Here is a 230,686-nt window from a genome sequence, read left to right as displayed (position 1 = left end):
TCAATAATCGCAGTCACCCCTGTATTGGTGGCACGCATAAACCAGCGTCCGGTCTCAAGCGAGCGCATCTGCACCATCTGTAAATGCTGTAGCGGACCAGCTGAAGTACCAAACCAGGCATCGTTAGAGATGGTCAATAAAAAGTCGGTATTTTGTGCATTACGCCTTGTGGTATCAGGATACGCCACTTCATAACATACCGCAGCGCCAAGATTATGACCTCTGACCTTAAGGGGTGACTGATCCGCCGAGCCGCTGCTGTAACTTAAGATATCCTGACTGCCGGCAAGATTTGGGAATAAATCCAGCGCCCCTTCAAATGGAATATATTCACCAAAAGGCACCAAACGCTGCTTTTTATATAGTCCATCTGCCTGAGCACCCAGAGCAATCACACTGTTATAAAACGGTGCATAATCGTCTGTTTCTGGGTCATAAGCAGCATCGTCTTTGTAAGGAATACCAGTAACCCAAGTGGTGTCGGTCTCTTTTGCAACCTTAACCACCTCAGTAATAAACGGCCATGCCTCCGTCTGGAACATAGGGATAGACGACTCCGGCCACACCACCATGTCACTACCCCACTCGGTACTACTCAATTCTGCGTAAATCTCTAAAGTGCGGTAGCGGTACTCAGTGAGCCATTTTAAATCTTGCGGAATATTACCCTGAACCAAAGACACTTTTAAATTAGGGGTGTTGGCCTTAGGCTGTGTCCAAGCAGGATTAAATAACCAAAGCCCGATACTGACGGCCAATAATACAACAGTCGCCACCAGATAACCGGCACGTTTGCGGAACGCATCGACCAAACTTGCGGACAATAAAATCGCCACAAACGACACCGCAAACACGCCAGCCACTGGCGCTAATGACGATATCCAATATTGCTCAGTAAAGGCATAGCCGACGAATAACCAAGGAAATCCGGTAAACAGCCAGGTCTTTAACCATTCCTGCACAACCCAAAGCGCAGCAAAGGCCAGTGGCTGCTTGCCCACAAAGCGGTTAAAAATCAGCGCCAATACCGCATGGAATAAGCCCATACCCAGACCCATAATGGCAATTGCCAATAGCGCCAACGGCATTGGCACCTCGCCATAATCATGAATCGAGGTGTATAACCAAAACGCACCGACACACCACAGCCCCATACCGTATGCTTCACCAATTAAAAACGCACGCTTATTGCTCATCGGCGACAGCAGTAAAGCATAGAGCAAAGCTGGAGAGATTAGCGCAATAATCCAGTAGCCATAAGGAGCCAGAGACAGCATAAACATCGCCCCTGCTAGCCACGCCACAATCACCGCAATGCCAATTGGTAATTGCGCATCTTGTTGTAATTGCGTGGATTCATTGAGGCGATTTTGGACATGTTGGGTCGAGGCACGCATAACGGCTCCAGTAAATGATATGCTAAAGATGAGATACGCATAGCTTGCGCAGTCGATGCAGTGGCATGGGTAAACAGGCCATACAATTATAATATGGTGCTAAAACAAATAAACATTGCCCTAAAACAAGGAGTTAACCTGCTCTATATGGGGATTTTTTGTCATAATTCAGCCAAAAACAATACTGCGTATCATAACAGCCTAAAACCAAAAAATCTTACCCAGATATAGGTTATGTAAACAGCACTGCTGCCCACGTGCAATATACTCTATAATCAACAAATGCTCGGTTGCCTATCATCACCAATGTGAATCAGCCGCCGCAGTATTCATCAATAGCAATCAAGAGGCTCATTATGCCCATGCCATCAAATCCTACGCCTACGCCAAACCAAACTATGGTAAACAATAATCGTGCTGTCAGTGCGGTCGATTTACCGGTTCATGTCTTAGCCGGTGTGGGTAGCAAGATTGAAGGTCAACTTGAGCAGTTGGGCGTGTCTCGCTTGTTCGACTTATTGTTACACCTACCGCGTGATTATGAAGACCGCAGCCGCCTTGTCGATATCAGCGACTTACAGGATGGGCAATCCGCCTTAATTGAGGGTGAAGTCACCTATGTCGATAACAAACGCAGCGGTATGACTGTGGTAGTAGAAGATGCCACCGGTGCGATTCAGCTGCGCTTTTTTAAAGTGTATGCCGGACTGGCACAAGCCATGGTACTAGGCACTCGATTGCGCCTGTTTGGCGAGGTAAAAATTAGCCGTTACGGGATGCAAATTGCACATCCTGAATACAGCGTAGTCTCTCCCGGTGTGCCTGTAGTCAATACTGGATTGCAGCCGATTTATCCGACCGTGAAAGGGTTGCATCAAAACAAACTGCGCACCTTATTAAAATTAGCATTGCACACCATTAATCAGCAAGGCATGCCAATTAGTGTGTTCAATCATAGCGACTGGGAAGCGGTCAATCACTTACCTGCCCCTCTGCCGACCAACAGTTATGGTTTGCCGATTAGCCCCTCTACGCCAAATACTGCCGTAGCGGATACACCCTCTATGACACCAAGTTGGCAGCATCTTAGTCTGTTTGAGGCGTTAACTTTAATTCATACGCCGCCGATGCATACTGATATCACCCTTCAATCGGCGCAGCTTGAACAATTAAAAGAGCGTACCCACCCTGCTTGCCAGCGCTTAATTGTCGAAGAGCTGACCGCGCATCAACTAAGCATGCTATATCGCCGCAAGCAATTGCATCAGCATAAAGCGCCGAAATGCGACAGCGACAGTCCGCTTGCCAAAAAGCTACTGGCCAATCTGCCATTTAGTTTAACCGGCGCACAGGACAGGGTGATTAAAGAGATTACCAGTGATATGGCAACCTCTATTCCTATGCTGCGCTTAGTGCAAGGCGATGTCGGTGCTGGTAAGACCTTAGTTGCAGCCCTTGCTGCTTGTTATGCACTGGACAGTGGTTGGCAGGTTGCAGTGATGGCACCTACTGAAATTTTGGCTGAGCAGCATTTGATTAATTTTAAGTCTTGGTTTGAACCATTAGGTATTGGGGTCGGTTGGCTGGCGGGTAAACAAACCGCTAAACAGCGCCGTGAGGCCTTAGCCGATGTCGCAGAAAATGAGGTGCAAATAGTCGTCGGTACGCATGCGCTATTTCAAGAGGCGGTGATATTTGCCAAATTGGGTTTAGCGATTATTGATGAGCAGCACCGCTTTGGGGTTGAGCAGCGTATGGCGCTGACCAATAAAGGCGCGGCGGATAGTACGCCGCATCAGCTGATTATGACCGCCACCCCTATTCCGCGAACGCTTGCGATGAGTGCTTACGGCGATATGGACACCTCGATTATTGATGAGTTGCCGCCGGGTCGTACGCCGATTACTACCGTTACCATTGACCGCAATCGCCGTGATGAGGTTATTGAGCGTATTGCCGCCAACTGTAAAGAGGGGAAACAAGCGTACTGGGTCTGCCCTTTGGTTGAGGACTCTAGCACTCTAAATGCGCAAGCGGCAGAAGCCACCTTCGCCGATTTAAGCGCCCGCTTGGATATTCGTATCGGCATGGTGCATGGCAAAATGAAGTCTAAAGAAAAGCAGGAAATTATGGCGGCGTTTAAAAACGCCGAGCTGGATTTATTGGTGGCGACCACTGTGATCGAAGTGGGTGTGGATGTGCCCAATGCCTCGCTAATGGTCATTGAAAATGCTGAGCGTCTAGGCTTATCACAGCTGCATCAGCTACGTGGTCGTGTGGGTCGTGGCTCGACCAAAAGCTTCTGTGTGCTGTTATACCAAACCCCCTTATCTGAAACAGGCATCGAACGTCTTAACGTCTTGCGTGATAGCAACGACGGCTTTGTAATTGCCCAAAAAGACTTACAACTGCGCGGACCGGGTGAGTTACTGGGTAAACGCCAAACGGGCAATATTGGCTATTACGTGTCTGATCTTAGCCGTGATGAAAACCTGCTGATGATTGCCAGTCATCTGGCCAAACGCTTGATTAATGATGATGCTCGCAAGGTTGAGGTCACTCAACTGATTCACCGCTGGATGCCAGAGGCGAGTCGGTATACTAATGTTTAAAGACCATTGAGTTCTTCATATCTTAGAACCGATATTTACAACCTTTTTGGTATTCACAACCTAAAATCGAGTATTTCCACCTAAGATAACCCCCTACTTTTCTAAAACTAGGATTAAGAATGACTATTTAACCAAAGCTTTCAACATAAAAAAGAGGACAGCCAAGCTGTCCTCTTTTTGCTGCAATCAAACAGGTAGATTATTTCTTCTTCTGTTTTTTAGATTGCTTCTTATCCTTTTTGAGCTGTTTTTTGACTTTCTTAAGATCTTTTTTCTTTTGCTTAATTTCTTTTTTGGCTTCTTTCTTAACCTTTTTGATGTCTTTTTTCAGCTCTTTAATATCTGACTTCTTAGCCATATCAAACTCCTTGATTAATGAATGGAACTTTAAAACCTTACCTCTTGTCATCTGTTTCACGTGAAACAATTCATCCTTGATGACAAGAACCATATCTTGATAGTAGCAAACCCCCAACTTAACTCAAGTCCTTACTGTATGAGCTCTGTAATATTAGGTAAGGTCTGTATTGGCTTTGAGCCAGCTTTACGTCACTTCTACCACATTAAGTCATCTGGGATGACGTAAGCGGCGTACGGATCATCTTCGGCTGGTGTGTCTGCCGCTTTATCATTAGACTCAACGATAAAGCCTTCTAACTTCTCATTAATCCGATCCGCTAAAGGCCGTGGCAATAAAGCGTAACGGTCCTCCAATCGAGCAATAGATACGTGACCGGCGACGATTTGGTCAAATAGCTTTTGGGTAATATGTAGCTTCTTGATTTTAGAGTCATCAACAAAGCGATATTCAACCTCACCACCCGTTTCGGGTATTTGATGCTGATTAATCATTTGAATAATATTGGCGCGAAGCGTTTTCTCCTCTAATGCTTGCTGTCTTTCTTGATTTAGCTTTTGGTCTTTTTCAAGCTTTTTCGCTTGCGCTTCAGCCACCGCTTTTTTGACTTCAGCGTCTGGCGCATTGCCCGTGCGTTTGGCATGCTGAGTCTGCTTACTTAATTTTTTGGCTTTTTTGCTGTCTACCAATCCCGCTTTTAACAGTTGAGCTTGAAGGGCATTTTTAGCCATAATCACATTACCTAAATAATAAATATTGAATCAAAAATAGTATAACCATATGGTAGCAAGTTTTAACGGCGTATGTCATTAACTATGGAATTGTCTTTTGCGAAGATTAGTATCGTTTTCTATGAAGCCTATTGTCTTCTATTAAGTATGGGACTGTCTTGTATGACATAGCCTAACTTCACTTTGAGAGGTTTATTGCAGTGCCATAAACCAATACCACAAACCAAATGTTTCGCATAACGACGTCGTTAGTGGCATAATAAATTTACATAACTGCCAGCATTGTCTTCTATGAAACACCTAACGCTTGCCACAATTTATAAGCAACCTGATTATATTAAGCCTAAAAGTCATATTGGTTCACAAAAATGCCCCCTAGACTCTTCTCATACCTACCCTCGCCCTCATCGGCCCCCTATAGATGACACCGATAAACCTCAAGTATTGATAGACAATGCACCCGTTGATTTTTTATTGGATATTATCGACAAACAATGCGAGTTTAAGGTATTAAGCGAGCAGGTGTGGCAACTGCGATATTTTATAGAGGGTCCTTATGAGCAGATTTTATATGTTAGCTTTGCCAGCTGTACCGCAGACCACCCCGATATCTTAAGTTATCTGCCCGAGCAATGTGATAAGCATATCACTGAGTTTATTACTGAACCACAAAAACTGGTGAAGGCTACTTTTATTGAGACTCACCAATACGAGCCCACCAATGCTGTTATTCATAATGCCTCATATCTCGTTCGTAACACTTCCTCATTGGTATTTGACACTCTAACTCAGCACTCTGACCGTTTTGTTCATGTTGATGGTCGAGGTTCGGTATTGCTAACGCCGAACTGTGAACATGTTCATACTTTTTACATGCAAGTAATTCTGCTGGCACTGGCAAAGGCTTACCTACTGGCAACGTCTGCTATTGTCAGCGAGCTTGGGGAATGTTGTGAAGACTTTACGCCACTACGCCAGTTATATCAGCAAGCCGTTACTTTTAATGCCAAAAGCTATTTTGTCTGCCCTGTTAAAGTTAATCGATATGATGCCTACACCCTGTGGCAAGATATCCGCAAAACAATGCCAATTGATGATATTAATAATGAAATTGTACAACAGGTACAGTCCATTCATCGTCTGCTAGTAGAACAAGAAGAAGCGTTAGAGCGTCAAACTGAGCTAAAAATCAGCAAACGTCTCGGCTGGATGGGCGTAGGTATCGGTACTTTATCGCTGGTGAGTGTCTTTGAGATTACACCGCAAAAGGTAACCGAATTTTTAGGAAGTTGGTGGGAAATATTATTTTAGTAGCTATAAGTCGCTACTTAAACACATAGTCGTTCTAAGAACATAGGCGTTCCAAGCAATTAGGCGTTAAAGTAACTCAGTGTTGACAATGGTTTTACTGAAATAGTTTTCAAAATGGTTAACAGAGAAAACGGTTAATAGAAATAATAGCTTTTAGATATAAAGAATTTGAGACAAAGGTTTTTTAAACAAAAAAAGCTGCGTTTACAAGCGCAGCTTTTTCTAAAGCTTTTAAATATATCTATGGTCAAATATTTATACTATACGAGTTACACGTATAAGACCTATACATTGTTGAAAGATCTACAATTCAATAAACTGACACCTTCGACTATTTATTGACTACTTTTAGTAACTCAGTAACACTTAACTTACCAAACTCATTAGCAGCAAGAGGACCATCACCAGAAATTAGTTTTCTATCTTGATGAGTATGTCCAATAGCCAATTTATTAGTAATAGTTACCCCTAAGGCTTCTAGTTTCTCACCAAAGTACCATGACATCTCACTCGGTAGATAACCTAATTTTGGCATCTGTTTATCCATTACATCGGGAAATGCGACCATCTCATAGCCTTTAAAGATAAAATCTCTATCCGATTTATTTGGATTACTAGGCGCATCAGGGCTGTCCAAGTCCGCAGACAGTAAAGCTGCCGGTCCGTGGCAGATTGCTAAAGTGAATAAGTCATTATTATGACCCCAGCGCAGCAGTTCACCTAGGTTCTTGTCCTCAGGCAATCCTAACATAGCCCCATGCCCGCCCGGTATAAAGATGGCGGCATAGTCATCGCTATCTACCATATCATTTTCAACAAAATCAGCTATGCTGTTTGGTTGTTCAAATTTTGACTGGTATTCAGCATAGATATCTTTAACATTATCATCCTCTTCAGGCATAGCCCAGGTTTCAATCTGTACAGGCTTTCCTGTTGGGGTAAATACGTCTACATCAAAGCCCGCTTTTTTGAAATGCAGCATCGGTACCATCATTTCAATAGGCTGATTGCCTGTTGCGAACTTTTTACCATCCGCCATTGTCATGTATTGTTGTTCAGTACAAACCATGAGTATTTTTTTATCACCAGTATAAGGGGTGTCAAACTCAGTATTGTCATAATCACTTTTATTTGGTGCTGCCAGTTTCAGTGCAGATTCCGCGGGAATATAAACGCCCTCTTCAATCTCCTGTGGTTCAAGTCCTAATGTATCCTTTAACTTATTTAAAGTATCTTTTATATTCATAATAATTTGTCCTGATTTGTTTAATTCGTTACGTTAGAGTTGTGTGAGTCATTGAACTAAAGTAGGCAGTGTTATCTGTCTTTATATCTATAAAAGATAAGTTTATCTATCAGATAAGAAATTATGTGACCTATCAACAACAAGCCATACCTACTTGAGACACTATTTTTCTATTTGTCGTATTTCATTATTTTGCCGTGTCTTATGTTGTGACTCTTATTATTATGTCAAATATTGAAATATCCAATTCACTAGTCTATACCCATTTATTTTAACAAATCACTGAGTTATTAAATAGGCATTAGTTTTAGTATTTCGTAAGCTTTGTAGGTTAAGCGTAGTTTAGGGTATTATTTTAAGTGACTAGTATTATATGTTTGAGTGGTGTGTCAAAAAGTATGCTGATTAAAATTTAAACAATTTTGAAGCTTTGAAAACCATATAGAATCAGGGAACTTAGCCTAAACTTCCTATTGACTTTTAGCGCCAGCATACTATTTAGAACACCATCTATGTTTGAGTCGCTAGTGACATAAAATTTATTAGCACTATAGGTTTTCATTCGCTAGCGAATATTTTTTTATAGAGGCTTTAGATTAGAAAGTACTTTAGGGGCTGTAAATGAGTACATGAGCTTTAAATTCGTAGAGTACAAATAGTCAAGCTAAGGCTTTATACAATAAGCAGGAACAACATATGCAAGTACAAATAGGTGACTTTCACCGCACTGAACATCAGGTTACTCTGTCTGTTATACAAGCTGATATCACCACGCTTAAGGTAGATGCCATCGTCAATGCAGCCAATTCTAGTTTACTGGGGGGCGGCGGCGTGGATGGTGCCATTCATAGAGCCGCAGGCCCCGAGCTACTTGAGTATTGCCGTACTTTAAACGGATGCCAAACGGGTGAGGCTAAAATCAGCCCAGGATTTAAACTACCGGCCAAGTATGTGATTCATACTGTCGGTCCGGTCTGGCACGGCGGCAGTCAAGGTGAGCCTGAATTACTCGCCAGCTGCTATCGAAACTGCATACGATTGGCTGAGGAAAATGAGCTCACCAGCATCGCCTTCCCCGCCATTAGCACCGGAGTCTATGGCTATCCTATCGAGAGTGCGACAAAAATTGCAATCGAGAACGTGATAGACAGCTTAAAACAGGTAACTCTATCAGGAAGTTCAGAAAGTGCCATTAAAGAAGTCATTTTCTGCTGTTTTTCTGCTGCGGATGCAAGCGTCTATCAGCAAAAGCTTGAGGCGATTTGAATCTTATGAGCACGATTGAACCCTACTTAGATTTATAGTGCCCAAAATCATAGCGGATTTTCTGATCGCGTATTTCACCGATGAACAATCGGTGAAAGTTGGCATGTAGATATTTACGACTGGTGCTTAAAACGCCATCTTGTTTTAAGCGCCTTGGATCAAAAGTGAAGCTCAAACGCAGCATACGAAACTTAGTGATGCGGCTGGCTCGATTGACATAATCGCAGTCCTCGCACAGGCTAATCGTGGTATCGAAACCTTTGATAGCATCATGCAAGGTTTTGGTCGAAAATAAGCACGCGCCGATGGCTGTTGGAAACACAAATTGAGTCACCCCAATGCCAATATTAAACAGCTTATAGCCAAGACTATAACATTTGGGCAATCCTTTTGGCGACAGATACACTCCTGCCACCTGTAGCTGCTGTGCCTTAAGCTGCTGCATCGCTTTTTGCAAAAAGTTGGGGGTGAGGCGCACATCTGCATCCAGAAAAAGCAAACGCTCATTATTAGCCAAACTTGCGCCTGTATTGCGCCCCAAACACACGCCTCTTGTGGTCATCTGCTCAATATGAAGCTGCGGTAAACGTGCCACATAATCCTCGGCGATGGCGCAGGTGTCATCTTCGCTGTTTGAATCCACAAGAATGACTTCGAAGTCTTTATACGTTTGCTGCGCCAAGTCCTCGAGCAAATTGCCTATTCGCTCGGCTTCATTTAAGGTAATAATGACGATACTGAGTGAAGACACGCGGCCATCCTCTATTGCTGCGCCCATACATCAGACATATAGGTACATAGATAAGTTGAGTAAGGTCAATCAGTTAGGCGCATGCCTATTCTCGATTGACCTTACCCATGCTACGACTTAATTATGTCAATATGATTATGCAAGCCAATTATGATGGTAAGGATGACTTTGTACCTTCGAGAGCTTATAAAACCTTAAGTGGCGGCTTGTTTAACGAAGCGCCTTTCAGTTAAGCCACGTCTTGCGGCCAAATCTTACCTGGATTTAAGATATTTTTCGGGTCAAGCGCCTGTTTAATTGCCTGCATCACTCCAACCGCATCACCATGCTCATACGCCATATATTTACGCTTGCCCTGACCGATGCCATGTTCACCAGTACAGGTGCCATCCATATCAATCGCACGTTTTGCCAAGCGTCCGATTAATGCTTCTGCAGTTTCTATTTCTTCAGGGTTGCTGGTATCCACAAGGAGTAACACATGGAAATTACCATCGCCGACATGCCCCACAATAGGCCCGACCATGCCAGAAGCTTCGATGTCTTTGGCGGTCTCACTGACGCATTCCGCCAGTCTCGAAATAGGCACACAGGCATCGGTCGATAAGGCACTGGCTTCAGGGCGCAGTGCACAGCTGGCCGGATAAGCGTTGTGACGCGCATGCCATAATTTCTTCCGCTCGGCCTCATTGGTATCCCATGCAAAGTCTGAACCCCCGCAGTCTTCAACAATCTCACTAAAGATTTGCGCCTGCTCTTGCACGCCGGCGGTACTACCATGGAACTCGACAAATAAGGTCGGCATCTCTTTAAGGTTCAAATTGGAATATTGATTACACGCTTTGACTTGCAAGGTATCTAACAGCTCAATACGCGCAATTGGCAGACACATTTGGATGGTCATCATTGTGGCTTCGCACGCTGCTTCTACAGTTGGAAAATGACAGATACCACTGCCAATGCATTCGCTAATACCAAATAGCTTTAAGGTGATTTCAGTGACCACGCCAAGGGTGCCCTCCGAACCGATAATCAAACGGGTTAAATCATAGCCGGCCGCTGACTTTTTGGCACGGCTACCTGTCTTAATAATCTTACCATCAGCGGTAACTACTTCTAGGGCTAGTACCACATCTTTCATTGTGCCATAACGCACCGCATTGGTGCCTGACGCACGGGTTGCAACCATCCCTCCAATAGTGGCATTCGCACCCGGATCTATCGGGAAAAATAAACCGGTATCGCGCAGATAGTGATTGAGCTGCTCACGAGTAACCCCCGGCTGTACCGTCACTGTTAAGTCTTCACTGTTTACCTGAATAATCTCGTTCATCTCGCTCATGTCAATGCACAGGCCACCATAAGGGGCATTTAACTGACCCTCTAGCGATGAACCAATACCAAAGGCAATCACTGGCATCTGGTACTCATTACAAATAGCGACAGCTTTAGCAACGTCCTGTTTATCACCTGCTACAAGAACAGCATCTGCCGGCTGATTTTTAAGCCAAGTCATGGTATGAGCATGCTGCTGGCGGGTCGTCAGATTGACACTGAGCTGATCGCCAAACTGTGTTTTTAGTTCTGCAATGGCGTCTTGATAGCGCTTGTCTCGCTCAGTATCTGCTGTACAGTCTTGAGCCGGTTGTAAGGTGGCAGTTAATTTATTGGCAGACATGGTGACACTCCTATAATGACTATTGTGCAGTTTTGCTCATGAGCCGTATAAACCGCTTGTTTTATTCATAATTTTACAATTAATTTTAGTAATAGCGATTGACTATGGTGATTAAGTTTTCTAGAATGAAGTAATTATTGAAACATTTGTTAATAAGTCGACACACTTTTATAACATATGTTTCAAAGAGTGCAAACTCTCTACAAGGACGTTAGATTAATTAAAACCGATTGAGAATTATCTGGCCGCCGTTACTTGTGAGTCTACGCTCAATTTTATGCAGGATGATAAATAAGCCATTTGGTGTATTTAAGCTCTGCTATACTTCATATTATACAAGGATGTATCATGAACAAAACTCTATCTTTTGCCTGCGCTGTTGCCGTTCCCGTCATTTTTAGCACCTCTGCTTTCGCAGAATTTGACTACAAAAAATATATTGATACTGATGGTAGCTTCAAGCGCTTCTCAGTATCGGCAGGTTGGTTACATGCAAGCCCATCTGGTGATGCTACACCGATTCAAAATACAACTGCTATTCCTAATGGATATACGGCTAAAAACGGTAGTGTAAAAGCGAGTACCGTTAAAAGCATTGTTGATACTACCCAGCCCCAAGAGGTTTTGGATAAACTAACCCTTTTAAATGGCTTAGGGCCTGATGTTGATCTCTCAAATATTCCAGGTATTGGTGATGTATCGGGTACGACTACTATTAATGGTTTAGAAAAATTTGCTACTGCAGGTACTGGCTTAGAAGCTGACGATACCGATACCGTAGGTCTTTTATTCAACTACTTTATTAATGATAACTGGTCATTTGAAGTTAAAGCAGGTGTACCGCCTAAAGTAGATATCTTAGGTAAAGGTACCGTAATTTCTCCTTTTTCAGGCACGGCATCGTCTCCAGCGGTAGAGGTAGACTTTAAAGTTAAGAAAGACATTGAAATTACTGATATGACTCAAGGTGGTGTTGCTTCAACTGCTCGTGCTTGGTTACCTGCAACTGAAATTCACTACCAATTTGGTAAGTCTGGCGTTAATAAGTTCCGTCCTTATGTAGGTGCGGGTGTGATGTTTGCTTACTTCAATGATCTAGAGCTAAATTCTGGTATTCGTCGTGACCTTGCAGACGCAGGTCACATGATTCAAAATATTAAAAATGATAAAGCGGGTGCTTCTCTTGAAGGTGTTCCTTCTGATAGTGGCATGCATATCGATGTAGAAGCAGACAGCGCTTGGGCTCCAATTGTTACCGTTGGTGCAACTTATGACTTCAATGAAGATTGGTTTGCGGTCGGTTCATTAACCTACGCTAAGCTTGACAGTGATACCACCATCACCGTTAAAAACGACGCAGGCGAGCGCTTGATTAAAGCCAAATCGAATATTGATATTGACCCATACATTACTTACCTAGGTGTGGGTTATCGTTTCTAGTCGACGCTTAACGATTAAGGTTTAACGACTACTAATAGACCATACTTTTGAATAAAAAACGCACCTCTATCTAAGGGGTGCGTTTTTTATTGCTTAGTACAAGCCGCTTAATATATAGTTAATAGAGCGTACTTTTGTAAACCAACTATGATGAGTAACTCAGCCATGCACCACTCTACCAACTCTGATACTTTTAATGACCAATCCTTACCTCTCCATATTGCGACGTTACGTGAAGTACGCGCGGGCAAAGCGATGCCTTTTACTCGTGAGCAGTTGAGTGCTATCAACAAAGTACCGATTAAAGAACCGGTTATAGTGAATTATATGGGAATTGTTACCGATGAGCAGGCGGACAGACGTCATCACGGCGGCCATTTAAAGGCCGTACATCAGATGCCGACGGCGACTTATGGCAAGCTTAATGTAGAGTTTGCACTAAAACTGACACCTGGTTTGCTTGGAGAGAATTTAATCACTGAGCCTGTATCTGGTATGCCGGATTTGACAGAGCAGACGGTATGTATCGGTGATGTGTTCCAGTATGGCGAGGGCGAGGATTGTGTGCAGCTGCGTATCGTACAGCCTAGACGTCCCTGTTATAAAATCAACGATCAAATTGGACCGACCACAAGTGACAGAAATATTGCATCATGGATAACCCATCAAGGTATCTCAGGATGGTACTTCCAAGTAGTAAAAGATGGGCTGATCGATAATGGAGTGCCTGTTTACTTGATTGAGCGTCCTTATCCTTTTGCTAACTTGCAAACCCTATGGCAACTGGCCAATCAAAAGTTGCCTATCGATGCCGATGTTATCGAACCTTGGCTTACTATTGACTGTTTAGAGGACAGTTGGAAAAAGGTATTGGCCAAAAAAGTACGTTAACATCATTCATCTAACCCATAAAAAAAAGAGAGCCGATGGCTCTCTTTTTTACTATAAGTAGGGTACTCACTTTAAGCTTTTAATGTGGCTTAAATCATTGTTGCTTAAGTCATTACATATAACAATTATTTTACTCTAACACGGCGGCTCTCTTGAAGCTCGACCTCACCAGGTTGAGTGGCTACCAATTCTCCACGCTTATCTTTAATCTTCTGTTGTAGCGTAATAGGCGCAGGTTTAGTTCGAACATTAGCAGGCGTTACCTCACCACGATTGACTTCACCCTTTAAAAGAGGCGTAGTACTAATAGGTGCGGTAGAACGTATGTTATTGTAGTTCCCGCGTCGAGTAGTATCTTTAGTGGTGTTTTGGTTAATTTCAACACGGCCAGGCTGCGTTGCACGTAATTCACCACGGGCATCTTCAACCTTCTGAGTTAAAGTATTGCGCACTGTGCGAGCACGTTCACGCGCTGGGGTAACCGGTGCTAAGTCAGCGTTGTCACCGCGCAATGCATTTTCAGCATCACTAGCTTGTGTTCTTACACGGTCAACTTCTCTTTGCAGCTTTTCGGTACCTTTAACGCCTTTTGTAGTGTTTACCTCTATTGCACCAGGCTGAGTCGCTAATAATTCGCCACGCTTGTCTTTAACCTTAGAGGTTAAGGTGTTTTCAGCAGCATGGTGCGCTGAGTCTGCAGGGGTGATGTTACCGCGATTGGCTTTCTGATGAACAGGAGACGCTGCTGATGCCGTACCTGATACTGCTAATAAACCGGCTACTAACGTCGATAAAACTAAAGTGTTGTTTTTCATAAAATTCTCCAAAAATATCTGTCATTAATAAAGTATATGAATAAAATTTTAATAGCTTTTTAATTTAGCGCTATCAATCAAAACTCTACAAGTTAAATTAAGTTGTTAAACTAAGTTATCGATAAATCGTTTAGAATTCTGAGCGCTTTTATTTATTGATGGGTCTAGTATAGAAACCTGTTTTGCTATTTTCACGCATGATTTGTATAGCTTTCCTTATCAGATGTAGTGTAATGGTGGATTTGTTTATTTAACTGTTAAATATGCGGCTTTATTAATGATGAGTGTAACCAACACTTACGTTCATTCAACAGGATTATCTGTTTTGACTCATGCTTTTCATCCAATCGATGTGGCTTTAAGCAACCGTTTTTACTAACATCAATACTAAACACCCGTCCTATAATTCACGTATAATTTGAAAACACTTTTATTATTTTATTGATATTTTTATCTACGTATTTACGTGGTTACTTATCCAAACGAGAGCGTTTGTGAGACTAATATGACGAATTATCCAAATAATCCAGATATAGACAAGACGCCTGATTCTGTTGACAAGGATGTGTCAGCAACAGGTTCAAGCTCTATCGAACATCCCTACCCTACCTCTCCTGCCAAATCTAAGCCGAACTGGCTTTGGTCATTGATATGGGTATTAGTGGCCTTAACGGTTGGTCTATTTATAGGTAAATTGTGGGCTGAACGCAATGACACTGAGTCGGGCGTTGAGACCGAAAAATCAGTTAAGCCGCAAATTGCGACAGTAACGGGTATCACTGAGGTCGAAAAGCCGGTCAATCAAAAACCGGTATTAACCGTCGAAACGGTGAAACCGACCCAATCGACCCTTAATAACGACTTAAGCGCTGATGGCACTATTAGCCCAGAGAATACCTATAGTGTCAGCGGTAAGGTCAATAACGTGGCCATTGAACGAGTCTTAGTGCGTGAAGGCGATCGAGTCAAAAAAGGTCAAGTATTGGCTGTGTTTGATACCGATGCAATGCAGCAGCAGCGTGCACAGGCACAGGCGGAGCTTGCGGAAGCGCAGAGCAACTACGAGTTAGCCCGACGCGATGCCAACCGTATATTGCCGCTGTTAGAGATTGATGCCATTAGTGAACAAGAAGCCGATCGTTATAAAGCAACTGCCGATCAAGCAGCCGCCTCTGTGGTGGCGTCAAAAGCACGCTTGAATAATCAAAACCTCAATTTACAGAATGCGCAAGTGATTGCGCCCGTTAGCGGTACGATTAGCGAAAAAACTGCCAACGTGGGCAGCGTGCCAGGACCGGAACCATTATTTACTATTGTTGAAAATGGTAAGCTTGAATGGCAAGCGCAGGTCGATCCTAATAAAGTGGGTCAGATTAATATTGGTACGCCAGTATCTGTGAGCCTACCGAATAACCAAAGCGTCTCAGGACGTGTTACTCGTATTTCTCCGACCGCCGAAAAAGGCAGTCGCCAAGTGACGATTTATGCCTCATTAGACAACAACCCGAATGCACGTGCCGGCATGTATCAGCGTGGTACCTTTAAACTGGGTACGGATAATAAGGTAACCATTCCGGTCAGTGCTGTGGTAGTTGAAGATGGTTATGATTACGTGATGCAGGTGAAAGCGGTCAAAGATGAAAACCGAAAAACTATTTATCGTATTAACCGCGTTAAGGTTAGTCTTGGAGAGCGTCAGGGCGACCGTGTTGTCTTGCTTGAGCCGCTCTCAGGTGACGGTAATATCGTCCGACAAGGAGGCAGCTTCTTGAGCGATGGCGATATTGTCCGCATCGCTGATACTTCAAATGCGGCAGATGGCAGCAAACCAAGCAGCTAAACGCCAGTAGGGTGTTCACTACCCTAACTGACGCTTGTCCCATTGAATGACTCTATCATCATTGAGTGGTATTTGTTTTATTACGACACTTACTGCTATGACTGCCCTACTTAAAACTCAGTGTTTTAGGAAGGGTCTGTACCTTAGTAAGCTTGCCTTTTTTAACCGCCTTTTGACTCGTTACGCAGGATGCACTTTATGAGCCTTAACGTCTCAGCTTATTCCATCAAAAATCCTTTGGTTGCCATACTGCTCTTTATACTGCTGACTCTCGGTGGTATTTATGGCTTTATGCAAATGAAGGTTCAGCAGTTTCCAGATATTGATTTACCGGGTGTGGTTGTGACCGTTGCCTACCCTGGCGCTGCGCCCAGTCAACTCGAAAACGATATCGCCAAAAAAATCGAAAATCGAATCTCGAGTATCGAGGGGGTCAAGCACATTCGTAGTACCCTGCAAACTGGAGTCGCGACTGTCTCGACAGAATTCGTGCTCGAAAAAGACATCCAAGAAGCCGTAGACGATGTGCGTTCTGCGGTGAATGAGGTGCAAGGCGACTTGCCTGCCGCAGCTGAAGATCCAATTATCACCAAAATCACCACCGCTGGCCTGCCCGCTGTTACCTATACGGTGACCGCTAATGGCGTAAGTATGGAGGATTTGTCTTGGTTTGTTGATGACACCATTAACAAGCGATTATCCGATATTAATGGTGTGGGTAGTATTGGCCGGGTTGGTGGTCTGGACCGTGAAATTCGTGTCGCTGTCGATCCGATTAGTCTTAATGCTTTAAAACTGCCCATCACGCAACTGTCTGATCAAGTAGCGGGCCTTCAACGTGATACCTCAGGTGGTGAAGCAAAAATTGGTGATAGCAAACAAAACATCCGTGTTTTAGGCGCAGTTGAGAATGCCCGTCAGCTTAATGATGTGCAAGTGGCGCTCCCGACCGGTGATGCCATTCGCTTAGGCGAAATTGCCACCATTACCGATGACACGGCCGACTTAAGCTCTATTGCTAAACTAGATGGTCAAACCGTGGTCGCCTTTAACGTGGTGCGCTCACGTGGCGCCAGTGAAGTCGATGTGGTTGAGCGTGTCGATGCTGCGTTAGCAGAACTGCAAGCTGATATGCCTGGTTATACCATTACCAAGGTATTTGACCGAGCCACGCCCGTTGATGAAGATTATCATGCCTCATTAAAGATGCTTATCGAGGGCGGTATCTTGGCCGTGGTAGTGGTGTTTTTATTCTTACGTAATATCCGTGCCACTATCGTTGCCGCTGTTGCCCTACCCTTATCGGTTATCCCGACCTTTTTGGGGATGTACCTGTTCGACTTTAGCTTAAACATTATTAGCTTATTGGCCTTATCCTTGGTGGTCGGGGTCTTGGTCGATGACGCGATTGTTGAGGTTGAGAATATCATGCGCCACTTACGCATGGGCAAGACCCCTTATGAAGCGGCTATGGAAGCCGCTGATGAAATTGGTCTGGCGGTAGTGGCGACCACCTTCACCTTGATTGCGGTGTTCCTACCAACCGCATTTATGAGCGGTATTGTTGGTCAGTTTTTCCGCCAGTTTGGTTGGACTGCTGCGATTGCGATTTTTGCCTCGCTATTGGTTGCGCGTCTTATCACACCCATGATGGCCGCCTACATTCTGCGTCCAGAAAAAGACTATGTAGAGAAGACCTCTCGAACCATGCATTTGTATTTAAAATCAGTGGCTTGGACCATTCGCCACCGCTGGTTAACCCTAATTGTCACCCTATCATTATTCGCAGCGTCTTGTTTCTTAGTGGTCTTTTTACCTAAAACCTTTATTCCCGAAAATGATATTGACCAATCGCGTATTGGTATTGAGCTTACCCCAGATGCAAGCTTAGCGGATACCACTCGTATCGCTAAGATGGCTGAAGAGCGTGTGTCTCAAATCGACGGTGTGAAAAGTGTCTTAAGTGTCATCGGTGACCCACAAGCTGCCAGTATCGATTCTAATTCAAGCTCAGCGAATGTCGAAAACGAAGCGAGTATAGATATCGTACTAGAGCCGCGTGGTAATAGACCAAGCAAGCTTGAGATTGAGCGAGAGATTACTGATGTATTAGAACAAGTACCGAGTGCGCGTTTTGATGTGGGTTTGTCCAGTGGCGGTGAGAGTGGTTATAGCTTTGCGTTAACCGGCACCAATTCACAGCTTCTAGAACAGACGGCGCAGCAAGTCATGAATGAAATCCGCTCATTACCGCAAGCGGGCAGTGTGACCAGTGATCGAAGCCTGCCACGTCAAGAACTGTCAATTCTACCGGATCGCATTGCAATGGCGGACCAAGGCGCTACCACTCAAGGTGTTGCCGATACGCTGCGTGTGGCGACTTTAGGCGATTATGAACAGCGTCTGTCTAAATTAAATCTAGAGACGCGTCAGGTACCTGTTGTGGTCAGATTACCTGAAGAGGCGAAAAGCAACGTCAGTCAGTTAAGCGACTTGTATGTACCGACCAATGGCAACTCTGCAGCGCGCGTTAGTGATGTGGCAGATTTATCATTTGGTACAGGGCCATCTGAGATTCGCCGATTTGACCGTGAGCGTGCGATTACAATTACCGTACAGGCTGCCGATGGCGAGCTGGGTGATTTGGTCGATGCAGTAAAACAAGTTCCATCGTTACAAGAAGGTCAGGTACCACCGGGCATTACCATCATTGACCAAGGTCAGGCTGAGAGCATGGCCGAATTATTCAGCGGCTTTGTCATCGCCATTACCGTCGGTATTATCTGTATCTTTGGGGTATTGATTCTACTATTCGGTAAGGTGCTACAGCCCTTTACCATTCTTATGGCATTGCCATTATCGATTGGCGGTGCGTTTGTGGGACTGGTTATCACTGGCAGTAGCTTGTCAATGCCGTCGATGATTGGCTTTATTATGCTGATGGGTATCGCCACCAAGAACTCTATTCTATTGGTGGATTATGCCATCCTAGCAGAGCGTGATCATGGATTAAACCGTCTTGATGCCCTACTCGATGCCTGTCATAAACGGGCTCAGCCTATTATCATGACCACGGTCGCCATGGGTGCTGGCATGTTACCTCTTGTCTTCGGTTGGGGTTCAGCAGATCCGACTTTCCGTCGTCCGATGGCTGCAGCCGTATTGGGCGGTTTGGTAACCTCAACTTTCCTAAGCCTCATTATTATCCCGATGGTCTATACCTTTATGGATGATATCTCACGATGGTTTGCGAAATGGTTACGTCCGAATGGACCGGCGAATACCACAGATTAGGGTCTGTAAATTGGCCTCACTGCTTGATAATTATGTCATGCGATAAGCGTGTTATAAGATAAACGTGTTATAAGATAAAGGTACCATCTGGTAAATATGTTATGACATCAAAAAAAACACGCTGTGGTGATTAATTTTAAGATTTTGGCTTAGGTTTTGTGACTCTATCATGCAATATGACATATAACCGCAACTTTTATAACAAGGCACTTTTATGATGCACCTCTCTAAATCGGTTTATTTTTATCCTTTGACGTGTCTCTTATTGATGGCAGGCACAGTCAGCACAGTGCAGGCTGCAACTTACGACATTGACCCTACTCATGCCAATGTTCGCTTTGCCATTGATCACTTCGGGACATCGACCAATACCGGTGGTTTTTATAACTTAACGGGCGAAATAGAATATGACCCCAAGCAGCAGCTTGGTAAAGTGTCTATTGTCATTCCTTTAGACAGTATTAATACTGGCAATAGTGAGTTTGATGAACACCTTAAAGGCAGTGACTTTTTTGATGTGGCACGTTTTCCTACAGCGACGTTTGAGTCTACCCAGTGGCATTTCGGAGAGCAGCCGTCTTTTTTTAACAAGATATTTGCCTCAAATACCAGTCAGAACACTCTTGCCGTTACCCGTGTCGATGGTAATTTGACGTTGCATGGTGAAACCCATCCAGTCAGCCTTGAAGCCACCAAGTTCAACTGTTATCTCAGTCCTGTTCTTAAAAAATCAGTGTGTGGCGGTGATTTTACTACTGTCATCGACCGTACCCAATGGGGGATTAGTAAATACGTGTTATTGGGCATGACAAAGGATGTGGTACTCAATATTCAAATTGAGGCAGCCAAAAGATAATAGATAGGTTAGTGCTGATTAATGCCAAAGCACGAGACCCAGCAATCTGACTTGCTGGGTCTCGCAAGCGGGGCGCCCCCCTACTTATCCGATATCTCATACCTTGTGTAATCGAGTTGATTTTATCTTAAGTTAAAGTTATTGAGGAGGCGGTGCATAGCCACTATCTGCAGGATAAGCTTGCGGCTGCTGATAGGGCTGAGGACGTGGTTTAGAAGGATCGTAAAGCTCGTACACGACCGTGCCAATAATGCCGGTGTTTTGTATGGAGCCCGACGGCGTATTGGCGGCATAAGCACTTTCAGGTTTACTAAAAATAAAAGACGCTACCGCACTTTGACTTTTACGAAAGCCTTCAATGACTAAATCATCGTGTGGGTACAACACATAACCACTATTGTAACGACTGGCCGTACTACCATCTAACACATCAATACCATCAACACTCGCCACTATCTCATAAGTATGGTCACTATTATTATGATATGTTAGACGATAGGCCTGACCCGCTTTACCTTGTAAATAATAATTGCCAGCATCACGATAAATAGGCAGTCGTCCTCTGTCGCTCTCTACTGAGAAGTCAACCTTCCCTGCGACTAGTGACATACTATTTAAAGCCCTACCTGAGTAATGTTTATCGGCATAACTGACCTGAATAGTTTCAATAGGATCACGGTTAATACGTCGCAAATCAACTTCAGTCACCTCTGAATCAACCTCATCGCCCCACTGCGTACCTAGACGCTCTGACTCGGCAGCGACCTGTGCTGGCGCAGACTCAACCACTATAACGGGCGTAGGGGCAACCTCAGTTTCAGAAGTCGAACGAGTCGCATCTTGCATATTTTCTTGTGACGAACATCCTGATACTAAGGCCAGTATGGCTATACTCGAAACTTTTACCCATTGAGACTGCTGAAGCTTCATAATAATTTCTCTTATCGATAATTAAGGTTATATTTTGAGTATAGCTTAACAACATTCATAATAAAACCTTAATTAACCCGCCGCTTACTGAAGGTTAAGAACTATTTATGACTAAAATTGAAAACTAACCTATCAAGGAAGGCACGTCCAAAATCAATCAATCAAACGCGACAATATAGTAGGTTTAATGAGTATGACCGAGCTCGAGTCTGAAAAGGATAGGTTGTTTTATTGAAACGGGATACTATTTGAATCTATAAATAGTCGTATGATATAACAACCATTAATTGACAACACACGACAGAATAACTGAGACCTAACCATGACCACACTTAGCGATATCACCATTGCCCAAAATGCCACGCTACGACCGATTACCGAGATTGCTGAAAAAATAGGCCTGTCCGTCGATAAGATTGAGCCTTACGGACATTACAAGGCTAAGATTAATCCTAGCGATGTGTTCGCCATACCTGCCAAATCAGAGAACGGTAAGCTTATATTGGTTACAGCAATTAACCCGACCCCAGCCGGTGAAGGCAAAACCACAGTGACGATTGGCTTAGCAGATGCCCTAAACCGTGTGTTTGCACAGAAAAACAACGGGCAAACAGCCATCATAGCGCTACGTGAACCTTCGCTCGGTCCCGTATTCGGCATTAAAGGTGGGGCAGCCGGTGGTGGTTATTCACAAGTTCTGCCCATGGAAGATATCAACTTGCATTTCACAGGCGATTTACACGCTATTGGGGTTGCTAATAATCTGCTGGCTGCTATGGTAGATAACCATATTTACCAAGGTAATACGCTAAATATAGACCCAAAACAGGTGGTCTGGCGACGAGCAGTGGATATGAATGACCGTCAGTTACGCACTATTATTAGCGGTATCGGCAAGACCTCAGATGGGGTAATGCGCGAAGATGGCTTTGATATTACGGTTGCCTCAGAGGTGATGGCTATCTTTTGTCTGGCCACCGATTTAGCTGACTTAAAGCGTCGCCTAGGTGAGATACTCGTCGCTTATACCAAAGACAAACAACCTATCTATGCCAAAGATCTTAACGCTCACGGCGCTATGGCTGCCCTATTAAAAGATGCAATTAAACCCAACTTAGTGCAAACCATTGAAGGTACGCCTGCCATCTTGCATGGTGGTCCTTTTGCCAATATTGCTCATGGCTGTAACTCGGTTATTGCCACCCGTACTGCTATGCATTTGGCTGACTATACGCTGACCGAAGCAGGCTTTGGGGCAGACCTTGGAGCTGAAAAGTTTTGTGATATTAAGTGTCGCCTGTCGGGATTAACCCCTGATGCAGCCGTCATAGTCGCTACCATCCGCGCGTTAAAATATAATGGCGGAGCCGCTAAAGACACCTTCACAACTGAAAACTTACCCGCCCTTGAGCAAGGTCTGCCTAACTTGACCAAGCATATTGAAAATTTAAAAGAGATATTTGGCTTGCCTGTAGTCGTGGCGATTAATCAGTTTGATAGTGATACTGACGCTGAGATTGATATGGTGCGTAAAGCCTGCAAGCGCCTAAAAGTAGAGGTGGCACTGACTCAGGTTTGGGCAAAAGGCGGTGCAGGCGGTGAAACGTTAGCCAATACCTTAATTGAGTTAATTGAAGACCATGATGCTGAGCCAAGTCAGTTTAAGTTTGCTTACGATACAGACAAACCTATTACTGATAAGATACGTCAAGTAGCGCAGCGGGTATATGGCGCTAATGATATTGACTTGAGCAGTACCGCCCTCGCTAAGATTCGCCGTCTCGAGGCTTTAGGCTTAGATAAACTGCCTATTTGTATTGCCAAGACTCAGTATTCTTTAAGTGATAATGCCAAACTACTGGGGCGTCCTACTGGCTTTAGTATTCATGTCCGAGATGTCACTGTATCAAATGGTGCAGGCTTTATTGTGGTGATATGTGGACCGATTATGAAAATGCCGGGATTACCTAAGCGCCCTTCGGCAGAAAATATCGACGTAGATGATACGGGTAATATAACGGGGCTGTTTTAAAACTTGCTATCATTCACTATTCTTATAGTCAAAGAAGTCTAAAATGGTTATAAGGCAACCGAGTGTAAGTACTACTGCAGTAGGCTTAATGAAGTTAACGCCATGACTCTTTATAAGTTCGCCGACTATAGTCAGCACTTCTGCCAGACAAAGTTAGGTTGGTTTAAAGGTATATATCCTGTACGTTCATATAGCCAAGGAGCAGTAGACGTCACGAGCATTAATTTTCTAAGTTTTTGAATGACAGGATGCGAATGACAGCATTCCATCAACCATTTTCCTAAACCTTGGTGGCGATATTCTTCTAGTACATAGACATCACATACATAGCCAAAGGTAACATAATCCGTGACAACCCTTGCAAAGCCTATTTGTTGACCTTCATGAAACAATCCGAAGTTCAAACTATTATTTATAGAATCTGTCACCTGTTTTTTGCTGATACCCTTTGCCCAATGACTCGCAGTTAAGAAGCTATGAATGGCATCAATATCAAAAACACTTTTATTGGTTGTAATGACAAAACAGTCCTTTTGATAAGCGTAGTCTTTCATATAGCTTTTCCTTAATAGATTAGGGTTTATACATCGATATTAGGATTCAACTGCTTTAGATTCACGTTCAGTAATTTGAAACTTACTTATTTAACTAGTTCCCCCGATAGCTGAGCGCCTCACTAAGATGAGGCGTTTGAATATCGACACTGTCTGCTAAATCAGCAATCGTACGGGCCACCCGTAGCAAACGATGATAACCTCGTGCTGATAAATTCAGCTTAGTCTGTGCCATAGCCAATAAGTTCTTCTCACTCTCACCCAGTACAATATGCTTATCCATTTCACTAGGTGTCAGCTCACTATTGGGTTTAGTTTGTCTTTTTCGCTGCCGCTCATACGCTGCTGTGACTCGCTCTCTTACCACAACCGAACACTCTCCAGGTTCGGTATTTTGCAAGTCGCTTATGGGCAATGCAGGAACACTAACCTTTAAATCAATACGGTCAAGAAGCGGGCCTGATATTTTATCTTGATAACGCTGAATCTGCTCTGGTCGACAATGACAGCGGCCCGAGGGATCACCTTGATAGCCACAAGGACAGGGGTTCATAGCGGCGACTAACTGAAAATTTGCCGGAAAAGTCGCTTGCTGATTGGCACGACTAATGGTGATTTGTTTAGCTTCCAATGGCTGGCGCAATACCTCCAACACTTTGCGGTCAAACTCTGGCATCTCATCTAAGAACAAAACCCCTTTATTGGCCAAAGTAATCTCGCCAGGTTTTGGACGTGAGCCCCCACCTACTAAAGCCACCGCTGAAATAGTATGATGAATTTCGCGAAAGGGTCTGCTGCCATATTGATATTCTGTATCGGCTACCGAATAAGTACTGGCTACTTCGAGCGCTTCTTCATCATTTAAGTCAGGTAATATGGTTGGCAAACGCGCTGCCATCAGGGTCTTACCCGACCCTGGAGGACCGGTGAACAACAATGAATGTCCACCTGCCGCCGCTATCTCTAACGCGCGTCTAGCATGGTGCTGACCTTTTACGTCTGATAAATCTACCTTATAGGTGGCATCAAGTACTGGCACTGTTGATATAACTTCTGATAGTAGGCCCTCAGTATTGGGCGCATCTTCTGCACTAAAATGAATACTGTTTTCAGCTCTGAGGTGATCACAGACCGCTTGTAGACTTTTAGCCGCATAGACAGTCACGCCAGCAACGCGGCTGGCCTCCACCCCATTATCAGCAGGAACAATCAGCTTACGACTGGCCTTAACCTTATCATTTTCATCAGCCGTATCAGCCTGACTTAACAGGTTATCTGGGTTACTATCCTCAGCTTGGCTTTTTTTATGACTGTTATTGATATCGGTTTTTATGGCACGTGCCACAGCCAAACTACCTGCAACGGGACGCAAATGACCATTTAACGCCAGTTCGCCAATAAACTCATACCCAGCCAGCCATTCTGGCTCTATCTGACCGCTGGCTGCCAAGATACCCATCGCAATAGGTAAGTCGAGACGTGCACCCTCTTTCGGTAGGTCAGCAGGCGCAAGATTAATGGTTAAGCGGCGATTGGGAAACTGAAAGTTAGAGTTAATCATTGCTGAACGCACTCGGTCTTTACTCTCCCGTACAGCGGCTTCTGGTAAGCCTACTATCGTCAAAGCAGGCAATCCTTGTGATAAATGCACCTCAACCATGACCTTAGGCGCGTGTAGCCCAACCACAGAACGTGTATCTACTTGGGCAAAAGACATGATTAACCTTATTGTTAAAAATTTATTATTAATTTCCTTAAATTGATAATAAATTATTCATCAACAGTAAGCAAACACCACATCATTACTGTCTGACTTTAATCATAAAAATCTATTCAACTAATGATGATAAAATCAATAGCAATAACAGTTGTCAACTTCTATCAAACCCGTGCCTATCTCATGAGTAGTAGACAGCAAATCAAAGGAATAAAGCCATGAATAAAAACGTCATAATTGCTGTAACTTGTTTGCTGCTCGGCGGTATATTATTGGGTTTATCTACTAATATGGCAAAGTATGCGGGCACGGTTGGTATCGAGCCATTGGCTTTTGTGTTTTGGTCGATTACTGGTGCGGCTATTATCTTAGTTCTTAGCTCATTAATAAGAAAGCAACCGCCACCACTAACCAAGCGTAGTTTTGAGTATTATCTAGTAGCTGCCTTGGTGAGTGTTGCTGGCTCTAACTTGATTTTTTTCTCAGCAGTTCCTCATGTTGGCGCAAGTTTTGTAGCACTAATTATCTCCCTGCCGCCTTTGCTGACCTACCTTGGTGCGCTAATATTAAAGATAGAAACATTTAATCCGATGCGCGCTGCAGGTGTGGTCTTAGCATTAAGCGGTGCGGGTGTACTGGCCGCAAATAAGCTTAACGCTCCTGATACCAGTGTATTCTGGATTGTTATTGCCCTTTGCGGCCCAGTATTGCTTGCCATTGGTAATTTATATCGTACTCTGCGCTGGCCAATAGGTGCTTCACCAAGTACATTAGCACCGGGTATGCTGGTCGCGGCCGCCTTACAATTAGGGCTAGTCAGCTTATTGCCCAATTTTTCATTAGCGCTGCCAAGCCAAGACCCTTTAGCGATGATAGTGTCTTTATTTCTTATCGTGCTACAGGCGTTTATTTTCGCCGGTCAATTTCAGGTTTTATTTATCCTACAAAAGGTAGGCGGACCAGTATTATTAAGCCTACTTGGCTCAGTGGCTGCCGTTTTTGCCGTCCCTATTGCTATATTTTTGCAAGCAGAATCACCACCTCAAGGATTGGCATTGGGCGCCGGATTAATTGCATTGGGCGTCATACTAGTCACCATAGGCGGTATTAAAAAACGGCTTTTATAATAACTGGTAATAAGCGGCTTTACGAGCTAAGCACCGCTTAAAGCCACACTGCTACCATAGATATATGCAAAACTGGTCAGATTAGAGCTACCTTAGGTTAATTTGCTATAATTAGGGCATATGCCTAAGCGCTATATTGTTTTTCTATCCTCCTCTTTGCTCCTATTTATCGGGACACCGATAAGGCCAATCTTATGACTACTTCAGCCCATTTCTCTGATCAAGCAAACTTGCCACCCACCACTGAGCGCCCTGACTTCACGCCTACCAATCCTTATGCGCGTCGTCAATTTGATCAAGCGTCGTCAAGCGTGCCGCAGTTAGAATATGATGAAGTGCTGATTCATAAGTACAATCGCTCAGGCCCTCGCTACACCTCTTATCCGACTGCGCTTGAGTTTAAGCCTATTGGAGCAGGCACGGAGTTTAATATCCTGACCCAGCGTGATGCTCAAACGCCGCTATCGCTTTATTTCCATATCCCGTTTTGTCGTCATCTTTGCTATTACTGCGCTTGTAATAAAATTATTACTAAAAAGAACAGCGATGCCGGTGATTACCTTGATTACCTATTTGCAGAAATTAAGCAAAAACAAGCCTTATTGCCGACCCTAGAGCTGGGTAAAAAGCCGTTTGTAAAACAGCTGCATTTGGGCGGCGGTACCCCAACCTTCTTTAGTGATGATGAACTAATTGCGCTATGGAAGTTTTTGCAAACTCAGTTTGAATTTGATGCCCCATCAGAACAAGGCGGCAGTGGCGATTACTCTATCGAGATTGACCCCCGTGAGCTACGCGAGAATACCTTAGAGAAGCTACGTGAATTGGGCTTTAACCGTGTCAGTTTTGGGGTGCAAGATTTAGATGATAAAGTGCAGATTGCGGTCAATCGAATTCAGTCTGAAGAATTGATTCAAAGCGTTATGGATGAGGCGCGCCGCTTAAACTATAACTCGATCAATATTGATTTGATTTATGGTCTACCGCATCAAACGCCGGCGACCTTTGTACATACGGTTGAGCGTATTATTGAGATGAGTCCAGATCGTATTTCTGTATTTAACTATGCGCATCTACCCACTCGCTTTAAGCCGCAGCGTCAGATTAAAGACGAAGATTTACCCACGCCAGCCGAAAAGCTTGAGATGTTTAGTAATACCATTGCCGCCTTGACTGAAGCCGGCTATCAATATATCGGTATTGACCACTTTGCTAAGCCTGATGATGAATTGGCCGTTGCCCAGCGTGAGGGCAACCTACATCGTAACTTCCAAGGCTATACCATCCTTGGTGACTGCGACCTTCTGGGCTTTGGGGTGTCTGCGATTAGCCAAATCAACAGCACTTTATATACCAATCAAAGCGGTGCGGCGACGCATATCCTACAAAACGACCCTGACCTTGATCGCTATAAAGCGTCGGTAGATGCCAGTAAGTTACCTGCGGTGAAGCATATTAAAACCAGCATTCAAGACCGTCTACGTGGCTATGTGATTATGAATTTGCTATGTCATGATTACATAGATTTCAAAGACCTAAATCAGAAGTTCGGTATCGATGCCATCCCCTATTTTATTGAAGAGATTCAACAATTAGGGGATATGCAGCAAGACAAACTGATTGATATGGATGCCGCTGGTATTCGAGTACTACCCAAAGGTCGTTTGCTTGCCCGCAACGTAGCCATGGTATTTGATAGCTATTTGGCCAGTAAAGAGAAAGGGCGGTTTTCTAAAGTCATTTAGGATTTATACCACTAAAAAACCGACCAAAATGGTCGGTTTTTTATCACCTATAGGTGAATTCAAATGACGTCTCAATTTAAATCCACTCTATATTGAGTCTAATACAAATCTAGAAATTAACCTATCGAGGAGGGCGAATGCGAACGCTACAAATAGTAGGTTCAGTGAGCCTGACAAAGATAGGGTGTTTTATAGATTTGATATTATTAAAGTGCAGCAGCCACATCTTCTAATAAAGGTGGAATATCCATAACGGCCGTCACCACTTCAATAAATATCATTTTATCCTGTGTAATTTTTGCTTGCTCTAACGCTGATCTCAGTTCAGCGGGCGTGGACGCTTTTAGGATAACGCAGTTGTCATCGTTTGCACCAAACGACTTAGGCATCATCTGCCAATCACAGTAAGGAATATCGTTGTAAGACTGTTTTTCCCCATGGATTGCGCGCTCTACCGTATAGCCAGAATTATTAACAAGCACGATAACTGGGTTTAATTTTTCGCGTATCATCACCGCCAAGTCTTGAACGGTTAATAATGCTGAACCATCGCCAATTAATAGTACACTTCGCTTATTTGGAGAGGCTATGCCTGCGCCTAGGCTTGCAGGTAAAGTATAGCCAATAGAGCCCCATAAGGGTTGACCATAAAACGTAATCCCTTCAGGCAAGCGCACCTCACTCATCCCAAAGTACGCCGTTCCCTGCTCAGCAAACACCAGATTATTCTCATCTAAGCAGTCAGCGATCAGGTGCCATAAATCTTTTTGCAATAAGGGCTCGTCATCCCCCCCTTGTTGTTCATACACATCTACTTGTCCAATTAAAGGCTTAGGGATGACATCGACTCCAGAGGTCAGGACCTCATACAGAGCTTGCAGTGCATCCTTCATAGCGATGGGCGAGTAAATCTTATCCGCCACCGTGGCACGCTCTTCATGGATGTCGACCACCCGTGAGCTATCAATCTTCTGAGTAAAACCTGCGGTGGTGGTATCGGTATAATTTACCCCAAGTTTAATCAAACACTCTGCATTTTCGACCGCATCTTTCACCACAGGCTGCGACGGCTCACCGACATAAACTCCAGCCCAGCGCTCACTATTTTCATCCAGCAATGACTTACCCCAAGATAAGGTCGCATACGGGATATGAGTATCTGCAATTAACGCTTTAAGCTGCGGCTGTAGTCCTAAGCGATGCACCATCAAATCGGCAATCAATGTCGTGGCTTTACCGGCAATAAAATCTGTTAAGGCTTGTTTAAAATCTACCAATGCCTTTTGGCTGGTAATGTCCTCTTCACTGTCTTTAAGCTTAGTGGTGGGTGGATAAATTGGCAATTTAGCGATATCAGGTGACAGCAGTAAATAACCAGGACGCTGTTTTTTTAGCACCATACGGATAACTCTATCAATCTCCGATGCGGCATTTTTTTCGGTAATTTCTGCTCTGGCCACACTTAATGGCTCTACCATCTTTATAAAATGGTTGAATTCTCCATCTCCCAAACTGTGATGCAGACGGCTTCTACCTTCTCTTAGTTTAGTATTCGGCGCACCCACGATGTGTAGCACGGGCGCATACTCTGCAAAGGAGCCTGCCGTGGCATTTATTGCGGACAATTCACCAACGCCAAAAGTCGTCACCATGGCGGCAAAACGGCGCTCACGCGCATAACCATCTGCCGCATATCCCGCATTTAACTCATTAGTATTACCGACCCAGCGTAGCTTATCAGAGGCAACAATATTATCTAAAAAAGATAAGTTATAGTCTCCAGGCACCCCAAATACTTCGGTTGCCCCTGCTTCAGCAACTCGGTCAAATAAATAATCAGCTATTGTATATTGTTCTGTCGACATCTTTATTCCTTATACTTTTTTTTATAAAACAACCTATTCTTTTCAGGCTTGGACAGTCTTGTTAAACCTACTATTTGTCGCGTTTGATTTGTTGTGTTTAGGCCTGCCTTGCTCGATAGGTTAATTTCCAGAGTTGATATGGCTTATAGTTATCGGTTTTGTATAACTAAAATCTTTCTTGCGCCAAAATTTTAGCAATGAATAAAAACAGCAGAAATAAGAGTTATGTTATAGACAATCTCTGCTTTGTAAATCATATGTCCAAAACTAGGCCAAAACGAAAACCCCCTATACGCTCTATGCTTATAGGGGGTTCTATATACCAATCAAATTCAGCGATTAGAACAACGCTGCCTGTTTCGCTAATACTGGTGGAATATCCATTTTTCCAGTAAACACTTCGACAAATACCAATTTATCCGTTGTTTCTTTAGCTTGGGAAATTGCAGATTTTAGCTCACCTGCTGTTTTCGCTTTTAGCATTAGACAGTTATCTTCAGTGGCACCGAACGCTTGTGGAATGACTTGCCAATCAATATTAGGAATATCATTATAAAGCTCATCCTCTCCATGAATTGCGCGCTCAATGGTGTAACCTGAGTTATTAATAAGCAAGATAACAGGGTTTAATTTCTCGCGGAGCATTACCGCAATATCTTGAATGGTCAATAAGGATGACCCATCACCGATGAGCAAAATTGTACGCTTATCTGATGACGCTAGTCCTGCCCCTAAACTGGCCGGTAAGGTGTAACCAATTGAGCCCCAGAGTGGTTGACCATGAAATGTCACTCCTTTTGGCAATCCAATCGGACCCATACCATTATAAGACGTCCCCTGCTCAGCAAATACCAAGCTATTCTCATTCAAGTTTTTGGCTACAATATGCCATAAATCTTGTTGTAATAAAGGCTTATCATCATCCCTTTCTTGTTGATAGGCTTTAATCTCCCCATTGAGAGGCTTGGCGATCACATTAATACCTGAGGTTAATACCTCATGTAATGCTTGCAGCGCATCTTTCATACTAATAGGGGCAAATACCTCATCACCTATCATTGAACTTTCTTCGTTAATAGTCACGGTTCGTGAGGACTCAATCTTCTCACTAAACCCTGAGCTTGTGGTATCTGTAAATGTCACACCCACCTTGATGAGACATTGAGCATTTTCAACCACATCTTTAACAACTGGATCTGACACGGTTGCATAATATACGCCAGCCCAACGTTCATCTTGCTCATTTAGAAGTGACTTACCCCAGGATAACGTTGCATAAGGTATCTTCGTATCATCAATGAGTGCTTGTAACTCTTTTTTTAGTCCTAAACGTTTCACCATACTATCCGCAAGTAGAGAGGTCTCTTTACCATCAATAAAGGTAGATAAGGTTTGTTTAAACTCGCTTAATGCCTGCTGACTAGTATTATTCTCTCTTTGCAAATCAAGTTTGGTTGAAGGTGGAAAAATTGGCATTTGCGCCACATCAGCGGGTAATGCGATATAACCAGGACGTTGTTTTTTGACGATTTGACTAATGACATAATCAATTTGTGAAGCTGCATTTTCTGGCGTAATAATAGCTTGAGCTACCGTTACTGATTCGGCCATTTTCGCAAAGTTATCAAAGATACCTTCACCCAAGCTATGGTGTAATACCAACTTTCTATTTTGAAGCTTTATTTTAGGTGCACCGGTAATATGTAATACAGGCACATACTCGGCATAGGATCCCGCTGTCGCATTAATGGCAGATAATTCACCAACACCAAAGGTTGTGACCAGTGCCGCAAAGCCACGCTCACGCGCATAGCCATCAGCAGCATACCCTGCATTTAATTCGTTCATATTACCGACCCAGCGCAGCTTATCGGATTTCATAATATTATCTAAAAACAACAGATTATAATCGCCTGGGACGCCGAAAACCTCGGTTGCACCTGCTTCAGCGATACGATCAAACAAATAATCTGCAATAGTATAATTTTCAGTTGTCATGATTCCTTCCTTCATTTGTTTCGTTTTATTTGTTTGGTACAGTCATTCATTGGTTAATTGAAAAGTACACTTAATCAATATGCTTTGATTTTAATTTTTATTAAACTATATTTTATTAAATCGTATAGTGAATATATAACAAAAATATTTCTTGCTCGAAAATTTTAGCAATGAATGATGACAGACAAAATAATAATTATGTTATATACCGTCACCTATGTGTAAATCAGGGTCTATTGAATATCTGTCCGCATAGGGAAAATCGACAAAAATAAGACCTAATCATTGCGATGCATGGAGGTATTATTTAGAGATCAACCCATTCATTGACATTGAGTAAGAAAATTTAGCCCATTTTTCTATTTAATTGCCACAGCTCGTTTCTAGTCGCTAGAGTTGATGAGTTTCGAGAGTTGATGACTTACGAGAGTCATATTGCCTTCAAAACCATATCATTCCTATTCTGACGTGGATAATACTCAGAAGACATTCATTAGTTGTATTTATTTTAACGCTTAACTTATTAAGCTCAACTTGATAAAATCAATGACTCCTATTAAGTATTCCTATTAAAATCACCAAAACCCCGTTTTTAAGTTACAAAAAAAAGAGTCGGCCAGTTTAATCACGTTAAACGGATCGACTCTTTGGCTATATCGCTAAAATGATACGAACCCGCCAATAAAACGAATCCTTAAAATATTACTACTTAAAATAAAGGCTAGTGATATTAGAAGCTACTTATATTAGAGGCTAACTATATAGAGGTGACCTTCATTAGAAGCTACCTATAGTCTCAGGCAACTAAAAGATTGCCTAAAGAATGCTGAAAGAGATGTAAGGTAACCAGGTCAATCGAGCGCAAGTATTAGACTTTAAATTTATTACCCACCATCCCTTTGACGGTTCCTAATATATCAGCAGGAAGTACCACAGTTTTGGCATTGTCAGACTCTGCTAACTCTCGCATCGCTTTAATATACTGCTCACCTAGTAAATATACCACTGGCATCTCCTCCTCCCCCATGGCCTGAGTAATAAGGCGAATAGACTCCTCTGACCCCTTGGCTAATACCACTTGAGCCTCAGAATCACGGCGCGATGCCTCTAGGCGACCATCCGCTTCCAAAATAGCGGCCTGCTTCTGACCATCAGCGCGTGTTACCGTCGCACGGCGTTGACGCTCTGCCGCAGCCTGCTCCTCCATCGCCGTTTGCATCGTATCTGATGGATTAATATCCTGAATCTCTACTGTCTTTAAAGTAATGCCCCAGTCCGCTATATCTTCAGAGATGGCTTGTTTCAGCAGCGCCTTTATGTGATCGCGGCTTGATAAGGCGCTGTCCAAATCCATCTCACCAATGATAGAGCGTAATGAGGTCTGTACTAGATTGCGAATGCCATGTTCATAATCCTCAATACCATAGACCGCTTTTTCAGGCTGTACAATACTGATATAAGCCACTGCATTGGCAATAATCACCACGTTATCGCGGGTAATGACTTCTTGTGATGGGATATCTAATACGATGTCTTTGGTCGTCAGCTTATAGGCCACATCATCGACATAAGGAATAATAATATTCAAACCCGGCTCTAAAGTCTGATGATATTTACCCAGACGCTGAACAATCCACTTATACCCTTGAGGCACAATACGCACCCCTTTAAAGATGGTGAATACCACCAGTGCAACCAGCACAATCATCACGATGCTAAAACTTTCCATTGTCCTACTCCTGCTTATTTTTATTCGTACTTTCTATAGCCTATAGCCATTTATTGATTATCAATATCTAACTGTTTTCAACGATGTGTTGATGATTACCTATGATTAATCTGTGCAGGTGTTACTGCGGCGGCCACGATTAGCTCATTGCCAAGCACATCAACCACGACCACACGCTGCCCCACCTCTACTGCTTCACCTCGGGTGCGGCACATCCACTCGGTTGCGCCCACAATGGGAACACTAAAGCGTACCATGCCCTTGCGGCCGGCTTGCGGTTTAGTGACTATCATACCGACCTCACCAATAATAATCCCGCCGCCCAGTCCCGCTTTTGTGCGGTCCACAGACAACGGTTTCACAAACTTAAACCAGATAAAGACCATGGCAACGGACAATATTAGCCAAGTGAGAATCTGTATAAGCTCAGATATCGGGAGCAGCCACGCTAATAGCGCCACAATCACGGCAGCAACCCCAAACCATAAGGTGGCGAATGTGGTTAAAAACATCTCAGAGATGATGAGTATCACCCCGAGCACTAACCAGTGCCAAGGCTCTATAACGAACATGGTATTATCCTTAAACTTATCTTTATTGTTATTTGTCCTGTTATTTATATTACCATTTTTATGGGCTAGGCAGGCTATTACTATTGTGTGATCCATTTATAGCAAACATTTGCAAAATCTTATCAAAACGATTAAACCTTCAGGCAAAAAAAAACGACTGCCGAAGCAGTCGTTTTGGGATTACCATCATTGTATCTATCTTTTTATCCACAATTACAGTATCTAAATATGAGCGCTGTAATAAACTGAGATATTAGACTAAGGGTACGGCATTAAAACTTAAAGTTAGCACCCAGTGTGATACCGCTAGCATCTAAGTCACCTTGGTTGGCAACCTTGTCTACTTTTGGATACCAGTCATAAGCCAGTTCAATCGCTGCGTTTGGAGCAACGTTATAACCTAGACCGATACCACCGGCGATACCTGTGTCTGATTTTTTACCGTCATACTGATTATAACCAACTGATTTCGAATCAATATCGATTTTGTTTTTTGCCACACCCAAACGGCCTTTTGCGTACATCTCTGAGCCTGGGAAGGTGTAATCATAAGTGGCATATAAACCATACACATCTGCGCTATATTCAGACTTCTCTAAACCACGGCGGAAATCTTCATCATTGGTGGTCATATATTCGGCTTCTATACCCCAGTTAGGTGTGAACTTAGCACCACCATAGATACCATAAGATAACGCTTCGTCATCTGCTTTATCTAGGTCATACTGACCGATTTTAGCACCAATATAAGGCTGTGCTGTCATACCATTGCCATAAGTAACGGCAGCTTGTGCACCTACAGTCATTAATGAACCAGCAGCTAAAGCAAGCAATGTTTTCTGTAAGATTTTCATTGTTATTCTCCTAGTAAATTATGAGCGATACAAGCAATGAGTTTGGGAAAATATTTGGAACTGTGTTAATTAATATGCTTATTTAATCCCTTGCTTGTTATCGATATCTATATAGTAACAAAATATTTCGAGTTGTCTGTCGGCCTTTGATAGCTTGATAGTAAACTATTGATATCCGACCTCTCCATTACTGCCCATAAGTAACCCAAACATCAAAACTGGTTACTTTGGATACCAATAGTTACTGGCGAATAGAGCTGATTAATTATCAGGTCTCTCTTCTGCCCTATTATTTGGTTTAATGAATGACCATCAGCCAACTCTATCCAAGTTCTAATAAAGCCTTTCCCACTTATAAAATAGACAAAAAAAAGCAACCGCCAAGACGGTCGCTTTAAGGTATTCAACTTATTTTGTGAGTGAACTTTTGTGAATCAGTTATTTTATGAATCAGATTTAGTATCTAGCTAAAATTTAAAGTTAGCACCTAGGGTGATACCTTCTGATCTTAAGTCATGACGACCATCGACATTATCTACTTTTGGATACCAGTCATAAGCGAGCTCAACCGCTGCATTTGGAGAGATGTTATAACCAAATCCTAGGCCACCACCAACACCGATATCGTGTTGAGAGTTTTTGCCGCCTCGTACTTTGTCTTCAATTTCAATCTCGTTTCTTGACAAGCCAACACGGCCTTTGGCATATAGATTTGAGCTTGGGAATAAGTAATCATAAGTAGCGTACAAACCATACATTTCGGCTTGATACTCTTTACGCTCACCGTGTTTTTTAGCGAAATCGTCATCCTTGGTTCTCATATACTCCGCCTCTAGTCCCACATTACTTGGGAACTTAACTCCGGTATAGACACCATAAGACATCGCATCATCATCTGCCTTATCAAGGTCTAACTGACCAATTTTCGCACCAATATAAGGTTGTGCTGTATTGGTATGACCATAGTTAACCGCAGCTTGAGCACCTCCAGTGATCAATAAACCAGCAGTTAAACCAAATAACATTTTTTGTAAGATAGTGATAGTCATTTCATTCTCCTAGTCAATTGTTTACGATGCAAGCCACAATCATTGGGTAAATCATCTATGAATAAGTTGTCTTAGACCCCTTGCTTGTTATCGATATTTATATAGTAACAAAATATTTCAAGGTATCTGTCGACCTTTGATAGTTTGATAGTAAACTATTGATAGCCGACCTCTCCATTACTGTCTATAAGTAACCTAAACATCAAAACCGGTTACTTTGGATACCAATAGTTACTGACGCCTAAAGTAATTATTCAAAGAAAATCCGTTGGTTATAGTTATTACCATTTAAAATTTACAACCTAGATTAGCCAGTCTTTATATCTTCGCAATAAAAATAACAGGCATAAAAAAACGACTGCCGGAGCAGTCGTTTTTGGGTAATGCTTGATAGTGAATAATTTAATAGAATCAGTTAGATTCTTATAAATCAGCTATGACTATCCTCATCTCGTTCAATGATTAGAACTTGAATTTAGCACCTAAAGTTACGCCACTTGCATCAAGATCACCTTGGTCTGCAACGTCATCAACTTTTGGATACCAGTCGTATGCAAGCTCTACTGCTGCATTAGGCGCGATGTTGTAACCTAGGCCAACACCACCAGCAATACCAGTATCTGATTCACTACCGTCATAACGGTTGTATGCTACAGTTTTAGAGTCTACGTCTACTTTGTTTTTCGCAACACCTAGACGACCTTTAGCATACATGTCTGAACCTGGGAAAGTATAGTCATAAGTTGCATATAGGCCATAGACATCCGCTTTATATTCAGACTTACTTACACCGCCTTGGAAATCTTCATCACTAGTAGTTAGGTATTCAGCTTCGATACCCCAGTTAGGTGTGAATTTAGCACCACCGTAGATACCGTATGATAATGCTTCGTCATCTGCTTTATCTAGGTCATACTGACCGATTTTGGCACCGATATATGGTTCAGCTGTCATACCATTACCATAAGTAATTGCAGCTTGTGCGCCAGCAGTCATTAATGAACCAGCAGCCAAAGCAAGAAGTGTTTTCTGTAAAAGTTTCATATTATTCTCCTAGTGAAACATATTCAATAGCAAGTCCATTAATGAATAATTCGCTTATCTATTGCTTATGAGAATATAGTAACAAAATATTTCAATTATTCTGTCTGTCTTTAATAGCAAAATCGTTAACATTTGCAATTAACTCTTGAATTATAAGGGTTTTTGTTACGCAAATAGGCATTAGATAATGCAAAACCTACAAAGCCCAAAATAAAAAAAAGCGACCATCGAAGTGATCGCTTTTTGTTTTTAATAATTTATCAGAGTCATTTTTTTCTAATAAGAACTATCTTCTACATAGGATAGCATTAAATATTAGAATTTGAAGTTAGCACCTAAGGTTACACCACTTGCATCAAGGTCACCTTGGTCTGCAACATCATCAATTTTCGGATACCAGTCGTATGCAAGCTCTACTGCTGCATTCGGTGCGATGTTATAGCCTAAACCAACACCACCGGCAATACCAGTATCAGATTCGCTACCATCATAACGCTCATAAGCAGGTGATTTAGAATCAATATCTACTTTGTTTTTTGCAACGCCTAAGCGGCCTTTCGCATACATATCTGAACCTGGGAAAGTATAGTCATAAGTTCCGTATAGACCATAGACATCCGCTTTATATTCAGATTTATTAGCCCCACCTTGGAAGTCTTCATCATTGGTGGTTAGGTATTCAGCTTCTACACCCCAATTAGGTGTGAACTTCGCACCCCCATAGACACCGTATGATAATGCTTCATCATCAGCATCATCTAAGTCATATTGACCGATTTTTGCACCGATGTACGGCTGTGCTGTCATGCCATTACCGTAATTAACGGCGGCTTGCGCACCAGCAGTCATTAGTGAACCGGCAGCCAAGGCAATCAATGTTTTTTGTAATGTATTCATTATTATTCTCCTATTTCTACATACTTATCAGTTAAAAGTTACTCTAAAAAAGGGACTTTAAATAAATAAGTATATTCAGTCTCAGTTCATGCAATGTCAGTTTATGCTTATCTTACATACTCTTAGAACTGTCTATATCGTTACACCAGTCATCAAAGAAAATTATATGAGTCGACCTGATTCACCGCTGCACCGATTTGATAAACCCCATACTAACAAGCCCTGCTATGAACTCTGTCTATGTTTAATAGGCTCGAAGTTAAGTTTTGCAATAAAAAGTATCTAATAAAACTATACGTTATTATTAATTACCACCTCTTTTATCTGCTTTGATAGCGACTTTGGGGGGAATTGCCAAACATATCACTTTTTAAACTTAACAATTATGTTAACAATTTAAGGTCAATCTTTAACTTAATTCTTTGACCAATCACTAAAGACTTAGGTATTCAAAGTAAGCTTCCTTTTTTGATAAAGGGTTTAACGAATTTAAGCCGATACCAAATACCAGGCATAAAAAAACGACTGCCGGAGCAGTCGTTTTTGGGTAATGCCTGATAGTTAATTACTTAATAGAATCAGTTAGATTCTTATAAATCAGCTATGACTATCCTCATCTCATTTAATGATTAGAACTTGAACTTAGCACCTAAAGTTACGCCACTTGCATCAAGATCACCTTGGTCTGCAACGTCATCAACTTTTGGATACCAGTCGTATGCAAGCTCTACTGCTGCATTAGGCGCGATGTTGTAACCTAGGCCAACACCACCAGCAATACCAGTATCTGATTCACTACCGTCATAACGGTTGTATGCTACAGTTTTAGAGTCTACGTCTACTTTGTTTTTCGCAACACCTAGACGACCTTTAGCATACATGTCTGAACCTGGGAAAGTATAGTCATAAGTTGCATATAGGCCATAGACATCCGCTTTATATTCAGACTTACTTACACCGCCTTGGAAATCTTCATCACTAGTAGTTAGGTATTCAGCTTCGATACCCCAGTTAGGTGTGAATTTAGCACCACCGTAGATACCGTATGATAATGCTTCGTCATCTGCTTTATCTAGGTCATACTGACCGATTTTGGCACCGATATATGGTTCAGCTGTCATACCATTACCATAAGTAATTGCAGCTTGTGCGCCAGCAGTCATTAATGAACCAGCAGCCAAAGCAAGAAGTGTTTTCTGTAAAAGTTTCATATTATTCTCCTAGTGAAACATATTCAATAGCAAAGTCATTGGTGTATTCAGTGAGTTGAGCATTAATAACCTTGCTTATTGTTGATGTGTCCATAGTAACAAAATATTTCAAGGAGTCTGTCGGTGTTTGATAGGTGAGAGGTTAACTTTTACCCCTTTTTTTTGTATGGGAGGTAACAAAGGGCGAGTTATGAAACTATTTGTTACATATAACGATTTTTGCAATACTTTCTCAACATCTGATTGATATTAAGCTAGTTTATTTTCTATTATTTTCAGTTTTTATCCATTATTAAAGTTAAAAAACATCATTGAGGATACTTTTATGGCAGGTCCGTCGCTTTTAAGCACCATTGATAAGTTAGAAACTCTAAAATCACAACACCAATATCGCCATCTGCCTACTGTAAAACATCGTGATCGCTGGATTGAAATAAATGACAAGCCTCTATTAAATATTTCAAGTAATGATTATTTAGGATTGGGCAGTGATACGATATTGCAGTCGCAATTTTTAACCCAGCTACAAGAGTTACCCATATCACAGCTTCCACAAATGGGCTCAACCTCTTCTCGTCTGCTGACGGGAAACCATGAACAGTTGCCCTTATTAGAACACGAGTTACTTGAGTGGTATAAGCTTGCCATACCGTATGAGCAACATGACACTTTATCCAAAGCTGTGTTAGTGATGAACAGTGGCTACCATGCCAATATTGGAATATTGCCTGCCTTGGCTAGATTACCGCTAAAGACACTTATTCTAACCGACAGTTTAGTTCATGCCAGTATCATTGATGGTGTCCGTTTAATTAGTAGTAAAGATAGAGAGCATTGTACCTATCAGCGTTATCGTCACAACGATATGGAACATTTATCTTCACTCCTTAAACAAGTTGATGCCTCAATTGAACGCATTATCATCGTCACAGAAAGTATCTTTAGTATGGATGGTGATCGCGCTGACCTGCCAGCGCTGGTAAAGCTAAAAGCAATGGACTCACGAATTGAGCTGTATGTTGACGAAGCGCATGCGGTTGGGGTACTTGGTCGTAATGGATTGGGACTCGCTGAGGAAACTCAAACATTGACTGATATTGACTATATTATCGGCACTTTCGGTAAAGCCTTTGCTTCTATGGGGGCGTATCTGATTTGTGAAGAGACTATTAAGCATTGGCTAATCAATCAAATGCGTTCTTTTATTTTTAGTACAGCTCTACCTCCTATTACCCATAGCTGGACACGATTTGTATTGGCTAAAATGCCTTCCTTTAGTCAGCTGCGAACCCACCTCGCCGAGATTTCGCTGCAAGTCTCGCAGGCCATAAATACTGAGACGGATATTCATTACCAGTCTCCAATTATTCCCTATATATTAGGGGATAACGCCAGCGCTGTTAATAAAGCGCAACAGCTACAACAGGCTGGGTTCTATGCGTTGCCTATTCGTCCGCCCACCGTCCCTATTAACACCGCACGCATCCGTTTGGTCATGAATGCGAAGCTTACTGCTCATGACTGTACCCGTCTTGTCGAACAGTTATAGTCCACTTAAAGCTTTTTACATAAATTCAAGTTATAAAAAAAGACCATACTCTAGGAGTATGGTCTTTTTCTTTGCAATTAGGCTTAACGCTGAAACGTTTCAATGAACCTAATATCAATCAAGCCTAATAGTTAGAAACCATTAGCTCAAATTTTATAGCTAATTACTTCTTGTCGTCCTCGTTCACTTCAGTGAACTCAGCGTCAACGACATCGTCGTCTGCAGCATTGTCAGCTGTTTCAGCACCCGCTTGAGTTGGGTCAACACCTTCTGCACCTTGACCAGCAGAGTAGATCTTCTGGCTAATTGGTAAGAAGGCATTATCTAATGCTTCAAGCTTCGCTTTGATGTCATCATGATCATCTTCTTTAGTCGCTGTCTCAAGCTCACTGATAGCAGTATCTACTGCAGATTTTTCATCGTCAGTAACTTTATCTCCCGCTTCAGTCATGGCTTTTTGAATCGCATGGATACGACCATCCGCTTCGTTACGTACTTGAGCTAGGGCTGCGAATTTCTCATCTTCAGCAGCATTTGCTTCTGCGTCACGTACCATTTGCTCGATTTCTTCATCCGATAAACCAGAGTCCGCTTTAATCTGGATGCTCTGCTCTTTACCAGTGCCTTTATCTTTCGCTGAGATGTTCATGATACCGTCAGCGTTGATATCGAAGGTGACTTCAATTTGTGGGATACCACGTGGTGCGGGTGGGATATCCGTTAGGTTGAAGTTACCAAGCAATTTGTTCTGTGAAGCCACTTTACGCTCACCTTGGTATACCTGAATGGTAACCGCAGGCTGATTGTCTTCAGCAGTTGAGAACACTTGTGATTTCTTAGTTGGGATCATCGTGTTTTTCTCGATGATAGGTGTCATTACACCGCCCATTGTTTCGATACCAAGTGTTAAAGGTGTTACGTCAAGTAATAGTACGTCAGTTTTGTCACCTGATAATACTGCACCTTGAATCGCTGCACCAACGGCTACTGCTTCATCAGGGTTCACGTCCTTACGTGGCTCTTGACCGAAGAACTCTTCTACGGTTTTTTGAACCAATGGCATACGAGTCTGACCACCGACTAAGATAACATCATCGATGTCGCTTGCTTTAAGGCCCGCATCTTCTAACGCTACTTTACAAGGATCGATTGTACGTTTTACTAACGCTTCTGTTAATGCTTCAAGCTTAGAGCGGCTGATAGTAACAACCAAATGCTTAGGACCAGTCGCATCAGCAGTGATGTAAGGTAGGTTTACTTCAGTGCTTTGAGCGCTTGATAATTCGATTTTTGCTTTTTCAGCAGCTTCTTTTAGACGCTGCATTGCTAGCGCATCACCTTTTAGGTTGAAGTCTTGTTCTTTTTTGAACTCATCCACTAAAAAGTCGATTAGTGCTAAATCAAAATCTTCACCACCTAAGAAAGTATCACCGTTGGTTGATAATACTTCGAACTGCTGCTCGCCATCAACGTCAGCGATTTCGATGATTGATACGTCAAATGTACCACCGCCTAAGTCATATACAGCGATCGTACGGTCGCCTTGCTTTTTATCCATACCATAAGCAAGTGCTGCTGCAGTTGGCTCGTTGATAATACGCTTAACGTTTAAGCCAGCAATTTTACCGGCATCTTTGGTAGCTTGACGCTGAGAGTCGTTGAAGTAAGCGGGTACAGTTACTACAGCATCTGTTACTTTCTCACCAAGATAATCTTCAGCTGTTTTCTTCATTTTTTGAAGGATTTCAGCAGATACTTGTGGTGGCGCCATTTTTTTACCATTTACTTCTACCCACGCATCACCATTGTCGGCTTTAACGATTTTGTAAGGTACCATACCGATGTCTTTTTGAACCACTTTGTCTTCAAAGCGGCGACCGATAAGGCGCTTGATAGCATATAAAGTATTGTTAGGGTTGGTTACTGCCTGACGTTTTGCAGATTGACCTACTAAAATTTCACCATCTTTATAAGCGATGATTGAGGGGGTTGTGCGTGTACCTTCAGCATTTTCGATGACTTTAACTTTGTCACCTTCCATTACTGCCACACAAGAGTTCGTTGTACCTAGGTCAATACCTATTGTTTTAGCCATAATATTAAAACTCCAAATAATTTATTGTTCGTGTTTATTTCAGGGTTAGCTTTCGGTTTACTGACCTCATCGAAATCTTGATTGAGCAGTAAGCCTCGCTTCTTGTCTGTTTATATCGGTTTGGCTCTTTAATTTTTCAAGTTAAAAATTCGCAAAAATCACAATTTTTTGTCTTTTTTTGTATGTCAGCCCCTATTTTTATCTAATAAGGGGCTACATTCAGCTTGTAGATATTTTGCTTAAACGAGGTAATACGCTTACTGACCTACTTTAACCATAGCAGGGCGCAGTAAACGGCCATTTAAGGTATAACCTTTTTGCAGCACTTCACCCACGGTATCCGCTGGCGCATCTGCATCAATGCCTACCGCTTCATGGTATTCAGGGTCGAACTTCGCATCTTCTGGATTCACGACTTCAACGCCTTGCTTTTCAAGTGCGGTTAAGAATGATTTGTGCGTTAGTTTTACGCCCTCTAAGATAGCATCGTCGGCATCATCGTCGGCATGTACGCTAACAATAGCGCGCTCTAAGTTATCCACAACTTCTAATAATTCTTTAATGAATTTTTGTAGCGCGAATTTACGGCTCTTCTCAGTTTCTTGCTCCATGCGTTTTTGTGCGTTATACGCATCGGCATTGGCACGGGCTTGACCTTCTTTAGCGGCTTTTACCTCGTCCTCTAGCTGAGCAATGCGCTCTTCATAAGCTTTCACATCGATTTCGCTATGAATCACACCGTTCTCGCCGCCGTTGACTTCTGGGTTGAACTCATTCAAGGTTTCTTCTAATACAGTCCCTGATTTCTCAACGTTAGACTGTGCTGCGGTTGGGTTTTGGGTATCATGGTCTAGATTTTCTGCGTTATTGTTCTCTTGATTGTTACTCATGGTATCTCCTTAACAGCCGAATTATTTTGGCTTTATTTATGACATAAAGGTTAATTATGAAATATCTGCCGTTGTTGGCATTGATTAACGTAAACTAACAATAAACATTAGTATGAATGCGTTCTATGAGATTATTCTTAGATTTTATTTCACTTATTTTAATTCTGCAGACCGCGACTTTAATCGTTGCAATCACTGATATCTACGGTCTATTCTTACTGCTTGATAAAGGTCATTGGGTAAAATTTCAAGGTCTAAGCACAAACTTAACACAATCCACTAACAAGAATGGGGAAATTATTCTTTAAACTATTGGCTGAAATCAAATCATAGCCTAGTGTTAACCCTCTTTTTGAGAGCGGTTAAACTTATTTCAAGGTTATGAAGTGTTATATGTGCTATATCTATTTATGATGGCTAATATGCACTATAAATAGGACACCCTTGTATACTCTAGATTATTATTTATCCATATTGGTTCAGAGAGTCACCTATTCAAATAGCACTCTCAATACTTTAATCTAAACAATAGCCGCTTTATCGCCCCAACATTATAAATAAACAGGATATCTTGTTCTTATGTCATCGCCTTTGTTAACCTCTCATCCCACCCTATCTCGCCTGTCACAATTGAGAGGTACTAGATTTATTATGGCGACTATATTGGGGACGAGTTTATTATTAACAGGCTGTGACAAGCCGGCCAACAATGCAGCCGATAAGCCAAAGGTTGAAATCTTGGCCGATAAAGTCATTGTAGATAACTCGCTTATTCAGACCAGTAACCCAGAGCGCTACCAGCCAAGCTATAACCTAGAAGGCGCGCTAATACCGGTAGATATTGTAGACATCAAAACACCTTACCGTGCGGATAAATTGTCCATTGCTGTTAAAGAGGGCGATTGGGTGAAAAAAGGACAGGTGATAGCCACTCTACAAACCCGTATTGATGCCAATACCGCACGTTATACGCATTTCGACTCGATTGATGCGCTGATTGAGGGTAATGATCAGCCGTTAGCACAGCAATATGCTGTGCAAGACAAACCAAGTGAGACCATAGCGTCGAATAATAAAGAAGCGCCTTCGAAATCGTTGCCAAAACTAGATTTGAATGCAAGCGATAAGAGGGCGGCTCAATCTAAGGCTAATAAAGCGTCGAATAATACGGACTCTGCTAATACCGCCAAAAACGATACCTCTGCTAATCCAGACTCAGACAATAAAAAGTCCGAAGACTTGATAGCGGTGACCTTAGTGTTTAGAGCGCCCATCGATGGCGAGGTTACTCAGATTAATAAAGAGATTAAACAAGCATTGATGGCTCAGGAGGAATTAAATGTTGAGGCTGACGTCATTGAGTATGACGTGCCTGCTAATACCTCTTTAATGACCATTGGTAATACTCAGCGTTTACAGCTTATCGGCAAGCTACCGTTGTCCACACAATCACAGCTGTCCGTAGGTCGATCGGTTAATTTCACTGTATTCGATGTAAACACAGAGTTTACTGGTCAGATTAGCCATATTACCCCAGATGTGGAGGCCGGCTACCTAATCGTTCGTGCACCGCTTATCTCAAGTGACGAGAACAAAGCGGCGCTAGAACCTGGGATGCGCGCGGCGATGAGTATTGATTACGGTCAAACAGAGCTTGGTGTGCGTTTACCTAAGCAGGCGATACACGAAGCGGATTTGGATGTGTTAAATGCCAAGCATAATCGGCCGACGAGCCCTATTAAAGGCTTCGTGTGGGTAATTGAGCAAGACCAACGCCTGTCTTATACGCCAGTAGAGGTGATTCAATATTTTGGTGATTCAGATAAATATCTGGTACACGGTATTAATAATGACAGCCTGGTTTGTCTGGCCGATTTACCCAAAGACTCTGCCGGTAAGCTTATCTCTGTCGATTAAAACAAGCCCTAGCATAAATGGTTAAGGAGCATTATGAAAAATCATTGGATATTTTGGGGCTTTTGGGTATTGTTTAATGCCCTAGCCAGTTTTTTCTGGGGTAATATTGTTGTCAATTCAACATTATGGGCCTTAATCGGTATGTTCGCCGGTATTGTAGTATTTATCGGTATTTATGGCGCAGTCGATGCCCACTTTATTAAGCGCGGTCAGACTAAGCTGCATGAGGCGTTAAAACGAAGTGTCTATATTAAAGCGGCTCTACAGCTGCTTAACCTGTTCTTATTCTTAGGTATACCTTTATCACCAGAGCTTTGGGCTGGGATTATTTCGGTAGGTATTACCGATGACAGACTGGGCATTAATCAAATACAGCATCCGTTTATTTTCGCTTTTTTAAACACCCTTTTGACAGGCGCTTTGCTATCCGCCCTTGTAGCCGCACTAACTGCTCTGATTTATTTTATTCGGGATAAAAAAGGCACAGTATAAATAGCTACCGAAATAACTAATAATAATGTTTCACGTGAAACGTTATTATAGAAAAGATAACTAAATTTATCGTAATCATATGTTCCACATGAAACATCATTCACTTAATATTTAAACGCCTTATAACCAAGTGGCTTATATCCTATTAATTGCCTAAATTGCTGATTATCAGCAATTGACCCATCTGCCAGTAAATGTAGACTGTCTTTATTTAATATTCCATCTTTAATAACCAAACCGGCGATAGATACTGCCATATGGGCTAGCCAGTTCGGTATGCCAATGATAATCGGTGCGCGTAAGTTATGAATAGTATGGCGTAGCGTGATTAGATACTCTGCAAAACTGACCGCCTCCCCACCAGTGGCGTTGATAATATTTTGCTTATCTTTACTATCATGCTGACCGCATTTATTGTCACAATCTATCCCAAGGTTCATTAAACCTTGAACCAGATCGTTAATATGCACCGGTTGAACTAGATAACGCCCCCTTTCTGGTAATATTAAAATAGGCAGCTTAGCCAAACTTACAAAGGCTTCGGTACTTATTCCACCTCTACCAAACACTAAAGACGGTCGTATAACGGATACTTTAAATTGCTCGTCGACCAAAGCCAATAACTGAATGTCACCTCGCCCTTTACTCGATAAAAAGGCGACTGCATGCTGCTCGTTTGCACCCAGTGCAGATAGATTTACCCAATGTTTCACGTGAAACTGCTTAGCCACCTGTGCTATTTGAAGAGGAGTAAGATGATGTACCTGCTCTAGCATCTGTGTATCTTGGCTCATGACTCCTACGAGATTTATAACCACCTCTACCCCGTCGAGTAGCGCCGCTATTTGTTGCCAATCTGGATCCATAAAGTTAACTTGCTGACTGCTCGGAGTGCGAACCTCTATATCTAGTGGCTCTAACCTTTCAATTAAGCTCTTACCAATAAAGCCTGATGCACCCAATACTAGGATAGTCTTTATATGGGATGCCATATTATTAGCCTGTCTCTTCGCTGATGTCATGGCCATTGCCTTCCCTACATTGGTTTCACAACCATTAAGAAAAATATAATCACCACAGCTGTAAATGCCGGATAGCCTGCCATCTCCCAGCGCCGTGCTAATTTCCAATACTTCGAGGGTAATTGACTGTCTCCCATTTGCTGAGAATGCTGCGCCATGTCACGCATTTTCATTTGCCAAACCACCACTGGCAACCAACACACTCCTGCAAAGACAAACAGCACTAGAGACAGCCAAATCCAGGTTGAGCCGAACGGCATACCCAGATAATGTGCCATCCAAAGTCCAGATAGCGGCTGGAATATAACCGCAGGGGTCGTAAACCACCAGTCGGCTTTACAGACCCATTTACTAACTACCGCTTGTGCCGGTACACTGCCACTACGGTTGGTAACAAATAGATAAAAGGCGGTGCCAAGCCCCGTCCCCATTATAAAAGTAGCTGATAAGATATGCAGGGTTTTAATAAATAAATACAAAGTCATAGACTTTCTCCGCTATAAGCTTGCCACTATATTTCTTTTATTTCTGTCTAAAATGAAATAAGTTAATAAAAATGATCTAAGTTTGAACGCTTAATGAATGTCATACTAAGTAAGTAGTCACTAAGAGCGATGCTTTTGATATAGAAATAGCAATAACGCCATGATAGGTATGTTCTTAATTAACGGTGCAAAGGGATGTATCAAATTCTCTGGTAAACCTATGGTAACGATAAGGCTATAGCCTATAACGATACAAAACTGAGCAAGCCATAACAGAGCATGATAGCGATATCGAGTTAATATGAGCACCCCAAACCCAATATCTAGTGAGGAGGCAAGATAAAACACACTGCTCTGATATACCTCGCCAATACCGAGCTGCCCCAACATATTAAGTGACTCTTGCTCGGCAAAGATCATAGGGACAATACCGCTATATAACCACAGCATTGCCAAGCTAATATAAAGATAGAAAGGCGGCTTTTTAGGCTGCTCTGATATCATAAGGTTGGCTGTCATACTTACCTCCTAATAGCGTTTGTCATACCTAGGTTATTCATATCAAACAGACTTGGTTATTTCTTTTATTTCTGTTATAACTGAAATAAGCTGATAAATATTTGTAAAAGCCAACACCTAAGATGGCCAAACTACTGGTTATTTAGGTGCTTGATATTGTATTAGTATCAGCTCAAATTAGTTATAGAGTGCTGCTCTACCAATGCCTGTTTGAGCGCGATATATTCAAACTTAAACCCAGCCTCCAGTAACTGTTTTGGCAGTACTTTTTGGCCGTAGATAAGCAAGCTTGCCATGTCACCAAACATTAGCTTTAGCAACCAAGCGGGCAACGTCATAAAGGTAGGCCTGTGCAGCCAGTTACCGATAATTTGGGTAAAGACCGCATTTATTACCGGATCCGGTGCTGTGAGATTATAAACAACGGCGTATGCGCAACTACTTGATTGTTGGTTCTCCTCATCATTGACAGAGCCACTATAAGCTGTTCTTGGATTTAAGTGATACTGAATAATATGCCATGCCGCACGCACCCAATCGGTCAGACTAATCCAGCTCATGACCTGATTGCCATCACCCAGTTGCCCGCCCATCCCCATTTTAAACGAGGGTAATAACTTGGCCAGCATACCGCCATCAGGATGAATCACGATACCGGTACGTAGGATAATAACCGGTACATCAAACGCCAATGCCTCTTTGGCTTTGGACTCCCATGCCGCACACAATTGATGCGCAAAATCATCTGAACCGTGATCGTCAGAAGGACTGTTTTCATCAAGCGGTGTGTCGCCTTGATTACCATACCAGCCGATAGCTGAGCCACTTAACATCAATTTCGGTTTATTCTCTATCCGTGCGATATAGTCTATTAACGCCACAGTGGGTTTAAGGCGGCTCTGCATTAAAGTCTGTCGACGCGCATTGCTCCAACGTTTGTCGGCAATTCCGGCCCCTGCCAGATTTAAAATAACATCAAAGCTCTTATCTGTTGTTTGCAGCTGCTCATAGCTCATCATATCAATAAAATCAGGATGCGCTTGATGCACGTCTCGGGTAAGCCAAGTGATATGAACCGGATTATCACTCATACCATTTTGCACGTTTTGAGCATCAGAGTCTAACTCAACTTTTGACTGCGCTAGATTTATATGGTGCTGAACCCAATAGCTAAACGCCGTTCCTATAAGTCCTGTACCACCGCTGATGAGTATATTCATGTCAATCTTCCTGATAAGGTATATAAATGTCCATTAATAGCTAATAGTCAGTTTACCGCTTTAAATGCTAATCGTTAAATGCTAATCGTTTTATAGAGCCCAGTGTCTACGCAGCGGACACTCGTCGTTACCTCCACTATACTTATCTCTGAAACGCTCAATTGTATTGATAATATAATTATTTAACTGACTGGCAGTGGGTACAACTCGGTTCTGGGTTAACTGCGGTAATGCCTTATCTAATCGGTGTGCCAGTTCGGGTAAATTATTGGTCGGCACTGCCGGAAATATATGGTGCTCAACGTGATATAACAGCCCAAAGGTCAACAGATTAACCAGTGTATTTCGCTCCGTACGCGCGATGGTATCCTCTGCATCATGGTGTACACCCCAAACAGCGATAATACCTACTAAAGCATTCGCCAAAAACATCACCGTCAAATGATAGGCAGCCACTTTCGCTACGATAGGCAAATAAATACTATTACCGCTTAATATATCTATACCCATGGTCGGCGCCATAACCGGTATCAGGATATAGGTTGTGATAAGCACCAACGCCATCATAATAACGCTGCCAATCAATACAAACTCAATGACTGACTTTATGCGATTACGCTTATTACTAAGACGTAAACCTTCACGATAAATAGCCAAACGATAACCTATGCCGCCAATCAATGCTTGCCACCATGATAATTTTGCCAAGCTACCTTCAATGTCATCCTCACCAAGCGGATTACGATGATGCTGCATATGTGTGGCTTTAATCGCATGCAAACTGGTCAATAAAAACACACTCATCAACATCAGCATAAAAGTGGTAATCGACTTGCTCACACCCAAACTGTGGTGATACCCATCATGTGCTTGTCGAAAGGCCGATGCAAAAAACAAATAAGTAAATAGGCATGCAAAAACAAACAGCGATTGACTGGCAAACCACCAAGACAATATCAAAGAGGGAAAAGGTAAAATCAGGTTATAAGCCACTTGCCAACCACTTAACCGACGCAAGTCCTTCCATTCAACACTGGCAATGGCTTGCTTACTAATCTGTTTTTTATACTGAACCCGCTGCTTTGTGTTCATTTTCCATGTCCTTATAGTAACGTCTTTATATGAAGTGATTATGTCGATAGCTTTAGTAAAAATAATTCTTTTATTTTAGTATTTTCTGTTAAAACAGAAATAAAATCTTAAATTTTTAGGGTATGCTCTAATATCCTACTCTTTTCCAACTAACCACAACCACTAAGATAAGGATGCTAGCTTAATTTTTTGCGAATACGCGCGCCCAGCTTGAGTATCTTTTTTAAAGTGGTCGTTGGCAGCTTAAGCATTTCATTCGACCAACTGGTTAAGGTATCAACAAACTCTTGTGTTTCTTTGATACGGCTTTGTACCTCTGCATTTTCCTGCCCAAACTCTGGACTATCTATCAATGATTGAAGAAAATCTACCGTAGGCGCCAGTTCTCGTTTTTGACGCTCTATGACAATAATACGTGCCAGCTCCCACACATCAGTATGCGTACTAAAATGATCACGGCGATCCCCAAGTATGGAGACTTTCTGCACCAGTCCCCAGTTTTGTAGCTCTTTTAGACTGGTCGATACATTAGATCGAGCCACACCTAATGTTTCGGTAATCTCTTCTGCATTTAGAGGACGGCCGATAATATATAGTAGTGCATGAATCTGTGACATGGTGCGATTAACGCCCCACTGCGTGCCCATTTCACCCCAGTGTAGTACAAACCTTTCGGTCGCTGGATTTAGTTTCATAAATAACGTCTTATTCTAATTTAATAATAAAAGTAGAACCGTTTATCCGGTTAATGGCATTAGCATGAACCATTCTTTTATTTCTGTCAATACTGAAATTAATGTATGAATGTATTTGCTACATTCGTTATACAATCGTTACTAGCCTATCTTTTAGATATAAATAATTAATCTAACAACGGCTTTAGCGGATAATCTTGCTTGTTAACCCGTCTCTGATTTGACTAGGCAGAGTATAGTTTAAGGTATTGCCATTAAGATACTTAATGTTGGAACCAAAATAGTCATATGCGGCTTGTAAGGTGGTTGCCGGTGCTTCTCCTGACGGATTACAACTGGTAGAAACTACCAAACCATAAGGGTTATGGCTACTCACCATACTGGCGCATAGCTCAGCAATCAGCGGATGATTAATTACCCGCACTGCGATAGACTGATATTTACCAGTAATCCATGTTGGGAATGACTGCTCTGTATGATTAGACAACGTATCTTTAGACACAGGAAGCAACCAAGTATGCGCCTGCTTTTCTGTCGCTTGAGAGGCGTTAGCATCCGTCAGCCACCAACTGTCTATAACCTGCTGACGTCTTGCTTCTGGCAACAACATCAATAAGGGCTCTATACGCTCAATGCTGTCTGTAATGACAATCATCCCTTTATCACGCGGACGTTTCTTGATAGCCAAGATACGTCCGACCGCGGCTTTATTATAAGCATCACAGCCAATACCCCACACGCTCTCCGTCGGATAAGCCAACAATTCGCCGGCCTGCAACCAAGTGGCAGCCACCTTAGCTTCTTGAGTAATATTAACCATATTATTGAGGTTATTTGGCTTAGGTATGAAAGTGTGTGAAGATGTCATAGAGGCTAGGCTTTGCATAAAGGTAAGGATTTATGAGCAATAAGGCTATAGTAGATTCAAGTTAATGGACTATCGCTTATGCTCATTATAACGGACTCTGGTTTAAACGCTGATGGTTTCTGTGTTATTCACGCGTGCCTATATCATTCATTGGCACACTCGCTTTTATAAGCGCTGATACCGCCCACCTATTTGTGTAATAAGTCCCATCAACTCAAGCTCCATTAACTGGCTTAATAGGCTGGACGTATCAAGCTGTGTCTTTTGAATCAATCCGTCCAAATCTTGAGCGCTATAATCAATATGCACCCATAGCGATTGCAAATGATCCGGCACGACCACCGCTGTTAATGGTGTTTTAACCGGCTGCGAGCTTATCGTAGAGACCGCAGTTTGGCTAAGTTTAGTGGGTGACTTAGAGACCGTCTTTGAGGTGTGTTCACCAGTTGCGACAAAAGCCGATTCGATAGCACCACTTGGATGATTGTTAGGATAACTTGACTGCGCTAAGGCTTGGCGCTGCATGGGTGATACCATCTGGCTCGATAAATCATTAATGACCTGTTCGGGATGATATATCAAAGTCGCGCCTTCCCGAATCAAGTGATGACAGCCTTCTGCATTTCTATTATCAATACGACTGGGCATAGCAAAGACTTGTTTGCCTTGCTCTGAGGTTAATCGCGCCGTAATCAGCGAGCCACTATTGATAGTAGCCTCAGTAACAATCGTACCCAAGCTTAAGCCTGCCACCAATCTATTACGTCTTGGAAAGGTATGTTTATTGGGCGGCGTACCCGGCAACAGCTCACTAACAATACAACCACCCTCGGCAATCATGCGATCAAACAACGGCTGGTGCTGCTTGGGATAGCAGACATCAATACCGGTGCCCATTACCCCAATGCTACGACCTGCACAGTCTGCCATTTGCGACAGCGCCCCTAAATGAGCTTGATTATCCACGCCTTGTGCCAGTCCACTGGTAATAATGTAACCGGCTTTGGCCAAATATTGCGCCATATCAAAGGTGAATTTCTGCGCACTGACCGTGGGCTTTCGGCTACCGACGATAGCAATTTGTGCTTGGTTTAAACGCTCGCTATTCCCGCGATAAAATAAAAGCGGCGGCGCATAAAACAAAACCAGTAGTTGCTGCGGATAATGGGATTGATTAGAAAACACTATCTGGAACTCATTATTAGCAATACGCTGAGCTAAGGAGGCTATATATGCTTGATCTGTCCCTTGCTCCGCCTCTCTATGGCGAATAACATGCTTTGCATGAATTTTTATTTCCGCCCATTCAGATGGCGTACGTAATAATGCCAATGCCGCAGATTTAAAGCGAGTGATTAAGGTATGAAACGCAGAAAGCGAAGCATTTACTCTCTGCCATAACAAAAGAATGGAGGCCTGCTCTGCGTCCAATGCAGACTCAAGTACTGTCATAATAGTCGCCAAAGGCTGTGAATTTAGGTTCGTCTAAATAACCATTACGGATAACGGCGTGGTTAGTTTATAGGTTATCTACCCTTTGTGGGCGCTTTTATTAAGCCAATAAACTAAATAAGACACTGCCGATTTTAGACAGTGTCTTTTTCTATACGGATAAGACTTTATAACTGAGTACAATATAGCCCATACTTTATTCTATTAGCCAACTTATTCTACTGAACGAACTGCTTATTGAGCAGGAACCACTGCCTTAATCTCATTGGCTACTAAGCTTGCGTCATTTTCTAATACCGTCACATATTGCTCTAGACTTTCAATATCTTTGGTATGCTCAGGACGTTCAATGTCTATCTCGCCAACTGCTTCAAAAATAGTCTCTGAGAATTTAACCGGTAGCGCCGTCTCCGCACAGATGATGACCTCACCCTCTTTTTGTAGCTCTTGCGCCACTTTAATACCGTCGGCCGTGTGTGGATCAACCAAGTCGTTATAATTTTCGTACACCGCTTTAATGGTATTTAAACGGTCTTGATGCGTTGACTTACCGGCTGCAAAGCCGTAACGCGTATTCACCGCCTCTAACACATCTGACAAGTCAAACCCTTTACCTGCCTTCACACCATCAAACAACTCATGCACACGTTTGCTGTCTTTTTCTAATAACAGATAAATAAAGCGCTCAAAGTTTGAGGCTTTGGAGATGTCCATAGACGGGCTAGATGTCACATAGGTTTTATCCGCAGGACGCGGTGTATAAGTGCCTTGATTAAAGAAGTCATTTAGTACGTCGTTCTCGTTTGTTGCGACAATCAAACGGTCAATTGGTAGACCCATTTCGCGGGCAATATGACCAGCACAGATATTACCAAAGTTACCTGACGGCACGCAGAAGCTGACTTTCTCATCGTTGTTTTTAGTCGCTGCAAAGTAGCCTTTAAAGTAATAAACGATTTGCGCTAAGATACGCCCCCAGTTAATAGAGTTAACCGTACCCAAGCTATATTTGGCTTTAAAATCTGCATCTTGTTGTAATGCTTTAACGATATCTTGACAGTCATCAAACATACCTTTAATGGCAATATTATGAATATTGGCATCCGTTAAACTATACATCTGAGCGCGCTGAAACTCACTCATTTTGCCATGCGGCGACATCATAAACACTTCGATATTGTCTTTGCCTCGTAGCGCATATTCTGCTGCACTGCCGGTGTCACCACTGGTTGCGCCAATGATGGTCAGACGCTTGCCTTTTTGCTTCAACACATATTCAAAGGCATTACCCAAAAACTGCATCGCCACGTCTTTAAATGCAAGCGTTGGACCATTAGATAAGCCTAAAATATACAAGTCCTCTTTAAGCTTACGCACCGGCACAATCTCTTCGCTACCAAAAACCTTAGCCGTATAAGTGCGCTCGATAATATCTTTTAAATCTGCATCATCAATATCCGTGGCATACAGACGCATAATTGCAAACGCAAGCTCAGGATAGTTAAGATGACGCCACTCGTTTAATGTTTTCGAATCAATTTGAGGATAGCTTTCAGGTAGCATCAAGCCACCGTCTGGTGCTAGTCCCATCAACAACACATCGCTAAAATCCATCTTCTCGGTTTGACCGCGCGTACTGATATATTTCATGTCTTCGTCTTATCCTGTCAAAAGATTACATAAATTTTTATAACAAAAAGAGTAGCATATTTTCAGACATAAGCCATATTAAATAAACGGCTTATTGGTTTTTGTTGTGGGGTTTGTGGTAGTTTTGGCATGCGCTTTATCGCTAATCGCACTTCTACAAGCTGAAGTGTCCATTAAAAATGCTTTATCCAGTCAAAAAGTTTTCTAAGCTTAGACTCTTTTTTGTGTTCTGATATATTTTCATCACACTGTGTTTCTTCTACCAACGCTGTTTCGAATTGATATTCAATAGCACTTGCTTGGCTTTCTACAGTTTCGCCCTTATAAATTAACTGCTCATATATGCTTAATATGCCTTTAGGATATTGTGCTTCCCACAGCCTACTTTGCGTCAAAATGTACTGGTAAGACTTCTCAAACCCATCCTTGTCAAACTTATCCCAATCACCATCCTGTATGATTTGATTTTTATCTCTCATTAAATTAAATTTTCGATAAAAATCAGCGACATTAATAGCTTCTCCATAGTCAATACCTTGCCAAAAACTTAATATAGCGTCTGTTCTCTCTTCAATAGTCTTAGATACTTTAAGGCGCTTAATATACTTAAATGTATTAGCCATTAAAGCTTGCTCAGTTGATGGATATAAAAAACCTAACCCATTGATAACCTTTATAAAAGCGTAAAAGCTATCAACCTGCTTAGAATTTAAACCTTCTATTGGTTCGTAATACCAAAAATAAAGCATAGCATCATCGTAGTAGCCCTGTTTTTGCCATTTTTCAATACGAGATTTATAAAAGCCATAATCCTGTTTATTAATTCTCCAGTCTTCAAGGACAAAACTGATGAGTTCGTCTAAAAACGCTATTTGAGTATCGCTAAGATGTGTCGTTAAATCCATTAAAGTTGCTCCAATTCTATTCACTTCAGCTATTTGAGATTCAACCTTGCCCTTTAAATGCCATTAGTCAGGTAGATGCGCTAGGGCAAGTTTAGTATTAGTCTTACTATTAACCTTTATAATAGTGACAACTAGCAGATTAGAGTTATCATCCCCACTACATAACTGAATTGTTAGCCATACAATTAAATGATATAAATATGCCACTGTCTGACTTATGATCAGATTATAGTCATTTTAAATATTTTAATCGTTTAATAATTAACAATAACAGAGGGTAACAACATGGCAGATATCGAAATCGAAAAACAACATAGTTTAGACTTTAATACCGCCCGCGAACAGGCTAAAAAATGGCTTGAAAGTGCCAAAGAAAAATACGGCATTGATGCCAACTATGTTGAAGGCGAAAATGAGGATAATGTAACGATTAGTCGTAAAGGCATCGATGGCAAAGCCACTTTGGATGCCAATAAAATACGCATTGAAGCGACCTTAGGCTTTTTGGCCAAACCATTAAAAGGTAAGATTAAAGATGCGTTAGAATCAGGTTTAAATAAGCATTTAAGCTAGTTTTTTTCACGCGGATTGACCACATTATGGCTTTTATTGATGCCATAAAAAACCCAGTTCATTAGTGAACTGGGTTTTTATTTTTTTAAAACGGTTTAATTTATTCAGGTTTAGAGTGACTTAAAGCTCAACCACTTTATCTACCACAAATTGACGTGATGCTTCGCCATCTACCAAACGATAGGTAATATGACAGGTTTTTCTGGTTGGATTAGCATTGGTATCACCGTCTAATATACAGCTTACACTCTCTGACTAATTGATTGCCTTTAATCGCAAAGCTGTCATGTCCCCTATAGCCTTGGCTTAGGGTCTCAGATAACTCAGGGAAAGACACCTCAGTTCCTGACTTTGAGAAGGCTGACTCGAATAGGCAACCACATCACCATACGAGCCACTGCTGACGCTTTGAGTAAAAAGCCGGACTCTGATACGCGGTTAACGCCAATCTTGCGGTCTAACCCTGCTTTCTAAATCTGTTTTCTAATAATGGCATAATAAAACCCATCACCACCTACCGGTGCTTGAGCTATGACTTGTTGCTCATCGTTTTCAGGTCTGTCATCTTCAACGGCTGTTGGCTCTAATGCGACATTCATTTTATAGACAGGCAAACACTGACGACCAACCGCTTGCTCAATGCCCCAATTAGTTTTCTCATCGTCAAATGCCACAGCCACCGCATCTTTATGACGCTTTAAGAAGGCTTGCATCTGTTCCACGTTTTCTTGCTTTAATATCGAACAGGTGATGTATAACAGATAACCGCCATTCTTTAACTGTGGCCATAAGTTATCCAATATTTGCTCTTGCAGTTGCACCGTATGTTGTACATCTTCTTCCTCCCGTAGCAAGGTAATGTCTGGATGACGACTGATAACGCCCGTTGCGGTACAAGGCGCATCGAGCAATATCGCATCAAAGCCAGCCGAATCATCACTCGACTCTTTGGCTTGCCAAGTGGTCGCATCCACGCATTCTATGTCCAAATGCAATTTGCTATTGACGATAGGCGCTGGCAGTTGTAACCGCTCTAAGTTCTCAAAAATACGTGTAATACGAGGCGCTTCATTATCAATCGCTGTCAGCTCAACATTGCTAATAGGATTATCCTGTTCATCAGCTTGTTTCACGTGAAACAGTTCTGTTTCTTGTTTCTCTTGATTACCTAACAGCTCAAGCCAATGAGCTAATTTACCACCCGGCGCGGCACAAGCATCTAGCAAGCGTACATTTTGTGCTGAATTAGTACTAATCGCCCTTTGAAGTAGCGCATCAATAATAGGCGCCGCCAGCTGTGCATGCGCATCTTGTACGCTAGCAATACCTTCTTCAAACTCAGGCAGACGACTGACAGGCACACTATCAATCAGCTCAATCGCGTGTTGTTCAATCTCCAGACTATCGTTATTTGCATTAGTCTCATCCGTATTAATAGTGGTTTTTAAAGATATCTCTTCTGCAGATATCTCTTCTTCTGCCAGCTGTTTGATATAACTTTGACTGTCCGTTTGCAGGCCATTTACTCGCAAAAACATCGGTGCTGACTGGCGCAAACTTTGGGTCAGCTCATCATAGTATTCACGCCAATCTGATTTTAACTGCTGGGCTAGCCAGTTTGGTAAGCTATGGTTTTTATTGGCTTTTTTGCGAAATTTATTTGGATTTTTAGCCACTTTACGCAGCACAGCATTCACCAACCCTGATGCGCGCGCATAGTCGATGTGTTTCACCGCCTCAACTGTTTCATGAATTGCGGCGTGATCGGCAACATTAAGATAAAGCAGTTGGGTAATACCCAATTGAATGGTGGTACGCACCTCAATCTCATCGATTGGATTGTCCGCTAAGCTATCTAACAAACGTGCGGTTGCATGCCAATGGCGTAAGGTTGTGAGTAACAATGCATGCGCAAAGCCTTTGTCATCCCCATTTAAACTGTTTAATAAAGGATCCAAAAGACCGCTTAGTGACTGACCCTGTTGAATTGATAACAAGGTATTAATCACTGCCACACGGACATTTTTATTTTGGGTAGTGCTATTTGGTTTACTGCTCATTTAATGCCTAATTATGATGATTGATTTGGTTTGATTGGTTTGGCTGTACTGACTGTTATATAAGTCGGATTTTTGTCATTTCGGTGCAGCGACAAACTTGTCACCGTCATCAAGCTGATTACCATGACAGACTTGTTCAGCGGTGACTGGCTTACTACCAGCAAACTGTAATTTAGTTAAACGCAAAGTAGTCGCTTCTTGATCCACACTCTCTTTACCGCATGCCACCAAGACAGCGTTTTTACCGACACTAATAACTGTGCCTGGCTCTACAACCGTCGTTTGTGACGCGTTCACTGGCATGGCTGACAACACTTTCACACGTCTAGGCTCAGCCTTGCCCTCTGGGTCTGCCAAAAAGGTATAGGCACCAGGATACGGATGCATACCCCGTATCTGACGCTCGATACGAGTCGCTGATTTTGTCCAATCAATCTCCCCTTCACTTTTACTCAGCTTTTCAGCATAATTGGCAAGACTATCGTCCTGCTTTTCAGCCTGTGCTTGATAATATGGCAAATCTTTTAGTACGGTGACAATAGCTTCAGCGCCCATATTGGCCATTTTGTCATGTAAGCTCGCGGTGGTTTCATCAACTGCTATCTGGTAAGACGCTTTATAAAGCATGTCGCCTGTGTCCAAGCCTTTATCCATCTGCATAATAGTAATGCCTGTTTTTTCATCACCAGCGAGCAGTGCACGATGAATCGGTGCTGCACCGCGCCAACGCGGTAATAATGACGCATGAATATTCAAACAACCATGCGTCGGCGTCTCTAACACACCTATTGGCAAAATAAGACCGTAAGCGGCGACCACCATAACGTCAGGTTGATAATTTGCTAACGTTTCACGTGAAACTTGCCCTTCTTCACTGGCTTTTTTGAAGGTTGCTGGCTGCTCAACTGGAATATTATGCTCAAGCGCCAGTTGTTTAACAGGAGATGCCGTTAACTTTTGTCCTCGCCCCGCCTTGCGATCAGGCTGAGTATAAACCGCGACAAGATCTATATTAAGCGCCTCTTGCTGCTCAATAAGTGCCTTTAAGCTAATCGCAGCAAACTCTGGAGTGCCGGCAAAAATCACACGTTGTTTGGTAGAAGACTGGTTTTCAATGCTCATAATTTTTATTCGATAAATAGGTGTTAGAAATAAGAATGTCGTAGATAAATAAGACTTAGCCCTGCTTTTGTTTCATTATAGAGAAATTGTCAGGCAATCACCATTTAGCTTGAGTTAGCCTTTGTAGCAACACGCTTATCACTTATTTTTTATAGCAAAAACATTGGTGCTGTGGATGACTCAAACAGGACTAGTTACCTCTAAATCTGACCTCAGATCAGCGCTGTAGAGTGCTATACTCAATACCATCTCTGTTATTTTCAGATCTTTTACTTGTAACCGCGCCCAACGCTCATGCTAAAAAAAGCACCTTTGCATTATGTCTTTAACTTTCATACCCTGACACTTCTGGTATTAACCACGTTGTGCTACATCATTTTGCTTGTCAGTTTACATGAACAGCGTTTAATCACTAGCCAAAAGGCATTTAATCAGCTTTATTATGAACTAACCGATCAGCTCAATCATAATACTCTTAATTTGTCTGCCGTCTCTACCAAACTTATTGGTAGTAATAATGTCAGTCACCATATTATGGTGATGACTGCATCTGGTCAGCCATTGGTTTATACCCATCATAGGGACGATCAAAGTCAAGTTGAGTTTTTCAGCCTTCCTTATTGGGGACCCACAGAGGCGCAAAGCACCAAGTACCAAATTACAGATTCTAAGCAGCTACTAGGCTGGGCCAATTTGCCAAATGGCTATCAAACTTATATTCAAATCATCCACCCGCCCATGCCGATTGATTGGTTTAATCCGCTGTATTGGCTACCGCTGCTAACCGCTCTGGTGTTGTTTACCTTCAATCTTTATTTGGTAATGCGAAATAAAAGAGCGTGGTCGCAAATCATTGATTACAGTCAACATTTCCCTAATTGTTTAAACGAGCCTTATACTCCGATTTTCGACAGTGATTTTGGGATTAGCCAAGAGTTTCTGCGCTTGGCTAATCGTTTGGACCGAATTAATCAGCAACTGCATCAAACCCATCGTCGCACCACATTATTAGAAAAGCGCCTGCTACGATTGACCGATTACTCACCGCTGCCGCTATTTTTTATTAATAAAAAAGGTCAAGTGAGTTATTTTAATCGCCGCTTCGAGCAATCGTTTATGACCGCATTTGATGAGCATATCATTTATTTTGTGACCGACTTTTTGACAGGCAAAGATAAGCTGACTCAGCGTCATTTGAGCAGGATTGGTCGTCTTACTAATGCGCAAACCTTTAATGTTTCAAGCATTGAGAGTCAAACCGATTATCTATTACATCTACAGCCATGGACGGGCCAACAAGGGCAGGTACAAGGATTTAGTGCCGTATTAACCGACATCAGTCACCTTACTCAGGAGCTGGGTGATATTACCAAAAAGGTGCATTCACAAGCTGCTGAACTGATCCAGTTTGATAAGTTATGGTCACTATTGGGCCATGAATTACGTACACCTCTAAGCGGTATGATTAGCCTTATTGATCTTATAGACACTGGCCGTTTGGATGAGTATCAAAACGAAACCTATCGTTTATTATTACAGACCAGCCAAACCATGTTGACCATGTTAAATGACATGCTCGACATTGCAAAGATGGATGCCGGTAAGCTTAATACCGTACTAGAGCGTATTGATATTTTAAACTTAAGTTATCAAGTAGCGAACTTACTGAGTAGTAGCGCCTATACCAAAAATATTGAGTTACTGACCTTCTTTTATCCGCAAGCGCCGCGTTATCTTGACACCGATGCTACTCGCTTGCAGCAAATTTTGATGAATCTGATTGGCAATGCCATTAAGTTCACCCATTCTGGCTATGTAGCGCTACATGTGCGCTACCTACCGGCACACAGTACTCAGCTGCGTCACATGATGATAGAGGCATCTCTGAGTCCGCAAGCAGATATACAATCGCCTTGGGTATGCTTTGCGGTTGAAGATACCGGTATTGGGATTGATGAAAATGATAAGTCACGCCTGTTTAGCGACTTCCATCAAGCCAACGGACTTATTAGCCAACAATTTGGGGGTACTGGCTTAGGACTGGCTATTTCTAACCGCTTTGCACAGCTACTAGGCGGCTTTATTCACATTAAAAGTGAGCTGGGTCAAGGCAGTACCTTTAGTTTGTGTCTACCAATCACTTCGGATTTATATCAGATACCGGCCTATCTTCAACATCCACAGCTGAGCAAAGTTCAGCTGATTTCTTTTCATAATCAGCCTGTCTCAAGCCAAGCCTTTAATGAATTTAGTCAATTTTTAAATCATAATTTTAAGGCATATGCTGGAATCACTAAAGAAGGCTTAGACGCAGTGAGTCGGGCAAATGACTCAGACAGACTATTGGTTATTTTGGTAGAAGAAGAGCTTTATCATACAAGCAGTATCACTGAGCTTGAAGTACTAGACGCTTGGCAAAGCACGCCTAAAATATTACTGACCATGCGTCCTAGAAATGCCATTGATAAGTCACGGCGTGACCAATATTCGGTTATTTTGAATAAGCCAATAATGGCAGCACAAATCGCTCGAGCACTGATGCAGATAGGCCGAATGAAGGCGCAGCGTCCGAGCGTCGTGCCTCCTATTGAGCAGAGGCAGCGAATCACACCTAGCCTATCCTCGCTACCAGCACCAGCTCTGGTTAGCACCAATAAAGCATTAACCTTTAAGCCGCTAGTGTTAATTGCAGAAGATGATGCCCTAAATCGCCGTATTGTCAGTGCGTTATTAAACAAGCTCGGCTATTTGAGTATCAGCGCCAATAATGGTCAAGAAGTATTGAGTTATCTTGAACAAAGGGATGATATCGATTTAATTTTGATGGATTGTAGAATGCCAATTATTGATGGCTTAGAGACGACACGAATTATTCGTACCTCGAATAACCCTATTCCTATCATCGCCCTGACTGCCAATAATACTGATAACGACAAAGCAGAATGCTTGATTGCTGGTATGAATGACTTTCTTACTAAGCCGATTAACAAAGAACTATTAGCTAAAATCTTATCGTTTTATTTATAAAAAAGTAGTGTTTAGGGCGTGTCCTCATTATGAAAATGGTGATAAAAATAAAATAAACCGCAGTCAGACAAGGAAAGTAATGCCGTAAATATCGAGATATTTACCCGTTATTTGAGGCAGTATGACAAGATTTAGCTATTTTTAGCCCATTTAAATGTAATCGTACGGATTGAGGACACGCCCTAATAAGTTCGATGAAAATGCATTCCAACTTAATAAACACCACTTATTGAAATATTCAGATTCTTTGTTTTAAGACTCATCTGAAACACGGGTTAAACGCTCTAGATAACGGGCAATTAAATCCACCTCGATATTTACAGGGCCACCCACCTGCCAATGATTGGCAATATTAGTTACCTCTGCAGTGTGCGGTATGATATTTAAGCAAACAATATTATCTTTAACCAAGTTAGTCGTTAAGCTAATCCCGTCTACTGTAATCGAGCCTTTGGTCGCTGCATACTTTTTCAGTGCTTCTGGAATGGCTATTTCTATATAAATAGAGCGTGCATCCGCTTCCATCACCTCGATAGTGCCCACGCCATCAACGTGCCCTGACACCATATGCCCCCCAAATCGAGTAGTCGGCAACATGGCTTTTTCTAAATTCAGCTTATCGCCTACTTTCCAGTTATTCATTGCTGTCTTATTTAATGTTTCACGTGATACATCGACGGCATAACTGTTGTCGTTCATATCCACCACAGTTAAACAAATACCATTAGAGGCAATCGAGTCGCCTAAGTTGACATCACTAAAATCTAAATCATCAGATTCAATAATCAAACGTACATCACCGTCAATTTCTTCTATCTTGCGCAGCTTACCGGTGCTCTCAATAATACCTGTGAACATAACAATTCCTTAATAATATACGGCTATAAGATCTTACTGATACTCTGTGGATAACTTTTTCTGAAAACTATTTATAATCGCTTATTGCCATTAACTCTCAAAGTTATCCACAGCTAAATTTAATTATGGGTTTTGTTTTTAACTTACCTCGAGTTTCACGTGAAACCTAGTAATATCAATACTTTCCGATTTTTATAACGTATCTATGTTTCACATGAAACAAAATTAATCCACAGTTTCATGTGAAACACCTCTAGTCGCCAATTAAAAATATGTTTTCTAAATCTATTTTGTGGATAACTTTTATAAAGAATGCTGCACTAGAGTCTTAGCCTCTATACCAACGGCTTAAAAACAAGCTTAAGGTCTTCGCCAATAGCTGATGAGGAGTCTAAAAAGAAACGTTGCTGTAAAGACAGGTCATCTATATCTAGTGAAAGCATCGGTTTAGCAGAGCCTCCTAAGATACAAGGCGCTTGATAAACAATTAATTCATCCACAAGTCGTGCTTGTACAAAGCTGCCTGCTACCTGAGCCCCTGCTTCGACCAATACATCCTGTACTTGATAATCGGCCACCAAGCTGCGTAACAACTGCTGTAAATCGCTTTGCGTATATAGCAACGTATCCGTATTCTGTAGCACTGTATAAGACTGAGAGTCTTGTAATCGGCTACGTCTGTCTAATACCACCACTTTTGGCTGCGGAATATTATCTGCAGGCACACCCAGCTGCGTGGAACGTACATTCAGACTCGGATTGTCATCAATGATGGTCTGACTGCCGGTAATAATAGCGCCGCTCAGGGCTCGCAGCTTTTGTACATCCTCACGAGCAGCCGGTCCGGTTATCCACTTAGACTCACCAGATGCCATCGCTGTACGGCCATCTAAGCTACTGGCAATCTTTAAACGCACATATGGCATTTGGGTACGCATGGCCTTTAAAAAGCCTAGATTAAGCTGTTCTGCCTGTTTGGTAGCAACGCCAACGGTAACATCAATACCGGCGTCTTTTAGCATCGCGACACCGCGGCCTGCGACTTTAGGATTGGGATCAAGTCCTGCAATGACCACCCGTGCTACACCTGAATTAATCAAAGCTTTAGCACAAGGCGGTGTGCGGCCTGTATGACTACAGGGCTCGAGTGTCACATAAGCAGTCGCGCCCTCGGCCTGTTGCTGCGCCTGCCTTAACGCAAACACTTCAGCATGAGGCTCTCCGGCTTTTGGATGAAAGCCGCTACCCACAATGGTCCCCTCTTTAATAATAACGCAGCCGACCGCTGGATTTGGACGGGTGGTATAGAGTCCTTTTTTGGCCTCTTCTATCGCCAAGCTCATATAGTAGCTATCTTGCGGCTGTATGCCACTGGTTAGGCTATTAGGGCTAAATGAGGAAGCGCTGCTCTCTAAAGGGATAGACGTTTGCATAAGTATTTACCCATTGTATTGATTAAAGGGTTATAGCATCTGTTATTCGGTAGGCTTGGTATCAATCGGGCGAATGTTTTGCAGCTCTTGCTGAAACGCCTCAATATCCTGAAAATCACGATAGACACTGGCAAAGCGTACATAGGCCACATCATCAAGGGTTTTAAGCTCACTCATCACCACTTCACCCAAGTCCTTACTGCTAATTTCACGCTCACCAAGCTGACGAATACGCTTCTCAATGCGGCTAATCATGGCCTCTTGCTCATCAATAGTGACCGGTCTTTTTTGCAGAGGCAGCTGAATAGAACGTCTTAATTTCTGTGAATCATACGGCTCAATACGGCCGTTAGATTTGATAATACGCGGCATGACAACTTCAACCACCTCAAAGGTAGTAAAGCGCTCTTGGCACTGATTACACTGACGGCGGCGACGTACTTGCGCGCCCTCAGCCGCCAAGCGTGAGTCGATTACCTTTGTATCATCAGCATTACAATAAGGGCACTGCATAATTTACTCTCAATAAAACTTAATATAGACAGGGATAATAAGGGTGACTGTTAATTGAATATTGGTTATTTACCAATACAGAAGCTACCAAAAATACGGCCAAGCAAATCATCAGCACTAAATTCACCGGTAATCTCACCCAAGCTAAACTGCCCTTGACGTAGACTTTCAGCTACCAGCTCTCCTGCTTGATGATGCACAAGCTGCTCAAATGCATCCTCTAAATGCTGCTGAGTTCGGCGAAGGGCATCTAGATGACGCGTACGTGCAATCATACTGTTTTCAGGCGGATGAAAGCCAACTTTATCGCACAGAAGTGTCACTAAACTATCGATACCTTCGGCCGTTTCGCAAGACACATTGACTTGGTCATAGCCTGAAACAGTTTGAGTATCTGCCAAAGCCTCGTCCACCAGATCGCGTTTATTACCGATTAATAATAGTCTTGAGGTATCAAAATCACCGCCTGACCTACCTTCTCCAAACAGCTCGGTAGCGAGTGTTAGCGGGTTGGTATCCTGTGATAAGTCGTATACCAAAAGCAGTAAGTCTGCTTGATTAATCGCCGTGCGTGCGCGCTCAATACCAATACGCTCCACCGCATCGGTCGTATCACGAAGACCTGCGGTATCTGTTAAATGAATGGTCAGACCGTTGAGCACAATGGTCTCTTGTAGCGTGTCTCTTGTAGTGCCTGCCACGTCGGTTACAATGGCACGTTCTTGGCCTGCTAGACTGTTTAACAGGCTTGATTTGCCGGCATTAGGACGCCCTGCTAAGACCACATGTACGCCATCGCGTAACAGCTGACCTTGCTGAGCAGTGGCAAGTATCGTGGCCACTTTATCTTGTATAACGGTTAATTTACCTTCGATAACACCATCAGATAAGAAGTCCACATCTTCTTCGTCAGGGAAATCAATAGACGCTTCAACATACAGGCGCAGCTCAATCAACGACTCTAATACGGCATTGATACGGTTAGAAAACTCACCCGTTAAGGAACGAATTGCACTATTTGCCGCTGCCACGCTAGTAGCGTCAATCGCATCAGCAATGGCCTCAGCTTGTAGCAAATCCAGCTTATCATTCTCAAACGCCCGATAAGAGAACTCACCCGCTTGTGCTTGATGCGCGCCCAATTCAAATACACGGCCTAAGAGCTGATTTTGTAAAATCACACCGCCATGACCTTGTAGCTCAATCACATCCTCGCCAGTAAAAGAATGCGGTGCCTTAAAATAAAGTACCAGGCCTTCATCTAGCACCTTTTTATCGGAATCATAAAAGCGGCAAAAGCTGGCCAATCTTGGCGTAAAGCTGTCTTTGCCGGTGAGTGCACAGGCAATGGCATAGGCTTTTGGGCCCGATAAGCGAATGATACCAACGCCGCCTCTACCAACGGGCGTTGCAATGGCAGCAATGGTTTTAACGTTTGTCATAAATATAGGCTCAAAATCAAGTCATGGCCACAATATCAGCCAAGGTGTCTGTCTAGTTATAAATCAGGCAACTTAAGAACACTTATCATAAGTTATTTAACTATAGTAGGTACTAAGTGCCACATATTCAATGTTAGTTATATAAAACAAAAGCACCTATATGTTACATATAGGTGCTCCGTTAGCGTTTTTTAGATTAAATCAAGCCGTATTATTTAGGCGAATTAACCTGCCATTCTCGCAGCTTTTTCACGCTGTTCTTTCTCTACTTTCTTATTCACAAAATACTGCTGACCCATGGTAAATAAGTTGTTTACTGTCCAGTACAACACCAGACCTGCAGGGAAGAATAACATGAATAAGGTGAAGATAATGGGTAAGAACTTCATCACTTTCGCTTGCATCGGATCAGTCGGCTGCGGACTAAACATCTGCTGAGCAAACATACTTGCACCCATCAGGATTGGTAGGATAAACCAAGGATCCATCGATGACAAATCTTGAATCCATAGAATCCACGGTGCATGACGCAGCTCAACACTTTCGATAAGCATGTAATACAAGCCTAAGAAAATCGGCATCTGTAGCAAGATGGGTAAACATCCTGCCATCGGATTGACTTTCTCTTCCTTATAAATAGCCATCATCTCTTGTGACATTTTCATGCGGTCATCGCCATGCTCTTCTTTCAGAGCTGCTAGGCGAGGGGCAAGTGCACGCATTTTTGCCATCGAATAATAGCTTTTATGAGATATCCACATTAATGCTATTTTCACTGCCAGTGTTAGACCAATAATAGCCCAACCCCAGTTACCCACAACACTATGAATCGCTGAGATAATCATAAATAAGAACTTAGAGATTGGCCATGCCCAGCCATAATCTACAGTTTTCTCAAAGCCTGGTGCAAATCCAATTAGCTTGTCTTGTACTTTAGGACCGGCGTACAAAGTGGCAGCGATATTCATCTGCTTGTTAGCAGGTACCACTAGTGGCTCACTCTTCATACCAATAAAGAAATCGCCATTACTCTCATTGCTATAGAAGGTACCAGTGAAATTTTCAGGGGTCCAAGCAGAAACGAAGTAATGTTGAACAATACCAACCCAGCCTTCTGAGCTCTTAGCGGTTAGCTCATCTTCGCCAAAGTTTTTAAACTTCAACTTATTATAATCATCATCAGGTGTACCCCAAGCACCGCCTAGATAAGTGGCCATGCTTAGCGCGCCTTTATCTGCCATACCAGGATCTTTACTGTCATCACGTTTAAGCTGAGCAAACAACTCACCATTCCAAGGCTGAGCCGTGGCATTGTTGATATTGTAATTCACCGTGATTGGGTATTTACCCTTAGTGAATGTAAAGGTTTTGGTAACCGTTACACCATCTTGCTTATAAGTTAAAGGAACATTCAAGGTGTCTTGGTCTGGCTGAAGCGTATAGCTGTCTGACAGATAGCTGTATTCCGCACGCCCATTTTGAGTATCAATACCATTGACACCTGCTAACCCAGATTGAGCAACATAGATTCGATTCGAATCTTCTTCCAGCAGTACAAATGGGTTTTCACTGTCTAAAGTCGCGTCATAATTCAGTAAAGCGGCATACACCACATCGCCACCAACAGGGTCGATCTTAATATTGTAGACATCTGTTTTGACATCAATAAGCGCACGCTCTTGTTGGTGTGCAGCTGATGCTACCCCATTATTGGCAACAGGCGCATCATTATTGGTGGTTACTGGCACATCCGTGTCAGACGTCGCAGGTATATCACCTGCACCAGAACTCATAGGAACATCTGCTCCAGACGACGACGTGGATACAGAAGGGGTTGCTGTGTCTACTGCCGGTGCATCAGCATAGTCCTTCTGCCAAGCAAGCACCAACAAATAAGCGGTAATCAGCATCGCAATGATGATGAGCACCCGTAGTATCTTTTGCATAAGATTGTCCTAAACAACTCAAAATGAATGTTCTAAATTTAAAGCGAAACGTGAGGGATCAAAAGGCGCAAGACACCCAGAGCGTTTACAAAATGGTGACTATTTTACTAAAAAACCCTAGTAAATGATATAGAAGGTGATGCTCTGCTATAAATAAGCATTAACATGATGTTGAATTGTTTTAATCAAGTCAGGGTGCGTTAGAGTAATCGGTTTAATCTTGCGACATAACTGCTGTTATCTTTATAGATACCGCGCTCTAAAAGTATTGTTTCACGTGAAACAATAGTTAGTGAATGAGTTAAATCTAACACAGCGTGTCGAGGGGGTGAAGAAAGAGATGACGAATTCGGAACTTTAGCAGTGGCTCCTAATACAGGATAAAAAATATCTTTATAAAGAGGCAGTGGAACAAAGTCGATACCATGACCGCCGAGTGGGTGACAACGCGCAATCCGCTTAGCTGTCAATATGCCGCCAATCCTAGGGCCATGCCACTTAATAGCTGTTACCCCATACTCAGAGCAGGTCGGATAATATCGGCAACGAGCAGGCAATAAAGGGCTGATGATACGTTGATATATTCTAATAACGGCGATGAAAAACCTCGATACTATCGCTGATAACATACATCCTCCATAGTCTGCTCGATGGCTAAAAGTCTTTGAGGCTGTCACTTAGATTATGTACAAGTATTGAGTTACTTAGCGACATTACCCTGTCTTTGACTCTTTTTAATTACCTTTGTCAGAATAGCATCTATCTCAGTACGAAGCTCATCATTACTGAGCGCCTTAGAGGATTTCTTTAATATGAACACGATATCCACAGCGGGGAGTGCGCTATGCTGGTGACGAAACTGCTCGCGGATAATCCGTTTGATTTTGTTTCTTGCCACTGCTGTTGGAATTTTCTTTTTAGTAATGGCCATTCCCAATCGTGCTTGTTGCTGCTCCGAATCATACGCAAACGCCATAAAATGGGTTTGGTGAATTTTAAATAATGGTTTATTAAATATCGCTTTGAATTGATCCGGTTTTAGTAAACGCTTTGATTTGGGATAGCAATAATCAGTCATGTGATGTCAACAGTCGATTAAAATTTGCAGATACATAAGAAAAAAAGCACCTGAGTTAGGTGCTTTTAATAATACGATATCAATTTGTTAGATCTTAATTCACTCATTAAAGAATGAATTACACCGTTAAACGATGACGACCTTTGGCGCGGCGGCGTGCTAAAACTTGACGGCCTTTTTTAGTTGCCATGCGAGCACGGAAACCATGAGTGCGCTTGCGTTTGATAACGCTTGGCTGGAATGTACGTTTCATAAATCACCTTTGACAGCAAAGAAAAGAATTAAAAGTAAAGACAGATAGAGTTCACTAAGAATTTGTAGTAACGAATGATTATGCCAGTGTCTTAGGTTTATGTCAATAATAAATACCCTGTAGATGCTAATTAATACATTGGCTTATTACTAATAACACCCGTAGGAATATCCTGTTTTTAGAATTTAGTATGCTTGAACTGCTGCTAATTTTAATCTTAAAACTACTGACAAATACATTCACATTCTTTGTTTAATTTATAACTATGAGCACTGCATTTAATGAGTTTAATCCCTGCCTCCCTTACATCTTACTAGAAAATAAAAATCTTATTATAGAGACTTATCCACAGAAGCGTGATTAACCCATAATTATATATATAATAGTTCTTTTGTTATTATTAGCACCCTATTTACCTGTGTATAACCGTAAAAAATACAGTAATAACATATATTTATCCTGTGGTTATTGCTGTGTAAAACCTGTGGTTAAAACCTGTATAACTTGCCATAAAAAGTTATCCACAGAGTTAATAACAAAGTTATCCACAGAATAAAATACATGATAATTGCTGTCTTATGTGCTAAAGTACGCTTCTCAATTGTGTTGGGCTGTGGTCATATAGGCCCTACCCTCTCCATTTATATTTTATTTAGGGCCAAATCGTCATGTCGGATAGTTTGTCGTTGTGGGATAAATGTCTTAATGATTTAAAATATCAACTCAAAGAAAATGAATTTACGATGTGGCTGCGTCCGTTATCCGCGAAGGTAGTCGGAACCACATTAGAGGTCTTGGCCCCTAACCAGTATTTTGTATCGCACATCCAGCAGCATCATTTCACTGATATTGAGACGTTAGTCAAGCAGCACAGTGGTGGTGATATTGAGCGAGTGGTCATTCAAGTCGAGAGTAGTTCACAATCGGGCAGTAATGGAATTTCAAGCAATAACACTCAGACGAGTCAGACGCCATCCGGTGGTTTGAACAGATCTCCTCTATCGCATAATACAGCAGGACCGTCTGAACACTTATTGTCATCGGACAAAGCGCTGAGCTATATCAACCCATACTTTACCTTTGAGACTTTTGTCAGTGGTAAATCTAATATGTTGGCGTATAAGGCTTGCTTAGAGCTGGGTAAAAAACAATCACAGAATCAGCACAATCCGCTGTTTTTGTATAGCGCCTCTGGTTTGGGTAAAACGCATTTGATGCACTCGGTAGCACATCGCTATTTAAAATTAGGTAAAACGTTTTATTACTTTTCTTCAGAGAAATTTATTAATCAGTTAGTGCATGCGCTGCGTAATCAAAAAATAGAAGAATTCAAAAAGAAAATTAAACGTGTTGATTTATTAATTATCGATGATGTTCACGTTTTAGCTGGAAAGACCAAATCAAGTAACGAGTTTTTATCTTTGTTTGCCGATTTTATGGTTGAGGGTAAGCAGGTTATCTTGGCCTCAGACAGGCATCCGTCGCAAATGACGGAGTTCGATGAGCGTTTCCGGTCACGTTTTTCGTCGGGTCTTGCAGTGGCCATTGAGCCACCAGAGATGGAAACGCGAATGCAGATTCTACAGAAAAAAGCATCATTGTCTAATATAGATCTGCCAAAAGAGTGCGCGTTATTTATTGCTCAAAACGTGGTCTCTAATGTGCGCCGTTTAGAAGGGGCGCTTAATCAAGTGGTTGCCAATGCCAATTTGACAGGTAATCCGATTGATTTGGACATGGTGCAGTATGCGCTAAAAGATGTGATTGCCATTCGCTCACAAGCGGTGAGCATGGATAATATCCGTAAAGTTGTTGCCGAATATTATGATGTCTCAATAAAAGATTTGATGGGTAAAAAGCGAACACGGAGTATTGCACGTCCTCGTCAGATTGCCATGGCACTTGCGCGTGAGTTAACCAAAGACAGCTTCCCTGATATTGGCCAATCCTTTGGTGGCCGTGATCATACGACGGTGATGCATGCTTGTGATAAAGTGGCTCAGCTACGCAGTGAAGACCCCATGCTTGATAAAGAATACAAAGCATTGGCTATGACACTACAAGCAGGGTAGAGCGTATTTGTTAGGAAGGATTGTTGAATTTTAAGATGCTTGAGGACAAATAAGACAAGCGGTGCACAGTACTGAATATTTAGTTATACTAGCACGAGCCATGATGTATTTAAGGACAGTATGGAGCGTAACTGACAAGCTAATTTGGGCTACTATTTTAGTACTGAAATTTTTTAGTACTGAAATTTGAAGCTTAAAATTGATATTTAAGATATCCGCTGGTCCTTAGTATGAGCAATGACACCCGATATTAAATTATAAAGACCTAATCAAAGAGTCCTATTATTATGCAACTGTCTATTAATCGTGAGTTACTGCTAAAAGCCATTAATTTGATTGCTAAAGCAGCAGATAAACGCCATAACATGGTGGTTTTGGGTAATATTAAGCTTGAGATTACAGAGTCGCTACTGCGTCTGACGGCATCTGACTTAGAGGTAGAGCTTACCGCAGAAGTACACTTAGGTAATGGCGCAACTGGTAGTGTTGGCGCAACAACGTTGCCTGCCTCTAAGCTACATGATATCTGTAAGCTATTGCCGAAAGATACCATGATTAATATCAGTGCAGAAGCCAATGAGCGCTGCGTTATTACCAGTGGTAAGAGCCGCTTTATACTGGGTACATTACCGGCAGAGGATTTCCCGTTATTAGGCAGCCCTGCAAATATCACACCGCTGACTTTAAGCCGCACAGTGCTTCTTGATTTGATGTCGAAAACACAGTTTGCGATGGCCATCCAAGACGTGCGTTATTATTTAACCGGCATGTTATTTGAGGTAGGCCAGCGTCAGTTAACCACCGTGGCTACCGATGGTCACCGTTTGGCGCTTGCACGCAGTGTAATTGAGGTGGCAGATGACTTTCAGATGCAGGCTATTTTGCCACGCAAAGCCGTTATTGAACTTGATCGTTTAGCTAATGAGTTGGGCAAACTGGTTGGAGATAAAGATGGCAATCTGACACTAAGCTTTGGTCGCGAATTCTTACAAGTGACTTTGCCGTTTGGTAATGTAGACAGTACCGGTCAAATTGATGATTCGGTAAAAGTGACCTTTACTGCACGCTTAATTGATGGCAAATTCCCTGATTACCGCCGCGTTATGCCAAACAATACTGATAAGATAGCCTTGGTCAACAAAGAGCGTATGACAGAAGTATTGCGACGAGTGGCTATCTTAAGTAATGAGAAGTCACGAGGCGTTATTTTTAACTTCTCTGTGGATGGTAGTGTAGAAGTACGTGCCAATAACGCAGAGCAAGACGAAGCAGTTGAGGGCATCCAAGTACAGTATCAGGGCGAGCCTTTAGAGCTGTCTTTTAACGCCGCTTATCTGCAAGATGTGTTGGACGTATTGGGCGGTGATGTACAACTGCATATGAGTCAAGCCAATAGCTCAGTACTGGTTAATCAGCTCAATGATACGCAGCATCAATACGTTATTATGCCAATGCGTATATAATTTGAATAAGCGACAAGATAAGGGTTGCTTAAAATGACTACTAAAAAGCGAAGTCTTCGGACTTTGCTTTTTTTATGCCAAATTGAGCGTGGCTTTTTTGATAATCATTTAACATAATCTGGTTGTGTATAACTAAATACATTATGTTAAATAGATTACACTGGTTTGATCGGCTATTAATTTTGCTATCCAGTTTAAATTTGACTGACAAAGGTGAGGGTTGTCTTATCAAAATTTAAACTGAAATAAGTCAGTAGATTTATTAAAGTAGCTATAACTCTTGAGGCACTAATTTGAACTCTCGAAGTACTAATTTAAAATACAGTCCTGATTAATTTTAATAATTATTATAAATAAAGCTTAAATAATTTATAAGCGTCACTATTCGTTACCGACGAATCCTTCCATTTCATAATTAAAATAAGCAGATCATGAACTGAGTCTGTAAGCTGTTTTTATAAGGTAGTTATTTATGCTGACCCAACTGAGCGTCTATGATTTACGTAATTTGCATGCCGTGAGCATTCATGTCGGGCAGTGCAATGTATTCGTGGGCGGCAATGGCAGTGGAAAAACCTCTTTATTAGAATCACTTTACTTATTATCTCGTGGCAAAAGCTTTCGTCATCATCAGCCAAAGCGCTATATCTCACATCATGCGCCTACCGCGACGGTGCATGCGAAGTTTGCAGACGGGAACAGTATGGCGATTCAAAAGGCTCAGGATGCCAGTACAACGATGCGACTTGGGCAGCAGACCGTCTACGTACAAAGTGCGCTTGCTAAGCAGTTACCGACGTTACTGATTGACCCATCATCAATGGATATTTTGGAAGTCGGTAGTAGCAGTCGAAGACAGCTTTTGGACTGGATAACGTTTCACGTGAAACTTGGCTTTCATTCTCAGTGGCTAGCTTATCAGCGATTATTAAAGCAGCGTAATACCATATTAAGACAGTCAAACCAGTTATCCATAGCCCAAAAACAAGAGCTCGCCGCCTGGGATAAAGGGCTGGCAACTCATGCGGCTTTAATCACCCATTACCGCCTGCAAGCTTTTGAGGAGTGGAAGCCTTGGTTTGAGCAACTGATTTCTGAGCTCTTACCTGAGTATGCGCCGTTTATTCAGCTAAGGTTCTCACCAGGTTATAACACCGAGATACCGCTTGATGAGTTGCTACAACAACGGTTGGCGCAAGATTGTCAAACAGGCTATACCCGAGTAGGCTGCCATCGTGCTGATATTCAGGTACTTTGGGTTGATAATGCTGAGACGCGTCAAGATGCGCGTGCGCAGAGCCAGTATGGGAGTGAAGTTACCAATCATAACTTAGTGCCGCAAAATGATTTAGAAGATGATTTAGTAGAAAGCCTAGGAGACAGTTATCCAAACGAGATAGAGACGGTAGATATACAAGGTAGCGTGCGTGAACAAGCGGCTAATGTATTGTCGCGTGGAGAAAAAAAGCTACTGATAACCGCACTCAGGCTGTCTCAGTTGCCTCTATTAACGCTGGCCAATCCGCAGCAGGCTTATGAGGTCGATTTCGATAGCAGTATCTTACCTATCGTGCTGTTAGATGATATCACTGCAGAGCTTGACGGACGGGCACTGACTATTCTTTTAAAGACGCTATCGCAATTATCTTGTCAGGTATTTATCACTAGTCTAGATGCGTCCGTTATGCAGCAAATAACCGGATTTTGGCCAAATGCAAAGATGTTCCACGTGAAACAAGGTGCAGTAACTTTGGCAGAATAATTTAACGCCATAACAAAGCAGCTTAAGGCCCTTAAATAGCAGTAATTGCGACCAATATAGACCATGCTTTTATTGCCAAAAAATGCTATAATAATGACTAAGTTTTACCCCCATATTATTGGCATAATGACACGGGTATTTGGCAAAAACGGAATGTCAAAGCTGAAGGGCTATTTTATAAAAACCCACTGATTAACTGTCCGATTTCTTTGAATTTAATTACTTTAAATTTATTGACAAAATTGCGCACGAGACAATCACATCATATGCCATTTGATTTGCTGAACATATCAGCACTGCCGTATTAGTAAAGGATAACTCATGAGTGAATCAAACCCTATTACCGAACAAGAGCTAATAGAGGGCTTACCTGAGGGCGTCGATGTTGCAGATTTACCTGCAGATGCGCTACCAGAAGAATATAGCTCAAAAAACATTCGCGTATTACGCGGGCTTGAAGCAGTGCGTGTGCGTCCTGGTATGTACATTGGTGATACCGATGATGGTACGGGTCTACACCACATGGTCTTTGAGGTAGTCGATAACTCAATTGATGAAGCCTTAGCAGGGCACTGTGATCAAATTGATATCATTATTCATGAAGATGAATCTGTCAGCGTTATGGATAATGGTCGTGGTATTCCTATCGATGTGCATCCTGAAGAAGGCGTGTCTGCCGCTCAGGTGATTATGACTGTGCTACACGCCGGTGGTAAGTTCGATGACAACAGCTACAAGGTATCAGGCGGTTTACATGGTGTGGGTGTATCTGTGGTTAATGCCTTATCTAAAAAGCTTGAGATGAATATTTGGCGTGAAGGTCATCATTATCAGCAAACTTATAGTGATGGTGTGCCAGACAGTGACATCCAAGAGTTAGAAGAAACCGACAAAACCGGTACGCAGATTCGCTTTTATCCAAGCTCAGACGTATTCACAGGCACTGTCTTTGATTTTGATATCTTGGCCAAACGCTTACGTGAGCTGTCGTTCTTAAACTCAGGTGTACGTATCGTATTAACTGATGAGCGTACTGACAAACAGCATGTCTTTGAACACAAAGGCGGTTTATCTGAGTTTGTGGCGTATATTAATGCCGGTAAAGAAGGCCTTAACGAAGTATTCCACTTTGTTAGCGAACAAGATGACGGTATCGTGGTTGAAGCGGCGCTGCAGTGGACAGATACTTATAATGAAAAAGTATTGTGCTTTACCAATAACATCCCGCAAAAAGATGGGGGTACTCATTTATCTGGTTTCCGCTCGGCACTGACCCGTTGTCTAAATACGTATATGGACAACGAGAAGTTAATCAAAAAAGATAAAGTTAACACCACGGGTGACGATGCGCGTGAAGGCTTAACGGCGATTGTTTCAGTAAAAGTACCTGATCCTAAATTCTCTAGCCAAACCAAAGATAAATTGGTCTCTAGTGAAGTAAAATCAGCGGTTGAATCGGCAATGCACGATAAGTTTAACGACTATTTGCTTGAGCACCCAGGTGCCGCAAAATCGATTGCTAATAAGATTATCGATGCAGCGCGTGCCCGTGATGCAGCACGTAAAGCGCGTGAGCTCACACGCCGTAAAACCACATTAGATATCGCGGGATTACCAGGTAAGTTGGCGGATTGTCAGGAAAAAGATCCTGCGTTATCTGAACTGTACATTGTGGAGGGTGACTCTGCGGGTGGTTCTGCAAAACAGGGCCGTAGCCGTAAGACGCAAGCAATTTTGCCACTAAAAGGTAAGATTCTAAACGTTGAGCGTGCCCGTTTTGACAAGATGTTATCGTCTGCTGAAGTCGGTACATTAATCACAGCATTAGGCTGTGGTATTGGTCCAGATGAGTATAATCCAGATAAAGTACGCTATCACAAAATCATTATCATGACCGATGCTGACGTCGATGGTTCGCATATTCGTACGCTACTGTTGACCTTCTTCTTCCGTCAAACGCCAGAGCTAATTGAACGTGGTTATGTCTATATCGCTCAGCCCCCACTTTATAAAGTAAAAAAAGGTCGCCAAGAGCTGTATCTAAAAGACGACGAAGCGTTAAAAGCGTATCTGTTGTCATCGACCATTGATGAGATGAATCTGCATATCAGCGAAGATGCACCATCAATTACCGGTCAGGCGTTAGAGAAATTGTTAAACGATTATAACCAAACTCAATTGGTTAAATCACGTTTGCAAATCCGCTATCCTGCGATACTGCTGGATGCATTGACGCACGTGACTAAGCTGAACACTGACATGACTTATGACTATGATGCCATGAGTAAGTGGAAAGTGGCTCTACAAGAGCAACTAGAGCGTTTTGGTAGTGATTTGAACCCAGTTATTGAGCTAGATAACATTCATGCGCCGCAAACAGATGAGCTGTCTGAGGCGGATAAAGATGCCAATAACCAGTTTAAGTTCAAGATTGGTGCTAAAGTTGATAGCCCAAATGATGATATCGAAGATGCCGAAGTGGTGGAAGGTAAAGACAGCGATATGCTATCGACCAAGCCGCAGTGGCTGCCACGTATCACAATCTACGTACATAACTTAGCGCAGCATTATCTACTTGATGCCGGTTTCTTTAATTCAGGTGAGTATGGACGTTTGATGCGTCTATCAAAAGAGTGGAACACCCTACTGACCGATACCGCTTATATCCGCCGCGGTGAGAAAGACACCCTATTACGTGACTTCGATCACTTATGGCAGCAAGTCATGCTAGATGCGCGCCGTGGTCTGTCTGTACAGCGCTATAAAGGTCTGGGTGAGATGAACGCCGATCAGCTTTGGGATACCACGATGGATCCTGAAAATCGCCGTATGTTAAAGGTAACGATTGAAGATGCGATTGCCGCTGACCATCTATTTATGTGCTTAATGGGTGATGATGTGGAGCCACGTCGTCAGTTCATTGAAGAGAACGCATTAACTGTGACTAACTTAGACATCTAAAGCTAAGCGGTTACTATATTAGTCTAATAATTAAAAAGCCATCTTACTTGTAAGGTGGCTTTTTTGTTTCACGTGAAACATGATGCTTTATACTCCTAAATAGTGTGACTTCAAATAATAATGACGACGGTTTACTCTCATATTTTAGAGGCCTAATAAATGACTGAACTTATCTTTTTAGCCATTGCTTTAGCGATGGATGCTTTTGCGGTGTCTATCGGGTTGGGCGCTAAGCATGCCACTGCAAATACAGCAGCTAATATTACTCAAGCTAGCCACCCAGATCCTTCAGCTATGTTATTAAAGCTAGCTTTAGCTGCAGGGCTATATTTTGGGATAGCTCAGGGCATCATGCCCTTAATGGGCTACTTGTTAGGGTCAGCAATAATTGGATGGTTAGCCTCTGCCGCACCGTGGATAGGAGGTATTATTTTAGTCACTTTGGGTCTGAAAATGCTTTATGAAGCGTTTAGTGGCGGTCCTGATAAATTACTACCTGATGAGCTACTAAGCAGCGAGCTCAACAAGGGTTCCGAAAACAATATACGCACGATAACAACAGATCATAAGTTAATGCTGTCACTGGCAATCGCTACCAGTATTGATGCCATGGCAGCAGGATTTACATTGAACTTACTTGCAGTCAATGTGTGGTTAGCCTGTTTGATTATTGCCTTAGTGACAGCGGTATTTGGCTTTGTTGGGGTGTATCTGGGTCGTCAATCGGGCACTTGGCTTGAAGATAAGGCAGAGATTTTAGGCGGCGTCGTATTGATTATTATTGGTATAAAAATGGTTTTATAGCAAAAATATTTCAGACTGACACAGGCAAAGATAGGGATCCGATTAGATGATATTTGAGTTTGTTACAATATAAAAAAAAGAGCCTCTGCTAATAACAAAGTCTCTTTTTTTATGATTAATTGGTCTAATGAATACCGTTTTATTTTATTTAAAACGCCATGCCAAAATACGCGTCGCTTTTTGACCATGCTGCATGTTAATGGTCTTAATCTGTCTAGCACCAACACGGCGCAGCAAGGCATCAAGTGGCTTTAAATTCTCTGAACGAGACACAAGCGTCGTAAACCAGTTCACTTGCTGAGCATAATCCACACTCTCGTTAATCATACGGGTGATAAAGGTAAATTCACCGCCTTCCGTCCATAGCTCTGCGTTTTGTCCGCCAAAGTTTAGATTGTTTTTGGCATCAGCGAAACGGTTTGCGTTTTGACTGTTTGGATTACGACGTGCACGGTTCTTTTGTAGCTTGGTTTGCTTACGGCTATTGGCCGTTAACACATCTTCCATAGACGCATGAAACGGTGGATTACATACGGTGATATCGAAGTAATCATGCTCACCGATAATACCTTTAAAGATATTTTTTGGATTGGTTTGCTGCTTAACGGTTACCATCTTTTTAAGATTGGGGTTAATCTCACAAATTGCTTTGGCGGTATTAATCGATACCGGATCAATATCGGTTGCAGTGAAATGCCAACCGTAGCTTTGACTGCCGACAATCGGATAAATCAAGCTGGCACCGGTGCCAATGTCTAATACGTGCGGCTTTATATTTTCTTGCTCTTTGACACTTTTGCTGTTGTTATCTGCTAATAAATCAGCAACTTGGTGTATATAATCGGCACGACCTGGAATAGGCGGGCACAAATAGCCTTTAGGCAAATCCCAGTATTTGATGTTGTAATGTAGCGCCAATAACGCCTTATTCAAGGTCAATACTGCATCAGCATCTGAGAAGTTAATGGTCGGTTCACCGCTTGGATTGGTGATGGTGTGCTTGGCGAGCTCAGGCAAAGCCTTGGTTAATTTATAAAAGTCATAGCGCCCATTATGTGGGTTACGCGGATGCAGAGTATTGGCTTTAGGCTTAGCGGTAGCAGAGGGCGTGGTATTTTTGGCCGCAGGATTGCTAGAGGTATTACGGGGTGCGTGCTGTGTCATAGGGATGAAAACTTATTTATAGAGTGGGGTGAATAACGGTGATTAGCGTAGCGCGTTTAATAGATGGGCTATTGGATACAGTATAAACCACAAAAAGATGGATAAATACTCATAGAGAGCACAGATTATAAAAACCATACTTTCGGTAATGTATGCAACCTGCCCGAGCCCTTTATTTATCAGGGATTTTAGGGTGTCTTTACCCTATGGATAACCTTCTAAAGAGGTAGGAATACAACATTATCAAAAATAAAATAATTAATAAAATCAGTAGTTTATGAGTTTGAACTAAAAGGCTGTTGAGAACTGCTTTTCAAAAGTTTTTATAAAAATATACTGATTAGGCGTTAGTTTAACAGGTTTACACAACAAACTTCTGGCTGATAGCGCTATAGTTTATTAAATGTCAGTACAGAATAAAGCGAAGCGGTGTGTTTATATAAGATATATTATTATCAGTAGTTGTCTTTTTCATAAGTGCTATAAAGACTTGATAGCTGCTTAATCATAAATAATGATAACAAAAGTGCGTGCTTGAGCGTTAATTTAGAGCGATTGTTTAGCCTCATTAAGGCAGCTATAGTGACGATTGGCGTTATCGTATCTAACCACTAGTCTGTGAGTTGTACCCTTTGACGCTTTAGACATAATTCTGAGCTAAAAGATACTGACATTGAAGTCTTACCAATCAGAATAATAATTAATAAAGAAGGATAATAATAATGAGTAATCAAATCAGGAATAATGAGCCAAACAAGCGAATAACTTATGACATTGAGGGATATATTTGTTTGATTGGTCTTAATCGGACCGACAAGCGTAATGCTTTTGACAGTCATATGATTGAACAGTTATCCGACGCCCTAACGCACTATGAAGCCGATAGCGAATTACGTTGTGCGCTAATTTTTGCGCATGGTGAGCACTTCACTGCAGGGCTTGATTTGATGGAGCTACAAGACAAACTCGATAAAGGGGTGTTTGCCTTTGATTCTACACAAATAGATCCGTGGGGTGTTAGCGGTAAGCTGCGTACCAAGCCGGTAGTTGTGGCTGTGCAAGGCACCTGTTTTACGGCGGGTATTGAGCTGATGCTTAATAGCGATGTGGTCATTGCGAGTGATGATTGTAACTTTGCGCAGATGGAGGTGCAGCGCGGCATCATGCCATTTGGCGGGGCAACCGTCCGTTTTGTGGCGGCAGCAGGGTGGCAAAAAGCCATGCCCTATCTATTAACCGGTAAGCCATTTGATGCAGTAACTGCAGATAAACTTGGTTTGGTGAGTGAAGTGGTGCCCAAAGGTGAGCAGTATAACCGAGCTTTTGAATGGGCTACTGAGATTAGTAAAGCCGCCCCACTTGGGGTGCAGGGCGTATTGGCCTCCGCGCAAGATGCCGCACGCAATAGTGCCGCCAGTGCAATGGCAAATATCAACGCCTTTTTACCGCCATTATTTGCGTCTGAAGATGCCAAAGAAGGCGTTATGTCGATGGTTGAAAGGCGTGAGGCTAATTTTAAGGGCCGGTAATATGCATGATTCTTTGATATTCAGTGGTAAAGCCGCAATGGACACCGACTATAAATATAATTTAGGTTTATTCATAATAAACTATCTCATCGTTGGTGTATTTAGCTATGACTTTTTAACTCGGCATGCTTTTCATCAGCATCCTATACTATTTTTATTATTGTTTGGTTTTGTAGGCTTAGTAATGGCTGCTTTTATAACTAAATTAAAAGCGTTTATACCACTTAAGACTTTATCAGTGAATATTATTTCCTCTTTTATAGCTGCATGGATTTATATTTTATTATTTGAACAATGTAGTGGTGTCGGTTGTGATAGAAACTTCCAAGATTATCTGTATTTTGTCGTCTATTTATTTGTCATTTTAAAGTTTTATGTCTCAGTATTGGTTATTACTTTTATTTATGGTCTGCTAAAGGTTAATCAAAATAAATTCAAATACTAAGTTTTGGTTCTGAGTCTAATAGGATAGATTTTTATCATTAATATTTGACTTTAAAAAGCTAAGAAAAGATTAAGGTGTTTTATAGAGTGCTGATAGGCTCAATTTTAGGGGTGATAGTTAATGCTAGATGACGTGGTTAAGTTTATTTTGGAATGGGTGGTTGAAGAAGCTGTTGAGTCAGGTATCCAAAAAACAAGCTTTAGGATAAAAGGTCGCCCCTACCTAACCTGTATTTATCGTGGTTTTATGTTATCTGTGGTTATATTTATTGGTCTGTCGATTTGGCACTTTATGAATAATGTATCACTAACCCAAACCTTAAATAGAGATCTTATTTTTAGTGGATCTCTGGGCGCAATCATCGCTTTTATTTTGTTGTTTATTACCGCTTGTTGGCGGCTGTTTACGCCGAGAAGTCATATTAAATAAGCGTATTTGAAGTGATTGGATTGGCGATATTTTATCCTAATTTCTTCCATGTTGATGAAAGGCGAGCATTTACATGCTAGACATTATTAACATCACAGCGCCCATCTTTATCATCATTGCACTGGGTTATCTCAGTGTTCGCACCCATCTTATTGACCCCCGCCACGCCAAAGGCATGGGCGCATTGGTCATGACGATTGCGCTACCTGCGCTCATGTTTAACGCCATTGCAGACATGCCTTTTCAGCAAGTCATATCGCCTAGTTATCTGCTCATCTATGCCATCGGTTCAGTGTTAGCGTTTGGGGTGGGTATCTTATTAACCAAAGGCATCTGGCGTCAAGACAACGTATCGGCAGCCCTCAACTCGACAGCATTATCCTACTCCAATAGCGCCTTTATAGGCTATGCGGTGCTGTCCGTGGTCATCGGGTCGAGCAAAGCTGCGACCTACCTATCGATGGGGGTACTGATTGAGAGTTTTATCATCTTACCGATGCTATTTATCATGGCAGATATGAGCACCGACTCCAACCAGTCCGTGGGGCAATTGCTACTTGGCATCGGCAAAAACCTCACCCGCAATCCACTAATTATAGCAATAGCCGTCAGTGTCAGCTTTTCCATCTTTAGCATTCCCATCCCGCAAATAGCCGCCCAAACTGCCAACATGCTCACAGGTGTTGCTGCCCCCGTAGCGCTGTTCGTCATTGGCATGAGCTTATATGGGCTTGAGATAAAGGGCGACCTACCCAAAATCACTACCATAGGACTCGGTAAGCTTATCGTACATCCGCTGCTGATGTTGCTTGCCATCGCGCTGTTTCCGAGCGATAACATACAGGACAAATATGTGGCGATGCTGTTTGCATCCGCGCCCACCTTCTCGACCATTGCCATCATTGGTCAGCATTATGGGCTGGTCAACCGCATGTCTGCCATCGTCATTATTTCAACGATTGGCTCGTTCTTTAGTATGAGTGCGGTGCTGATGTATTGGGAGGCAACGATTGGGTTTTAGTGTGGGTTGTTGAATGTTTAACTGAGATAAATATCAATGAAGCTATTTCCCGCTTTTCGCTACTATCTGCTGTCTTAAGTCGGGCGATGGGCTAAGGTTTGGCATGTCGCCTGCTTCGCGCGCCACGCCAAAACCAATCCCTCGCAACCGCCTTTATGCACCAGTATATCCGCTTCAATCGGGGCTAGCGGTCACATTACAATCTTGCAACTATGTATTGTGGTTAAGTAGTATTATAGATAAAGGTAAACAGACTGAAGTATTAGAACTAGATGCTAGTTGATAAACATGTAAGCTACCAAGTAGGCATTTTAAACAATCTGCCACTTGGTCCATCATCGTGTAAGGTTAATATTACCTCATCGGAAGAAAATATTTTGCTATCTTTATTGTCGACTAAACCAACCAGTTCTGAACTGATAGTTGTAATGATAATTTGTATACCTAAATTACTATACTCACGTAAAACTTCTAATAATAGCTTCTTTTTTCTATTATCTAAGCCTTCAAAAACACCATCAATATATAAGAACTTAGGATAATTTTTATCTAGATAGGCCCGTGATACCGCTAAATCAAAAGCAATGCATAGTAATTTATAATAAGTATTACCATCAGATTCACTTGTTGATTCACCCTTAATATCTTGGTAGTTGGTTTCAAATTCAAAGTTTCCGTTATCATTTAAATAAACATAGATACTCCCTTCTTTACTCAAGACCTTTGAAATGATTGAATTGAAATATAACCGAATTTTTGAAAAAATACTGTCATTATCTTCATTAACTTCATTAACGTTCAAGTCTAAAGTATTCTGAATATTATTGAGTTGAGAAACTAGCGTACGCTTATGCTTTTCTAAAGCTTGAATTTTTTCAATGTTTTCTTTCTGCTCTTCTAATGAGAATATCTCAGCCTCTTTTTTAGCAACCTCTCTGCTGGATTGTTTGAACTTATGAATAACTTCAGTTTCTGATAAAAAACCTATTTTTTCGGCACGTTTTTCATTTAATTCTTTTAAGGTTTGTTTGATTAGAGATAAGGCTTCACTTAATTCAATGAATTCTTGTTTTAAATAAAGGTTTCTTTCTTTATTAATAGAATTATTAAATGCTATTAACTGATTGAAATCTTTTTCTATTTGTTCAGGAAACAGAATTTTTGCTTCTTCGAATACTTTTTTCACTTTATCTGTTTCAAATTTAATTTTAGTTGTATTTAAAGCATCCTCAATATGACTGATCTTATTCTTTACGCTATATTCCTGCATGTTTAGTTCAACGATTTTACGATCCAAATTTTCAACCAGTTGACTAATTGATTCTTGATCAATATCTTGAAAGTCAAAGTTATCAATAAATTTTTTTATTTCTGTCAATTCGTTTTTACGTATTAAAAGCTTGTTATCAATTTTGCTTAGCTCTTGACTTATATTCTCCGAACCTAAAGGAGATATTATAGAAATACGATCTTTGACTTTATTGATTTCAATATTCTTTTCATAAGAGCTCCTAGCTAAGCTACCGTTAAAGCCCAATAAATCTGCAACATAGGGTTTCCAATCGATATCTTTCCCTCTTTTAAATTTATTTAGCTGAAATACATCATTAAAGTCTTGCTGGGTGCGTATTAGATAACCAATAACTTTTCTATAATTGTAATTATTAAGTGCATTAAAGTTCATCCAACTATCTAGTAGTGTCTTTGCTTTACCTATCGCCACATTCTTATGCTTCCAATGTTCATCTGATACTCGAGTAAAATCTTGCAAGGGCGTATCGTGAGTTATAAAACTTATTTTAGAGTTATTTTCTATTCCACGTTTTATAGTAAGGTAGTTATGGTCGTTTAACTTTAATTCCAAGAAGAAAACAAAGCCTTTAAAGACGTCATAGTTTTTAAAAAAGAATTGTTTTTTATCTTTTTCAACCAAAAACATAAAATCTATAATTTTGACAAGAGTTGTCTTTCCTAAGTTATGGGTATCATGTGTCGTGCTTTTAGGGTGTCTAATTTCAGCATAAATAACATTCAAACCTAAGTTAAATATTATAGGTTTGAATGTTTCCTCTCTATTGCTATATAGCTTAGATAGTCTCATGGGGTTTCTCGATATACTCTATAGAATCGGTTTTAGCTTGATATTCAACTAACCCTAAAAGATATAATAAGTTTAATGCAGGCATGAATAGAAATTCGCCACTTGTAATATTATCTTGAACATAGTTAAGTAGCGTTACATAGCTTACGACACGTTCAGTACGAATTTTCTTTAAAATCAAATAAGTTGCATATATAACGGTTTTGTCAGGATGGTTATGCTTTGTAATTTTAATCATTCTGATCTCCCAATATCGCAATTCCAATACATATAAAAAACCATTATTCTAGTCAATCTAATATTTTTAGATTGAGACAGTGTGTAATCAGTATTGATTAATCTTTCTACAAGCTCATTAAAAACATCATCAAAATATTCAAGCTCTCTTTGTCTAGGTAGTATAAAGCGTAACTGGAACTCTTCTATCGCATTTTGATAAGAATCTCTTAAATCTGAGTTTTGTGGATCACTTAAAAAGTCTTGAATGTAGTGAACATAGCTCAAGTAATTTTTTTCAAGTTCTTTTGAGAAACTAGAAGTCATATTATTTAACTTATTTTTCTCTATAAGAGGTGTTCTATTAACCGGACTAGCATCATAATTCGACATTGCCTCATCAAAAACATTTGAAAAATGAACTATAACTTCTCTAAGCTCGTCTGGTCTTATTGTAGGCGATTTAGTTAAAGGAATTAAATTCACCATATCTAGTATGTATCTGTAACGAGAAAGCCACGCATTTAAATCATCGATTCCTAGAATGGCAATATTAGATATATCTAGTCCAGTCTTATCTGAGATATACTTCTTTATTTCAGGCTCTTTATTGCCAGTTAATTTACGATTTGAGAAAAGCATATAGTTATTCAACTCACCACTTTTTACCAAAGCCTTTATTTTCTCGACTTCTATGGCAAGAGTATTGGTATTGGATGTTGGGCTATAGAAACCTGTTTCGCTAAAGTCTTTGTTGATACCCATAGTATGCTTGGCTTGAATAATGGTTGTGTCTTTCCATGGATCTTGAGTACTTGGATATAAATTGGCTGTACCATTAAATTTAGCATCTCTTCCACCATCAGGGCCTGAAGCAAAACCTTGTGTTCCTTCTCCCAATATTTCTTTACAAATAGCAACTACAAGCTTTTCAAATTCTGAAGGACTCATGTCTTGATATTGGTACATATAATTATATTTCCTTCGAATAGCGTATTTTCATGATGCTCTTCATTATTACAAACACATACTATTTTTTTAAAGTTATATTGTTATTAGATGATAACAAGAAAATGAAACTATTAATATTTCTTAGTTTGGTTAATGTGAATCATAAAACAGTTTTCAAATATATTCAGTGTCTATCAATAAGTTATAAAACATCACCAAAAAAGATGCCTTGAAGTGCGTTTAGCCCTAATTAAAGCGCATATCCTGACGCAGAAAATAAAGATGCGGACTGTGGTTTTCTGTGCTCACTTGAACAATGTACCATACCAAATTACTATAGTACGTACGCCATTATAAAGGCAGATAGTAGCGAAAAACAGAATTAGCCACTTAACGTCTAGTGTCTGACTATTTACCATAAAACTGAATTTTACCTCTACCTAGAGACCCATAAGGTAAACCCCATGACCCTCCGTCAAATGACCCTAAACGACTACGATGCTGTCTATAACTTATGGGTAAATACCCCTAACATGGGGCTCAATGATATAGATGATTCGCGGCAAGGTATTGAGCGAATGCTAAAGCGCAATCCTACCTTGAGTTTTGTCGCAGAAGATGAAAATAACAAAATTATTGGAGTAATTATCGCAGGCGAAGATGGACGGCGTGGTTATATTTATCATACAGCGGTTGATATGGCTTATCGCAATCAGGGCGTTGGTGAGGCACTGGTAAATCATGTGATGGATACGATGAAAGTATTGTCCATTAGCAAAGTTGGGTTGTTTATTTTTCAGCGTAATGAGAATGGTAATGGGTTTTGGGAGCAATTGGGCTTTGGTGTGCGTGATGACTTATACTATCGTAATAAGGCGGTCATTGAGCTTGAGCGGCTTGATACATAAGTCAGCGATAAACGAGGCATTTAAATCAAACACTTAAACCAGATACCTAAAACAGTCACTTTTAAATTTAGACATTCAAGTAAAAGAATCTAAATCACTTTAGACGAGAACCACACCATGCAATACAACTTTGATGACGTTATTGATAGACGCAACACCGGCTCAATTAAATGGCATTATGAAGATGACACCATTCCATTGTGGGTAGCGGATATGGATTTTAAAGCGGCGCCGCCTATTTTGGATAGCATTAGGAAGGTTATTGAGCATGGTGTGTTGGGTTATACCAAGCAGACTGATGCGCTGTATGACGCCATTATTAATTGGCACAGGACTCGTTATGGTCTGACGCTAAGCAAAGAAGATATCCTGTTTTCACCGGGCGTGATACCCAGTATGTCACTGATGCTGAACTTGTTCACCGAAGTGGGTGATGCGGTATTAATCAATGATCCTATTTATGCGCCGTTTGTCATTAAGACCAAACTCAATGGCTGTAAGGTCGTCAGCTCGGCATTAAAAGAAGTGAATGGGCGTTACGAGTTTGATTTAGCGGATATCGAAGCCAAAATTAAAAAGCACAAAGTAAAGGTGTTTTTGCTGTGTAATCCGCATAACCCAGGCGGGCGCGTGTGGACCAAAGATGAGTTAAAATCGATTCTTGAGCTGTGTAAAAAGTATCAAGTGGCGATTGTCAGTGATGAGATTCACCAAGATTTAACGTTAAGCGGACATCAGTTTACGCCACTTTTGAGCTTAGCGGATGACTATCAGCATATGGTGGTAAGCCTAACCTCGATGACCAAGACCTTTAATGTGGCCGGTATCAAAGGCTCGATGATCTTTGTTAAAGACAAGGCGCTACGTATTCAAATTCAGAAGCAACAAAAGCTCAATGACGAATATGAGCTCAATTTATTTGCTTATACAGTGATGAAAAGTGGCTATGAGCAGGGCGGTGAATGGCTCGAGCAAGCGCTGGCGTATATCGAGAAAAATATTGATTTCACCATCGATTATCTCGCCACTCATTTGCCTGATATTAAAGTAATGCGTCCGGAAGCGTCATATCTGATTTGGCTTGATTGCTCAGCGTATGGCGATGATGATAAAGCCTTGTATGACCAGTTAAGAGAGTCCAAAGTAGAGCTCAACTCTGGCGTTCAATATGGACAAGAAGGGCATCTGAAATTACGTATCAATGTGGCGTGTCCGCAGTCGATATTACAAGAAGGGCTGGCTCGAATGAAGCAAGCGCTAGTGGGTCATTAATTTAGATAGCAATTAAGTAGCTACTTACTCGACTGCGACTTAATTGAAAACGCAAAAAAAAGGGCTGGATTAAATGATTAATCCAGCCCTTTTGCATTCAAACGATAGGTATTTATTAAAAGCGCTTAATTAGGGCGTGTCCTCAATTCGTACGATTACACTTAAATGGGCTAAAAATAGCTAAATCTTGCCATACTGCCTCAAATAATGGGTAAATATCTCGATATTTACAGCATTATTTTCCTTGTCTGACTGCGATTTATCTTATTTTTATCACCATTTTCAAAATGAGGACACGCCCTAGATTATTTATCCAAATTTTGCTTATTAAGGGTGTCAAGCCTTTCTTCTTCAGCAATCTTGGCATCTTCATCTTCAATCATATTTCCCCACTCTTCTTGCTGAGCCAGAACTGAGCCTTCAGGCGCTTCAGAAGTGACTCCTTCTTCCCAAGGTGCGCTGTCAGCAAGCTCTTCAATATGAATGGTCTTGAGGTTGTAATCTGGCTGATAATGAAGGTCATAACGTGCGGCTTTAATCAGTGACAGCATCATCATCGACAAGATAATAATCAGCGGTGCACCGGCGACAATGGACGCCGTTTGTAGCGTTTGTAGGTCGCCTAAGAACATTAAAATTGCAGGCAATAGACACAAGGTAAATGCCCAGAACAAACGGTTCCAGCGATGTGGTTCGTCATCGACTTCTTTTTGTACCACTGACGCTAAGATGTACGAGATAGAGTCAAAGGTCGTGGCTGTAAAGATAACCGCTAAGAAGGTAAAGACCGCAACCACTAAGTACGACATTGGCAAGCTATTTAAGATAGCAAAAATGGCTGCTGTCGCTGACTCGTTATTTAAGATATCAATCACATCAACGATACCTGACATCTGTAAATACAGACCATAGTTACCTAGGATAATCATAAACATGGCACAGCCCATAGAGCCGTAGAACATTGAGCCGACGACCATATTTTGGATGGTACGACCACGCGAAATCTTAGCAATAAACAGACCAATGGTTGGTGCGAATACTAACCACCAAGCCCAGTAAAACACGGTCCAATCTTGCGGGAAAGTGGTGTGCTCAAAGCCAAGGCTACCAAAGTCTTTAAACGGTTCGATATAGGTCATCATGCGCGGCATTTCGGTAATCGAGCGGCCGATTGCCTCAAGTCCTGTGTTTAAGATAAAGACCGTTGGGCCGGCAATTAGAATAAACAATAATAGGGCGATAGCAAGGTAGAAGTTGATATTCGATAACTTTTGAATCCCCCCTTTTAGGCCTTGATAGGCACTATAAGCGAAAATCAGGGTGGTAATAAATAACACAGCTAACTGCATGGTGATATTACGCGGTAAGCCAAATAGGTTGTACAAACCTTCGTTAATCAGTGGCGAGGCCAGACCTAAGGTGGTTGCACCGCCGCCGACCATACCGAATACAAACAGAACGTCGAGCATTTTTGCCCAGTTACTGTTGGCTAATTTTTCGCCCAATAACGGCATTAAAGTCTGGCTAACTTTAAGCACTGGCGTTTGACGCACATAGTAGAAGTAGGCAATTGGCACAGCAGGTACGAGATAAATCGCCCACGCTACCGGACCCCAGTGGAAGATACCGTAAGTGGTCGCCCAACGGATAGCATCAGGTGTACCCGCATCAAGATTAAACGGAGGGCCCTGGTAATAATAGGCCCACTCAATCAAGCCCCAATACAAGATACTGGCGCCAATACCACCACAAAACAGCATGGCAGCCCAGGAGGCATCACCGAACTCTGGCGAGTCCTCTGGACGGCCCAGTTTGATTTTGCCGATATCAGAGAAAATGATGTAAATCACAAACATCATCGCCAATACGCCAAAGGCAAGATAGGCAAAACCGAAGTTGATGGTCACAAAGTTACGTGCTATGCCAACCCATTCTTTACCCTGTTCTGGATAAAAAATAAGCGGGATACAGATGGCAAACAGAATCGCCAGTACCATACCGAAGGTGAATTTATCGATACGGGTATCGGGGACGTGACCGGGTCTGCGCTGTGATATCTCCATATCAGCCTTAAAAGTGCCGAGACGAGGCGGTTTGCGATGCGCATTGGTGGTTTTGATAAAGTCTGGCAGGTATTCCTTCGTTTCCTTGGTATACCTAACCGAATTCTGCACGGGTCGTTGACCCTTCTTTTTATCATCAGGGGTAGTCACTAATATCTCCTATAATTGAACAAATAATATTTTCCAGCGATAGCTAATCGCAGCAAGTCAGTGGATAACCGCTTGTCTGCTTGTTTTTAGAGAATAAAGTTAAACTCAGTTTAACAGTCAATGTGGATTTAGCAATTGATTTAATAATATGATGCGCTATGTGCTCTGGCGAATAACTAGCCATATTGCCAGTTATTATCCAGAGATGGGTCAATGAGACCAATAAGACAGTATGACTGTTTCGATAACTGGCAAAGAAGGCCAGAGGGGGATAAGAGTATGTTACTCGTTTTGGTTTTAATCTAATAAATCAGTATGGCTGCTGTTTTATTTTGACCATCTGCCGCGCATAATCATCAAAAATGAGAATAAAATCGTAGTGACAATACTCAATATAAAAATATAAGGCAAATCTTGGCCCAATGACAAAATCATATTTAATAAATAATTAATAATAAAGACGACAACAAAGAATATTAAAATAGCTTTTATTTTCATAACCACGGTCCTATAAGCATGTAGGTGTTATTTATTGGCTGCAGCAGGGCATAAGCGCTGTGCAATATGTCCTAAAATAGACATTAATCTCTATAAATTAGCATTTTGCTAGTGAAGTTGCTGAGACAATCACCATAATAACCTAGAATCTTGTTAAAATAGACGCCAAATTATTTTTGCTGATAACAAGAGATAATTAGGGCGTATGATGCCCTAGCGACTCAAGACATTACCCACCCAAAAATCGGATGACATTATGACCACAGCCACACCCGCTATCAAACAAGACCGTATTTTAATTATCGATTTTGGCTCGCAGTACAGCCAGCTTATCGCCCGTCGTGTGCGTGAGTCTGGGGTGTTTTGTGAGATGTATCCTTATGACATCGATGCCGACCGTATCAAAGAATTTGGTGCTAAAGGCGTTATCTTATCAGGCGGCCCAGAAAGCGTGCACGATGCCAATAGTCCAAGAATCAATCAGGCTCTATTTGATTTAGAAGTGCCTATGTTAGGTATTTGCTACGGTATGCAGGCCATGGCCGATCACTTTGGTGGCAAAGTTCAAGCCAGTGATGTACATGAATTTGGCGCAGCGACCATTGATGTGACTGGCACCAGTGCGCTACTTGAAGGCATTGCCGATGAAAAAGAGCGCCGCCTTGACGTTTGGATGAGTCATGGCGACAAAGTGGTTGAAGCCCCAAAAGGGTTCGATGTGATTGCCAGCACGCCAAGCTGCCCAATCGCAGTAATGGTTAATGAGGACAAAAAATACTACGGTCTACAGTTCCACCCCGAAGTGACCCATACCTTGCAAGGAGATGTGTTGCTATCACGCTTTGTGCATCAAGTGTGCGGCTGCGCTGGCGACTGGACACCAGACAACATCATCGATATGCGTGTTGAGCAGCTCAAAGAACAGATTGGAGACAAGCAAGTTTTATTAGGCTTATCAGGCGGTGTGGACAGCTCAGTGGTTGCAGCATTATTACACAAAGCCATTGGCAAACAGCTTACCTGTGTGTTCGTTGACAATGGTCTATTACGTCTGCACGAAGGCGACCAAGTGATGCAAGTATTTGCTGAGAATATGGGTGTTAAAGTGGTACGTGTTGATGCCGAAGACCGTTTCTTGGACGCACTAGCAGGCGAGGCAGACCCTGAAGTCAAACGTAAAATTATTGGTAAAACTTTCATCGATGTCTTCTCTGATGCCGCGCGTGACATCAGTCAGGGCAGCGACGGTAAGCCCGTTGAATTCTTAGCACAAGGTACGATTTACCCAGATGTCATCGAATCTGCCAAGTCGCACCAAGGTAAAGCACACGTGATTAAGAGCCACCATAACGTGGGCGGTCTGCCAGAAGATTTGGCGTTTGAATTGGTTGAGCCATTACGTGACTTGTTCAAAGATGAAGTACGCAAGTTGGGTATTGCCTTGGGCTTACCGCACAAGATGATTTATCGTCATCCGTTCCCAGGTCCAGGTTTAGGCGTGCGCATCTTGGGCGAAGTCAAAAAGGAATACGCCGATATCCTGCGTCAAGCCGATGCCATCTTTATGCAAGAGCTTGAGCGCTCTGGTTGGTATGAGAAGACCGCTCAAGCATTTGCGGTATTCACTCCAGTGAAATCTGTTGGCGTGGTCGGTGATGGTCGCCGCTATGCGTGGGTCATTGCGCTCAGAGCAGTTGAAACCATCGACTTTATGACAGCTCGTTTTGCGCATCTGCCGTATGAACTGATTGAGACCGTAAGTAACCGTATTATGAATGAAATTGCGGAAGTATCGCGTGTGACCTATGATGTGTCGAGTAAGCCGCCGGCGACGATTGAGTGGGAGTAGGTTAGTAAACCAAATATACGCCTATTACTGCGTCAGACTCGCTTAATGCACTTGATGTGCAATCTGCGCTTGTATTCCTTGTACTAGACGCCTATTTGATTTCCTATACAGTTTATATCAAAGCACCCACTTGGGTGCTTTTTTGATTTTAATAGACTTTTTTCAAAATCCCTATATATAGTCTAAAACCCGCTAGTATTTAAGCGTTTATATTCATCGCAGCCACCTTGATCACCGTTATCACATGCCTTGCCAAACCATTCTTTAGCCATACTATAACTTTGTCGTAGGCCTAGACCATTTTCATACATCACACCTAGATTATTTTGAGCAGCCGCATTACCTTGGTTAGCGGCTTTGCTATACCACGCAACGGCCTTGGTATAATCTTGTCTGAGCCCTAGGCCTTTTCTATACATTTGGCCAAGGTTAACATAACAATACCTATCATAGCGAAATAAACGCACACTTTTAAAGCTGACTCAGCGCCAAAATTATTCCGACATCATCCATCGGTCACCATCCCAGATAGCGTCACTATCATCTAGGTGAACATGCCATGTTGCATCCTTAATCACATGACGTATTTCAGATAAGCAGGCAAGCCAGTGGTCTATGGAATACAATATTGCGTGAATATCATCAAGCAAAGATACTTTTACTGAACCCGAGAAAATCTCTTGAGGCTCTTCAGTATCGTATTCATACGGCTCGAAGGTTTCAGCATCGTCAGCATATTCAAATTCGTTATTATACTGATTGATGATGGCATCTATTTTAGACTGCTCATCTTCTGTTAACTTAGTATCACGCTCTGCTGTGTAATAAATAGAAACACCCATAACTTATTCCTTGTTATTTGAAGTAGTTTTAACTATGCACTATTTTCTTATACATAATCAAGATTTAATATTACAAGTTGCCGTCACTACTTTTATCCTCATCACTTTCGAACTTACCACCCTCAATCACTTCAAACTCGCTATCGACCATATCGGCTAACAACGGCTCACCTTGCTCGTTCATCCGAAACAGACCATATTCAGCAGACTCGTAGTCTTTTGCATGACCTTCTTGAAAGAAAAAAGCATTGGTCGCAAGTTTTACGTTGCCACTGCGAACTCGAAAGTGGATAGCCATCTCATCAGATGCAAGGCGAGACTTATCAAAGGTGCTCACTGATTCAAAGGGTACCAAACGTTCAAAATGGGCGACGTTACTATCATCCATTTTGACAATGGCAATACCATCACTGTTGCGCCAATAGGTTCGGACTCTCTTTTTATTATCATCACGACTCTTTCGTATTTCTTTTAACGCCTTAGTAATGTCATCGGCAAGCGCAAAATGAAGTGCCATATAATCGCCTTGCATCAGTCCTCTAGGGTCAACCGGAGCCATCTCTAGCAATATAGGAGTGCCTGTTGTTAGATGCGTTTCGTATTTTTTAATCGTAACGTTCATGATTACTAAAATGGCTATCAAGGTTAGCAGAGCGATACCAACTTTAATTATTGGAGACAGTTGTTGTTTAGCTAGGCGATAGACGGTGTTTAATAAGCTCGTATTCATTATCCCTGCTCCTTATCGTTGCTCGGAGTATGAGTGGTTAGTTGGTCATTTGCTTGGCTAGATTGTTGACTGCTTTCTTGACTGGCATCTTGAATGATTGAAGGCGTTAAACCCGTATGTTTAGCAAAATATTTACTAACCAATAGCCAACGTATCAGCAGCACCGCGATACCAACGCTTAGCATTGATAAAGACTTGACTAGCAGAGTGGTATCCAGCTGGTAGTAATACCAAAAGACGTAGCCCACTAAGGCAACTAGTGCCAATGCCATGATTCGTTTTTGCTGATTTGCCATGGCAATCACAATCACTAGGCACGTTGACAGTAGTCCTGAAACATAGACCGACAATATGCCTAATACAACGACTGCACTGGCAATAATGATGCCCGTTCTAGAATTTAAACCACTGTGATAACGGCGCAACAAAATATGGGTGGCATACAGGCTGACAGCGATAAGCAACCCTTGGGCTAGAGGGTAGTGGTAATAAAACCCATTGGCTGTGTTGACAATATCAGGGCTGTATTCAGCAGAAATAAACAGCACTGAAATGACGAGTAATAACAGCATACTGGCGTAACCCAAAGGCTTTAATAATGCCAATGCTCGGCTGCGTTTGGCGGGAGAAACAAACTGCAAAAATTCAGTAGATTGTAAGCTAAAGACACACAAAACGAGTGCTAAAAGCGGTGCGGAAGTTTCTGGGGCGTTATAGTAGGCAAGTAGCCATATGACACACCCCAGTGCGTTTATCGAATTATAGAGACGGTGTAAAAAGTCGCGAACGATGACATACAGCAGGAGCTGTAAGCTTAAAAACGCAACCGTTCTTAAAGGCTCGGTGTCTAAGGCATTAAAAATGGCGTAGCCCAAAAACAACTGACCCGCTATGCTAAAAGAGTAAGCGATGCTTTGTACAAACGTTTTGCTTGACTGATTGCTTGACTGATGGTGGGGCTGAGTAGGGTCTTGGTTTGGAGTGTGGCGTTCTAGTTGATAGTGATACTGAGGGTTTTGTTTGAATGTAATGATAGCAATAGCCAACAACACAAAGCCAATAATGGCTTGGGCGATAGGGCTATCTAGAAGATCATTAAATAATAAAACGATTACCCCAGTGATTAAAGCACCTGATATCAGACCGCTAAGCCCTAAAAATAGATGCAGATACCAGGGAGTCGCATCATCGTTGTCTATCTCTGTATGAGCCGTGGGAGCAGTAGTCACTGCATCAGAAGGCAATTGTGTATAGTAATCTTCTGATGATTTATTTTTTATTTTAATCACTGACCGAAGCCAAGTCACCGCTGTGGCGCTAATACCAGTCAATAATATGGCTAATAACATAACTCCAAAAGCATCGAAGTCTCTCAAAAGTAGGTCTGACGCCCACACCATGACCACACTAACGATTGAGCCACATAAATAGGTGAGCATTAAGATGTCGATGTGCTTAACCCTAAAGCGCCAATACATATATCTGACAAAGCCTGCCCAAAGTAATAGGGTCACGATGTTTGAGACAATATCGCCGTAGTCTAAGACAATAAACATGCCCAAACGAGTGGCATAAAAAGTAGCAACGGCACCAACAACATATGTGCTCCAATGATACTCTGTATTGAGTAGACGATTATGAAGTCGCGTGTCTTCCTCATTACCTTTATATTCAGGAACCGATTGATTGAGCGCTGGTTGCTCAGCACTTTGCTCGGGATGGTGCGCGGCTTTATGATCGGGATTGTGTGTGGTATTGAGCGCGGTATTGTATTCAGCATTTAATGAGTCAGCTTGAGTTCGATTGGGCATAAACGCGAGCCATAACACAAGCGCTGCCATGTTTAATAATGCAGACGTTATGAGCCAAACCGTCTCTATATCAAGACCTACAAAACCATGCGTGGCAAACCAAAATCCAGCGGTATTAGCTGATAACATTAAAACTAAGTTGAGAAGACCTAGCCAAAGTAGCCAAAGCGAGGGCATACGGGCTATAAGTACCCAAGGGGTGATAAACAGTGCCCAATTAAAAAACAGTTGCCAAGTGTCAGCCCCTGTTTGATAAACCTGTCCAAATAAAGCCAACAGACTGCCAGTAGCAACACTGGCTATAAATAGCAACAGTTGTTGCGCAAACTTGTAACGGCGTTTGTAAGCAAGGAAACTATAGCCTACAATACTGGCAATTAATGCCCCTTCAACCAAAGCAAACTTACCCGCTTTGCCCATATCAGACCAGTTGTAGGCAATAAAAAACACCAAGGCCAATATCACGGCAATAGCGCCAATAATGAGCAGTGATTTATCAAAAAATGCTAACCAAGTTTGACGGCTAGGCTTGGAGGTATACTGGGGGTCGGCAGAGGAGGTAGAAGGGTAAGTAGAAGTTACTCTCGAGGGCATAGTAGGCACATCCTATCGTATTAGTTGTTATTATTTCTAATTTAATTTAAGTTGCATAATAGCATTTATTGGGATGAGTCATGGTGACAATGCAACGCCTAGCGATATGAGTGTGAGCAGTTTCTTGCCTTATATTGAAACCCAAAAAGCACCCAAGTGGGTGCTTTTTTAATTCTTATGCCGAGGGGGTTAAAAAGAGTTGGAAACGAAGTACGTAAAAAACAGTAGTGCTGACAAAGCAAAGTTAGCGAGGGCACTTGTTCGCAAGGGTTTAAACCTTGGGTTCTGTGTATCAAACGATATTTGATACAACCGAATCAGATATATAAAGCCTGTAAGTAGGACGATAAAGAAAGGATATAAAGTGACGGTAGAAGTGAACTCACTACCACTAAAGTCCGCTATCATAATAAATAGCAGCTGAAAACTACAATAGAGTATCACTATGATGATGATAAACTTTAACCAAAATATCGCTTTACTCTGTCTGTAATCGGCTCGAATTCTATCCAATAAATCCATGTTGTAAACGTCCTTATTAGTCTCTTGAACCCGTTACTCAGTACTTTGCCTGCTTTGTCAGACGGCACCTGTTTAGAGTTTTAATAATACTTTGCCGTTTTTACCATTTTGCAGCTCATCCGACACCGCTTCTTTAACATCCTCTAAGTCATAAATAGCTTCGACAGGAAGAATGAGCTGGTTGCTCTCGGCACGCTTAACCAGCTCGTTTATTAAACGTCGTTTATTTTCAAGATTCATTTCACGACTGGTTTTACTACCCCAAAACCCTTTAATAACCGCTTGTTTAAATATAAATGGACCTGGGTCTATCACCATGGGCTCACCTGCCATAACCCCAAATGAGACTAACGTGCCGCCATGACCCAATACGGATAACAATTCATTACTGGCACTACCCCCTAAAGAGTCGGCCGCAGCACTAATTTGTGACTCGCCTACGATGTTGCGTACTTGATCCTTCCAGTTAGGATTTGAGGTATCAATGGCATGCTTAATCCCTAGTTCGTTAAGCTCTCGAGCAGCTTCAGCACGGCGCACCAAGCTAATGGTATGGATACCACGGGCCGCCGCCAGCATCGCAAAGGATTTACCCACAGCACCGTTGGCCGCATTTAAAATAGCCCACTGACCCGGTTGTAACTGCATAAACTCAAGTAGCATTAAAGCACTCAGTGGCATAGCGATTAGCTGAGCGGCTATTTCATCTTCAAGCTTCTCCGGAATAGCAAACACCATCTTAGCTGGGGCGGTAAAGTACTCAGCCCATGTTCCATGAACACTGGCGGCAGCAACTCGGTCTCCGACGGCAAATCCTTCTACGTTTTCACCAACCGCATCAACCACACCTAACGCTTCACTACCTGCGATGGCCGGTAAGGTGGGTTTATCGCCATATTGACCTTTGATAGTGGCTAAATCATGATTATGAATAGTAGCCAATATGGTTTTAACTCGTATCTCATCTGGGCCAGGTTCTGGCATCGGTGTATCGATGACTGATAGAACCTTGGAGGGTTTGCCAAAAGTATGATAAGACGCACTACGCATGATACGTTCCTTATTTCGCATGAATGGGGTTTAGCATGAACGGGGTTTATCACAAATAGGTGGCTATGGCTATTTATACCAAAGCGTTTGTTTGGTTTTTAAACCACACTACTAATCCTAACAGAGCATCATTCTCGTTATCAGTATAACTTTAGCTAACTTTTATTTATCTGACCATGACTATAATGCCTGTACTGAAGGTTAAAAGCTTTGTATATAACATAAAACTATTAAAATTTATTGACAACGTTATATATTTTTTTTATTAATATGCCTACAATAGATAGTCACTATTACTTTAACTACCTGTAATAAATAGTAAACTCGATATCAAATTTAATACTCAATGTAACGACTGTGTTCGTTTACTTGATTGGATTTGCTGTAACGCTGAAATCGTTAATTGATTACGATAGTTCCTGAGAACTATTTTCTAGCCATAGCCAAAAGGATGTCATCATGCACAAACCAACCTCACTATTTAACGCCGTTTTTGTTCCCACCACTCTAGCGCTAGCATTGGCACTGGTTGGTTGTGGTGATAAGTCAGCTAGTACCAGTGGCTCAGCTAATATTGACCCCAATGTGATGGCTGACAAACAAGAGATGGTTATTAATAACGGCGCTGAACCAGAGTCGTTGGATCCGCACAAAGTATCGGGGGTGCCCGAAGCTAATATTCTACGTCAAATGTTGGTAGGGCTGACGACGACAGATGCTGAGGGCAAAACCATTCCGGGTATGGCGGAGAGCTGGGATAGCACTGATAATAAAGTTTGGACCTTTAAAATTCGTGATGCTAAGTGGTCAAATGGCGATCCAGTAACGGCCGAAGATTTTGTTTACAGTATGCGCCGAGTGCTAGATCCCAATACCGCCTCACCTTATGCCAGCTACTTAGCAGATGCCAAGGTAGTGGGCGCACAAGATATTATTGATGGTAACGCCAAGCCAGATACTTTGGGTGTCAAAGCTATAGATGATAAAACGCTACAGATCACGCTATCAGAGCCTGTGCCTTATTTCCCAGATACGCTTATTCACACCTCTGTAAAGCCTGTCAATCCTAAAGCAGTGCAACAATTTGGTGATAAGTGGACTGATCCTGCCAATATTGTGGTCAATGGGCCTTATAAAATCAGTGAATGGCAAGTAAATGACAAAATCGTATTAACACGCAACGACAGCTACTATGACAATGCTAATACGACCCTAGATAAAATTACCTTATTGGCCATTCCGTCAAGTACCACGGATGTGGCACGCTATCAATCTGGCGAAATCGATGTCACTTATAACGAAATCCCGCCTGAGCAGTTCGCCTCATTAAAAGAGCAGTTGGGCGATCAGTTGCAAGTGTCACCCATGCTATGTACGTACTATTATGAGTTTAATACCGTCAAACCACCGTTTGATGATGTTCGTGTCCGTCGTGCGCTAGCCTTGGCGCTAGACCGTGACACCATTACCGATAAAGTCATTGGTCAAGGTCAAACTCCTGCCTATCAGTTTACGCCAGTATCGACTAATTCGATGGAAAATAATAAACCAGAATGGCAAAGCTGGAGTCAGGAAAAGCGGGTTGAGGAAGCCAAAAAACTGCTTAATGAAGCCGGCTATAACCAAAACAATCCTCTAAAGTTTGAGCTACTGTATAACACCAATGACAACCATAAAAAGATTGCCGTTGCTGCCAGCTCGCTGTGGAAGCAGTCGCTAGACTTTGTCGATGTCAACTTGGTTAATAAAGAATGGAAAACCTATTTGGACACTCGCCGCAATGGCAACTATGATATATCGCGCGCGGGCTGGTGTGGCGACTATAATGAGCCTTCCACTTTCCTAAATATTGTCAAATCTGGCAACAGTAATAACCATGGTAAATACTCAAGCCCTAGGTTTGATAGCATCATGACCCAAACCTTAAAAGCAGGCGTCAGTCCTGAGCAGCGTGCGCAACTGTACAAGCAAGCTGAAGAACAGCTTGATGCAGATATGCCATTGCTCAATATTTACCATTATGTAAGCCCACGTCTTATCAAGCCATACGTTATCGGCTTCCCAACTAAGGACGCTTTAGATAACTGGCAAGGTAAAGATCTAAAAATTGCCAAACATTAGATAGTGCTTGGCAAGAGGGGCGTGATAGGCGTGTAAAGCAAGGCAGGGTCAGATGAATCGTACAATGCTAATAAATCTGATCCGTCCTGCTTTATACTTGACCTATTTCTATTTGACTGGCCTTTTGTTAATTAAAAAGTAGAGACATAAAGAGTCTCGTTTGGCTCATTGCAAAGAACGTCCAATTTTATCGCTTATAAGGATATGGGCATGCTAAAACCCTTAACGACGACGTTTAATAAATTGCCGTTAGCAGCAGCACTGACTGCAGCGCTTATGCTGGCAGGATGTGGTGATAAGTCTGCTGGTAATGCCAATGATTCGGCCAATATTGACCCCAGTGTGTTGGCTGAAAAACAAGAGATTGTGATTAATAATGGCACTGAGCCTGAATCACTTGATCCACATAAAATCTCAGGGCTTCCTGAGGCCAATATCATTCGCCAACAGCTGGTTGGGCTAGTGACAACCGATGCCGAGGGTAAAACCATTCCGGCGATGGCGGAGAGTTGGGATAGTCCGGATAATAAGGTTTGGACTTTTAAAATACGTGATGCCAAATGGTCCAATGGCGACCCTGTCACTGCCGAAGACTTTGTCTATAGTCTGCGCCGTGTGGTTGATCCCAATACAGCCTCACCTTATGGCAGTTACTTAGCGGATGCCAAGGTAGTTGGGGCAGAGGCGATTATCAATGGTGAGCAGTCTCCTGAGATGCTTGGGGTAAGCGCAATTGACGACAAAACCCTTGAGGTCCGCTTAACCGAGCCAGTCCCTTATTTTGTCGATATGCTGATTCATACCTCAACCTCGCCAGTACATCCGGCGACGGTTGAGAAGTTCGGCTCAAAATGGACAGACCCTGCCAATATCGTGGTTAATGGACCTTATAAAATCAGCGAATGGCAAGTGAATGACAAAATCGTATTGCAGCGTAATCCGTCGTATTACGATGATGCCAACACCACCATCAATACCGTTACTATATTGCCTATCGAGTCAGAGACTACCAATGTTGCCCGTTATAAAGCCGGTGAGATTGATATCGGTGGTGGTATGCCGACCGAGCAATTTGACTCTCTAAAGGCGGAGCTAGGTGATCAAATCCAAGTGTCTCCTAGCCTATGTAGTTTTTATTATCAATACAATACGGTCAAACCGCCCTTTGATGATGCCCGCGTACGCCGTGCGCTTGCTTTGGCATTAGACCGTGATATTATCGCCACCAAAATCATGGGGCAGGGGCAAAAGCCGGCATATCAATTGACGCCGCCGACCACCAATGGCATGAAGAATTTTGCACCGAAGTGGCAACAGTGGAGCAAAGAGCAGCGTATCGAGGAGGCCAAAAAGCTACTTGATGAGGCTGGTTACAATGCCACTCATCCGCTCAAATTTGAGCTGTTATATAACACCAGTGACAATCACAAAAAGATTGCAGTGGCGTTTAGCTCATTAATGAAACAAGCGCTAGGCGAGGACACGGTGAATGTCACCTTGGTCAATCAAGAGTGGAAAACTTATCTAGATACCCGACGTAATGGTAATTATGATATTGCCCGTTCAAGCTGGTGCGGTGATTATAATGAGCCGTCTTCTTTCCTAAATACGCTCAAAACAGACAACACCAACAACCACGGCAAATACTCAAGCCCAGCGTTTGATAAGATTATGAATCAAACCTTGGTTGATGGCGTTAGTGCTAAAGAGCGTGCGAATTTATATCAGCAAGCAGAGGCGCAGCTCGATGCCGATATGCCAAACCTAAACATGTTCCATTATGTGGGCGTACGTTTGGTTAAGCCGTATGTGGTTGGGTTTCCAGAAAACGATCCATTAGATGTGTGGCAGGCCAAAGACTTGGCGATTGCTAAGCATTAAAGACATTTGAACGGCAGCATTTATATAGAAAAGGCAGTACTTATTGACCGAATCTCATTAGATATGATCAAGGCAGGCATGTTGCTTTATCCATAGAGAGTAACTGTATTAGGCCACTTTGATCATAGCGTTACTGATAACAGAGGGTTTATGCTAAAGCTTATATTTCGGCGGCTATTAGAAGCCATCCCAACCATGTTTATCCTCATTACCGTGTCGTTTTTTATGATGCGGCTGGCCCCAGGCAGCCCGTTTAGTGGTGAGCGCAGTTTTTCACCTGCGGTCATGGCAAATATTGAAGCCAAATACCATTTGAACGATCCGATGTGGCTACAGTACGTCAATTATCTAAAGCAAATTGCGGTCGGCGACTTCGGTCCGTCTTTTAAATACAAAGATTACACCGTTAATGAGCTGCTGGCGCAAGCCGTGCCTGTTTCGGTTGAGCTGGGTTTATACGCCTTTATCTTAGCCGTGGTACTTGGGCTGATATTTGGTATTGTGGCAGCGCTCAAGCAGAACTCTTGGATTGACTATATCGTGATGGCATTTGCCAACATTGGTGTGGTGATTCCAAGCTTTGTGAAAGCCCCGTTATTGGTGCTAATCTTTGCCATTACCTTAAAGTGGCTACCAGGGGGTGGTTGGAACGATGGGGCAGTACAGAATTTAATCCTTCCAGTGACTGCGCTGGCCTTGGCTTATGTTGCCAGTATCGCTCGTATTATGCGTGGCTCGATGATTGAGGTGATGAACAGTCAATATATCCGTACTGCGCGCGCCAAAGGCTTGCCGATGAAGCGCATCGTGCTCAAGCATGCACTGCGTCCGGCGCTACTGCCTGTTATTTCTTATTTAGGCCCTGCGTTTGTGGGTATTATTACCGGCTCTATCGTCATTGAGACCATTTTTGGTCTGCCCGGTATCGGTCAGTTATTCGTCAATGGTGCGCTTAACCGCGACTATGGCATGGTGCTTAGCTTAACCATTTTGGTGGGCGTATTAACCATTGCCTTTAACGCCATTGTCGATATTTTATATGCCGTTATTGACCCACAAATTAAATATTAGGTAGTGGTTATTTAGAGCGTTTATGACTCAAAAATCATATGAATACATACCTAATAATTCATTATAGCCAGCGATAGTCGACGTGATTTAACAGGTATAAGTCAGATAATCTTACTGTTTAAATAACGTTGACGCTATTCAAAGACAAGTAACAAGGATGACTATGAGTGTAATCACTGATAAGCCCATTGATTCAGTAGCGCCTACCGCCCCGACTGTAAAGGGACGTAGCTTATGGCAAGATGCGTGGCGCCGTTTTTATAAAAACAAAGCCGCCATCGCCAGTTTGGTCATCTTATTTTTGGTGACGTTATTTGTAATTTTCGTACCAATGTTCGCGCCTTTTGGGTATGCCGAAACCGATTGGGGCTATATGCAGGGGGCACCGTCCTTTGATAATAAGCATTACTTCGGTACTGATTCGCTCGGGCGTGATTTGCTAGTACGTACTGCCATTGGTGGGCGTATTTCGCTGCTTGTTGGTATTGCCGGTGCAACGGTGGCGGTTATCTTCGGTACAGTTTATGGCGCGACTTCTGGCTATCTGGGCGGTAAAATTGATGCCGTTATGATGCGCTTTTTGGAGATTTTAAACGCCTTTCCGTTTATGTTCTTCGTGATTTTATTGGTGACCATTTTTGGTCGTAACTTGATGCTGATCTTCGTGGCCATTGGCTTGGTGTCATGGCTCGATGTGGCACGTATCGTGCGTGGTCAAACCTTAAGTTTGAAGAGTAAAGAATTTATTGAAGCGGCGCATGTGGGCGGTGTTTCTGGCTTTAATATTATTATGCGTCATATTGTGCCAAACGTACTGGGTGTGGTTGTGGTTTATGCCTCACTGTTGGTACCAAGTATGATCTTATTTGAGTCATTCTTAAGCTTCTTAGGCTTAGGGGTACAAGAGCCCATGACCAGTTGGGGTGCCTTATTACAAGAAGGCTCACAGACCATGCAGGTTGCACCGTGGCAGATATTAATTCCCTCGGTATTTTTGGTAGTAACCTTGTTCTGCTTTAACTTTATCGGTGATGGCTTACGTGATGCGTTTGATCCTAAAGACCGTTAACTAGGTCTTAGTATAGTAAGACGAATGCACCATAACCCCTTTCTTAGAAAACATTTAACCGTATAAACAAATTATCTGATAGCCAATTATAGCCAATACAGGTAACACCGTTATGACAGTATTAAAAGACAACCTAAAACCAGAAATTGAGGTCAGTAATGCAGCAGACCTACTGCAAGTAAAAGATCTATCGGTGCAATTTAGTACCGAAGACGGGTTGGTGACCGCTGTAAATGGACTCAATTTTAATTTGCATCAGGGTGAAACTCTGGGTATCGTCGGTGAGTCAGGCTCGGGTAAATCGCAGACCGCATTCGCTATAATGGGGCTATTGGCTAAAAATGGTCATGCCAAAGGATCGGTATTATTTGAAGGACGTGAGCTACTTGGATTGTATGAAAAAGAGCTGAATAAGCTACGCGCTGAACAAGTGTCGATGATCTTCCAAGATCCGATGACCTCTTTAAATCCCTATATGAAAATCGGCGATCAACTTGCTGAAGTGCTGATATTGCATAAAGGTATGAGCAAAAAAGACGCCTGGGAAGAGGCCATCAAGATGCTTGATGCGGTCAAGATACCAGAAGCACGCAAGCGTATCGGTATGTATCCGCATGAGTTCTCTGGTGGTATGCGTCAACGGGTAATGATTGCGATGGCGCTATTGTGCCGCCCTAAGCTATTGATTGCTGATGAGCCAACCACCGCCCTTGATGTGACGGTGCAGGCGCAAATCATGACTTTGATGAACGAGCTTAAGCGTGATTTTGGTACGACGATTATTATGATTACCCATGATTTGGGGGTGGTCGCTGGTATCTGTGATCGCGTATTGGTGATGTATGCCGGACGTACCATGGCCTATGGCGAAACCGAAGAGATATTTTATAACCCGACCCATCCGTATACCAAAGGGTTACTGCGTGCGATTCCGCGTCTAGACAATAACAGTGGTAAGCTTGAAACCATTCCGGGCAGTCCGCCAAACCTGCTTAATCTGCCAGCCGGTTGTCCATTCTACGACCGCTGCACTTATGCAATGGATATCTGCCGTGATGTGCCGCCGCCGCTTGAGTTTTTGCCCAATGAGCGTCAACGCGCTTGCCACTGGAAACCAGAGGATATCGCCAATACCGAACCACAAGATGCGCAGGCACAAATTGCCACAGGGATGGAGGGATAATCGCCATGACAAAGACTAAAAACAATCGAATCGATGTGGTCAATGATGCGCCTTTATTGCAAGTAAGGGATGTGGTGACAAGCTTTGATATCAAACAAAAAGGCAGCTATTTTTGGCAGAAGCCTGCAACCCTAAAGGCGGTCAATGGCGTGTCTTTTGACCTATTTGCTGGCGAGACCTTAGGGGTAGTCGGTGAATCGGGCTGTGGTAAATCCACCTTAGCGCGTACCATTATTGGACTGGTTAAAGCCCGTTCAGGTAGTATCAAATTTAACGGTCAAGAAATTATGGGCGCTTCTAAAAAGCAGATGCGCTTAACCCGTAAAGACATTCAGATGATTTTCCAAGATCCGCTCGCCTCATTAAATCCACGTATGACCGTGGGCGATATTATCGCTGAGCCGCTGCGTACTTATTATCCTAAAATGCCTAAGGCAGAAGTTGAAGATCAAGTACGTGCCATGATGAAGAAGGTGGGTCTGCTTGCCAACCAAGTTAACCGTTATCCGCATGAGTTCTCTGGCGGTCAGTGTCAGCGTATCGGTATTGCACGTGCGCTTATTCTAAAGCCGAAGCTGATTATTTGTGATGAGCCAGTATCAGCACTGGACGTCTCCATTCAGGCACAGGTGATTAACCTGTTGCAAGACGTGCAAAAAGAGATGGGCTTGGCGTTGATCTTTATTGCGCATGACTTGTCTGTGGTCAAGCACATATCTGACCGAGTGCTGGTGATGTATTTGGGCAATGCGGTGGAGCTAGGTGTCGATAAAGCGGTCTATAGTAATCCGACTCATCCTTATACCAAGGCGCTGATGTCAGCGGTACCGATTCCTGATCCAGAGATTGAACGTAATAAGACCATTGAGCTGCTAGAAGGGGATTTACCAAGCCCGATCAATCCGCCATCCGGGTGCGTGTTTCGCACCCGTTGCCCCATTGCTGATGATGGCTGTGCCCAAACCAAGCCAGTATTAGAGGGCACAGCTGAGCACCAAGTCGCTTGTCTCAAAAACAAAGTCGCTGGTCTGAATGAGGTGGCTTGATAGCGCTACTGACCAAAGGGCTGCCTAGTAAAACGTGTTTGATAAAAATAGATTGCTACTACATAGACTATGCAGTAATATTTAATCATTAATAATCATAGGGAATTGAAATGCAATTAAATCAACAACAGTCACAACATAAATCATCACGTTTTGTTAAATCTAACGCCAAGATACTGCTATTAGGTAGTTTGGCGGTTACTACTTTCGGGCTATCAGGCTGTGCCACCTCTGAGCTACTAGACTCAGGCAGCTACTCTAGTACCACCAGTACTGAGCAAGTATTGGTACAAGATGAATTGGTCGCTTTTGGTCGTCCTGCCACGCGTCTGCCCAATATGCCAGCCAGTAGCGTGGTTATTGTCGGTGAGAAAAACAGCTATGTGTTGAGCCAAGGCGGGCCTGAAATGGTTAACTTGTTAACCAACCTTGATCCTAAGAATATCCGCGTTGAAAACGAAATGCGCTTTTATTCGCCAAAAAATGACGGCTACTTCCAAGGTCAAATGAAGCTGTCATACGCTAAATTAAAAGACGATTTTCAGCGTAGCGATTACAACTTCTTCTTACAAAATGGCGGTAAGGAGTGCAGTAGCTCTAGCGATGAGCGCATGCAAGCACAGCGTTTTTGCTTTACAGTGCCGATTCAAGGTGGTGTCTATCCAGCGGTCAGTAATTTGAGCTTAATTCAGTCAAAATACAGCACGCTTAGCAAGGCTTATCCGGTGACGATTTATACCAAAACCGAATCGACTACTACTCAGCACAGAGGCGCAAACACGGCAGGTAAGTTAGTGTTGTTGCCTTTTGCCTTAGCCTTTGATGTGGTGACCTTCCCATTTCAGCTACTCGATGCGGCAAGCTAATAGTTATTTAGGTTTAGCTCAATAGCTCTATCAATCGTTATTAATAAAAACCACTGTCATTTATGGCAGTGGTTTTTTGTGTTTGTGGTCGGGTAAATAGCAGGGTTCAAGCTGACCCAAATAATGAATATTTTGTGACAAGCTGACAATACATCAAACTTTAATATGGGTGCTCTAACATCATGGAAGCTCGTCGAATAGGTAATGAGCATAGACAACAATCAAAAGATATAACGCTAAGCGCAAGCACTCTAATCAACCGATAAATAATTCTATAACTGAGGAGTACCCATGGCTGTTAATCGTCGAGATTTTTTGAAGTTATCCACTGTTGCCAGTGCCGCCGCAGTCAGTTCAAAGCCAGTATTTGCTATTGGTACAGACCGTCCGCTTATCCCCTACGGCGTGCAATCTGGAGATATTATGAATGGTCGCGGCGTGGTTTGGAGTCGTACCAATCGCCCAGCGCGTATGATTGTTGAATGGGCGACAACGCCTAAGTTTGACAATGTAACCAGAGTCATGGGACCAGCAGCACTCCCTGAAAATGACTTTACCACCACGGTAGATTTGCAAGGCTTACCTGCTGGTCAACATATCTTTTATCGGGTCAGTTACGCCGATTTAGGTCGGGCTAAAACACAAAGCCATCCTGTTTTAGGGCACTTTAAAACTGCGCCCAATCAAAAGAGAGACATCCGATTTCAGTGGTCGGGTGATACCGTTGGTCAGGGCTGGGGTATTAATGAAGACTTTGGGGGTATGAAAATTTATCATACGATGGCCGAGAGTCGTCCAGATTTCTTTATTCATAGTGGCGATAATATCTATGCCGACGGTCCAATTAAGTCGCAAGTAGAATTGGCGGATGGTAGCATCTGGCGCAACGTGGTGACCGAAGCTAAGAGTAAAGTGGCTGAGACGTTAGATGAGTATCGTGGCAACTATGTCTATAACTTAATGGATAAAAACGTGCGTCGCTTTAACTCTGAAGTGCCTATTATTTCGCAGTGGGATGACCACGAAACCGTCAACAACTGGTATCCGAATGAAATCTTGGACGATGATCGATACACCGAAAAGAGTGTGGCACTGTTATCAGCCCGCTCAAAAAAAGCTTTTATGGAATACATGCCGATGCGACTCTCAGCCGATGAAAAAGAGCGTATTTATCGTAAAATCCCGTATGGCCCATCGCTTGATGTGTTCGTCATCGATATGCGCACTTACCGCGGCGATAACTCTGCTAATCGCCAAGCTCAGCCTAGTGAGGCCACCGCTTATATGGGACGCGAGCAAATCGCATGGTTAAAGCAAGGGTTGAGAGAGTCAAATGCTACGTGGAAGGTGATTGCCTCAGACATGCCTATCGGGCTGATGGTCAAAGACGGTGATAACTTTGAGAATTCGTCAAATGGGGATGGGCCAGTGTTAGGCCGTGAACATGAAATTGCAGATCTATTGCGATTTATTAAACACAATAATATCAATAATACCATCTGGTTAACCGCTGACGTGCATTACACTGCTGCTCATTACTACAACCCTGATAACGCTCAGTTTCAAGACTTTAATGGATTTTGGGAGTTCGTTTCAGGCCCATTAAACGCAGGTACTTTTGGCCCTAATGAGCTGGATAATACCTTTGGTCCTGAGCTTAAGTATGTCAAAGCGCCGAAAGAGGGTGAATCAAACTTGCCACCGAGTGCGGGGATGCAGTTCTTTGGGGAAGTGGCTATTGATGGTAAAACAGAGAATATGATGGTAATGCTAAAAGACCTTTACGGTCGTACGTTATACACTCAAATCCTTGAGCCACTGGTGTAAGTTTAGGGCGTGTCCTCAATTCGTACGATTACATTTAAATGGGCTAAAAATAGCTAAATCTTGTCATACTGCCTCAAATAACTGGTAAATATCTCGATATTTACGGCATTATTTTCCTTGTCTGACTGCGATTTATCTTATTTTTATCACCATTTTCAAAATGAGGACACGCCCTAGTATTTATCTTATTGGTCTTGGTCAGTGTAAAAATCGATACGACTTAAAATATGGGTTTGTATCACATACGCGCACACATAAGCGCTTGGCCACGCAAACGCAAAAGCCAAGAGCCATGAACTGATAAGATGCTCAAAATAAGCATCACTATAGCCCTCTTTAATCAGTATCAATGCGCCAGAAATAATTACCGACATCAACGAGGCCATCAGTCCTGTAAATATCAGGCGATGATATTTTTGATGAATACGTATTTTAGGTGAGGGCTTTTGGTTTTGAGAAGATTCGGTCATGGGTTTATGGGACTCCATAAGGCGTATTAATCATATAATATCATTTCTAAGAATTAACCCACCTGGGTCAAACTCGTTTTTTGGCTCGTTTTTTGGAAAGATTAATTCTTACCCTTCATTCAAAAAGCCTCTCTTATTTAGGAGAGGCTTTTGCTTTTTACACGCTTTGCGCGTTTATCAACAAGTAATCATTCTATCTGTGTTTATTTAAAATTAACTTCTTGATTTAGATTATCATAACAAATGCTATTTATGAGCTCTGTAAAATTTTTGCATAAAAATGTCAGAATATGACATCCCCTTTATGGTTCCACACGCCCTATAATCACTTTAGCCATTATTGACTGTGTTCAATTAGGTTGGTTGAATAGTTAATTTAAGTGTATTATTGATTGAACTGATTTACCTTATCTAAATGTCCCACATAATTAGGACACCCCATTTCACTATCGCTCATACATGATACCCGTACTCTATAACCATACTCTATAAAAGAGAGGCTTAAATGACCCTGTTCAAAAAACACTTTTCAAAAGTGCTTGCCATGTTGCTTGCCGTATCTGTCATCGGCTGTACAACCCCCAATGCCGTAACGGTTGCCACCACTCAAAAGCTGTTGCAGCATGAGCGTAACAAAGCCGGCCTAGAGATAAAGTCGTTCAAATTATCTTCAGGTCATACCTTGATATATGCCGATAACAACAATACATCGGGCAAGCCTTTGTTATTGATTCATGGCTTTGGCGGTAGTATCATTAACTTTATGCGTATTGCAGAAGAGTTTAAGGACTATCATGTCATCATTCCGGATTTATTAGGATTTGGTGACTCTGATAAGCCCATGGATGAAAACTATCGCGCTGATGCGCAGGCCAAACGCTTGCACGAGCTAATGCAGGCCAAGGGCATGACCTCCAATCTGCATATTGCGGGTAACTCAATGGGTGGGTCGATTAGTGTGGCCTATGCTGCGCTGTACCCCAAAGAGATAGGCAGCTTGTGGTTATTAGACAGTGCTGGATTCTGGTCAGTGGGTGTGCCAGAGTCATTAGAGGGCGCAACGCTTGAGAACAATCCGCTACTGATTAGCAGCTATGAAGACTTTGAAAAACTAAGCGATTTGGTGATGTATGATCCGCCGTATATCCCAACGTCGGTAAAAGCGGTATTGGCTCAGGATAGAATCAACAACAGATCGTTAGAGTCCAAAATCTTAGTACAAATCGTCGGTGACAGTGTCGAGGAAAAAGCAAAGGTTATCGCGGATAATAACATTCCGACCTTGGTCGTTTGGGGTGAGGAAGACAAGATTATCAAGCCAGAAACCGCCGAGTATATCGCTACTATTATTCCGCAAGCCAAAGTTATTATGATGCCTAAAGTCGGTCATGTGCCAATGCTTGAGAAGGTTAAACAAACTGCTGATGATTACAAAGCATTCCGCGAACAGTTAGAGCAAAAACCAAATCAACAGCCGAATAAAGCAAGTCAATAGGTAGATTTATTTAAATACTGTGTGGATAGCGCTCTAGAAATAAAAAACGGCTAAAAAGAAACAGGCTAAGAGAAGTTCTCTTAGCCTGTTTCTTTTTGATGATAGGTTTGTGAGGTTAGAGCTAACATTAACACCTTAACTGTTTAGCACGTTACTGATTATAGCTCTGAAGTTAATCGGTGCATTAATTCACTTACTGATTCTGCCTGTACTTGAGTCACACCTTGTCCTGCCCATAGTGACATATGTTCTGGATTACTGGCTTTGGCCGCTGCCGCTCGCATCGGTTTTGTCATAGCGTTTAACTGCGGATAGGACGGCAAAGCATGACCGTTATCATATTCAGCATAACGAGTTAAATACTCATTTACCAACCCTCTTGCTGGTTTACCCGAAAACAGGTGGGTTAAACGAGTGATGCCTTCTCTTTTACCTTGCGCTACTTTTAACAGGGCTTGTTTATAGGTTGGGTTAATACCACTCTCATGGGTGGTTAAAAATGCCGTACCCAACTGTGCCATTTGCGCACCAGCAGTTTGCACCGCTTTGATGTCTTGCCCTGTCATTATGCCACCTGCGGCAATCAACGGAATATCAGTGACGGCTTTGGTTTGGCTAATCAAGGTCAACAAACCAAGCGGGTCTTGCTCGCTTGCCTCAAGCCAACCACCTCGATGTCCGCCTGCCTCATAACCCTGCACACATACCGCATCTGCACCAATATCTGCCCACGCTTTGGCCTCTAGCGGATGGTTTGCCGTTCCGACAACTTTTGTGCCGACTTTATGCAAGGCGTCTACCTGATCCTGACTGATAATACCAAAGGTAAAACTTGCCACAGGGACAGGGTTGTCTAGCAATACTTGAAGCTGTGCGCTAAAGGACTGCGCTGGCGTGTCGGGTAACTCTACCTCAATGCCTTGCTCATCGTAATAGGCTTGTAGCCAGTCGGGAATAGGAGTATCAAAAGTACTTGATTCTGACTCACTTAATACCATTAGGTTAACCGCAAAAGGCTTGTCAGTTAACGCTTTAATTTGATTGATTTGCTCATGCAAGGTATTGGGTGCGGTCATCCCTGCGCCAAGGCTACCGAGTCCGCCAAAATTACTGACGGCTGAGATTAATTCAGGTGTGGTGGCTCCTCCTGCCATTGGGGCTTGCACGATGGGGCAGGTTAAATTTAAATCAGTCATTAACGACATGGCTGTCTCCTGCTTAAGAGTTTCTTATTGCGGTGATTAGGTTTTGTTATGACTTACTGTAGCAGGGTTTTGGCAAAGAGAGGATTAATAGGGGCTATTTAGTTGGTGAATGGGAGTTAGCTACGGACTTGTAGTCAAAAAAGTTGACTACGGTTTTGTAGTTAAGTTTTGCAAGCTACTGGATATAAATTAAATTATCTTTATTAAAATATTAAATTCTATACCTATTTATACGGTATAGGTTTAACATTATAGACAACTGAATTAAATCTCTCTTATCTACATTAATACCAAGGATGATTAAATGAGAATTACTAAAATAAAACTTAATAACTTTAAAGCTTTCAAAGGTGAGCGAGTTTTTGAGGTTGATGCACCTGTCGTTTGTTTTGTTGGTGAAAACAATACAGGTAAGACAAGTGTTTTTAAAGCAATAGAGTTTTTAATGTCAGGTATACCTAAAGCAAAAGGTATAGAGGATTATTTAAATGCGGATGCCAAAAATGAGTATGTTTCTGTAGAAATTGAGATATGTGGCAAAATTATAGATGTCGTTGATGCACTAAGCCATAAAAAATATGAACAATATATTAATACTGAAGATGAAGAAAATAAAATTATACTTCAGCGAAGCTCAGAGGTGCGAAGCATTCAACAGAATGACAAACCCATCACTATTAATGATAAACACATTGCCTTTTATAACTTCGAAACCGAGCAGTTTGAAAATCCCGCAGGTATTGCTAATGCAGTAAGTGGCATTTTTGAGATTGTCACTATTTGGTCTGATTTTAAAACAGATGAGTTAATGGATTTTTCTAGTACCAAACCATTGGGTAAGCTTACTAAAGAAATTAGTCAGTCTTTTATGCAATGTGCTGATTGGGGAAAGTTTATTGATGCTCATCAACAAGCGTTTATTACAGGTGAGAATTCTCTAGCAAATCAGACCTCAAAGCTAAAAGATGATATACAAGCCTCATTGAAAGAATTTTATGGTGAAGCGTCGATAAATTTTAACTTTGAACCACCAGACGCTAGTTCTTTTATAAAATTAGGTATGGTAAACGTTGATGATGGTGTTGAAACTTGCTTAACTGAAAAAGGTAGTGGGATGCAACGGGCATACGCATTCGCTGTTATGAAAGTTTATGCTGATTTTCTATCCAAAAACGGTAGTAGCTCAGATGTCGAAAAACCTTTATTTTTCTTTATTGATGAACCAGAAATCTCATTACATCCTAGAGCGCAACAAACCCTATTTAAAGCATTGAAGGCTATTTCTGAAAAACAACAGGTGTTCATATCCACACACTCACCTTTTTTATTAAAAAACTTTGGTGACAAGAACGTTATCACCTATACAAATAAAAAGGACTCAAATAATGTTATTGAATCAGTAAAAGTCGATTCAATGAAAACTTTTACTTTTTCACCTACTCTGGCGGAAATTAATTATTATGCTTTTGGAATTATTTCAAACGATTTTCATTGTGAAATTTATGGATATATTTGTCTGATGGTCATAAGTGATAAATCTATTGATTTTGACAAATGGGTAACTGCTAATGGTTTCCTAAACTTAGATAAAAATTGGAAAAAACTCAATAGAAAAGGTATCTTGATTAATTGTGACGTTACATTACCAACATATATTAGACATTCGATTCATCATCCAGAAAATACTTATAACGAACCTTTTACTTCCGACGAATTAGCTGAATCTACCAAACTTATGCTTGATATCATCAATAATCCAACTTTTCAAAAAGAAGTTCAATTATACCAAATGGAAGAAAGTGAATAATCGAACTTGGTCTTATACATAAGAAAGGTCAGAGTAGAGCCGTTGTTTATTTCTTATCGAGTGTCGATAAAAAATAAGCAAAAATGGACGCAAATGGACGCAAATGGACGCAAAATGTTTACACATTGTCGCTACCCCGACTCCCGAGGAGCGGTTTAGCCTTGACAGTAGATACAAGCGAATGGCAAGATTGGCTACTCAGTCAACTCAGTCAACTCAGTCAACTCAGTCAACTCAGTCAACTCAGTCAACTCAGTCAACTCAGTCAACTCATCCAATTTTCAATTCAAATTCACTTATCGTTAACCAATTGAGTCTATTTGATTTCTTTGATGCGTTTTATCATCAAAGTGTTATTTAAACTTCACCGGTTTGTCATTTATGGCTCCTATCATGAGTAAGCTTACTCAGTAATGTCTTATTTTTTGATAACATCTCAATTTGGAGCACATCATGACAACCTCTTTAAATGCAGGCGATATCGCTATTATTGGTATTAACTCAGACAATCCTGATCAAATTAGCTTTGTGGCATTAACCGATTTAGATAAAGATACTGAAATTAAATTTACTGATAATGGTGTGACCAGCACAGGTGCTTTTAGAGCAAATGAGGGCGCATGGTTATGGACAGCAGACCAAAATATCGCTGCAGGTAGTGTTATCACACTGAGTAATGATGGCGATGTTTCTGCTTCGATAGGTACGGTAGCAAAACAAGGTAACTTGGCGTTGGCGTCAAGTGGTGACCAAGTCATTGCGTATCAAGGTGAAGATACAGCGCCTACCTTTATATATGCGGTGAATTTAGAAGGCTCAGATTGGCAGGACGATGCCACCAACTCAAACACGTCAGCCTTGCCGACTGGCTTAGAGGCTGGAAAGACAGCTGTGGCTATTCAAGAGGTGGATAATGCGGTCTATCAAGGGACAACCCATGGCTCAAAAGAGGCGCTATTAACCGCCATAGCCAATCCAGATAACTGGCAAGGTGATAACAGTACAGGATTTGCTCAACCTACAGAAAGCTTTACATTAGGGAATGCTCAGCCGGATACCACAGCACCTACATTGATTGAAGCCAATCCAGTAGATGACGCTGCGACGTTTGATACAAATAATGATATTACACTGACATTTGATGAGGTTATCCAGACGGGGAGTGGCATTATCACACTCAAAGACGCAAACGGCAATGTGGTTGAAACCTTTGATGTTGCTCTAAGCGATCGCATTAGCGTGGCTGGTAATACGCTAACCATTGACCCGACTAATGAGCTTGAGGTGAATCAGTCTTATCAGTTAAGTTTGGATAATTCTGCGATTACCGATGTTGCAGGAAACGCTTGGACAGCTAACTTTAGCGATAACACACCCAATACGCTTGATTTTACAACCTCATCATCAGCGCCTCAACCTACCGACTACACACTCATCCATGACATTCAGGGTGTGGGCAATGATGGCTCGCAGGCGTATGTAGGTCAAGAAGTCACCATCAATGCTATTGTCACCGCTTATGTGCCCGGCCTTAAAGGGTTTTATGTACAAGAGCAAGCGACCGATTATGATGTGAATGAGGCGACGTCGGAAGGTATCTTTGTTTATTATGGTTCTAATAATCCTGGTGTGATGATGGCGAGTATTGGCGATACCGTCACGCTATCGGGCCTTGTTAATGAGTATTATGACAATACCCAAATTAATTATACGCAAGGATTTACGGTTACCAATGACGGTACAGTGAATGATTTGCCTGAGCCAACCACTATTACTCTACCCACTAGTGACAGCTTCGATTTTGAAACCGTTGAGGGCATGTATGTCAACATTAAATCTGGGTCAGACAATGGCAGCTTAGTGGTTACTGAAACCTATAATTTAGGACGATATGGAGAAGTGGTTCTAACCTCAGATAAGGTACAAGTACAATATACAGAAATCAATAAACCGGATGTTGAGGGTAATCAGAATTATATTGAAGCCTTAGCGCATGACCGCATCATTATTGAAGATGCCAACACCAAACAAAATCCAGATACGGTTATTTTTGGTAGAAATGGTGAGCCGTTATCAGAGACCAATACTCTACGAGGTGGTGACAGTGTTGATGAAGTAAACGGTGTGGTGAATTACTCATTTGGAAATTACAAAATTCAACCTATCGATGGCAAAGGCTATAACTTTACTGGTGAAGATAGACCAACTACTGAAGATTTACATGCCAAAATTGGTGATGCTGAAATAACAGTGGCTTCTGCCAACGTACTCAACTTTTTTACGACTTATGGCAATTCGAAATTTGAAACGCCTTACGGCAATGAGCAGTCTGGGCGTGGCGCAGATAATCTTGAAGAGTATACCCGTCAGCTTGATAAATTAGTGTCTATGATAGAAGGCTTAGATGCTGATGTGGTCGGCTTGATGGAGATCCAAAACAATGGCTATGGCGAAGACAGCGCTATTAAAGCATTGGTAGATGCCATTAATGCAAAAATGGGCGCAAATACTTATGACTATATCAAAGGCCCATTTAACAGTAGCACCGAAGCCATAGCAGGCGTTGAACCCACAGCAGGCGATGACGCTATTATGGTAGGTATGATTTATAAGCCTGCCAATGTGACCCCAGTTGGTTCCGCTGTGGTACCAGATACTGACGCATACCCTGCCTTTGATAATGGGAACCGTGTACCGTTAGCCCAAGCTTTTGAAGCAAATAAAGACGGCGAGCAATTTAGTGTGGTCGTGAATCATTTTAAATCAAAAGGTAGCGTCATTGATCCAGACCAACAAGACGGCCAAGGGAATAACCCAATCACTCGTTTAGAGGCCGCCCAGCAACTTAAACAATGGATGGATAGTGATCCAACTGGCACAGGCGATACGGACAATGTGCTGATTGGTGATTTTAACTCATACACCATGGAAGACTCTTTACAGTATCTGGAAAACAATGGTTACGATATCCAAAAAGAGGGCTACTCTTATGTATTTAAAGGCGTATGGGGGTCACTCGATCATATTATTACCAGCGACTCGTTGAGTGATCAAATTACCGGTGTGGCAACTTGGGGCATCAATGCAGAGGAAGCAACCGCCTTTGACTATGACACCTCCTACAAAAGCGATGGTCAGAAACAGTTATATACCCCAGATGCTTACCGAGCCAGTGATCACAACCCAGTATTAATTGGACTTAACTTAAATCAAAATGAAGTTGTAAATACAGCGCCAGAAGTCAATCAAGCGATACAGCCTGTCATGTATATATCAGCTTCAAACGATAATTGGCATTATGATAGTCAAAACATCTTTACAGATGCTAATGGAGATGCGCTAACCTATAAATTGAGCATGGTAGAGGGTAGTGAGGTTCCAACAGGTATCAGTATTGATGCGAATACTGGTGAGCTGATTGTTGATGCTACTCAATTAGCGGCGCAAGACTATCGTGGTTCAGCGGTTTACGATATACAAATAACAGTGAGTGATGCCTACGGTGCTGAAGCTAGCAGTGCTACTAAACTGGTTATTGATAAGTCAGTGATGGAAGTCAATGAAGGCATAACGCTAGGTCACTTTAGTGATGATATCATTGTGGCTCAGGACAATGCTCAGCACTCAATCTCTGGATTATTAGGGGATGACCTAATAATAGGCGGCAATGGTAAAGATACACTGTTGAGTGGACTTGGTGATGATGAACTGTATGGCCGAGGAGGTGACGACTACCTAGACGGCGGTATTGGTAACGATATGTTAAACGGCGGTGCGGGTAATGATTGTCTTCATGGCGGGCTAGGTAATGATACCTTTGTATTCCATAAAGGAGATGGCAAGGATGTCATACACGACTGGTCTGGTAATGACACACTTGATTTAACCGACTTTAGCTTGTCAGATTTGGTTATTGATCTACAGGATAATGATTTAGTCATTGAGTTTGACGCTCAGCAGGCGAGTCATAATGACAGCATCACTATTCAACAGTGGAGTGCGCCAATCTTGAACAGTTATTTCCATATTGAAACCATAAAATTGGCTGATACGGTACTAACTGATGATCAGCTTACAGCGATGATTGGCTAGCTTTTGGTTTAATTTAGGTTTGTTGAGTCAATCTAATATTTATTAATAATAAAAAACGCTGAAGATCAATCTTCAGCGTTTTGTCGTTTGTGTCTATTGGGTTTCTATATCTGCGGCGGCCACGGTCTATCCTTTTCACTTTCGATCCATTCCGCCACATATCCCGTTGCAGGCAGTTTTAAATCAGATTGACCTAGCGCATCTAAGATCTTTTGAGTGTCTATCACCTTTCCACCTTTGGTCACACCAGTACGCAATAAGGCGGTAGAGCAGGGTTTGCCTTTTACCCACATAGATTGTTCGACATAGATCCAGCGCTCGTCAATGGCAGCGATGTGCGTCTTAATTGTTACCAGATCAAATGGACGAATACGTTTGCGATATTGAATGGTGCTGCCAGCAACCACCAAACCCCACCGCTTTTCAAGTAGCTTCTTACCCAGTCCAGTGCGGATGGCAAAGTCGGTACGCCCAAAGTCGTATAACGTGAGAACCCGTCCATTATTCATCTCGATAAAGTTATCAATATCAGTCAAGCTACAGCGTATCTGAATCTCTGCGGTGTCCTCAAGGTCAATGGTCTCGCCTTTGCGAGTGGCATTAACCGCTTTGACGATAGCCTTGGTATAACGATAAAAGGGATACATAGTCACGCCTTAAAATAAAAACAGTGGTTCGATTATGCTCAAAACAAGGACGGTTGCAAAGTAGCAGACGTGTCTAACCCGTCATTAAGACGATATGACCAGACTGACAGCGGTAAGCAATAGTGAGAGCCTTTTAAAAACGTCGTATTTTATAATAAGCCGCTGAACCAGTTTGGCTAGACGGACTTATCGATACCTACCGATTTAAAGTAGCTGGTGACTGTCTCAGGTATCCAGTTGACATCAAAGCGTTTGCCTGTCTTAGGATTGGGTTTGCGCTGATAACGCAAAAACCCAATGTGACCGCCATGCTCAGTATTAACTAATGTCACTGCGTCTGATACATCATTAGCGGTGGCGGTAAAGCCAATAAAGGGGTCATCTTTAGCGCTAATTAAAAGTAGGGGATGGGTCACATCAAGCAAGTAAGGTAGGGCAGAGGCACGGCGATAATAGTCATTGTTTGAGCGGTACCCATGGCGCGGTGCGGTAAAGATATGGTCAAAGTCGCTGATGCGGTCGACAGACTTGATAGCGGCAATCTCTTCATCACTGATTTCATTTTTAAGTGCCTTTTTGATAATAGGATTCAGCAGATATGGGGTGTATATTTTTTGTCCTAAAAAGCGGTGCATATTCATAGCGGCCGATGACATATCGACAGGTGCGGAGATGACGGCTGACGCTTTACACAGTGCGTCGTCTGCGTATTCACCCATATATCTTGCCAACGCATTACCACCGAGCGACACACCAGCGGCGTAGATATTAGCGTAGTCTTGGCTAAGTACGCTTAGCATATGATGCACTTCGGCAGTGTCGCCTGCGTTATAAAACACACGACCTTTGGCAGGAATACCACCGCAGCTGCGAAAGTGAGCCACCACAAAGTGCCAACCTTGGGCATGAATATGATGTGCCAAAGCGCGCGCATAATGACTGTCACTACTGCCTTCCATACCATGAAACAATACGACTATCGGCGTGTCTTGCGGGTGGTTTGACTCATCCGCTAATGGTGTAGCATCATAAAAGTCGTATGCCACATCGCTTTCATTAAGCGAGTCGCGTTTAATTTCACGGCGGTATTCTGGTGCTTTTGGCGCAAAAAACTTGGGTAAAATGGTCTGAATGTGTGGATTGCTTAACCAAAAAGGGGGCTTAAAGGGCTCAGGTGAAAAGTTTGAATGTTGTGACGGGTTATCTAAATTGTTTAGGTTATTCGGGTCATTTAAGTTATTTAAGTTATTCGGGTCATTTAAGTTATTTAAGTTATTAGGGTTATTTATCTGATCAGTGTTATTCGATTTAACTGATGTATTTGGAATCATAAGTAATGCTCATTATGTTACTGGGTGTCGGTGAGTCGATTTTGGCTATTATAAACTCGACTCAGAAGAGGTAATGACAATAAGAGCTAATAGTAGCTTGTGCATACAGGCTCTACACAGCACGATAAAACTGCATGCTCACTTCTGGAAACCAAGTGGCATCCAGCTTTTTATTGATAAGACGCATAAAGCCAATATGACCGCCATGCTTCGGTTCACACAGCACCACATTGTCCGAGACATCACCTACGGTAGGCGTAATGCCCAAGAAAGGATCGTCTTGAGCGGTGATGATGAGTGTTGGCTTGGTTATCTTATGCAGATAGGGCATGGCAGAGGCTCGATGATAATAGTCATTTTTTGAGCGATAACCATGGCGCGGGGCGGTAAAAGCTTGATCAAAGTCACTGATACTTTTACTGGCTTTAATATCTTTAATTTCTTTGTCACTCAGATGATGCTGTAATACTTTTTCAGTAATCGGATTTAGTAAGTAAGGGGTATAGATTTTTCGCCCAAAAAACTTTTGCATAGCAATAGACGAGGACGCTAAGTCAAGCGGCGCTGAGACGATAGAGGCCGATGCACAGATGGCGTCGTCTTGATATTCACCCATATATTTTGCTAATACACTACCGCCCATAGAGGTGCCAATGCTATGAATGGTTTGGTATTTTCTGGCAAGGTATTGTAGGGCGTGATGGACTTCAAGCGTGTCACCAGCTTCATATAGAACGTGTCCGCTGGCGGGCACGCCACCACAACTACGATAATGTACCACCACATAATGCCAGCCTTGACTCTGTACATAGTGCGCCATGGTACGGGCATAGTGACTGTGACTGCTCCCTTCTAATCCATGAAATAACACCACGAGCGGTATTTGATAACGTTCGCCCTCTGCAGGCTTAGGTTCATCGGCATCCAAAAAGTCATAGGCAATATGACTTTCATTAAGTGAATCAAGCGCTAAATCACGACGATAGTCAGGTGGCCCTGGCATCGTAAATTTAGGCAGAATGGTTTGTAAATGGGGGTTTCTTAGCCAAATAGGCGGCTTAAAGTCAAGGGCCTTAAACGTATCGTTCAGACGGTTAGAAGTTGTATCAAAGGGGGGCTTTGCAATTGTCATATTGGGTGTCTTTGAGGTATTAAATAGAGACGGATAAAAGTCAGTAGGAAATATAATACCTATAAGTGATGACAAAACCAATAGTTTCAGTGAACAAATGATTACTGAAAATGTAAATGTTGATTGTGCTTTATAAGTCTAAGTCGTCTTATTCACCTATCGTACTAATCCTCTGTTAAATCTACTTTATAAAATCGTAAGTAACATCGCTCATTTGATACGAATCAGGCACCAACTCACGGCGGTATTCAGGCTCGTTTTTAGCAGAGCTATAAATAAAATGGTTTGCAGGTGAGTATTGCTCAGCCATACAGTTGGTACAAATGGTACAAACTTAAAAATAGTGTCATTGATGATGGGTTGAGTCTTAATTTCTGGTATGAAAGGTGCGAGCGTAGTAAGGTAAGGGTCTTATTTAAGTCAATTGTTTAATGGGCTTATTATTAAGTATTGGTGTAATGTGAAAAATACTTTACACTTAATTTAATTTAATTTTAATTCATTATGTGAAAGTCTTATTTATGCATCTAAAACTTACTGTCAGTGCCCTCCTTATTGTGAACGCTTATATGACCCTAACCATGCCGACGGCTTATGCTGACTCCGGTTGTTTACCTAGAGCAGTGGTTGAAAAGTTTAGACTTTACACTTATTGCCCTGATCCAGGTCCTATTAAAGTTAGACAAAATGATAAGTATGGCTTCATCGATCATGAAGGGAAGGTATTGATTGATTTTATTTATGATAAGGCAGAGGCATTTGAGGATGGTATTGCCAGTATCGCGATATGGTCAGACAGTGGTGACTATCTTTGGGGTGCTATCGATGACAAAGGGGAGGTGCTAATTGAGCCTCAATATAGCATTCCTTTATCTTTCTCGGAAGGCTTAGCATTGGCAGGCAAAGATAATATGGTTGGCTATATTGATCGACAGGGCAATCAAATTATTGCTCCTAAATTTAGTAGAGGTTCAAGCTTTGAGAATGGTAGGGCTGTAATAGACTATAGTGGTCTGCAAGAGATTATTAATAAAAAAGGCGAGGTGCTACATCCTGCTTGGCCATCTCGTCTAGAACCTATAAATGACCATCTATTAATACGTCATAATCAAAACAATTGGGCTGACGCTAAAATTATAGACATCAACAATCAGGTTCATCACAAAGAATATTATGAGATAAACACTGTACTGAGTATGAAACAAACAGCCGATACTCAATATGAGGAATACCGTGGAGACGATACTTTTTGGTATCAGCTGACCGACAGTTATAGCTCGCCTACTTATCAATTGATGAATAATAAAGGCGATATACTCTTTAAGTCTTTAAAGATGCCGGAAGATGACAAAGACTTGGTCACTATCAATGGCTTTACTGTGATTAATACAGGATTAAGGTTGCAGGTTATTGATGCTCAAGGGGATATTCGTTTATCAGGAAACTTTGATGATATATTTCCGATTATTGAAGACGACTTAGCAATCGTAAAGAAGGGTGAACAGTATTATTACTATCACTTGTTACCAAGTAAACAAAATCGCTTAGTAGGTCCATGGCTATCAAAAAAGAATCTTAAACCAGGTATTGTTGGTGAACTGGCCTTTGATCAAGGTTTTGATAAGTTAGGGTTATATAGCGAGGGTTTAGCTTTCGCTGAAACAGAGGGTTGGCGAGGCTTTATCGATAAGTCGGGTACCAGGGTGCTGGGTGATAAAGTAGACAATGTACCGTATGACTGGGTTGCTCCTTTTTTCAAAGGTACGGCAATTTACGCCACTAAAAATCACAAGTTTGGTGTGATCAACAAACAAGGCGAGACCATTATCCCAGCAACTTATGAAAATCTTAATCACTGTGGTAACCATTTTATTGCTAAAGACTCTGGTTTTGGCCTAATTGATAACCAAGGTCGTGAAGTCATCAAACCCATATATGACCGTATTGATTGTTACGATAACTTTGTCGTCATGCATACGAACCTGCTAACCTTAGAGAACGATATCAAGCTAATATCTTTAGAGACAGAAGAGTCTTATCCGTATAAAATCGAGAGTTTTGATAAGCAGAAAAATGGTTATGCAACGATTATGGTTTATAAAGACAATCAGTCGGAAGATGACTTGGCCTATGCCGGGTTTGTGGATAAAGCAGGTAAAGTGACGTTAATAGGTAAAAGAAAATATAGTCTGGACAACCTAGGTCATGCAATATTTCTCGAAAGTAAGGCAAAAAAGCAAGATAGACTCATTAATAGTAAAGGCGAGGTCATTAAGACCAAAGACTATGATGAATTTCATCCCGTCGAGCACGGCTATATTCCGGTTAGAAAAAATGATGTTTGGGGGTTAATAGATACTAAAGGCAATGAAATATTCCCACCCAGTTATGAAAACTTGGAGATAATGGGAGACAATGCTTTTATTGTAGAGAAAAAAATGGGTGTAATTGGTAAACAAGGGCAAGAGGTTGTACCCCCTATTTACGATTGGATTGAGCAACTACCTAATGACTTTATTATTGTCAATCAAGACTTAAATTATAAAAAACAAATGGGATTGCTTAGCCCTGAGCTTCAGTTCATTTTGCCGTTACAGTACCGAGAAATAAAGTATTTAGAAAATGAGGTGTTTGCGGTAAGCGAAGAAAAGGACTTAATGGCGCTCGCTAATACAGCTGGTAAGCTATTAACCAAGCCTCTCTATCAAGATATTGAGCGACATGCAGATAATCGATTGCGTGTAAAACGGCAAGATAAGTGGGGGCTTTTAGATGATAAAGGCAATCAAATTGCACCGCCTATTTATGATGACATACAAGAGGATAAGTCAGGACTGAGTGTTGCCAAAAAGTCAGATAAATATGGCTATATCAATAGTAATGGTAAGGAGATTAGTGACTTTCAATTTGATGTGGCTAACGGTTTCTATGAAGGTGAAGCTTATGTTGAGATGAATGGAAAAGCCTATAAAATTGACATCAATGGCAATGTATTAAGAAAAACCAATCTACGACGAGCGAAGGCTAGAGAAGAAAGAGAAGAAAGAGAAGAAAGAGAAGCTAATTAAACTTAGCGTTCATGTTTAGTGCATTCAATTTAAAAGTACCACATAGGATGACGGGTATCACTGATAACTTTCTGGTTGGCTGTACGTCGTTCCAGAGACTGAGAAAATGATAAATAATACCTGTTTAAAGCGGTTTTACTTTGTTTTGATTATATTAATAAGCTACCTTTAATCGAGCACTTATTTAGGTCATCATTCATCATCAAGCACCCGCCCGTCCATCCCCAAACGCTCCTTTAAGGTCTCAATAGCTGCTTCTGGCAAAGTTACATTTAGCGTAACCGCTTTGCTATAGTCCACCTTATTGATTTCACCGCCCATGTCCTCAACGACATAGCGTACTTGAGATTCATTGGCAAAATCGGCCTCAATATCAACCTGTGTCATAGGAACATAAGGGGTGAGGGTCATTTCGTCCACTGCCGCTTGTGCAGAGCCGGCATATGCACGGGTCAATCCACCTGCACCGAGCTTGATACCCCCAAAATAACGCACCACTATGACAATCACGTTACCGATGCTTTTGTGCTGTAGCACATTTAGGATAGGGCGGCCTGCTGTACCACTAGGTTCGCCATCATCATCGAAGCCGGCGCTGGTAGTATTATCTGGGTCGCCGATAATGTATGCCCAACAGTGATGACGGGCATCAGGATATTTTTCACGCAATTGTTCCACGTGAAACATTGCCTTCTCACGGCTGTGTACTGGATAAGCATAAGTGATAAATTCGGACTTTTTGATTTCAAGTCGAGCCGTAACCGGCTTTGCTAAAGTTTGGTAGCTCATAAGGGTCTGTGGGTATCGTCGGGTTAAAAGCGGTAAATTTCAGGTAAATTTAAACGGATTAAACAAAGTCATCAATGCGAGATAGGGTGGGTGTGGTAAACTGGTTGCCAATATTATTTTTATATACGATATTAGGGTACGCCCTAGCGATATAGCGAAGGATAACATAAATGCGTTTAGACAAATTTATTAGCAAGGCGACTGAACTGTCGCGCAAAGAAGCCAAAAAAGTATTACATGCCAGCGAAATTACCGTCAATGATCAAGTGGTAAAAGACGGTAGCTTACACGTCGATGTGCTTAATGATGAAGTCATGTGGGCCGGCGAGCCATTGTCGGTTGCCACTGGTAGCCGTTATATTTTACTGCATAAGCCTGAAGGTTTTGAATGTACCTTGAAGCCAAAAGAGTACCCTATTGTTACTGAGCTTATTGCGGTTCCTGAACTAAGCAATCTGCGTATTGCTGGCCGTTTGGATGTCGATACCACTGGCGCACTGATTTTAAGTGATGATGGCGGATGGTTGCATCGTGTGACTAGCCCGCGTCATCAACATGCCAAAGTGTATGAGATGACATTGGCAGAGCCAATGGATGAAGCAGAACAGCAAAAAGCGGTACAAAAAGTAGCCGAGGGTATCTTGCTTGATGGCGACTATGAGCCAACCAAGCCGGCAACGTTAGAGTTTATTGACGAGACACATGCCCGTTTGACCTTGACCGAAGGCAAATACCATCAAGTAAAACGTATGATGGGCTACTTTGGTAATAAAGTAGAAGCATTACACCGTGCCAGTATCGGTGGTGTGACCCTTGAAGGATTAGATAAAGGTGAAAGCCGTTTCTTAACCGAAGAGGAAGTGGCTGGTTTTTAATAACTAAGCTCTAAGCTTTAGAGGGTAGTTAATAAGAATGGATGCTTAAGGTGTCCATTTTTTATGCCTTTTTTATAATGCTTAACGGATACGACGGCTAAAATTAATCGTAAGTAAATACAAAGATTAACCTCAAAGACAACAACAGCAATAGGGAATACAAGATGAAACTATCAATTCTAAAGCCGATAGCTAGTGTGTGTCTAAGTACATTACTAATAGGGTTGACCGGATGCCAAACCGCTGTTTTGAATAACAGCCATAATATGAGCAATAGTAGCGATGCTATAAACACTCTAGTCCCTGCTATGACAGTGGAGCGCGTCAGCTACGGCGATGGTTTATTTTATAGCTATCCGTTTAAGAGCTCGGATTTGTATGATGTTTATACCCTGCAAGCAGTGGGCGGAAAACTGGTTTACCGAGAAGGCTGTTTGCAACTGTTTAATGGCTCAAAGTATGTGACCCCTATTTTTCCCAATGGCGTGACCACGTTTGATAAACAGACGCAGACTTTAGAAATGCTTCAGGTTACGTTTCACATGCAAGATATGCTCATGGCCGGTGGTTTTCAGATATCTTCTAAAGACTATCTAGAAGAGAGTGGTTATGAAACCGTAACACAGGCCCCTGAGCGCTGTTTGCTTGACACCATGATGTTGTTAAGAGGCGTACCTGATAATTTGGGCAGGATGAATGATGTGTTTTAATAAATCGGTATTAACCCATGCATTGATAATGTGATGTTCAAACATCAGACTCGTTACGGCAAAACCACATTGACCACTTTCCAGTCCACCAAGCCTTCGCGCTGCATCTCGACCGTGACTGGATAGCCTTTGAGCTTACCTATGACGTTAAAGCAGTTAATTCCGCAGTAAGAAAGCTCAGGTTTGCTGTTGTCCTCTCCAGTTTGGACATGTGACTCAAGCTCACTTGATTGCTTATTCATCATCACATTGATCTGGTTTTTAATCACCGCATCGATATCGCCGCGCTGTACAATCATGTCTTGGATGAGCGTTTGTAAATTCACCTGATTACTGGCAATGGCCCATGCTGCTGTCAGCTCTTTGGTGGCCTGGTTAGCCTGTCCTTGGGTATTGATAAGATTGCTAATGTTTTCTGGCGTTACCGAGCGCTGCACGGCACTGGCGATAAACTCATTGGCCGTTTGCTTTAATGGGTCGCCGCCAATCTGTGCCACCATAGGATATTGGCTCAAGGTATTGGCAAAATTAGTGGTTAATTGCGCTTCAATATTGGGCGCTAATTGCTCAAAGTCGATATAACTGATCAAAGTATCACCATCGTGAGCATCATAGGCATTTTTGATTTGGTGCGCGGTGTAGTAGGGCGAACCAAAAAATACAGCGGCAGCAACCAACAGAATAACGATAAGAAGAGCAAAGATTTTTTTCATGGCAGGAGGTATTATCTTATAAAATGAGAAGAGGATGCACTGATTTTATCATGCTTGCTTGATAAATGAGGTGTTAGTCACCATTAATGAGGCAAAGTAATCATTAATTTTTGTATTATTTTAACCCTTATGCACATTGTGTAAAATTTAATGCCTGCTATGCGTATGTTTCACATGGAACATAATAGGCAGATTGATAGGAGACTCCATGAGCAAGCGAGATTTTTACGAAGTTTTAGGCGTTGATAAAAGCGCAGATGAGCGCGAGATTAAAAAGGCCTACCGTAAATTGGCCATGAAGTACCATCCGGATCGTAATTCAGACGACCCAGATGCTGAAGAGAAGTTTAAAGAAGCCTCTATGGCTTATGAAGTATTAAGTGATAAAGAAAAACGTTCTGCCTACGATCGAATGGGTCATGCTGCGTTTGAAAATGGCATGGGCGGCGGTGGATTTGGTGGAGCTGGCGCCGGTAACTTCCAAGACATCTTTGGCGATATTTTCGGAAACTTCGGCGATATCTTTGGTCAGTCTCGTGGTGGCGGTGGTCGTCAGCGCCGTGGCTCAGATTTACGTTATGTCATTGAGCTCACTTTAGAAGAAGCGGTTCGCGGTACCAAAAAAGAAATCAGTTTTACCGCACCAGCCCCTTGTGAAACTTGTGACGGTAAAGGCGCAAAAGACGCGTCAGATATTGTTACGTGTAGTACCTGTGGCGGCCATGGTCAAGTGCGTATGCAGCAAGGCTTCTTTGCCGTACAGCAAACGTGCCCAGACTGTCATGGTACTGGTAAACAAATTAAAAACCCATGTCCAGACTGTCATGGTAGCGGCGTAAAAGACAAGTCACGCACCCTTGAAGTCTCTATCCCTGCCGGTGTTGATGATGGCGACAGAGTTCGTCTAGCCGGTGAAGGTGAAGCGGGCGGTGCTGGTGTACAAAGCGGAGACTTATATGTCGAAGTGCGTGTAAAAGAGCACCCAGTATTCAAACGCCAAGGCGCTGATTTATATATGGACGTGCCGGTTAGCATTACAGATGCAGCGCTTGGTAAAGAAGTAGAAATCCCAACTCTTGATGGCAAAGTGAAAATCAAAGTAGCGGAAGGCACACAAAGTGGCAAGTTATTGCGCGTTCGCGGTAAAGGCGTAACGCCTGTTCGTACCACGATGAAGGGTGATTTAATTTGCCGCATCATGGTAGAGACACCGGTGAATCTAAACCGTGAGCAAAAAGACTTGCTACGTCAATTCCAAGATACGCTAGATGGCGACAGCAAACACGATCAATCACCGAAGAAGAAGTCTTTCTTTGAAAAACTAGGCGATTTATTTGACTAGGTCAAGCAGACTCTATAGCTAGATATTAGCGTTAAAGTAGAGAGTCTTTTTTTAAGATAAGCGCTTAATAAGCCTGTATGTTTCACGTGAAACATACAGGCTTTTTTCACCCTTAATTTTAATCATAACCTAACAGCCAATGCAGCACTCAAATTTAGCCTAGCGAATAATCATGCTATCATTAGCTCTATTAGTATACCCCTTATAAATAAACCCCTTATAAATAAATCAAAGGAATAGCGCAATGGCACAAACACAGTCAGACACCATCAATGTTGGTATTATTGGCGCTGGGGGCCGTATGGGCCGCATGCTGATTGAAGCTGTCAATAATAACCCAAAGACCACTTTATCTGCTGCTATTGAGCGAAGCGGCTCAAGTTTAATCGGCGTTGATGCTGGTGAACTGGTTGGGCTTGAGAAGAATGGTGTGGCACTAAGTGATGACTTAGAGTCGCAGCTAGACAAGATTGATGTGTTGATTGACTTTAGTTTGCCAGACTCAACTGAGAAAAACGTGCAACTGTGCGCCAAACACAAAGTTGCGATGGTGATTGGTACTACAGGCTTAAGCGATGCCCAAGAAGAGGTACTTAATGAGGCTTGCAAACAGATTCCTGTGGTCTATGCTGGCAACTATTCAACAGGGGTAAACGTCTCTTTAAAACTCATCGAGATGGCGGCCAAAGCCTTTGGTGAAACAGCAGATATCGAAGTGATTGAAGCGCACCATAAGCACAAAGTCGATGCGCCGTCTGGCACCGCTTATATGATGGCTAATGCCGCAGCGACGGCTCGTGGTCAGAACCTAAAAGAGGTAGCGTTATATGGGCGTGAAGGTCAAACTGGTGAGCGCAAGCAGGGCAGTATTGCTATCCATGCGATTCGCGGTGGTGAAATCATAGGTGATCACAGTGTGATGCTTATTGCTGATGGTGAAATGGTTGAGATTAAACACCATGCTCGTGAGCGCATGACCTTTGCTGCCGGTGCGGTACGTGCCTCTACTTGGGTTGTTGAGCAATCAGCGGGTCGTTACGACATGCAAGATGTACTCGGTCTAAAATAACGGATTTGGCCCAAAAGCTTTAGTCATTCTTAGTCCACTATAAAAGCCTTAATACCAGACATAAAAAAGCCTTATCCCTACGCAATGGGATAAGGCTTTTCTTTGTTTAGACACAAGCTACATAGCCTATTAAGCTTTGACTGACTCTGCTTGTTTCTCACGCATTTTAACCACTTTACGCACCTTGTCGCGTGCACGGGTCTGTTTTAGGCGTGACAAGTAATCCACAAACAGCACGCCATTTAAATGATCCATCTCGTGCTGAATACAGACCGCAAGTAGACCTTCAGCAATCTCTTCAAAAGCGTTGCCTTCACCGTCTAGGGCCTCAATTTTGACCTTGGTTGGGCGCTCTACTGAATCGTAGACATCAGGCACAGACAAGCAGCCTTCTTCGTATGGCTTTTTATCTTCAACCAATGGGGTTACTTTTGGGTTAATAAAGACGCGAGGGTTGTCATTATTTTCAGACAAATCCATCACAATCAGCTGAATATGACGATCAACCTGTGTTGCAGCCAAGCCAATGCCCTTTGCGGCATACATGGTTTCAATCATGTCATCAATAAGCTGTTTGATGTCATCATCGACAGTTTTCACAGGCTCTGCGATAGTGCGCAGACGAGGATCTGGATAACTTAAGATTGGTAATATGGCCATAATAAATCACACGGTTTGTTAAATGAATAAAGTATTGTACGTTATTATAAATAAATGAGGGAGAGAGTGCTAATTATCAAGGGCTAGCGGATAACTGGACAGTATCATACACCTTAAAAGCGGACTCAGATATAACGAGTGAGTCATAATGCTCTAGAGAAGAGATAATGAACAATTAAGTATCTAAACACTCTAAAAACCAAATTAAAAAGAAAAGAAAAAGTTTAATAAGGAACTGACACGTCAGAAAATACTGTTAGGGGCTTTCATGACTGAGTTACTAAAGACAAATAAAATAGATGGGCTAGTACAGTATACCGCTGACAACTTATTGGTTTGTTTTCCTAGTGAGGACTCGAATATTTGGCTAAAGGCTTATGATACCAACGTTTTAACTCGCTGAAATAGTCGCAGTGTACTTCATGATGTATAGAAAGTTAGTTTTTCGAGCTAATAACAGCATTTTGACAAATTTAAGAAGTATCTTAGAAGACTATATGGTTACCCAGAGTCTGGGATGGGCTCATGATCGACTATCAACTTCCGTAGGTATTAATTTATAAAATAAGACTGTACCATCGTAAGTACCTTCTGAACTCAGTGCAAATTCAGGTATTATCCCTACTTTTACATAACCTAGCTTATTATAAAGTTGCTCTGCTTTATCACCTTCACGAGTATCTAATATAAGAAGTCTAAGCCCCAACTGTTTTGATAAAATCTCTATTTCGCTCATTAACATTGAAGCAATACCACGCTGACGGTAATCACTAGATACCATGAGTTTCTCAATTTCTGCACGGTGCTTTCCATTAGGCTTTTAATTCACTGCGAGTTGTACGCTTCCTACAACATTGTCGTTAATTAGAGCGATCAGTAAATATGTATTACCCTCCTTAATACTACCTTGTACCGCTTGCCAATAGTTTTTAGCGTCTTGTTCATGTAGGGGCGCAATAAATCCTATGGATGCACCATCATTGACTCCATTTTGTAATAGTAAACTTAATCTATCGAGGTAATCATTAATGTCTTGAGCATTTAGTGATTTTATATTTACAGTATTCTTATTCATATCTTCTCACAACTTATATTGTTATATTAACCCTAGCGGAACTACCTAAAAACACTCTATAAAATATTAATAGACCACCTAAAGCAGACTGTTATAATAGAACCACCTATAACAGTCTGCTTTAGGTGTTTATGTTTATCAGAGCCTATCTTCGTGCCTCAACCAAAGATCAAGACGCCAATCGTGCTAAAGATGAGCTTATTGCATTTGCTAAAGAGCATGGCCATAAAATCGCAGCATTCTATACTGAAAACGAATCAGGAGCGATGCTCTAGCGTCCATAGCTGATGCAGCTCATTGATGATGCTTTTGAAGGCGATGTAATCTTAGTCGAGCAGATAGACCGTTTGGCACGTTTAAATCCAACTGACTGGGATACCCTAAAGAGAAAACTATCAGCCAAACGTCTTTCTGTAGTGTCTAAAGAGCTGCCAACGTCATATATGGCATTACAACATGATAATAGCTCTGAGTTTATGGGTAGTGTACTACGTGCCATAAATGACATGCTACTTGATATGCTGGCGGCCATTGCTCGAAAGGATTATGAGGATCGCCGTAACCGCCAAATGCAAGGTATCGCAAGCGCTAAAGCTCAAGGTAAATACAAAGGACGAGGAAAGGATACGGAAAAGCGTAAAATTATTGCCAGCCTTCTAAAATCAGACCACAGTTACTCAGATATTCAACAGACAGTAAGATGTTCAAGACAATTGATTGCTGACGTATCACAAGAGTTAAAAGACTCTCCCAGTTAAACTTGATTACGCACAAGCTCACTTATTTCAACCAAGACAGCCAACCACATTTGCTTTCGTTCTTTGTGTCTAATTGAGGTGTCGCTGGTTCTTTAGGTAGTTTTGGCTCTTGATGGTTATTACTGTATTGCCATGCTTAAATGATGCTGAAAATATAAGTGAATTAAACCTTTTTAATAAAACACTTTTTTAAATCTAAAAAAATAGAATATGGCAAAAAATAGAGATAATTTCAGTGAACTTATAAAACGAAGTCTTAGGGATAGAGTCGCAAATAGGTGCTCTAATCCCGAATGTAGGGTTCCTACAATTGGACCGGCTGGTAAAGACAGAATCAATAATATTGGTGTCGCTGCTCACATTTGTGCAGCTTCTAAAGGTGGACCTCGCTATGATGAAGAAATGAGTAAAGATGAAAGAAAGAGCAGAGAAAATGGTATATGGCTTTGTTACAGTTGTTCAAAAAAGATTGATTCTGATGTCGATAGTTACCCGGTAGAATTATTACAAGATTGGCGACGGAAAGCCGAAGAAGCAGCATCAAAGGAGTTGGGGAAGATGCTGCCTAGCAATGATGATGCTGTAGATAGTCTTACTACTGCATTGGTAGGTGTATCAAGAAGATTTTTACCTAACGCGATAGCTAATACGCATAAGGCAAGCAGTAAGGTACTAGAAGATCTCGATTCTAGATTTAGTGTTAAGTCTCAATATATCAATGGCACATCTTTATTTGAGTTAATTCCTCGAGAAGATATTGACTTCTCTATAGATATAATAGGACCTGAAGCCATAGAGAGCTTTGTAACTGGACATAAGGCGTTGATTGAGCACGGTCAGGATTTCACTATTAGCACTGACTCTATTGAAGCTAAAGGATCAAAATTGCTTGAATATATTGCTAGTCGTGAGAGTGGCAGTATGTCTATATCACCAATAAAAAAACCGGCAGTATATAGAATATGTATTGTTAATAAAGAAACCAATGCTCATACCTATTTGGAAGATATACGAGGACATGTAAAAATTGGAACAAAGTCTTTTACCTTCTTTGGAACAGCACTCGATGGTATGTTCAGCTTCAGTAATACTTTTAATTTGGAAAAAAGAAGAGAAAATGCAAAATTAACTATTGATTTTGAGCGTTGGAACGGACGGTCAATTCATAATTTGAAGTATTTTAATAAGTTATTTGCTTTCTTTGATGAGGCTTTTAAGAATAATTGCATGACAGCGTCTCTAGACGTTGATGGTGAGCATGAAATCAATGGTTTGTTTGAGGACCCTAGTCGCGTACAGATTTTTCAGCAGGTTTATAGTCAGTTAACGTACATATGTCACGCTCGTGAAATCTGTGTTTATCTGAATGAAGATTTAGAGTATAGAAATAATACTTCTCTGGATGCTGAACATATTGCAAAGATTCATAGGATATACAAGACAATAAAGGGTACAAATAAATTCGGAGCAGAAAATCAAAAGTCCGTTGCTAGAATGACACTATCGGTTAAGGGAGCGAAAGAACAAAAAGAGCATATACTTTTCTCTAAGCCATTGAATATTAGGATTATAGAGCCAGATGAAGAAAAAATTGAGTTGTTTGGTAAATTATTGACTTTACCTCAAAGGGTGTACACCTTAGAAAACGTAAAGCTTGAAATTATTGGCAGGAATGCAGGAAGAAATATAGATGATATTAACGATGTAGATAGTATAGAGGTTGAGTGTATACCTGCTGAGGAATACTTATGCTCAATAACCTACTTAAAACCTGAAGATATTAGTTAAAAGCTATACATAAAAGGCGTATTGTTCCTATAACATATATATAGGGGCTGTAGTAGATAAGGATTAAATATCACACCATTTTCTCAAAGTTTTAAGTTGATTAGATGGTGAACCATAATTAAATCTAAACTCGCATTCTTTTTTACTTAATTTACAATGGGTTAGCTTTATTTTAGTAGTCTAGCATAGTGCTTATCTACTACAGCCCCTAAAATTAAATAGGATTTATTGATTATTCCTATACAGGCGGCAGATACTAAATTAATGGTCTGTAATGCCGTCTTTGATCTCATTGGGGTTACCATCCACAAACAAGTTGTCGTTACATGTACGTCTTGGCTCGCTTTCATAAAAGTCAAAAAAAGCGGACTTAGCCAGTAAGTCCGCGAAACTCTACGATTTTTTCATTATTCTTTCTAACTTTGATGTTCTAAAATTTTTTTAGAACATGCAAATAAGGTACCTAAGCACCTTATTTGTTTGCAATTTGATGTATTTCATTCGCTACACTGCTTGTACTTGATATCTCATGTACCTAGCCAAACTTATTTTGAGTAGGTCAAATAAATTGGTGAATTATAGCTTACGTTTACCTGATATTAGCTCATAGATAAATAGCAAGATGATGGCACCGATAACTGAGAATGCAAGACCCATGAAACCACCATTGGTACCGACACCGATCATGCTACCTAAGAAGCCACCAACAAGGGCACCAGCGATACCTAAGACTATAGTCATAATCCAGCCCATCGAGTCATTACCTGGTTTAATAGCACGAGCCAGTAAGCCGGCAACCAAACCAACAATTATCATCCAAATAAAATTCATAATCTGTCATCCTTTTTAGTAGGTTGTAATGTATCTTTTCTAATGTATATATCCAATTTATAGGTATAAAAATCCATGTGTTAATTATCTTATCTGCTCATAAATACTTTAATTTAAATTCTAGGCGATAACCTTAACCGGTGCTAAGAGATAAATGTTAAGCATGTACAAGCTATGTGATAAAGCGCGCTGAACTGGTTATAATTAGCAACATTTGGTTAACTAATTGTATTCTTTGTATTAACTTATGTTTTAGGCTAACAAAAAATTTCCTGCTAACAAACCAGTTTTATATTTAGAGATAGAGCAAGTCGCTCGTTTTTAAGCCAAAACAGAGAGATTTTGTGAATAGATAAGACACTAAAAAAGCGCCTGTTTAATGATTAGACAGGCACTTTTTTAGTCTGTATAGGGCTAGAATATTAGCTTAGTATCTAAGCTGTTTTCTATTTTTGTAGGACAGAAACCAAACGCTGATGTACGCCTTCAAATCCGCCGTTCGACATGATGATAATTGTGTCGTCTTTACCGGCTTGACCCAATTGGCTGATGATATGGTCAATCATTTTTTGAGTGTCATTCATCACGTACTGAGTATTATTAACGCCTTCAGCTTGCTCAATAACCTCGCTTAAGCCCCATTCAAGGCCAGCAGGCTCATACCAAATGACCTCATCCGCCAATTGTGCTGAACGGGCTAGATTGTCCTTATGTACACCAAGTTTCATGGTGTTACTGCGCGGCTCAATAATGGCCCAAATCTTAGAATCACCCAATTTCTTTTTGGCACCATCTAAGGTGGTGGCAATCGCAGTTGGGTGATGCGCAAAGTCATCATAAACACGCACTTTACTCGTTGTCTCTGCGGCACGATAGTCTAGGTCTGCAATCAGCTCCATACGGCGTTTGATACCAGAGAACTGCGATAGAGCGGCGCAGGCATCAGCAACAGAAATACCAATATTATAAGCGGCGGCAACTGCGACCATGGCATTCTCGACATTATGACGGCCACTCATTCCCCAATTAACGTCTGCACTAGTGCTCTCACCATTATCGGTATCATTAAAGTGAATACGGAATTGACTGCCATCTTCACTCAATAACTGTGCTCGCCACTGACTGTCAGTGCTCTGATTATCTGAGATTTCAGTGCGCCAAATCGGTGTCCAGCAGCCTTTATCAATGGTCTGCTCTAAGCTTGGCGTATTGGCCGGCATGATGATTTGGCCAGTGCTTGGTATCATACGAATCATATGATGGAACTGAGTTTGAATTGCTTCTAAATCTTTGAAGATATCAGCGTGATCAAACTCAAGGTTATTCAAAATAGCGGTGCGCGGGCGATAGTGAACAAACTTAGAGCGTTTATCAAAGAAAGCTGAGTCATATTCATCTGCTTCAATCACAAAATAGCCACGCTCGCCCTCTGTATTTTCATCAGCACCTAAATAGCTGCTGTGCGCAAAGGCTTGGTTTAATCGATCATCATCGCTGTCAACCAATGGTACGCCGCCAATTAAAAAGCCAGTATCGATACTGCAGTACTGTAATACCCAAGCCAACATAGTGGTAGTTGTAGTTTTGCCGTGTGTACCAGCAACGGCCAGCACATGACGCTTTTGTAGCACATGCTCGGACAAAAACTGCGGACCTGAAGTGTAGGCAATGCCTTCATTAAGCATATATTCAACGGCTTCAATACCACGTTTCATGGCATTACCAACAATGACCAAATCCGGTGCAGGCTGTAGATGACTGGCATCGTAACCTTCTTGAATGGTAATCCCTGCACGTTCTAGCTGAGTGGACATCGGCGGATAAATATTGGCGTCAGAACCCGTAACGGTGTGACCCAAATCACGGGCTAATAATGCAAGTGACCCCATAAATGTGCCACAAATACCTAAAATATGAACGTGCATGAAACCTCTTATTTCTATCTAATAAACAAATTACATGATGGACCACTTAAATAATTAAGCAGTGTGAGTATTAACGGGACGATTTAGAGTACGGTCTTTAAGGATACGCCACAGTACAAGCAAGTTTACGATAACCAGCGCGCTGAATAAGATAAGCGACTGTTCAGGGATACTTAAACCCATAAAGCGCCAGCTAACCACCGCACATTCGCCAGACCCTGCTAACACTTGGTGGATGACCTGCTGCATAGGTAGCGCATCCATCCAGTATTCTAAACCAGGACCACAGCTTGGTACCTGATCAGCCGGTAGATGCTGTATCCAAACATGACGGGCAGCAACGCCGGTTGACCATAGGATACCGGCCATCGAGCCTACCCATAATATCAGGCGTAGTGCCATACTTTTTGGGTTACCTAAGGCGGCAATTAATGAGAATATGCCCATCACAATCAAGCCGACACGCTGGAAAATACACAGCGGGCAGGGGTCAAATCCGCGTACATTCTGTAGATAGAACATGGCAAATGCCATGGCAACCACAGCAAAAAAGACCAGTACAGTATTTAAAAAACGATAAGACAGTAAGCGCTGCATAACAGGTTGCTCCTTGGCAACGTCAAAAAAGAGAGCTTTATTGAGCTATTTTAAACCTAAAATAACTCAATATAAAAGCCCGTCTTATGTCAGCCGATTAGGTTTAAAGTAAGACTAAACGACTGACATATTAATCTCTTATATGAATAAGGCGCTCAGATGATGTCTTATTAGATTAGCGGTACTGCTGCACATAGTCGTAAAAGTCTTCTGTATCGCTTTGCTCTAAATCGTGCTGCTGAATCCAAGATTTTTCAGCCAATACCTCGTACATCGCACGGGTCTTAGGACTCAGTGTTTTTGACATAATCGAGTCACGATGTTGTAGTGCCAGCGCATGACCTAGCTGCCAAGTACTGCCCATTTGAGCAGTATCTGCCAATACTTGAGCCGATAAGGTCGCATCAGGATACACCGCTTTACCTAGCATTAAGGTCACTGCCACGCGGTAGTTATTACCACCATATTGGCTGTCTAGTAAAGTCGCAAAAGGCAACATGGCTTCTAAATGCTCACGCATCCACTCGCTAAGGGGTTTTTCGCCATCGCACGTTTGTACGGTTAAATCAGGCTGACGACCACGATTGACCACACGCTCTAAATTCTCAGCCAATACCGCATCTTCTTCAGGTAATAAGTCAGGAGAGTCAGTAAGGAGGCAATACAGCGCCAATACTTCTAGGAAGCACGCGGTAGACACACGAATACCGATGTCACTATAAGGGTCTAAATCCACGGCTCTAAATTCAACATAAGCAATACCGCGCGCTTCTAACGCATGGCTTGGTGCTTCACCAGATTCGGCAACCTGCTTAGGACGAATCGGGCTATAGTATTCGTTTTCAATCTGTAATATATGATCATTAATCTGAATCGGATTACCGTCTTTATCATCAAGCCCTAAATCGCTAAAGCCTGAGAACGGGGTATTAATCGCACGGCGCAGACCGTCTATATATTCTGGCAGATTGTTATAACGGATATCTAATTGATCTTGCACGCTATTGGTATAGCCAAGCTTACTCATGCGTAGGCTTGTGGCTTCTGGCTTGTAGTAAGTTTTGCCATTCATCAAGTCTAAATCGTGTTTACGCCCAGTTAAGAAACAAGGGCACACCGAAGGGCTAGCACCGGTTAGATAAAGAACCAAGCTACTCATACGCTTAAAATTACGGATTAACCCAAGGTATTTGGCATTTTTAAATTCGGTCAGTGATTCTGTTTGCTCATTTTTTGGCACATTATCTCGCCATGTGGTAAACAAATCATCGCCAAACGATAAATTATAGTGCAAGCCAGCAATGGTCTGCATACGGCGGCCATAACGTACGCCAAGACCGCTACGATATAATGTCTTTAGACGGCCCACATTTGAGCTGCCATAATCGGCCAATGGAATGTCATTATCATCAGAAGATAGCATGCATGGCATAGATAGAGGCCACATCAGTTCGCCAGACTCTTCCAGCGCTTGATACACCAACACATGCAGCTCGCGCAGCATATTCAGGGTTTCGGCAACAGTCGATTTAGGTGAAGTAATCAGCTCAAGCAAGCTCTCAGAGTAATCGGTCGTGATATACGGATGAGTCAGCTTTGAGCCTAGTGATTTGGGATGCGGCGTTTGCGCCAAATAGCCATCTGGCTGCATACGTAGGCCTTCTTTTTCGATACCACGCAGCATGCCTGCTAAGTGTTTACTAGATAACCAAGAGGGAATCAGGGCACTATGGGGGGTGATTGCTTCAGTCATACAATAATCTCAAATCAATTAGGCACATCACTGTCAGTCGCTATTATTAGTCGTTATATTCAGTAGATGTATAAGGGGTTTTTGCCAAAAAATAGTTACTAATTAAGCAGTTAAATTAGTGTAGCCTAAACCCATTAAAAAATCATGCGCGCTTACAAATGATAGTCAAATGGTTTCTATTTTACTCACACTCGAATAAAGGGTGGTTTGCAGCGCTCAAATAAGCAAAAGGCCGCTATATACTGATTAAATAGCGGCCATATCTATTTTGGCAATCCCTTTAGCGTCGTACAAATTAGGCGGTATAAATAAAAATCGTATTATCAAAGAGCCATGTCATCAACTTACCGAGTTATCAATAGGTCAATCCATTAAACGCCCGTTAAATACTGGTAGCTTAGATCCGTGACAATTAGATAGAGAATGATGAGCCGCAGCCGCAAGTGGTTGTGGCATTAGGGTTAACGACAACAAAGCGCGCCCCTTCTAATCCTTCCGTATAATCAACCGTCGAGCCTTCTAAGTATTGGTAACTCAATGAATCAACCAATAAGGTCACATCTTCGTTTTCAAAGCGGGCATCTTCATCGCCCACTTCGTCAGCAAAGTTGAACCCGTAAGAGAAGCCTGAGCAACCGCCACCAGTGACGTATACTCGTAACATTAAGTTGTTATCGCCTTCTTCTTCACGTAATTTGCGTACTTTTCTTGCCGCACTATCAGTTAAGGTAATGGTTGTCATAATATCCTCGTAAAGTACTAAACTTCACTTAACATAAAATCAACGGCTCGTTAAACCATGTCTTTGCAGTTAACAAAGCGCATCGGCTTAAAACAGAGTAAAATGGTCAGACCATGACCCGTGAGAACTGATTTTATGATTATTTAAATTATCGGTCATTCAGTATAGCATAATGAGGCATAATGCCTGATTTTCAACATTCTGTACGTCAATATAGATAACTATTTTTGTTTGTTTTATTTTAAAGTCGCTGTCATACCTTACATTTAAGCCGAATATTAGCCGGACTAGGCCTGCTATTGAATAACAAAGCTTATATATGAGCGCACATCCCTATACAATACACCTAATATTGTCCTGATTTATATCCATTTTCTAAATACCTTTATTGAGAAAATTAAATTGAGAAACACCAATATAGTCAATGCCTTGCCAAGCAGACTGTATTGCCGATGTTCGTTTCTAAACCGATAACCATTAGCAAACCCAGAAGTGATAAACCATGATTGAATTTAATAAAGTTAGTGTTCGCCGTGATGGCCGAGTACTATTCTCAGACGCCACCTTTCAGATCCATCCAGGTCAAAAAGTAGGCTTAACTGGCAACAACGGAACTGGAAAATCCACCCTATTTGGGGTGATTTTGACCTATATGGGCGAGCATACCTCAGATGAGCTCACCATTGATGCTGGTAATATTAGTATCCCCAGTGGCTGGGATGTGGCGCATATGGCGCAGGAAGTAGAAGGCAGCAGCCAGCCTGCGATTGATTATGTGCTAAGCGGTGACAAAGAGTGGTATCAGATTAACCAAAAAATGATGGCGCCTGATGCGCTGAGCGATGATGAGATTGCCCAGTTATATCAGCGTTTTGACGATATTGATGGTTACCGTACCCCGACCACCGCAGCGCAAATTATGGCCGGTCTTGGTTTTAAAGCCAATCAACATGATTTACCAGTGAATGACTTCTCAGGTGGTTGGCGCATGCGTTTAAACCTTGCCAAAACCTTGATGAGTCGAGCTGACCTACTATTACTTGATGAGCCAACCAACCATTTGGATTTGGATGCCATTTTATGGTTAGAGGAATGGATTGCTAAATTTAATGGCACTGTACTGCTCATCTCGCATGACCAAACCTTTTTAGATGCGACCATTGGCTATATTTTGCACGTCGAAAATCAGCAAATGACCTTATACACCGGTAATTACACTCAATTTGTGCGTACCCGTAGTGAGCGTTTGGCTCAGCAGCAACAAGCCTTTGAGAAGCAGCAAGAGACCCGTGCACATCTAGAAGATTTTGTGCGTCGTTTCCGTGCCAAAGCCTCAAAAGCCAAGCAAGCACAAAGCCGCTTAAAACAGCTAGAGCGAATGGCGGATTTGTCACCTGTAATGGCAGACAATCCGTTCTCGTTCCAGTTTTATGAGCCGAGCCACATGAGCTCACCGCTTATCTCATTAAAGTCAGCAGACATTGGTTATAACGGTGTGCCGCTATTAACCAATACCAGTTTGCAAATTACCCCAGACACCCGTATCGGTTTACTCGGTATGAATGGTGCTGGTAAATCGACATTAATTAAAGCGTTAGTGGGCGAGCTTGAGCCGATGAGCGGCAGCTATAAAGTATCGGACACATTGCATATTGGTTACTTTAACCAGCATCAAATGGACAGCTTGGATGCCGAAGCGACGCCAATGATTATGATGCGCCGTATTGCTGGCAAGACCTCCGATGCCGAACTGCGTTCATTCTTGGGTAGCTTTGATTTCCGCGGTGATCGCATTGATACGCCAAGTAAACTGTTCTCAGGTGGCGAGCGTGCACGATTGACCTTAGCGCTTATTGTGTGGCAAAAACCGAACGTCTTAGTACTCGATGAGCCAACCAACCATTTAGATTTGCAAATGCGCCAAGCATTGACTATGGCACTTCAAGGTTTTGCCGGCGCCGTGGTTCTGGTATCGCATGATCGTGAACTGATTGCTAACGTGTGTGATGAACTATATCTGGTACATGATGGCAAGCTGCAAGAATTTGATGGCGATGTGTCAGATTACGGCAAGTGGCTATCTGAGCAGCGTAAATCAGATGCCAAAGAAGCAGCAAAAGAGACCCGTGATGCCAAAAGCGCACAGGCGACCGCTGATAAAAAAGCGGAAGCGGCCAGAAAAGCGGCTGCTGCCAAAGCCGCTGAGGACAATCAGTTGACTAAAGAAGAGCGCCGTAAATTAGCCGCCGAGCAGCGCAAACTGACTGCGCCAATTCGTAAGCGTATTGAAGTGGCTGAAAAGCAGTTAGATAAATTAAGCGTTAGCTTGGCTGATTTAGAAGAAAAGCTGGCCGATACGTCGCTGTATGATGATGACCGTAAAGATGAGCTGTTAAAGCTGCTTGACGAACAGGCGCAACTACAGCAGCAGCAAAATGAATCAGAGGAGACATTAATCACGGCGATGACAGAGCTTGAAAGATATGACAGTTAAATAAATAATTTTAATCTATTGCAGGAACTATACTAAATATATGTTGACTATTGAAAATATTTATTAGGACTTATTATCATATTCTTGCTATAGTATTGGACTTATGTAAAATCAGGTTACACTTTTTAATGCCTAAATTTTAAATTAATATTTGAAATGATAACTTAATCTTATTAATATAGGCTCTCTACTAATCTATTTAAGGAATTCTAATGTTAAAGAAAATCGCTATCGCTTCAATTGCTGCTGCTATGATTCCATTTGGTACAGCAAATGCTGATCTTGGTTCAAAATTTAAAACTGCCGAAACAGGTCGTACTATCGAACAAATTTACAAAGAATGTGGTCTAGGTGGGGCATTATTTGGTAACTCTAGCCCTATCCTTGCTATTATCTCAAACGTTACTTGGGATCTTGGTACGACAGCTGCCTCATCTGATTCAATGTCTCCTGAAAATTGTCAGGGTGGTAATGTAAAAGCTGCTGTATTAATCAACGAAGCGTTTCCTAGTGTTGAAAAAGACCTAGCTTCAGGTCAAGGCGCTCATTTATCAGCCCTGCAAGATGTTGCTAACTGTGATTCAGTTGCTGGCGTTCGTGCACAATACGGTGAATATACTCAAACCTCAGCTTATCGTACAGCGAACCAAGACCAAAACGCTCAAGCCTTATATACTATGGTTCAAAACAGCTGTGCTATGTAATTTTATTTAAAACAACCCTCGCAATTATTATTGAGGTTGTTGTTTTTTTATGAATACTTATAGCACTTATGCTATAGATTTTACTGTTCAAACATTTTGCACGTAAATTTGATGTTTACGTGCTTTTTTATTGCAAAATCATGTGTGCCAAACAGTACGTCTGCCCAAAATTGATGGTGTCTAAATTTAATATGCAAAAATTATTCTTATTATTAAGCCTTCTTATTGCCCATGTGGCTATGGCTGAAGTGAATAATCCAAATATCGATTCAACTGTAGAATCTCAAGTCGTTCACGGCAAAATTCAAGTTGGTAAAAGTAACAGTCAGGATATAGTTGTTAGTGAAGATAGGGTCGAAAGCCCTACCATTAAGAGTCAACAGCTACAACAGCTGGCAAACCATCCTCAATGGCACCATCTCTTATTTTATAAAAATGGCAAAGCAGAAGTTATTTCTGAAGGGTTTTACTTATCGCATTCAGGGCAGGGGTCATCTGCCAAATTCAACCCCTATGACGAGCTAATTGCGACACTGAATAAACGCCATGATTCAGAAACAGTATGTCGATTTCCAGCGCGCTACCTATGGCTAAGTCACCAATTGACTAAAGTGAATATTGACTTAACAGCTTGTCGAGATTTACCAGATCCGAATCAGAAAATCAGCTTAGTTTTGGTCAGTAACTATTTAAAAAATCCTGCCTCTTCTTTTGGTCATGTATTGATTAAAACCAATGCTAATTCTGAGATGTATGACTCAAACAGCAGTGGTCTACTATCTAGTGAAGACTTATTGAATAATGCTTACAACTTTGGAGCCCGTATACCCCAGAATGAAAATGGAATAATGTACGCCCTCAAAGGCCTATTTGGGTTTTATAATGCAGGTTTTTCTGAAGCCGAATTTTTTAAACAAGATGCTGTTTACTCAAAGAGTGAACAACGTGATATGTGGGAGTATGTGCTCAATCTAGATAAATTTGAAACCCAGTTGCTTAATTATCATCTTTACGAAGCTAAATCTGCACGATTTGATTACTATTTTATCAAACAAAACTGTGCTTACCGTTCAGGTGAAGTGTTAGAGTTAATTAGTAATATTGATACCACAAAACGTCTTGGGCCTTGGTATGCGCCTGATTTTGTCTTTGATCAGCTCATAGAGTATAACGATCAATCTATAGATCCAATAATAGGGTCTATACGCTATTTGCCTTCAGAACAAACTCAAGTTAGGCACAAGTTTCTACAGTTATCACAGCCAATGCAAAGCATTATTAACAGGGTAATTGCGACGGAAGACTTACTGCCCCTCAATGATTTAAACGATGCAGATAAGGCATTAGCTTTAGACTTTTTAATCCTTCATAGGACGTATAAAATTTCACAGCAAGACACGCCTCAAAACCAAGCCTTTAAACGGCAACTATTGAGTCAGCGGTTTTTGTTACCAGAAAGTCATGAGCTCGCTAATTTGACAGTACCCAATAAACCCTCTCCAGCACTTAGCAATAAAACCACTCAAACTAAAATCTCTGTTTCAGACGATATGGCATTCATTGGTCTGTCTTTATTTGTTAAAGATCCACTCAATAACTATACCGATATAAACAAACGTTTTGAAGCAGTACAAGCGACGGCTGGATACGACTTCAACGATGAAAGCTGGAAACTAACGGATTTTGTATTTTTAGACATGCACCAAATTGAAGATCTGAAGCAACCTTTGGCAGACGAACCTAAAATATCATGGCAATTGAAGACAGGGGCACGTACAGATCCTTTTAACGGCGATTCTCACAGCCTTTATTTACAAGGTGGTCTAGGCGTTGGTGCACTATTTAGTGAAAATTTTATTGGCTACGCTATGTTGAATGGCTCAATACATGATCAAGACACCCATTTTGATGCTGGTATTGAGATAGGTCTGAGGCTAAAGCGACAAAATCAAGCTGCTGAGTTATCTTTTAGTAAAGACAAAAGAGACGGTATGCCTTCTATTTCATCGACGAAATTAACCTTGAGACAACAGATATCGAAAAATAATGACTTAAGAGTCTTGGTGACCTATAAAGATAATGATCCTAGCGAGGATGTAGATGGAGTGACTACAGGTGTCGCTTGGCATCATTACTGGTAGAAGAAAGGATGTATTAAGGGTTAACACCTCTTTTAAATGAGGGCGTACCCAGTTTGTCAGTAAATAACTTAGTCATTAGAAGTATATTTAATACCAAATCTAGAAATTAACCTATCACGGAAGGCGAGTGCAAACGCTACAAATAGTAGGTTCAGTGAGATTGACAAAGATAGGTTGTTTTTAGAAAAGGTATAACTTAGTGATTCATTTGATGCTAGCTGTACAGGTGTATTTGCCTAGAACAAGTTGTCACTTGAAAACTATATATTGTGTACCATTAATTAATCATAATTAAAACATAACCAGTTAAAAGGATAACAACAATGGCAGAGAAAAGTTATTACGATATTTTAGGGGTTAGTAAAGAGGCCACTGAGAAAGATATCAAAAAAGCATACCGAAAGCTTGTGCGTAAATATCACCCTGACGTGAGCGACGTTAAGGATGCTGATGAAAAGATTGCTGAAATTAATAACGCCTATGAAACCTTAAGAGATCCTGAGAAACGGGCTGAATACGATGCTATGCAGTCTAACCCATTCGCCGGTGCAGGCGGTGGTTTTGGTGGTGCAGGCGGCTTTGGTGGTGGTGGCAGCGCTCAAGGTGGCTTTAGATGGGAAGACATCAAAGATCAGTTCGGTGAGGGCGCTCCATTTGGTAGTGGCAGCTTTCGCTTTGATGATATTTTCTCAGCATTTGGTGCCGGCCGTGCACAATCTAGCCGTCAATCGACACAATCAGGCTTTGATGGATTTGACCACTTCGGTGGTGCTTATGCCGATACCGGACCTGCGCCGGGTCAGGATCAACATGCCGAGATTAATGTCTCACTAGAGTCTGTGTATAAAGGCGATGACTATAGCATTAAATTAAACGTACCGACTCGACAAGCCAATGGTAGCGTTACTTACGAACAAAAGACGCTAAAAATCAAAGTGCCAAAAGGCATCACCGAGGGCAAGCAAATTCGCCTAAGTGGGCAGGGTGCTGCAAGTTATACCGGTGGTAAAAATGGTGATTTGTTCTTAAAAGTTGTCATTGATCATGCCGACAATATTCGTTTAGAAGGGGCCGATGTGTACCAAACTGTCAATATTACCCCTTGGGAGGCAGCGCTGGGTGAGAAGATTAACGTCAGCACGCCGGCCGGTACATTGGGTGTGTCTATTCCTAAGAACAGCAAATCAGGCAATCATTTGCGTATCAAAGGACGAGGTATTCCGGCTAAGCAAGCAGGTGACTTGTACCTGACACTGAATATCGTGAATCCAGAGATTACCAGTGACGCCCAAAAAGAGGCCTTCGAGGCATTAAAAGCCAGTTTTGCTGAGACCAATATACAGCGCTGATAGCGTCAATAGATGTACTGATGCCACCATAAAAATAAAAGTATAAGAGGACAGTTATCATGCAACATTCAAATGAGTTTAATGATCTGGTCATGACCTTAGATGAGCTAATCGCCGCCTGTGGTCAAGAGCCAACCTGGGTGATGTCATTAATTGAAGAAAATGTAATTGAATATGATGTGCCTGAGACGCAGCAATTTACGGGCTATCAATTAGCGATAGTACGCCGTGCGTCACGTTTAAGCCGTGACTTTGATGCCAGTGTGCCGGCAATCGGGCTGATTTTAGAGCTGCTCGATGAAGTAGAGCAGCTGCGTCAATATAAGCGTCAACAAGAAGCAGCGACGCATTGTGTGTATACTATCGAAGTCGATATGCAACAAAAATAAGCGCTCGTGTTTAAACGAAGCGTTATTGATTTGCAGCCAATAAAAACCTCAGTATCTTTGGATACTGAGGTTTTTTAATGTGACTTTTTAGGGTCTACGGCTTAACAATGGCTTAAGCAGGTTGATTTTTCATCACTGGATCTGCCGCTGCAGTGAATAACACGTCAGTTGACGAGTTAAGCGCTGTTTCTGCAGAATCCTGTACCACACCAATAATAAAGCCGATAGCAACCACTTGCATCGCCATATCATTCGGAATATTAAACAAGCTACAAGCCAGTGGAATCAATAGCAATGAACCACCTGCTACACCAGACGCACCACAAGCAGCGACTGTCGCTACCACACTGAGCAGTAATGCTGAACCGAAGTCGACGGGCACACCTAAGGTATGTGCTGCCGCTAAAGTCAGCACGTTAATGGTAATCGCAGCACCGGCCATATTGATGGTCGCGCCTAGTGGTAGAGTTACCGAATAAGTGTCTTCATGCAGACCTAAATCAGCCGCTAGTTTCATGTTAACAGGAATGTTGGCTGCTGATGAACGGGTGAAGAAGGCAGTGATACCTGATTCACGTAGGCATCTAAATACTAGTGGGTATGGATTGCGGCGGATATTAAAGGCCACAATAATTGGGTTCACCACTAAAGCGATGAACAACATACAGCCAACCAAGATAGTTAGCAGACGTGCGTAACCCATTAGAGCATCAAAGCCTGTTTCGGCAACAGTATTTGCCACTAGACCTAAGATACCAATTGGCGCAAAGGCAATGACAAAGCGAACCACGCTTGAGATGGCGTCAGACAAATCTGCTACCATGGTGCGCGTTGATTCAGATGCTTTACGTAGCGCAAAACCGATAATCACGGCCCACGCCAAGATGCCCATATAGTTGGCATTAGCGATGGCATTAACTGGGTTATCAACCAAATTCATGAGTAAGGTGGTCAATACTTCTTTTAGGCCAGATGGCGGCGCGCGGTCTGCAACCGCTTCGATAGTGGTTAAACCGATGAGCTCGGTTGGGAATAAAAAGCTGGCTGACACAGCCGTTAACGCTGCGAGGAAGGTGCCAAACACGTACATAACCAGTACTGGCTTGACATGAACCTTGCCGCCGCTTTGATGTTGGCTAATGGCTGCCATCACCAGAATAAATACTAAGATAGGCGCAACCGCTTTTAACGCACCCACAAATAAAGTACCTAATAGTCCTAAGGCGATACCGACTGAGGGTACAAGCCAGCCTATTAAGACACCAAGCACCAGCCCAATAATAATAAGGGGAACTAATCCGATGCGTTGATACAGGTCAATAATGGCTCTCATAAGCACTCCGTGCAATGAGTTACTCACGATGAGTAACGATAATAATTTAAAAAGTACACAAAAGCAGGCAGAGCCTCTGCTTTGCTTTGAGTAAGGGAATAGAAAAAGATAGGATAACGCGTATCAATGCCGTCAAAAAGAGGTCTCAAACGCAGAAATGGTGCGGGAGGTAGGCAAGAGTTATAAGGTAAAACCTTAGCGTACTATCAATTTGATAATTTGATTATACAAAAGATAACTTCATCTGCAAGAAATAAGTAAAAATTAGCCTGACCTATAACGATTGGTTAATTAAAGACCAGAGGGTTTTTGCTGCTTTATTGAGAGGTTAACGGATAGACGATGCCTTAGATTGGCTTATTATTTTGATAAGAAGCGACTAAGTTTTTGAAATAATTAGAATAATCGTAATGATTAAATCGAATAGTGAATAAGCTCAAAGCCTAAATTCTGATAAATGCGGTATTTATCACGGCCTTGTTGTTTACTTATTTCATCTGGAGTGATGATTTCCAATACCCGTTCAGGTAGGCTGCTGTTGTTTTTTAACGGCAAAGCTGCTGCGGCTAAATTCAGAACCACGCCATCGAAGTTATCAGGTAGGCTCGGCATTAACGTCACCGGTGCAGATAACATATTAGCGCTAATCGGTCCCTCCTCAATTAAATTATGAGGTACAAAACTGCTGGGATTAAAGTCCCATAACCGAGTATCAAGCTGCTTTAAGCGCTCAACCTTATCATCGACCACGACCAAGCTATAGTCACTTTTTTTGAGTACCGTTTCGGTCAATTTGCAGACAAAATTAAGCACCGCCTCAGCATCAACGGCTGCAGCGGTGTTACAACTATCGGACGAATGAGCGTTTTGAGTGGCAGCGACCGAGGTCATAAAGCGCTCACTCAAAACGTAAAAACTAATTTGCATCAGTATTTACTGATTAGCCATATTTTTTAGATACTGCATAAATAGTGGTACAGGACGACCGGTTGCCCCTTTGTCTTTACCTGACTTCCAAGCGGTACCTGCGATGTCTAAATGCGCCCAAGCTTGACCTTCTTCAATAAAGCGCGATAAGAAGCAAGCAGCGGTCACAGCACCGGCTGCACGGCCACCGATATTTTGGATATCAGCGATTGGCGAGTCGATTTGAGTTTGATACTCATCATCCATTGGCATGTGCCAGATAAGATCGCCTGACTGATCACTGGCGTTTTCTAATTCGAATAATACGTCTTCATTGTTACTAAATACCGCAGAGCGCACATGACCCAGTGCAATCACGCAAGCGCCGGTTAATGTCGCTACATCAATAATAGCGCGTGGACTGTAGCGCTGTACGTAACATAAAGTATCGGCCAGTACCAAACGGCCTTCCGCATCTGTGTTTAAAATCTCAACACTCTTACCATTCATCGCTTTCACGATATCGCCAGGACGAGTCGCTTCACCTGATGGCATGTTTTCTGCACAAGCTAATGCACCCACAACGTTGATAGGCAGGCGTGCTTCACATAAGGCTTTAATGGTACCTAATACAGATGCTGAACCGCCCATATCAAATTTCATCTCATCCATAGCCGCGCCAGGCTTGATAGAGATACCGCCTGAATCAAAGGTTACGCCTTTACCCACTAAAACGATAGGCGCATCATCGGTGTTGTTAGTAGCGGCTTTGGTCGCTTTTTTGGTTTTGGCTTTGGTTGGTAGCTTTTCTGCCACAACTTTTAGGTTGCTGGCGAGCGTGTCTGCAAGGCCGACGCTTGGCACATCACTGGCAATGTTAGATTTGCCTTGATATTCCATAATGACCAATTGACCTTCACGTGCTGAGCCACGTGCCACAGATAAAAAGCAGTTCATACCCAGCGCTTCCATCTTTTTCTCGCCCAGTACAGTCACTTTTAATAAGTCAGGGTATGTTGCTGCAAGTGCTTTGGCTTGTTCTGCCATATAAACTGGGAAACAAACGTTACCAGGCTCGTTCGCCACATCACGTGCCAGTGACTGACCGCTATGAACCGCAGTGGCATAATCCACATCTGCTTGTTTGATAGACTGAGATAGGATGTTTATTTGGGTTAATGCTGGCTTGGTTTGCTCTGATTTGTATTTATCAAAACGATAGCTTGCGTTTAATAGCTCTAGTGCAAACTGATGTAGCGCGTCGTCTGATAAATCGTCACCAACGGCAAGCGTTAGCTCACTAACACGCTTTTGCGCAGCGTTGTATAACGCAGTGGTGATTTTTTGAATGGTGCTGTTACTTAGTTTGTCTGTATTGCCTACGCCCACTAGTAATAATTGTAGGGGCGCTTTTTTGTTGTCTGCTGCTAAGGCGAAGTCAGCGGTAATATCGCCAGCTTTACCTTTAAAATCAGCCGCTGCAATTAAGGCTTCAATACGAGGCAGATACGCATCTAATGTGCCATCATTTGGGCCAAGAAGGTGGCCGTTTTCATCAACCAAGACCGCTAGGCATTGTGATTTCAGATTCGTAGCCGTCGATTTTTTTAGTAATTTTTTGGCGGTAGGTTTTGGTAGGCTATTGGTAACTGTCAGGGTTAAACTCATGATAATTCCTCTTTTTTATTTATGACGGTTTATTAATCCGGCTATTTAAGGGTTATTGAAACGGTGGGTAAACAGGTCTTTATTGTTATGGCAATTATTTAGGTATTCGATCAATAGCTCTTTATCGTATGCAAGCTTACCTATCTTAAGCAAATAAACAACACAATAGGTAGGGCGCTATAAAAGAATTAAAAATTAAAAGTTAGACGCCAATTTACTCAGTTATTTAGCACGGCATGGGCCTGTTATTAGGGGAGTATTAATAAAGGCCGAAAGTCGGCTTATTAAAGGGCCATAGTCTAGCATATAGATACTCGTAGCAACATTGCTAACCTATGCTAAGTAGAATCATGCTAGGATATACAGCCATATCTTACACCGAATATCGCTATCATCACGACAATGCTTACGATTATAATACGCCAGTGTTATGTTGCCATAAAGTTGATGTTGTGGAATGATAATCGGCCGTAGTAGGGTAGGGGTAAACTGCCTCTACAAAGGCTATTTATGGCAGGATAATCAAATGAGGTTCATCCGTGATAACGCTTCGCTTTGATAGCTGATTTAATTAAAATGACAATAATCGTATATTTAACCCTATTCCATCCTCCTTTTATAATTTGAGTTTGCCTGTGATTTTACGCCGATATATGACCCGACAAGTCGCCTCAACCACCGCATTGGTATTGGGGTTTTTGCTGGTGCTGCTATTAGGCGGACGCATGATTCGCTATTTCGGTATCGCAGCAGAAGGGCGCCTTGATGTGGGGCTGTTGTTTGCCATTATTGGCTACAATTTACCCTACTTTTTAGAGTTGGTATTACCGCTGTCCTTTTTTATTGGCTTAATGCTGGTATTTGGTCGTCTGTATGTCGATCATGAAATGGCGGTACTAAATAGTAGTGGTATCTCGCGCGGACGTTTGGCTCGGCTGATCATTCCACTGATTTTGGCGTTGTTTGTTGCCGAAGCCGGTCTGTCTTTATTTGGCAAACCATGGGGCGTTAGAAACTCAGATAATATTTGGCAGCAGCAGTCGATTAGTAGCGCCTTTGACTTGATTCGTCCGAAGTCATTTATTAGCAGTGATGATTATCATCTGTATGTCGGTTCTATGAATGAGGATAGAACGGAGCTACAAGACGTTATTCTAATTCAGACTGCCGATGAGTCTGGTACCACCAATAGTACTGTTGATGACACCATAGAGGCACCGGTTGATGGTCAGACGATTGAGAAAGAGATGAGTCGAGTGGTGTCAGAGGATATGCCGGCAAGTGCAGAGGCTGACAGTGAAGATAAACCGCTGCAAGAAGACGAGATGACCACCATTATGGCCAATCCTATGGCGGCGCAGCAAAGATCTCAAAATGGATCAGATGATGACATACCCCGCGATACCATTGTACTGGCGAAGCGTGCGATTCAGGTTAAGGGTAGCGAGGAGAGCAATCGCACTCAGTTAGATTTATTGCAAGGTCGCCGCTATCAAGTGGGTGCCGATAGCTTGGTCTACAATCAGGTCAGCTTTGAGCGTTATCGTATCAGTATCGACAGACCGCCAAGCGATGTGATTACTGAGGATAATGTTACTACCCAAACACTGCCTGTATTATGGCGTGTGGCCACTGGGCGCTCATTACCGGTGATGAATAGTGAAACCGCTGAAGGTGGTGAATCAGCGCCAGTGACGCCAACAGAGCAAGAGATTCTACCGGCACAAGCAGAGCTGGGTTATCGCTTGGCACTGCCATGGCTGATACTGATTGCCCCGATGTTAGCAGTACCGCTAGCACAAGTAAGGCCTAGGCAAGGACGCTGGTTAAGACTGCTACCGGCCATTATGATTTTTACAAGCTGTGCACTGGTGATTATCTCGCTAAAAAGCGCAGTCGCTAAAGGCACTATGCCAGTCTGGGTCAATGCGCTGGCAATCGTCGCCTTTGTTCTATTAGCACTGTATCTAAACTGGGCAAGCCGTATTCGTCACAGAGTTCGCTTTAACCTAGAGCAGCGGGCACAACAAGCAAATAAAGGCAATAATGATGAGACAACAAGCGGAGGCCGGTCATGATTAAAAAACGCTCTGACCACGCTACTGCACCGACCGGTGTTAAGTCAGGTCAAATACTGTCACGCTATGTAAAAAAGAACGCATTATTGGCCATGCTGTTTGCGGTATTGGGCTTGTGGGGATTGCAGCTAATCTTCGCTTATTTAGAGCAGTTAGAAAAGTTCAATGATACTTACACCTATGTCGACGCTCTAAAATACATTGCCTATCGCTCACCTTACTTTTTAGAGCAATTTACCCCGACTGGTGCCTTGTTAGGCGCTGTTATTGGTCTAGGTTTGCTTGCGAATAACTCAGAGCTGGTGGTGATGCGTGCCGCTGGTCTTAGTATTTATCGTATTGTGGGATGGGTGCTACAGCCGGCGTTTATCTTTGTAATTATCGCCTTATTAGTTAACCAATATGTGTTGCCACAAACCAATCTAAAAGCCAGTCAAATCCGCAAACCGGATACCGCCTTATTGGCCTCAGTCAATGGCTATTGGACCTTGCAAGATGCGCCAGATAGAGTCGATGACTCTGGCAATATCGGCCATAACATCCTATATATCGATTATGCGGATGCGAACGGTAATATCGGCACGGTTAAACGTTGGCACCTTGATGGCGATAACAACCTAACAGCAGTCTCTAAAGCGACTGACGGCACTTATTTGCCGCGTACGGATACCCAGATAGCAGCAGCACAGAAGCACGCATCAGACGATGATTCAGCACGCATCAATCATCAGTGGCAATTAAATAACGTCACCACTTTGCAATTGGCAGAGCGCGCGTCTGTTTCCAATGCTGCATCAACCATTAATACTGAGGTAGCAGAGGGGTCATCGCAACTTGGGCCTGCGCCGCAAAGTAGAGCAATGCAGTCTAGCAATATTATTCTAAATAATGAGCCGCTAGTAACGCAGCAAGGCATCAAGAGTGACATCATCACCTTGCCATTATCGCCAAGCTCGGTATATCTATTGACGCGCCGTGCAGAAGACTTGTCGCTGACCCAATTGTATGAGCACAAGCGCTTCAATGCGTCGCAAGGCACACGCTCTTTAGAGCACGAAGTGGCATTTTGGCAGAAATTATTGTCACCGTTTGCCATTTTGTCATTGGTAATTGTTGCCTGTTCGTTTGTATTTGGCTCATTACGTACGCACAGCTTAGGATTACGTATCGTGGTGGCCTTAGTATTTGGATTATTCTTTAGCTACATGCAGGATTTAACCAGTTTTGTAGCGTTAGCAACTGGCTTCTCGCCATTATTGATGGTGTTATTACCTATCATTGGTAGTGCGCTATTTGGTTTTTATTTGATCAGACGCCAAGGCTAATTTACCTTTAGCGTTAGAATAAAAGAAGCCCCGTCTTAATTAAGACGGGGCTTCTTTTATTCTTTAATAGCACGGGTAATGGTATAGGTTTTACCCTGTTTTACTTTATCGGCATTACCAAATACTTCGGTAAATGCCCGTTTCATAAACTGGCGTAGACCATTAATTGTCACCACATAAAAACGGCCACCGGTACGCAGTTTGCTGTAGGCATCTAGTAAATATAAATAATGCTGCTCTTTACCCACTTTGGCAGGCAAGTTCGACATCACGAGACTAAAGTCTTTATTGGGGTCGACATGGTTAAAGCCATTAGACAGATGCACATCAACATTGCTTAAGCCATTTTTCTCGCAGTTACGGCGCGCATATTCTACTGCCATAAAGTCTTTATCAATCAGCGTATGCTGCCCTTGAGGGCATTCGCGTGCTGCTGTCATGCCAAGCACGCCATAGCCACATCCCAAATCGATTGAGTCATCATCACTTTGGAAATCAACATGATCTAATAGCATTAGACTGCCGGCATCAAGCTTCTCTGGTGAGAAAATCCCCCAGGTGGTAGTGAAATACATTGGCGTACCAAGCACGTCTTGGGTAAAGGCGATATCTTCGCGCCAGTGCTTGGCTTTGTCTAATAAATCAGCAGGGGGTCTGTGAGTCATGGTAATGCCTTAATTTAAATTTGAAAAGACGATAAGGTTGTAATAGCAAAAAGCCTAAAGGGTATAAAGCTATTATTGATAATAGGTAGACAGTTATTTAGAGCCGTGTTCAATAATCCAATCTACCAAGCTTTGGAAATCATCAAAAGCAGCGGTAGGATTAAGATTGCGAATATCTTGGCCGTAATTATACCCGTAAGACAGCCCAAGTGTGTCCATCTTGGCATTTTGACCCGCTAAAATATCATTTTTTGAGTCGCCAATCATTACCGCCTTATCAGGAGTCACGCCAAGTTTATCGCAGACATAAAGGAGCGGTTCAGGGTCAGGCTTTTTGGTTGCTAAGCTATCACCGCCGAGTACTTGCTCGAATAAATCCAGCCAGCCAAAACTCTCTAGAATCTTTGGTACAAAGCGAATGGGCTTATTGGTCACTAAGGCAAGCGTAAATCCAGCTTGCTTTAACTGTTTTAGGCCGCTATCTGCATTCGGGTAGGCGACCGTCTTACTACCGCTAATTTGCTTGTAGGCATCGAAGAAGACTTGTTCGGCATGGTCAGCCTCATCTTGGGTTAATTGGCCTTCTACGACGTTTACATTACCAACTAGCGCACGCTCAACCAGCAATCTTGATCCATTACCCACCCAATTGCGTATTTGTTCAACGGGATACGGTGATTTGCCCAACGTGGTGAGCATATTATTAACCGCATCGGCCAAATCAGGAACGCTATCGATTAACGTACCATCAAAATCAAAAATGAGTAGTTGTTTAGGACTCGTATTGGTCATGGTAATAGTCCTTAAATTAAGTTCGTTAAATAGATTCTATGACTTTATTCGATGTCTTTATATTTTTCGCGGTGTTCTTTCTTCATTTTCAGATAGGTGTCATTGGCGCGGCACAAATCCCACTTTTGTTTAAAGATACGGGCCGACTCCGCTTTAACCGGATCTTCCTCGTCACGAGGTAGCTCGTCACGTCCATGTGCGCCGCTTTGACCTTTCTTGTCATCGGGGACAGGACCTTTGTATTTTTTGCCACCTTTATGATTGGCGTAGCGGCGGGCGCGGGTATAGCCCATTTGTAAGAACTTGCGCGCCATATCAGCACCGACAAAATCATCCTTGTCTAAATAATCCAAAAACATCTGATAGATTTTATCGCTGCTCTCAGTGGCTATATCCGGTGTGGCAAATCGCCAATGCGGTAAAATCTCGGATTTGTAAGGTTCAACCAGTAACACCCCTTGCTCACCACGGCCGATCCGATACAGTTCAGGATGTTCACGTAAATTAAGATTTTTATAATCGAGGTCGTAATTGAACTCTCGCATTCATGATACTCCTGCATGGCTTATAGTGGGCAATTTAAGCTTGTGACTTATGTTTAATACGCCGTCTTATAGGTTATTTAGCATTTTTATATAACCTATTATAGGTAACCACCGTACCGCTGCGAGTATAGATTGAGTAAGAAATTTTAAGTATAAAAAAACCCCCAAACTAATTTAGCTTGAGGGTTATCTATGCTTGTTAAGCAGAATTTAGCATAAAGATGGTGGCTCGAGGCAGAATCGAACTGCCGACACAAGGATTTTCAATCCTTTGCTCTACCAACTGAGCTATCGAGCCGTCTTTATGAGGTCGCTATTAAACTAAATATTCGAAGATCTGTCAACACCTTTTTTAAAAATAAGCAAAAATAATTGAAAAAAGACGGTTTTTTTAAGATTTAACTCGTATAAGTTCGTATTCGCTCATAATTCGGTGAATATTATCATCAGAGGGCATAAATTGACGCACCCCTTTTCGAACCTCTTTATCATAGACCAATTTGATGAATTTGGCGTCAATACCACGATTGACGTTCTCAGGATGCATCGCTAGATACTGTAGACGCTTGGTATCGGTTTGACCGTCATCAAAACAGCCTACGGCTGCAATGGGTTTGTCATTAAACATCCCCACATACATCAGATTGCCGCGCTTAAAGGCCGCATTAAACAGCGCCATGACCGCCTCGCTATCAGCCAAATCTCCAAGATTGGCATTTTCAGCAGTGTATAGCTTGGCGATACGCTCACGCAGCTCTCCATCATGAGTGGTTTCACGCATGATAGGCGCGTCAAAAGAATTAATAGCAATGGCTTCTAATGGCATAAAGACTGTCCCAAATAATAATAAGCGTTTATGATACAACAAGGCGTGTAAACGTAATTTTGGAAAACCAATTCCTATATTTTAGCAAACATTACTTATGGGTATAGTAGGAATATGGCTTAAATTCAGTACGTTTGCTATTATCATGACATTGCTGTTAAAAACAGACACTTTATTGTTATAAACTTCTACAAATAAGCCAATTATTAGTGAGCCAATTAGCCATGACTACTCAAATCAGCCCGAACCCAGCCGAGCGTCCTGCACGTATCGCCAGTGTTACCCGTGATACCGCCGAGACTAAAATTAGCGTAACGGTTAATCTTGACGGCACCGGCCAAGGCACCATTGATACGGGTGTCCCTTTTTTAGACCATATGCTTGACCAAATTAAGCGTCATGGATTATTTGATCTCGATATTACCTGCAAAGGCGACGTCGATATTGACGACCATCATAGCGTTGAAGATACAGGGATTACGTTGGGTCAAGCTTTTGCTAAAGCGCTGGGTGATAAAAAAGGCATTCGCCGTTATGGACATTTTTATGCGCCGCTTGATGAATCATTATCTCGTGCGGTGGTTGACATCTCAGGTCGTCCGGGTCTACACATGGATATCCCGTTTACCCGTGCTTATGTCGGTAAATTTGATGTGGATTTATTTAGCGAATTTTTCTTTGGTTTTGTCAATCATGCTTGGATGACGGTGCATTTGGACAACTTAAAAGGGGTGAATAGTCACCACCAGATTGAGAGCACCTTTAAAGCTTTCGCTCGCGCACTACGTATGGCCTGTGAATATGATGAGAGGGCTTTAAATACACTACCGTCAACCAAAGAAGCTTTGTAATATGACCAAAATTGCACTACTCGACTATGGCATGGGCAACCTACACTCAGCCAGCAAAGCCTTAGCAGCCGTCGGCGCAGAGGTGTCCATCACCAATGATGCCAAAATCATTCGTGCCGCTGACAAAATTGTCTTTCCAGGGGTCGGTGCGATGCGCGACTGTATGGCGCATATGCGCGAAGAGGGTATTGATAAGGCGGTATGCGAGGCAGTATTTAACAAGCCCGTTATGGCGATTTGTGTCGGTATGCAAGCCTTATTTACTGAGTCTTTAGAGTTTGAGCGCACCCAATGTCTCGATATTCTATCGGGGCAAGTCAAAAAGTTCGATGCCGACTGGACAGATGAGCAGGGCGCAACGATTAAAATCCCGCACATGGGCTGGAATACCATATCGGGCATGGATTTAGCTCATCCGCTATGGCAAGGTATTGATGAGCACGCGCATTTTTATTTCGTGCACAGCTATTACTGCGCCCCTGAAGATAAATCGGTGACCGCTGCTGTCTGTGATTATGGTCAGCCATTTTGTGCCAGCGTTATCAAAGACAACCTGTTTGCGACCCAGTTCCATCCCGAAAAAAGCCATAAAGACGGCTTACAACTGCTTAAAAACTTCGTTGAGTGGGGGGTGTGATTTACATCACCTTGATTAAGGTTTTTAAGGGGATGCGGTTATGAAAGTAATGTATTTATATATTGCATTGGCGATATTACAAATTATCTTTATATTTTCGTCCTTCCCAGCATGGCCCAAACACAAGCAGTATGCGACAGTGAGCATTCGTATTATATTTTTAGCACTATTGACGTATGATACTTTTTTTGCAGGGTTTGAACCGTCCCCCTATGATATTTACGTCAATATCCCTTGTTTTCTAATCGTCTTTGTATTGCCAAGGTTTAGATCCTTTTAATAGTCAGCTATTTAGTGAATCGCTATTTAGCTAAGCGCTGGATAGTTTTAAGCTATTCCCGCTTTACGCTATTATCTTGGCTTGCACTAGGTGATGCGCCAAGCTTTACCTCGTTCCTGCTTCGCGAGACCGAGTATCGCTTTCGCCTTCTCCTTACAAAGCTGTTCATTCAGGCCGAATCTTAAGGGTAATTCTTTGAGCTTAATCAGAATAAACATGTATAGCGTCTGGTAGTTATTTATTTGCACTATCTGAAAGGTAGAGCCAGATGTTTAATAAATAATCCCCAGCCGCTTATAAATGTTTCAATACATTGTTATTTGCGTAGTTACTAACGCATTGAATTCACATAACCTTTATCAAATATTCATCACACTTTCATCGCACTTTTTACAGACCTGATGTATTATTTTCTGTACATATCCTACAAAAATGCGTGAGAAAATGTCAGTAAGCTATTGACTGATTAATTACCACCTATCAGCCTCGGAAAGATATTACATTGGATTTTCAAACTTTTAAACTACACGTCATGAATATCACGGGTCTTGAAAGAGATGCCCTGCATATTTACGTGGGTATTGGGGTGTTTTTACTCACTCTGTTATTGTCTCGATCTATTATTAAGCGTCATATCAGTCGCTTAAATATGGCCTTACTGTTGGCAATACTTTTTGCATTATTAGGGGAGTATTTGGACTTAAGGGTCAATTACCCCCATATTACAGGCGATAATCTAAGGGACAGCATTCATGATATTATCAATACCAGCTTTTGGCCGGTGGTGTTGTACATTGTGATTCGTTGGACGACGTTGTTTAGGGGCTGATGGACATTTATCACGTAAGGCGTCAGCAAGGTAGGAAGGGGCTGTATGCGAAGTAAAGCAGACCGTATTCGCCATGCCCTAGCTTTTGAGATAATCGGGCTCATACTTTTTGCTCCGCTGGCAAGTTGGGTGTTTGGCTATAAGATGCATACCATGGGTGTGATTGCTGTTGCTGCTTCAATAGTCGCTACAGTCTGGAATTATTTCTATAACGTATTATTCGATAAAGCAATGCTAAAGCTTCGTAATAATGTCCAGAAGACGGTAGCGATACGGGTGTTGCATGCTGTACTCTTTGAGGGCGGACTGTTACTGATGTTTATGCCAATCATTGCTTGGTATTTAGATATTACGCTATGGGAAGCCTTTATTATGGATATTGGCATGGCGGCATTTTATCTGATATACGCCTTTTTTTATAATATCGCTTACGACAAGATTTTCCCTGTTCCAGAATAACGCTTATTGCTCTGAATCTATGCATAGTTACGTAAATTGCATAGTCACACAAATATTGTTTAGCCGCGCTGTTTACATTCGTTAATCATACTGATGGAATGATTTGCTTTAGTATATTCTGTATATCACGATTTAAGTTTTATCATCGATAAATACAGGTTATGTCTATGAGCAATGTCAATCATTCTAATAATAACAAGCCTGCCAATAATCTTGGCATACCCACCTCGTCACGCAATGAAGGCTTAGCTGCTGCCAGTAAACGGCAAGGCAAAGCTTCTGATACAAATACACCTTATAACATTCTATTTATCTTAACCGATCAAGAGCGCTATATTGATGATACGGCCTTACCACATGGCTTTCACTTGCCTGGTAGAGAACGTTTAAGACAACGCGGCGTCACCTTCACCAATCACCATATTAACTCAGCGGTTTGTACGTCCTCACGTTCGGTTATTTATACCGGAAAGCATATTCAGCAGACGCATATGTTTGATAATTTGGATTTTCCATGGACCAACGACCTCGACCCAGAGGTTGGCACTGTAGGGCATATGCTAAGCGATGCCGGTTATTACACGGCGTACAAAGGCAAGTGGCATCTATCCGATTTAGGTGATTTGGGCGAGCAGGCGCTGCCTGATCCCGAGCTGACCAAAATTATTGAGCGCTATGGTTTTAAAGATTACGTTGGTATCGGTGATGTCATCGGTATGGTACAAGGCGGCTGGATTAACGATGATTTAATCGCAGCGCAGGCGTGCCGCTGGTTAAGAGTACAGGGCAATCCGCTTAGCGAGCAAAATAAACCATGGTTTTTGGCAGTCAATTTGGTCAACCCGCATGATGTGATGTTTTATAACACCGATGAGCTTGATGAGCACGTTCAAGATACGCCAACGCCTTTGATAGGCCTTAGCCGTGAGCCCAATACCCCCTTTTATAAACGACAGTGGGATCTTGAACTCCCAAAAAGCCGTCAGGAGCCGTTTGATAAAGCAGGTCGTCCTCAAGCGCATTTAGAGTATCAGCGTGCCCGTGATACGCAGGTCGGCGGCTTCCCAAATGAGGATGCGCGTTGGCAACGTCTGCTTAATTATTACCATAATTGCATTCTGTCTACTGATGAGAAGGTGGTTAGTATTCTTGATGAATTAGAAGATTTGGGTTTAGCAGATAATACGATTGTAGTGCTGACCTCAGACCATGGTGAGCTTGGCGGTGGTCATGGTACGCATGGTAAAGGGGCAACCGCTTATCAAGAGCAAAACCATGTACCACTCATTATCTCACACCCTGATTATCCTGATACTCAAGGTCAAGCATGTCAGGCAGTGACCTCTCATTTAGATATTGCACCAACATTACTAGCGTGGGCAGGAGAGCGTACTGAAGCTGCTAATAATCTAGCGGGTAAAGACTTATCACCGCTGCTCAAGTTAGGTGAAAAGGCGGGCATAAACGAGGTGCGCTGCGGCAGCTTATACTGTTTTAATATGTTTGCTTATCTTGATAGCAACCTACTCAACAGCGTGCAGAGGTATTTAAATAATCCGCAAGATGACGATGCTGATCCAGAGTTTGAGATAGATTTCGATAAGCGTGGGGCGATTCGCAGTGTATTTGATGGCCGCTATAAATTCAGCCGTTATTTCTCGCCAAAACAGCATAATCAACCACAGAGTTTGGATGAGTTATTTGAATTAAACGATGTGGAGCTGTTTGACTTGCAAAGTGATCCAGATGAGATGAATAATCTAGCGACCCAGTCTGAACAGTATAAAGACTTGATACTTAAGATGAATACTAAGCTGAATGTCTTGATTAATAATGAGGTGAAAGGGGAGGACGATGGCAGTCATCTACCGCTCGATAAACCCAAATGGACAGCACATGAATTCGGTTGGTATTAGTTACTGAAACAACTGACTTCCGCTATATTGTCTGCTCGTTTTAATTTTCTTCAATATAAAGTAGTGATATAGCAGATTAATAATTTGAGCAATAAAAATACCCGGTCTATTGACCGGGTATTTTTATGAACTGCTATTTAACAGCCTATTGACGCTAAACCACCTATATTAGGCTTGGTTTTCAGTCGCCAATTCACGTAGTACATAGTGTAGAACACCGCCATGACGCACATACTCACGCTCTTTAGGCGTTTGTAGCATCACATTCACCTCGAAGGTTTCAGTGCTACCATCGGCACGTGTGGCGGTAACGGTTGCCGTTTTACTTTCGCCATTCTCTAGGCCGGTAATGCTAAGCACTTCTGATCCATCAAGGTTATGCGACTGGATGCTCTCGCCTTCTTTAAAGGTCAATGGCAATACGCCCATACCGACTAGGTTTGAGCGGTGAATACGCTCAAATGAACCGGCTAATACCGCTTTTACGCCAAGTAAGATAGTGCCTTTAGCAGCCCAGTCACGACTTGAGCCCGTACCATACTGCTCACCACCAAGGACGACTAGCGTACGACCATCTTCCTTATATTTCATCGCCGCATCATAGATAGCCATTTCTTCGCCATCTTGTAAGGTTGCTTTGTCGTCTTTGAAGTAATAAGTATAGCCACCTTCCTTACCATCCATCATCAAGTTTTTGATACGGATATTGGCGAAAGTACCACGCGTCATCACCGCATCATTACCACGGCGAGAACCATAGCTGTTAAAGTCCTCTTCCATCACACCGCGCTCTTGCAAGTATTTACCAGCAGGAGAGTTGGCATCGATATTACCGGCAGGTGAGATGTGGTCAGTGGTAATTGAATCACCAAACAGACCTAAGATACGGGCATTTTCGATATCTGGAATACCTTCTGGATCCATGGTCATACCATCAAAGAAGGGTGGGTTCTTGATGTAAGTAGATGCTTCGCTCCAAGGATATAACTGGCTGTCTGCTGAGCTAATAGCATTCCACTCAGAGCTACCGTTAAATACTTCACCGTAGTTTTTGTGGAACATCTCAGCATTAATATTTTTAGCGATAAGCTCATCAATTTGTGCAGTGGTTGGCCAGATATCTTTTAAGAACACATCATTGCCGTCTTGATCTTGGCCCAATGGATGTTTGGTCAAGTCGATGTCTACCGTACCGGCTAGTGCATAAGCCACCACCAATGGCGGAGAGGCAAGATAGTTGGTTTTGACATGAGAGTGGATACGACCTTCAAAGTTACGGTTACCTGATAACACAGATGCCACAACTAAGTCTTTTTCTTCGATACCTTTTTCAATAACGTCTGGTAGCGGACCTGAGTTACCGATACAGGTGGTACAGCCGTAACCGACTAGGTAGAAGCCGATTTTTTCTAGCTCATCCATCAAGTTGGTTTTTTCAAGATAGTCAGTCACAACTTTAGAGCCTGGTGCTAATGAGGTCTTAACCCAAGGCTTGGCTTTTAGACCTTTTGCGGCTGCATTTTTAGCAACCAGACCAGCGCCGATCATAACCGCAGGGTTTGAGGTATTGGTACACGAGGTGATAGCCGCAATAACTACCGAACCATCATTTAAGTGATGCTCTTTATCATCAATACAAACCGTTGAGTAAATACTATTCGCAGCAGGCTTTCTGTCTGAGGTTGATTCCTCATCACTGGTCGATACTTCGATATCTGGCTGTGCTGCTAGCTCTTCAGCTTGCTCTTGTTCACCACCTTCTTGATCAAAGCGCACTTTACCAACGACTTCAGCTTTACGATCTTTGGTCATCTCGGTCAAGGTTTTACCGAAGCTTTCATACATATCTGACAGAGCAATACGCTGATGCGGAAGTTTTGGACCCGCAAGTGATGGTTCAACAGTAGATAGGTCTAGTTTTAGGTTACTTGAATAAACCGCTTCTTTGGTGTCTTTGTCATGCCATAAGCCTTGTGCTTTAGCATACTGTTCGACCAATTCAATTTGATCTTCGCTGCGGCCAGATAAACGTAGATAATCAACGGCAACTTGGTCAATTGGGAAAATACCACAAGTTGCACCGTACTCTGGTGCCATGTTTGCAATCGTTGCACGGTCAGCGAGCGGCAGCTGATGTAAGCCTTCACCGTAGAATTCAACGAATTTACCAACCACGCCATGCGCACGTAGCATTTCTACCACACGTAATACTAAGTCAGTTGCGGTAACGCCCTCTGATAACTTACCGGTTAACTCAAAGCCGACTACTTGTGGAATAAGCATAGACGATGGCTGACCAAGCATGGCCGCTTCTGCTTCAATACCGCCGACACCCCAACCTAATACGCCAACACCGTTAATCATAGTGGTGTGACTGTCAGTACCAAATACGGTATCTGGATACGCGGTTAGCTCGCCATTTTGCTCACTCGCCATCACAACACGGGCTAGATACTCAAGGTTTACTTGGTGAACAATACCAGTAGCTGGTGGCACAACAACGAAGTTTTCGAAGGCGTTTTTACCCCAATGCAAAAACTCATAACGCTCATTGTTACGCTTAAATTCAATCTTTTTATTTAAATCTAGCGCATCTGCACGACCGTAGACATCGACCTGTACAGAATGGTCAACGACAAGCTCACTTGGGATAAACGGGTTGATCTGCTCAGCATCACCGCCTAATTTCACAATGGCGTCACGCATTGCCGCTAAGTCAACAACAGAAGGAACACCCGTGAAATCCTGTAATACCACACGTGCTGGCATAAAGGCGATTTCTTTTGATGGCTCTGCTTTAGCATCCCAGTTAGCAACCGCTTCAATGTGGTTTTCACCGACAGATTGGCCGCCATCTTCGTTACGCAGTAAATTCTCTAATACAATCTTCATGCTATAAGGCAGTTGATTGATATTGTTATATTTTTCAGCAAGTTTTGGCAGGCTATAGTAAGCGTGCTCTTTACCAGCGACAGTTAAGCTGTCTTTTACGTTGAATATATCACTCATATTGGCTTCCTTCTCTATTATTAATGGTTATTTATAAGTAAGGTGGCTTTTTTATTATCAGCATTATAGATAACAACTGTGGACTCTATTTATAGGCTGAGCTTATTAAGCATCGTCTTTGTTCTGGCTTGTTGCATTTTTATCACGTTGGCGTCATTCATTAAATGCTGATAACTTTCACTCATCTGTATGAGTAAGTCCCAACTTCTCTGAGAATATAACTTTCATCATAATCAGAGCATTCGGGATTAAAGAGTAGCTCAAAAATTGTGACTAAAATCATTAGGATTTAGATGACAGTCAAAGCTTATCAAAAATCATCAAATCACTGCTATTAACATATCAAAATTTTGACCATTTATTAAGGTGAACACGTGGTTTCATCGTGGGTAAATCGTAACAAATAGCACTGACTCACATTTAGATAAGCTAATGTATCGCCTAGTGATATAAAAGGTGGCGTAATATAAAAGATACTCTATTTGGCTTATGACGTCTTTTTATTTGGGGTAGGCTTACGAACTCGATGACGTATTTGAAGCCTGCTCCTCAAGAGAGACTTTTTTCTGCCAAGGAAAGCGGCCTTCTAGTTCAACTTGTAAGGACAAGCTCAAGAAAGTACGAATCAGCACGATAAGACCCAATACCAACACACTGCGTAGCGTCGGTTCGGTCACAACGGTTGCCATAATATCTGCTGCAATCAATACTTCTAGTCCTAGTAAGATGGATTTCCCCACGCCTTGTCGAATATCTAAGTAGGTATCTCGACTAAACTTACGTTTTGAGAGAAGCGCTTTACCAAAGGCCAATACCAATCCCAAAAACATAATCATCACGCCAACGAATTCAACAATCTTAGCAATTAAATCAATGGATTCAACAAGGTTTTCTATCAAAACATGTCTCCCGATACGGCATTGATGAGGTAGGTCTATAAGCGAGCGGCTATTATAAACGAGCGGCAATTTTAAATGGTTATTAGTTTAACCATAGTGCTTTAAAATCTGATAGCCATCAAAGCAATAACTGTGAATCAGTAATGCCAAAACTCTAGACCTATTGTTAAGCGCTCATAATAGACAATCAGTCTTGACTATTCAGTAGCTTTATATTGATATAAAAGCCCAATTGTTTGCAATCTGTAGAGTTTTGTTTGAATCACTTGTGTATCCATGGTGATTGAAATCTCTGTCTTGTATGTTATTCAACATCTGTTGAGTTCCTAAGATAAATAAATCTTATATATCAGCAATATTATATTTTAAGCAAGATAGAACCAAGCGCGTTAAAAACCTCTCAATAATTCAGAAGGTTTAAAGGATAAAATCGCTGAGTCATTCGATGACTTTAAATTAGCTGTTAATTTGCTCGTTGTTAACTTAAAAGAGGGCGGTGATGAGCGTTTAAGAGCCGATAGTTAGTAGAAGAGTAACACTTAACATTCATTCCATTATTCACAATCAACAACTAGGTTAATCCCCATGCTAAAAAAACTATTTAAACCAAAGTATGCCCGTTATGATGACAAATATATTCAACTGTCAAAAGAGGATAAAGAGAGTATCCGCGTCATCACCGAAGACATTAAAAGCTATATTTCACGTAGTGATAAAGTAAGTGATGTTAACTATTATACCCGTGATGCTCATGCCAAAGGCTACTGTGCATTAAAAGCAGAGTTTGAGATTTTAGATAATTTACCAGAAGAATATGCTCAAGGGTTGTATGCCAATGCAGGCGTACATGATGCGGTGATTCGCTTTTCTAACGGTGCGCCAATGGTATCGCCTGATCGCAAGCTGGGGTTGGCACAAGGTTTGGCGATTAAGATATTCGATGTACCGGGCAAGAAGTTAGCGCCAGGTGAAGAGGATTGCACTACTTTTGATTATAATCTCATTAATAATCCTATTTTCTTCTGTAACCGCATTGAAGATTATGCTTATATCTCTAGACTGTTCTTAGAATTGCCAAAGTACACTGAAAAAGGCGCAATCGGTCAAGTGCAATTGGCGTTTAACTGGCTTACTAATTTTGGATCTCATTTTCCAAATACAGAGTCGTTAAAAACCTTTAAAGCGCTAGGTACCTTTACCAAGATTGAGCCAAAGAACACTTTGCTTTATGACTTCCACTCTCAAGGTGTGGTCCGTCATGGCGATTATATGGCCAAAATCCGTGTTAGACCTACCAAAGAGTCTAAAGATAAGGTGACGCGCCGTGATTTAGACTTAATTGAGCGTGATGATGCGATTCGTCCGCTGATTATTAATGAAATACGCGAGCATGAGCACGTGTATGAGGTGCAAGTTCAATTATGCCGTAACGTTAAAAAGCAGCCAATCAATGAAATCACTACTCAATGGAAAGAGTCAGAGGCGCCATTTGTGACCGTGGCTCGCTTGACCATACTTCGCCAACATGCACCCAAAGATGGTAACTTTGATATTATGGAAAATCTATCATTCACGCCATTTCGCAGCTTAGAACAAAATCGCCCGATTGGTGAGTTACAGCAAGCGCGATTAGAAGCCTATCAGACGGCTTCAAAAACACGTCATAAGTTAAATAACGTGCGCCGTCAAGAGCCAACAAGTTTAAGACAGGTTTTTCTAAAAGAGTTCTTCTAAACTTAATTAACTCTCTTCACTTTATTTTTTAAGGGCATTTAAACCAAAAAAAATCGGCCTATTTAATAGGCCGATTTTTTATTATCAACAACTACGAGTATTTAACTATGCGTTAGAGACTACTTAGCAGCTGGTTTTGCAGGGTTATGGTAACCACCATAGTATTTAACAGGAGACCAGCTTGGAATGACTTCTGGTAGTTTAGGATCAAGCTTGCTGTATTCACCTGCGCCGTAAACAACCTTACCATCAAGAACCGTTAACACAGATTCAATCGTTTTGATTTTCTCGTCTGGTACCGTGAAGTAGTCATCTGATAGCAGCACAAAGTCGGCATATTTACCTGGCTCAAGCGTACCTTTAACGTCTTCCTCGCTTGAGAACCAAGCACTACCACTGGTATAAACTTCTAGCGCATCATCGCGGTCTAAAATATTATCCTTACCATACAGTTGAGTACCGCCAACTGTTTTACCCGTGGTCATCCAATACAATGAAATCCATGGGTTATAGCTTGCCACACGAGTACCGTCAGTTCCAGATCCTAAAGGGATGCCCATATCATAAATCTTTTTAAACGGCGGAGCAGTACTAGCGGCTTCTGCACCATAACGTTCTACAAAGTACTCACCTGCATATGCCATACGGTCTTGTACTGAGATACCACCATTCAGACGTTTGATTTCTCTGAGTGTCTCATCATCAATCGTTTCCGCATGGTCAATTGCCCAGCGCATGTCATTTCTTATTTTACCGTTATTTTCACGGTCAATCTCATCAACCAAATCCACAATCAACTTTGTATTTTCACCGTAAGTTGAGTGCTGTCTAAATGGCCAGCCTTCATTAACATGCATTTGGATGACTTCTTTAGTACTCTCACGCCAACCTTCATTATTTTTAATAAAAGGCTTAGGCGCTAAGAAGTTTTCAAAGTCGCCAGCCGCCCAAGTCATGTATTCGCCGCCGCCTTTTAGCTCATAGCCGTGTGATAGGGCATGGGCTTTGTTAACTGACGCTTCGTTATTGGCCATCCACTGCTCAAACTGCTTACGCTCTTCCCCTGCTTTTTGAGGGAAGAGGTAGTAGGAGATGCGCATTGATAAATCACCACTCGTCGCTAGAGTTTCAGACGCTTCGTAATCTTGCGGAAAAGTGTGTCCGCCGCCGCCAGCATCTACCGCACTGGTTAGGCCGAAGCGATTTAACTCATGATAGAATTGTTTGGTAGAGTTAACCATTTCTTTTTCAGATAATGGTGGCAATTTGCCAATGACTTGATACAAAATCATGGCATTTGGTTCAGCTAATAATACCCCTGTTGGGTCACCGTTTTCATCTTTTTCATAACGGCTATCGTCATTAGGTGGCTGAGTATTTCTATCAATATTCAACGCTTTTAAGCCAGCTTTATTAAGCCAACCGCGGCTGTATAAGAATAAGACGAACGCAGGCGTATCACCTGTCGCCTCATTAATCTCTTCAATCGTTGGCATACGTTTTTCTTCGAACTGATATGGAGACCAGCCGCCGATAACACGTACCCATTGACCTTCAGGCGTTCTGTCCGCTTGCTCTTTTAGCATGCGCAGCGCTTCTTTAAGCGAGGTCACACCGTCCCAACGTAGCTCAGTATTGTAGAAACGACCACCACGAGTAATATGTAGATGCGAGTCATTAAGACCTGGAATAATGGTACGGCCATTGGCATCAATCACACGTGTCATTTTGCCGCGTAGATTTAGAATCTCTTCATCGCTACCAGTGCGTAATACTTTGCCGTCTTTTACTGCAATGGCTTCAGCAGTGGTTCTCTTATCATCCATTACCGCAACTTTGGCATTGGTAACAATCATATCTGCTGTTTGATTGGCCGTATTTTGACGGGCATCATTACTGCTAAAAGGGGCGTTCTGAGTGGCACAAGCAGATAATACGCTGGCAGCACCTGCGAGCAATATCAGGTTTTTCTTTTGTATGTTTTTCTTCATGGCGGCTTCTCGATAAATAAAAGTTACAATGGGTTAAGAATAAAATGATAGTCGAGCAATAAAAGGTAATCTACCATAGAAATTTAAAAGAGACACTGCTTGGTAAACTTTTATAAACAACGGAAACAAAATGATACATTGTTAAATTAATATTGATTCGCATGCTTTTCACTGAAGTTAGGCTTTACAACGTTTTAGAAAAGTGTGTTTGAATGACTAGAATTGTTATTTTTCAATGACGCAAATATCGTGGTTATTTGGATTTGCGCCGCCGCCCATATCTAAGCAGATATCTTTATAGAGCCAACCTTTAACGCTGTAGCCGGCTATAAATGCGATGATGGCAGTGATGATTATAATGAGTAGTGTTTTAGGCATCAGATAATCGTCCTTTTTTGTTTCTTGAATGCTGATGGTTAATTATAAAAAATGCACCGTTAGCCGGTGCATTTTAAAATTATTCAGGAATCTGGGTTGCTCGCGCTTTATTAGATTCTAAAAGCAGGGAAGCGGCTGTTAATCACGCTTTCGGCTTCGATTAAATTCATAATCTCATCTGCGATATTCTCTGACAGTTCCAAATGAGTGGTAAAGCCAACGCATGACGCGTTAATCTCACCCAGCACATACACATCATTACCTTTGTCATCGGTATCTAAGATAAAGTCAGCGGTCCACAGTAGTGGCAAGGCATAGCCGCCTAATCTTGCTTGCAACATCGGAATACTCGCTTCTACCTCATCGACCATTTCTTGCCACTGTTCTGGCTTGTCATAGCGATAGGTTGCGCCAGAGAACAAGGTTGCTGAAAACGCATCGGCTGATTGATCCGGCTTTTTATGTACCACAGACACTGCTTTGTCACGAAGCATCAATACGCGGATTTCTCCTTCCTTAATACGTGGCAAAAATGGCATGTCTAGCAGCAAACCGCTGTCACCCTCAAGGTACTGATAACAAAACTCAATAAACTCGCCCAAGGTCTTCTCCTCGACATGGTTATCAAGCGCTTCGGTAAGTTTAAGCACCGCATCTTCCGGAATTTCGGCCACATCTTTGTACTTTTTAGGGTCTTTTAATTGCACTCGCCAAATACCTTCACCGGTTGAGCCACGGTTCTGTTTCAGGACACGCTCGCCTCGGGCTAATGTCATAGGGAACTGGATTTTTAGCTCATCATATTCGTAGTAGCAATAGACGTCCTCTGGCACCAAAGAGGTACCTTTTAAGCGCTCGATGACGTTTTTGGCGCCATAATTAATCATGACATCTGGGTGCGGTAGGCCTTTTACGCCTTGATGTACCAGCTCGCGTAACATCTGAAAATAACCGGTTTCATCTTTAAGGTTACCTGGGTTAATACGGCTGACATAAGCGTCGGCTTTATCGATGGTGTAGCGGTAGATTTCACCACGATTTTCATCGCTATAAAAAATGACCTCTGCACTCCAGCCACGTGCTTTTAGTGACTCAATAATAGGGTAGGTGTCACGGCGATAGCCATATTTGCTTTTGTCAGAACCACCACGAGCCTCAAAAATAACAACGTGTTTTTTCATATTATAATCTCTTTTTAAACGAACCTATCAAAGTAAGTCATGTCTTAAGGAGCTACTGTCACTAAAATAAGGCAATAGCCATAAAGGTAATGTAAGCAGGAGTTTATAGCAGCCATTCCATATGAATAGGCGCATAAAGTAAGCCAAAGGAGTTAGGGGTTAAAAGGATTTACAGAATCAGTCAGGGTTGAATTTCGAGCGCGCAAGTCTATACAAGTGTCCGATAAAAAACAATATAGACGTCTCAATTTTTTGAGGGTGTTTTAACCAGTTCAGACAAGCGCTGATGACAAAGAATATCTAGATTGTGTGACTACAAAATGACAAATTATCTACGGGCTTCTACACCCCTGTTATAAGCCATCTTTATCAAGTAGATGGGATGCTATTACTCATCAAGCTGTTGGCCGTCAAATAGTGACCAATCAATTGATTAAACTCTTCTGCCTTAGTGATATGCGGCCAATGCCCGCAAGCACTAAACAGATGCGCGTCTGCTGTTGGAATCGCTGTTACCAGCTCTAGGGTACGCGATAAGGGCACCACCTTATCATTGACACCATGTATCAATAATACCGGCAATTGGGTTCGTGCTAAGGTGTTTAAATCTAGTGGCAATTGATAGCGGTCACGGTCGCGAGCAGCAAGGAGCGTTGGTCTGAGTCCTTTCTCCAACTCCAGCAAAGCTGCCTGATAACGTAGGTCTACCAAGGTATCACAGATAAGCGATTCTTTTTGAATATTCTTTTGTAGATCTTGGCGAATGCGCTCGGGCGTCAACGGCGGCGGTGTGGGACGTTTTACAGCCTTAGTCGCAGCGGTATTTTCTGCATTAGCGTGGTCTGCCGTATTTGACGTAGTCGACAATTTTTGCGGTTTCGCGCCGCCAGTACCAACAGAGATGACACCATAAATACGCTCAGGATAATCAATGGCCAGTTGCAACGCCACCCAGCCGCCAAGTGAGCTGCCCATAAGCCATGTTTTATCAATCTCAAGTGCATCCATTAAGCGAATTGTATGCTCGCCCCACGCCCTTATACCAAACTCTGAATCCTCCGCAGTTATCGTCTCACCGTAACCTATAAAGTCAAAAGCGATGGTGCGTACGTGTTGACTCAGCGTCGGTATATTCAGCCACCACGTACCTGCCGCTGAGGTGGCAAGTCCAGAGCCATGCAGCATGAGTACTGGCATGCCCGCGCCCTCATCAAAATAATGGGTCAGCTCATTGGGGTTGGTCTGAATCCACTGATCTTGCAGATTAAAAAAGGGGTTAGTTGTAAAGTCGGGAATGGGCTGGCTCATAAAGGGCTCTTAACAGATCAAGAAGTGGTTATTTTAGACAATTACTGCGCCAAAAAATAACGCAACTTTGTCACAAAAGCATACGGCTTCATATTTTAGCGCATATTTATGCCAGTGCCACTTTTAATATAATATGAAATTTAGCATGGTGATAAGTAGATAGTCTTAACTTGATATTGGTTGTGCGATGTTACCTAATTTAAAGAATTGCGACAGTTAAGCTTGTTAAACTGAGCCTGAAAATTGGCACGACTGATTAAAATATAGACAAGTGTTTTAAGCTCTCTAACTCCTCTGATTAGACAGCCCAAGGGTGTATAGGGCTTTTATGAGCGACTTAGATTATTTAGCTACAGATACTGAGCGCTTGTTTGAATGGGGATATTTTACCAAAACTTTAGGGTGCAATCGTATGAAACGACGTCAATTTATGAAAACAATGGGGCTAAGTTTGGGTGCAGTTGGCGCATCAGCTACGGTCACGGGTTGCCAGACAATTGGTGGCATGATAAGCAAGCCTCTACCAGAAACCACACAAGAGATGGGTCACTTTAGCAATATTATTGTCGGTAGTGGCTATGGCGGGGCAGTAGCAGCACGTCGTCTGACCGAAAAAGGGCATGAGGTTCTGATTCTGGAGATGGGCATGCGCTGGGACAGAACGCCTGAGAATGATACCTTCTGTAAGATGATTAATGCGGATGAGCGCTCGAGTTGGTTTACTAATTTACCTAACGCACCGATTACCATTCCTATCCCTATTAAAAAATATCCTGGGGTTTTGGATTTGGTCGAATACGATGAGATAAGTGTGTTTACAGGTCGTGCTTATGGCGGCGGCTCTATCGTCAATGGCGCCATCGCTATTGAGCCAAGACGTGATCACTTTGAAAACGTGTTTCCGTGGATTGATACCGATGAGATGTATGACACTTACTTCCCCTTGGCGATGAAAGAGTTAAAGGTCAGCCAAATTCCAGAGGACTTCTTTAATAACTCAAAATACTATCAATTTACCCGCGCCGCAGAAAAGCAGGCTGAAAAAGCAGGTCTAAAAACCGAATTCTTCGCTAACAGCTACGACTTTGACTATATGCAACAAGAAGATAAAGGCAAGGTATATCGCTCAGGTCTAGGCGGTGAGGTGATCTATGGCAACAATGCGGGTAAGTTCTCACTCGATTTGACCTATCTAAAAGACGCAGAAGACACTGGCAAAGTCTCTCTACGAACCCTGCGTAAAGTGGTGTCTATTGAAGCTTTAGAGGTTGATAAATTAGCGTTAGAAGTACATGTGCTTGGGAAGCGCGGCGGTGTTGAAGCCATTGAGCGTTATACTTGCGATAAGCTGTTTTTAAATGCAGGTAGCACCGGCACCTCAGAGCTGCTAATCAAAAGCCGAGCTGAGGGTAAGTTAAATAACTTAAATGAGCACATCGGTAAATATTGGGGGCCCAACGGCAATATTATGACCGGCCGTAACTTTGTAGATTCTGCCGGCTCAGTTCAATCCACCATTCCAGTGAAAGGCATCAATATGTGGGATAATCAGCCTGACTCTGAGGTCAAAATCTTCGCTGAAATTGCACCGCTACCACTGGGTATTGAGACATGGTCAACCTTATTCTTAGCCATTACCGACAATCCTGAGCGCGGCAACTATTACTATGATGAAGAGTCGAAATCAGTAAAACTTAACTGGAAGCGCTCGCAAAACGAATATTCGGTTAACGGCGCCAAAAAGCTACTAGAGAAGTTAGAAGCATCTAATGACGGCACCAAAGCAGGCTTATTATTTAACAACGGCTTTGGCGATGATTTCTGCTACCACCCATTAGGCGGCTGTGTATTAGGTAAAGCCACCGACGAATATGGACGCGTTAAAGGCCACAGCAATATCTATGTGCAAGACAGCTCGTTGATTCCAGGTAGTGCTGGCGTGAACCCTTATGTGTTTATCACCGGCCTTGCTGAGCGCAATATGGCGACGATTGTGAAGGAAGATTTTTCATAGGCCATTTTTATAGAGTTAGACTGATTTTAGATTAAGACTGATAAACGCCCTAATTGGGCGTTTTTATTTTTAACAGCTAGAAGTCTTATACATGTGAGCCAGTCTCGCAATCATTACAAGGCCGCTTGGCTTATTATTGACTGATTTGATCCACATCATATATAGCTGATATGGCAAAGTCAGCTGAACCGTTACCGTCTTCTGTAAAGGTAATGGCAAAATAGGCAGGAGAATGGTCGGGTGAGGTGACCCATAGCTCCCGCCACGTTTTTTTGCCGGCAGGACCTGTTGGTTGAGCGATAATAAACGGCGTAATGTCATCTAGTGGCTTAATATATCCATGTTCAACCAGTGCGGCGGCAGTATCTTGGCGTAAATTCTGATTGGTATAAGATCCGGCTACCAGCTCAGATTTAGATGTGGTTGCTGCTGCTGAGGGCGATTGAGCCAACGTAGGAGTAATACTTGCAGATAACAAGCTTATAAAAATCAAAGCGGGCGAGATGATAGACTTCATGAATAATCCTAAAGGTTAATTGGGTTTATAAACTCACTGATATAAAGTAGATATTCATTCTATAAAAATTATTAACTTTAATTAAATAACATCCGAACCATAAAGACAATATATAAGGGAATAACCAATGAAACTGCGTATCTTAAAATCTTCCGTGACCAATCCTTGGTTTAATCTTGCGACCGAGGACTGGATTTTTCAAGAACTAGACCCCGGCTCACATACTCTGTTTTTATGGCGTAACAGTGAAACCGTGGTCATTGGACGCACACAGAATCCGTGGGTGGAGTGTAAGATTGATAAAATGGAAGAAGATGGGGTGTATCTGGCACGTCGTCAGAGTGGCGGCGGGGCCGTATTTCATGATTTAGGCAACACCAACTTTACTTTCTTAACGCCCAAAGACGATTATAACCAAGATGCCAACTTCACTATCATTATTAATGCGCTCAAAAAGTTAGGTATCAATGCGACTCAGTCAGGGCGCAATGACATGCAGGTTGGCGAGCGCAAAATATCAGGTAGTGCCTTTAAACATGCCTCAGACCGCAGCTTTCACCATGGCACCTTATTGGTCAATGCCAATATGCAAAAGCTGGGCGATTATCTAAACCCGCATCCACTTAAGCTGAAAGCCAAAGGCATTAAGTCAGTGCGTTCACGGGTTGCTAACCTGATTGAATTTAATAAAGACATCAATCATGAAGTGTTGTCACAAGCGATTATCGAAGCGTTTTGTGAGTATTACGGACAGCAAGTTGAGGTTGAGCAGTTAGAGGAGGCCAGCTTATCAAAGCAGCCACATCTAAATAAATATTATCAGCAGATGGCCGATTGGGATTGGCGCTTTGGTAAGACACCGCAGTTTAGCCATCATATTGAGACCCGCTTTGATTGGGGCATTATCGACCTGCATTTGGATGTGCAGCAAGCGATTATTAGAGAGGTGGTGATTTTCTCCGATGCGCTTAATGTCGAGCTAATCGATATGCTTAAGCAGGCATTGACCGATACCAAATACACCATTAATGAGGTCAAAGCCAAGCTTGAGCACTTGAAACAGGGAAGTTCTGATTTTTCTGCGCAAGTAGAGGACGTTGAACAATGGTTAATTAGCGAAATGGAAACCTAACTACCGCTTACTTTGCTAATAACTAACGTAGTTTTACACTTTCTCACTTAATTATGTCCGAAGCTTCTTATAGGATAGATTAATAAACAGCGATTACTTTAAATGAACAGCTAAAAAAATGAACAGCCGAAACGGTTTTATCTAAGCAATAGTAGAAAATAAAACCGTGATCAGCAGAAAACATTTGTTTTACTCTGTCAGAATAACTCTTAAAAAACGTAATCGTTTTCACCCATTTTAACTATTAGGAGCGACGCCATGTTTGATATAAAATCATTGTTTAAGCAAGAAGTAGAAAAAGAATTGACCGACGTAGAGGACTATATTTTCTTACCAGAACGCATTGATTTAAATGTGGAGGGCGGCGATTTAAATTGTGTTCTAAACAGCGACGGTAGCGTTGATATTTTCTATACTAAGCATGGCGTGACCGAGGCGAGAATGGCGGCACGTAAGCACCCATTGACCTCATTTGAGACTGAACTGCATCATGGTATCTATGATGATATTATTGAAGACTTAATTGAAAAAGTGAACGAAACTTTGGAGGGAAAGTCTAAATACTTCCGTAATGTGATTCTACCTTCAGCGCCATCATTACGAGCACCGGAAGCGGAGTACACGACCTCTTCAAATACATTTGACTAATTTTGAGTTGAATGTACTAAGCATTTATCAGTCTATTTAAGGTGTGGTAGGGCAGATAAGTAGGCCACATCAATGGGGTGATTGCTTAGCTATTATCGTTGTGTCATATATCAAGATTAATAAAAAGCCGACTGTCTATTTAGGCAGTCGGCTTTTTTATTGATTAGAATTCCAGCTTATCCCGTTGTCTCGATTGAGTATCAGTAAAGGTAGAATGTACTAAGTCGGCTAACGTAGTTGTATTTTTTAAAAGCTCTAAGCATTATCTTAAAAGCGTATCACACCAAGCTTTATCAACATTCTTCTTCGCCATCTTCACAATCCGTCGACTCACTTTGCTGATCCACGGCCTCATTAATGTCTTGAATAACACGATCACAAGAGTCGTATGCTCTATCATTATCGCTAAACTTTCCCGTATCTTTGGCTTGATTGCCATCAGTCCAGTCTTTACTGACACGCTTTGCCGTATTTTTATTGCTATGTTCCATCACAGTATTCTCCTTGTTTGTGCTCTGCTAGCCATTCTTATCGTACTAGCTATTCCTATTGTACTAGCCATTAGTATTGTTGCCGTGACACATAAAATGATATCAGAGCCAGTAAGTGCCACACTTTTAGTATACGCCTGTAAACTTTGGTATTTATGTTTATTTCTAGTAAATATAATAACTATCATCACAAATGTTCATAAAGGGTGTGGAATAATCTTAAACACACGTCTTATCCGTCGTATCCGTCTTAATTAGGAGAAACGCTATGAAAAATTGGACATTAACTTCAATTGCCTTTTCGGCCTTTCTAAGCACCAGCCTATATTCTCTACCTGCACACTCAGCCAGTTTTGACTGTAACAAAGCCAGTAGTACAGTTGAGAATTTAATTTGTACGAGTCCAATATTGTCTAAGCAAGATGAAAAGATGGCAAAGCAGTACAACAATGAGCTTGCAAAAGCTAAGCGCAAGGGTAACGACGCTGTCAATCATATTCGCTCTGAGCAACACAGGTGGCTCACCTTTCAGCGCAATACTTGCCAAGATGAATCATGCCTTATGCGTGAATATGAAGAACGTTTGGGGTGTCAGGTTGATTGCGGTAATGACCGTGGTCGTGGCGACCTCGTTGACGATGAGGCCTTTGGACACTTTGTTGGCTCGTCAAAAGTTTCTGTTGTTGATGACAAGGTTAATCTCAATGTTAATGATAAGGTTAATAACAACGAGGCACCTATCAAAAATAACAGACTGTATATCATGAAAGTCAACGAAAGGCCTTATCTCGCCGTCATTGATATGTGGCTTGATTTTGCCAATGGACATACCTGTAACGTCGATGAAACCTTAGCACACTGGGCGCAGAACCATTGGGAAATCAAGGACGCTTACAACGGCGTAACGACCGAGTTGCGCTTTTATCCCGTCACTCAAAAGGGTAAAACCCAAATACTAGTCAGAGACCTTAACAGCCAATATGCAAAAGTGAACTGCGGAATGCGGGGCTATTTTGATGGTCAGATTTTCGAGAGGCAGTAGGGGAGTGTATAGTCAAATGTATATCTTAGTAGGCAGAAAGGATAGCGTGCGGTTTAGATGGGTGAAATCCGAATCTTAACAAAGTAATGTATCTGCTTAAAGACTGTCACTTAAGATCATTTCTTTTAAACCTCTAATATTGCGCTGATATTCCGACATGGCTTAAGGCTAAAAAGTCTTGCAATTACATTTATTATCGTACTAGCCATTTGTATTATTGCCATAACCCATAAAATAATATCAGAGCCAATAAGTGGCATACCTTAAGTCTATGCCAGTAAACTTTGCTATTTATGTTTAGTTATAGTAAATATAGTATTCATTATTAAAAAACATTACAAAGAGTATGGAATAATCTGATATATCTGTCATCAATATGAGAACCGCTATGAAAAAATGGACATTAACTTCAATTGCCGTCTCTACCTTCCTAAGCGCGAGCCTATATTCTCTGCCCGCATACTCAGCAAGTTTTGACTGCAATAAAGCCAATACCACTGTTGAACACCTAATCTGTACCAATCCCGAATTATCGAAACTTGATGATGAGTTGGCAGTGCAATACTCAGACGATATGGAGGAGGCTAAAGACAATGAGTACGACTATACAGAGCAAACCCGTGACGAGCAACTGCACTGGCTTATCTTCCAGCGCAATACTTGTAAAGATACAGCCTGTCTAATTCGTGAATATCAAGAACGATTAGGGGCTAAGCCAAAGCTACGAGCAGAGTGGAGTGGTGGTGACGAGATAAAGCCACAAGACTTACCAACTAGCCGTGCTTTTGGTACGTTTAATAAATCTATGCAAATATCTGTGTACGATCAAGATGCTCCAAATGAATATAGGATTTATCAAGAAGATAACAGCATTGATATCCACAGTGTGTCTGGTAAGCCATATTTAGCGGTTATAGACAGTCTGATGGTGTTTGACAATGCACATATGTGCTCCATAACCGACGAACTTGCGACTTGGTCAGGCAGTTATTGGACGATAAACAACTATGAGCTTGATGAAACTGCTGAGTTAAGGCTTTATCCTGCTACCTACAAAGGTAAGCCGCAGATACTTGTCAGAGATATGGGAGACCAGTATCGGAAGCTGAACTGCGGTATGCGCGGATACTTTGATGGGCTAGTGTTTGAGAAGAAATAAGGCAATACGGGATTGTGTCGTCAAACGTACATTATAGTTTGAAGAAGGTGTAGCGTGCGGTGAAGTGAAGCGAAACCCACGGCTTAATCTTTACATATAATATGGCTTTAATTTCTTAGCGCGTCATTTTGTGTTTCAGATGGAGACTATTGCCGTTTGGGTTGCCGATAATGTGATTGATAAAGACCTATTGTCTGAGCTAATTTATTGCATTCTATATGAAGGCGACTATTCGGAGTCATTGAAATTAGAGTTGCTTAGAGCGATTTAGTGTTTGCATGAGGGTTTGTAGCTATTTCCTGCTTTTCGCTACTATCTGCCAGTCTGAACAGGTCAGTGGTATCAGTTTGTGCCGTCGCTTGCTTCGCGCGCCGCCCCAAATCTGACCACTGAATCCTGTTCAGACTGGCAGTATATCCGCTTCAATCAGGGCTAAACCGCTCCTATGGTAAGATAAGAGTTATAATAAACCTTTTATTGAAGGTCAGATTTGATATATAAGGTAGCGTCGGTAATAAGCCACGATTCGTTCAGTTGAATATGAGTATTGCTTCGCAATACTCATGATACGCTTGCGATAAATTTTTAATACCTCCATAATTATAACTTAATAGATTCTGCTACTTTAGTAGTCATTTCTAAGATTATGTTTAAAAAGAGGGTATAAGTTGAATACTTTAGGAATAAGGGTTAAACCAAAAGAAGTTATATTTTCAGTCTATGATAGTGAAAGTAAAAATTTTATTAATATTGAAAGTCTTAAAGTGCCATGTGCAATTACTACTCCAGAGCAACTTAAGTACATTAGAAGCAATATATTAGATATCCTTCGCGAGTACTCAATATCTAGAGCTGGAATTAGAGTTACAGAAGGGAATGCTCAATCTAAGAGTATACAGAGAATTTATCTAGAAGGTGTGATACAAGAAACTTTTGCAAGTAGCTCGGTTAGCGACTATAGAACCCTGGTTCTTTCTAGTATGGCAAGTAAACTGAATACTAATGCTAAAGAATTAAAGAAGTTTATAAATAAAGAAAAGAATGACACTAAGCTTGATATAAATATCGAAGATTTTAACAAAGAACAAATTGAATCAATACTAGTAGCGGTGGTTATGACATTATGAATTTTGAACCAGTTTATTCTCCTGCCATTATATCATTTAGAAAAGAACATGAGATTGGACAAGAGGGAGTGAACTCTAAAGTATTCCTTGCCCATGACGAACATATGGATGCAACGATAGTTATTAAGGAAATTTCTCAACATTCAACAAATCTTGATAAGCTTTCTAGAGAAGCTAAAATATTATATGCGAGCTCTCATCCAAATGTTGTGCAGATTCAATATGCTTGCAAAGATAATAATAACTTTTATATAGCAATGCCTTTCTACAGTAAAGGGTCGTTAAAATCTCTCATGTCTAAAAGAAATTTAACTGCTAGAGAGATTATTAGATATAGTATTCAGTTTATTAATGGTGTTTCTCATATTCATTCTAAAAACTTGGTTCATTTAGATATTAAACCCGATAATATTTTATTATCAGATAATAACGAAGCTTTATTATCTGACTTTGGTCTCTCAGACTATACTGATGATAATGGTTGGTATCAGCTTACTCGGCATTATTTAAAGCATTCTGCACCAGAACTACTTGACTCTACAAGACAAAATCTAGTTAATATTCAATTTGATATTTATCAAATTGGACTAACTCTTTATAGGATGTGTGTTGGAGATGATGTATTTAACGCACAGTACAATGTTTATCTTAATGATGACTGTGAATTAAATGTTAATGACTTTAGGGAAGCCCTTAGAGCTGGATCTTTTCCAGATAAAGAAGTTATACCACTACATATACCGTCACAGTTAGTAAAAGTGATAAAGCGATGTTTAGAAACTGATACCTCAAGAAGGTATAGTAACACTAGAGATATATTAAATGACCTTAGTTCTATTGATTATGAAGGACTTGATTGGCACTATAGTTCTAGTGGAACTTCTGAACAGTGGGTTTGCAAGGACGGTACAGGTTCAAAATACTCTGTAATACTTAACAAAGGAGATAAAAAACCTAAGGTTACTAAAAATGGTAGGAATAAAAATATTACCAGTAATTTGAAGAGTTTTTTATTAAAATTGAGATGAATATCTATATAAATATCAAACCCACTCAATTTAAATCTAGAGCTTCTTTAGTTAAAGCTAAAGAAAATATACCTTCGAAAGAGACCATTAAGAAAGCAAAGAAAATTGTTCGATGTGAGCAAGATGGAGAGTATATGATTGCTTTTATACAGGAAAGATCGGATAAATCTGATTAAGAGCTTTTAGTTGGAGAGTTGATATAATAAAAAGGATCATGTTCCCATAAGAAAAAGATGCTTGATAGCATATACTTATGATATTTATCTTGTAAAGGTTGGCTTTTTAGTAAGGTTTTGAATTGTATTTGTAAAACTTAGTTGAAGAAACTGCTTAGTCCAGATTAAAGCAAATATACTTAGTGCTGAACAGCGTTATACGCACTTAGTTAGGGGTATTATTGCATAGTCAGGAATGACCCTAGCCTTAGCGCCTACAGCCGTGCCTGACAAGATAATAGCAAGCAGGTTTCAGCTACAGTTTGTCCAGCGCTAACCTTCCTAAACCATCCCCCGAACCCTAGCCATAATCCCACGTCCAATCACCAAGCGCACATACCCAATCGCAATAATCAATAACACCGCTATCAGTAACACCGCACCGATTGCAAAGCTACCCCAAGGCACACTAAAGCGCAGATTAAACCACTGGGTAATAATAACATAAGCCGTACCACTCGCCAGTATCACTGCAAACGCCCCCGCACTGATGCCAAGTAAGCCAATCTCTAACATATTAATTTTATACAAGTCCCGCTTTTGCATACCGAGTAATCGAAACGACGCACTATCCCGCAGTCGGTCTTGAGAAGTGGATAATAGCGAGGTGATGAGTACCATAATGCCTGTTATCATAGCGAGTAAGGTAAACACTTCTACCAGTCGGCTCATCTGATTGACAAAGCTCTGAACTTGCTTGGCAATCGCCCCGCCGTCAATAGTTGTGATGGCAGGGAACGCCCGCACAAGGTCAGTTTGTAATTGCGGAATCTGGGCAGCATCTACTTTGGTCGTGGCAAACTGAATTTGTGGTGCATCTGCCAATACCTCAGGTTCAAATAAGAAATAGAAAAACGGACTAGGGCCACGCTCATAGCGCTCCCGGATACTGGTAATCTGCCCGACTATCTCAATACCTTGAATGTTAAAGCGTACTTGGTCGCCCATACCCACATTGAACAGTTCAGCAGCAGAATCTAATATCGATAACGGCACGATCTCATCTTTGCTGTCACCTTCATTATTAGCCTGAGTGTCAGCCGTAATAGGTGCATAAAGCTGGTTGGGCTCTACCGATTCTTTAATAAATTCAGTATCCATTACGCTATCGGCATAGCTCAAGTTAAACACCCGAGTTGGGTCATCGCCCTCACTTTGTGGCACCACAATCTCATCAGCAGCCACACCACCAGCCTCAGTCACTCTCGCTCGTACCACTGGATAATAAATAATGGGCGCATCAATCATCGTGTTCAATGCGTCATGCTGATCGCTTTGTACATCGAGCAAAAACAGGTTTGGCGCATCTTCAGGATACGCCTGTACAAACTGTTTGTTCAGGCTATGGTTTAAGAGCGTAATCATGGTCAAGACCGCCACCGACAAGGCGAGGGTCACAAAGAATAGCCCAGACTGATTGCCCTTACGCGACAAATTATGCACTGCGATACGTGCCATCCATCCGGACTGTTTACCCACAAGCCTCTTACCAAACAAGCCACGCTCAATCAGTTTCGCTAATAACCACAACCACCCCTTACCAAGCAACCAAAAACTGCCAGCCAGCACTAGCATACCGCCCAATACCTGTAAGCCTTTCATCAGTGAGCCAAACTCATAGGTGAGCAGTCCATAACTTGCTAATAACACCAAACCATACCAATATAGTGGCGGATGCTGGCGGGTATTGCTAGTAGACTGTTTGAGCACCGCTGATGGCTTGGTATGAGTCACCGCATACAAGCTTTGTTGTACTACTAGTATGGTTATCACCAACGCCACGATACTGATTTTAACCAAACTGACCATCTTAATAGACAGCTGGATATCAGGCGGCAAAATAGCGGTTAAATACTGTGCTCCGATATTTAGCATCCCAAGACTTAACAATCCAGAGGCAATACATGCCAGCACCGCCATCCCCAAAAATAGCAGATAATAACTGCGTTTAATCGAACGCACCGACTCACCGAGTGCACGACGAATGGCATTAGAGTTTTGTTGCAAGCCAACAAACGCCTTTACCACGCTCAAAAGTGCTACCGCTGATAAAAACAACACGGCTATCACCAGCAATTTCAAAAACATCAGTACATTATCCGATACCTCAGTCACCGACGTGTCCGACTCATCGGCCGTCGTCATCTCCACATCTTGCGAGGCGGGCAGGGTATCGATAATTTGCTTAAGTTTGGTCTGCTCACTGGCAATGGCGTCAGGGCTACCCGCCAACTCAATACGGTAATTAACTCGGCTACGTTGCCCCATTAAGTTGGTCGCTTCTAAGTCATCCGCACTCATAAGCACCCGTGCGCCAAACCCAAAGGCAGTCAACGGACGATCAGGCTCAGTGACCAGTTCATCGGCGATGGTAAAAACCGCATCACCAATTTTGACCTTATTGCCTACTTTAAGATTCAGCCCTGTCAACACTTGTGTTTCCACCACTACCGTATTGGGAGTAAGCTGTTGCCAAAGCGGTTTGCCTGACGCTAGCATCACCTCGCCATATAGAGGGTATTGGTTCGATACCGCTTTTACACGGGCGAGCAGGGTATGCACGTCTGAATCATCGTTAGCGTTTGTATCAGCATTGACGTTAGACACCATCGCATTAAATTGATAATCATAAACCACGCCTGATTCAACATTACTATTAACAGAACCAGCGGATTTTGAATCCGTTACCGACTCAAACGTTTGCACCGCCTCTAGCACATCGGGCGTCCACGCTTGCTTACTGCTTAAAATTAAATCACCACCAACCAGCGCCCGTTGATTCTCAGTCACATAATCGCGCACCGACTGTTGAATCGAATCCAGTGTCAAATAAGTTGATAACGACAATACCATCGCCAGCAAAAACAACAACGGATACACCCAATGTCGGCACCAGCTTCGGTTGAGCGATTTACTACCTAGGTTGGTATAAGAGTTGGTTGGAATGGGCGTATGTTGTTTGGTCATAGTGGCAGGGCTATTGATTGATGGTTGATGTGGGTGAGGATGAGGATTTAATAATATAGAGCAGTCAGGCTGTGACGCATAAAAGACGGTAAGTGATTAGTAAAGACAGTAGCGCAGACGATCTCGATTTTTAATCAAAGTACTGATAAAAGCGCTTGTCATCCGACGCCATTGCTAGTAGCTCATTATCTTCTGGCGTGTCGCCATAGGCATAAATATGCTGATAATCAGACAGCTTAAATTGTTGCATGACACGCTGTTTTTTTTGCTGAAAGCTACAGTCGCCTTGCTTGCTAAAACCAGTGACAATGCCGTTTTTCGCATCCACTTCGGTACATATCAGTTTCAGCCCATGTCGTTCACACCAAGGCTTTAGGTATATATCCAAAGAAGCAGAAATGATAACCACTGTGTCCCCTCTGTCTTTATGCCATTGTAGTTGTTGCATGGCACTAGGGCGCAAAAATTTAGGCAGAATATGATAGGCATAAGCTTGGCCTTTGGCTTGCAGCCTGTGTTCATCGACACCTTTAAAGGCAAAGTGTAAGATTTTTGCGCGGATATCACGACCTTTTTCAAAGCCTAATTTATATCTGATAAGCGCGGGTAGCAGTACTAATTTACCGAGCCGCAATCTTTTTTTAGGCACAGCGAATAGCATAAATTGAGTAAACGTATCTGTATGGGTAATGGTGCCGTCGAAATCGAATAATGCTAGGTTCATTCAACCCGCCCATCATGAATAGTAATCACCTGATTAGCATTTTCTGTTAAAGCAGGGTCATGTGTCACCACCACCAAAGCGGTACCGGACTGTTGTTGTAGCTCTAGCAATAAATTCATCACCTGCTGGGCGTTTTGCTCATCCAAATTACCTGTTGGCTCATCGGCAAAAATAATTTTTGGACGAGCCACTAGCGCCCGAGCCAATGCGGTGCGTTGTTGTTCACCGCCTGAAAGTTGATGTGGTAGGCTGTCACGGCGATGAGTTAAGCCTACTGCAACCAGCAGTTCTTCGACTCGATTGGCGTCTGGCCGACGGGAAATATCAAGCGGAAACGCAATGTTTTCGGCAACGGTTAACGTCGGCAACAAATGAAAGGACTGGAACACAAAGCCCATATCTTGTTGACGTTTTTGTGCCAGTTCATCCTCGCTCAAGTCCGTTAAATTCTGACCATTTAGCCAAACCTCACCGGTATCAGGGTAGTCCAGTCCTGCCAATAAGCCTAATAACGTTGACTTGCCCGAACCTGATTTACCCATGATTACCGCAAACTCACCAGCACCAATACTCACATTGACATCTTTGATAATGTTCGTCTTAGTCTCGCCAATCATCACGCTTTTACTCAGATTGGTCGCGTGTAATAAAGGCTTAGTGGAAGCAGTTGCGTTGGTCATCGAATCTCTCATAGTCAGGCTCAGTAGGGTTACGGTTGTGCGCTATCACTTGCTTGTTCACCAACGAATTCATCTAGTGTCGGTTTAAGCACAGGCAAGATATTATTCTGGACGATACGTGTATAGCCCTCGCTAGTCGGATGAATGGCGTCAGATTGGTTGAGCTCAGGCACACCGCCGACACCCTCTAAAAAGAAGGGAATAAAAGGCACACCGGTATCTTCAGCAATTTTTGGATATAAGTTAGAGAAGGATTTCACGTAATCATCCCCTAAATTATCATAAATCTGCATACCGCCCAGAATCACAATACTGCCCTCATTCTGTAGACGCTCAATGGCAGTACGAATATTGCTGTCTATCGTGGCGACATCAATGCCGCGCATCGCATCATTGGCTCCAATGGTTAAAATAGTGATATCAGGTTTGGTTTTAAGCGCCCAGTCAAGGCGATTTATCAGTCCGGTGCTCGTCTCGCCACTAAGGCCAGAGTTGACGACTTTAGCATTGATATAACCGGCCTGCTTTAACGCGGCTTCTAATTGAGCGGGGTAAGCTTCATTTTCTGGTAGGCCTAGACCTTCGGTGAGTGAGTCACCAAGTGCTAGGATAGTTATGGGTTGTTCGATGGTTTGGGTGGGGTCAGCATCTGATGGCTGTGATGTACTGGATTCTGTAGTCGCAGGTATGCTTTGAGACTGAGTCGAAGTCGGAGTTTCAGACTCAGCATTTATAGGACTATCTGTGTTGTCTTTACTAGGCTGGCAAGCCATTAACAATGAGCTTGCAACAACGATAAACGACAGTGGTTTAAGAAACGGCAAGGACATAACAACTCCATAAACCAAAACGCATGGTTAAAAAACAATAAAATCAGGCAATGACATCATACTAACAATGGTAGATATTTTTAGCTGTTTATGATTGGTTATGGTGTTGCCGGACTATAACTATAGAGGGCAGGATAGGAGAGTAGAAAGGTTAAACGAATGATAAAGTAGATTAGCGGTGAGACTTATAATCCATCATTTAACTCTGTATGAGTCATTAGTATTATCATCAAAAACCAACGAATTTAAAACATGATCCTGCCATATCCCGTTAATTTTAAGATAAGATTTGGCATACCCTTCTTTCTCAAACCCCAGTTTTTTAAGCAGGCGAGCACTTCGGTCGTTATCCGGCAGGTGATTGGCCATAATACGATGCAGTCCATAGTGTTTGCGCACATAATCGATTGCACGGCTGAGCACCTCGGTCATGATGCCTTGACCTTCATAATCGGCATCTATGGAGTATCCCAGATATCCCGCCTGAAATACCCCATACATAAAGCCATTAAAGTTAATCACCCCAATAATTTGTGAGCAATCTTTTGGGGTAAAAACCATCGATATACCACTGCGCTGATGGTAGGCACCTAGCGTGGCCTCTATATGTACCTCAATACTTTCCAACGTATAATAATTGGCATCTCTCTGTGGTTCATAAGGTGCAAGGCGCGCCTCATTACGCAGTAAATAATCTTGTAGCGGCTGCGCTAGGTCTTGGTTGAGCAAATAGACCTCGGCTTTTGTGGTACTAAATAATTTTTTCAAAGCCATCGCCGTATTCTCCTAGGCAGCGCATGCGTCATCTGTGAAGTAGGGATGACCTTACTTATTGTCATATAAATCGCGAACCACCTCGCCAATCACCTTGATACCTGCCTCTAAGGTCTCATCACTGGCAGCGATACTCATACGAATACACTCAAAAGCATGCGGATAATTGGCCGTATCTAAACCCGGGTAGAAGTGTTCACTTGGCACAATTAACGTGGCCTTTTCTTTTAGACGGTCGTACAGCTCGGTGGTGGTAATAGGTAGGTCTTTAAACCATACCCATAAGAAAATCGCCCCTTCGGGCTTGTGAATAAATACCGGATAATCGCCAAGCTCAGACTTAATATGACGAATCGCAAGCTTGGCTTTTGCCGCATAAAATGGCTGAATGGTCTCATCACACAGCTGTTTTAAATTGTCGTTGTTAAGTAATGGCGCAGTAATGGCACCACCAAAGCGTGTTGGTGCAAGATTAACCACAGCGTTCATTGCGCTTACCGTCTTTATCACTTCCGGTGCAGCAATGACAATGCCGGTACGCGCCCCAGGTAGGCCAATCTTCGATAAGCTAAAGCACAAAATGGTGCTTTCATCCCAGTTGAGATTAACATCAGGATAAATAATATTTGGGAACGGCTCGCCATACGCGTTATCAATAATTAGCGGCACATCATATTGCTTGGCAATCTTCGATAAATGCGCCATTTCTTCATCGGTTAACACGTTACCGGTTGGGTTGGTCGGGCGTGAGCAGCAAATTGCCCCAATTTCACCGTTTTTGAGTGCCGGTAAGTTCTCTAACACTTCAAAGTCGATTTTGTATTTAAAGAAACCTGTTTCGCCTTCGTGCTCGACTTCTTCAATCTCAGGCTCAATGGCGATAAAGTGTTCGCCGTCAATTTGCACATCACTATAGCCGATATACTCTGGCGCTAGAGGCATTAAAATAGACTTGGTACTGGTATTGCCATTTTCGTCCTCAAAGGTGCCACCGAATAAGTTAAATAAATAGAAGAAGGCGTTTTGCGAGCCATTAGTTAGCACAATATTACCTGTGCTTAAATTCCAGTCGTAATGACGGTTAAAAAAAGCAACCAAAGCATCGATAAATTTAGCATCGCCTTGCGGATTAGAATAGTTCCCAATGGACTCAATAGCGTCGCCGTCGATACCGCCCTGCTCTAATGATTTATAGACATTAAAATACGCCTCGTTCACTTTATCGATACGCGCAGGGTTACCACCGCCGAGCATATTCACAGGCGTTGGACTCTTTAGGGCATCGCCCAAATCATCCATTAGCTGAGAGATGGCACTGGTTTGTGTGAACTGTTGGCCATATTTTGAAAACTTCATATTAGTACCGTTTAAGTTATTTTTAGATTAAAAAAGCCCCGATATATCAATAGAGTAGTGCTTATGCAGGCTTGCCGTCAATCATAATAGGGCGACTGGCGAGCCAAGAAAACACCACATTAATGACAGTGACGATTAAGATGAATAATAAAGGCGCATCCCAGCTGCCTGTCACCTCATGCAACCAGCCGGCACCAAACGGACCAGTAAAGGCCACCAAATATGCCACAGTCTGTGCCATGCCGGACAGTTTACTGGCCTGATTTGGAGAATAAGTGCGCAGCGAGAACAGCATAATACAGAGCGTGAAAATACTGGCACAGCCAAGCCCCATGGCCGAGCTCCACAGCCACGCTAATGACGGTGACAAATAGGCGGTACCGACCAGACCTATGAGGTTGAGTAGTGTCGCAGTAATCGCCACAGTTTGAATGGGTATGCCGCGGCGAATCAGCCATGTCATTCCAATAATGGCAATGGGCGCCATAAACTGAAATACTGAGCCCATATTACCGCCTTCGACCTCGCTTAAACCCTTACTAATCCAAATAGAGGGTAAAAAAGTCGCTACGGTATAGAAAAGCAATGATTGCAGTCCCATAAGCATGGCCATTTGCCATGCCAGCCCCGATTTCCAGATAGAAGTGGCTTCTTGAGCCGCCTCTGTTGGATTCATTACAGCGGCCGGCATCTTGTGTGAGGAGCCTAGTTTTAGGCGTAATATTATCCAAGCGACGATAGCGGCAATGCCCAGTATCGCCCAGCCGCCCAATGCCCATTGCCAACCGACGCGTTCGGTTAACGGATACACCAAGCCGGATACCGTCCCTGCCATAACCGACATTGTTAAGCTAAACACAGCAGTCATTAGTGCAATATTATGCGGGGTGCGCTGCTTAATAACCGGTGCGACCAACGTATTGGCAAAACCGATGGCCAATGACAACAAAACAGTACCGGTCAAGAAGCCGTGCCAGCCTATCCATGTCGAGCGCATAATGATGCCCGCGGTGATAGCGACTAAGACAGCGATTAATGTATTCTCTAATCCAAATCGTTTACCAATGGCCGGTGAAATCAGTGCGCCTAATGCAAACATCAACATCGGGATAGCACCAAGCCAACCAATATGTGTGGCATTTAAGCCAAGCGCTTGCTCGACTACAGGTGCAATTGCGCCTAATGCCACGATAGGCGAGCGCATGTTGCTGGCCAATAATAAGATGGCAATCGCTACTAGCCAAAAGACAGCGCGCGGCGTTTTTTCGGTCACATGATTGGCGTGATGCGTTGAACTAGGCTCATTGGTCTTAGGCGTTGCTTGATTCGGAGCAGAAGCGGAATGTGACATAGTAAACCACTTACTTTTGGTAAACGGGGTGGAGGGTGACGGACATAAAAAACCACCGCATAAGCGATGGTTTAACTATAGCAGAAATAATCAGCAGAACCTAAGCCAGAAAGTTTGGCCACTAATAACAGACACTGGCATCTGCTATCGCTACTTGTTATAGAGTACTTCAGAGTTGGCTAAACAGTGCCGAAATCTGACTAAACCAGCTTATAGAGCAGATTTACCTAAATCAGCTGCTTTCTTGCTATCAAACGCTTTTTCATCGTTAATCTGTTCACATAGATTGGGGTCGTTACCACAGAACTGGCACGTCTCATCACCCATTAAATTGGCAACACGGCCACATGAACCACGTAACGGTTCTTTTTTTACCATGTAACCGATGCCCATAAACAAAAAGAATAGGACAAATACGGCAAAGGTAATGCCAAGCATAGGAAGTAATTGAGCGAGCATAATAGCCTCACTTAGTTTAAATAGAGTATTTTATTGGTTCAATTTTAACACATATTCAGATAAGAGGCCGCGGCAGCGCAGTATAAATGCTGTAACGACAGCAAGCAGTGCTAATTCGAATATCAATATGCAATCTTCGATATTTAGCTTTTAACCTTCAATTATATTAAGCCAAAAACTAAGAACCTGTATTCACAAGCTATAATTGGCTCTTTTTGCCTAAAACAAGCCACTACTTTGTTAAAATTCGGCTCGAATAGAAGGACTATTCAACCCAATTTTGCCTCGTATTGTCTCATTTTATTCTAAAAATACCATAACTGTAGCTTATGAATACAGGTTCTAAAAAAGCGCCTAATGTAAGGTCACAATCACCATAGGCGCTATAAAAGATATTTAGTTATAAAACTACGAATTTATAACACTAAGAATCAGATGACATGAATGATAATATAAGTAATCGCACCGGCTAAATAGCCTAATAGCGCTAGGCCACTAATACGTTTGAGATACCAAGTAAACGGTAGCTTTTCCATCCCCATTGCTGCCACGCCAGCGGCAGAACCAATAATCAAGCAGCTACCACCGGTACCAGCACAATAAGCTAAGAAATGCCAGAATGCGCCATCTTGTAAGAATTGACTTTGACGTGCCAATTCATCGCCTGTCAGTTGGGCCACTGATGCATCGGTTAATAACGGATACATTTTCATCGCACCGGCGACCAAGGGCACGTTATCGACTAAGGAGGATAGCAAACCGATTAATACGTTAATCACGTACAAGTTGCCAAAGGTATTGTCTAGCCATAAGGCCACATCGGTTAAATGTCCGGCGGTGGCAAGGCCGGCGACTGCTAATAAGATACCTAAGAAGAATAAGATGCTTGGCATATCGACACGGGTCAAAACGCCGACCACGGTCATACGTTCTTTGATATACCAGTCGTGATGACGGTGCATAATTTCTGTGAATACCCAAAGGACGCCTACCCCAAATAAGATACCCATATAAGGTGGCAAGTGGGTGATCGTTTTAAAGATAGGCACAAAGGCCAATGCCGACAAGCCCAATGTCAATACGCTAATGCGCATCTTGCTGGTAATTGACTGCTGCGCCATAAGCGTCAGGTTATCCTGAGTTATGGGGGTATCGGCTGTGATGGCTGTCTGAGTTACCTCGGCTTGACCTGTCATTGCCGCCGCAGGGTTAGGCGCTGTACTGTGTTGCTCAGAATCAGTGGCGGTATTGCCGAGATAGTTAATGTTTGAGGCCTGAAAAGGCACTTTGGCAGGCTTAGGACGAAACACCTGTTTGCCGCGAAAAATGAAGCTTAATATCAGCATAGGCACGAGCGCAGCGACCAGACTTGGCACAATTAAATCCACAATAATCTTGCTTGCCGTGACTTGGTTACCAATCCAGAGCATGGTGGTGGTGACATCGCCAATGGGCGACCAAGCGCCACCAGCATTGGCACAGATAACGACCATACCCACATACCACCAACGCATATGCTTGTCTGCGACCAATTTGCGTAGCAAAGAGACCATCACAATAGTGGTCGTTAAATTATCGAGCAGGGCAGAGAAGAAGAACGTCATCAGACCAATGGTCCACAGTAGCTTGATGGCACTGGTGGTTTTGATACGACTGGTAATGGCATAAAAGCCATCGTGAGCGTCAATCAGCTCGACGATGACCATAGCACCCATCAAGAAAAATAAGATTTCTGCAATTTCTGCAAGGTGATGGCGCAGCTCTGTGTTTAATAACTCGGTGACACCTTGTCCACCATGGGACGCTAATTGGCCGGCAAGTAAGGTGTCGGCACCAAAAACCAACAGCGTCCAGATGAGGATTGCGGTGAGCAGGGCAGAGGCTGCTTTATCAATATGAACGTTGTGTTCAAGCGCAATCGCTATATAACCTAAAACAAAAACCAATGCCATTAACGAGTAAATCATGGCCTATCCTCAATGTTAATAAAAGTCCTAAAGTGTCGCGTTGAACAATGACAACGCAACCATTCTAAGGGATACAACAGCGTTAAGATAGACAGTAAAATGACTCGTCAAATTAGTGCTTAAACCCTTTAATTTCGGGAAATTTATAGTGTTTTGTGTTAAGATGTTTTGTAAGTATCACTTCTTAAAATGTGTGGTTTTTTAGTCTTAAACTCAATCAGTTTGACCCGCTCTTAACGCCTTCATTGCTGGTGTCTCAACAATTTGCCAATATGCCAATGGGTCCACATTATTAGAGGTAATATCCTCTACAGACGCAATATCATCATGTATCTTACCATCCTTGGGTATCACAAACATCGCCGCTATATTTTGCTCGGTCGCCATTTTCAGTGCATTCTCATAAGACATGGCGGTCAAAGCTGTTGCCCAAGCATCTGCTAAAGAGACTGTCTCGGCTGCAACCGATACCGAGGGCGCACCACCAGCAATTGGCTGACCTGTGGTCGGATCAATGGTGTGGCTATAGCGTTTGTTATCAAAAATCACTGAGTTACGATAGTTGCCTGAGGTAGCCAAATGCAGTTGATTTGGCGAGCTAGGCTGACGAATACCGGCGATGGTCAGACGCTCGGACACGCTGCTGTCTATCACGGGTGCATCAATGGCAATCTGCCATGGCTGTGCTTTTTGATTGACGCCAGAGCTTGATATCTCACCGCCAATCTCGACCATGTAGTTGTTAATCTTGTATTTATTGCGCAGCACATCAGCAATGACATCGACACCATATCCTTTAGCGACTGCCGAGAAATCCAGCTCTACATCCTGTTTTGACTTAGTCACGCTATTACCCTTTGCGGTCACGCTATCAAAATCAATCAGCGACTTAGCGGCAGCAATCTCGTCAGCAGAGGGCGGATTCTGTAGTCTCTCTACCGTCATCACATTTCCAAAGCCCCATAAGGTGACCAAAGGCATCACTGTCGGATCAAAGGCGCCGCCCGACTGTTTGTATACCTGCTTGGAGTCGCTTAATACTTTAATAAAGTCATCGTCCACTTGGATTGATTCTCCAGCAGATAAGCGATTAAACTTAGAAATGGTCGAGTCTTCTTGATAGGTCGACATGCTGTTATTAATCTCTACCAAACGCTCATCGACCGCTTGTTTTATCACTTGCTCATCGACATTATCTGGCTGTTGATAGCGAATATGATAGCTAGTTCCCATGGTCTCACCTTGAATATAACTATATTCCGGCTGCTTCTGACAGGCACTCAGACCAATGGCACTAGCAGCAACAATAGTGATACCAGTACTGGCTGAGCTAGAAAAGTTAGAGAAGCGAGAAGGGGGGCTGTTAGATAAGCGAGACGACATAGGACATCCTTTGGCGCGGTTGAAGGGTTAATTTAAAGATGGAATGGATTTGGACAGCTTTTGTCAATTTAGTGTGACTTTGATAGCATGGCTGCTGTGAATAATCTGCTGCCCTATTTTACAACGCTCGCTCGATTTATTAACACCTTTTATGTCTATAAAAGGTGTTAAAGGCGGATCAAGTCATTAAGTAGAGCTATATCTAAGAACGACTAGTAAAGGAGTCGAGCCTGAAAGTCACTAGGTTTTAAGTCACCTTTGCACGTCGAATCACTTTATACAGCTTTTGCGGAGATACGCGGTTTAATAAGGTGGCAAGCTTCTCTTTTTGTCCGGCTGCAATAATGTACTCTTCATCTCTTTGTAAGGCACTCACCACTTGTTTGGCAAAAGCCGTGGCGGTTAAGCCGGCACCCGTTGCCTTATCCATCGTGCCTTGTGTGCTGCCATCACCCGTCAGTGCATTAATCGATACATTGGTTTGGATAAATCCAGGGAAGATAGTAGCAACTTGAATATTTTGCTCGCTTAGCTCTGCACGTAAGCTGTTGGCCCACATATGAATCGCAGCTTTGGCTGCCCCATACGCGCCGCGATATTGGGTGCCGAGTAATCCTGCAACACTAGATACCATAACCACTTTGCCGCCGCCTTGTTCAATCAGCTTAGGTAATAGCAAACGGGTTAGACGAGTTTGCGCAAAATAATTAATTTCCATTAATTGACGCTCGACAGCTTCATTAGTGTCCATGATTAACGAGCGCTGACTGACGCCGGCGTTATTTATCAGCCAATCAATATGACCGGCTTGGTCCATTACCGAAGCATACGCCTCTTTGCTTTGCTCAGCATCTGTTACATCGAAAGGAATGACAAAGTGTTTGTTGGGCTTTTTGCAGCGGCTTTTAACAAGATCGAGCTTTTCGGTATTGCGGCCACTTAAAATCACGGTCGCCCCGCGGCGAGCAAACTCTATACTTAACGCTTCGCCAAGGCCGCTTGAAGCACCGGTAATCCATACCGTGATATCTTTAATGTTGATTCTAGTTTTCATAAGCATCCTTTCTTATTTATCTGTAGTCACAGAAGTCTAAAATGGTGACAAGGCAACCGAGCGCAAGTATGACAAATGTAGGCTTAGCGAGGTTAACGCCGTAACCGTTTAGTATCTCGCTGACTATAGATGAGGGTAGGGGAGAGGGACTAAAATTATTAGCCATAAAAAAGAGCCTCATTTGAGGCTCTTAATTTATCACAGTTTGTCACTATTATAAGGCATGTTGTTAATGACAAAGTAGAAAATTAACCACCGAAGTCATCAAGTAAGATGTTTTCATCTTCCACACCTAAGCTGTGTAGCATGTCGATAACTGCAGCGTTCATGACAGGAGGCCCACACATGTAGTACTCACAGTCTTCTGGGTTTGGATGATCTTTCAGATACTCTTCATACAACACGTTGTGGATAAATCCAGTATAGCCATCCCAGTTGTCATCAGGAAGTGGATCCGATAAGGCGACATGCCATTCGAAGTTATCGAACTGCTCTTGTAGCATGTCATAATCTTCGACATAGAACATTTCGCGAACAGAACGTGCACCATACCAGAAGCTAATCTTGCGATCTGAATGCAAACGCTTCAACTGATCAAAGATATGTGAGCGCATTGGTGCCATACCTGCACCACCACCGATAAATACCATCTCAGCTTTGGTGTCTTTGGCAAAGAACTCACCATAAGGACCAGAAACGGTTACTTTATCGCCTGGTTTTAGGTTAAATACCCATGAAGACATTTTACCCGGTGGGATACCTTCAGGACCACGCGGCGGCGGACTTGCGATACGGATGTTAAATTTGATGATACCTTTTTCATCTGGATAGTTCGCCATCGAGTAAGCACGAATCACTTCCTCATCGACTTTCGACACGTAGCGATACATGTTGAATTTTTCCCAGTCTTCTTTGTATTCATCATCAATATCAAAGTCTTTGTAGTGTACTTCGTGCGGCGGCGCTTCTAACTGTACATAACCACCAGCACGGAAGTTTACTTCCTCGCCTTCAGGAATCTTAAGTACCAGCTCTTTAATAAAGGTCGCTACGTTGTTATTAGAAACAACCTCACATTCCCATTTTTGAACATCAAAGAACTCAGGATCTACTTCGATTTGCATGTCTTGCTTAACCGCTACCTGACAGGCAAGACGCATGTTGTCACGGATTTCACCTTGAGTGAAATGACCTTCTTCAGTCGGTAGGATAGACCCACCGCCCTCAATAACTTTACAGCGGCACTGGCCACAGGTGCCACCACCACCACAAGCAGAAGATAAGAAGATACCTTCGCTTGCTAGAGTTTGTAATAATTTACCACCAGCTGGCGTCACAATATCATTGTCAGGATTGTCATTAATATGAATGGTGACATCCCCTGAACTGACCAATCGTGAGCGGGCAATCAAAATAATGGCTACCAAGCTCATGATAATCAGGGTAAACATGGCGACGCCGCCAATGGCGGTACCAAATAACTCCATGATTTTTGTCCTTATTTAAATATTAAAATCGCTTGTTATCTATTAACTGGGCAATGTGAATCGGTTAAATTGACATGCCACCGAATGACATAAATCCAAGCGACATCAATCCGACAGTAATAAAAGTAATACCTAAACCGCGGAGTGGGGCAGGTACGTCTGAGTATTTTAACTTTTCACGGATACCTGCTAGCAAGGCGATTGCAAGTGCCCAACCAAAGCCTGCACCAACACCATAAGTTAATGATTCAGTGAAGTTATAATCACGCTCAACCATGAACAATACGCCACCCATGATGGCACAGTTTACGGTAATTAGCGGTAAGAATACCCCAAGTGCGTTGTATAACGCTGGCACAAATTTGTCCAAGAACATCTCAAGTATTTGAACCGTTGCTGCAATTAGTGCGATATAGCTTAATAAGCCTAAGAAGCTTAAATCGATATCTGGGAAACCTGCCCAAGCCAGCGCACCATCTTTTAGGATGAACTGAAATAATAGGTTGTTTAGCGGTACGGTAATCGTCATAACCACGATAACCGCAACACCTAGACCAATGGCAGTCGATACTTTCTTTGATACCGCAAGGAAGGTACACATACCCAAGAAGTAGGCAAGCGCCATGTTTTCAATAAAAACAGACGTGATAAATAGACTAAGATAATGTCCCATTAGTGTCCTCCTCCATGAGCCATGCCTTTAGATTGGGGCTTCATAACAAACTCAGGCTCTTCAACTTGCTCAGGTTTCCAAGTACGCACAATAGCGATGAACAGAGCAATAATGAAGAATGCAGAAGGTGGCAGTAGTAATAGGCCGTTTGGCACATACCAGCCGCCGTCTGTTACTGGGTTTAGAACCGTAAATCCTAAAATGCTACCACTGCCGAGTAATTCACGAATCGACGCGACAAATAGCAATACCGCTGAATAACCAAGACCATTACCAATACCATCCATAAAACTTGGGATTGGTGGGTTGCTCATTGCGAATGCTTCAGCACGGCCCATCACGATACAGTTGGTGATAATCAAACCAACGAATACCGACAGCGACTTACTGACGTCATAAGCAACGGCTTTTAGAATCTGATCCACCACAATGACAAGTGATGCAATGATAGTCATCTGTACGATAATACGGATGCTTGATGGAATACGGTTACGAATAGTTGAGATAAAAAAGCTTGAAAAAGCAGTTACCAAGGTTAACGCAATACACATAACCAAGGCGTTTTTAACGCTGGTAGTAACTGCCAATGCCGAACAAATACCCAGAATCTGAAGTGCAATCGGGTTGTTATCAAAAATCGGCGTGGTTAAGATTTTTTTGGTATCTGTTGCCATGTTATGCCTCCTCGCCCGCAGTGGTTGTTTGAGCGTTAGCGTTATTAGTCGGAGTGCCACCACGTAAATTATCTAAAAATGGCTTATATCCACGATCGCCAAGCCAGAACTGAATCAGGTTACGCACGCCAACACTGGTCAGTGTTGCACCGCTGATACCGTCAACCCAGTTATCTTTGCTTTGGCCGGCTTTGGTCACACCAGTGGCAACTTCACCATTTTCATCATATGCATGGATACCTTCCCACTGAGCGCGCCATTTAGGTTCTTCAATACGCGCACCTAAGCCAGGTGTTTCTTTATGAGAGTACCAACTGATACCTTTTACAGTATTTAAGTCGCCCTCTAGCGTTAAGAAGCCGTAAATTGTGCCCCATAAGCCATAACCATGGACAGGAAGTACCATCAGCTCTGGGTTACCATCGGCGTCATTTTTTACATAGACTTTAGCAAATTTTGGCACAGCGCCAATACTTGCTGGGTCATCGTTACCTAAATCAATGCTTAGCGCTTTGTTTTTAGAGGCTTGGTTTGCATCATACGCGTTGACATCTTCGATACCAGCGCTTGCTAAATCTTCTTCGTTAGCGTATTCGCCTTTTTCTAAATCGACCAATCTAACGTCGAAGTCTTTAAAACGCTCTTCAACATCTGCATTGGTATCGGTCGCTGGGTCAAATAGACCCGCGGCGACTAGAATGTTTTTGTTACGGTCAAGCAATTGGTTTTCCACTTGAGATGGCTTTAAGCCTACTGCAACAGCAGATACCAGTACGGAACACACCAAACACAAGACCAACGCCACCATAATGGTGGTCATATTAGAGTTTGATTTCTTAGTCTGCTGGGACATGACGCATCCTCCGAGCCGTTTGACGTTTGATGTTTGCTTGAGTGACAAAGTAGTCAAATAATGGGGCAAACAAGTTAGCAAATAAGATGGCTAGCATAATGCCCTCTGGGAATGCAGGGTTAATCACACGGATTAATACAGTCATAAAACCGATTAAAATACCGTATGCCCAGCGGCCTTTATTGGTATGAGCGGCAGACACAGGGTCTGTTGCCATAAATACCGCACCAAAAGCAAAACCACCCAATACTAAATGCCAGTACCAAGGTAGGTTCATCATTAAGTTGTCTTCAGAACCGATTAGGTTGAAGACAAAAGAGGTAACAACCAGACCGATAACACAGCCTGCGATGATGCGCCATGACGCGATACGAGTCCAGATTAAGAACACCATACCGATTAAGATAGCCAGTGTCGATACTTCACCGATACTGCCTTGCATGTTGCCTAAGAAGGCATCCATCCAAGTGATTGCAGTGCCATAAGCATTAACGAACTGATCTGGGGTCACACCAATGGCTGATAAACCAAGTGGGGTTGCCCCTGAGAAGCCATCAACCGCGGTCCATACTGTATCGCCTGACATATAAGCAGGATATGCAAAATATAAGAACGCACGACCTGATAAGGCAGGGTTTAGGAAGTTTTTACCAGTACCGCCGAATACTTCTTTAGCAACCACAACACCGAAGCTGATGCCTAGTGCCACTTGCCATAAAGGAATATCTGGTGGTAAACACAGCGCAAATAGCACGGAGGTTACGAAGAAACCTTCGTTGACTTCATGACCACGAACCACTGCGAAAATGATCTCCCAAAGAATACCTACCGCGAAGGTGACGATATAAATCGGTAAAAATTGCATCGCACCATAGACGAAGGCTGCCCAAATACTGTTCGGATCATAACCGACCATGTTGGTAACCGCTGTACGCCAACCTTCAGGCTGCAAGCCTAACTGGCTGATTGCCATTAATGCTTGGTGACCGACGTTGTACATACCCCAAAACATCGCAGGGAAGGTACATAACCACACCATAATCATGATGCGTTTTAAGTCGATACCATCACGAACGTGCGATGCTGAATGGGTGGTGCTGCTAGGCTGACGTAAGAATGTGTCAAACATCTCAAACACAGCGTAGTATTTCTCAAATTTGCCGCCTTTGGTAAAGCTAGGCTCTAAGCGGTCAAACATATTGTGTAAAAATTTCATCAGCGTTAGCCCTCCTGCTCGATGCGAGTTAAGTTATCACGCAAGATGTCACCAAACTCATATTTGCCTGGTGAAACAAAGGTACAAAGTGCCACGTCTTCTTCATCAAGCTCTAATGCACCGAGATCTACCGCTGACACAATATCTTCAACAATAAGGGCACGTAATAGCTGAGTGGGTAGATAGTCTTGCGGCATAACTTCTTCATACACACCGATGGGCACCATCGCACGAGGCGAGCCATTAGTCGTGGTTGTGAAATTATATTTTTTGCCACCAAAGAACTGAGAAATATAAATAGGCAGCTTTGAGAAACGATTAAAACCTAAGCTGAAGAAGTGGAACGCAGGGCGCTCATAGCCTTCTTGTAACACGCTTACTTGGTTATGGAAACGACCAAGATAGGCTGTCGATGCAATGGTTTTACGGCCAGATAATACTGAGCCAGTAATGATACGGTTATCGCCAGGATTGAGCTGACCCTTGGTCAATTCAGTCAAATCAGCGCCGCGCTCAGTGGCAACCAAATGCGGTTTTGCCACACCTGGGCCTGCCAAGCTGATTAAACGGCGGGTAAAGATTCTACCAGTGGTAAATAGTTTACCAATCGCAATTACATCTTGAAAACCAAGCGTCCAAACCGTTACTTCACGGCTGACTGGATGCAAGAAATGAATGTGCGTACCTGCCAGACCTGCTGGATGCTTACCGGCAAATGCATGATATTCAGTGTTGTTACCGGCTGCCGTGTTCGCAACTTTAGGTAAAGTCGCATTGCCATGGTGACAGACGTAAGTCTTTGGCGATAATGTAGAAAGAACAGCCAAACCATCATTAAAGGCTTGCTGTTCTTCTTTTATCAATAACATAGGGTCGTAAGCCAGTGGATTGGTGTCCATTGCGGTTACGAAAATGGCTTGTGGACGCGCTCCAATCTCTGGCGTGCGGCTATAAGGACGCGTACGAAATGCCGTCCATTCACCAGATTTGACTAATTGCGCTTCAACGGTTTCAGAGTCAAGACCCGCTAATTCGCTAGAAGCAAATTTATCAAACGTCACTTCCTCAGCATTGGGATCAACCTCAATAACTAAGCTTTCAAAAACTCGGCGTTCACCACGATTTACAGCAATTACCTTACCAGAGGCAGGGGCAGTGTAAATGACACCAACGCGTTTTTTATCTTCAAAAACGGGTTGGCCTTTCGTGACGGTATCACCTTCTTTGACGTTCATCGTAGGCTTCATGCCGACATAGTCGTAGCCGACAAGCGCAACGTGCTTTGGCGAATGCTGGGTGATTTCACTGCTGGGCACGCCAGCAATGGGCAAATCAAGCCCCTTTTTGATGGTAATCATAAGCGAACTTATTCCATAAGCGAAGAAAGGCCAGACGTCCTGTCGGGGGAGAGCAAGTCCCGTACGGTATGGTGACCGAGGTATGATTCTTGCAAGATAAGAGCATGTAGCAACAGCACGACAAAACGCACATCAGAGCTATAAAAACCGCATTATTTAATGATAAATGCTTGCGAGTAAATAGACCTGTGCTAACCTCTTAGCATAGAAGACAGTGGCGACTGGCTACCAAAATACATATACAATATAACCTAGGATTATACGTTAAATTACCCTAAAATTGCCAGTATGTTTGCCAATTTAAGCTATTTTAGTAGACAAAGGTTGCCATCCATTGTTTTTTAATAATCCAAGTTATTTCCAAATCTTCCTATAATTAAGGTCTTTATATGCGTACTTCCTCTTCATCTCAATCAAGTAATGATGCCAAAATTTTGACAGCGCCGTTAATTATTCCTGCCATTGATTTAAAAGATGGCAAATGTGTACGTCTAAAACAAGGTCGCATGGAAGATGACACCGTATTCTCTGATGACCCTGTGGCTATGGCGACACGTTGGGTCAATGAAGGCGCTCGCCGTCTACATTTGGTGGATTTAAATGGTGCGTTTGATGGGGTGCCGGTTCATAAAGACGTTGTCATGGAAATTGCCAAAGAGCATCCTAATCTACCTGTACAATTGGGCGGCGGTGTGCGTAGCTTGCAGACCATTGAGCATTATCTGGCCGCAGGTTTAACCTACATTATTATCGGTACCAAAGCAGTCGAAACTCCAGATTTTGTGGAAGAGGCATGCCGCGAGTTCGCCGGTCATATTATTGTTGGTATTGATGCCAAAGACGGTATGGTCGCCACCCATGGTTGGGCCAATGTTACCGATACCAAAGCCACAGAGCTTGCCAAACGCTTTGCCGATGCCGGTGTGTCGTCTATTGTTTATACCGATATTGCGCGTGATGGCATGATGCAAGGCGTAAATGTTGAGCAAACCGTTAATTTGGCGCGCGAAGGCGGTATTCCGGTGATTGCATCAGGCGGCGTGACTGATATGAAGGATATTGAGCTACTAAAACCTTATGGTGACTGCATCGAAGGTATCATTACTGGCCGTGCCATTTATGAAGGCACGCTAGATTTGAGTGAAGCACAGGCCTATTTAGATAAATAGTCTTAAATAGTCCGCTGTTTGCTTAAATTTTTTAAATTGAACACCTCTCGCACTAGGATACTAAAATGCCCGACGCCTTTGACTCAAACCATCAGGACAGTGACAAAAATACTCGACATCGTTCAGTTTTTAGACGCAGCTTACTTAGCCTTGGTCTCTTCTTTATGGTGGCAGCTGGCGTGCCAACGTATGCTGCACCAGAAGCGGCTGTTGAAGATACACAAGAGGTTGCGGATACGGTTGATACGGTGGATGGCAGCGAGGATAGTACGGAGTCTGTGGGTGCTGACAACACAGACAGTGGTGCCATTAGTATTCCAGATGTTGATGAGGCACTCCCAACCGCTGAGTCAACGATCAAAGAAAATGCACCGGTCGCGGGTAATCTGACTCAAAAAGATACGGTTATTGAGACCAACCCAGATAAGGTCAATGATTCTGATATCAAAAACCGAATTATGGGTATCTTCTCCGAGATTGAAGGCCTAAAAAGCATCGTTGTGACCGTCAATCAGGGCGTAGTCAGATTATCAGGTGAAGCGCCCAATGAGAAAAAAGCGCAGCAAGCGATTAGTCTTGCTAACCGTGTCAGTGATGTGGTGGCGGTTGAAGATCGTATCAGCCGTACGCTAGATGTTCAGGACAATGTCACGCCAGTCATTGATAGCTTAAAGCAGCAAGCACGAGCGCTGATTAAAGCGGCGCCTTTATTATTGGTTGCGATATTGGTCTTTGCCTTTGTGGTATGGTTTGGCTCGTGGCTCGGTCGCCGTAAGGGTCTATGGCAACGTGTTACGCCCAATCCCTTTGTGGCAGAGCTTTTATCACAAACGGTCAAGGTAGTGTTTATTGTTCTTGGTCTGATTTTGGGACTGAGTCTATTAGGGGCCGAAGCCATTATCGGGACACTGCTTGGCGGTGCTGGTGTGATTGGTATTGCGGTCGGTTTTGCGGTAAAAGACACCATTGAAAATTATATCGCCTCGCTGATGCTCAGTATCCGTCAACCGTTTATGGCACGCGACTTCGTGCAAATTAATGATAAAGAGGGCATTGTGGTGCGTCTGACCAGTCGTGCGACGATTTTAATGACCCCAGATGGCAATCAATTGCGGGTGCCAAACTCTGAGGTGTTTAAAGCGACTATTTTGAATTACACCAAAAATCCAGAACGTCGCTTTGATTTTAAACTCGGCGTTGATGCCAATGATGACCCCATCGCTGCTATTAAAGTAGGATTGGATGCGATTAATGAATTGGACTTTATTTTAAAAGACCCCAAAGCTGTGGCCATTATCGACGAGGTGGGTAATTCTAATATCGTGCTTCAATTTCAGGCTTGGGTCAATCAGACCGATACGGATTTGTTGAAAGCACGTAGTATTGCCATTCGTGAAGCCAAGCATGCGCTTGAGGATCAAGGCTTTAGCTTACCCGAGCCAATTTATAAGCTGCGTTTTAATGGCGATGTGGAAAATGCACTCAAACAGGCCAATCATGTGGTCGATAAAGATACAGATAATCAGGACACGCTTAACGTCAATGTCGCGTCTAAAACACCGGATACTGAGCCTAAGCCAACCTCTAGAGACAAAGTCATTGAGCCAGAAACCCCCGAAAAAGCAGCGGCTAAGAAGCGTGCCAAGAAAATATTGGGTAATAGCAATGTCAAAGAAATGTTCGATGCAAGTCCTGATCCTAAGCTGATGCAAAAAGTGGAGGAGGAAATAAAGGACAATGGTGGCGATCAAGATTTACTGAGTCACGACACCCCGCAAGAGTAATACAGAGATAGCTATCGTCAGGCACATATAAAAGAGTGAGTATTACTCTCCTAAGGCGAATCCAATAGCACGGTGTACTCTATAGTTAGACAATCTTATCGAATAAGGTGGCTAATAAAATAAACTAACCAATAAAAAGCTGAGCTCCAACGGGACTCAGCTTTTTTATTGTCTATTTTGATAGATGTTGAGAGTAGCGTTTAGTATGCTAAATAGATAAGCTATTAGGAACAACATGGTTAGAATTTAAAATAATCAAACAAGGAGTATGCAATGTCTTCAACATATCCTCAAACCCAATCAGCCATTACCATCACAGAATTTGGTGAGGCAGATGTTTTAAACTATCAAAGTGATGTGTCAGTACCTGAGCCTAAAGAGAATCAGGTGTTGGTCAAAATTGCTTATGCCAGTATCAACCCTATTGATTATAAAACCCGTCAAGGTAAAGGCTGGGGTGCCGATAATATCCGTAACAATCAGTTCGCTAATAATCAACCGGCTATTTTAGGCTTTGATATGGCAGGTGAGGTGGTAGCCAGTAATGTCGATGGCTTTAAGGCAGGAGATAGAGTTGCCTCACTGAGCTTTAAAGGCGGTTGTTATGCTCAATATAATGCCATAGACGCTGAATTATTAGCTCGGGTGCCTGAGAGCGTAGATCTAAAAACAGCTGGGGCGCTACCTTGCGTCGGTACTACGGCTTATCAGCTCATAGAATTTGCTGATATTAAAGCAGGCGAGCACGTGGTTATAAATGCGCCAGCAGGCGGTGTTGGGCACTTGGCACTACAAATGTTAACGCAGTTGGTGGATGATAAAGGTATTAAGCTGACACTGATTTGTTCGCCTGAAAAGTATCAGAAGATAGGCGACTTGATAGATACCGGTAAGCTGACGGGGTGGATTGATTACACTAAAGGCGCTGCTTTTCCAGAATTAAATGCTGACGTCTTGTTAGATTTGGTCGGAGGCGATGCTGGGGTACGTGCTTTGCCTGTGCTTAAAGAGGACGGCCGAGTTGTGGTATTGCCGTCTATCTGGGTTGATAAATTAAAACAAGAAGGCCCTGATAGCTTAACTATTGAAGGCTTTATTGCCAAGCCAAATGCGACAGACTTAGCAGCAGTACTGAATCAAATTGCTAAAGAGAAGCTGACGCTGCATATTCAGCAGACGTATCCCCTAGCCAAAACCGCTGAAGCACATCGGGCACTCGAGACAGGCGGTACCTTTGGTAAGATTGTGTTAGAGATGTCGTAGGCAAGTTGAGTCTAGGTTAGATAAATTTAGTCCAGTTTCAATTAAAAGTTCAATCAAAAGTTCAGCCCAAGATGAGATTAGCCTTGTCTTGGGTTTTTTTTGGGTTATCCAAATAAAGGACTGTGCAGCCTCGTTTACTTAAGAAAGCCATACATAGTTAACACGAACCTTATGCTTGACTAACTAAACATGGTGGCATGGGTAGCTGTAGCATGTTCAACTAAAGACAGAATTTAAACAGTTAAATTATTTTTAGTCATTCAATTCTTAATCAAAGTCTTAATCAAAGGATACAGACAAATTATGTCACTCAAACAAAAGCTACAAAATGCCACTGACTCAAAAAACAGCAACGATAAATTAACCTCAGAAGAGTATGTTGCTCGCGCTCGTCAAGATATTGAGGACTGGATGAATCCGAAGCAAAATGTGCTAACCAAAAGCCTATCCGCAATCAGTGCACCGATTGAGCAGGCAGGCGATGCCATCATGAATGCGCCGCAGTTTGGTGACACCCTAAAAGACGCTGTCGAAGAGGCGCTAACCACGCTAAGTGATACCGCCAGTTGGTCGATTGATAATGAACAGGTTCTAGAAGAATATAATCAGACGCATACCTCAGACAAGATAGAATCCATTGCGGATATTCAAAAACTACCATTAAAGACCATTGATGAGCAGGTAAAACTGTTTAAAAGTAAATATGTTGCCGCAGCAAGCGCACAAGGTATTACGACAGGTGTCGTCGGTTGGGCTGGTATTGCTGTAGATATAGCAGGGCTATTAACTGCCAATCTGAGAGCCATCAACGAGTATGCCTTGCACTATGGCTTTGATACAAATAAGGAGAGCGAGCAACTATTTGCCATCTCTTTGTTGGCAATTGCGACCTCTCACTCAGCGAAGGAGCGTCAGGCTGCGCTAAATGATACCCTAAATTTACTAAAAGACCCAGAAACGATGGCTTTTAACAAGGTGAATGAGGAGCTGATATCACGCGTTATTCGCCAGACAGCGACTCAAGTAGCGACCAATTTGGTTAAAACAAAAGCCGCTCAAGTGGTGCCAGCGGTTGGTGCCGTCGTCGCGGGTGGTGTGAATGCTAAATATACTGCCACAGTCTGTGACGCGGCCTATCAATGTTATCGTAAACGCTTCTTAGATCGTGCAGCGGCCTAATTAAAGCAGCTAGTTCATCTCTAGACAGTCACTACGCCTTGCTGTGATTGAGCATATAGCGAAAAGTGAGACTGATTCTACCGTCGTGGATTATTTTGGTTTTGGTGACGGTGTGCTTCCAGTGCTGCTGTGTGGCGCCGCGCATTATAATCAATTGCCCTGACCCAAGATAAAGTTCGACTTTGTCTTGGGTCTTTTTGTGCTTTAAGACAAATTTACGTGTCGCACCCAGTGATAATGAGGCAATAATAGGTTGGGGGCCAAGCTCTGGTTCATCATCGGCATGATAGCCCATACCGTCTTGACCACTGGGATAATAATTCAGCAGGCAGGTATTGAAAGTAACCGCTACGCCCATCTCCGATAGCTGCTGTTCAATGAATTGTTTCACGTGAAACACTATAGGATGCCAAGGATTAATCGGTCTAGTATGCCCAGAATAGGTGTAGGTCAATGTCAGACCTGAACGCTCGTCTGTATCACCCATCCACACAATCTGCCGAGTCGTGATATGGGTTTTGCCAAATAAGGTGACCTTATCAGGTTGCCATGGCAGCTCACGTAAAAGCTGCTCATAAAGGTCTGCATCGTTTTCTACGACAAGGCCTAAGTCATTAACAATACCATCGTAAGGCAGCAAGTTATCTGTGGGGTGTGGCGCAAATAAATCAGTCATTTAGGCAGTTAGCTAGTTTTTGAGGGTTGAGGGTTGAGGGTTAGTCTTCTTATACGACTCGAAAATAACCTTTGCACATTGCTCAGGCGCTTCTATCGGTAATAAATGACCATAATCGGCGAGTGTGACGATATGCGAGTCTGGCACTATTTTTTTCCAGCTGTCACGGACTTTATCGCTATTAAATACGGAAGGTTTTGCCAATATCAGTAAGTAATTAACTTTTGTGTTGTTCAGTTTTTTTAGGGCAGGGGTGACATACGGAGTACCAAAATAGCTGGCAAGCTCATATTTCGGCTCAAATAACAGCTGATAACTATCCTCTTCCTTTTTAATCAGGCTGTTTTTTGCAAACAGCTTTAGATGCTGGTCACTGATACGCCGATAAGCACGATTATCACGCAGGCTTTGATAATAAGCGTCAATACTTGACCAGTTATTTGGCTTAGTCTTAGTGCTTTTAAACGGCTCTTGCGTCAGTAAGATAGGCCGAGGAATGTGCTTATAGATAAAGGTCTGCTTTTTGGTAAAAGTCACCGGGTCAATCAAATACAGTGCAGAGAATAAATCAGGACGTTTGGCCGCTGCCATCGCGGTTGCTGTGGCGCCTTGTGAGTGGCCAATACCAATAACAGGACCGTTTTGCGTCTGCTCTAGAAACTCAATGAGGTAATCTGCATCTTGCTCACGGGTTAGTACCTTATCTGTTGGCAAGTCAACCCAATAACCGCGCATCGCAAGACTAACCATGCAAAACTGCTGACTAAGCTCAGTGACTAATGGCTCATAAACCCCTACAGCAAAGCCATTGCCGCCATAGAAGTGGGCGATGGGTTTTGTATCCTGACTGCTTGAGTCCTCATTAGTCCCCAGAGTGGTAAAGTCATAATAGCGGGCTTGCTTGCCCGCCAAAGTGAGCTTCTTTTCAAAATCTTGCATTGGCTGTTGATATCCATTCATTATCATTATGTCCTTAAATTATGCGTTTTAATTCCGGTATTAGAGTGCGTTGTCGTCGTCATCGCCCAAGAAGCCGCCACTTTGACGTTGCCACAATCCAGCATACACGCCATTTTTAGCCAGTAGTTCGTCATGGCTGCCTTGCTCAATGATACGCCCTTTATCCATCACGACAAGTCGATCAAGTGCGGCAATTGTTGAGAGTCTATGCGCAATAGCGATAACAGTCTTGCCGGTCATCATGCTATTTAAGCTCTCAGTAATCGCATGTTCCACCTCAGAGTCTAGTGCACTGGTGGCCTCATCAAGCAGTAAGATAGGCGCGTTTTTCAACATTACACGGGCAATAGCAATACGCTGACGCTGACCGCCAGAGAGCTTAACGCCGCGCTCACCCACTTGGGTATCTAGTCCTGTATTGCCTTTGGCATCATTTAAATCTTGAATAAAGTCCCAAGCTTGCGCCTCTTTACACGCCGCGATAATCTCGTCATCGGTCGCTGTCGGACGGCCATAAGCAATGTTTTCACGCACGGTGCGGTGCAGTAGTGAGGTATCCTGAGTCACCATACCAATTTGCTGACGTAAGCTTTCTTGAGTGACCTCGTCAATGGCCTGACCATCAATGGTAATCTTCCCAGAATCGACATCATAAAAGCGCAGTAGTAAGTTGACCAAGGTTGATTTACCGGCACCTGAGCGACCGACCAGACCAATTTTTTCACCTGGTTTGATATCTAGATTAAAATCATCAAGCAGTTTGATATAGTTAGGATTTGCTGGCAGCACATTCTCGGCATTCAGTGGCTCAGTACGTGCAATGCTTAAATCCGACCCTTCATAGCCAAAATCAACATGCTCAAAGGTAATGCGTCCCTCACTAACTACCATATCGGCAGCACCGTCTTTGTCTATAATCGATTGCGGTGCTGACAGAGTGTGAATACCATCTTGCACAGTACCGATGCTCTCAAATAGACTTGCCATTTCCCACATAATCCAGTGCGTCAAACCGTTAAGACGCAGCGCCATCGCAGTGGCAGCGGCGATCGCGCCCACACCGACATCACCGCGCTGCCATAGATACAGACCAATACCGGCAGTACTACCAATCAAAATAACACTGATTAAATGGTTCACAAATTCAAGCCAAGTGACCCAGCGCATTTGACCATGTACCGTATGTAAAAACTGACGCATCGCCGATTTGGCATAGCCAAGCTCACGCTGCGAGTGGCTAAACAGCTTGACAGTCATAATATTGGCATAAGCGTCAGTAATACGTCCTGTCATCAGGGCACGTGCATCGGCCTGAACGCTGGCAGTTCGCTTTAAACGGGGCAAAAAGTACCACAGCGTAAAGCCAAACAGCACCATCCAAATACCAAAAGGAATCAGCAGCAGACTATCGAGTTGGAACAAGATGATGCCACTGGTCACAAAGTACACCAGCACATAAATCATCATATCCACAACGGTAATTACTGTATCACGGACGGCCAGTGCGGTTTGCATCACCTTCGCTGAAACACGGCCAGAGAATTCGTTTTGATAAAACTGCATGGACTGGCCCAGCATACGCTTGTGAAACCGCCAGCGCATTTGCATCGGAAACACGCCTTGAATTACCTGAAAGTGCACCAGCGAGGCGAGGCCCACCCAAAATGGACTTAATAACAGCACTGCGGCAATCAACAAAATGGTGTCACTTTTGGCAGCCCAAAGTGTGGAAGGAGTATACATGCCGAGCCAATCGACGACATCGCCAATCCACGCAAATAGCATGGCTTCGTAGATACCGATACCTGCCGTAAGTATGATAAACATCAGCAGCCAGCCGCGAAGGCCATAAGTACAGGCCCACAAAAATTTAAACAAGCCCTCCTTTGGTAAAGGAATCTTGTTTTCGGGGAAGGCTGGCAGGCGGGTTTCGAAATAATTGAAAAGCTTGTTCATAAATAACTACCATTTAGAGCGTCACTCATTCGGCTCACCCATTTATGTGAAATCTGTTTTGAGACTTTAAATAACGTGTCAGCAGCTGACCAATAGGTCGATAAATTGATAAGCAATCAAGCTCCTATTTAAACGACTCAATTAGTTCAATTCTTATTAAATGAGCGAATTATCAAAAGTCGATTGCATAGATTGTAATATCTTGTTACATTTGTCATTTTAGAGACAAACTTATGACTTATCTCATTATTGCTGTGCTATGCAGTGTCTCGGTATCGGTATTACTAAAAATATTACGCCAACAAGGCATCGATATCCGTCAGACCATTGTGGCAGGTTATCCAGTCGCCTTTTTGCTGACAGGGCTGTTACTCAGACCTGATTTAAGCGGTATCGATACGCTTGGTAGCGCGTGGGGTATTATTCTTTTACTGGGCATATTACTGCCACTGGTCTTTCTAATCTTGGGTCGTGCGATTGAGTCAGTCGGTATTATTGCCACTGATGCTGCGCAGCGATTGTCATTGATTATTCCAATCGTCTCCGCCTTTTTGCTGTTTGGTGAAACGTTAACCACGCAGCGCATATTGGGTATTGCTATTGGTTTTGTGGCACTAATCGCACTGGTTTATCGTCAAAATAATCCAAGTGTGATTGGTTATCGCGTTTATGATACAACGGCTTTTAATGATGCACCAAAGCTTCCGGTAGGATTATGGTTACTGGGTGTTTGGCTTGGCTACGGTGTCATTGATATCTTGTTCAAACAAGTGGCAAAACAAGGCGCCGCTTTCCCATTAACCCTATTTATGAGCTTCGGTCTGGCAGGCTTACTGTTGTTTATTTACCTGCTTATCAAAAAGACGCAGTGGCAAGGCAAAGCATTAGCGTCTGGCGTCATTTTGGGCATATTAAACATGGGTAATATCTACGCTTATGTCAAAGCACACCAAGCCTTATCCGATGCGCCTAGCGTGGTATTCACAGGTATGAACGTCGGCGTAATTGCTGTGGCGACCCTTGTCGGTGTGGTCGCTTTCAAAGAGACACTTAGCAAAATTAACCTACTGGGTATCGTGCTTGCTATCTGCTGCGTATTGGTTCTATTTTGGGGCTAACTTAAGATAGTCAAGGTAGCCAAATATTGAAGCGAAATCACGGCATAACCACTTTGAACAGCATCAGAAAAACAAAGAAAGGCGACACTGCCTGAGTGTCGCCTTTCTTTGTTTAGCTATTTAATAGTATCGTGCTTTAAGCATTTTTGGTAATAAAGTCTTCAACCTGCTTGGTTAAAATATTCCATAACTTCTTCTGCGCCGCCTCGCTGCCCCATGCATTATGCGGACTAAAAATAACGCGAGGATGCTGCTCTTTGGCAAACGCCAGTAGCGGATCATCCTCTGCAATCGGCTCTTGTTCAAACACATCGGTCGCATAGCCAAGCACTTGCTCCTGCTTAATCGCCTCTGCCATAGCCTCAGTGTCAACAACACCGCCACGTGCTGCATTGACCACTAAGGGCTGCTTTTTCATTTTCGCCAAGGTATCCTGATTAATCAGATGTTTGGTCTCCTCGGTCAATGGGCAATGCAGACTAATGATATCGGAGGTTTTGAGTACGGTGTCAAAGTCAGTATAGTCATCATTACGCGGCGCTTTGCCTTGATGCTCCGCCCAAAGAACTTTCATACCAAAGGCCTTGGCAATCTTAGTAACCCGCTCGCCGATAGTACCGACACCGATAATGCCTAACGTTTTGTTCTCTAAATCAATTAGCGGAATATCCAATAGGCTAAAGCTACCTGACGCCTCCCATGTACCATCGACGACCTTTTGGTGATAATGAACCACCGCCCGCAGTGCCCCCAGCATCAGCATAAAGGTATGTTCGGGCACACTTTTGACCGCATAGCCTGCGACATTGTACAGCTCGACATTATGCTCTTTACAGGCATCACTATCGACATTATTCATGCCAGTGGCAGTGAGTTGAATGAGCTTAAGATTGGGGAGGGCAGCGATAACTTCACGGTCAATCTTAACCTTATTGGTGAGAATAATATCGGCATCTTGGCAACGCTCAATAATCAAGTCATTGTCCTGCTCAGTGTCATTAAAGGTGACATAATCGGTGACGCCATCAGGTGCTGGCAACTCAACACTGTCTAAGAATGTTCCTTTATCTAAAAAAACGGCTTTCATAACATAACCTTTTATAACTTATAATAGGGAAGGTTCAACTGATCTTGGGTCTTAACGTTGAATATAAGCTCTTAACGTTCAATGCCCGTGTTCTTTAATAAACTCGTTTATTTGCTCACACACGATATTCCACAGCTTTCTTTGCGCCGCTTTACTACCGGCACCGTGGTGTGGACTCAGAATAACGCGGGGGTGATTGTCTTTTGCCAGTTGTACGATGGGGTCGTCTGATTTCGCAGGCTCTTTTTCGAACACATCGGTGGCATAGCCTAAGATTTTATCGTTCTTTATGGCCTCTGCTAATGCGGTAGTATCTACAATTTGACCACGGGCAACGTTGACGATTAGAGGCTTTTTATCCATTTTTGTAATGGCATCAGCATTAATAAGATGTTTGGTTTCTTCTGTTAGCGGGGCGTGCAGGCTAAGCACATCTGAGGCGGCAAGCACAGAGTCAAAGTCGGTATAATCGTCATTACGAGGCTCTTTACCTTTGTGTTCTGCCCAAAGCACCGTCATGCCGAACGAATTGGCAAGCTCGCCCATACGTTTACCAATTGAGCCGACGCCAATGATGCCGATGGTTAAGTTATCAACATCAATCAGCTCCTCATCCATGTAGTAGGCTTGTCCAGTTTTATACCAAGTACCATCAAGGACGGTATTATGATAATGGATGCCAGCTCGCATGGCGTTTAGCATAAGCATAAATCCATGCTCTGCCACACTTTGGGTCGCAAATCCTGGCGCGTTGTATACTTCGACGCCATTGTCTTTACAAGCTTCCATATCGATTTGATTGGTACCGACAGAGGTGACTTGCAACAGCTTTAAGTTAGGCAGCGCTTCAATCACGTCACGCTCTATTCTTAGTGTACCAACGATGACAATCTCGGCATCCTGACAGCGCTCGATAATGGTCTGGTTATCTTGCGGGGTCTTTTGGTAGGTAACGTACTCGGTGACACCCTCTGGCTGTGGTAATTCTAGTTCGTCATTAAATCGTACTTCATCCAGTAATACGGCTTTCATTATTAACTCCTATGATTATTTATTAATGAAAATTAGCTCTCATCAAAAATTAGTGATTATCGAAGAACATCATCAAAACCAATTAGCGAACAAAAAGTCTGATTTTATAATTATTATGACTTAAATCTATGCTAAGTTTAATGAGTAGTACCCATTTTAGGGGTAGGGCAGGATTGTTGTGTATGAGTTGTGCTTATAGTTGCAAATATATGTCTCAAAATTTAGTGCTCTGTTTTTTATGTATTGACGTTAACATAGAGGCAAGATGCCTGTTATTACTGTGTTTGCAGAAGATTAAGTTTAAAAAGGCCACTATTGATTTAACCGCCTTTTCAGCAATCGGCTATAGAAATTGAGAAGTTTGTCCTCATAAAGGCAAATAGACTTTATAATATAAAGGACTAGGTTAATACAAAGCATCAAGACGACGGTTAGCGTCTCTATCTATCTAGCGCCTGCTGAATGGTTTTTAGAATATAAGATATAGATGCAGACCGACTCAAATTGACATAGCGCTTGGTGCGCTGTGCTTTGTAGACTAAAATAGTCCCCGACACTTTACTAGATAAATAAGAATTGACTGATTTATGACAATAGCTGCTTTAATCCCCGAATTCGCCGTTGGTCAACGCTACCTTTCAGACACTGAAGCAGAGCTTGGCTTGGGTGTCGTCATTGATGTCGATGACCGCTGCGTGCATATCCTATTTGCGCAAAGCGAAGAGACACGGGTATATGCCAAAAACTCTGCGCCGTTATCGCGTGTGACCTTCAAGGTCGGTGATGAGATTACCGACCAAGATGGCAATACCCATATCGTTACTGGCGTTGATGAGGTGATGGGCGTGGTGAAATACCATGTGGAAGGGCATCCACGAGGCATTATGGAAACCCGTCTGGCAGCCAATATCACTCTAGCTAAGCCATTAGAGCGCTTGCTGGCGGGCCGAGTTGAGCGTAGTGACTGGTATGAGCTGCGTCAAGATATCCTGCGTATGCAGTCGGCCTTAGCAGGTCATCCGCTAAAAGGCTTGATGGGCGCCCGTGTCGATATCATTCCGCATCAGCTTTATATTGCGCATGAAGTCGGTAAACGTATTGCACCGCGCGTATTATTAGCGGACGAAGTGGGTCTGGGCAAAACCATTGAAGCCGGTCTGATTATCCATCAGCAGCTATTAACTGGTAAAGCACAGCGCGTGTTAATTCTCGTGCCAGACAGCTTGCAATATCAGTGGATGATTGAAATGCGTCGTCGTTTTAACCTGAACTTTGCCTTGTTTGATTTGGTTCGTACGGCGGCAATTAAAGAGCACAATCCGGATCAAAATGTCTTTGCCACTGAGCAGTGCATTATTGCCGGTCTAGATTTATTGCTTGATCATCATGATTTGTATGAGCAGGCGATGGAAGCAGGCTTTGATTTATTAGTGGTTGATGAGGCGCACCATCTGCATTGGGATCGCGACCACGGCGGTAACGATAAGTACGAGCTGGTCGCCGATTTTGCTCATGAAACGCCAGGCGTTCTATTATTAACCGCAACGCCTGAGCAGTTAGGTGTTGAGAGTCATTTTGCGCGTCTGCGCCTGCTAGACTCTGATCGTTTTGATGATTTAGATGACTTTATTGCCGGTCAAGATGCCTTTGCCGATACCGCTGCTGTGGCAGAAGTATTGATGGATGAAAAGCCACTGTCTGAAGGTCAGATTAGCGCGCTGACGCATCTGCTTGGCTTTGAAGATGAGAACGAGCTTGCGACGATTAATGAAGATGACAAGCTGCGTACTTATGCATTAAATCAGTTATTAGATCGTCATGGCACCGGCCGCGTATTGTTCCGCAATACCCGTGATAGCGTACAGGGCTTCCATGGTCGTACCAGCCGTCCACATCCACTGCCTTGTCCTGACGCTTGGGTTGGTAACTATCAAACTTGCGGTAAACTTCGTGAGCAGCTATGGGGTGAAGAAAATCAGCCCGATGGTAGCTGGCTAGAAGATGACCCTCGTGTGCCTTGGCTAATTAACCTGTTAAAAGATGAGTTGAAGCAGCAAAAGGTACTACTCATTGCGCGTAGTGGTGCAACGGTAGAGAGCTTGGAGGCAGTACTGCGTCTACATGCGGGTATTAAAACTGCGATTTTCACCGAGCAGATGAGCCTACTTGAGCGTGACCAAGCAGCAGCATTCTTTGCTGATGAAGCGGGCGCACAGATTCTACTGTGCTCAGAAATTGGTTCAGAGGGTCGTAACTTCCAGTTTGCAAGTCATCTCGTATTATGGGATTTACCGGCCAATCCAGATACGCTAGAGCAGCGTATTGGTCGTCTAGACCGCATTGGTCAAAACCAAAAAATCACTCTACATGTGCCATACGTACAAGGCACCGCACAAGAGCGTATGTACAAATGGTACGACGGTGCGCTAAATATCTTTAATCATATTTCGCCAACGGCACAAACGGTGCAAGAGCAGTTTATTGTTGACTTAAAGCCGCTGCTTGAGGGCGAGGATAACGAAGTAAACCGTGAAGCATTAGACACCTTAATCGAAGATGCCAGTCAGCTGCGTTTAGAGTTAGAAGCAGAGCTGCAAGCCGGTCGTGACCGTTTGCTTGAATACAATTCATGTCGTCCACGTGTGGCGTCGCGTATTGCCGATGCAATGAGTGATTTTGATGCCAATAATTTATTGCCAGCATTCTTAGACCGCTTCTTAGGTTCAGCAAACCTAGATCACAGCGTACAGCGTGATGGTTCATGGATTGTACATCCGCCAGAGGCTGAAAACAGCCAACATCCGGATATCGAAAACTTACCGATTTCTGAAGATGGCATGACGCTGACCTTTAAGCGTAGCCAAGCCTTGATGCGTGAGGACATGGACTTTATTACCCATGAGCATCCGTTGATGTTGGCTATTTATGACATGATTAACTCGGGCACATTTGGTAATACCACGGTCGCGATGCTTAAGAGCAACACTGTGCCGGAAGGTATGCTGTTATTAGAGGTTAACTTTAGAGTGACCACGATCGCTCCTAAAGTTTTGAACCTAACGGCGACGCTACCGACCCAGACCTTGCGTGTGTTTTTAGGCGAGCACGGCGGTGATTTATCAGAGCGTATCACTGCCGATATGATTATGCCGCACATCGAGCGCTTGGATAAAAACCGTGCGCGTCAGGTGGTCAAGGTACGTAGCGGTGTGATTGAATCACGCTACCATGATGCCGAAGCCATTGCGCAAGGTAAATTGGAAGATATCAGCGCACAAGCCATGGCGCGTTTTAGCCAAGTGTGGCAACGTGAAATCAGCCGTCTAAAACAGCTACAACAGGTTAACCCGAACGTACGTGATGAAGAGATTGAACGTCTAGAATCGCTTAAAGCTCAAGGGGAGCAAGCGCTCAGTAATCTATCGCTGGTTCCAGACAGCATCCGTGTGTTGGTCGCGGTTAAGCCGTAGTTTCTTATGTAATATCTTTTTAAAAAGTCCTCCTTTAGCTATTAAAGGAGGGCTTTTTGTTTTTTGAGAAATAGGGTAATCTAAACCCGTAAGCGGTTCATTATTTGTCTTACTTAGCATGAGATTTACCTCAAATTAAAATTTTAGTGACTGGCTCTTAGTGTTTAATCGCTATTATTTTTATACGTCTTAAAAGATTTTTTAGCATATAAATGTAAGGAAATCATCCAATGACCCCAGCTGTCAATTTAGCCAAAAAGTTAAAACTTGATTATCAAATTCATGAATACGAACATGACCCGAGCGCAGAATCTTATGGCTTAGAGGCTGCTGACAAATTGGGTGTCGCACCAGAGCACGTTTTTAAAACCTTGGTAGTGACAACCGATGCCGATAAATTAGCCGTGGCTATCTTGCCCGTAAGTGACACGCTAAACTTCAAAAAGATGGCTAAGGCTTTGGGAGCTAAGAAGGTACATATGACAGACCCAAAGGTTGTTGAACGTACTACTGGGTATGTGTTGGGCGGTGTTAGCCCTTTGGGTCAAAAGAGGCGATTGCCAACTGTCATCCATGACTCAGCAAAGGCGCTAGATACGATGCATGTCAGTGGCGGTAAACGAGGACTTGAGATTGAATTACTACCAGAACAACTGGCGAAAACCTTGTCTGCTACATTTGCTGACATAATTGATTAATAATGTTTTATTAAAAAAATTAATTTCTTTGCTAAAATTACTCATGGGTCTTAACTTTTATTATTTGGAGTTACTTTCTATGAATAAGATGATTTGTTCTATCGTTTCTTTTACGCTGCTAGCTGCTAGTCTACCTGCAAATGCTGCTGGTGTTAAATGTGCTGATTTTCGCAGTCAAGCAGAAGCACAAGCTTACTTTGATGCCAAAAAACCAGGCTACAAAAGACTAGATAGAGATAAAGACGGTATCGCTTGTGAAGCTTTGAAATAGCGTAACCCAATCAATGTTGTTTAGTGCCTATCAGTCTATTCACCATATGTATAGACTGTGGTTAATCGTTTTTAAGCCACTTATTCTGAGATCTGCTTATGCCGCACGTTATTGTTCAAGCTTCCCCAAATGTCACTATTAAAAACCCTGAGAGCCTGCTTAAAAAGTTAAATACTACCTTATGGGATACCGGTCACTTCGGTTCACCACAAGCGATTAAAGCACGCATGCTCGATGTCGAGACCTTCTTAGTCGGCATTGAAGATGACCAACAAGCACAAGGCTTTGTCTATGTGCAATTGAGGCTGATGCCAGGGCGCAGTCAAGAGATTCGAGATGATTTAGCGGATACGCTATTGGTGTGTTTGCAATCGCAATTAGGTGCTGACCAATCAAGCCGCGTTACGGTGCAGTATTGTGTTGAAGTAGTGGAGTTGACGGCTGCTTATCGCAAAGCTCGGGTTTAAGATATTGCATACAACAGACAACACAAGCATTGAGCTGATTTAGGTTAAGTTCTACGCACTCTTATTTAATTTTGAGGTGCGGAGCATTAGCTCGTCTTATGCGAGCGTCGGACTTAGCTTGTATGTGCTTTCCCCAATTTGTTGCCCTGACTGTTACCAGTTGACGATAATTGTCGTCCTCGCTCATTTGTATGGCGACTAATGCCTGTCTGTCTATCCAGTCTTGCACTAACTTATTGGGCTCTTTTTTTGAATCGTGTTCCTTGCTCACTACCTTCTCCTTATTTTTATCCTACTTAATTTTTTAGCCTAATGACTATAGCAAAAATAACATCAATAAAAAAACCGCCCTATATCAAATAGGGCGGTTTTTATGTTCTAGAATAGATCCTTCGATAAAACAGAAGGCTAATTAGTCTAGGAACGAGAAGTTTTCTACTTCCATATCAGTCATAGAAGAGCTTGGGGCTACCATGCTTTCTGCGTGACCTGATGTACGTGGTAGAATCTTATCAAAGTAGAAGTTAGCCGTTTGAATCTTAGCTGTATAGAATTCAGGCGCTTCAGTACCACCGTTCTCAAGCTTATCATAAGCGACTGCTGCCATACGTGCCCAGTGATATGCCATCATTACATAGCCTGAGTACATTAGGTAATCAACAGAAGCGGCTGAGATGATTTCACGGTCTTTGCGCGCGCTTAGCATTAAGCGTACGGTTAGCGTGTTCCATTCAGCACATAGCTTGGTTAATGCCCAAACATATTTGCGCATATTTTTATCAAGTGCGTATTCACCACACCACTTCATGATGCTTGAGGTATAATCGCGGATGATTTTACCTTTAGACTGCAAGATAACTTTACGACCTAATAAGTCTAGAGCCTGTACGCCAGTTGTACCCTCATAAAGAGTAGCAATACGTGCGTCACGAGCGATTAGCTCCATGCCCCATTCTTTGATATAGCCGTGGCCACCATATACTTGCTGACCTTCTTTAGCCGCTTCGATACCAAGCTCAGTTAAGAAGCCTTTTAGGATTGGCGTGTAGAAGCCTAATTTGTCATCCCACTTCTCAAACTCTTCATTGTTATCTTCAGCAACGCCTTGAGACATCTTGTCTGCATAACGAGCAGCATGATAAATCATTGAGCGGCCGCCTTCAGCGAACGCCTTCATGGTCAATAGCATACGACGTACGTCAGCGTGGTTAATAATCGCGTCAGCTACTTTTTCTGGCTCTTTAGTACCAGAAAGAGCACGCATTGAACGACGTTCGATAGCGTATGGTAGGGCGTTTTGGAAAGCAAGTTCACAATGCGCTAGACCTTGGATACCGGTACCGATACGGGCAGTGTTCATGAACGTGAACATCGCTTTTAGACCACGGTTTGGCTCACCAATTAGGTAACCTTTTGCATCGTCGAAGTTTAGAACACAGGTCGCTGATGAGGCGATACCCATTTTGTGTTCAATTGAACCACAGCTTACGCCGTTACGCTCGCCGGCTTCGCCTTCTTCGTTGATGTTAAATTTAGGTACGATAAACAGTGAGATACCACGAGTACCTTCAGGTGCATTTGGCAGACGTGCTAAAACGATATGAATGATGTTATCGGTTAGGTCGTGCTCACCACTTGAGATGAAGATTTTAGTACCGTTTAGCTTATAAGTACCGTCATCTTGTGGCACTGCTTTGGTTTTTACTTGGCCTAAGTCAGTACCGGCTTGTGGCTCAGTTAGACACATAGTGCCTGACCAAGTACCTTCAACTAGTTTTGGTAGGTAGGTGTCTTTTTGCTCATCGGTACCGTACTGCATTAAAGTATTGATACAGCCAGTGGTTAGACCTGGGTACATTGCCCATGGCCAGTTCGCCGTACCAAACATTTCTGCTTTGATTAGGTTAAGTGACATTGGGAGGTTCATACCGCCGTACTCTTCTGGGTATGAAATACCTTGCCAGCCGCCTTCTACGAATTGATTGTAAGCGTCTTTGAAGCCTTTTGGTGTAGTAACAACACCATTTTCAAAATGACAGCCCTCAGCATCTGCTGGCTGATAAAGTGGGCTAAGAACATCTTCAGAGAAATCAGCCATGCCTTGTAGAATCATATCTACTGTTTCTGGATCAGCGTTTTCGCCATTGCTTAGATCTTTATAATGAGTTTGAAAGTCAAAAACGTCATTTAATAGGAATTTGATATCGCGTAGGGGGGCTTTATAACTTAGCATAATTGAATCTCTTGTATATTCAGGTGTGTATCAGTCGACCATTATCAGTCCATGACAATGTGAGAATTATCATCAATTTTAGTATAAGCGCAATTTATATAAAAACCTATGATTGATAAATATTATTCATCGGTGAACAGGTGTATGATAAATAATGTTTATATAAATTAGACTTGTCATAACTAATGACAATAAAACCACTCCCAAAACTCAATGAGCTCTAAAAGATCAGCATCATGAAGAGAGTCAGGCTGTTTTGTGAGACGACTGATGATTCGAATGCATTTTGAAAAGGGTAAAGTCTCGGTAATGTCTACTATATTCAGACATCAAACCTTATAATAAACGGTATCATAAACAATCAATAATTTGCCAGTATCAGCTCGTATATTGCGTAACATCTTGTTATAACGGCGCACGGCTTTATTTCAGTACCGCTTAATTTATCTCTTTATTGGCTCAAACCGACTTTTTACTTAAACCAACAGCGCATCACTGACTATGCCAAATAAAAAAACACGTATCAAAGAACTTGCCAAACGTGAAGCCGATCATTTGCTCACCATTCAGCGCACTACTCGGCCGTGGCATCTGGTTTTGATAACCGCAGTAACCATTACCTTGTCAATATTAACCGGACTATTACTCGATAAGTTATCAACGGGTATCTTGGCCTCGCTTGGTGCCATGATTGTGCTTAATCAGCCCAGTGTCGGTAACTTATGGCAGCGTCAAGGTGAGCTGCTATTTGTGGTAATGATAATGGTGATGAGTTTTGCGCTTGGGCTTGTGGCACATAATTTGCCCCTATTTAGGTTTCCTATCTTTGTACTGGTGACCTTTACCATAGTGATGTTGGGGCGTTATCTGCATTTAGCGCCGCCAAGTGGCATGTTTATTATGATGGCATCGGTAATTGCTATTTTGATGCCGGTGGGCTGGGAGCAGTTACCCTTAAAGGTAGGTGTGGTTACAGCAGGGGCGCTATTTTCTTGGTTTATGGTACTGCTGTATAACTTAACTGTCGTTAGACCGTCCTCGGAGCGTGCGCCAAGTAGACATGGCTACGAGCACGGTATGATTACCGATAGCGTGGTGGTGACTACCTTTGTGGCGTTATCAATGGAAATGGCCTTATGGTTTGATATGCCGTATCCGTATTGGGTGCCAATGAGCTGCTTTGTGATTATGCAGGGTATGCAGCTGCGCACCATGTGGATCAAACAGTTCCATCGTATTTTGGGCACTGGTATTGGGATGTTGGTTGCAGGGGTTTTATTAACCTTACCGCTACAACCTATTGGGGTAGTGATTGCGTTATTCTTAATGTTTATCTGGATTGAGTCGATGGTGGTGCGCCACTATGCCTTAGCGGTGGTGATGATTACCCCATTGACGATTTTTATTGCTGAGTACGGCCGTGATTATGCTGTAACTGCTGCAAATGCACTGAGCCATCAAGGCATTATCCAAGCCCGTTTTTGGGATACGGTACTTGGCTGTACCTTGGCGTTAATCGGCGGCGTGGTGATGCACTCGGTCTGGTTCAGACGTCCGCTCACCACCTTTGAAGCTAAGATTATGCAGCGAAAGGCCTAAAAAGGTTGTGCCTCTGGCCAGTTACGTGGAGTTTACTAATAACCAGATGCTTATTATTTAGTCTTTAAGATGCCGTTTAAATATCCGTACTCACCTGAACGCCGGTCCATCTCTCAAAGCTAAGTGCCGCTTGACCAAGCAACATGCCATAACCTTCAGATATTTGCGCACCTTTTGCCTTAAAATGGTTTAAAAAGGGCAGATTGCGACCATACATCATGTCATAAGCATATTTGGCGCTTAAATTATCAGCTAAGGGCAACATCTCACCAGACAGCCCAATCGATGTGGCATTTATAATAATATCGAAGTCACCTTGTAGCTCATCAAGCGCATGGCTTGAGACGTCGATATTATCAATCAGTGGACTTGCGGCACGCAGCTCGCTCACTAAAGCGTCAGCTTTACTAACCGTGCGGTTGGCGATACTTAATTGTATAACACCGGCCTCAATTAACGGCAATACCACGCCGCGAGAAGCACCGCCTGCTCCTAACAGGGCAACTTTTGCACGCTCAAGTGGCCAGCCTAATTGCTGCAAATGATTAACCAGCCCTTGGCCATCGGTATTATCACCATAAAGCTGCCCGTCTTTTAGCATCAGGGTATTCACCGCACCGGCTACCGCCGCATGCTGTGATACGCCGGCGCGCTGTTGGCATAAATTATAAGCGACTTGTTTAAAAGGTACAGTCACGTTAGCACCCACGCCGCCACCATTAAAAAAAGCATCAACAACCGCTTGAAAGCTGTCGGCATCCTCTGGACAATACTGGCGTGCGTATTTAATATGAAGGTTTGCTTGCTTAGCAAAAGCCTCGTGAATGTCAGGCGATTTGCTGTGTGCAATTGGATTACCGATTACCACGAAATGTTGTCTGGCTGCTTGGGTCATAAGTCACTCTTTATTAGTATGCTGTTTTATGGATAATACGCTGCGTCTTATTGTTATCAACACGGCGTTGCTGCTATATTGATATAGGCATAGGCATTATGAGGGCAGTTACGGTGTATTTTGCTCTATTTTTATCGATTATTGTGGTAGTTAGCAAGACTACTATAACAAAGGCGCCAACATAGCGAGAGTCCTCAGTAAGATTTAAAGCCCTTTGCGTGCTTTTTTCACTATGCAATAGCAGGGCTTTTGGATAAACTAGGGGTTCGTTCAAAGGATAGAATGAGATGAGCCTATTTGGCAATTGCTCAGTGGTAGTCAGGATGATGGTCTTACTATAAAGGCATCATCAACAAGTTACTAAGGTTGGTAACGATATTGGAATATAAGTAAAAGGTGTGCGTGAATGATTTTCAGCATGATTTCAAATAAGTCAACAAACGTTAGTCGCAATTTATCTAGCCGCTCGGTTCTATCACGTATAGGCGCACTGAGCTTGGCTGCAGGTCTAATGCTAACTGCCTGTAGCAATTCGAACTCCGAGCCTGCTAATACCGTCGTCGATGAGGACGCAGAGCAGCAAGTAGTCGAGCAAGGTGACGCAGAAGAGGCGGCTGTATTAGGTAAAGGCCGTGATGATGCTGATGGGGCAGTGGTCGAGCACCGACCGGTCAGCTACGATGTGCAAAACTGGAAAGCGTATACCGGAGAGCCGTTAACTACCGATAACTTGGATGCTTTGCAGCAAATATTTGGCAAAGTCACCGTCACCGATGAGAATAGCCTAGATTATGCCAGTAATACGGCGGTCAAATACCGCTTTATGAAAGGTGAAGAGCCCTATTTGGATATTATAGACTCACAAGATTACCTAGAATTTGGCTGGTATTATGCCAATCCAACCGATTCAGATAGCGAAAAACAAACCAGTATCGAGCACGCCAAAAAGGTCTATAAAGCTGCTACTGCACTTATGGGCGAGCAAGGCGGTCAATTGGTTGCCAATATTCTGTCTGGACAAATTGTTAAAAACAAGCAAGTATCAGACCATACGGTAGAGTTGGCAAAATGTGAGTTTTATAGCTGTATGTTGATTTTGGATAAAGAGGACTAGAGAATAACGAGTTGCTCGTTGTTTGACTGGTGTTTATTGGTTCGGTTTTATCTACTGCTCTAAAGGGTTGTTTTATGTCTAAAGTCATGACTTGGTATCACCTCAGCGATGCCAGCATGGCTTTTTTTGGTGGCGCTGATTGGGCAGATTTAAATACAAACTCAGACAACCCCGAGACATCAGCGTCTTACCCCGCCTTATTTCCGCCAACCTTACGTGGTTTGGCCTATGGTGATGGTTTTTTTACCACGATTGGGGTTCATCAAGGTCAGATACTCGGTCTAGCTTATCATCAAGCTCGAATTCGTAGTCACTGTGAGGCTTTGCATCTTTATTTGAGTGCAGAAGCACAATCAACGCTGTGGCAAGCGGCGACCGCATTTGCGAATGATATTGAGCACGGTATTATCAAGATTATCGTCTCGCGTCCTACCCAAAGCTTACGCGGCTATGCGTACTCTGATAATTTGCAACATAATCAGGCCTTGGTCTGGATGGGCGTCATGCCCAGTGCGCCTTTATCTACTCAATACGCAGATTTTATGACCCAAGCACAATTGCCGGACTCTCAAAATAAGCTCACTTCTCAAGCGATTATCCTACAACAATCACCGATAACCGCTATTTGCTTGAGCGCGCAGCTTGCATCGCTGCCACGGCCTATTGCTGGTCTTAAAAGTCTCAACCGATTAGATAGTGTGATGATTGCCGGCGAGCTTGAGCGTGTTAAGATAATGCATCCTGAAGTCGCAGAAGGTTTGGTCAGTGATATGGCAGGTCACTGGGTTGAAGGGGTGATGAGTAATGTGTTTTATCAGTTAAAACGTGACTCTGAACGTGACTGCGATTATTTAGATGAGCAAACGCTTGATAAGCAATGGTTTACTCCGCCTATTGAATCCTCAGGGGTGCGCGGTACTATGCGCCAAGCGATTATGGATAAGCTTGAGGCCACAGAATATCCGGTGATACTGCGTAGCCTGCGAGACGAGGATTTGGGTAATATAAAATCCCTGTTCTTTTGTAATGCGGTACGTGGCGTGATACCGGTGAGTGAGCTGATTGTGGATAATCAGCGGTTGGGGTTGTCTACAGCAGTGTTTACCGAAAACGTCGTCTCAAGATAATCTCCGCTATCTAATACTATTTGTTCTTGTCTGTATTGCTCTTTGACCAGTGTGATAGCGTTTTCTTCACTACTTGCGATAACCTCAAATAATTTCGATAAAGTTTCTGTCACCTCAATACAATAACGCTTAGTTCCCTCTGTCATTATTCATCTCTCAAAAACACCATTAGCATCAAAGTATATTGTCTATAAATGATTGATATTGATCGTCTTTTGTTACCAAGTATTGTGACTTCCCCTCTTTTGATCAATGATCAAGCCTCATTCAAATAAAGAGGTGGTTCTGATGCGTTCTATTTCTGAAGACAGTCGAGTTCCAGTGCAGCTACGTCGAATGATGGTCTTTGGTGAGATTTGCAAAAAAGCGAAATCAAACCCCAATGATATGGTTCATTTATCCAGATTTACCCAATCTGCCTTCGGTGTTATCTACATAAAAGACATCAACAGGTATATGGCGTATGGCGGTGTTTTTGAATATGCACATACCCGAGAGGAGGTGATACAGCAGGGTATCAGCATTATTCCTACAGATGAATATGTTATGTGTGCATTGACTGTGAATTTAGAGCTTTTTACCAAGCCGGTCGCAACGCCTCTTCAGCTTTTATGGCAATGGAATAGGTATGTTAAAAATAGGCTGCATTGTTATATCGATTATCGAGATGAGTGCTTATTTCTTATTAATGATGAGGTAGATTATGAATATGCACCGCATCAGTTTCATGAAAGATTGGTTGCGACAGTGCACCTACCTATCTATCTATCTATGTGGGATGACAGGGTGGGATGACAGGGAAGAATTGATATCTAATATAAAGAATACGGTAGAAAAAAGACGTCTGCGACCAAGTTGCTATGACAATATGATTTAGTTAATGAATTATAAGTTAAAGCGTGGATTGCTTAATTTTGCAGTTTAAAACCTTAAAAATTAGCCTATTTTTCGATACTGTCCACTGCCTAAAAACTCAAGTAGTCCTTTATCGCGCAATATCTGTAATTGCTGTCGTATTTTTGCCTGAATATTATTATTGCTAGGGTATCGAGACTTTAGATAGTCCGTAAATGCGTACATATCATTTAGGTTGAAACGTACGGGTAGTTTATCTACACAGCTCATAACCTCTAATGTCCACCCACGGCTGCGCTGTTTTTGCTGACGCAAAAATAACGCTTTCTGAAACTGTTCAGTGACTTGATGAGTAGCGACAGGCTGCTGATTTTTTACCAAAAATACTTTACCAATTTCAGGTACTTTTTTTAGGTCAATATTGCAGCCAATCCAGCCGGCTCGTCTTGCTGAGGGTGGTAGTGGCGGACGCTGAATAATCATATCCGCAGTAAAAAAGTGCTTAGGGATAATCAGAAAATTGTTAACGGCTAACTGATTCGAATAAGTTAAAAAGAAAAAGTTCGGGTTATTATCACTATTGATACGCTCAATCATGGTGGCATAAGCGCCGTCATTAATAATATGGCTAAGTTTCGCTCTTTTACTTTTTAGCTCGTACTGTTCCTGACAATGTTGACAATAAAAATCAGCAACAGGTTGGTTGTTGGCAAAGCTTGCTAAGGGATTACAGCCGCAATTCGGGCAATAGCCGTGACGCGCTACCCAATCTTCACTCAATACTCTAATGATTTGGCTTTTTGAAGTATAGCCTTTCGCCAACTGTTGATTAAACTGTAAATCCATAAGCTATTCTCCAAAAGAGCCTGCTATAAGTATAAGTTAAAGTCGCCTAGATGCCTAATCCCCATTGAATATAAGTTCAGAGAGTGCTAAATTCTAGCCAAACTTTTACCTCGTGAGTGGCTATGAGCGAACCAAATATTCAAAAACCTGATAATAATTCGAGTACTCCGCCTGAAACCCAGCAACCACCGCATATCGAGACAGAGCATATGCCGAAAACCGACGTGTCTTTAGTATGCGGTGCCAAAGCGGAGCAGCATAAAGCGCCTGAGCCACGTAGCAATCGCGGCTATCAGGTATTACTGGTGCTAGGACTGATTTTGCTATTTATCGCTGCCATGGGGTATCAGACCTTATTTGGTCACTCCAATCAGTCAGGCGGGGATTTGGTGGTGGAAGAGGGGCAGAGCTATTACGGCTTCTTGCCACAGTTTCAACAAGATGTACCCATGTTCTCATCGATGATTGCCAAGTTGTATATTAAGACCAGTGTCGATGCGCCACTACATGCCGGCACTTACGAGGTCCCTGAGAACCCAAGCTTGAAGCAGTTAATTGATGCGTTTCAAGAAGGGCAGAAGATGGATATGGTCGTGGTGCAGATTATTGAGGGTAAAACTGCTGCCGATTTATATCGTGCTCTAGCGGCGACCGAAGGCGTTGAGCTGACAGTACTCAATGCCGATGGCACGCCCAAAGATAATTTCAAAAATCTATTAGAGATTGATGCCACTACGCCAGATGGCGAGTTTTCGGATAATTTAGAAGGTTGGTTTACCCCTGACACTTATCATTATGCTAAAGGTGCGACCGACAAGCAGATTTTGACTGATTTATATAAAAGTCAGCGTGAGGCGCTAGATAAAGCGTGGGCCAATCGTGCCGATGATTTACCGTATGACTCGCCTTA

The 230,686-nt window shown here is 42.5% G+C and carries 184 protein-coding genes, 1 tRNA gene and 4 pseudogenes (2 of these 189 cut by a window edge); 81 read left to right on the top strand and 108 right to left on the bottom strand.

The genetic code is table 11. The features are described from left to right. On the bottom strand, window positions 1-1,397 hold the 5' portion of the coding sequence (lnt, locus tag AC2SLO_RS01705; protein ID WP_486542607.1) for an apolipoprotein N-acyltransferase. It extends 181 nt beyond the left edge of the window; the window shows 1,397 of its 1,578 coding nt (coding positions 1-1,397); the start codon lies at window positions 1,395-1,397; the stop codon falls past the left edge of the window. A 356-nt stretch (window positions 1,398-1,753) separates the two neighbouring features. Here lnt and recG point away from each other — a divergent pair, with 356 nt between their 5' ends. Next, the gene (gene recG, locus AC2SLO_RS01700; RefSeq protein WP_486542609.1) at window positions 1,754-4,009 is read left to right on the top strand and encodes an ATP-dependent DNA helicase RecG; all 2,256 of its coding nucleotides are present in this window, start codon (window positions 1,754-1,756) and stop codon (window positions 4,007-4,009) included. 199 nt (window positions 4,010-4,208) lie between these two features. On the opposite strand, the gene AC2SLO_RS01695 is transcribed toward recG, so the two are convergent. Continuing rightward, window positions 4,209-4,367, bottom strand: a complete 159-nt coding sequence (locus AC2SLO_RS01695; RefSeq protein WP_486542611.1) for a hypothetical protein — start codon at window positions 4,365-4,367, stop codon at window positions 4,209-4,211. Window positions 4,368-4,564: 197 nt separating this feature from the next. Next, window positions 4,565-5,098, bottom strand: a complete 534-nt coding sequence (locus tag AC2SLO_RS01690) for a DUF2058 domain-containing protein (RefSeq protein WP_486542613.1) — start codon at window positions 5,096-5,098, stop codon at window positions 4,565-4,567. A gap of 291 nt (window positions 5,099-5,389) precedes the next feature. Here AC2SLO_RS01690 and AC2SLO_RS01685 point away from each other — a divergent pair, with 291 nt between their 5' ends. Continuing rightward, window positions 5,390-6,409, top strand: coding sequence for a P-loop NTPase family protein (locus AC2SLO_RS01685; RefSeq protein WP_486542615.1), 1,020 nt, complete (start codon window positions 5,390-5,392; stop codon window positions 6,407-6,409). Between the two features lie 331 nt (window positions 6,410-6,740). Here AC2SLO_RS01685 and AC2SLO_RS01680 read toward each other — a convergent pair whose 3' ends face one another. Further along, window positions 6,741-7,655 carry a DJ-1/PfpI family protein gene (locus tag AC2SLO_RS01680; RefSeq protein WP_486542617.1) on the bottom strand — a complete coding sequence of 305 codons (915 nt, stop codon included), beginning with the start codon at window positions 7,653-7,655 and terminating at the stop codon, window positions 6,741-6,743. 696 nt (window positions 7,656-8,351) lie between these two features. Here AC2SLO_RS01680 and AC2SLO_RS01675 point away from each other — a divergent pair. Then, window positions 8,352-8,921 carry an O-acetyl-ADP-ribose deacetylase gene (locus tag AC2SLO_RS01675; protein WP_486542619.1) on the top strand — a complete coding sequence of 190 codons (570 nt, stop codon included), beginning with the start codon at window positions 8,352-8,354 and terminating at the stop codon, window positions 8,919-8,921. A gap of 22 nt (window positions 8,922-8,943) precedes the next feature. Here AC2SLO_RS01675 and AC2SLO_RS01670 read toward each other — a convergent pair whose 3' ends face one another. Next, window positions 8,944-9,699: a glycosyltransferase gene (locus AC2SLO_RS01670; protein ID WP_486542621.1), complete on the bottom strand. Its 756-nt coding sequence runs from the start codon at window positions 9,697-9,699 to the stop codon at window positions 8,944-8,946. A gap of 80 nt (window positions 9,700-9,779) precedes the next feature. On the opposite strand from AC2SLO_RS01670, the gene AC2SLO_RS01665 reads away from it, so the two are divergent. Further along, window positions 9,780-9,905, top strand: a complete 126-nt coding sequence (locus tag AC2SLO_RS01665; protein WP_486542623.1) for a hypothetical protein — start codon at window positions 9,780-9,782, stop codon at window positions 9,903-9,905. On the opposite strand, the gene AC2SLO_RS01660 is transcribed toward AC2SLO_RS01665, so the two are convergent. Then, entirely contained in the window at window positions 9,902-11,350 is a 1,449-nt protein-coding gene (locus tag AC2SLO_RS01660; RefSeq protein WP_486542625.1) for an FAD-binding oxidoreductase, read from the bottom strand. The two genes, AC2SLO_RS01665 and AC2SLO_RS01660, sit on opposite strands and share 4 nt — an antisense overlap. A 348-nt stretch (window positions 11,351-11,698) precedes the next feature. On the opposite strand from AC2SLO_RS01660, the gene AC2SLO_RS01655 reads away from it, so the two are divergent. Continuing rightward, window positions 11,699-12,790, top strand: a complete 1,092-nt coding sequence (locus tag AC2SLO_RS01655) for an OmpW/AlkL family protein (protein ID WP_486542627.1) — start codon at window positions 11,699-11,701, stop codon at window positions 12,788-12,790. A 165-nt stretch (window positions 12,791-12,955) separates the two neighbouring features. Beyond that, a complete protein-coding gene (locus tag AC2SLO_RS01650) occupies window positions 12,956-13,681 on the top strand; it encodes an MOSC domain-containing protein (protein ID WP_486542629.1) in 726 nt (241 codons plus the stop codon). A gap of 125 nt (window positions 13,682-13,806) precedes the next feature. Here the strand turns inward: AC2SLO_RS01650 and AC2SLO_RS01645 are convergent, their stop codons facing one another. Further along, window positions 13,807-14,496 (bottom strand): hypothetical protein, encoded by a 690-nt coding sequence (locus tag AC2SLO_RS01645; protein ID WP_486542631.1) that lies wholly within the window; start codon window positions 14,494-14,496, stop codon window positions 13,807-13,809. 505 nt (window positions 14,497-15,001) lie between these two features. Between AC2SLO_RS01645 and AC2SLO_RS01640 the strand changes: the two genes are divergently transcribed. The 3 genes from AC2SLO_RS01640 to AC2SLO_RS01630 all read left to right on the top strand — a co-directional run bounded on the left by AC2SLO_RS01640 (window position 15,002) and on the right by AC2SLO_RS01630 (window position 20,486). Continuing rightward, entirely contained in the window at window positions 15,002-16,336 is a 1,335-nt protein-coding gene (locus AC2SLO_RS01640) for an efflux RND transporter periplasmic adaptor subunit (protein ID WP_486542633.1), read from the top strand. Window positions 16,337-16,534: 198 nt separating this feature from the next. Next, window positions 16,535-19,630, top strand: coding sequence for an efflux RND transporter permease subunit (locus AC2SLO_RS01635; protein WP_486542635.1), 3,096 nt, complete (start codon window positions 16,535-16,537; stop codon window positions 19,628-19,630). A gap of 214 nt (window positions 19,631-19,844) precedes the next feature. Then, window positions 19,845-20,486: a YceI family protein gene (locus AC2SLO_RS01630; RefSeq protein WP_486542637.1), complete on the top strand. Its 642-nt coding sequence runs from the start codon at window positions 19,845-19,847 to the stop codon at window positions 20,484-20,486. Between the two features lie 138 nt (window positions 20,487-20,624). On the opposite strand, the gene AC2SLO_RS01625 is transcribed toward AC2SLO_RS01630, so the two are convergent. After that, the gene (locus tag AC2SLO_RS01625) at window positions 20,625-21,416 is read right to left on the bottom strand and encodes a hypothetical protein (protein WP_486542639.1); all 792 of its coding nucleotides are present in this window, start codon (window positions 21,414-21,416) and stop codon (window positions 20,625-20,627) included. A 322-nt stretch (window positions 21,417-21,738) separates the two neighbouring features. Here AC2SLO_RS01625 and AC2SLO_RS01620 point away from each other — a divergent pair, with 322 nt between their 5' ends. Further along, window positions 21,739-23,448 carry a formate--tetrahydrofolate ligase gene (locus AC2SLO_RS01620; RefSeq protein WP_486542641.1) on the top strand — a complete coding sequence of 570 codons (1,710 nt, stop codon included), beginning with the start codon at window positions 21,739-21,741 and terminating at the stop codon, window positions 23,446-23,448. A gap of 131 nt (window positions 23,449-23,579) precedes the next feature. Here AC2SLO_RS01620 and AC2SLO_RS01615 read toward each other — a convergent pair whose 3' ends face one another. Both AC2SLO_RS01615 and AC2SLO_RS01610 read right to left on the bottom strand, forming a co-directional pair. Beyond that, entirely contained in the window at window positions 23,580-24,002 is a 423-nt protein-coding gene (locus AC2SLO_RS01615) for a GNAT family N-acetyltransferase (protein WP_486542643.1), read from the bottom strand. A 94-nt stretch (window positions 24,003-24,096) separates the two neighbouring features. After that, window positions 24,097-25,719, bottom strand: coding sequence for a YifB family Mg chelatase-like AAA ATPase (locus AC2SLO_RS01610; RefSeq protein WP_486542645.1), 1,623 nt, complete (start codon window positions 25,717-25,719; stop codon window positions 24,097-24,099). A 218-nt stretch (window positions 25,720-25,937) separates the two neighbouring features. Between AC2SLO_RS01610 and AC2SLO_RS01605 the strand changes: the two genes are divergently transcribed. Both AC2SLO_RS01605 and hemN read left to right on the top strand, forming a co-directional pair. Then, the gene (locus AC2SLO_RS01605; protein WP_486542647.1) at window positions 25,938-26,846 is read left to right on the top strand and encodes a DMT family transporter; all 909 of its coding nucleotides are present in this window, start codon (window positions 25,938-25,940) and stop codon (window positions 26,844-26,846) included. A 194-nt stretch (window positions 26,847-27,040) separates the two neighbouring features. Then, entirely contained in the window at window positions 27,041-28,591 is a 1,551-nt protein-coding gene (gene hemN, locus AC2SLO_RS01600; RefSeq protein WP_486542649.1) for an oxygen-independent coproporphyrinogen III oxidase, read from the top strand. 206 nt (window positions 28,592-28,797) lie between these two features. Here the strand turns inward: hemN and AC2SLO_RS01595 are convergent, their stop codons facing one another. From AC2SLO_RS01595 to AC2SLO_RS01555, 9 genes are all read right to left on the bottom strand, one after another. Next, the gene (locus AC2SLO_RS01595) at window positions 28,798-30,456 is read right to left on the bottom strand and encodes an alpha-keto acid decarboxylase family protein (RefSeq protein ID WP_486542651.1); all 1,659 of its coding nucleotides are present in this window, start codon (window positions 30,454-30,456) and stop codon (window positions 28,798-28,800) included. 339 nt (window positions 30,457-30,795) lie between these two features. Next, a complete protein-coding gene (locus AC2SLO_RS01590) occupies window positions 30,796-32,454 on the bottom strand; it encodes an alpha-keto acid decarboxylase family protein (RefSeq protein WP_486542653.1) in 1,659 nt (552 codons plus the stop codon). 868 nt (window positions 32,455-33,322) lie between these two features. Then, entirely contained in the window at window positions 33,323-34,183 is an 861-nt protein-coding gene (locus AC2SLO_RS01585; protein WP_486542655.1) for an SPFH domain-containing protein, read from the bottom strand. A gap of 95 nt (window positions 34,184-34,278) precedes the next feature. Then, a complete protein-coding gene (locus AC2SLO_RS01580; protein WP_486542657.1) occupies window positions 34,279-34,755 on the bottom strand; it encodes an NfeD family protein in 477 nt (158 codons plus the stop codon). Window positions 34,756-35,027: 272 nt separating this feature from the next. Beyond that, window positions 35,028-35,609 (bottom strand): porin family protein, encoded by a 582-nt coding sequence (locus tag AC2SLO_RS01575; protein ID WP_486542659.1) that lies wholly within the window; start codon window positions 35,607-35,609, stop codon window positions 35,028-35,030. A 467-nt stretch (window positions 35,610-36,076) separates the two neighbouring features. Beyond that, window positions 36,077-36,652, bottom strand: coding sequence for an outer membrane beta-barrel protein (locus AC2SLO_RS01570; protein WP_486542669.1), 576 nt, complete (start codon window positions 36,650-36,652; stop codon window positions 36,077-36,079). A 468-nt stretch (window positions 36,653-37,120) separates the two neighbouring features. After that, window positions 37,121-37,702 (bottom strand): porin family protein, encoded by a 582-nt coding sequence (locus AC2SLO_RS01565; RefSeq protein WP_486539714.1) that lies wholly within the window; start codon window positions 37,700-37,702, stop codon window positions 37,121-37,123. Window positions 37,703-38,017: 315 nt separating this feature from the next. Then, window positions 38,018-38,599 carry a porin family protein gene (locus AC2SLO_RS01560; RefSeq protein ID WP_486539713.1) on the bottom strand — a complete coding sequence of 194 codons (582 nt, stop codon included), beginning with the start codon at window positions 38,597-38,599 and terminating at the stop codon, window positions 38,018-38,020. Between the two features lie 629 nt (window positions 38,600-39,228). Continuing rightward, window positions 39,229-39,810: a porin family protein gene (locus AC2SLO_RS01555; RefSeq protein WP_486539714.1), complete on the bottom strand. Its 582-nt coding sequence runs from the start codon at window positions 39,808-39,810 to the stop codon at window positions 39,229-39,231. Between the two features lie 325 nt (window positions 39,811-40,135). Between AC2SLO_RS01555 and AC2SLO_RS01550 the strand changes: the two genes are divergently transcribed. Further along, window positions 40,136-41,359: an 8-amino-7-oxononanoate synthase gene (locus AC2SLO_RS01550; protein WP_486539716.1), complete on the top strand. Its 1,224-nt coding sequence runs from the start codon at window positions 40,136-40,138 to the stop codon at window positions 41,357-41,359. A 163-nt stretch (window positions 41,360-41,522) separates the two neighbouring features. Here AC2SLO_RS01550 and dnaK read toward each other — a convergent pair whose 3' ends face one another. Next, window positions 41,523-43,454: a molecular chaperone DnaK gene (gene dnaK, locus AC2SLO_RS01545; protein WP_486539718.1), complete on the bottom strand. Its 1,932-nt coding sequence runs from the start codon at window positions 43,452-43,454 to the stop codon at window positions 41,523-41,525. A gap of 257 nt (window positions 43,455-43,711) precedes the next feature. Further along, window positions 43,712-44,344 carry a nucleotide exchange factor GrpE gene (gene grpE / locus AC2SLO_RS01540; RefSeq protein WP_486539720.1) on the bottom strand — a complete coding sequence of 211 codons (633 nt, stop codon included), beginning with the start codon at window positions 44,342-44,344 and terminating at the stop codon, window positions 43,712-43,714. 651 nt (window positions 44,345-44,995) lie between these two features. Here grpE and AC2SLO_RS01535 point away from each other — a divergent pair. Together AC2SLO_RS01535 and AC2SLO_RS01530 are read left to right on the top strand one after the other, a co-directional pair. Beyond that, a complete protein-coding gene (locus AC2SLO_RS01535; protein WP_486539722.1) occupies window positions 44,996-46,261 on the top strand; it encodes an efflux RND transporter periplasmic adaptor subunit in 1,266 nt (421 codons plus the stop codon). A gap of 33 nt (window positions 46,262-46,294) precedes the next feature. Next, window positions 46,295-46,753, top strand: a complete 459-nt coding sequence (locus AC2SLO_RS01530; RefSeq protein WP_486539724.1) for a hypothetical protein — start codon at window positions 46,295-46,297, stop codon at window positions 46,751-46,753. Window positions 46,754-46,857: 104 nt separating this feature from the next. Here the strand turns inward: AC2SLO_RS01530 and AC2SLO_RS01525 are convergent, their stop codons facing one another. The 10 genes from AC2SLO_RS01525 to AC2SLO_RS01480 all read right to left on the bottom strand — a co-directional run bounded on the left by AC2SLO_RS01525 (window position 46,858) and on the right by AC2SLO_RS01480 (window position 56,661). Then, window positions 46,858-47,745 carry an NAD-dependent epimerase/dehydratase family protein gene (locus AC2SLO_RS01525; RefSeq protein WP_486539726.1) on the bottom strand — a complete coding sequence of 296 codons (888 nt, stop codon included), beginning with the start codon at window positions 47,743-47,745 and terminating at the stop codon, window positions 46,858-46,860. A gap of 44 nt (window positions 47,746-47,789) precedes the next feature. Next, the gene (locus AC2SLO_RS01520; protein WP_486539728.1) at window positions 47,790-48,260 is read right to left on the bottom strand and encodes a DUF2269 family protein; all 471 of its coding nucleotides are present in this window, start codon (window positions 48,258-48,260) and stop codon (window positions 47,790-47,792) included. A 120-nt stretch (window positions 48,261-48,380) separates the two neighbouring features. Then, the gene (locus AC2SLO_RS01515; RefSeq protein WP_486539730.1) at window positions 48,381-48,779 is read right to left on the bottom strand and encodes a DoxX-like family protein; all 399 of its coding nucleotides are present in this window, start codon (window positions 48,777-48,779) and stop codon (window positions 48,381-48,383) included. 167 nt (window positions 48,780-48,946) lie between these two features. Beyond that, the gene (locus AC2SLO_RS01510; RefSeq protein WP_486539732.1) at window positions 48,947-49,999 is read right to left on the bottom strand and encodes an epimerase; all 1,053 of its coding nucleotides are present in this window, start codon (window positions 49,997-49,999) and stop codon (window positions 48,947-48,949) included. Window positions 50,000-50,089: 90 nt separating this feature from the next. Continuing rightward, window positions 50,090-51,091, bottom strand: a complete 1,002-nt coding sequence (locus AC2SLO_RS01505) for a fatty acid desaturase family protein (RefSeq protein WP_486539734.1) — start codon at window positions 51,089-51,091, stop codon at window positions 50,090-50,092. Between the two features lie 176 nt (window positions 51,092-51,267). Further along, on the bottom strand, window positions 51,268-51,786 hold the full coding sequence (locus AC2SLO_RS01500) for a GbsR/MarR family transcriptional regulator (protein WP_486539736.1): 519 nt from the start codon (window positions 51,784-51,786) through the stop codon (window positions 51,268-51,270). 184 nt (window positions 51,787-51,970) lie between these two features. Continuing rightward, the gene (locus AC2SLO_RS01495; protein WP_486539738.1) at window positions 51,971-52,654 is read right to left on the bottom strand and encodes an L-threonylcarbamoyladenylate synthase; all 684 of its coding nucleotides are present in this window, start codon (window positions 52,652-52,654) and stop codon (window positions 51,971-51,973) included. Window positions 52,655-52,819: 165 nt separating this feature from the next. Next, the gene (dprA, locus tag AC2SLO_RS01490) at window positions 52,820-54,106 is read right to left on the bottom strand and encodes a DNA-processing protein DprA (RefSeq protein ID WP_486539740.1); all 1,287 of its coding nucleotides are present in this window, start codon (window positions 54,104-54,106) and stop codon (window positions 52,820-52,822) included. 234 nt (window positions 54,107-54,340) lie between these two features. Further along, the gene (thrC, locus tag AC2SLO_RS01485; RefSeq protein WP_486539742.1) at window positions 54,341-55,756 is read right to left on the bottom strand and encodes a threonine synthase; all 1,416 of its coding nucleotides are present in this window, start codon (window positions 55,754-55,756) and stop codon (window positions 54,341-54,343) included. 173 nt (window positions 55,757-55,929) lie between these two features. Beyond that, the gene (locus tag AC2SLO_RS01480) at window positions 55,930-56,661 is read right to left on the bottom strand and encodes a hypothetical protein (RefSeq protein WP_486539744.1); all 732 of its coding nucleotides are present in this window, start codon (window positions 56,659-56,661) and stop codon (window positions 55,930-55,932) included. A gap of 285 nt (window positions 56,662-56,946) precedes the next feature. Between AC2SLO_RS01480 and AC2SLO_RS01475 the strand changes: the two genes are divergently transcribed. After that, window positions 56,947-57,234, top strand: a complete 288-nt coding sequence (locus tag AC2SLO_RS01475) for a polyhydroxyalkanoic acid system family protein (RefSeq protein ID WP_486539746.1) — start codon at window positions 56,947-56,949, stop codon at window positions 57,232-57,234. A gap of 470 nt (window positions 57,235-57,704) precedes the next feature. On the opposite strand, the gene AC2SLO_RS01470 is transcribed toward AC2SLO_RS01475, so the two are convergent. Both AC2SLO_RS01470 and fmt read right to left on the bottom strand, forming a co-directional pair. Then, window positions 57,705-59,294 carry a transcription antitermination factor NusB gene (locus tag AC2SLO_RS01470; protein ID WP_486539748.1) on the bottom strand — a complete coding sequence of 530 codons (1,590 nt, stop codon included), beginning with the start codon at window positions 59,292-59,294 and terminating at the stop codon, window positions 57,705-57,707. 75 nt (window positions 59,295-59,369) lie between these two features. Further along, window positions 59,370-60,416, bottom strand: a complete 1,047-nt coding sequence (fmt, locus tag AC2SLO_RS01465; protein WP_486539750.1) for a methionyl-tRNA formyltransferase — start codon at window positions 60,414-60,416, stop codon at window positions 59,370-59,372. Between the two features lie 294 nt (window positions 60,417-60,710). Between fmt and AC2SLO_RS01460 the strand changes: the two genes are divergently transcribed. Next, complete coding sequence (locus tag AC2SLO_RS01460) at window positions 60,711-63,443, top strand: response regulator (protein ID WP_486539752.1); 2,733 nt, start codon at window positions 60,711-60,713, stop codon at window positions 63,441-63,443. Between the two features lie 252 nt (window positions 63,444-63,695). On the opposite strand, the gene AC2SLO_RS01455 is transcribed toward AC2SLO_RS01460, so the two are convergent. The 8 genes from AC2SLO_RS01455 to rpmH form a co-directional block, all read right to left on the bottom strand. Then, window positions 63,696-64,301 carry a riboflavin synthase gene (locus tag AC2SLO_RS01455; protein WP_486539754.1) on the bottom strand — a complete coding sequence of 202 codons (606 nt, stop codon included), beginning with the start codon at window positions 64,299-64,301 and terminating at the stop codon, window positions 63,696-63,698. Between the two features lie 335 nt (window positions 64,302-64,636). Continuing rightward, window positions 64,637-65,644, bottom strand: coding sequence for a bifunctional diaminohydroxyphosphoribosylaminopyrimidine deaminase/5-amino-6-(5-phosphoribosylamino)uracil reductase RibD (gene ribD / locus AC2SLO_RS01450; protein WP_486540215.1), 1,008 nt, complete (start codon window positions 65,642-65,644; stop codon window positions 64,637-64,639). Window positions 65,645-65,776: 132 nt separating this feature from the next. Continuing rightward, window positions 65,777-66,247 (bottom strand): transcriptional regulator NrdR, encoded by a 471-nt coding sequence (gene nrdR, locus AC2SLO_RS01445; RefSeq protein WP_486539756.1) that lies wholly within the window; start codon window positions 66,245-66,247, stop codon window positions 65,777-65,779. A 65-nt stretch (window positions 66,248-66,312) separates the two neighbouring features. Then, the gene (gene mnmE, locus AC2SLO_RS01440) at window positions 66,313-67,689 is read right to left on the bottom strand and encodes a tRNA uridine-5-carboxymethylaminomethyl(34) synthesis GTPase MnmE (RefSeq protein ID WP_486539758.1); all 1,377 of its coding nucleotides are present in this window, start codon (window positions 67,687-67,689) and stop codon (window positions 66,313-66,315) included. 224 nt (window positions 67,690-67,913) lie between these two features. Then, a complete protein-coding gene (yidC, locus tag AC2SLO_RS01435) occupies window positions 67,914-69,635 on the bottom strand; it encodes a membrane protein insertase YidC (protein ID WP_486539760.1) in 1,722 nt (573 codons plus the stop codon). 200 nt (window positions 69,636-69,835) lie between these two features. After that, window positions 69,836-70,264, bottom strand: coding sequence for a membrane protein insertion efficiency factor YidD (yidD, locus tag AC2SLO_RS01430; protein ID WP_486539762.1), 429 nt, complete (start codon window positions 70,262-70,264; stop codon window positions 69,836-69,838). 71 nt (window positions 70,265-70,335) lie between these two features. Further along, window positions 70,336-70,713 (bottom strand): ribonuclease P protein component, encoded by a 378-nt coding sequence (rnpA, locus tag AC2SLO_RS01425; RefSeq protein WP_486539764.1) that lies wholly within the window; start codon window positions 70,711-70,713, stop codon window positions 70,336-70,338. Between the two features lie 118 nt (window positions 70,714-70,831). Continuing rightward, complete coding sequence (gene rpmH, locus AC2SLO_RS01420; RefSeq protein ID WP_007394757.1) at window positions 70,832-70,966, bottom strand: 50S ribosomal protein L34; 135 nt, start codon at window positions 70,964-70,966, stop codon at window positions 70,832-70,834. 668 nt (window positions 70,967-71,634) lie between these two features. Here rpmH and dnaA point away from each other — a divergent pair. From dnaA to AC2SLO_RS01395, 5 genes are all read left to right on the top strand, one after another. After that, complete coding sequence (gene dnaA, locus AC2SLO_RS01415) at window positions 71,635-73,038, top strand: chromosomal replication initiator protein DnaA (RefSeq protein WP_486539766.1); 1,404 nt, start codon at window positions 71,635-71,637, stop codon at window positions 73,036-73,038. Between the two features lie 287 nt (window positions 73,039-73,325). Further along, a complete protein-coding gene (gene dnaN, locus AC2SLO_RS01410) occupies window positions 73,326-74,501 on the top strand; it encodes a DNA polymerase III subunit beta (protein WP_486539768.1) in 1,176 nt (391 codons plus the stop codon). Window positions 74,502-74,973: 472 nt separating this feature from the next. Then, on the top strand, window positions 74,974-76,263 hold the full coding sequence (gene recF / locus AC2SLO_RS01405; RefSeq protein WP_486539770.1) for a DNA replication/repair protein RecF: 1,290 nt from the start codon (window positions 74,974-74,976) through the stop codon (window positions 76,261-76,263). Between the two features lie 321 nt (window positions 76,264-76,584). Beyond that, on the top strand, window positions 76,585-79,224 hold the full coding sequence (gyrB, locus tag AC2SLO_RS01400) for a DNA topoisomerase (ATP-hydrolyzing) subunit B (RefSeq protein WP_486539772.1): 2,640 nt from the start codon (window positions 76,585-76,587) through the stop codon (window positions 79,222-79,224). Between the two features lie 159 nt (window positions 79,225-79,383). Further along, window positions 79,384-80,028, top strand: coding sequence for a manganese efflux pump MntP (locus AC2SLO_RS01395; RefSeq protein WP_486539774.1), 645 nt, complete (start codon window positions 79,384-79,386; stop codon window positions 80,026-80,028). A 144-nt stretch (window positions 80,029-80,172) separates the two neighbouring features. On the opposite strand, the gene rlmF is transcribed toward AC2SLO_RS01395, so the two are convergent. Beyond that, entirely contained in the window at window positions 80,173-81,192 is a 1,020-nt protein-coding gene (rlmF, locus tag AC2SLO_RS01390) for a 23S rRNA (adenine(1618)-N(6))-methyltransferase RlmF (protein ID WP_486539776.1), read from the bottom strand. Window positions 81,193-81,914: 722 nt separating this feature from the next. On the opposite strand from rlmF, the gene AC2SLO_RS01385 reads away from it, so the two are divergent. The 5 genes from AC2SLO_RS01385 (at window position 81,915) to AC2SLO_RS01365 (ending at window position 84,899) form a co-directional block, all read left to right on the top strand. Beyond that, window positions 81,915-82,721: a crotonase/enoyl-CoA hydratase family protein gene (locus tag AC2SLO_RS01385; RefSeq protein ID WP_486539778.1), complete on the top strand. Its 807-nt coding sequence runs from the start codon at window positions 81,915-81,917 to the stop codon at window positions 82,719-82,721. 1 nt (window position 82,722) lies between these two features. Next, window positions 82,723-83,166 carry a hypothetical protein gene (locus AC2SLO_RS01380; RefSeq protein WP_486539780.1) on the top strand — a complete coding sequence of 148 codons (444 nt, stop codon included), beginning with the start codon at window positions 82,723-82,725 and terminating at the stop codon, window positions 83,164-83,166. Between the two features lie 120 nt (window positions 83,167-83,286). Further along, window positions 83,287-83,595 (top strand): hypothetical protein, encoded by a 309-nt coding sequence (locus tag AC2SLO_RS01375; RefSeq protein ID WP_486539782.1) that lies wholly within the window; start codon window positions 83,287-83,289, stop codon window positions 83,593-83,595. Between the two features lie 73 nt (window positions 83,596-83,668). Next, window positions 83,669-84,616 (top strand): AEC family transporter, encoded by a 948-nt coding sequence (locus AC2SLO_RS01370; RefSeq protein WP_486539784.1) that lies wholly within the window; start codon window positions 83,669-83,671, stop codon window positions 84,614-84,616. Window positions 84,617-84,719: 103 nt separating this feature from the next. Then, on the top strand, window positions 84,720-84,899 hold the full coding sequence (locus tag AC2SLO_RS01365; RefSeq protein ID WP_486539786.1) for a hypothetical protein: 180 nt from the start codon (window positions 84,720-84,722) through the stop codon (window positions 84,897-84,899). Window positions 84,900-84,911: 12 nt separating this feature from the next. Here AC2SLO_RS01365 and AC2SLO_RS01360 read toward each other — a convergent pair whose 3' ends face one another. Genes AC2SLO_RS01360 through AC2SLO_RS01350 form a run of 3 tightly spaced genes read right to left on the bottom strand, consistent with a single transcriptional unit; the run spans window position 84,912 to window position 87,902 of the window. Beyond that, window positions 84,912-86,717: a hypothetical protein gene (locus AC2SLO_RS01360; protein WP_486539788.1), complete on the bottom strand. Its 1,806-nt coding sequence runs from the start codon at window positions 86,715-86,717 to the stop codon at window positions 84,912-84,914. Beyond that, window positions 86,704-86,955, bottom strand: coding sequence for an ABC-three component system middle component 8 (locus AC2SLO_RS01355; protein ID WP_486539790.1), 252 nt, complete (start codon window positions 86,953-86,955; stop codon window positions 86,704-86,706). The genes AC2SLO_RS01360 and AC2SLO_RS01355 overlap by 14 nt, the downstream gene beginning before the upstream one ends. Continuing rightward, window positions 86,952-87,902 (bottom strand): ABC-three component system protein, encoded by a 951-nt coding sequence (locus AC2SLO_RS01350; protein ID WP_486539792.1) that lies wholly within the window; start codon window positions 87,900-87,902, stop codon window positions 86,952-86,954. The genes AC2SLO_RS01355 and AC2SLO_RS01350 overlap by 4 nt, the downstream gene beginning before the upstream one ends. Window positions 87,903-88,348: 446 nt before the next feature. Between AC2SLO_RS01350 and AC2SLO_RS01345 the strand changes: the two genes are divergently transcribed. Both AC2SLO_RS01345 and AC2SLO_RS01340 read left to right on the top strand, forming a co-directional pair. Next, window positions 88,349-88,792 carry a GNAT family N-acetyltransferase gene (locus AC2SLO_RS01345; RefSeq protein WP_486539794.1) on the top strand — a complete coding sequence of 148 codons (444 nt, stop codon included), beginning with the start codon at window positions 88,349-88,351 and terminating at the stop codon, window positions 88,790-88,792. Between the two features lie 117 nt (window positions 88,793-88,909). Beyond that, window positions 88,910-90,064: a MalY/PatB family protein gene (locus AC2SLO_RS01340; protein ID WP_486539796.1), complete on the top strand. Its 1,155-nt coding sequence runs from the start codon at window positions 88,910-88,912 to the stop codon at window positions 90,062-90,064. Window positions 90,065-90,369: 305 nt separating this feature from the next. On the opposite strand, the gene AC2SLO_RS01335 is transcribed toward AC2SLO_RS01340, so the two are convergent. Next, window positions 90,370-92,277, bottom strand: a complete 1,908-nt coding sequence (locus tag AC2SLO_RS01335; RefSeq protein ID WP_486539798.1) for a BCCT family transporter — start codon at window positions 92,275-92,277, stop codon at window positions 90,370-90,372. Between the two features lie 754 nt (window positions 92,278-93,031). Here AC2SLO_RS01335 and guaA point away from each other — a divergent pair. Continuing rightward, entirely contained in the window at window positions 93,032-94,624 is a 1,593-nt protein-coding gene (gene guaA, locus AC2SLO_RS01330; protein ID WP_486539800.1) for a glutamine-hydrolyzing GMP synthase, read from the top strand. A gap of 182 nt (window positions 94,625-94,806) precedes the next feature. Here guaA and AC2SLO_RS01325 read toward each other — a convergent pair whose 3' ends face one another. From AC2SLO_RS01325 to AC2SLO_RS01305, 5 genes are all read right to left on the bottom strand, one after another. After that, window positions 94,807-95,091: a tetratricopeptide repeat protein gene (locus tag AC2SLO_RS01325; RefSeq protein ID WP_486539802.1), complete on the bottom strand. Its 285-nt coding sequence runs from the start codon at window positions 95,089-95,091 to the stop codon at window positions 94,807-94,809. 27 nt (window positions 95,092-95,118) lie between these two features. Further along, entirely contained in the window at window positions 95,119-95,466 is a 348-nt protein-coding gene (locus AC2SLO_RS01320; RefSeq protein ID WP_486539804.1) for a hypothetical protein, read from the bottom strand. A 70-nt stretch (window positions 95,467-95,536) separates the two neighbouring features. Continuing rightward, complete coding sequence (locus AC2SLO_RS01315) at window positions 95,537-96,196, bottom strand: GDYXXLXY domain-containing protein (protein WP_486539806.1); 660 nt, start codon at window positions 96,194-96,196, stop codon at window positions 95,537-95,539. Continuing rightward, the gene (locus AC2SLO_RS01310) at window positions 96,196-98,601 is read right to left on the bottom strand and encodes a DUF4401 domain-containing protein (RefSeq protein WP_486539808.1); all 2,406 of its coding nucleotides are present in this window, start codon (window positions 98,599-98,601) and stop codon (window positions 96,196-96,198) included. The genes AC2SLO_RS01315 and AC2SLO_RS01310 overlap by 1 nt, the downstream gene beginning before the upstream one ends. A 594-nt stretch (window positions 98,602-99,195) precedes the next feature. Further along, on the bottom strand, window positions 99,196-100,173 hold the full coding sequence (locus tag AC2SLO_RS01305; RefSeq protein ID WP_486539810.1) for a zinc-binding dehydrogenase: 978 nt from the start codon (window positions 100,171-100,173) through the stop codon (window positions 99,196-99,198). A gap of 459 nt (window positions 100,174-100,632) precedes the next feature. Here AC2SLO_RS01305 and AC2SLO_RS01300 point away from each other — a divergent pair, with 459 nt between their 5' ends. The 8 genes from AC2SLO_RS01300 (at window position 100,633) to AC2SLO_RS01265 (ending at window position 111,237) form a co-directional block, all read left to right on the top strand. After that, window positions 100,633-102,294 (top strand): ABC transporter substrate-binding protein, encoded by a 1,662-nt coding sequence (locus tag AC2SLO_RS01300; protein WP_486539811.1) that lies wholly within the window; start codon window positions 100,633-100,635, stop codon window positions 102,292-102,294. 210 nt (window positions 102,295-102,504) lie between these two features. Beyond that, a complete protein-coding gene (locus AC2SLO_RS01295) occupies window positions 102,505-104,175 on the top strand; it encodes an ABC transporter substrate-binding protein (protein ID WP_486539813.1) in 1,671 nt (556 codons plus the stop codon). A gap of 150 nt (window positions 104,176-104,325) precedes the next feature. After that, window positions 104,326-105,246, top strand: a complete 921-nt coding sequence (oppB, locus tag AC2SLO_RS01290) for an oligopeptide ABC transporter permease OppB (protein WP_486539815.1) — start codon at window positions 104,326-104,328, stop codon at window positions 105,244-105,246. A 163-nt stretch (window positions 105,247-105,409) separates the two neighbouring features. Continuing rightward, window positions 105,410-106,315: an oligopeptide ABC transporter permease OppC gene (gene oppC / locus AC2SLO_RS01285; RefSeq protein ID WP_486539817.1), complete on the top strand. Its 906-nt coding sequence runs from the start codon at window positions 105,410-105,412 to the stop codon at window positions 106,313-106,315. A gap of 112 nt (window positions 106,316-106,427) precedes the next feature. Continuing rightward, window positions 106,428-107,498: an oligopeptide ABC transporter ATP-binding protein OppD gene (oppD, locus tag AC2SLO_RS01280; protein ID WP_486539819.1), complete on the top strand. Its 1,071-nt coding sequence runs from the start codon at window positions 106,428-106,430 to the stop codon at window positions 107,496-107,498. Between the two features lie 5 nt (window positions 107,499-107,503). After that, window positions 107,504-108,544, top strand: a complete 1,041-nt coding sequence (gene oppF, locus AC2SLO_RS01275; RefSeq protein ID WP_486539821.1) for a murein tripeptide/oligopeptide ABC transporter ATP binding protein OppF — start codon at window positions 107,504-107,506, stop codon at window positions 108,542-108,544. Between the two features lie 110 nt (window positions 108,545-108,654). Further along, window positions 108,655-109,410, top strand: a complete 756-nt coding sequence (locus tag AC2SLO_RS01270) for a YidX family protein (protein ID WP_486539823.1) — start codon at window positions 108,655-108,657, stop codon at window positions 109,408-109,410. A 291-nt stretch (window positions 109,411-109,701) separates the two neighbouring features. Further along, window positions 109,702-111,237 (top strand): alkaline phosphatase D family protein, encoded by a 1,536-nt coding sequence (locus tag AC2SLO_RS01265; protein ID WP_486539825.1) that lies wholly within the window; start codon window positions 109,702-109,704, stop codon window positions 111,235-111,237. A 185-nt stretch (window positions 111,238-111,422) separates the two neighbouring features. Here AC2SLO_RS01265 and AC2SLO_RS01260 read toward each other — a convergent pair whose 3' ends face one another. After that, entirely contained in the window at window positions 111,423-111,707 is a 285-nt protein-coding gene (locus AC2SLO_RS01260) for a DUF2798 domain-containing protein (RefSeq protein WP_486539827.1), read from the bottom strand. Window positions 111,708-112,212: 505 nt separating this feature from the next. Here AC2SLO_RS01260 and AC2SLO_RS01255 point away from each other — a divergent pair. Beyond that, window positions 112,213-113,202, top strand: coding sequence for an alpha/beta fold hydrolase (locus tag AC2SLO_RS01255; RefSeq protein ID WP_486539829.1), 990 nt, complete (start codon window positions 112,213-112,215; stop codon window positions 113,200-113,202). A gap of 158 nt (window positions 113,203-113,360) precedes the next feature. Here the strand turns inward: AC2SLO_RS01255 and AC2SLO_RS01250 are convergent, their stop codons facing one another. Further along, window positions 113,361-114,407, bottom strand: coding sequence for an NAD(P)H-dependent flavin oxidoreductase (locus tag AC2SLO_RS01250; RefSeq protein ID WP_486539831.1), 1,047 nt, complete (start codon window positions 114,405-114,407; stop codon window positions 113,361-113,363). Window positions 114,408-114,711: 304 nt separating this feature from the next. On the opposite strand from AC2SLO_RS01250, the gene AC2SLO_RS01245 reads away from it, so the two are divergent. Together AC2SLO_RS01245 and AC2SLO_RS01240 are read left to right on the top strand one after the other, a co-directional pair. After that, window positions 114,712-116,214 (top strand): AAA family ATPase, encoded by a 1,503-nt coding sequence (locus tag AC2SLO_RS01245; protein WP_486539833.1) that lies wholly within the window; start codon window positions 114,712-114,714, stop codon window positions 116,212-116,214. Between the two features lie 453 nt (window positions 116,215-116,667). Further along, window positions 116,668-120,306: an ExeM/NucH family extracellular endonuclease gene (locus AC2SLO_RS01240; RefSeq protein WP_486539835.1), complete on the top strand. Its 3,639-nt coding sequence runs from the start codon at window positions 116,668-116,670 to the stop codon at window positions 120,304-120,306. Window positions 120,307-120,410: 104 nt separating this feature from the next. Here AC2SLO_RS01240 and AC2SLO_RS01235 read toward each other — a convergent pair whose 3' ends face one another. The 3 genes from AC2SLO_RS01235 to AC2SLO_RS01225 form a co-directional block, all read right to left on the bottom strand. After that, complete coding sequence (locus AC2SLO_RS01235; RefSeq protein ID WP_486539837.1) at window positions 120,411-120,953, bottom strand: acyl-CoA thioesterase; 543 nt, start codon at window positions 120,951-120,953, stop codon at window positions 120,411-120,413. A 176-nt stretch (window positions 120,954-121,129) separates the two neighbouring features. Then, window positions 121,130-122,284 carry a YheT family hydrolase gene (locus AC2SLO_RS01230; RefSeq protein ID WP_486539839.1) on the bottom strand — a complete coding sequence of 385 codons (1,155 nt, stop codon included), beginning with the start codon at window positions 122,282-122,284 and terminating at the stop codon, window positions 121,130-121,132. 112 nt (window positions 122,285-122,396) lie between these two features. Next, on the bottom strand, window positions 122,397-123,416 hold the full coding sequence (locus AC2SLO_RS01225) for a YheT family hydrolase (protein ID WP_486539841.1): 1,020 nt from the start codon (window positions 123,414-123,416) through the stop codon (window positions 122,397-122,399). Between the two features lie 521 nt (window positions 123,417-123,937). On the opposite strand from AC2SLO_RS01225, the gene AC2SLO_RS01220 reads away from it, so the two are divergent. Continuing rightward, window positions 123,938-126,484, top strand: coding sequence for a WG repeat-containing protein (locus AC2SLO_RS01220; RefSeq protein ID WP_486539843.1), 2,547 nt, complete (start codon window positions 123,938-123,940; stop codon window positions 126,482-126,484). Between the two features lie 192 nt (window positions 126,485-126,676). Here AC2SLO_RS01220 and AC2SLO_RS01215 read toward each other — a convergent pair whose 3' ends face one another. Then, complete coding sequence (locus AC2SLO_RS01215) at window positions 126,677-127,273, bottom strand: YigZ family protein (RefSeq protein WP_486539845.1); 597 nt, start codon at window positions 127,271-127,273, stop codon at window positions 126,677-126,679. A gap of 170 nt (window positions 127,274-127,443) precedes the next feature. Here AC2SLO_RS01215 and AC2SLO_RS01210 point away from each other — a divergent pair, with 170 nt between their 5' ends. Together AC2SLO_RS01210 and AC2SLO_RS01205 are read left to right on the top strand one after the other, a co-directional pair. Continuing rightward, on the top strand, window positions 127,444-128,148 hold the full coding sequence (locus tag AC2SLO_RS01210; protein WP_486539847.1) for a pseudouridine synthase: 705 nt from the start codon (window positions 127,444-127,446) through the stop codon (window positions 128,146-128,148). A gap of 164 nt (window positions 128,149-128,312) precedes the next feature. After that, window positions 128,313-128,858 (top strand): hypothetical protein, encoded by a 546-nt coding sequence (locus AC2SLO_RS01205; RefSeq protein ID WP_486539849.1) that lies wholly within the window; start codon window positions 128,313-128,315, stop codon window positions 128,856-128,858. A gap of 410 nt (window positions 128,859-129,268) precedes the next feature. On the opposite strand, the pseudogene AC2SLO_RS01200 reads toward AC2SLO_RS01205, so the two are convergent. Next, window positions 129,269-129,571, bottom strand: a pseudogene (locus AC2SLO_RS01200) (DUF2939 domain-containing protein); the annotation flags it as partial. A gap of 208 nt (window positions 129,572-129,779) precedes the next feature. Here AC2SLO_RS01200 and dnaJ point away from each other — a divergent pair. Together dnaJ and dapB are read left to right on the top strand one after the other, a co-directional pair. Next, complete coding sequence (gene dnaJ / locus AC2SLO_RS01195) at window positions 129,780-130,913, top strand: molecular chaperone DnaJ (RefSeq protein WP_486539851.1); 1,134 nt, start codon at window positions 129,780-129,782, stop codon at window positions 130,911-130,913. A 244-nt stretch (window positions 130,914-131,157) separates the two neighbouring features. Next, complete coding sequence (gene dapB / locus AC2SLO_RS01190) at window positions 131,158-131,982, top strand: 4-hydroxy-tetrahydrodipicolinate reductase (protein WP_486539853.1); 825 nt, start codon at window positions 131,158-131,160, stop codon at window positions 131,980-131,982. A gap of 129 nt (window positions 131,983-132,111) precedes the next feature. Here dapB and def read toward each other — a convergent pair whose 3' ends face one another. Both def and AC2SLO_RS01180 read right to left on the bottom strand, forming a co-directional pair. Continuing rightward, window positions 132,112-132,642 (bottom strand): peptide deformylase, encoded by a 531-nt coding sequence (def, locus tag AC2SLO_RS01185; protein ID WP_486539855.1) that lies wholly within the window; start codon window positions 132,640-132,642, stop codon window positions 132,112-132,114. Between the two features lie 523 nt (window positions 132,643-133,165). Further along, a pseudogene (locus AC2SLO_RS01180) lies at window positions 133,166-133,717 on the bottom strand (GNAT family N-acetyltransferase). Between the two features lie 131 nt (window positions 133,718-133,848). Between AC2SLO_RS01180 and AC2SLO_RS01175 the strand changes: the two are divergent. Next, a pseudogene (locus AC2SLO_RS01175) lies at window positions 133,849-134,475 on the top strand (recombinase family protein). Between the two features lie 210 nt (window positions 134,476-134,685). Then, the gene (locus AC2SLO_RS01170) at window positions 134,686-136,263 is read left to right on the top strand and encodes a hypothetical protein (protein ID WP_486539857.1); all 1,578 of its coding nucleotides are present in this window, start codon (window positions 134,686-134,688) and stop codon (window positions 136,261-136,263) included. 63 nt (window positions 136,264-136,326) lie between these two features. On the opposite strand, the pseudogene AC2SLO_RS01165 reads toward AC2SLO_RS01170, so the two are convergent. The 6 genes and pseudogenes from AC2SLO_RS01165 to erpA all read right to left on the bottom strand — a co-directional run. Beyond that, window positions 136,327-136,404: pseudogene (locus tag AC2SLO_RS01165) on the bottom strand (IS1595 family transposase); the annotation flags it as partial. 435 nt (window positions 136,405-136,839) lie between these two features. After that, window positions 136,840-137,094 carry a GlsB/YeaQ/YmgE family stress response membrane protein gene (locus AC2SLO_RS01160; protein ID WP_486539859.1) on the bottom strand — a complete coding sequence of 85 codons (255 nt, stop codon included), beginning with the start codon at window positions 137,092-137,094 and terminating at the stop codon, window positions 136,840-136,842. Window positions 137,095-137,540: 446 nt separating this feature from the next. Then, entirely contained in the window at window positions 137,541-139,019 is a 1,479-nt protein-coding gene (gene mpl, locus AC2SLO_RS01155; protein WP_486539861.1) for a UDP-N-acetylmuramate:L-alanyl-gamma-D-glutamyl-meso-diaminopimelate ligase, read from the bottom strand. Window positions 139,020-139,073: 54 nt separating this feature from the next. Next, window positions 139,074-139,616 (bottom strand): disulfide bond formation protein B, encoded by a 543-nt coding sequence (locus tag AC2SLO_RS01150; protein WP_486539863.1) that lies wholly within the window; start codon window positions 139,614-139,616, stop codon window positions 139,074-139,076. 175 nt (window positions 139,617-139,791) lie between these two features. Next, window positions 139,792-141,369: a glutamate--cysteine ligase gene (gshA, locus tag AC2SLO_RS01145; RefSeq protein ID WP_486539865.1), complete on the bottom strand. Its 1,578-nt coding sequence runs from the start codon at window positions 141,367-141,369 to the stop codon at window positions 139,792-139,794. A gap of 412 nt (window positions 141,370-141,781) precedes the next feature. Then, on the bottom strand, window positions 141,782-142,111 hold the full coding sequence (gene erpA, locus AC2SLO_RS01140; protein WP_486539867.1) for an iron-sulfur cluster insertion protein ErpA: 330 nt from the start codon (window positions 142,109-142,111) through the stop codon (window positions 141,782-141,784). 502 nt (window positions 142,112-142,613) lie between these two features. Here erpA and AC2SLO_RS01135 point away from each other — a divergent pair. From AC2SLO_RS01135 to AC2SLO_RS01115, 5 genes are all read left to right on the top strand, one after another. Next, window positions 142,614-144,605, top strand: a complete 1,992-nt coding sequence (locus tag AC2SLO_RS01135; RefSeq protein WP_486539869.1) for an ABC-F family ATP-binding cassette domain-containing protein — start codon at window positions 142,614-142,616, stop codon at window positions 144,603-144,605. A gap of 212 nt (window positions 144,606-144,817) precedes the next feature. Beyond that, window positions 144,818-145,309: a DUF3015 family protein gene (locus AC2SLO_RS01130; RefSeq protein WP_486539871.1), complete on the top strand. Its 492-nt coding sequence runs from the start codon at window positions 144,818-144,820 to the stop codon at window positions 145,307-145,309. Window positions 145,310-145,500: 191 nt separating this feature from the next. After that, window positions 145,501-147,450, top strand: a complete 1,950-nt coding sequence (locus tag AC2SLO_RS01125) for an Lnb N-terminal periplasmic domain-containing protein (protein ID WP_486539873.1) — start codon at window positions 145,501-145,503, stop codon at window positions 147,448-147,450. Window positions 147,451-147,773: 323 nt separating this feature from the next. Further along, window positions 147,774-148,799, top strand: a complete 1,026-nt coding sequence (locus tag AC2SLO_RS01120; protein ID WP_486539875.1) for a DnaJ C-terminal domain-containing protein — start codon at window positions 147,774-147,776, stop codon at window positions 148,797-148,799. 59 nt (window positions 148,800-148,858) lie between these two features. After that, window positions 148,859-149,188, top strand: a complete 330-nt coding sequence (locus tag AC2SLO_RS01115) for a chaperone modulator CbpM (protein WP_486539877.1) — start codon at window positions 148,859-148,861, stop codon at window positions 149,186-149,188. 112 nt (window positions 149,189-149,300) lie between these two features. Here AC2SLO_RS01115 and sstT read toward each other — a convergent pair whose 3' ends face one another. The 3 genes from sstT to AC2SLO_RS01100 all read right to left on the bottom strand — a co-directional run bounded on the left by sstT (window position 149,301) and on the right by AC2SLO_RS01100 (window position 153,095). Continuing rightward, a complete protein-coding gene (gene sstT / locus AC2SLO_RS01110; protein WP_486539879.1) occupies window positions 149,301-150,521 on the bottom strand; it encodes a serine/threonine transporter SstT in 1,221 nt (406 codons plus the stop codon). A gap of 414 nt (window positions 150,522-150,935) precedes the next feature. Next, complete coding sequence (locus AC2SLO_RS01105) at window positions 150,936-151,412, bottom strand: DNA polymerase III subunit chi (protein WP_486539881.1); 477 nt, start codon at window positions 151,410-151,412, stop codon at window positions 150,936-150,938. A 42-nt stretch (window positions 151,413-151,454) separates the two neighbouring features. Beyond that, the gene (locus AC2SLO_RS01100; RefSeq protein ID WP_486539883.1) at window positions 151,455-153,095 is read right to left on the bottom strand and encodes a leucyl aminopeptidase; all 1,641 of its coding nucleotides are present in this window, start codon (window positions 153,093-153,095) and stop codon (window positions 151,455-151,457) included. Window positions 153,096-153,748: 653 nt separating this feature from the next. Between AC2SLO_RS01100 and AC2SLO_RS01095 the strand changes: the two genes are divergently transcribed. Then, complete coding sequence (locus AC2SLO_RS01095; RefSeq protein WP_486539885.1) at window positions 153,749-155,173, top strand: LptF/LptG family permease; 1,425 nt, start codon at window positions 153,749-153,751, stop codon at window positions 155,171-155,173. Continuing rightward, window positions 155,170-156,498, top strand: a complete 1,329-nt coding sequence (locus AC2SLO_RS01090; protein WP_486539887.1) for an LptF/LptG family permease — start codon at window positions 155,170-155,172, stop codon at window positions 156,496-156,498. Before AC2SLO_RS01095 ends, AC2SLO_RS01090 begins: the two co-directional genes overlap by 4 nt. 56 nt (window positions 156,499-156,554) lie before the next feature. Here the strand turns inward: AC2SLO_RS01090 and AC2SLO_RS01085 are convergent, their stop codons facing one another. The 5 genes from AC2SLO_RS01085 to AC2SLO_RS01065 all read right to left on the bottom strand — a co-directional run bounded on the left by AC2SLO_RS01085 (window position 156,555) and on the right by AC2SLO_RS01065 (window position 159,326). Next, the gene (locus AC2SLO_RS01085) at window positions 156,555-157,163 is read right to left on the bottom strand and encodes a class I SAM-dependent methyltransferase (protein WP_486539889.1); all 609 of its coding nucleotides are present in this window, start codon (window positions 157,161-157,163) and stop codon (window positions 156,555-156,557) included. 93 nt (window positions 157,164-157,256) lie between these two features. Beyond that, window positions 157,257-157,955, bottom strand: a complete 699-nt coding sequence (locus AC2SLO_RS01080; protein ID WP_486539891.1) for a phosphoglycolate phosphatase — start codon at window positions 157,953-157,955, stop codon at window positions 157,257-157,259. Between the two features lie 44 nt (window positions 157,956-157,999). Next, complete coding sequence (locus AC2SLO_RS01075) at window positions 158,000-158,500, bottom strand: DUF4385 domain-containing protein (protein ID WP_486539893.1); 501 nt, start codon at window positions 158,498-158,500, stop codon at window positions 158,000-158,002. Window positions 158,501-158,722: 222 nt separating this feature from the next. Next, a tRNA-Phe gene (locus tag AC2SLO_RS01070) sits at window positions 158,723-158,798 on the bottom strand. 93 nt (window positions 158,799-158,891) lie between these two features. Next, a complete protein-coding gene (locus AC2SLO_RS01065) occupies window positions 158,892-159,326 on the bottom strand; it encodes a hypothetical protein (RefSeq protein WP_486539895.1) in 435 nt (144 codons plus the stop codon). Between the two features lie 224 nt (window positions 159,327-159,550). Between AC2SLO_RS01065 and hisB the strand changes: the two genes are divergently transcribed. The 4 genes from hisB to AC2SLO_RS01045 all read left to right on the top strand — a co-directional run bounded on the left by hisB (window position 159,551) and on the right by AC2SLO_RS01045 (window position 164,298). Continuing rightward, the gene (gene hisB / locus AC2SLO_RS01060; protein ID WP_486539897.1) at window positions 159,551-160,177 is read left to right on the top strand and encodes an imidazoleglycerol-phosphate dehydratase HisB; all 627 of its coding nucleotides are present in this window, start codon (window positions 159,551-159,553) and stop codon (window positions 160,175-160,177) included. A gap of 1 nt (window position 160,178) precedes the next feature. After that, window positions 160,179-160,814 (top strand): imidazole glycerol phosphate synthase subunit HisH, encoded by a 636-nt coding sequence (gene hisH, locus AC2SLO_RS01055; RefSeq protein ID WP_486539899.1) that lies wholly within the window; start codon window positions 160,179-160,181, stop codon window positions 160,812-160,814. Window positions 160,815-161,968: 1,154 nt separating this feature from the next. After that, on the top strand, window positions 161,969-162,382 hold the full coding sequence (locus tag AC2SLO_RS01050; RefSeq protein ID WP_486539901.1) for a PACE efflux transporter: 414 nt from the start codon (window positions 161,969-161,971) through the stop codon (window positions 162,380-162,382). 167 nt (window positions 162,383-162,549) lie between these two features. Beyond that, window positions 162,550-164,298, top strand: a complete 1,749-nt coding sequence (locus AC2SLO_RS01045; RefSeq protein WP_486539903.1) for a sulfatase family protein — start codon at window positions 162,550-162,552, stop codon at window positions 164,296-164,298. Window positions 164,299-164,466: 168 nt separating this feature from the next. Here the strand turns inward: AC2SLO_RS01045 and AC2SLO_RS01040 are convergent, their stop codons facing one another. Together AC2SLO_RS01040 and AC2SLO_RS01035 are read right to left on the bottom strand one after the other, a co-directional pair. Next, window positions 164,467-167,307 (bottom strand): aconitate hydratase, encoded by a 2,841-nt coding sequence (locus AC2SLO_RS01040; RefSeq protein WP_486539905.1) that lies wholly within the window; start codon window positions 167,305-167,307, stop codon window positions 164,467-164,469. A gap of 515 nt (window positions 167,308-167,822) precedes the next feature. Beyond that, window positions 167,823-168,206, bottom strand: a complete 384-nt coding sequence (locus AC2SLO_RS01035) for a DUF1622 domain-containing protein (protein ID WP_486539907.1) — start codon at window positions 168,204-168,206, stop codon at window positions 167,823-167,825. Window positions 168,207-168,791: 585 nt separating this feature from the next. Here AC2SLO_RS01035 and AC2SLO_RS01030 point away from each other — a divergent pair. After that, window positions 168,792-169,940 (top strand): catalase family protein, encoded by a 1,149-nt coding sequence (locus AC2SLO_RS01030; RefSeq protein WP_486539909.1) that lies wholly within the window; start codon window positions 168,792-168,794, stop codon window positions 169,938-169,940. A gap of 119 nt (window positions 169,941-170,059) precedes the next feature. Here AC2SLO_RS01030 and AC2SLO_RS01025 read toward each other — a convergent pair whose 3' ends face one another. The 4 genes from AC2SLO_RS01025 to AC2SLO_RS01010 all read right to left on the bottom strand — a co-directional run bounded on the left by AC2SLO_RS01025 (window position 170,060) and on the right by AC2SLO_RS01010 (window position 174,798). Further along, window positions 170,060-171,931, bottom strand: a complete 1,872-nt coding sequence (locus tag AC2SLO_RS01025) for an amidohydrolase (protein WP_486539911.1) — start codon at window positions 171,929-171,931, stop codon at window positions 170,060-170,062. Window positions 171,932-172,156: 225 nt separating this feature from the next. Further along, window positions 172,157-172,309, bottom strand: coding sequence for a hypothetical protein (locus AC2SLO_RS01020; protein ID WP_486539913.1), 153 nt, complete (start codon window positions 172,307-172,309; stop codon window positions 172,157-172,159). 110 nt (window positions 172,310-172,419) lie between these two features. Next, window positions 172,420-173,490: a Cj0069 family protein gene (locus AC2SLO_RS01015; RefSeq protein ID WP_486539915.1), complete on the bottom strand. Its 1,071-nt coding sequence runs from the start codon at window positions 173,488-173,490 to the stop codon at window positions 172,420-172,422. Window positions 173,491-173,859: 369 nt separating this feature from the next. After that, a complete protein-coding gene (locus AC2SLO_RS01010) occupies window positions 173,860-174,798 on the bottom strand; it encodes an alpha/beta fold hydrolase (protein WP_486539917.1) in 939 nt (312 codons plus the stop codon). A gap of 412 nt (window positions 174,799-175,210) precedes the next feature. Between AC2SLO_RS01010 and AC2SLO_RS01005 the strand changes: the two genes are divergently transcribed. After that, window positions 175,211-176,812 (top strand): GMC oxidoreductase, encoded by a 1,602-nt coding sequence (locus tag AC2SLO_RS01005; RefSeq protein WP_486539919.1) that lies wholly within the window; start codon window positions 175,211-175,213, stop codon window positions 176,810-176,812. 133 nt (window positions 176,813-176,945) lie between these two features. Here the strand turns inward: AC2SLO_RS01005 and AC2SLO_RS01000 are convergent, their stop codons facing one another. Beyond that, window positions 176,946-177,329 carry a hypothetical protein gene (locus AC2SLO_RS01000; RefSeq protein WP_486539921.1) on the bottom strand — a complete coding sequence of 128 codons (384 nt, stop codon included), beginning with the start codon at window positions 177,327-177,329 and terminating at the stop codon, window positions 176,946-176,948. 127 nt (window positions 177,330-177,456) lie between these two features. Between AC2SLO_RS01000 and lplA the strand changes: the two genes are divergently transcribed. Then, the gene (lplA, locus tag AC2SLO_RS00995) at window positions 177,457-178,461 is read left to right on the top strand and encodes a lipoate--protein ligase (RefSeq protein ID WP_486539923.1); all 1,005 of its coding nucleotides are present in this window, start codon (window positions 177,457-177,459) and stop codon (window positions 178,459-178,461) included. Window positions 178,462-178,719: 258 nt separating this feature from the next. Beyond that, window positions 178,720-179,109: a hypothetical protein gene (locus tag AC2SLO_RS00990; protein WP_486539925.1), complete on the top strand. Its 390-nt coding sequence runs from the start codon at window positions 178,720-178,722 to the stop codon at window positions 179,107-179,109. 293 nt (window positions 179,110-179,402) lie between these two features. Here the strand turns inward: AC2SLO_RS00990 and AC2SLO_RS00985 are convergent, their stop codons facing one another. Further along, window positions 179,403-179,600, bottom strand: coding sequence for a hypothetical protein (locus AC2SLO_RS00985; RefSeq protein WP_486539927.1), 198 nt, complete (start codon window positions 179,598-179,600; stop codon window positions 179,403-179,405). Between the two features lie 268 nt (window positions 179,601-179,868). Here AC2SLO_RS00985 and AC2SLO_RS00980 point away from each other — a divergent pair, with 268 nt between their 5' ends. From AC2SLO_RS00980 to AC2SLO_RS00965, 4 genes are all read left to right on the top strand, one after another. Then, a complete protein-coding gene (locus AC2SLO_RS00980; RefSeq protein ID WP_486539929.1) occupies window positions 179,869-180,642 on the top strand; it encodes a lysozyme inhibitor LprI family protein in 774 nt (257 codons plus the stop codon). 388 nt (window positions 180,643-181,030) lie between these two features. Continuing rightward, on the top strand, window positions 181,031-181,801 hold the full coding sequence (locus AC2SLO_RS00975) for a lysozyme inhibitor LprI family protein (protein ID WP_486539931.1): 771 nt from the start codon (window positions 181,031-181,033) through the stop codon (window positions 181,799-181,801). A gap of 668 nt (window positions 181,802-182,469) precedes the next feature. Continuing rightward, on the top strand, window positions 182,470-182,928 hold the full coding sequence (locus tag AC2SLO_RS00970; protein ID WP_486539933.1) for a hypothetical protein: 459 nt from the start codon (window positions 182,470-182,472) through the stop codon (window positions 182,926-182,928). After that, entirely contained in the window at window positions 182,925-183,956 is a 1,032-nt protein-coding gene (locus AC2SLO_RS00965) for a serine/threonine-protein kinase (protein ID WP_486539935.1), read from the top strand. The genes AC2SLO_RS00970 and AC2SLO_RS00965 overlap by 4 nt, the downstream gene beginning before the upstream one ends. A gap of 497 nt (window positions 183,957-184,453) precedes the next feature. On the opposite strand, the gene AC2SLO_RS00960 is transcribed toward AC2SLO_RS00965, so the two are convergent. The 17 genes from AC2SLO_RS00960 to AC2SLO_RS00880 all read right to left on the bottom strand — a co-directional run bounded on the left by AC2SLO_RS00960 (window position 184,454) and on the right by AC2SLO_RS00880 (window position 203,977). Beyond that, window positions 184,454-187,138, bottom strand: a complete 2,685-nt coding sequence (locus AC2SLO_RS00960) for an ABC transporter permease (protein WP_486539937.1) — start codon at window positions 187,136-187,138, stop codon at window positions 184,454-184,456. 130 nt (window positions 187,139-187,268) lie between these two features. After that, the gene (locus tag AC2SLO_RS00955) at window positions 187,269-187,862 is read right to left on the bottom strand and encodes an HAD-IB family hydrolase (RefSeq protein WP_486539939.1); all 594 of its coding nucleotides are present in this window, start codon (window positions 187,860-187,862) and stop codon (window positions 187,269-187,271) included. Beyond that, entirely contained in the window at window positions 187,859-188,542 is a 684-nt protein-coding gene (locus AC2SLO_RS00950) for an ABC transporter ATP-binding protein (RefSeq protein WP_486539941.1), read from the bottom strand. Before AC2SLO_RS00950 ends, AC2SLO_RS00955 begins: the two co-directional genes overlap by 4 nt. A gap of 29 nt (window positions 188,543-188,571) precedes the next feature. Continuing rightward, window positions 188,572-189,372: an arylesterase gene (locus AC2SLO_RS00945; protein ID WP_486539943.1), complete on the bottom strand. Its 801-nt coding sequence runs from the start codon at window positions 189,370-189,372 to the stop codon at window positions 188,572-188,574. Between the two features lie 195 nt (window positions 189,373-189,567). Beyond that, window positions 189,568-190,146 carry a GNAT family N-acetyltransferase gene (locus AC2SLO_RS00940; protein ID WP_486539945.1) on the bottom strand — a complete coding sequence of 193 codons (579 nt, stop codon included), beginning with the start codon at window positions 190,144-190,146 and terminating at the stop codon, window positions 189,568-189,570. Between the two features lie 51 nt (window positions 190,147-190,197). After that, on the bottom strand, window positions 190,198-191,502 hold the full coding sequence (locus AC2SLO_RS00935) for a valine--pyruvate transaminase (RefSeq protein ID WP_486539947.1): 1,305 nt from the start codon (window positions 191,500-191,502) through the stop codon (window positions 190,198-190,200). Between the two features lie 61 nt (window positions 191,503-191,563). Further along, on the bottom strand, window positions 191,564-192,853 hold the full coding sequence (locus AC2SLO_RS00930; protein ID WP_486539949.1) for an MFS transporter: 1,290 nt from the start codon (window positions 192,851-192,853) through the stop codon (window positions 191,564-191,566). A 210-nt stretch (window positions 192,854-193,063) separates the two neighbouring features. Continuing rightward, entirely contained in the window at window positions 193,064-193,312 is a 249-nt protein-coding gene (gene nqrM, locus AC2SLO_RS00925) for a (Na+)-NQR maturation NqrM (protein ID WP_486539951.1), read from the bottom strand. A gap of 431 nt (window positions 193,313-193,743) precedes the next feature. Beyond that, complete coding sequence (gene nhaD, locus AC2SLO_RS00920; protein ID WP_486539953.1) at window positions 193,744-195,279, bottom strand: sodium:proton antiporter NhaD; 1,536 nt, start codon at window positions 195,277-195,279, stop codon at window positions 193,744-193,746. 213 nt (window positions 195,280-195,492) lie between these two features. Beyond that, complete coding sequence (locus AC2SLO_RS00915; RefSeq protein WP_486539955.1) at window positions 195,493-196,662, bottom strand: FAD:protein FMN transferase; 1,170 nt, start codon at window positions 196,660-196,662, stop codon at window positions 195,493-195,495. A gap of 247 nt (window positions 196,663-196,909) precedes the next feature. Beyond that, window positions 196,910-197,716 (bottom strand): SDR family NAD(P)-dependent oxidoreductase, encoded by an 807-nt coding sequence (locus AC2SLO_RS00910; protein ID WP_486539957.1) that lies wholly within the window; start codon window positions 197,714-197,716, stop codon window positions 196,910-196,912. 248 nt (window positions 197,717-197,964) lie between these two features. After that, complete coding sequence (gene nqrF, locus AC2SLO_RS00905; protein WP_486539959.1) at window positions 197,965-199,203, bottom strand: NADH:ubiquinone reductase (Na(+)-transporting) subunit F; 1,239 nt, start codon at window positions 199,201-199,203, stop codon at window positions 197,965-197,967. Between the two features lie 64 nt (window positions 199,204-199,267). Continuing rightward, a complete protein-coding gene (nqrE, locus tag AC2SLO_RS00900) occupies window positions 199,268-199,876 on the bottom strand; it encodes an NADH:ubiquinone reductase (Na(+)-transporting) subunit E (protein WP_486539961.1) in 609 nt (202 codons plus the stop codon). After that, window positions 199,876-200,550, bottom strand: coding sequence for an NADH:ubiquinone reductase (Na(+)-transporting) subunit D (locus AC2SLO_RS00895; RefSeq protein ID WP_486539963.1), 675 nt, complete (start codon window positions 200,548-200,550; stop codon window positions 199,876-199,878). Before AC2SLO_RS00895 ends, nqrE begins: the two co-directional genes overlap by 1 nt. Before the next feature lies 1 nt (window position 200,551). Next, complete coding sequence (locus tag AC2SLO_RS00890; RefSeq protein WP_486539965.1) at window positions 200,552-201,403, bottom strand: Na(+)-translocating NADH-quinone reductase subunit C; 852 nt, start codon at window positions 201,401-201,403, stop codon at window positions 200,552-200,554. Continuing rightward, entirely contained in the window at window positions 201,387-202,619 is a 1,233-nt protein-coding gene (locus tag AC2SLO_RS00885) for an NADH:ubiquinone reductase (Na(+)-transporting) subunit B (protein WP_486539967.1), read from the bottom strand. The genes AC2SLO_RS00890 and AC2SLO_RS00885 overlap by 17 nt, the downstream gene beginning before the upstream one ends. Window positions 202,620-202,624: 5 nt before the next feature. Next, window positions 202,625-203,977 (bottom strand): Na(+)-translocating NADH-quinone reductase subunit A, encoded by a 1,353-nt coding sequence (locus tag AC2SLO_RS00880; protein ID WP_486539969.1) that lies wholly within the window; start codon window positions 203,975-203,977, stop codon window positions 202,625-202,627. Window positions 203,978-204,366: 389 nt separating this feature from the next. Between AC2SLO_RS00880 and hisA the strand changes: the two genes are divergently transcribed. The 4 genes from hisA (at window position 204,367) to AC2SLO_RS00860 (ending at window position 209,372) form a co-directional block, all read left to right on the top strand. Then, complete coding sequence (hisA, locus tag AC2SLO_RS00875; RefSeq protein WP_486539971.1) at window positions 204,367-205,146, top strand: 1-(5-phosphoribosyl)-5-[(5-phosphoribosylamino)methylideneamino]imidazole-4-carboxamide isomerase; 780 nt, start codon at window positions 204,367-204,369, stop codon at window positions 205,144-205,146. 65 nt (window positions 205,147-205,211) lie between these two features. Continuing rightward, window positions 205,212-206,930, top strand: a complete 1,719-nt coding sequence (locus tag AC2SLO_RS00870; protein ID WP_486539973.1) for a mechanosensitive ion channel domain-containing protein — start codon at window positions 205,212-205,214, stop codon at window positions 206,928-206,930. 273 nt (window positions 206,931-207,203) lie between these two features. Next, window positions 207,204-208,193, top strand: coding sequence for an NADP-dependent oxidoreductase (locus AC2SLO_RS00865; RefSeq protein WP_486539975.1), 990 nt, complete (start codon window positions 207,204-207,206; stop codon window positions 208,191-208,193). Between the two features lie 303 nt (window positions 208,194-208,496). Then, the gene (locus AC2SLO_RS00860) at window positions 208,497-209,372 is read left to right on the top strand and encodes an EcsC family protein (RefSeq protein WP_486539977.1); all 876 of its coding nucleotides are present in this window, start codon (window positions 208,497-208,499) and stop codon (window positions 209,370-209,372) included. A gap of 31 nt (window positions 209,373-209,403) precedes the next feature. Here AC2SLO_RS00860 and AC2SLO_RS00855 read toward each other — a convergent pair whose 3' ends face one another. Genes AC2SLO_RS00855 through AC2SLO_RS00845 form a run of 3 tightly spaced genes read right to left on the bottom strand, consistent with a single transcriptional unit; the run spans window position 209,404 to window position 212,964 of the window. Continuing rightward, a complete protein-coding gene (locus tag AC2SLO_RS00855) occupies window positions 209,404-210,048 on the bottom strand; it encodes an alpha-ketoglutarate-dependent dioxygenase AlkB family protein (RefSeq protein ID WP_486539979.1) in 645 nt (214 codons plus the stop codon). Between the two features lie 12 nt (window positions 210,049-210,060). After that, the gene (locus AC2SLO_RS00850; protein ID WP_486539981.1) at window positions 210,061-211,008 is read right to left on the bottom strand and encodes an alpha/beta fold hydrolase; all 948 of its coding nucleotides are present in this window, start codon (window positions 211,006-211,008) and stop codon (window positions 210,061-210,063) included. A 39-nt stretch (window positions 211,009-211,047) separates the two neighbouring features. Beyond that, window positions 211,048-212,964: an ABC transporter ATP-binding protein gene (locus AC2SLO_RS00845; RefSeq protein ID WP_486539983.1), complete on the bottom strand. Its 1,917-nt coding sequence runs from the start codon at window positions 212,962-212,964 to the stop codon at window positions 211,048-211,050. A gap of 233 nt (window positions 212,965-213,197) precedes the next feature. Between AC2SLO_RS00845 and AC2SLO_RS00840 the strand changes: the two genes are divergently transcribed. Then, the gene (locus AC2SLO_RS00840) at window positions 213,198-214,082 is read left to right on the top strand and encodes an EamA family transporter (protein ID WP_486539985.1); all 885 of its coding nucleotides are present in this window, start codon (window positions 213,198-213,200) and stop codon (window positions 214,080-214,082) included. A 136-nt stretch (window positions 214,083-214,218) separates the two neighbouring features. Here AC2SLO_RS00840 and AC2SLO_RS00835 read toward each other — a convergent pair whose 3' ends face one another. Further along, entirely contained in the window at window positions 214,219-215,169 is a 951-nt protein-coding gene (locus tag AC2SLO_RS00835) for a D-2-hydroxyacid dehydrogenase (RefSeq protein WP_486539987.1), read from the bottom strand. A 78-nt stretch (window positions 215,170-215,247) separates the two neighbouring features. After that, window positions 215,248-216,201, bottom strand: coding sequence for an NAD(P)-dependent oxidoreductase (locus AC2SLO_RS00830; RefSeq protein WP_486539989.1), 954 nt, complete (start codon window positions 216,199-216,201; stop codon window positions 215,248-215,250). A gap of 587 nt (window positions 216,202-216,788) precedes the next feature. Between AC2SLO_RS00830 and rapA the strand changes: the two genes are divergently transcribed. The 4 genes from rapA to AC2SLO_RS00810 all read left to right on the top strand — a co-directional run bounded on the left by rapA (window position 216,789) and on the right by AC2SLO_RS00810 (window position 221,107). Next, on the top strand, window positions 216,789-219,671 hold the full coding sequence (gene rapA / locus AC2SLO_RS00825) for an RNA polymerase-associated protein RapA (protein WP_486539991.1): 2,883 nt from the start codon (window positions 216,789-216,791) through the stop codon (window positions 219,669-219,671). 230 nt (window positions 219,672-219,901) lie between these two features. Beyond that, window positions 219,902-220,369, top strand: a complete 468-nt coding sequence (gene ybaK / locus AC2SLO_RS00820; RefSeq protein WP_486539993.1) for a Cys-tRNA(Pro) deacylase — start codon at window positions 219,902-219,904, stop codon at window positions 220,367-220,369. 79 nt (window positions 220,370-220,448) lie between these two features. After that, window positions 220,449-220,640, top strand: a complete 192-nt coding sequence (locus AC2SLO_RS00815) for an excalibur calcium-binding domain-containing protein (protein WP_486539995.1) — start codon at window positions 220,449-220,451, stop codon at window positions 220,638-220,640. A gap of 98 nt (window positions 220,641-220,738) precedes the next feature. Further along, the gene (locus tag AC2SLO_RS00810; RefSeq protein WP_486539997.1) at window positions 220,739-221,107 is read left to right on the top strand and encodes a 5-carboxymethyl-2-hydroxymuconate Delta-isomerase; all 369 of its coding nucleotides are present in this window, start codon (window positions 220,739-220,741) and stop codon (window positions 221,105-221,107) included. A gap of 412 nt (window positions 221,108-221,519) precedes the next feature. On the opposite strand, the gene AC2SLO_RS00805 is transcribed toward AC2SLO_RS00810, so the two are convergent. After that, window positions 221,520-223,340 carry an acyl-CoA dehydrogenase C-terminal domain-containing protein gene (locus tag AC2SLO_RS00805; RefSeq protein ID WP_486539999.1) on the bottom strand — a complete coding sequence of 607 codons (1,821 nt, stop codon included), beginning with the start codon at window positions 223,338-223,340 and terminating at the stop codon, window positions 221,520-221,522. A gap of 501 nt (window positions 223,341-223,841) precedes the next feature. Between AC2SLO_RS00805 and AC2SLO_RS00800 the strand changes: the two genes are divergently transcribed. Next, window positions 223,842-224,939, top strand: coding sequence for an FUSC family protein (locus AC2SLO_RS00800; RefSeq protein WP_486540001.1), 1,098 nt, complete (start codon window positions 223,842-223,844; stop codon window positions 224,937-224,939). Between the two features lie 76 nt (window positions 224,940-225,015). Here the strand turns inward: AC2SLO_RS00800 and aroE are convergent, their stop codons facing one another. Next, window positions 225,016-225,834: a shikimate dehydrogenase gene (aroE, locus tag AC2SLO_RS00795; protein ID WP_486540003.1), complete on the bottom strand. Its 819-nt coding sequence runs from the start codon at window positions 225,832-225,834 to the stop codon at window positions 225,016-225,018. Between the two features lie 418 nt (window positions 225,835-226,252). Here aroE and AC2SLO_RS00790 point away from each other — a divergent pair, with 418 nt between their 5' ends. Together AC2SLO_RS00790 and AC2SLO_RS00785 are read left to right on the top strand one after the other, a co-directional pair. Continuing rightward, window positions 226,253-226,948: a hypothetical protein gene (locus tag AC2SLO_RS00790; RefSeq protein ID WP_486540005.1), complete on the top strand. Its 696-nt coding sequence runs from the start codon at window positions 226,253-226,255 to the stop codon at window positions 226,946-226,948. A gap of 74 nt (window positions 226,949-227,022) precedes the next feature. Then, on the top strand, window positions 227,023-228,075 hold the full coding sequence (locus AC2SLO_RS00785; RefSeq protein WP_486540007.1) for an aminotransferase class IV: 1,053 nt from the start codon (window positions 227,023-227,025) through the stop codon (window positions 228,073-228,075). Here the strand turns inward: AC2SLO_RS00785 and AC2SLO_RS00780 are convergent. Further along, window positions 228,021-228,221: a DpnD/PcfM family protein gene (locus AC2SLO_RS00780; RefSeq protein ID WP_486540009.1), complete on the bottom strand. Its 201-nt coding sequence runs from the start codon at window positions 228,219-228,221 to the stop codon at window positions 228,021-228,023. The genes AC2SLO_RS00785 and AC2SLO_RS00780 overlap by 55 nt on opposite strands. Before the next feature lie 142 nt (window positions 228,222-228,363). Between AC2SLO_RS00780 and AC2SLO_RS00775 the strand changes: the two genes are divergently transcribed. Then, on the top strand, window positions 228,364-228,870 hold the full coding sequence (locus AC2SLO_RS00775) for a hypothetical protein (protein ID WP_486540011.1): 507 nt from the start codon (window positions 228,364-228,366) through the stop codon (window positions 228,868-228,870). 141 nt (window positions 228,871-229,011) lie between these two features. Here the strand turns inward: AC2SLO_RS00775 and AC2SLO_RS00770 are convergent, their stop codons facing one another. Further along, the gene (locus AC2SLO_RS00770; protein ID WP_486540013.1) at window positions 229,012-229,776 is read right to left on the bottom strand and encodes a DpnI domain-containing protein; all 765 of its coding nucleotides are present in this window, start codon (window positions 229,774-229,776) and stop codon (window positions 229,012-229,014) included. A 122-nt stretch (window positions 229,777-229,898) separates the two neighbouring features. On the opposite strand from AC2SLO_RS00770, the gene mltG reads away from it, so the two are divergent. Further along, on the top strand, window positions 229,899-230,686 hold the 5' portion of the coding sequence (gene mltG, locus AC2SLO_RS00765; RefSeq protein WP_486540015.1) for an endolytic transglycosylase MltG. It continues 406 nt past the right edge of the window; only the first 788 of its 1,194 coding nucleotides appear in the window; it begins with the start codon at window positions 229,899-229,901; its stop codon lies beyond the right edge, outside the window.

This window comes from Psychrobacter sp. CX14 (genome assembly GCF_057396205.2).
Note: the sequence above shows the minus strand (reverse complement) of the source record. Positions and strands in the feature narration are given on the sequence as shown.

Excerpts from the sequence above, each read along its gene's own strand:
- recG (WP_486542609.1), top strand. The coding sequence starts at position 1,754 with ATGCCCATGCCATCAAATCCTACGCCTACGCCAAACCAAACTATGGTA.
- AC2SLO_RS01695 (WP_486542611.1), bottom strand. The coding sequence starts at position 4,367 with ATGGCTAAGAAGTCAGATATTAAAGAGCTGAAAAAAGACATCAAAAAG.
- AC2SLO_RS01690 (WP_486542613.1), bottom strand. The coding sequence starts at position 5,098 with ATGGCTAAAAATGCCCTTCAAGCTCAACTGTTAAAAGCGGGATTGGTA.
- AC2SLO_RS01685 (WP_486542615.1), top strand. The coding sequence starts at position 5,390 with ATGAAACACCTAACGCTTGCCACAATTTATAAGCAACCTGATTATATT.
- AC2SLO_RS01680 (WP_486542617.1), bottom strand. The coding sequence starts at position 7,655 with ATGAATATAAAAGATACTTTAAATAAGTTAAAGGATACATTAGGACTT.
- AC2SLO_RS01675 (WP_486542619.1), top strand. The coding sequence starts at position 8,352 with ATGCAAGTACAAATAGGTGACTTTCACCGCACTGAACATCAGGTTACT.
- AC2SLO_RS01670 (WP_486542621.1), bottom strand. The coding sequence starts at position 9,699 with ATGGGCGCAGCAATAGAGGATGGCCGCGTGTCTTCACTCAGTATCGTC.
- AC2SLO_RS01665 (WP_486542623.1), top strand. The coding sequence starts at position 9,780 with ATGCTACGACTTAATTATGTCAATATGATTATGCAAGCCAATTATGAT.
- AC2SLO_RS01660 (WP_486542625.1), bottom strand. The coding sequence starts at position 11,350 with ATGTCTGCCAATAAATTAACTGCCACCTTACAACCGGCTCAAGACTGT.
- AC2SLO_RS01655 (WP_486542627.1), top strand. The coding sequence starts at position 11,699 with ATGAACAAAACTCTATCTTTTGCCTGCGCTGTTGCCGTTCCCGTCATT.
- AC2SLO_RS01650 (WP_486542629.1), top strand. The coding sequence starts at position 12,956 with ATGCACCACTCTACCAACTCTGATACTTTTAATGACCAATCCTTACCT.
- AC2SLO_RS01645 (WP_486542631.1), bottom strand. The coding sequence starts at position 14,496 with ATGAAAAACAACACTTTAGTTTTATCGACGTTAGTAGCCGGTTTATTA.
- AC2SLO_RS01640 (WP_486542633.1), top strand. The coding sequence starts at position 15,002 with ATGACGAATTATCCAAATAATCCAGATATAGACAAGACGCCTGATTCT.
- AC2SLO_RS01635 (WP_486542635.1), top strand. The coding sequence starts at position 16,535 with ATGAGCCTTAACGTCTCAGCTTATTCCATCAAAAATCCTTTGGTTGCC.
- AC2SLO_RS01630 (WP_486542637.1), top strand. The coding sequence starts at position 19,845 with ATGATGCACCTCTCTAAATCGGTTTATTTTTATCCTTTGACGTGTCTC.
- AC2SLO_RS01625 (WP_486542639.1), bottom strand. The coding sequence starts at position 21,416 with ATGAAGCTTCAGCAGTCTCAATGGGTAAAAGTTTCGAGTATAGCCATA.
- AC2SLO_RS01620 (WP_486542641.1), top strand. The coding sequence starts at position 21,739 with ATGACCACACTTAGCGATATCACCATTGCCCAAAATGCCACGCTACGA.
- AC2SLO_RS01615 (WP_486542643.1), bottom strand. The coding sequence starts at position 24,002 with ATGAAAGACTACGCTTATCAAAAGGACTGTTTTGTCATTACAACCAAT.
- AC2SLO_RS01610 (WP_486542645.1), bottom strand. The coding sequence starts at position 25,719 with ATGTCTTTTGCCCAAGTAGATACACGTTCTGTGGTTGGGCTACACGCG.
- AC2SLO_RS01605 (WP_486542647.1), top strand. The coding sequence starts at position 25,938 with ATGAATAAAAACGTCATAATTGCTGTAACTTGTTTGCTGCTCGGCGGT.
- hemN (WP_486542649.1), top strand. The coding sequence starts at position 27,041 with ATGACTACTTCAGCCCATTTCTCTGATCAAGCAAACTTGCCACCCACC.
- AC2SLO_RS01595 (WP_486542651.1), bottom strand. The coding sequence starts at position 30,456 with ATGTCGACAGAACAATATACAATAGCTGATTATTTATTTGACCGAGTT.
- AC2SLO_RS01590 (WP_486542653.1), bottom strand. The coding sequence starts at position 32,454 with ATGACAACTGAAAATTATACTATTGCAGATTATTTGTTTGATCGTATC.
- AC2SLO_RS01585 (WP_486542655.1), bottom strand. The coding sequence starts at position 34,183 with ATGGAAAGTTTTAGCATCGTGATGATTGTGCTGGTTGCACTGGTGGTA.
- AC2SLO_RS01580 (WP_486542657.1), bottom strand. The coding sequence starts at position 34,755 with ATGTTCGTTATAGAGCCTTGGCACTGGTTAGTGCTCGGGGTGATACTC.
- AC2SLO_RS01575 (WP_486542659.1), bottom strand. The coding sequence starts at position 35,609 with ATGAAAATCTTACAGAAAACATTGCTTGCTTTAGCTGCTGGTTCATTA.
- AC2SLO_RS01565 (WP_486539714.1), bottom strand. The coding sequence starts at position 37,702 with ATGAAACTTTTACAGAAAACACTTCTTGCTTTGGCTGCTGGTTCATTA.
- AC2SLO_RS01560 (WP_486539713.1), bottom strand. The coding sequence starts at position 38,599 with ATGAATACATTACAAAAAACATTGATTGCCTTGGCTGCCGGTTCACTA.
- AC2SLO_RS01555 (WP_486539714.1), bottom strand. The coding sequence starts at position 39,810 with ATGAAACTTTTACAGAAAACACTTCTTGCTTTGGCTGCTGGTTCATTA.
- AC2SLO_RS01550 (WP_486539716.1), top strand. The coding sequence starts at position 40,136 with ATGGCAGGTCCGTCGCTTTTAAGCACCATTGATAAGTTAGAAACTCTA.
- dnaK (WP_486539718.1), bottom strand. The coding sequence starts at position 43,454 with ATGGCTAAAACAATAGGTATTGACCTAGGTACAACGAACTCTTGTGTG.
- grpE (WP_486539720.1), bottom strand. The coding sequence starts at position 44,344 with ATGAGTAACAATCAAGAGAACAATAACGCAGAAAATCTAGACCATGAT.
- AC2SLO_RS01535 (WP_486539722.1), top strand. The coding sequence starts at position 44,996 with ATGGCGACTATATTGGGGACGAGTTTATTATTAACAGGCTGTGACAAG.
- AC2SLO_RS01530 (WP_486539724.1), top strand. The coding sequence starts at position 46,295 with ATGAAAAATCATTGGATATTTTGGGGCTTTTGGGTATTGTTTAATGCC.
- AC2SLO_RS01525 (WP_486539726.1), bottom strand. The coding sequence starts at position 47,745 with ATGGCATCCCATATAAAGACTATCCTAGTATTGGGTGCATCAGGCTTT.
- AC2SLO_RS01520 (WP_486539728.1), bottom strand. The coding sequence starts at position 48,260 with ATGACTTTGTATTTATTTATTAAAACCCTGCATATCTTATCAGCTACT.
- AC2SLO_RS01515 (WP_486539730.1), bottom strand. The coding sequence starts at position 48,779 with ATGACAGCCAACCTTATGATATCAGAGCAGCCTAAAAAGCCGCCTTTC.
- AC2SLO_RS01510 (WP_486539732.1), bottom strand. The coding sequence starts at position 49,999 with ATGAATATACTCATCAGCGGTGGTACAGGACTTATAGGAACGGCGTTT.
- AC2SLO_RS01505 (WP_486539734.1), bottom strand. The coding sequence starts at position 51,091 with ATGAACACAAAGCAGCGGGTTCAGTATAAAAAACAGATTAGTAAGCAA.
- AC2SLO_RS01500 (WP_486539736.1), bottom strand. The coding sequence starts at position 51,786 with ATGAAACTAAATCCAGCGACCGAAAGGTTTGTACTACACTGGGGTGAA.
- AC2SLO_RS01495 (WP_486539738.1), bottom strand. The coding sequence starts at position 52,654 with ATGACATCTTCACACACTTTCATACCTAAGCCAAATAACCTCAATAAT.
- dprA (WP_486539740.1), bottom strand. The coding sequence starts at position 54,106 with ATGACAGTACTTGAGTCTGCATTGGACGCAGAGCAGGCCTCCATTCTT.
- thrC (WP_486539742.1), bottom strand. The coding sequence starts at position 55,756 with ATGAAATATATCAGTACGCGCGGTCAAACCGAGAAGATGGATTTTAGC.
- AC2SLO_RS01480 (WP_486539744.1), bottom strand. The coding sequence starts at position 56,661 with ATGGATTTAACGACACATCTTAGCGATACTCAAATAGCGTTTTTAGAC.
- AC2SLO_RS01475 (WP_486539746.1), top strand. The coding sequence starts at position 56,947 with ATGGCAGATATCGAAATCGAAAAACAACATAGTTTAGACTTTAATACC.
- AC2SLO_RS01470 (WP_486539748.1), bottom strand. The coding sequence starts at position 59,294 with ATGAGCAGTAAACCAAATAGCACTACCCAAAATAAAAATGTCCGTGTG.
- fmt (WP_486539750.1), bottom strand. The coding sequence starts at position 60,416 with ATGAGCATTGAAAACCAGTCTTCTACCAAACAACGTGTGATTTTTGCC.
- AC2SLO_RS01460 (WP_486539752.1), top strand. The coding sequence starts at position 60,711 with ATGCTAAAAAAAGCACCTTTGCATTATGTCTTTAACTTTCATACCCTG.
- AC2SLO_RS01455 (WP_486539754.1), bottom strand. The coding sequence starts at position 64,301 with ATGTTCACAGGTATTATTGAGAGCACCGGTAAGCTGCGCAAGATAGAA.
- ribD (WP_486540215.1), bottom strand. The coding sequence starts at position 65,644 with ATGAGCTTGGCGATAGAAGAGGCCAAAAAAGGACTCTATACCACCCGT.
- nrdR (WP_486539756.1), bottom strand. The coding sequence starts at position 66,247 with ATGCAGTGCCCTTATTGTAATGCTGATGATACAAAGGTAATCGACTCA.
- mnmE (WP_486539758.1), bottom strand. The coding sequence starts at position 67,689 with ATGACAAACGTTAAAACCATTGCTGCCATTGCAACGCCCGTTGGTAGA.
- yidC (WP_486539760.1), bottom strand. The coding sequence starts at position 69,635 with ATGCAAAAGATACTACGGGTGCTCATCATCATTGCGATGCTGATTACC.
- yidD (WP_486539762.1), bottom strand. The coding sequence starts at position 70,264 with ATGTTATCAGCGATAGTATCGAGGTTTTTCATCGCCGTTATTAGAATA.
- rnpA (WP_486539764.1), bottom strand. The coding sequence starts at position 70,713 with ATGACTGATTATTGCTATCCCAAATCAAAGCGTTTACTAAAACCGGAT.
- rpmH (WP_007394757.1), bottom strand. The coding sequence starts at position 70,966 with ATGAAACGTACATTCCAGCCAAGCGTTATCAAACGCAAGCGCACTCAT.
- dnaA (WP_486539766.1), top strand. The coding sequence starts at position 71,635 with ATGTCGGATAGTTTGTCGTTGTGGGATAAATGTCTTAATGATTTAAAA.
- dnaN (WP_486539768.1), top strand. The coding sequence starts at position 73,326 with ATGCAACTGTCTATTAATCGTGAGTTACTGCTAAAAGCCATTAATTTG.
- recF (WP_486539770.1), top strand. The coding sequence starts at position 74,974 with ATGCTGACCCAACTGAGCGTCTATGATTTACGTAATTTGCATGCCGTG.
- gyrB (WP_486539772.1), top strand. The coding sequence starts at position 76,585 with ATGAGTGAATCAAACCCTATTACCGAACAAGAGCTAATAGAGGGCTTA.
- AC2SLO_RS01395 (WP_486539774.1), top strand. The coding sequence starts at position 79,384 with ATGACTGAACTTATCTTTTTAGCCATTGCTTTAGCGATGGATGCTTTT.
- rlmF (WP_486539776.1), bottom strand. The coding sequence starts at position 81,192 with ATGACACAGCACGCACCCCGTAATACCTCTAGCAATCCTGCGGCCAAA.
- AC2SLO_RS01385 (WP_486539778.1), top strand. The coding sequence starts at position 81,915 with ATGAGTAATCAAATCAGGAATAATGAGCCAAACAAGCGAATAACTTAT.
- AC2SLO_RS01380 (WP_486539780.1), top strand. The coding sequence starts at position 82,723 with ATGCATGATTCTTTGATATTCAGTGGTAAAGCCGCAATGGACACCGAC.
- AC2SLO_RS01375 (WP_486539782.1), top strand. The coding sequence starts at position 83,287 with ATGCTAGATGACGTGGTTAAGTTTATTTTGGAATGGGTGGTTGAAGAA.
- AC2SLO_RS01370 (WP_486539784.1), top strand. The coding sequence starts at position 83,669 with ATGCTAGACATTATTAACATCACAGCGCCCATCTTTATCATCATTGCA.
- AC2SLO_RS01365 (WP_486539786.1), top strand. The coding sequence starts at position 84,720 with ATGTCGCCTGCTTCGCGCGCCACGCCAAAACCAATCCCTCGCAACCGC.
- AC2SLO_RS01360 (WP_486539788.1), bottom strand. The coding sequence starts at position 86,717 with ATGAGACTATCTAAGCTATATAGCAATAGAGAGGAAACATTCAAACCT.
- AC2SLO_RS01355 (WP_486539790.1), bottom strand. The coding sequence starts at position 86,955 with ATGATTAAAATTACAAAGCATAACCATCCTGACAAAACCGTTATATAT.
- AC2SLO_RS01350 (WP_486539792.1), bottom strand. The coding sequence starts at position 87,902 with ATGTACCAATATCAAGACATGAGTCCTTCAGAATTTGAAAAGCTTGTA.
- AC2SLO_RS01345 (WP_486539794.1), top strand. The coding sequence starts at position 88,349 with ATGACCCTCCGTCAAATGACCCTAAACGACTACGATGCTGTCTATAAC.
- AC2SLO_RS01340 (WP_486539796.1), top strand. The coding sequence starts at position 88,910 with ATGCAATACAACTTTGATGACGTTATTGATAGACGCAACACCGGCTCA.
- guaA (WP_486539800.1), top strand. The coding sequence starts at position 93,032 with ATGACCACAGCCACACCCGCTATCAAACAAGACCGTATTTTAATTATC.
- AC2SLO_RS01320 (WP_486539804.1), bottom strand. The coding sequence starts at position 95,466 with ATGGGTGTTTCTATTTATTACACAGCAGAGCGTGATACTAAGTTAACA.
- AC2SLO_RS01315 (WP_486539806.1), bottom strand. The coding sequence starts at position 96,196 with ATGAATACGAGCTTATTAAACACCGTCTATCGCCTAGCTAAACAACAA.
- AC2SLO_RS01310 (WP_486539808.1), bottom strand. The coding sequence starts at position 98,601 with ATGCCCTCGAGAGTAACTTCTACTTACCCTTCTACCTCCTCTGCCGAC.
- AC2SLO_RS01305 (WP_486539810.1), bottom strand. The coding sequence starts at position 100,173 with ATGCGTAGTGCGTCTTATCATACTTTTGGCAAACCCTCCAAGGTTCTA.
- AC2SLO_RS01300 (WP_486539811.1), top strand. The coding sequence starts at position 100,633 with ATGCACAAACCAACCTCACTATTTAACGCCGTTTTTGTTCCCACCACT.
- AC2SLO_RS01295 (WP_486539813.1), top strand. The coding sequence starts at position 102,505 with ATGCTAAAACCCTTAACGACGACGTTTAATAAATTGCCGTTAGCAGCA.
- oppB (WP_486539815.1), top strand. The coding sequence starts at position 104,326 with ATGCTAAAGCTTATATTTCGGCGGCTATTAGAAGCCATCCCAACCATG.
- oppC (WP_486539817.1), top strand. The coding sequence starts at position 105,410 with ATGAGTGTAATCACTGATAAGCCCATTGATTCAGTAGCGCCTACCGCC.
- oppD (WP_486539819.1), top strand. The coding sequence starts at position 106,428 with ATGACAGTATTAAAAGACAACCTAAAACCAGAAATTGAGGTCAGTAAT.
- oppF (WP_486539821.1), top strand. The coding sequence starts at position 107,504 with ATGACAAAGACTAAAAACAATCGAATCGATGTGGTCAATGATGCGCCT.
- AC2SLO_RS01270 (WP_486539823.1), top strand. The coding sequence starts at position 108,655 with ATGCAATTAAATCAACAACAGTCACAACATAAATCATCACGTTTTGTT.
- AC2SLO_RS01265 (WP_486539825.1), top strand. The coding sequence starts at position 109,702 with ATGGCTGTTAATCGTCGAGATTTTTTGAAGTTATCCACTGTTGCCAGT.
- AC2SLO_RS01260 (WP_486539827.1), bottom strand. The coding sequence starts at position 111,707 with ATGACCGAATCTTCTCAAAACCAAAAGCCCTCACCTAAAATACGTATT.
- AC2SLO_RS01255 (WP_486539829.1), top strand. The coding sequence starts at position 112,213 with ATGACCCTGTTCAAAAAACACTTTTCAAAAGTGCTTGCCATGTTGCTT.
- AC2SLO_RS01250 (WP_486539831.1), bottom strand. The coding sequence starts at position 114,407 with ATGTCGTTAATGACTGATTTAAATTTAACCTGCCCCATCGTGCAAGCC.
- AC2SLO_RS01245 (WP_486539833.1), top strand. The coding sequence starts at position 114,712 with ATGAGAATTACTAAAATAAAACTTAATAACTTTAAAGCTTTCAAAGGT.
- AC2SLO_RS01240 (WP_486539835.1), top strand. The coding sequence starts at position 116,668 with ATGACAACCTCTTTAAATGCAGGCGATATCGCTATTATTGGTATTAAC.
- AC2SLO_RS01235 (WP_486539837.1), bottom strand. The coding sequence starts at position 120,953 with ATGTATCCCTTTTATCGTTATACCAAGGCTATCGTCAAAGCGGTTAAT.
- AC2SLO_RS01230 (WP_486539839.1), bottom strand. The coding sequence starts at position 122,284 with ATGATTCCAAATACATCAGTTAAATCGAATAACACTGATCAGATAAAT.
- AC2SLO_RS01225 (WP_486539841.1), bottom strand. The coding sequence starts at position 123,416 with ATGACAATTGCAAAGCCCCCCTTTGATACAACTTCTAACCGTCTGAAC.
- AC2SLO_RS01220 (WP_486539843.1), top strand. The coding sequence starts at position 123,938 with ATGCATCTAAAACTTACTGTCAGTGCCCTCCTTATTGTGAACGCTTAT.
- AC2SLO_RS01215 (WP_486539845.1), bottom strand. The coding sequence starts at position 127,273 with ATGAGCTACCAAACTTTAGCAAAGCCGGTTACGGCTCGACTTGAAATC.
- AC2SLO_RS01210 (WP_486539847.1), top strand. The coding sequence starts at position 127,444 with ATGCGTTTAGACAAATTTATTAGCAAGGCGACTGAACTGTCGCGCAAA.
- AC2SLO_RS01205 (WP_486539849.1), top strand. The coding sequence starts at position 128,313 with ATGAAACTATCAATTCTAAAGCCGATAGCTAGTGTGTGTCTAAGTACA.
- dnaJ (WP_486539851.1), top strand. The coding sequence starts at position 129,780 with ATGAGCAAGCGAGATTTTTACGAAGTTTTAGGCGTTGATAAAAGCGCA.
- dapB (WP_486539853.1), top strand. The coding sequence starts at position 131,158 with ATGGCACAAACACAGTCAGACACCATCAATGTTGGTATTATTGGCGCT.
- def (WP_486539855.1), bottom strand. The coding sequence starts at position 132,642 with ATGGCCATATTACCAATCTTAAGTTATCCAGATCCTCGTCTGCGCACT.
- AC2SLO_RS01170 (WP_486539857.1), top strand. The coding sequence starts at position 134,686 with ATGGCAAAAAATAGAGATAATTTCAGTGAACTTATAAAACGAAGTCTT.
- AC2SLO_RS01160 (WP_486539859.1), bottom strand. The coding sequence starts at position 137,094 with ATGAATTTTATTTGGATGATAATTGTTGGTTTGGTTGCCGGCTTACTG.
- mpl (WP_486539861.1), bottom strand. The coding sequence starts at position 139,019 with ATGCACGTTCATATTTTAGGTATTTGTGGCACATTTATGGGGTCACTT.
- AC2SLO_RS01150 (WP_486539863.1), bottom strand. The coding sequence starts at position 139,616 with ATGCAGCGCTTACTGTCTTATCGTTTTTTAAATACTGTACTGGTCTTT.
- gshA (WP_486539865.1), bottom strand. The coding sequence starts at position 141,369 with ATGACTGAAGCAATCACCCCCCATAGTGCCCTGATTCCCTCTTGGTTA.
- erpA (WP_486539867.1), bottom strand. The coding sequence starts at position 142,111 with ATGACAACCATTACCTTAACTGATAGTGCGGCAAGAAAAGTACGCAAA.
- AC2SLO_RS01135 (WP_486539869.1), top strand. The coding sequence starts at position 142,614 with ATGATTGAATTTAATAAAGTTAGTGTTCGCCGTGATGGCCGAGTACTA.
- AC2SLO_RS01130 (WP_486539871.1), top strand. The coding sequence starts at position 144,818 with ATGTTAAAGAAAATCGCTATCGCTTCAATTGCTGCTGCTATGATTCCA.
- AC2SLO_RS01125 (WP_486539873.1), top strand. The coding sequence starts at position 145,501 with ATGCAAAAATTATTCTTATTATTAAGCCTTCTTATTGCCCATGTGGCT.
- AC2SLO_RS01120 (WP_486539875.1), top strand. The coding sequence starts at position 147,774 with ATGGCAGAGAAAAGTTATTACGATATTTTAGGGGTTAGTAAAGAGGCC.
- AC2SLO_RS01115 (WP_486539877.1), top strand. The coding sequence starts at position 148,859 with ATGCAACATTCAAATGAGTTTAATGATCTGGTCATGACCTTAGATGAG.
- sstT (WP_486539879.1), bottom strand. The coding sequence starts at position 150,521 with ATGAGAGCCATTATTGACCTGTATCAACGCATCGGATTAGTTCCCCTT.
- AC2SLO_RS01105 (WP_486539881.1), bottom strand. The coding sequence starts at position 151,412 with ATGACCTCGGTCGCTGCCACTCAAAACGCTCATTCGTCCGATAGTTGT.
- AC2SLO_RS01100 (WP_486539883.1), bottom strand. The coding sequence starts at position 153,095 with ATGAGTTTAACCCTGACAGTTACCAATAGCCTACCAAAACCTACCGCC.
- AC2SLO_RS01095 (WP_486539885.1), top strand. The coding sequence starts at position 153,749 with ATGACCCGACAAGTCGCCTCAACCACCGCATTGGTATTGGGGTTTTTG.
- AC2SLO_RS01090 (WP_486539887.1), top strand. The coding sequence starts at position 155,170 with ATGATTAAAAAACGCTCTGACCACGCTACTGCACCGACCGGTGTTAAG.
- AC2SLO_RS01085 (WP_486539889.1), bottom strand. The coding sequence starts at position 157,163 with ATGACTCACAGACCCCCTGCTGATTTATTAGACAAAGCCAAGCACTGG.
- AC2SLO_RS01080 (WP_486539891.1), bottom strand. The coding sequence starts at position 157,955 with ATGACCAATACGAGTCCTAAACAACTACTCATTTTTGATTTTGATGGT.
- AC2SLO_RS01075 (WP_486539893.1), bottom strand. The coding sequence starts at position 158,500 with ATGCGAGAGTTCAATTACGACCTCGATTATAAAAATCTTAATTTACGT.
- AC2SLO_RS01065 (WP_486539895.1), bottom strand. The coding sequence starts at position 159,326 with ATGCCATTAGAAGCCATTGCTATTAATTCTTTTGACGCGCCTATCATG.
- hisB (WP_486539897.1), top strand. The coding sequence starts at position 159,551 with ATGACTACTCAAATCAGCCCGAACCCAGCCGAGCGTCCTGCACGTATC.
- hisH (WP_486539899.1), top strand. The coding sequence starts at position 160,179 with ATGACCAAAATTGCACTACTCGACTATGGCATGGGCAACCTACACTCA.
- AC2SLO_RS01050 (WP_486539901.1), top strand. The coding sequence starts at position 161,969 with ATGCGAAGTAAAGCAGACCGTATTCGCCATGCCCTAGCTTTTGAGATA.
- AC2SLO_RS01045 (WP_486539903.1), top strand. The coding sequence starts at position 162,550 with ATGAGCAATGTCAATCATTCTAATAATAACAAGCCTGCCAATAATCTT.
- AC2SLO_RS01040 (WP_486539905.1), bottom strand. The coding sequence starts at position 167,307 with ATGAGTGATATATTCAACGTAAAAGACAGCTTAACTGTCGCTGGTAAA.
- AC2SLO_RS01030 (WP_486539909.1), top strand. The coding sequence starts at position 168,792 with ATGCTAAAAAAACTATTTAAACCAAAGTATGCCCGTTATGATGACAAA.
- AC2SLO_RS01025 (WP_486539911.1), bottom strand. The coding sequence starts at position 171,931 with ATGAAGAAAAACATACAAAAGAAAAACCTGATATTGCTCGCAGGTGCT.
- AC2SLO_RS01020 (WP_486539913.1), bottom strand. The coding sequence starts at position 172,309 with ATGCCTAAAACACTACTCATTATAATCATCACTGCCATCATCGCATTT.
- AC2SLO_RS01015 (WP_486539915.1), bottom strand. The coding sequence starts at position 173,490 with ATGAAAAAACACGTTGTTATTTTTGAGGCTCGTGGTGGTTCTGACAAA.
- AC2SLO_RS01010 (WP_486539917.1), bottom strand. The coding sequence starts at position 174,798 with ATGAGCCAGCCCATTCCCGACTTTACAACTAACCCCTTTTTTAATCTG.
- AC2SLO_RS01005 (WP_486539919.1), top strand. The coding sequence starts at position 175,211 with ATGAAACGACGTCAATTTATGAAAACAATGGGGCTAAGTTTGGGTGCA.
- AC2SLO_RS01000 (WP_486539921.1), bottom strand. The coding sequence starts at position 177,329 with ATGAAGTCTATCATCTCGCCCGCTTTGATTTTTATAAGCTTGTTATCT.
- lplA (WP_486539923.1), top strand. The coding sequence starts at position 177,457 with ATGAAACTGCGTATCTTAAAATCTTCCGTGACCAATCCTTGGTTTAAT.
- AC2SLO_RS00990 (WP_486539925.1), top strand. The coding sequence starts at position 178,720 with ATGTTTGATATAAAATCATTGTTTAAGCAAGAAGTAGAAAAAGAATTG.
- AC2SLO_RS00985 (WP_486539927.1), bottom strand. The coding sequence starts at position 179,600 with ATGGAACATAGCAATAAAAATACGGCAAAGCGTGTCAGTAAAGACTGG.
- AC2SLO_RS00980 (WP_486539929.1), top strand. The coding sequence starts at position 179,869 with ATGAAAAATTGGACATTAACTTCAATTGCCTTTTCGGCCTTTCTAAGC.
- AC2SLO_RS00975 (WP_486539931.1), top strand. The coding sequence starts at position 181,031 with ATGAAAAAATGGACATTAACTTCAATTGCCGTCTCTACCTTCCTAAGC.
- AC2SLO_RS00965 (WP_486539935.1), top strand. The coding sequence starts at position 182,925 with ATGAATTTTGAACCAGTTTATTCTCCTGCCATTATATCATTTAGAAAA.
- AC2SLO_RS00960 (WP_486539937.1), bottom strand. The coding sequence starts at position 187,138 with ATGACCAAACAACATACGCCCATTCCAACCAACTCTTATACCAACCTA.
- AC2SLO_RS00955 (WP_486539939.1), bottom strand. The coding sequence starts at position 187,862 with ATGAACCTAGCATTATTCGATTTCGACGGCACCATTACCCATACAGAT.
- AC2SLO_RS00950 (WP_486539941.1), bottom strand. The coding sequence starts at position 188,542 with ATGACCAACGCAACTGCTTCCACTAAGCCTTTATTACACGCGACCAAT.
- AC2SLO_RS00945 (WP_486539943.1), bottom strand. The coding sequence starts at position 189,372 with ATGTCCTTGCCGTTTCTTAAACCACTGTCGTTTATCGTTGTTGCAAGC.
- AC2SLO_RS00940 (WP_486539945.1), bottom strand. The coding sequence starts at position 190,146 with ATGGCTTTGAAAAAATTATTTAGTACCACAAAAGCCGAGGTCTATTTG.
- AC2SLO_RS00935 (WP_486539947.1), bottom strand. The coding sequence starts at position 191,502 with ATGAAGTTTTCAAAATATGGCCAACAGTTCACACAAACCAGTGCCATC.
- AC2SLO_RS00930 (WP_486539949.1), bottom strand. The coding sequence starts at position 192,853 with ATGTCACATTCCGCTTCTGCTCCGAATCAAGCAACGCCTAAGACCAAT.
- nqrM (WP_486539951.1), bottom strand. The coding sequence starts at position 193,312 with ATGCTCGCTCAATTACTTCCTATGCTTGGCATTACCTTTGCCGTATTT.
- nhaD (WP_486539953.1), bottom strand. The coding sequence starts at position 195,279 with ATGATTTACTCGTTAATGGCATTGGTTTTTGTTTTAGGTTATATAGCG.
- AC2SLO_RS00915 (WP_486539955.1), bottom strand. The coding sequence starts at position 196,662 with ATGTCGTCTCGCTTATCTAACAGCCCCCCTTCTCGCTTCTCTAACTTT.
- AC2SLO_RS00910 (WP_486539957.1), bottom strand. The coding sequence starts at position 197,716 with ATGAAAACTAGAATCAACATTAAAGATATCACGGTATGGATTACCGGT.
- nqrF (WP_486539959.1), bottom strand. The coding sequence starts at position 199,203 with ATGGAGTTATTTGGTACCGCCATTGGCGGCGTCGCCATGTTTACCCTG.
- nqrE (WP_486539961.1), bottom strand. The coding sequence starts at position 199,876 with ATGGGACATTATCTTAGTCTATTTATCACGTCTGTTTTTATTGAAAAC.
- AC2SLO_RS00895 (WP_486539963.1), bottom strand. The coding sequence starts at position 200,550 with ATGGCAACAGATACCAAAAAAATCTTAACCACGCCGATTTTTGATAAC.
- AC2SLO_RS00890 (WP_486539965.1), bottom strand. The coding sequence starts at position 201,403 with ATGTCCCAGCAGACTAAGAAATCAAACTCTAATATGACCACCATTATG.
- AC2SLO_RS00885 (WP_486539967.1), bottom strand. The coding sequence starts at position 202,619 with ATGAAATTTTTACACAATATGTTTGACCGCTTAGAGCCTAGCTTTACC.
- AC2SLO_RS00880 (WP_486539969.1), bottom strand. The coding sequence starts at position 203,977 with ATGATTACCATCAAAAAGGGGCTTGATTTGCCCATTGCTGGCGTGCCC.
- hisA (WP_486539971.1), top strand. The coding sequence starts at position 204,367 with ATGCGTACTTCCTCTTCATCTCAATCAAGTAATGATGCCAAAATTTTG.
- AC2SLO_RS00870 (WP_486539973.1), top strand. The coding sequence starts at position 205,212 with ATGCCCGACGCCTTTGACTCAAACCATCAGGACAGTGACAAAAATACT.
- AC2SLO_RS00865 (WP_486539975.1), top strand. The coding sequence starts at position 207,204 with ATGTCTTCAACATATCCTCAAACCCAATCAGCCATTACCATCACAGAA.
- AC2SLO_RS00860 (WP_486539977.1), top strand. The coding sequence starts at position 208,497 with ATGTCACTCAAACAAAAGCTACAAAATGCCACTGACTCAAAAAACAGC.
- AC2SLO_RS00855 (WP_486539979.1), bottom strand. The coding sequence starts at position 210,048 with ATGACTGATTTATTTGCGCCACACCCCACAGATAACTTGCTGCCTTAC.
- AC2SLO_RS00850 (WP_486539981.1), bottom strand. The coding sequence starts at position 211,008 with ATGAATGGATATCAACAGCCAATGCAAGATTTTGAAAAGAAGCTCACT.
- AC2SLO_RS00845 (WP_486539983.1), bottom strand. The coding sequence starts at position 212,964 with ATGAACAAGCTTTTCAATTATTTCGAAACCCGCCTGCCAGCCTTCCCC.
- AC2SLO_RS00840 (WP_486539985.1), top strand. The coding sequence starts at position 213,198 with ATGACTTATCTCATTATTGCTGTGCTATGCAGTGTCTCGGTATCGGTA.
- AC2SLO_RS00835 (WP_486539987.1), bottom strand. The coding sequence starts at position 215,169 with ATGAAAGCCGTTTTTTTAGATAAAGGAACATTCTTAGACAGTGTTGAG.
- AC2SLO_RS00830 (WP_486539989.1), bottom strand. The coding sequence starts at position 216,201 with ATGAAAGCCGTATTACTGGATGAAGTACGATTTAATGACGAACTAGAA.
- rapA (WP_486539991.1), top strand. The coding sequence starts at position 216,789 with ATGACAATAGCTGCTTTAATCCCCGAATTCGCCGTTGGTCAACGCTAC.
- ybaK (WP_486539993.1), top strand. The coding sequence starts at position 219,902 with ATGACCCCAGCTGTCAATTTAGCCAAAAAGTTAAAACTTGATTATCAA.
- AC2SLO_RS00815 (WP_486539995.1), top strand. The coding sequence starts at position 220,449 with ATGAATAAGATGATTTGTTCTATCGTTTCTTTTACGCTGCTAGCTGCT.
- AC2SLO_RS00810 (WP_486539997.1), top strand. The coding sequence starts at position 220,739 with ATGCCGCACGTTATTGTTCAAGCTTCCCCAAATGTCACTATTAAAAAC.
- AC2SLO_RS00805 (WP_486539999.1), bottom strand. The coding sequence starts at position 223,340 with ATGCTAAGTTATAAAGCCCCCCTACGCGATATCAAATTCCTATTAAAT.
- AC2SLO_RS00800 (WP_486540001.1), top strand. The coding sequence starts at position 223,842 with ATGCCAAATAAAAAAACACGTATCAAAGAACTTGCCAAACGTGAAGCC.
- aroE (WP_486540003.1), bottom strand. The coding sequence starts at position 225,834 with ATGACCCAAGCAGCCAGACAACATTTCGTGGTAATCGGTAATCCAATT.
- AC2SLO_RS00790 (WP_486540005.1), top strand. The coding sequence starts at position 226,253 with ATGATTTCAAATAAGTCAACAAACGTTAGTCGCAATTTATCTAGCCGC.
- AC2SLO_RS00785 (WP_486540007.1), top strand. The coding sequence starts at position 227,023 with ATGTCTAAAGTCATGACTTGGTATCACCTCAGCGATGCCAGCATGGCT.
- AC2SLO_RS00780 (WP_486540009.1), bottom strand. The coding sequence starts at position 228,221 with ATGACAGAGGGAACTAAGCGTTATTGTATTGAGGTGACAGAAACTTTA.
- AC2SLO_RS00775 (WP_486540011.1), top strand. The coding sequence starts at position 228,364 with ATGCGTTCTATTTCTGAAGACAGTCGAGTTCCAGTGCAGCTACGTCGA.
- AC2SLO_RS00770 (WP_486540013.1), bottom strand. The coding sequence starts at position 229,776 with ATGGATTTACAGTTTAATCAACAGTTGGCGAAAGGCTATACTTCAAAA.